198 protein-coding genes and 2 tRNA genes are annotated in these 195,046 nt (G+C 47.1%); 124 read left to right on the forward strand and 76 right to left on the reverse strand.

Annotated elements, in window-relative coordinates; all coding sequences use genetic code 11:
* Nucleotides 1–245: EamA family transporter (locus DW033_RS24880; protein WP_233554158.1), on the reverse strand; the 245-nt coding region annotated here is incomplete at its 3' end.
* A gap of 99 nt (nucleotides 246–344) precedes the next feature.
* On the opposite strand from DW033_RS24880, the gene DW033_RS08090 reads away from it, so the two are divergent.
* Entirely contained in the window at nucleotides 345–1,421 is a 1,077-nt protein-coding gene (locus tag DW033_RS08090; protein WP_122382677.1) for a linear amide C-N hydrolase, read from the forward strand.
* A 127-nt stretch (nucleotides 1,422–1,548) separates the two neighbouring features.
* Here the strand turns inward: DW033_RS08090 and DW033_RS08095 are convergent, their stop codons facing one another.
* From DW033_RS08095 to DW033_RS08115, 5 genes are all read right to left on the reverse strand, one after another.
* The gene (locus DW033_RS08095; RefSeq protein ID WP_008771764.1) at nucleotides 1,549–2,094 is read right to left on the reverse strand and encodes a DJ-1 family glyoxalase III; all 546 of its coding nucleotides are present in this window, start codon (nucleotides 2,092–2,094) and stop codon (nucleotides 1,549–1,551) included.
* A 9-nt stretch (nucleotides 2,095–2,103) separates the two neighbouring features.
* Complete coding sequence (locus tag DW033_RS08100) at nucleotides 2,104–2,958, reverse strand: energy transducer TonB (RefSeq protein WP_008771765.1); 855 nt, start codon at nucleotides 2,956–2,958, stop codon at nucleotides 2,104–2,106.
* Nucleotides 2,959–2,963: 5 nt separating this feature from the next.
* Nucleotides 2,964–3,374, reverse strand: a complete 411-nt coding sequence (locus DW033_RS08105; RefSeq protein ID WP_005855860.1) for a biopolymer transporter ExbD — start codon at nucleotides 3,372–3,374, stop codon at nucleotides 2,964–2,966.
* 91 nt (nucleotides 3,375–3,465) lie between these two features.
* Nucleotides 3,466–4,176 (reverse strand): MotA/TolQ/ExbB proton channel family protein, encoded by a 711-nt coding sequence (locus DW033_RS08110; RefSeq protein ID WP_005855862.1) that lies wholly within the window; start codon nucleotides 4,174–4,176, stop codon nucleotides 3,466–3,468.
* Nucleotides 4,177–4,225: 49 nt separating this feature from the next.
* Nucleotides 4,226–4,942 carry a pyridoxine 5'-phosphate synthase gene (locus DW033_RS08115; protein ID WP_008771766.1) on the reverse strand — a complete coding sequence of 239 codons (717 nt, stop codon included), beginning with the start codon at nucleotides 4,940–4,942 and terminating at the stop codon, nucleotides 4,226–4,228.
* 84 nt (nucleotides 4,943–5,026) lie between these two features.
* On the opposite strand from DW033_RS08115, the gene DW033_RS08120 reads away from it, so the two are divergent.
* The 12 genes from DW033_RS08120 (at nucleotide 5,027) to DW033_RS08175 (ending at nucleotide 19,089) form a co-directional block, all read left to right on the forward strand.
* Nucleotides 5,027–5,686: a CBS domain-containing protein gene (locus DW033_RS08120; protein WP_008771767.1), complete on the forward strand. Its 660-nt coding sequence runs from the start codon at nucleotides 5,027–5,029 to the stop codon at nucleotides 5,684–5,686.
* A gap of 15 nt (nucleotides 5,687–5,701) precedes the next feature.
* Nucleotides 5,702–6,577, forward strand: coding sequence for an NAD kinase (locus DW033_RS08125; RefSeq protein ID WP_005855867.1), 876 nt, complete (start codon nucleotides 5,702–5,704; stop codon nucleotides 6,575–6,577).
* 245 nt (nucleotides 6,578–6,822) lie between these two features.
* On the forward strand, nucleotides 6,823–7,785 hold the full coding sequence (locus tag DW033_RS08130) for a glycosyltransferase family 2 protein (RefSeq protein WP_005868009.1): 963 nt from the start codon (nucleotides 6,823–6,825) through the stop codon (nucleotides 7,783–7,785).
* 19 nt (nucleotides 7,786–7,804) lie between these two features.
* On the forward strand, nucleotides 7,805–8,494 hold the full coding sequence (locus tag DW033_RS08135) for a hypothetical protein (RefSeq protein WP_005868012.1): 690 nt from the start codon (nucleotides 7,805–7,807) through the stop codon (nucleotides 8,492–8,494).
* A 910-nt stretch (nucleotides 8,495–9,404) separates the two neighbouring features.
* A complete protein-coding gene (locus DW033_RS08140; protein ID WP_226769897.1) occupies nucleotides 9,405–10,055 on the forward strand; it encodes a helix-turn-helix domain-containing protein in 651 nt (216 codons plus the stop codon).
* Between the two features lie 141 nt (nucleotides 10,056–10,196).
* Entirely contained in the window at nucleotides 10,197–11,765 is a 1,569-nt protein-coding gene (locus tag DW033_RS08145; RefSeq protein ID WP_122382678.1) for a PAS domain-containing sensor histidine kinase, read from the forward strand.
* A 289-nt stretch (nucleotides 11,766–12,054) separates the two neighbouring features.
* On the forward strand, nucleotides 12,055–12,594 hold the full coding sequence (locus DW033_RS08150) for an FHA domain-containing protein (RefSeq protein WP_008771771.1): 540 nt from the start codon (nucleotides 12,055–12,057) through the stop codon (nucleotides 12,592–12,594).
* Between the two features lie 339 nt (nucleotides 12,595–12,933).
* Entirely contained in the window at nucleotides 12,934–14,133 is a 1,200-nt protein-coding gene (locus DW033_RS08155) for an MFS transporter (RefSeq protein WP_005868019.1), read from the forward strand.
* 61 nt (nucleotides 14,134–14,194) lie between these two features.
* Nucleotides 14,195–15,637, forward strand: coding sequence for a TolC family protein (locus DW033_RS08160; RefSeq protein WP_005868020.1), 1,443 nt, complete (start codon nucleotides 14,195–14,197; stop codon nucleotides 15,635–15,637).
* 34 nt (nucleotides 15,638–15,671) lie between these two features.
* Nucleotides 15,672–16,658: an HlyD family secretion protein gene (locus tag DW033_RS08165; RefSeq protein WP_005868022.1), complete on the forward strand. Its 987-nt coding sequence runs from the start codon at nucleotides 15,672–15,674 to the stop codon at nucleotides 16,656–16,658.
* A 63-nt stretch (nucleotides 16,659–16,721) separates the two neighbouring features.
* A complete protein-coding gene (locus tag DW033_RS08170; protein WP_005868023.1) occupies nucleotides 16,722–17,897 on the forward strand; it encodes an ABC transporter permease in 1,176 nt (391 codons plus the stop codon).
* Complete coding sequence (locus DW033_RS08175) at nucleotides 17,881–19,089, forward strand: ABC transporter permease (RefSeq protein ID WP_005855888.1); 1,209 nt, start codon at nucleotides 17,881–17,883, stop codon at nucleotides 19,087–19,089. The genes DW033_RS08170 and DW033_RS08175 overlap by 17 nt, the downstream gene beginning before the upstream one ends.
* On the opposite strand, the gene DW033_RS08180 is transcribed toward DW033_RS08175, so the two are convergent.
* Nucleotides 19,081–19,806 (reverse strand): MBL fold metallo-hydrolase, encoded by a 726-nt coding sequence (locus tag DW033_RS08180; RefSeq protein WP_122382635.1) that lies wholly within the window; start codon nucleotides 19,804–19,806, stop codon nucleotides 19,081–19,083. The two genes, DW033_RS08175 and DW033_RS08180, sit on opposite strands and share 9 nt — an antisense overlap.
* A gap of 123 nt (nucleotides 19,807–19,929) precedes the next feature.
* On the opposite strand from DW033_RS08180, the gene DW033_RS08185 reads away from it, so the two are divergent.
* Both DW033_RS08185 and DW033_RS24370 read left to right on the forward strand, forming a co-directional pair.
* A complete protein-coding gene (locus DW033_RS08185) occupies nucleotides 19,930–21,657 on the forward strand; it encodes a tetratricopeptide repeat-containing serine protease family protein (protein WP_048928268.1) in 1,728 nt (575 codons plus the stop codon).
* A gap of 18 nt (nucleotides 21,658–21,675) precedes the next feature.
* Nucleotides 21,676–21,879, forward strand: a complete 204-nt coding sequence (locus tag DW033_RS24370) for a hypothetical protein (protein WP_147423671.1) — start codon at nucleotides 21,676–21,678, stop codon at nucleotides 21,877–21,879.
* Between the two features lie 8 nt (nucleotides 21,880–21,887).
* On the opposite strand, the gene DW033_RS08190 is transcribed toward DW033_RS24370, so the two are convergent.
* The 3 genes from DW033_RS08190 to DW033_RS08200 form a co-directional block, all read right to left on the reverse strand.
* On the reverse strand, nucleotides 21,888–22,598 hold the full coding sequence (locus DW033_RS08190; protein ID WP_005868026.1) for a phosphatase: 711 nt from the start codon (nucleotides 22,596–22,598) through the stop codon (nucleotides 21,888–21,890).
* Entirely contained in the window at nucleotides 22,595–24,214 is a 1,620-nt protein-coding gene (gene abc-f / locus DW033_RS08195; protein WP_122382636.1) for a ribosomal protection-like ABC-F family protein, read from the reverse strand. Before abc-f ends, DW033_RS08190 begins: the two co-directional genes overlap by 4 nt.
* 300 nt (nucleotides 24,215–24,514) lie before the next feature.
* Nucleotides 24,515–24,967 (reverse strand): copper resistance protein NlpE, encoded by a 453-nt coding sequence (locus tag DW033_RS08200; RefSeq protein ID WP_008771778.1) that lies wholly within the window; start codon nucleotides 24,965–24,967, stop codon nucleotides 24,515–24,517.
* Between the two features lie 163 nt (nucleotides 24,968–25,130).
* Between DW033_RS08200 and DW033_RS08205 the strand changes: the two genes are divergently transcribed.
* Nucleotides 25,131–25,307: a DUF4250 domain-containing protein gene (locus DW033_RS08205; protein ID WP_070103480.1), complete on the forward strand. Its 177-nt coding sequence runs from the start codon at nucleotides 25,131–25,133 to the stop codon at nucleotides 25,305–25,307.
* 12 nt (nucleotides 25,308–25,319) lie between these two features.
* Here the strand turns inward: DW033_RS08205 and DW033_RS25215 are convergent, their stop codons facing one another.
* From DW033_RS25215 to DW033_RS08255, 11 genes are all read right to left on the reverse strand, one after another.
* Entirely contained in the window at nucleotides 25,320–25,448 is a 129-nt protein-coding gene (locus tag DW033_RS25215; protein ID WP_255348933.1) for a hypothetical protein, read from the reverse strand.
* Nucleotides 25,445–26,305, reverse strand: coding sequence for a nitroreductase family protein (locus DW033_RS08210; protein WP_022191780.1), 861 nt, complete (start codon nucleotides 26,303–26,305; stop codon nucleotides 25,445–25,447). The genes DW033_RS25215 and DW033_RS08210 overlap by 4 nt, the downstream gene beginning before the upstream one ends.
* Nucleotides 26,306–26,399: 94 nt before the next feature.
* Nucleotides 26,400–27,401 (reverse strand): GGGtGRT protein, encoded by a 1,002-nt coding sequence (locus DW033_RS08215; RefSeq protein WP_005855903.1) that lies wholly within the window; start codon nucleotides 27,399–27,401, stop codon nucleotides 26,400–26,402.
* A 9-nt stretch (nucleotides 27,402–27,410) separates the two neighbouring features.
* The gene (locus tag DW033_RS08220; RefSeq protein WP_005855905.1) at nucleotides 27,411–27,602 is read right to left on the reverse strand and encodes a hypothetical protein; all 192 of its coding nucleotides are present in this window, start codon (nucleotides 27,600–27,602) and stop codon (nucleotides 27,411–27,413) included.
* Complete coding sequence (locus tag DW033_RS08225) at nucleotides 27,595–28,287, reverse strand: iron-sulfur cluster assembly scaffold protein (protein ID WP_005855907.1); 693 nt, start codon at nucleotides 28,285–28,287, stop codon at nucleotides 27,595–27,597. Before DW033_RS08225 ends, DW033_RS08220 begins: the two co-directional genes overlap by 8 nt.
* A gap of 124 nt (nucleotides 28,288–28,411) precedes the next feature.
* Complete coding sequence (locus DW033_RS08230) at nucleotides 28,412–30,367, reverse strand: alkyl/aryl-sulfatase (RefSeq protein ID WP_122382637.1); 1,956 nt, start codon at nucleotides 30,365–30,367, stop codon at nucleotides 28,412–28,414.
* Entirely contained in the window at nucleotides 30,357–30,803 is a 447-nt protein-coding gene (locus DW033_RS08235) for an OsmC family protein (protein ID WP_005855911.1), read from the reverse strand. The genes DW033_RS08230 and DW033_RS08235 overlap by 11 nt, the downstream gene beginning before the upstream one ends.
* An 18-nt stretch (nucleotides 30,804–30,821) precedes the next feature.
* Nucleotides 30,822–31,946 carry a TlpA disulfide reductase family protein gene (locus DW033_RS08240; protein WP_122382638.1) on the reverse strand — a complete coding sequence of 375 codons (1,125 nt, stop codon included), beginning with the start codon at nucleotides 31,944–31,946 and terminating at the stop codon, nucleotides 30,822–30,824.
* 148 nt (nucleotides 31,947–32,094) lie between these two features.
* Complete coding sequence (locus DW033_RS08245) at nucleotides 32,095–35,100, reverse strand: hypothetical protein (protein ID WP_005868041.1); 3,006 nt, start codon at nucleotides 35,098–35,100, stop codon at nucleotides 32,095–32,097.
* Between the two features lie 14 nt (nucleotides 35,101–35,114).
* Nucleotides 35,115–38,018: a hypothetical protein gene (locus tag DW033_RS08250; RefSeq protein WP_005868043.1), complete on the reverse strand. Its 2,904-nt coding sequence runs from the start codon at nucleotides 38,016–38,018 to the stop codon at nucleotides 35,115–35,117.
* 119 nt (nucleotides 38,019–38,137) lie between these two features.
* The gene (locus DW033_RS08255) at nucleotides 38,138–39,847 is read right to left on the reverse strand and encodes a helix-turn-helix domain-containing protein (RefSeq protein ID WP_122382639.1); all 1,710 of its coding nucleotides are present in this window, start codon (nucleotides 39,845–39,847) and stop codon (nucleotides 38,138–38,140) included.
* A gap of 551 nt (nucleotides 39,848–40,398) precedes the next feature.
* Here DW033_RS08255 and DW033_RS08260 point away from each other — a divergent pair.
* From DW033_RS08260 to DW033_RS08295, 8 genes are all read left to right on the forward strand, one after another.
* Nucleotides 40,399–42,042, forward strand: a complete 1,644-nt coding sequence (locus DW033_RS08260; protein WP_005855923.1) for a diphosphate--fructose-6-phosphate 1-phosphotransferase — start codon at nucleotides 40,399–40,401, stop codon at nucleotides 42,040–42,042.
* Nucleotides 42,043–42,162: 120 nt separating this feature from the next.
* The gene (locus DW033_RS08265) at nucleotides 42,163–44,469 is read left to right on the forward strand and encodes a beta-galactosidase (protein WP_122382640.1); all 2,307 of its coding nucleotides are present in this window, start codon (nucleotides 42,163–42,165) and stop codon (nucleotides 44,467–44,469) included.
* 381 nt (nucleotides 44,470–44,850) lie between these two features.
* The gene (locus DW033_RS08270) at nucleotides 44,851–48,150 is read left to right on the forward strand and encodes a TonB-dependent receptor (RefSeq protein ID WP_122382679.1); all 3,300 of its coding nucleotides are present in this window, start codon (nucleotides 44,851–44,853) and stop codon (nucleotides 48,148–48,150) included.
* Nucleotides 48,151–48,185: 35 nt separating this feature from the next.
* Nucleotides 48,186–49,949 (forward strand): RagB/SusD family nutrient uptake outer membrane protein, encoded by a 1,764-nt coding sequence (locus tag DW033_RS08275; RefSeq protein ID WP_005868052.1) that lies wholly within the window; start codon nucleotides 48,186–48,188, stop codon nucleotides 49,947–49,949.
* Nucleotides 49,950–50,059: 110 nt separating this feature from the next.
* A complete protein-coding gene (locus DW033_RS08280) occupies nucleotides 50,060–50,449 on the forward strand; it encodes a hypothetical protein (protein ID WP_005868054.1) in 390 nt (129 codons plus the stop codon).
* Between the two features lie 179 nt (nucleotides 50,450–50,628).
* Nucleotides 50,629–51,750, forward strand: a complete 1,122-nt coding sequence (locus DW033_RS08285) for a DUF4249 domain-containing protein (protein ID WP_122297597.1) — start codon at nucleotides 50,629–50,631, stop codon at nucleotides 51,748–51,750.
* Nucleotides 51,751–51,881: 131 nt separating this feature from the next.
* Complete coding sequence (locus tag DW033_RS08290; protein WP_005868058.1) at nucleotides 51,882–52,109, forward strand: DUF3791 domain-containing protein; 228 nt, start codon at nucleotides 51,882–51,884, stop codon at nucleotides 52,107–52,109.
* A gap of 132 nt (nucleotides 52,110–52,241) precedes the next feature.
* On the forward strand, nucleotides 52,242–53,189 hold the full coding sequence (locus tag DW033_RS08295; RefSeq protein WP_229036774.1) for a YhcG family protein: 948 nt from the start codon (nucleotides 52,242–52,244) through the stop codon (nucleotides 53,187–53,189).
* Between the two features lie 377 nt (nucleotides 53,190–53,566).
* Here DW033_RS08295 and DW033_RS08305 read toward each other — a convergent pair whose 3' ends face one another.
* Together DW033_RS08305 and DW033_RS08310 are read right to left on the reverse strand one after the other, a co-directional pair.
* Complete coding sequence (locus DW033_RS08305) at nucleotides 53,567–54,064, reverse strand: glucosaminidase domain-containing protein (protein ID WP_005868062.1); 498 nt, start codon at nucleotides 54,062–54,064, stop codon at nucleotides 53,567–53,569.
* A 41-nt stretch (nucleotides 54,065–54,105) separates the two neighbouring features.
* Nucleotides 54,106–54,564: a DNA-binding protein gene (locus DW033_RS08310; protein ID WP_122382641.1), complete on the reverse strand. Its 459-nt coding sequence runs from the start codon at nucleotides 54,562–54,564 to the stop codon at nucleotides 54,106–54,108.
* A gap of 141 nt (nucleotides 54,565–54,705) precedes the next feature.
* Between DW033_RS08310 and DW033_RS08315 the strand changes: the two genes are divergently transcribed.
* The 3 genes from DW033_RS08315 (at nucleotide 54,706) to DW033_RS08325 (ending at nucleotide 56,048) form a co-directional block, all read left to right on the forward strand.
* The gene (locus DW033_RS08315) at nucleotides 54,706–54,927 is read left to right on the forward strand and encodes a DUF4248 domain-containing protein (protein ID WP_034527414.1); all 222 of its coding nucleotides are present in this window, start codon (nucleotides 54,706–54,708) and stop codon (nucleotides 54,925–54,927) included.
* A gap of 177 nt (nucleotides 54,928–55,104) precedes the next feature.
* Entirely contained in the window at nucleotides 55,105–55,431 is a 327-nt protein-coding gene (locus DW033_RS08320; protein ID WP_005868066.1) for a hypothetical protein, read from the forward strand.
* A complete protein-coding gene (locus tag DW033_RS08325) occupies nucleotides 55,386–56,048 on the forward strand; it encodes a nucleotidyl transferase AbiEii/AbiGii toxin family protein (protein ID WP_005868067.1) in 663 nt (220 codons plus the stop codon). The genes DW033_RS08320 and DW033_RS08325 overlap by 46 nt, the downstream gene beginning before the upstream one ends.
* 219 nt (nucleotides 56,049–56,267) lie before the next feature.
* Here the strand turns inward: DW033_RS08325 and DW033_RS08330 are convergent, their stop codons facing one another.
* Complete coding sequence (locus DW033_RS08330) at nucleotides 56,268–58,439, reverse strand: BT4734/BF3469 family protein (protein ID WP_122297599.1); 2,172 nt, start codon at nucleotides 58,437–58,439, stop codon at nucleotides 56,268–56,270.
* Nucleotides 58,440–58,558: 119 nt separating this feature from the next.
* Complete coding sequence (locus DW033_RS08335) at nucleotides 58,559–58,903, reverse strand: hypothetical protein (protein WP_005855952.1); 345 nt, start codon at nucleotides 58,901–58,903, stop codon at nucleotides 58,559–58,561.
* A 165-nt stretch (nucleotides 58,904–59,068) separates the two neighbouring features.
* Between DW033_RS08335 and DW033_RS08340 the strand changes: the two genes are divergently transcribed.
* The 13 genes from DW033_RS08340 to DW033_RS08400 all read left to right on the forward strand — a co-directional run bounded on the left by DW033_RS08340 (nucleotide 59,069) and on the right by DW033_RS08400 (nucleotide 74,965).
* Nucleotides 59,069–60,799, forward strand: a complete 1,731-nt coding sequence (locus tag DW033_RS08340; protein WP_121960878.1) for an ATP-binding protein — start codon at nucleotides 59,069–59,071, stop codon at nucleotides 60,797–60,799.
* Nucleotides 60,800–60,837: 38 nt separating this feature from the next.
* Complete coding sequence (locus DW033_RS08345; protein WP_122382642.1) at nucleotides 60,838–61,530, forward strand: hypothetical protein; 693 nt, start codon at nucleotides 60,838–60,840, stop codon at nucleotides 61,528–61,530.
* Nucleotides 61,527–64,280, forward strand: a complete 2,754-nt coding sequence (locus DW033_RS08350) for a TonB-dependent receptor (protein WP_122382643.1) — start codon at nucleotides 61,527–61,529, stop codon at nucleotides 64,278–64,280. The genes DW033_RS08345 and DW033_RS08350 overlap by 4 nt, the downstream gene beginning before the upstream one ends.
* A 12-nt stretch (nucleotides 64,281–64,292) precedes the next feature.
* Nucleotides 64,293–65,453 carry a DUF4249 domain-containing protein gene (locus DW033_RS08355; RefSeq protein WP_008780321.1) on the forward strand — a complete coding sequence of 387 codons (1,161 nt, stop codon included), beginning with the start codon at nucleotides 64,293–64,295 and terminating at the stop codon, nucleotides 65,451–65,453.
* Between the two features lie 10 nt (nucleotides 65,454–65,463).
* Nucleotides 65,464–67,146, forward strand: a complete 1,683-nt coding sequence (locus tag DW033_RS08360) for a hypothetical protein (protein ID WP_008780322.1) — start codon at nucleotides 65,464–65,466, stop codon at nucleotides 67,144–67,146.
* A 68-nt stretch (nucleotides 67,147–67,214) separates the two neighbouring features.
* The gene (locus tag DW033_RS08365; protein ID WP_005868073.1) at nucleotides 67,215–67,451 is read left to right on the forward strand and encodes a hypothetical protein; all 237 of its coding nucleotides are present in this window, start codon (nucleotides 67,215–67,217) and stop codon (nucleotides 67,449–67,451) included.
* The gene (locus tag DW033_RS08370; protein WP_008778261.1) at nucleotides 67,433–67,747 is read left to right on the forward strand and encodes a type II toxin-antitoxin system RelE/ParE family toxin; all 315 of its coding nucleotides are present in this window, start codon (nucleotides 67,433–67,435) and stop codon (nucleotides 67,745–67,747) included. The genes DW033_RS08365 and DW033_RS08370 overlap by 19 nt, the downstream gene beginning before the upstream one ends.
* A 76-nt stretch (nucleotides 67,748–67,823) precedes the next feature.
* Nucleotides 67,824–68,846, forward strand: a complete 1,023-nt coding sequence (locus DW033_RS08375; protein WP_005868076.1) for a low specificity L-threonine aldolase — start codon at nucleotides 67,824–67,826, stop codon at nucleotides 68,844–68,846.
* A gap of 14 nt (nucleotides 68,847–68,860) precedes the next feature.
* Nucleotides 68,861–70,747 carry an endonuclease/exonuclease/phosphatase family protein gene (locus DW033_RS08380; protein WP_057326643.1) on the forward strand — a complete coding sequence of 629 codons (1,887 nt, stop codon included), beginning with the start codon at nucleotides 68,861–68,863 and terminating at the stop codon, nucleotides 70,745–70,747.
* Between the two features lie 8 nt (nucleotides 70,748–70,755).
* Entirely contained in the window at nucleotides 70,756–72,081 is a 1,326-nt protein-coding gene (locus DW033_RS08385; RefSeq protein ID WP_122382644.1) for a nucleobase:cation symporter-2 family protein, read from the forward strand.
* Nucleotides 72,082–72,087: 6 nt separating this feature from the next.
* Entirely contained in the window at nucleotides 72,088–72,654 is a 567-nt protein-coding gene (xpt, locus tag DW033_RS08390; RefSeq protein WP_005855972.1) for a xanthine phosphoribosyltransferase, read from the forward strand.
* 10 nt (nucleotides 72,655–72,664) lie between these two features.
* A complete protein-coding gene (locus tag DW033_RS08395; protein WP_005855973.1) occupies nucleotides 72,665–73,078 on the forward strand; it encodes a PaaI family thioesterase in 414 nt (137 codons plus the stop codon).
* Between the two features lie 27 nt (nucleotides 73,079–73,105).
* A complete protein-coding gene (locus tag DW033_RS08400; protein ID WP_122382645.1) occupies nucleotides 73,106–74,965 on the forward strand; it encodes a ChbG/HpnK family deacetylase in 1,860 nt (619 codons plus the stop codon).
* A gap of 197 nt (nucleotides 74,966–75,162) precedes the next feature.
* Here the strand turns inward: DW033_RS08400 and DW033_RS08405 are convergent.
* A tRNA-Met gene (locus DW033_RS08405) sits at nucleotides 75,163–75,234 on the reverse strand.
* Nucleotides 75,235–75,384: 150 nt separating this feature from the next.
* Between DW033_RS08405 and DW033_RS08410 the strand changes: the two genes are divergently transcribed.
* The 11 genes from DW033_RS08410 to DW033_RS08460 all read left to right on the forward strand — a co-directional run bounded on the left by DW033_RS08410 (nucleotide 75,385) and on the right by DW033_RS08460 (nucleotide 89,543).
* Nucleotides 75,385–75,978 carry a TetR/AcrR family transcriptional regulator gene (locus tag DW033_RS08410; RefSeq protein ID WP_005855975.1) on the forward strand — a complete coding sequence of 198 codons (594 nt, stop codon included), beginning with the start codon at nucleotides 75,385–75,387 and terminating at the stop codon, nucleotides 75,976–75,978.
* A 17-nt stretch (nucleotides 75,979–75,995) separates the two neighbouring features.
* Nucleotides 75,996–76,940 carry a 3-oxoacyl-ACP synthase III family protein gene (locus tag DW033_RS08415; protein WP_005868085.1) on the forward strand — a complete coding sequence of 315 codons (945 nt, stop codon included), beginning with the start codon at nucleotides 75,996–75,998 and terminating at the stop codon, nucleotides 76,938–76,940.
* 20 nt (nucleotides 76,941–76,960) lie between these two features.
* Entirely contained in the window at nucleotides 76,961–77,707 is a 747-nt protein-coding gene (gene fabG / locus DW033_RS08420) for a 3-oxoacyl-[acyl-carrier-protein] reductase (RefSeq protein WP_005855977.1), read from the forward strand.
* Between the two features lies 1 nt (nucleotide 77,708).
* Nucleotides 77,709–78,383: an RluA family pseudouridine synthase gene (locus tag DW033_RS08425; protein ID WP_008780327.1), complete on the forward strand. Its 675-nt coding sequence runs from the start codon at nucleotides 77,709–77,711 to the stop codon at nucleotides 78,381–78,383.
* 275 nt (nucleotides 78,384–78,658) lie between these two features.
* A complete protein-coding gene (locus DW033_RS08430) occupies nucleotides 78,659–79,825 on the forward strand; it encodes an efflux RND transporter periplasmic adaptor subunit (RefSeq protein WP_008778262.1) in 1,167 nt (388 codons plus the stop codon).
* Nucleotides 79,822–82,986, forward strand: coding sequence for an efflux RND transporter permease subunit (locus DW033_RS08435; protein WP_005868089.1), 3,165 nt, complete (start codon nucleotides 79,822–79,824; stop codon nucleotides 82,984–82,986). The genes DW033_RS08430 and DW033_RS08435 overlap by 4 nt, the downstream gene beginning before the upstream one ends.
* Nucleotides 82,983–84,362, forward strand: coding sequence for an efflux transporter outer membrane subunit (locus tag DW033_RS08440; protein WP_008778263.1), 1,380 nt, complete (start codon nucleotides 82,983–82,985; stop codon nucleotides 84,360–84,362). Before DW033_RS08435 ends, DW033_RS08440 begins: the two co-directional genes overlap by 4 nt.
* Before the next feature lie 262 nt (nucleotides 84,363–84,624).
* On the forward strand, nucleotides 84,625–85,857 hold the full coding sequence (locus DW033_RS08445; protein ID WP_005868091.1) for a 6-bladed beta-propeller: 1,233 nt from the start codon (nucleotides 84,625–84,627) through the stop codon (nucleotides 85,855–85,857).
* A gap of 50 nt (nucleotides 85,858–85,907) precedes the next feature.
* A complete protein-coding gene (gene metA / locus DW033_RS08450; RefSeq protein ID WP_005855991.1) occupies nucleotides 85,908–86,840 on the forward strand; it encodes a homoserine O-succinyltransferase in 933 nt (310 codons plus the stop codon).
* Nucleotides 86,841–88,685 carry a U32 family peptidase gene (locus tag DW033_RS08455; RefSeq protein ID WP_048928285.1) on the forward strand — a complete coding sequence of 615 codons (1,845 nt, stop codon included), beginning with the start codon at nucleotides 86,841–86,843 and terminating at the stop codon, nucleotides 88,683–88,685.
* Nucleotides 88,686–88,724: 39 nt separating this feature from the next.
* Nucleotides 88,725–89,543, forward strand: coding sequence for a peptidylprolyl isomerase (locus tag DW033_RS08460; RefSeq protein WP_005855996.1), 819 nt, complete (start codon nucleotides 88,725–88,727; stop codon nucleotides 89,541–89,543).
* A gap of 153 nt (nucleotides 89,544–89,696) precedes the next feature.
* Here the strand turns inward: DW033_RS08460 and DW033_RS08465 are convergent, their stop codons facing one another.
* Entirely contained in the window at nucleotides 89,697–90,164 is a 468-nt protein-coding gene (locus DW033_RS08465; RefSeq protein WP_048928286.1) for a WbuC family cupin fold metalloprotein, read from the reverse strand.
* 120 nt (nucleotides 90,165–90,284) lie between these two features.
* Between DW033_RS08465 and DW033_RS08470 the strand changes: the two genes are divergently transcribed.
* The 4 genes from DW033_RS08470 (at nucleotide 90,285) to DW033_RS08485 (ending at nucleotide 96,490) form a co-directional block, all read left to right on the forward strand.
* The gene (locus DW033_RS08470) at nucleotides 90,285–91,742 is read left to right on the forward strand and encodes an MBOAT family protein (protein WP_048927458.1); all 1,458 of its coding nucleotides are present in this window, start codon (nucleotides 90,285–90,287) and stop codon (nucleotides 91,740–91,742) included.
* A 5-nt stretch (nucleotides 91,743–91,747) separates the two neighbouring features.
* Complete coding sequence (locus DW033_RS08475) at nucleotides 91,748–92,656, forward strand: hypothetical protein (protein WP_005868094.1); 909 nt, start codon at nucleotides 91,748–91,750, stop codon at nucleotides 92,654–92,656.
* 44 nt (nucleotides 92,657–92,700) lie between these two features.
* Nucleotides 92,701–95,436, forward strand: a complete 2,736-nt coding sequence (locus DW033_RS08480; RefSeq protein WP_122382646.1) for a substrate-binding domain-containing protein — start codon at nucleotides 92,701–92,703, stop codon at nucleotides 95,434–95,436.
* Between the two features lie 175 nt (nucleotides 95,437–95,611).
* Nucleotides 95,612–96,490, forward strand: coding sequence for a carbohydrate kinase (locus DW033_RS08485; RefSeq protein ID WP_005856006.1), 879 nt, complete (start codon nucleotides 95,612–95,614; stop codon nucleotides 96,488–96,490).
* 292 nt (nucleotides 96,491–96,782) lie between these two features.
* On the opposite strand, the gene DW033_RS08490 is transcribed toward DW033_RS08485, so the two are convergent.
* Nucleotides 96,783–97,271, reverse strand: coding sequence for an SPOR domain-containing protein (locus DW033_RS08490; RefSeq protein WP_005856008.1), 489 nt, complete (start codon nucleotides 97,269–97,271; stop codon nucleotides 96,783–96,785).
* An 85-nt stretch (nucleotides 97,272–97,356) separates the two neighbouring features.
* Here DW033_RS08490 and DW033_RS08495 point away from each other — a divergent pair, with 85 nt between their 5' ends.
* The gene (locus DW033_RS08495; RefSeq protein ID WP_196009752.1) at nucleotides 97,357–99,468 is read left to right on the forward strand and encodes a S9 family peptidase; all 2,112 of its coding nucleotides are present in this window, start codon (nucleotides 97,357–97,359) and stop codon (nucleotides 99,466–99,468) included.
* A gap of 68 nt (nucleotides 99,469–99,536) precedes the next feature.
* Here the strand turns inward: DW033_RS08495 and DW033_RS08500 are convergent, their stop codons facing one another.
* Complete coding sequence (locus DW033_RS08500) at nucleotides 99,537–100,595, reverse strand: class I fructose-bisphosphate aldolase (RefSeq protein WP_008771817.1); 1,059 nt, start codon at nucleotides 100,593–100,595, stop codon at nucleotides 99,537–99,539.
* Nucleotides 100,596–100,750: 155 nt separating this feature from the next.
* On the opposite strand from DW033_RS08500, the gene DW033_RS08505 reads away from it, so the two are divergent.
* The 12 genes from DW033_RS08505 to DW033_RS08560 all read left to right on the forward strand — a co-directional run bounded on the left by DW033_RS08505 (nucleotide 100,751) and on the right by DW033_RS08560 (nucleotide 110,368).
* A complete protein-coding gene (locus DW033_RS08505) occupies nucleotides 100,751–101,302 on the forward strand; it encodes an NADH peroxidase (RefSeq protein WP_005856013.1) in 552 nt (183 codons plus the stop codon).
* A gap of 138 nt (nucleotides 101,303–101,440) precedes the next feature.
* Nucleotides 101,441–101,527, forward strand: a tRNA-Ser gene (locus DW033_RS08510).
* 132 nt (nucleotides 101,528–101,659) lie between these two features.
* Nucleotides 101,660–102,577 carry a phage integrase SAM-like domain-containing protein gene (locus DW033_RS08515; RefSeq protein WP_233554161.1) on the forward strand — a complete coding sequence of 306 codons (918 nt, stop codon included), beginning with the start codon at nucleotides 101,660–101,662 and terminating at the stop codon, nucleotides 102,575–102,577.
* A gap of 449 nt (nucleotides 102,578–103,026) precedes the next feature.
* Nucleotides 103,027–104,139, forward strand: a complete 1,113-nt coding sequence (gene dnaN, locus DW033_RS08520) for a DNA polymerase III subunit beta (RefSeq protein ID WP_122145155.1) — start codon at nucleotides 103,027–103,029, stop codon at nucleotides 104,137–104,139.
* A 3-nt stretch (nucleotides 104,140–104,142) separates the two neighbouring features.
* Nucleotides 104,143–104,544, forward strand: coding sequence for a PcfK-like family protein (locus DW033_RS08525; protein WP_008780338.1), 402 nt, complete (start codon nucleotides 104,143–104,145; stop codon nucleotides 104,542–104,544).
* 1 nt (nucleotide 104,545) lies between these two features.
* The gene (locus DW033_RS08530) at nucleotides 104,546–105,865 is read left to right on the forward strand and encodes a PcfJ domain-containing protein (RefSeq protein ID WP_122382648.1); all 1,320 of its coding nucleotides are present in this window, start codon (nucleotides 104,546–104,548) and stop codon (nucleotides 105,863–105,865) included.
* Between the two features lie 229 nt (nucleotides 105,866–106,094).
* Nucleotides 106,095–106,880 (forward strand): hypothetical protein, encoded by a 786-nt coding sequence (locus DW033_RS08535; protein WP_147423672.1) that lies wholly within the window; start codon nucleotides 106,095–106,097, stop codon nucleotides 106,878–106,880.
* Between the two features lies 1 nt (nucleotide 106,881).
* A complete protein-coding gene (locus DW033_RS08540; RefSeq protein ID WP_226769898.1) occupies nucleotides 106,882–107,322 on the forward strand; it encodes a hypothetical protein in 441 nt (146 codons plus the stop codon).
* Between the two features lie 23 nt (nucleotides 107,323–107,345).
* Nucleotides 107,346–108,464 (forward strand): hypothetical protein, encoded by a 1,119-nt coding sequence (locus tag DW033_RS08545; protein ID WP_122382649.1) that lies wholly within the window; start codon nucleotides 107,346–107,348, stop codon nucleotides 108,462–108,464.
* A gap of 166 nt (nucleotides 108,465–108,630) precedes the next feature.
* Nucleotides 108,631–108,867, forward strand: coding sequence for a hypothetical protein (locus DW033_RS25310; protein WP_122378650.1), 237 nt, complete (start codon nucleotides 108,631–108,633; stop codon nucleotides 108,865–108,867).
* 19 nt (nucleotides 108,868–108,886) lie between these two features.
* A complete protein-coding gene (locus DW033_RS08555; protein ID WP_122378651.1) occupies nucleotides 108,887–109,906 on the forward strand; it encodes a site-specific DNA-methyltransferase in 1,020 nt (339 codons plus the stop codon).
* A 123-nt stretch (nucleotides 109,907–110,029) separates the two neighbouring features.
* Nucleotides 110,030–110,368 (forward strand): hypothetical protein, encoded by a 339-nt coding sequence (locus DW033_RS08560; protein ID WP_224202508.1) that lies wholly within the window; start codon nucleotides 110,030–110,032, stop codon nucleotides 110,366–110,368.
* A gap of 51 nt (nucleotides 110,369–110,419) precedes the next feature.
* Here the strand turns inward: DW033_RS08560 and DW033_RS08565 are convergent, their stop codons facing one another.
* Entirely contained in the window at nucleotides 110,420–110,602 is a 183-nt protein-coding gene (locus DW033_RS08565) for a hypothetical protein (protein WP_121963042.1), read from the reverse strand.
* Nucleotides 110,603–110,736: 134 nt separating this feature from the next.
* Here DW033_RS08565 and DW033_RS08570 point away from each other — a divergent pair, with 134 nt between their 5' ends.
* The 12 genes from DW033_RS08570 to DW033_RS08625 are packed head-to-tail and all read left to right on the forward strand — an operon-like array spanning nucleotide 110,737 to nucleotide 119,680.
* Entirely contained in the window at nucleotides 110,737–111,210 is a 474-nt protein-coding gene (locus DW033_RS08570; protein WP_121962998.1) for a VRR-NUC domain-containing protein, read from the forward strand.
* A gap of 34 nt (nucleotides 111,211–111,244) precedes the next feature.
* Nucleotides 111,245–111,724 (forward strand): hypothetical protein, encoded by a 480-nt coding sequence (locus tag DW033_RS08575; RefSeq protein WP_057328779.1) that lies wholly within the window; start codon nucleotides 111,245–111,247, stop codon nucleotides 111,722–111,724.
* Nucleotides 111,721–112,464, forward strand: a complete 744-nt coding sequence (locus tag DW033_RS08580) for a hypothetical protein (RefSeq protein ID WP_008780346.1) — start codon at nucleotides 111,721–111,723, stop codon at nucleotides 112,462–112,464. Before DW033_RS08575 ends, DW033_RS08580 begins: the two co-directional genes overlap by 4 nt.
* Entirely contained in the window at nucleotides 112,445–113,146 is a 702-nt protein-coding gene (locus DW033_RS08585; protein ID WP_122382650.1) for a 7-cyano-7-deazaguanine synthase, read from the forward strand. Before DW033_RS08580 ends, DW033_RS08585 begins: the two co-directional genes overlap by 20 nt.
* Before the next feature lie 7 nt (nucleotides 113,147–113,153).
* Nucleotides 113,154–113,489 carry a 6-carboxytetrahydropterin synthase QueD gene (gene queD / locus DW033_RS08590; RefSeq protein ID WP_122382651.1) on the forward strand — a complete coding sequence of 112 codons (336 nt, stop codon included), beginning with the start codon at nucleotides 113,154–113,156 and terminating at the stop codon, nucleotides 113,487–113,489.
* A complete protein-coding gene (locus DW033_RS08595) occupies nucleotides 113,473–114,018 on the forward strand; it encodes a 7-carboxy-7-deazaguanine synthase QueE (RefSeq protein ID WP_122382652.1) in 546 nt (181 codons plus the stop codon). The genes queD and DW033_RS08595 overlap by 17 nt, the downstream gene beginning before the upstream one ends.
* Nucleotides 113,973–114,566 (forward strand): GTP cyclohydrolase I, encoded by a 594-nt coding sequence (folE, locus tag DW033_RS08600; RefSeq protein ID WP_122382680.1) that lies wholly within the window; start codon nucleotides 113,973–113,975, stop codon nucleotides 114,564–114,566. Before DW033_RS08595 ends, folE begins: the two co-directional genes overlap by 46 nt.
* 2 nt (nucleotides 114,567–114,568) lie before the next feature.
* Nucleotides 114,569–115,057 carry a helix-turn-helix domain-containing protein gene (locus DW033_RS08605; protein WP_122145152.1) on the forward strand — a complete coding sequence of 163 codons (489 nt, stop codon included), beginning with the start codon at nucleotides 114,569–114,571 and terminating at the stop codon, nucleotides 115,055–115,057.
* Nucleotides 115,041–116,486 (forward strand): phage terminase large subunit, encoded by a 1,446-nt coding sequence (terL, locus tag DW033_RS08610; protein WP_122382653.1) that lies wholly within the window; start codon nucleotides 115,041–115,043, stop codon nucleotides 116,484–116,486. The genes DW033_RS08605 and terL overlap by 17 nt, the downstream gene beginning before the upstream one ends.
* Nucleotides 116,487–116,517: 31 nt before the next feature.
* The gene (locus DW033_RS08615; RefSeq protein WP_147423673.1) at nucleotides 116,518–117,288 is read left to right on the forward strand and encodes a DUF2971 domain-containing protein; all 771 of its coding nucleotides are present in this window, start codon (nucleotides 116,518–116,520) and stop codon (nucleotides 117,286–117,288) included.
* Nucleotides 117,289–117,323: 35 nt separating this feature from the next.
* The gene (locus DW033_RS08620) at nucleotides 117,324–118,793 is read left to right on the forward strand and encodes a phage portal protein (protein ID WP_122382655.1); all 1,470 of its coding nucleotides are present in this window, start codon (nucleotides 117,324–117,326) and stop codon (nucleotides 118,791–118,793) included.
* Nucleotides 118,790–119,680 carry a hypothetical protein gene (locus DW033_RS08625; protein ID WP_233554162.1) on the forward strand — a complete coding sequence of 297 codons (891 nt, stop codon included), beginning with the start codon at nucleotides 118,790–118,792 and terminating at the stop codon, nucleotides 119,678–119,680. Before DW033_RS08620 ends, DW033_RS08625 begins: the two co-directional genes overlap by 4 nt.
* Nucleotides 119,681–119,780: 100 nt before the next feature.
* Here DW033_RS08625 and DW033_RS08630 read toward each other — a convergent pair whose 3' ends face one another.
* Complete coding sequence (locus DW033_RS08630; protein ID WP_122382656.1) at nucleotides 119,781–120,017, reverse strand: hypothetical protein; 237 nt, start codon at nucleotides 120,015–120,017, stop codon at nucleotides 119,781–119,783.
* A gap of 244 nt (nucleotides 120,018–120,261) precedes the next feature.
* Between DW033_RS08630 and DW033_RS08635 the strand changes: the two genes are divergently transcribed.
* The 10 genes from DW033_RS08635 (at nucleotide 120,262) to DW033_RS08680 (ending at nucleotide 125,654) form a co-directional block, all read left to right on the forward strand.
* On the forward strand, nucleotides 120,262–120,948 hold the full coding sequence (locus DW033_RS08635; RefSeq protein ID WP_057316685.1) for a hypothetical protein: 687 nt from the start codon (nucleotides 120,262–120,264) through the stop codon (nucleotides 120,946–120,948).
* Between the two features lie 20 nt (nucleotides 120,949–120,968).
* The gene (locus DW033_RS08640) at nucleotides 120,969–121,577 is read left to right on the forward strand and encodes a hypothetical protein (protein ID WP_122382657.1); all 609 of its coding nucleotides are present in this window, start codon (nucleotides 120,969–120,971) and stop codon (nucleotides 121,575–121,577) included.
* Between the two features lie 18 nt (nucleotides 121,578–121,595).
* On the forward strand, nucleotides 121,596–122,780 hold the full coding sequence (locus tag DW033_RS08645; RefSeq protein ID WP_057316565.1) for a major capsid protein: 1,185 nt from the start codon (nucleotides 121,596–121,598) through the stop codon (nucleotides 122,778–122,780).
* Nucleotides 122,781–122,785: 5 nt separating this feature from the next.
* Nucleotides 122,786–123,124 (forward strand): hypothetical protein, encoded by a 339-nt coding sequence (locus DW033_RS08650; protein WP_008780361.1) that lies wholly within the window; start codon nucleotides 122,786–122,788, stop codon nucleotides 123,122–123,124.
* A complete protein-coding gene (locus tag DW033_RS08655; protein ID WP_122382658.1) occupies nucleotides 123,118–123,417 on the forward strand; it encodes a hypothetical protein in 300 nt (99 codons plus the stop codon). Before DW033_RS08650 ends, DW033_RS08655 begins: the two co-directional genes overlap by 7 nt.
* Before the next feature lie 3 nt (nucleotides 123,418–123,420).
* The gene (locus tag DW033_RS08660; protein WP_034527431.1) at nucleotides 123,421–123,900 is read left to right on the forward strand and encodes an HK97 gp10 family phage protein; all 480 of its coding nucleotides are present in this window, start codon (nucleotides 123,421–123,423) and stop codon (nucleotides 123,898–123,900) included.
* A 2-nt stretch (nucleotides 123,901–123,902) separates the two neighbouring features.
* Nucleotides 123,903–124,289 (forward strand): hypothetical protein, encoded by a 387-nt coding sequence (locus DW033_RS08665; RefSeq protein ID WP_057316560.1) that lies wholly within the window; start codon nucleotides 123,903–123,905, stop codon nucleotides 124,287–124,289.
* A gap of 4 nt (nucleotides 124,290–124,293) precedes the next feature.
* Entirely contained in the window at nucleotides 124,294–124,821 is a 528-nt protein-coding gene (locus DW033_RS08670) for a hypothetical protein (RefSeq protein ID WP_057316558.1), read from the forward strand.
* Nucleotides 124,822–124,887: 66 nt separating this feature from the next.
* Complete coding sequence (locus DW033_RS08675) at nucleotides 124,888–125,406, forward strand: hypothetical protein (RefSeq protein WP_057316556.1); 519 nt, start codon at nucleotides 124,888–124,890, stop codon at nucleotides 125,404–125,406.
* Nucleotides 125,385–125,654 (forward strand): hypothetical protein, encoded by a 270-nt coding sequence (locus tag DW033_RS08680; RefSeq protein WP_008780367.1) that lies wholly within the window; start codon nucleotides 125,385–125,387, stop codon nucleotides 125,652–125,654. Before DW033_RS08675 ends, DW033_RS08680 begins: the two co-directional genes overlap by 22 nt.
* A 144-nt stretch (nucleotides 125,655–125,798) precedes the next feature.
* On the opposite strand, the gene DW033_RS08685 is transcribed toward DW033_RS08680, so the two are convergent.
* The 3 genes from DW033_RS08685 to DW033_RS08695 are packed head-to-tail and all read right to left on the reverse strand — an operon-like array spanning nucleotide 125,799 to nucleotide 126,836.
* Nucleotides 125,799–126,041 carry a DUF2442 domain-containing protein gene (locus tag DW033_RS08685; protein WP_122382659.1) on the reverse strand — a complete coding sequence of 81 codons (243 nt, stop codon included), beginning with the start codon at nucleotides 126,039–126,041 and terminating at the stop codon, nucleotides 125,799–125,801.
* 7 nt (nucleotides 126,042–126,048) lie between these two features.
* The gene (locus tag DW033_RS08690) at nucleotides 126,049–126,345 is read right to left on the reverse strand and encodes a helix-turn-helix transcriptional regulator (protein WP_057316554.1); all 297 of its coding nucleotides are present in this window, start codon (nucleotides 126,343–126,345) and stop codon (nucleotides 126,049–126,051) included.
* Nucleotides 126,346–126,347: 2 nt separating this feature from the next.
* A complete protein-coding gene (locus DW033_RS08695; protein ID WP_122382660.1) occupies nucleotides 126,348–126,836 on the reverse strand; it encodes a hypothetical protein in 489 nt (162 codons plus the stop codon).
* Between the two features lie 143 nt (nucleotides 126,837–126,979).
* On the opposite strand from DW033_RS08695, the gene DW033_RS08700 reads away from it, so the two are divergent.
* From DW033_RS08700 to DW033_RS08780, 18 genes are all read left to right on the forward strand, one after another.
* On the forward strand, nucleotides 126,980–130,915 hold the full coding sequence (locus tag DW033_RS08700) for a phage tail tape measure protein (RefSeq protein WP_122382681.1): 3,936 nt from the start codon (nucleotides 126,980–126,982) through the stop codon (nucleotides 130,913–130,915).
* Between the two features lie 89 nt (nucleotides 130,916–131,004).
* A complete protein-coding gene (locus tag DW033_RS08705) occupies nucleotides 131,005–131,337 on the forward strand; it encodes a hypothetical protein (RefSeq protein ID WP_229040513.1) in 333 nt (110 codons plus the stop codon).
* On the forward strand, nucleotides 131,334–132,263 hold the full coding sequence (locus tag DW033_RS08710; RefSeq protein ID WP_122382661.1) for a hypothetical protein: 930 nt from the start codon (nucleotides 131,334–131,336) through the stop codon (nucleotides 132,261–132,263). Before DW033_RS08705 ends, DW033_RS08710 begins: the two co-directional genes overlap by 4 nt.
* Nucleotides 132,253–132,990, forward strand: a complete 738-nt coding sequence (locus DW033_RS08715) for a hypothetical protein (protein WP_122382662.1) — start codon at nucleotides 132,253–132,255, stop codon at nucleotides 132,988–132,990. The genes DW033_RS08710 and DW033_RS08715 overlap by 11 nt, the downstream gene beginning before the upstream one ends.
* A 25-nt stretch (nucleotides 132,991–133,015) precedes the next feature.
* Entirely contained in the window at nucleotides 133,016–133,777 is a 762-nt protein-coding gene (locus tag DW033_RS08720) for a hypothetical protein (protein WP_022192586.1), read from the forward strand.
* Between the two features lie 27 nt (nucleotides 133,778–133,804).
* Nucleotides 133,805–135,277 (forward strand): hypothetical protein, encoded by a 1,473-nt coding sequence (locus tag DW033_RS08725; protein ID WP_233554164.1) that lies wholly within the window; start codon nucleotides 133,805–133,807, stop codon nucleotides 135,275–135,277.
* Between the two features lie 187 nt (nucleotides 135,278–135,464).
* On the forward strand, nucleotides 135,465–135,701 hold the full coding sequence (locus DW033_RS24375) for a hypothetical protein (protein WP_147423674.1): 237 nt from the start codon (nucleotides 135,465–135,467) through the stop codon (nucleotides 135,699–135,701).
* A gap of 66 nt (nucleotides 135,702–135,767) precedes the next feature.
* Nucleotides 135,768–137,282 (forward strand): hypothetical protein, encoded by a 1,515-nt coding sequence (locus tag DW033_RS08730; RefSeq protein WP_122382663.1) that lies wholly within the window; start codon nucleotides 135,768–135,770, stop codon nucleotides 137,280–137,282.
* A gap of 57 nt (nucleotides 137,283–137,339) precedes the next feature.
* Complete coding sequence (locus DW033_RS08735; RefSeq protein WP_122382664.1) at nucleotides 137,340–137,753, forward strand: hypothetical protein; 414 nt, start codon at nucleotides 137,340–137,342, stop codon at nucleotides 137,751–137,753.
* Between the two features lie 12 nt (nucleotides 137,754–137,765).
* Complete coding sequence (locus DW033_RS08740; RefSeq protein ID WP_122382665.1) at nucleotides 137,766–141,620, forward strand: tail fiber domain-containing protein; 3,855 nt, start codon at nucleotides 137,766–137,768, stop codon at nucleotides 141,618–141,620.
* Nucleotides 141,621–141,688: 68 nt separating this feature from the next.
* Nucleotides 141,689–142,036, forward strand: a complete 348-nt coding sequence (locus tag DW033_RS08745; RefSeq protein WP_122369125.1) for a hypothetical protein — start codon at nucleotides 141,689–141,691, stop codon at nucleotides 142,034–142,036.
* A 16-nt stretch (nucleotides 142,037–142,052) separates the two neighbouring features.
* On the forward strand, nucleotides 142,053–142,460 hold the full coding sequence (locus DW033_RS08750) for a structural protein P5 (protein WP_122382666.1): 408 nt from the start codon (nucleotides 142,053–142,055) through the stop codon (nucleotides 142,458–142,460).
* Nucleotides 142,457–142,921 (forward strand): DUF6808 domain-containing protein, encoded by a 465-nt coding sequence (locus DW033_RS08755; RefSeq protein WP_122382667.1) that lies wholly within the window; start codon nucleotides 142,457–142,459, stop codon nucleotides 142,919–142,921. Before DW033_RS08750 ends, DW033_RS08755 begins: the two co-directional genes overlap by 4 nt.
* Nucleotides 142,922–143,291: 370 nt before the next feature.
* Nucleotides 143,292–143,885: a hypothetical protein gene (locus DW033_RS24640; RefSeq protein WP_199712368.1), complete on the forward strand. Its 594-nt coding sequence runs from the start codon at nucleotides 143,292–143,294 to the stop codon at nucleotides 143,883–143,885.
* A gap of 8 nt (nucleotides 143,886–143,893) precedes the next feature.
* A complete protein-coding gene (locus DW033_RS08765; RefSeq protein ID WP_122382668.1) occupies nucleotides 143,894–144,997 on the forward strand; it encodes a T9SS type A sorting domain-containing protein in 1,104 nt (367 codons plus the stop codon).
* A 111-nt stretch (nucleotides 144,998–145,108) separates the two neighbouring features.
* Entirely contained in the window at nucleotides 145,109–145,294 is a 186-nt protein-coding gene (locus DW033_RS08770; RefSeq protein ID WP_122379129.1) for a DUF2589 domain-containing protein, read from the forward strand.
* Between the two features lie 24 nt (nucleotides 145,295–145,318).
* Nucleotides 145,319–145,966 carry a hypothetical protein gene (locus tag DW033_RS08775; protein ID WP_147423675.1) on the forward strand — a complete coding sequence of 216 codons (648 nt, stop codon included), beginning with the start codon at nucleotides 145,319–145,321 and terminating at the stop codon, nucleotides 145,964–145,966.
* A gap of 310 nt (nucleotides 145,967–146,276) precedes the next feature.
* Nucleotides 146,277–147,659, forward strand: a complete 1,383-nt coding sequence (locus tag DW033_RS08780) for a P-loop NTPase fold protein (RefSeq protein WP_122382670.1) — start codon at nucleotides 146,277–146,279, stop codon at nucleotides 147,657–147,659.
* 136 nt (nucleotides 147,660–147,795) lie between these two features.
* Here DW033_RS08780 and DW033_RS24645 read toward each other — a convergent pair whose 3' ends face one another.
* From DW033_RS24645 to DW033_RS08845, 15 genes are all read right to left on the reverse strand, one after another.
* Nucleotides 147,796–148,359 (reverse strand): hypothetical protein, encoded by a 564-nt coding sequence (locus DW033_RS24645; protein WP_199712369.1) that lies wholly within the window; start codon nucleotides 148,357–148,359, stop codon nucleotides 147,796–147,798.
* A gap of 115 nt (nucleotides 148,360–148,474) precedes the next feature.
* Nucleotides 148,475–148,750 carry a hypothetical protein gene (locus tag DW033_RS08790; RefSeq protein WP_008780386.1) on the reverse strand — a complete coding sequence of 92 codons (276 nt, stop codon included), beginning with the start codon at nucleotides 148,748–148,750 and terminating at the stop codon, nucleotides 148,475–148,477.
* A complete protein-coding gene (locus DW033_RS08795; RefSeq protein ID WP_122379123.1) occupies nucleotides 148,743–148,967 on the reverse strand; it encodes a hypothetical protein in 225 nt (74 codons plus the stop codon). The genes DW033_RS08790 and DW033_RS08795 overlap by 8 nt, the downstream gene beginning before the upstream one ends.
* Nucleotides 148,968–148,969: 2 nt before the next feature.
* The gene (locus tag DW033_RS08800; RefSeq protein ID WP_122246691.1) at nucleotides 148,970–150,661 is read right to left on the reverse strand and encodes a DEAD/DEAH box helicase; all 1,692 of its coding nucleotides are present in this window, start codon (nucleotides 150,659–150,661) and stop codon (nucleotides 148,970–148,972) included.
* Nucleotides 150,662–150,682: 21 nt separating this feature from the next.
* Nucleotides 150,683–151,330, reverse strand: a complete 648-nt coding sequence (locus DW033_RS08805; protein ID WP_008780389.1) for a hypothetical protein — start codon at nucleotides 151,328–151,330, stop codon at nucleotides 150,683–150,685.
* 6 nt (nucleotides 151,331–151,336) lie between these two features.
* Complete coding sequence (locus DW033_RS08810) at nucleotides 151,337–151,756, reverse strand: hypothetical protein (RefSeq protein ID WP_122369180.1); 420 nt, start codon at nucleotides 151,754–151,756, stop codon at nucleotides 151,337–151,339.
* A 5-nt stretch (nucleotides 151,757–151,761) separates the two neighbouring features.
* Entirely contained in the window at nucleotides 151,762–151,929 is a 168-nt protein-coding gene (locus DW033_RS24495) for a hypothetical protein (protein WP_154395621.1), read from the reverse strand.
* Nucleotides 151,930–151,933: 4 nt separating this feature from the next.
* Nucleotides 151,934–152,584, reverse strand: a complete 651-nt coding sequence (locus tag DW033_RS08815; protein ID WP_122369121.1) for a PD-(D/E)XK nuclease-like domain-containing protein — start codon at nucleotides 152,582–152,584, stop codon at nucleotides 151,934–151,936.
* Nucleotides 152,556–152,765, reverse strand: coding sequence for a hypothetical protein (locus DW033_RS08820; protein WP_057328718.1), 210 nt, complete (start codon nucleotides 152,763–152,765; stop codon nucleotides 152,556–152,558). Before DW033_RS08820 ends, DW033_RS08815 begins: the two co-directional genes overlap by 29 nt.
* A gap of 1 nt (nucleotide 152,766) precedes the next feature.
* Complete coding sequence (locus tag DW033_RS08825; RefSeq protein ID WP_057316520.1) at nucleotides 152,767–153,984, reverse strand: hypothetical protein; 1,218 nt, start codon at nucleotides 153,982–153,984, stop codon at nucleotides 152,767–152,769.
* A gap of 33 nt (nucleotides 153,985–154,017) precedes the next feature.
* On the reverse strand, nucleotides 154,018–155,019 hold the full coding sequence (locus DW033_RS08830; RefSeq protein ID WP_034527440.1) for a recombinase RecT: 1,002 nt from the start codon (nucleotides 155,017–155,019) through the stop codon (nucleotides 154,018–154,020).
* Nucleotides 155,020–155,042: 23 nt separating this feature from the next.
* A complete protein-coding gene (locus DW033_RS24500; protein ID WP_008780394.1) occupies nucleotides 155,043–155,213 on the reverse strand; it encodes a hypothetical protein in 171 nt (56 codons plus the stop codon).
* Between the two features lie 117 nt (nucleotides 155,214–155,330).
* The gene (locus tag DW033_RS08835; protein WP_008780395.1) at nucleotides 155,331–155,588 is read right to left on the reverse strand and encodes a hypothetical protein; all 258 of its coding nucleotides are present in this window, start codon (nucleotides 155,586–155,588) and stop codon (nucleotides 155,331–155,333) included.
* Between the two features lie 2 nt (nucleotides 155,589–155,590).
* The gene (locus tag DW033_RS08840) at nucleotides 155,591–156,148 is read right to left on the reverse strand and encodes a helix-turn-helix transcriptional regulator (RefSeq protein ID WP_057316516.1); all 558 of its coding nucleotides are present in this window, start codon (nucleotides 156,146–156,148) and stop codon (nucleotides 155,591–155,593) included.
* Nucleotides 156,136–156,396, reverse strand: coding sequence for a hypothetical protein (locus tag DW033_RS08845; RefSeq protein ID WP_122382671.1), 261 nt, complete (start codon nucleotides 156,394–156,396; stop codon nucleotides 156,136–156,138). The genes DW033_RS08840 and DW033_RS08845 overlap by 13 nt, the downstream gene beginning before the upstream one ends.
* Nucleotides 156,397–156,479: 83 nt before the next feature.
* On the opposite strand from DW033_RS08845, the gene DW033_RS08850 reads away from it, so the two are divergent.
* The 11 genes from DW033_RS08850 (at nucleotide 156,480) to DW033_RS08910 (ending at nucleotide 163,844) form a co-directional block, all read left to right on the forward strand.
* Nucleotides 156,480–157,262, forward strand: a complete 783-nt coding sequence (locus DW033_RS08850; protein WP_233554165.1) for a S24 family peptidase — start codon at nucleotides 156,480–156,482, stop codon at nucleotides 157,260–157,262.
* 37 nt (nucleotides 157,263–157,299) lie between these two features.
* Nucleotides 157,300–157,617 carry a hypothetical protein gene (locus DW033_RS08855; protein ID WP_122382672.1) on the forward strand — a complete coding sequence of 106 codons (318 nt, stop codon included), beginning with the start codon at nucleotides 157,300–157,302 and terminating at the stop codon, nucleotides 157,615–157,617.
* Between the two features lie 21 nt (nucleotides 157,618–157,638).
* The gene (locus tag DW033_RS08860) at nucleotides 157,639–157,998 is read left to right on the forward strand and encodes a hypothetical protein (protein WP_122382673.1); all 360 of its coding nucleotides are present in this window, start codon (nucleotides 157,639–157,641) and stop codon (nucleotides 157,996–157,998) included.
* Between the two features lie 19 nt (nucleotides 157,999–158,017).
* Complete coding sequence (locus tag DW033_RS08865) at nucleotides 158,018–158,626, forward strand: hypothetical protein (protein WP_122382674.1); 609 nt, start codon at nucleotides 158,018–158,020, stop codon at nucleotides 158,624–158,626.
* Nucleotides 158,627–159,156: 530 nt separating this feature from the next.
* The gene (locus tag DW033_RS08870) at nucleotides 159,157–159,432 is read left to right on the forward strand and encodes a hypothetical protein (RefSeq protein WP_122382675.1); all 276 of its coding nucleotides are present in this window, start codon (nucleotides 159,157–159,159) and stop codon (nucleotides 159,430–159,432) included.
* 396 nt (nucleotides 159,433–159,828) lie between these two features.
* Nucleotides 159,829–161,058: a site-specific integrase gene (locus DW033_RS08875; protein ID WP_122382676.1), complete on the forward strand. Its 1,230-nt coding sequence runs from the start codon at nucleotides 159,829–159,831 to the stop codon at nucleotides 161,056–161,058.
* An 84-nt stretch (nucleotides 161,059–161,142) separates the two neighbouring features.
* The gene (locus DW033_RS08880; RefSeq protein ID WP_007478213.1) at nucleotides 161,143–161,673 is read left to right on the forward strand and encodes an ORF6N domain-containing protein; all 531 of its coding nucleotides are present in this window, start codon (nucleotides 161,143–161,145) and stop codon (nucleotides 161,671–161,673) included.
* Between the two features lie 634 nt (nucleotides 161,674–162,307).
* Nucleotides 162,308–162,841, forward strand: coding sequence for an antirestriction protein ArdA (locus DW033_RS08895; RefSeq protein WP_007754113.1), 534 nt, complete (start codon nucleotides 162,308–162,310; stop codon nucleotides 162,839–162,841).
* A 52-nt stretch (nucleotides 162,842–162,893) separates the two neighbouring features.
* Entirely contained in the window at nucleotides 162,894–163,106 is a 213-nt protein-coding gene (locus tag DW033_RS08900) for a hypothetical protein (protein WP_007754115.1), read from the forward strand.
* Between the two features lie 22 nt (nucleotides 163,107–163,128).
* The gene (locus DW033_RS08905) at nucleotides 163,129–163,350 is read left to right on the forward strand and encodes a DUF3873 domain-containing protein (RefSeq protein ID WP_007754116.1); all 222 of its coding nucleotides are present in this window, start codon (nucleotides 163,129–163,131) and stop codon (nucleotides 163,348–163,350) included.
* A gap of 11 nt (nucleotides 163,351–163,361) precedes the next feature.
* Nucleotides 163,362–163,844: a hypothetical protein gene (locus DW033_RS08910; protein ID WP_028728958.1), complete on the forward strand. Its 483-nt coding sequence runs from the start codon at nucleotides 163,362–163,364 to the stop codon at nucleotides 163,842–163,844.
* Nucleotides 163,845–164,047: 203 nt separating this feature from the next.
* Here the strand turns inward: DW033_RS08910 and DW033_RS08915 are convergent, their stop codons facing one another.
* From DW033_RS08915 to DW033_RS08985, 15 genes are all read right to left on the reverse strand, one after another.
* Entirely contained in the window at nucleotides 164,048–164,368 is a 321-nt protein-coding gene (locus tag DW033_RS08915) for a hypothetical protein (RefSeq protein ID WP_007754121.1), read from the reverse strand.
* A gap of 12 nt (nucleotides 164,369–164,380) precedes the next feature.
* On the reverse strand, nucleotides 164,381–164,839 hold the full coding sequence (locus tag DW033_RS08920) for a DUF3872 domain-containing protein (protein ID WP_007754124.1): 459 nt from the start codon (nucleotides 164,837–164,839) through the stop codon (nucleotides 164,381–164,383).
* A 13-nt stretch (nucleotides 164,840–164,852) separates the two neighbouring features.
* The gene (locus DW033_RS08925) at nucleotides 164,853–165,434 is read right to left on the reverse strand and encodes a conjugal transfer protein TraO (protein WP_007754126.1); all 582 of its coding nucleotides are present in this window, start codon (nucleotides 165,432–165,434) and stop codon (nucleotides 164,853–164,855) included.
* 3 nt (nucleotides 165,435–165,437) lie between these two features.
* The gene (gene traN, locus DW033_RS08930) at nucleotides 165,438–166,373 is read right to left on the reverse strand and encodes a conjugative transposon protein TraN (protein ID WP_007754128.1); all 936 of its coding nucleotides are present in this window, start codon (nucleotides 166,371–166,373) and stop codon (nucleotides 165,438–165,440) included.
* Between the two features lie 33 nt (nucleotides 166,374–166,406).
* Complete coding sequence (gene traM / locus DW033_RS08935; protein ID WP_007754131.1) at nucleotides 166,407–167,720, reverse strand: conjugative transposon protein TraM; 1,314 nt, start codon at nucleotides 167,718–167,720, stop codon at nucleotides 166,407–166,409.
* On the reverse strand, nucleotides 167,698–167,994 hold the full coding sequence (locus DW033_RS08940; RefSeq protein ID WP_007754134.1) for a TraL conjugative transposon family protein: 297 nt from the start codon (nucleotides 167,992–167,994) through the stop codon (nucleotides 167,698–167,700). Before DW033_RS08940 ends, traM begins: the two co-directional genes overlap by 23 nt.
* Nucleotides 167,995–167,998: 4 nt before the next feature.
* Nucleotides 167,999–168,622, reverse strand: coding sequence for a conjugative transposon protein TraK (traK, locus tag DW033_RS08945; protein ID WP_004325451.1), 624 nt, complete (start codon nucleotides 168,620–168,622; stop codon nucleotides 167,999–168,001).
* Between the two features lie 20 nt (nucleotides 168,623–168,642).
* The gene (gene traJ / locus DW033_RS08950) at nucleotides 168,643–169,638 is read right to left on the reverse strand and encodes a conjugative transposon protein TraJ (RefSeq protein ID WP_028728967.1); all 996 of its coding nucleotides are present in this window, start codon (nucleotides 169,636–169,638) and stop codon (nucleotides 168,643–168,645) included.
* Between the two features lie 19 nt (nucleotides 169,639–169,657).
* The gene (locus DW033_RS08955) at nucleotides 169,658–170,284 is read right to left on the reverse strand and encodes a DUF4141 domain-containing protein (protein ID WP_007566703.1); all 627 of its coding nucleotides are present in this window, start codon (nucleotides 170,282–170,284) and stop codon (nucleotides 169,658–169,660) included.
* 11 nt (nucleotides 170,285–170,295) lie between these two features.
* Nucleotides 170,296–172,809, reverse strand: coding sequence for a TraG family conjugative transposon ATPase (locus DW033_RS08960; RefSeq protein ID WP_007566701.1), 2,514 nt, complete (start codon nucleotides 172,807–172,809; stop codon nucleotides 170,296–170,298).
* Nucleotides 172,806–173,168 carry a DUF4133 domain-containing protein gene (locus DW033_RS08965; RefSeq protein ID WP_007566699.1) on the reverse strand — a complete coding sequence of 121 codons (363 nt, stop codon included), beginning with the start codon at nucleotides 173,166–173,168 and terminating at the stop codon, nucleotides 172,806–172,808. The genes DW033_RS08960 and DW033_RS08965 overlap by 4 nt, the downstream gene beginning before the upstream one ends.
* 10 nt (nucleotides 173,169–173,178) lie before the next feature.
* Nucleotides 173,179–173,475: a DUF4134 domain-containing protein gene (locus DW033_RS08970; RefSeq protein WP_032581307.1), complete on the reverse strand. Its 297-nt coding sequence runs from the start codon at nucleotides 173,473–173,475 to the stop codon at nucleotides 173,179–173,181.
* Between the two features lie 170 nt (nucleotides 173,476–173,645).
* Entirely contained in the window at nucleotides 173,646–174,275 is a 630-nt protein-coding gene (locus tag DW033_RS08975; protein WP_007478186.1) for a hypothetical protein, read from the reverse strand.
* Between the two features lie 2 nt (nucleotides 174,276–174,277).
* Entirely contained in the window at nucleotides 174,278–174,706 is a 429-nt protein-coding gene (locus tag DW033_RS08980; protein ID WP_007478184.1) for a DUF3408 domain-containing protein, read from the reverse strand.
* Nucleotide 174,707: 1 nt separating this feature from the next.
* A complete protein-coding gene (locus tag DW033_RS08985; protein WP_005924189.1) occupies nucleotides 174,708–175,490 on the reverse strand; it encodes a ParA family protein in 783 nt (260 codons plus the stop codon).
* A 565-nt stretch (nucleotides 175,491–176,055) separates the two neighbouring features.
* Here DW033_RS08985 and mobA point away from each other — a divergent pair.
* From mobA to mobC, 3 genes are read left to right on the forward strand one after another with little or no spacing between them, the layout of a single operon-like run.
* A complete protein-coding gene (gene mobA, locus DW033_RS08995) occupies nucleotides 176,056–176,478 on the forward strand; it encodes a conjugal transfer protein MobA (protein WP_118023850.1) in 423 nt (140 codons plus the stop codon).
* The gene (mobB, locus tag DW033_RS09000) at nucleotides 176,463–177,731 is read left to right on the forward strand and encodes a conjugal transfer protein MobB (RefSeq protein ID WP_118023849.1); all 1,269 of its coding nucleotides are present in this window, start codon (nucleotides 176,463–176,465) and stop codon (nucleotides 177,729–177,731) included. Before mobA ends, mobB begins: the two co-directional genes overlap by 16 nt.
* A gap of 19 nt (nucleotides 177,732–177,750) precedes the next feature.
* On the forward strand, nucleotides 177,751–179,760 hold the full coding sequence (gene mobC, locus DW033_RS09005; RefSeq protein WP_118023848.1) for a conjugal transfer protein MobC: 2,010 nt from the start codon (nucleotides 177,751–177,753) through the stop codon (nucleotides 179,758–179,760).
* A 45-nt stretch (nucleotides 179,761–179,805) separates the two neighbouring features.
* Here mobC and DW033_RS09010 read toward each other — a convergent pair whose 3' ends face one another.
* The 4 genes from DW033_RS09010 to DW033_RS09035 all read right to left on the reverse strand — a co-directional run bounded on the left by DW033_RS09010 (nucleotide 179,806) and on the right by DW033_RS09035 (nucleotide 183,672).
* A complete protein-coding gene (locus DW033_RS09010) occupies nucleotides 179,806–180,822 on the reverse strand; it encodes a nucleotidyl transferase AbiEii/AbiGii toxin family protein (RefSeq protein WP_032588333.1) in 1,017 nt (338 codons plus the stop codon).
* A gap of 9 nt (nucleotides 180,823–180,831) precedes the next feature.
* Nucleotides 180,832–181,533, reverse strand: a complete 702-nt coding sequence (locus DW033_RS09015) for a DUF6088 family protein (RefSeq protein ID WP_011202384.1) — start codon at nucleotides 181,531–181,533, stop codon at nucleotides 180,832–180,834.
* Nucleotides 181,534–182,479: 946 nt separating this feature from the next.
* Entirely contained in the window at nucleotides 182,480–182,890 is a 411-nt protein-coding gene (locus DW033_RS09030; RefSeq protein WP_004309979.1) for a hypothetical protein, read from the reverse strand.
* A gap of 155 nt (nucleotides 182,891–183,045) precedes the next feature.
* Nucleotides 183,046–183,672: a Crp/Fnr family transcriptional regulator gene (locus tag DW033_RS09035; RefSeq protein WP_004309980.1), complete on the reverse strand. Its 627-nt coding sequence runs from the start codon at nucleotides 183,670–183,672 to the stop codon at nucleotides 183,046–183,048.
* A 944-nt stretch (nucleotides 183,673–184,616) separates the two neighbouring features.
* Here DW033_RS09035 and DW033_RS09060 point away from each other — a divergent pair.
* Together DW033_RS09060 and DW033_RS09065 are read left to right on the forward strand one after the other, a co-directional pair.
* Nucleotides 184,617–185,933, forward strand: coding sequence for a DUF4099 domain-containing protein (locus tag DW033_RS09060; protein WP_118023847.1), 1,317 nt, complete (start codon nucleotides 184,617–184,619; stop codon nucleotides 185,931–185,933).
* A 25-nt stretch (nucleotides 185,934–185,958) separates the two neighbouring features.
* Entirely contained in the window at nucleotides 185,959–188,046 is a 2,088-nt protein-coding gene (locus tag DW033_RS09065; RefSeq protein ID WP_118023846.1) for a type IA DNA topoisomerase, read from the forward strand.
* A 97-nt stretch (nucleotides 188,047–188,143) separates the two neighbouring features.
* Here the strand turns inward: DW033_RS09065 and DW033_RS09070 are convergent, their stop codons facing one another.
* From DW033_RS09070 to DW033_RS09115, 8 genes are all read right to left on the reverse strand, one after another.
* On the reverse strand, nucleotides 188,144–188,662 hold the full coding sequence (locus DW033_RS09070) for a dihydrofolate reductase family protein (RefSeq protein WP_118023845.1): 519 nt from the start codon (nucleotides 188,660–188,662) through the stop codon (nucleotides 188,144–188,146).
* A 406-nt stretch (nucleotides 188,663–189,068) separates the two neighbouring features.
* Nucleotides 189,069–191,141, reverse strand: coding sequence for a bifunctional DNA primase/helicase (locus DW033_RS09080; protein ID WP_118023844.1), 2,073 nt, complete (start codon nucleotides 191,139–191,141; stop codon nucleotides 189,069–189,071).
* Nucleotides 191,104–191,463, reverse strand: coding sequence for a helix-turn-helix domain-containing protein (locus DW033_RS09085; RefSeq protein WP_004309986.1), 360 nt, complete (start codon nucleotides 191,461–191,463; stop codon nucleotides 191,104–191,106). The genes DW033_RS09080 and DW033_RS09085 overlap by 38 nt, the downstream gene beginning before the upstream one ends.
* A 104-nt stretch (nucleotides 191,464–191,567) precedes the next feature.
* Nucleotides 191,568–192,470 (reverse strand): RteC domain-containing protein, encoded by a 903-nt coding sequence (locus DW033_RS09090; RefSeq protein ID WP_118023843.1) that lies wholly within the window; start codon nucleotides 192,468–192,470, stop codon nucleotides 191,568–191,570.
* A gap of 31 nt (nucleotides 192,471–192,501) precedes the next feature.
* Nucleotides 192,502–193,344 (reverse strand): AraC family transcriptional regulator, encoded by an 843-nt coding sequence (locus DW033_RS09095; RefSeq protein ID WP_117945572.1) that lies wholly within the window; start codon nucleotides 193,342–193,344, stop codon nucleotides 192,502–192,504.
* A gap of 30 nt (nucleotides 193,345–193,374) precedes the next feature.
* On the reverse strand, nucleotides 193,375–193,926 hold the full coding sequence (locus DW033_RS09100) for a hypothetical protein (RefSeq protein WP_117721671.1): 552 nt from the start codon (nucleotides 193,924–193,926) through the stop codon (nucleotides 193,375–193,377).
* A 10-nt stretch (nucleotides 193,927–193,936) separates the two neighbouring features.
* On the reverse strand, nucleotides 193,937–194,134 hold the full coding sequence (locus DW033_RS09105; protein ID WP_117721672.1) for a hypothetical protein: 198 nt from the start codon (nucleotides 194,132–194,134) through the stop codon (nucleotides 193,937–193,939).
* Nucleotides 194,135–194,398: 264 nt separating this feature from the next.
* Complete coding sequence (locus DW033_RS09115; RefSeq protein WP_117721674.1) at nucleotides 194,399–194,977, reverse strand: hypothetical protein; 579 nt, start codon at nucleotides 194,975–194,977, stop codon at nucleotides 194,399–194,401.
* Nucleotides 194,978–195,046: the final 69 nt, after the last annotated feature.

Consider the following 195,046-nt stretch of genomic DNA (forward strand, 5'->3'; position numbering starts at 1 on the left):
GCCGAGCCTGTATAAAAAGCACCCAATAAAATCAATATCGGTAGGTTTCGCATCTCTGTTCTGAAAGATTCCTTTTTTGCTAGAAGCATACCCGATAAGGCGATGGCCGCGAATAAGAAACGATAGAACAATATCGAATCAAACCGCATACCCTTCTCCATAAGAGGCAATGTAAACAAAGGGATTAAACCGAATGTAACAGAAGTCGCTATTCCATAAGCGAAACCTTTTAGATTATTATTCATATTATACTTTTTGATAAAATGACCGCAAACATACGAAAAAGTCTTGAAATCTTGAAAACAACCTTCTCCTGTCGCTTGTTTTTATCAAAAATGATGTTTATGAGATATTTCTTTATTTTATTTGCGATTGCCGGCTTGCTTATTAATCCTTCCGCTGCAGAGGCTTGCACCGGTATTACCTTAAAAAGCAAGGACAGTACGACTATTGTAGCACGTACGATAGAATGGGGTGGAAGTAATTTGAACAGCCAGTATGTCGTGGTTCCAAGAGGATACACCGAACGATCGTATACTCCGAATGGGGTTGATGGAATGACTTTCACGGCACGTTATGGATATGTGGGCTTGGCAGTGGAGCAAAAGGAATTTATCGCTGAAGGACTCAATGAGGTTGGGTTATCGGCTGGATTGTTTTATTTTCCAAAGTACGGTGAATATGAGAAATATAATGCCGCAGTTCGGGATAAAAGTATCTCTGATCTGCAATTAGTGTCTTGGCTGTTGGGGGAATGTTCAAATGTAGAGGAGGTGAAAGAGGCTGTTAAGAAAGTGCATGTTATCAATATATATCCCCGTGCGTCTACCGTTCATTGGCGGTTTGCCGAGCCGTCGGGGTGTCAACTGGTTCTTGAGATTATTAAGGGTGAGCTACACTTCTATGAGAATACGTTAGGAGTTCTGACTAATTCTCCCAGTTTCGAGTGGCATCTGACGAACCTGAATAATTATGTTAATCTTTTCCCGGGTACGGCCCCCAATCAACAATTAGGAAATATCGAGTTGTCTTCATTGGGTGCGGGAAGCGGTTTCCTTGGGATTCCGGGCGACGTAACTCCACCGTCACGTTTCGTTCGTGCGGCTTTTTACCAAGCTTCGGCCCCACAACAAGAAACCGCATTGGAAACGGTCTTCCAGTGTTTCCAGATATTGAATAATTTTGATATTCCCGTAGGGATCGAATTCCCATTAGGGCAAGTACCTTGCGATATACCGAGCGCTACTCAATGGACTTCGGTTACGGATATGCGAAACCATGTGATTTATTACCGTACGATGTACAATAGCGTTATTCGGAATATAGATTTACGTTCCATTGATTTCTCCACGGTTCGTTATCGTGCGGTATCCATGGATGGGACGAAGCGACAAGCGGTTGAAACGATCAAAATAGAATAGGGCAGGGAGCTCTTTGGGGGATATCTCGTAAGTCAATAGGATAGGTGATAAAACTCAATGGAATAGGAAACATAACTCAATGGATTACGTTCCCTATTCTATTGGGTTTCGACTGATGATCTAAATCTTATAATAGTAATCCGGCCGCAACTTCCTCCGCAACCGCGTCACCTTTTAGTACAGATACTAAAGCTAGGCCAAAATTGAATACCAAGCCCGGTCCTCTACCGGTTACCACATTTCCATCTACCTCGACAGCCTCGCCTGTTACCGTGGCACCAATCAATTTCGGTTCGAACCCGGGGTAGCAAGTCGCTTTACGGCCTTTTAATAAGCCAAGGCCGCCCAATACCATCGGGGCGGCGCAGATAGCGGCTACGATACCTCCTTGGCGATATTGTTGCAATAAGGCCTCCTTTACCGCCTCAGACTCGTTTAGATTGGATGCTCCGGGCATACCTCCCGGTAAGATCAAGGCGTCTATACCTGAAAAATCAGTTTCGGAAAGTAGGGCATCTGCCATATATTCCATATGATGGGCACCCACCACTTTACGGTCGTCTGTGATGGAGACTGTTTTCGTGTCTATACCTCCGCGACGCAAAATGTCTACGGTTCCCGTGGCTTCCATTTCCTCGAAGCCATTCGCTAAGAATACGATCGCTTTCTTCATAAGATTCAATTATTTAAATTTGTACACGTAAGTAATAGTACCACTCTGGTTATTAGCGCCACTGATACTGTTGAACTTCGCCTTTCGAGCTGCGTCCAAAGCGCTTTTACGCATGGAGGCGTTGTCGATATTAGTTCCCCGGCCTACCTCGGCAAATATAACATTGCCTTTCGGATCTACGGTTATATTGATAACAATACGACCTTCTTCTTGGATCGTGTAAGCGGGACGAGGGAGACCTCCGGCACCAATGGAACGGCCGTTCAAATTAAATGATCCGTAACCGCCTACGCCTTCATTCGCCCCGTGATCAGAGTTACCGAACGGACTTCCTTGGTTACCGGTTCCGCTTTCAGCGTCGCCTTGGCTGTTACCCTCGGCGTTTCCCATACCAAAAGCTCCGGCCACCTTGTTGCTAATGGCCTGTTCCTTCTTGCGGCGTTCCTCGGCCAGACGCTTCTTCTCGGCTTCTTCCCGGCGGATACGTTCTTTCTCCTCCTCTTCTTTCCGTTTCTTCTCAGCCTCTTGTTTCTTGCGTTTCTCTTCCTCTTTCTTCTTTTTAGCGTCCTCAAGGGCTACGCTTTCCTCGATATCTTGAGTGATGAGTTCCTGCTTGGGTGTTTCCACTTGCGGCTCCGGTACGGGAGGAGGGGGAGTGGTCGTTTCCTGAGGCGGTTCTTGCCCGGTATACTTGGGCTCGAACATTCCGGCGGCGGCATCTACATTCCCGAAATTAACGAGTACACCCCCGTCTTCATCCGGTACCTCGGTTTTCAATACGGTAAACCAAAGTATCAGTAGAATGACACCGTGAAAAGCAACGGTACCGATTAAACTGTATATGTCATCCTTATTCAGTCTCATATCTGTTATTTCTGCGGACGGGTGGCAAGCACCATCTTGAATTTATTCTCGTTCGCTATATTCAGTATCTTTACAATCTCTTTGTAAGGCACGGTCTCGTCGGCATATAAGGCGACGAACATCTCCGGTTCCTTCGCGTAACTATCTTGCAAGAAAGGAGTGATCTCATCAAATGAGACCTGTACCTCTTTTTGCTTTCCAAATGCCACGTAGTAATTCAAGTTCGCGTCTATCGTTACCCTCGTAAGAGGTTTCGCCGCTGTTTGCTTTTGCGCTTGCGGCAAGGTAACCTTGATGGCGTTCGGGATTACTACGGTAGAGGTAACCATGAAGAAGATCAGCAAGAGGAATATGACGTCGGTCATAGAGGCCATGCTGAACGCTTCGTTTACCTTTGTTCTTCTTTTTAGAGCCATAATTTTTTATAATTGAAAATTGAAAATGGAGAATTGAAAATTAAATAGAGGAGAGTTGGCTCATCTTCAATTTTCAATTCTCCATTATCAATTAATTAGCCGGTTCATTTAATAAATCCATGAATTCCATCGTACGAGCCTCCATCTTGTTCACGACGTTATCTACTTGAGATACCAGATAGTTGTACGCGAACAATGTAATGATACCAACTACCAGACCGCCAACGGTTGTTACCAAGGCCTCATAGATACCGCCGGATAATAGGGAGACATCAACATTGGTGCCTGCGTTTGCCATATCGAAGAAAGCACGTACCATACCGGTTACTGTCCCAAGGAAACCAAGCATGGGAGCGCCGGCGGCGGTCGTCGCGATCAAGGGGAAACCTTTTTCCAGTTTAGCGATCTCCAAATTTCCGACATTCTCGATCGCTACGAGCACATCGTTCATCGGACGGCCCAAACGGGTAATGCCTTTCTCGATCATACGGGCGGAAGGTGTGTTGGTGCTCCGGCATAAATTGAGAGCCGAGTCCACTTTTCCTTCATGGATATAGTCCTTAATACGATTCATGAACGTCTCGTCTTCTTTTCCCGCACGGCGAATGATGATCAGACGTTGAACAAAAATATAAATAGCCATCAGAGAGAGCAGTAACAATACCACCATAATCCAACCTCCCTTAAAGGCAAGGTCTATCACATTGATTTCCGCTTCCGTAGGAAGGGTTACAGCCGTTAAATCCGGCATTTGATCTGCCGCCTGAGAGCCCACGGCCTGTAGTGAAAGTAAAATACTCATCGTTTTGAATTATAGGTTATAATTTTCAATATTCAATTCTTCTCCATTCTCAATTATTCAAGCATGCCTTGTATAAAGCGATCGTCTCTTGCAAACCATGATAGAGCGCATCACAAATCAAGGCATGGCCGATAGAAACCTCCTCCAGCCAAGGGATATTCTTGTTGAAGAAAGCCAGATTTTCTAAGCTCAAGTCGTGTCCGGCATTTACGCCTAATCCTAAGTTTTTAGCTAATTGAGCGGCCTCTACAAAAGGAGCGATCGCTTTGTCACGATCTTCCGGATAAAAGGTCGCATAAGGTTCCGTATATAGCTCAATACGGTCCGTACCTGTTTTCGCCGCTAGTTCGATATTCGCCAAGTCTGTTCCGACGAAGATGGATGTACGGATTCCTTGTGAGGTAAAGGTGTCTACCAATTCGCTTAAGTAATCGAAATTGTCCTTTACGTTCCAACCTGAGTTCGACGTGATGGCATCCGGAGCGTCCGGAACCAGTGTGACTTGGGTCGGTTTTACCTTCAATACCAAGTCGATGAATTTATCACAAGGATAACCTTCTATGTTAAATTCTGTCCGGATAAGAGGTTTTAGTCCATAAACATCGCTATAGCGTATGTGTCGTTCATCCGGACGGGGATGAACCGTAATTCCTTGTGCCCCGAATAATTCACAGTCTTGCGCTACTTTCAGCACGTTTGGCATATTGCCACCTCTCGCGTTACGAATAGTAGCAACCTTGTTAATGTTTACACTTAAATTTGTCATTGTATATCGTATATCTTTTTTCTTTCATTACATTTGCACAAAAGTATCGGCAAATTTAGCAGGATTTAGGGAATTAACAGAATAATGTTGGTGAAAGATTTCATAACAAAGGAAATTCCGGTGTTAAAAAGTTTTGACACAGCGGAATATGCGTTGGCGTTAATGGAGGATTTTAAACTCAAGCATCTTCCGTTATTGAGTGATAACGCATACCAGTGTTTAGTGTCGGAAAAAGACTTATTGGCGCTGCCGGATCCTTCGGCTACGATCGGTGAGCCGGTTTTATTCGCTCCGGCGATTTCGGAAAATGGACATTTACATGAAGCGTTGGCAATGATAACCCGATATGGATTGAGCCTGTTGCCTGTGGTTTCCGTGGACGGAACTTATTTGGGGGCGATTACCCGGGATCGTTTGGTAGATGCTTTATCCGAGCTATGTAATGCGGAGGCGGCTGGAAGCGTGATCGTATTGGAAATGATGCCACAGGATTATTCATTAACGGATATCGCCCGTTTGGTAGAGGCGAATAATGCCCATGTCCTTAATTTGTTATCCCATCAAGATAAAGATACGGGCCGTCTGCTTATAACCCTTAAGATTGATTTGGAAGATGCCTCTCCCGTGATCCGTAGTTTCGAGCGTTTCAATTATACGGTGCTTTATCATTTTATGGAGAAGGGGATGGTGGATGATATGTTGCAGCAGCGGATGAATGAGTTATTACATTATATGAATATGTAAAGTAAGGAGCGTAGAATGAAAGTTGGAATATTTGGAAGTGAATATCAGATCGAGAGACAGAATCTGATTAAACGCTTGTTTGAGAAGCTTCGTGAACAAGAGGCTGATATTTATGTGGACAGCCCTTTTTATACATTCCTTACCGATGCTTTTGGTTTTGAGCCAGTGGTGAGCGGGCTATTAGTGGGTGATGAGTTTGATCTGGATATAGCGCTTAGCGTGGGAGGAGATGGTACGTTCCTTCGTACGGCGGCCCGGGTAAATAAACAGGATATTCCTATTTTAGGTATTAATACCGGACGGCTAGGCTTCCTTGCGGATGTCAGCAGTAATGAGGTTGAGGATACGCTGGATGAGATTTTTAAGAATTACTATAAGGTAGAGGAACGAACCCTCTTGCGTTTATATACGGAAGACCGTGCGTTTCGCGGATATAATTACGCCTTGAATGAGATCGCCGTGCTGAAGCGTGATAGTTCCTCGATGATTACGATTCATACATTCTTGAATGGGGAATATCTGACTTCTTATCAGGCGGATGGTTTGGTAGTGGCTACACCTACCGGTTCCACGGCCTATTCGATGAGCGTAAATGGGCCGATTATCGTCCCGCAAAGTAATAGCATTGTCTTGAGTCCGGTCGCTCCGCATTCCTTGAACGTGCGTCCGTTGGTGATTCCGGATTCAGATATAATAACGCTTCGGGTAGAGAGCCGGAATAAATATTTTCTGATCTCTTTGGATGGACGTTCGGAAATATTCCCGGCAGGTATCGAATTAAAGATGAGCAAGGCCGATTATACGACGAAAGTCATCAAGCGCTATAACCATACTTTTTATCAGACGCTTCGGGAAAAATTAATGTGGGGGGCAGATGTGCGAATGAAATAATATTGTGTGCGTCCAGTCTTTGTCCAAATAGTAGCGGATAGTATTGTATTTTGTAAGCTGTTGATAAATAGACTTTTCCGTATGGATAAACTGAGCGTATCTTATGGATTTTGTCCAGTTTTTCTATTATGGGGTAAAAAATAGGGGGTATTCGATGTCCAGCTATGTCCTCTATTTGTCCAGTGCCCTTTTTTGACACACGCTTTTTAACTCTTTACTTTTGTCGGCAGATTAAATCTAGCTTAATGGAAGTATTTTCAATTATTATTCCTGTCTACAATCGTCCGGAGGAGATAGACGATTTATTAAACAGCCTTACCCGGCAGACATATGTACATTTTGAGGTTATCGTAGTGGACGACGGTTCTTCTATACCTTGTGAGCCCATAGTCAATGCCTATAATAACCGCTTGAGGATTCGCTATTTCTATATAGAGAATTCAGGTCCAGGCTTGGCTCGCAATCAAGGGGTACGTTATGCGGAAGGAGAGATCGTGATTGTCTTGGATTCGGATTGTATCGTTCCGGCCAGCTATCTGGAACAAGTACACGAGTCCTTAATGCGTTATAAGGTGGATGCCTTTGGTGGTGCTGACAGGGCGCATTCTTCTTTTTCCGCTATACAGAAAGCGGTCAATTACTCGATGACTTCTTTTTTTACGACAGGAGGGATCCGAGGAAGCCGGAGGCATTTAGATGCATTCTATCCCCGGAGTTTTAATATGGGAATGCGGAAAGAGGTGTATGAAGCCTTGGGTGGTTTCTCTGATATGCGTTATGGAGAGGATATAGATTTTAGTATCCGGATTTTTGCGGCAGGCTATAAATGCCGTTATTTTCCGGGCGCTTGGGTCTATCATAAGCGAAGAACAAATTTCGTCCAGTTTTTCCGGCAAGTATGGCATTCGGGGTACGCTAGGATTATCTTGTACCAGAAGTACCCGGAATCATTGAAATGGGTACATTGCCTGCCGGCCTTATTTGTGGTAGGTCTGCTGGGGGTATGTATTTCCGCTTTTTTCGTTCCAAAGGTATGGGGGCTATTGTTATTTTATATTTCGCTGATCTTTTTTGACGCTTTAGTGAGAAATAAGAACGGAATCGTTGCGTTGTTATCTATCATAGCGGCTTTTGTCCAATTGATCGGATATGGGACAGGCTTTTTGGAAGCGATTTGGAGAGAGGGAATTCTAAGAAAGAAGTATTAAGATAATAAATACTATTTATATGAAGTTTGCGCTGCACACATCTACTGCCATAAGCTCGGTTCTAAAGGAGCCGGAGCATTTCTATGTAGATATTTATTATCTGATCATTTTAATCATCGTCGCTTTTACCCTGCTTCTGTTATCTTTTTTGCGTTATCACCTTTATAAGACAAAAAAGGAGAAAGAACTGAGAGAAATAGCGAGTCTTGTGGATAAAAATGAAATCTTGATACAACGTTATAGTCGTGAGATGTCGCACATCAAGGAGCAATTGGAAGCGAAGGAGAAATGTTTGAAGGAATACCAGCATGCGGCTCAGTGGAAAGCGCATCGTGACGTGGAATCCTTGATCAAGGAAAAGGAGCGTTTGGCGAAGTGTTTGCTGGAACAGTTGGATACGTTCAAGAAGCTGAAGATACTTTCTAAATCGGAAACGATATTGCCGGATTCAGATTGGAGAAACTTGATCGAGATCGTAAATACTCTTTATGATGATTTTATAAGTCGTTTACGTGTCGCTTATCCGGATTTGACGGAGGATGCCATTCGTTTTTGTTGCTTGATCAAATTGCGGCTAACTTCGGCGGAGCTGATGTCAGTCTTGAATGTGACGAAGGATGCTATCTATAAACGCAAATTTCGTTTGAAAAAAGAATTGATGCCAGATGATGATACTCGTTCCCTCGACGATTTCTTGGGAAGCTATTAGATCTGAACGAATAGTTTTCTTGTTAATAACTATGTTTTAGGGCATGATTTCGTTAAATCGAGTTAAGTGAATGAATTTTGCAAATAATTCAGTATGCTACATAACATAAAACCACCTATATTTGCACTGCGTTTTTCATGGTATTAGATTTAAGGTTAACAATTGAGATTGGCTGTCCGTGACGGATAGCCTTTTTTGTATAGAGGCATGAATACACGAATTTTTGAGAACACTGCTTAAGCGCCCCTTTCCGAGGGTAACATCCATACTTTCAAAGTAAGCTAATTTCATCGGCAAAGTAAGTTGACTTGCTTTGGTATTTCAGTTAACTTACTTTGTCAATGAAGCTAACTGTATTTTTGTGATCTTTTTCGGTTATTCTTTGTCTGTTTCGATTTTGTATACAATTGATGTGTTTTTGTACGCTTTTAGTTTAGTTATGCATTTAATAGTCAATTTTTTATTATATAATTTTGTCTTGTATTTTTTTATGATTTCCTTGGTTAGCTGTTAGCACCAATTGATATATAAGGTTTGATGGCTAATAGAAGAGGGGGTAAGGAAAGAAAAATATCAAACGAATATACTTGGGACCTTAACGGACAGAACAAAATATAATATTATTCTGTTGATTGTTGTTGGAGGTAAGATTTCGTATTCCCTTAATTTATAAGAGTATATGCAAGAGAATAGGTATAATACATGTGATCGTTTTTTAGGCGGATTAGAAAAAGACTTTATTATTACGGAACAGATTGAAGATAGTCCATTGACTTCAGAACCTTCTTTTTTGGATTACGGGATAATAGCAGTATGTAATAGAGGTAGTGCGATCATTCATTTGCTTGATAATAAGCATGTATGGAATAAGAATGAATTGATTTTCTTATTTCCGAGACAGTTATGCTCAATGCGGAACGTGAGTGAGGACTTCTCGGCGAAGTTTATCATCATACCACATGTACTACATGGGGATGTATTAAGTTCCTTACGTCATTTTGATCCGGGATTTCATTTTTTCGTGAAGGATCATTTTTACTATAATATAGAGGATAATAATGGTATTGAGCGTTTTCAATCATTTTGCAAATTGATAGAGAATGAGCTTGAGCGGTATCGGGGTAATGGGCTTCTGAGGGAGCGGATTATATGTTACTTGGGGATTTTTTACATGGATGTTTACGACTATTATGTGAAAGTGCGTAAGAAAATCCCTTTCAGGACTAGTTTGAGAAAAGAGCAATTGATCTATGATTTCTGTAGTCTCGTGGCAGAGAATTTCAAGAATCACAAGAATGTCGGATTTTATGCGGATAAATTGAATATAACGACAACTTATTTAAGTGCGATCATGAATGAAAGGTGTGGCATTTCAGCCAAGGAGTTTTTATCTATCTATATAGTGTTAGAGGTAAAGTCGTTGCTACGTGACTCTCGATTAAATATACAGGAGATCGCTATATTGACTAATTTTCCGTCTCAATCGACATTGAATCGCTTTTTTCGTCAACGGACGGGAATGACTCTTTCTCAATATCGAAAACATATATTTTCAACATAATTATGTTTGATTTTCATATTATTTCTATAACTTTAAACTTCTGCTGCAATCGTTATTATCGTTCATTTGTTGTATAAATAATAGAGGAGATTGCTTGATTGATTTAAAGTTGGGAATTAGTGGTTATAATTTAATATGACGATGGGACAATGTAATAAAATGCTAGAGGAAATGAGCTTTAATGCCCTATTCCAGAAATTACCTGTTGGAATTGAAGTTTATGACGAGAGGGGGCAGCTAGTGGATCTCAATAGGACGGACGAGAATTTGTTCGCTATAAGCCGGAAGGATATTATGGGAATAAATCTTTTCGAGAATCCTAATTTTCCAGAGGACAAGATCGCTCGTCTGAAACAGGGAGAAATGGTTGTGTTCGATTGTAATTATGAATTTGATAATATACAAACGAATGAGTACTATAACATAGACCCAAAAAAGGAAGGTACAAATTTACGTCTGTCTATTAAATGTGTGCCGTTGAAAGGAGAGGCTGAAGATATCTGTGGATATGTACTAATGTTTACGGATGAGACGGAAGAATATCAAAAGTCGGAGAAAGTAGAGGAACTGTTCACGAAGTTGAAAACGGTTATGCGTTGCAGTGATTCCTTGCTGTGGGAATATGATGTTAAAACCGATAAGATGCATATCGATCTGGATTTACGTGTTTTAGGTAATAAATCCAGATTGAGAGCAAGTAACTTGACAACGAAAAAAGATTTTTGTGAGATCGTACATCCGGAAGATCGGGAAAGGGTACTTGTACAAGGCTTTGAAAAGATTGTTACGGGTGAGATCGGTGAATATAGTATTCAATACCGACAGCTTTTTGAGGGGCAATATGTTTGGGTGAGAGCGTATGCGTACCCTTATAAATATGATGAGGCGGGAAGACCAGCGAAAATCCTTTATTACTTGATGGACATAACGGATGAGATCGCCATGCAAGATAAATTGCGCTGGGTGGAACGAGAGCGTCAACGGAAAGAATATGAGTTAGCTAAGGCTAAAGAGGCGAATCGGCTTAAGTCTATGTTCTTGGCGAATATGAGTCATGAGATCCGTACGCCTTTAAATGCTATTGTTGGTTTTGCGAATATACTGGCAGAGACCAAGGAGATAGAGGAGGAGGAACGAGAGTTTTATGTGGATATCATTGACAAGAATAGTGAATTGCTTCTGCAATTGATTGAGGATATCCTTGATTTCTCAAAGATTGAGGCGGGAACCTTTGACATTACGAAGAGAAATTTTGATTTTAAGGAGATCTGTGAGGAAACTTATGCGGTACATGCCTTGAAGATTCCGAAAAACGTTCGATTTGTTTTCGACCAGGGCTCACAACCCGTGACCGTTTTCTCAGATCCGAAACGAGTCGTACAGGTTATTTCTAATTTCTTGACAAATGCGATTAAGTTTACTTCGGAAGGTGAGATCAAATTAGCCTATAAGGTATCGAATGATGAAATACGAGTTTCGGTCTCGGATACGGGAATGGGAATCTCGGAGGAAGATTGTAGAACTATATTCGATCGCTTTGTTAAGTTGAACGCTTGCAAACAAGGTACCGGATTAGGATTGGCGATTTGCAAAAATATTATCGAGAAACTAGGGGGACGAATCGGGGTAGAATCTACATTGGGAGTAGGTTCCACTTTTTGGTTTACCTTGCCTTTGAAGGAGATTAAAGAGAATGAACCTAAGTTCTAAGGGGATATATATTATTTTACGGATATGTTTTAAAGCATGGTTTTTGTTAAATCTGGTTAAGGATATGAGATTTGCAAATAAAATATTATGCTACATAACATAAAACCTCTATATTTGCACTGTGTTTTTCATGGTATTAGATTTAAGGTTAACAATTGAGATTGGCTGTCCGTGATGGATAGCCTTTTTTGTTTCAAAAAATCATAACCATGAGATTTTAGGAGTGTAGCTGAAGGTTTTTTCGTAAATTTGCGCTCCGTTTGTAATACTAGATCCTGTATTTAAGTGTATGAAAAGAGTATTCTGTCCAAAATGTGATAATCAGTTGTCTTTTGATGAGACCAAATATCCGGAAGGGAAGGTATTAGCCTTCGTCTGTCCGCAGTGTGGAGCGCAATTTAAGATTAAATTGGGCCGAAAGGTGGTGAAGACGGCTACCGGTGAGGAAAAAGAGGTGAAGGAACCGGATTTCTCTTGCGGTTATATTACCATTATCGAGAATGGTTTTGCTTTTAAGCAAGATCTACCATTAGTGATGGGAGATAATGTGATTGGTCGCCGTAATAAGGATACGGAAGGTGTAGATGTCCCTATTATCACGAGCGATCCAAGTATGGGGCGTAAGCATTGTGTGATTAATGTAAAGAAAGACACTAATGGCAAGTTCGTTTATATGGTGCGTGACTTTCCTAGCTTGACCGGGACTTTTGTGAAAAATGTATTGGTCGGTAAAAAAGAACAAGTACGTATCGGGGAGGGTACGATCGTAACGATTGGCGCTACTACTTTTATCTTACATTCGGCGAACGAGGGAGAAGAAGAGGAATAAATATAAAAAACTTCAGAGGCTGTTCCCGTTAATGATCTCGATCTTTAACTTCGGGTCGGAATGATGGCAGATAAGGGATTTTGGCGTTTGTTTTGGGAGTGAGTTATAAGATATATGCTCATTCCGGGATACAGCTCTGAAGTATCACTGAGAAAACAAGGCTCATAGGTATTAAGATTAAGCCGATTAACATAAAGAAATGAAAAGAACCGAAAGAATAGTTGTATTAACTATGGTTAAAATAGGCTCTTAGGGTTTGTTTTTCTAGAAATTAGCTAACTTTTTGTGTGGTTTTTGAAATGTTAATGAGCACGAGGTTAAATAGAAATATGGACAGTCATGGAGCAGGTTCCTAAACAACAGCCGGTAAATAAAACAGCATTCCGGGTATTGGTGGCGTTAAGTGTTACGCATTGTTTGAATGATTCGTTGCAATCCGTTATCTCGGCGGTTTATCCACTTTTCAAGGATGATTTAGCGTTGAGCTTCGCCCAAATCGGGTTGATTACGCTTGTTTATCAATTATCCGCTTCTGTTTTCCAGCCTATAACCGGTTTGGTTTTTGATAAGCGTCCCGTGGCTTGGTCGTTACCTATTGGTATGAGTTTTACGTTGGTCGGCTTGTTGAATCTCGCTTTTTCCTCTACGCTCCATTGGGTCTTGATCTCCGTATTCTTGATAGGTATCGGGTCTTCGGTTTTGCATCCGGAAGCGTCCCGGATCACCTCGCTAGCGTCGGGAGGGCGTAGGGGATTGGCGCAATCGCTTTTTCAAGTGGGTGGTAATTTGGGCGGATCGTTAGGTCCGCTACTGGTTGCTCTATTGGTGGCGCCTTATGGACGGACTCATATCGCTTTGTTTTCTATACTAGCATTCGTCGCTATTTTGGTGATGATTCCTATCTGCCGTTGGTATAAGGCGTATTTGAGTCGGGTGAAATGGCAGAAGAAGTCGGGTGAGACGCATGTGGAGATGCCTCTTTCTTTGGGAAAAACAGTCTTTTCGATCTCGATATTGCTGACCTTGATTTTCTCTAAATATATCTATATGGCTAGTTTGAATAGCTACTATACCTTTTACTTGATCCATAAATTTGGGGTGAGTGTACAGACTTCGCAGATCTGTTTGTTCGTCTTCCTGATCGCTACGGCCATGGGAACTTTGGCGGGTGGTCCTATCGGTGATAAGATAGGACGGAAATATGTGATTTGGGGATCGATTCTAGGGGCAGCCCCATTTAGCTTGTTGATGCCGCATGTGGGATTCGTTTGGACGATCGTGCTTAGTTTTTGCGTGGGGTTGGTCTTATCATCGGCGTTCCCGGCTATTTTGTTGTATGCGCAAGAGTTGCTTCCTTATAAATTAGGTCTTATCTCGGGACTTTTCTTTGGATTTGCTTTCGGTGTGGCGGGTATAGCCTCGGCCGTATTAGGAAATATGGCGGATCATTATGGAATAGAGGCTGTCTACAACGTATGTGGCTTCATGCCTCTTTTAGGACTGGTTACTTGGTTCCTTCCCAACTTGAAAAAGAAGTAAAAACAATCCTCCCTTTTTCGCTGTTATTACTCCAACTGAACGTCAATTACTAAATGAGTTTATGGTGAGTAATATAGTATCTTACAGTATTCTTTTGCTGTATCTTCTTCCATGCGCTTCATGGAGCCAAGGGAACGATGTGGATTTAAGCTTGGAACAATCTCTCGACCTGCTTCATAAGGAAAATAAAAGCTTGAAAATAGCCGGGAAAGAAGTGGAATGGGCTCGGAATGAGCATCAAAAGCTAAACGCTTTTTGGTATCCGTCGGTGAACGCCGCGGGTGCTTTCGTACATATGTCGAATCCGATAGAGGTACGGCAGTCGCTGAGTAAATATACGGAACCGGCGAAGGAGTTTGTCCATAATTATATCCCGGATAATGAGTTGATCATGTCGGTATTGGATAAGATCGGGCAAGGTACTTTCTCGCTTCCGCTAATCTCCCAAAACATCACTTCTATAGACGCTACGGTGACGTGGCCTGTTTTCACGGGAGGAAAACGTATCTACGCGAACAAGATCGGAAAGACGATGGTCTCTATAGCGGAGGTGAATAGGAGCCAAGTGGATGCTAACCAACAATCCTTATTGATCGAGGCTTATTTCGGGCTTCGTCTGGGACAAAGCGTGGTGGACGTAAAAACAGAAGTGTACAATTCTTTGAAAACCCATTATGACCAAGCCCTTAAATTAGAGCAAAACGGGATGATCAATCGGGCCGAGCGTCTGTTCGCTCAGGTGAGTATGGACGAGGCGAAACGAGAACTGGAATCGGCCCGTAAGGATTTAGCGGTCGCCCAACAGGCGTTTAAAAGCTTGATTAATATGGAGGAGGGGAGCGACGTACGTACCACGACTCCTTTATTTATTAATGAGGCGCTTCCTCCGGCCCAATACTTCAAGGATCTGGTTCCGATGAATAATTATATAGTCAATCAATTGAAATTGCAGCAGGTTGTAGCCGATAATCAACTAAAGATCGGCCGGTCCGCTTATGTCCCGAATATCGCTTTATTCGGCAAACAGACTTTGTACGCTGATGGACTGGATAAATATTTGTTGCCTCGTACGATGGTGGGAGTTGGTTTTACGTGGAATATCTTTGACGGCTTGAATCGGGAGAAAACCATCCGGCAGGCAAAGATCGCTAGTCAGTCGCTTCATTTGGGTAAGGAGAAGGCGATTACGGATCTGGAGGTCGGTATCGATAAATTCTACAGCCAGCTACAAAATGCCTTGGACAATGTAAAAGCTTTGGATACGACGATCGAGATGAGCCGGGAACTGGTCCGGGTGCGGAAGAAATCCTTCCAAGAGGGAATGGCTACTTCTACGGAGGTAGTCGATGCTGAGGTTATGCTGGCGAAGGTGAAGACCGCTTTTCTTTTGGCTTATTATCAGTATGATGTAGCCTTGATTAATCTGCTGTCTGTCTGCGGTACGCCGGAGCAGTTCCACCAATACAAGATGGAGGGAAAGACCGAGGAGCTTTTGGGGAATTGAAAATTGAGAATTGAAAATTGAAAATTTAGGAGTTATGGATAAAACTAAGAGATATTTGAGTGTGGCCTTCGTCGCAGTCTTGGCGATTGTTATAGTTGTCTCGTTGATCGGGATGATCTTGTTGAAAAAGAAGCCGGTGATCTTGCAAGGGCAGATCGAGGCAACGGAAATACGTATCTCCGGTAAGTTACCGGGGCGTATCGATACCTTTCTGGTAAAAGAGGGACAGAATGTACGCCAAGGCGATACCTTGGTAGTCATCAATAGTCCGGAGGCATTGGCTAAATATCAACAGGTGAACGCCATGGAGAACATAGCGAAGTATCAGCACCAGAAAGTGGATGAGGGTACACGAAAGCAAATCATCGCTTCCTTGCAACAATTGTGGAATAAATCCAAATCGGATTTACAATTGGCGAAGATTACCTATGATCGGGTCAATGCCTTGTATAAAGATAGCGTGGTAACCTCACAGCGTAAAGATGAGGTGGAGGCCATGTATAAAGCGGCTGAGGCCGCCGAACGTGCCGCTTATAGCCAATATCAAATGGCGGTAGACGGGGCGCAGATACAAGATAAGGAGAGCGCCCGCTCGTTGGTGACGGCGGCACAAGGAACCGTGGAGGAGGTGGCGGCTCTCTTACAGGACGCTCGGTTGACGGCTCCGGAATCGGGACAAATCTCCGCTATCTTCCCGAAACGGGGAGAGTTGGTTGGGGCCGGGATGCCAATCATGAACTTAGTCGTATTAGATGACGTGCATGTGGTATTGAACGTACGTGAGGATCGTTTGCCTTTATTTAAGATGGGAGGAACGTTTGTCGCCGATGTACCGGCGATCGATAAGAAGGATATTGAGTTCAAGATCAATTATATCAGTCCGTTGGGCAGTTTCGCTACTTGGAAATCTACCAAGCAGACTGGTAGCTATGACTTGCGGACCTTCGAGATACATGCCTTACCGGTGGAGAAGGTGGAGGGATTGCGTCCCGGTATGTCCGTACTCTATCAACTCCCTTAATACTATCCATTTGTAGAGACGGGGCACGCCCCCGTCTCTACAACTAAATAATTTATTGTCGCTATGCTAAAGAAGAGTCCTTTCTATATGGTTTTACGTCGGGAACTGGATCGCATGGTTTCCCGGAGGTTATACTTCGGGGTGTGTATCGTGCTGCCTCTGTTCTGTATATTCTTCATGTCTACGATTTTCGGAAGCGGGCAGATGGAGAATATACCGATAGCGGTAGTGGACCAAGACAACACCTCCATGTCCCGGGAGATCATCCGGCAGGTAGAGGCGGTACCGACTTTCCGGGTAACCCGGCATTATACGGACCAAGAGACCGCTCGCCATGCTACCCAAGCAAAAGAAATCTACGGTTATCTAGTGATCCCCAATCAGTTTGAGGCGGATGCCACGGCGGGGCGTGACGCTACTTTATCGTATTATTACCACTATGCCTTGTTGAGCGTGGGCGGTGAGGTACGTGGGGCCTTCGAGACCCTGCTGCGTACGCTTTCCCTCGCCCCGGTGGTTGTGCAAGCTACGGCGATGGGGCTGGGGGAGAATCAGATAACCACCTTCCTATTACCGGTACGATCCAGTAGCCACCCGCTGTTCAACCCGGATCTGGATTATTCCGTTTATCTGAGCAATCCTTTTTTCTTTGTCTTTTTCCAAGTGATCATTTTGCTGGTTACGGTGTACGCTATCGGTAGCGAGATCAAGTTCCGGACAGGCGATGAGTGGCTGGAGGCGGCACGGATGAACATGTTCGTGGCGGTGGTGGGCAAACTGCTCCCTTATACGATTATCTTTTGTATCATGAGCGTCTTCGCTAACTATATCATGTTCGGGGTCATGCATATTCCTTTCGCTTGCGGTTTCTGGCCATTGAACTTGACGGCGATCTTATTCGTGGTCGCTACGCAAGCGTTGGCGGTATTCCTGTTCTCGTTGTTTCCCGCTATAGCGATCGTGATTAGTGTGGTGTCGATGGTCGGTTCGCTGGGGGCTACTTTATGCGGCGTTACTTTCCCGGTCGATTCCATGTACGCTCCCGTACATTACGCCTCGTACCTGTTTCCAGTACGGCATTTCGTGGAGATCAACCAGAACTTATTGTATGGCGATTACGGATTCCCTTATACATGGGTAAACGTAAGTTCGTTGTTTGCGTTTATGTTATTGGCATTGGTGCTGTTGCCACATTTGAAAACCGCTATTTTAAGTCATAAATATGAGAACATCCGATAATATGAAAGGAACCTTGGCGGATATCGCTTCCTTGGTCAAGGACGAGTTTAAGACGATCTCCACGAGCTACGCTATCTTGCTCGTCTTGGTAGGAGGTATATTTCTCTATGGCCTGCTGTATAATTATATGTATGCCCCGGATCTGGTGCGTAACGCCCCGGTGGTAGTCGTCGATGACTCAAAGACCGACTTGAGCCGGGAGTACATCCGTTTGCTGAACGCCACTCCGCAAGTCTCGGTAATCGCCGATGGTTTGGATTACGCCGAGGCGCAGGAGTGGATGAAGGAGGGGGATGCCGTAGGTATCTTGTATCTTCCCTCTGATTTCGAGACCCGGGTGGCACGAGGGAATGAGTCCCTGTTTATCATGTACCAGACGACAAGCGCTTTCCTATATTATATGGCGATGCAGGAGGCTTCCAGCGGTGCCATGTTGGCGTTGAACGATCGGTATCGTCCGGAGATGTTGGTGTTCTTGCCCCAGCAAGACGCTTCCAAGATCGTTTCGGCGCAACCCATATCAGTGGTCGGGACGGCGTTGTATAATTTTACGGAAGGATATGGAACCTATTTGATCCCGGCGGTATTGATCGTCATTATGTTCCAGACCTTGTTGATGGTGATCGGTATGATAAGCGGGGAAGAGCGGGATTCGGGTACCATCGTTCGTTTCGCCTCCGAGGGATTATCCTTTGGCCGGATCGCTAGGGTGATAATCAGCAAGACCTTTGTGTATTGCGTATTGTATACGATTTTCGCTTTGTTCTTGTTGGGCTTGATACCGCTATTGTTTGGCCTGCCGGATATCGGTAATTATCTGAACACCTTGATCCTGCTGATACCCTTCCTGCTGGCTACCAGCTTCTTTGGGCTGGCCGCCTCTTATTTCTTTACGGACTCGGAGGCTCCGTTATTGATGATCGCCTTCTTCTCGGTAGGCTTGATCTTCCTTTCCGGAGTCTCTTATCCCTTGGAATTGATGCCTTGGTATTGGCAAATGGCCCATTATATCATTCCGGCGGCTCCCGCTACGCTGGCCTATGTACAGCTCAACTCGATGGGAGCGTCGATTGAGCAAGTCGGTGTGGAGTACGTGACGTTGTGGGTGCAATGTGTCGTTTATTTCCTCTTGGCTTGCTGGGTGTACCGGCGGAATATCTTAAAGGCGAGCCGTGCCTTGTCGTCATTGTAGCTCCCGTATCCTCACGTCGATGCCGCTACCTTTCAAGGCGTCTTTCAACTCGCCGATCTTCGTATTCCCGTAATGGTAAGGGTATAAGATTTTAGGCGAGAACATCCGGGCCGCTTTCGCCGCTTGCGGGACGGTCATGGTATAAGGCTGGTTGACGGGAAGGAAAGCGATATCGATGTCTTTCAGGTCTTTCATCTCCGGGATGTCTTCCGTATCGCCGGCTATATAGACTCTTAGTTCGTCGAACGTGAGGATATAGCCATTATCCCGGTGGCGGGGGTGATATTTATCCCGGCCGGGTGTGGTGTTATAGGCGGGGACGGCCTCTATCTTCATATAGCTGATGGAGGTATCCGTATCGCCGTTTTTCAGGACCTTCCCTTTTCCCAGCTTCTTTTGGCTGTTCTCGTTGGCGATGATTTCCGTATCGCTTTTCTCGACGGCTTGTATCGCTTTCGGGTCCAGATGATCGCCATGCTCGTGGGTGATCAAGATGATATCGGCTTTCGGGAAAGTCGTATAATCGGCGTATTCGGAGACAGGATCTACCTGTATCGAATGATTGTCGTACGTAAGCATCAGGCTGCCGTGCTTGATGAACGTGATGGTCAGTTCTTTTCCGCTCTTGGTCTTGAAAGAATCCGAGGCGAAGTTACTAGCGGAGGCTAAGCTCGCCATGAATAAACTACACATAAGCATACATGATTTTAGTCTCATAATCTCGCGGTTTTTTTAGTGTTTCCGCGAATATACTCATAATAGATTAATTCCCTAATTTGTTCGCCTATCCGGTATAAATATTTACATTTGCGACGTATATTCTGATAACATGAAAACGAAATGAGAAGAATTGTTCTGTTGATTACGATTTGTTGCCAAGTATTTTGGGTGGCGGCGCAAAAGAAAGCGCCCAAATGGATGGATAAGCAACGAAAGGCGGTGGTTACCGTCACTACTTATGGAAAAGATAACCAGAAGAAAGCGTCCGGTACGGGATTTTTCATTACCGAGACCGGTGAGGCGTTGTCCGGCTATTCCTTGTTTAAGGACGCAGCGAGGGCGACCGTGACCGACGCCGACGGAAAAGAATATCCGGTAAGCCGCATCTTGGGGGCTGATGAATTATATGATGTGATCAAGTTCAAGGTAGAGGTTCCGAAGAAAGCTGTGTTCTTGCCGATCGCCCGTGAGCCGATCTCGCAAGGAGTTATCGCTTATCTGATGCCTTACTCGACCGGTAAGATCACGAAGTTCGGGGAAGGACCGGTCTCGGAGGTCAGTAAGTTGAAGGAGCCGTTCAGCTATTATAAATTGTCGATGGCGCTGGAGAGCGGGCAGGTAAACGCTCCTGTATTGACGGCGGACGGCGAGGTGTTCGGCTTGGCGCAGGAAGATGCGTCGGGGAAGAAAGAAGATTCCTATGCGGTCTCGGCGGGATACGCGAATAGCCTGACGATCCAGTCGGCGGACGCCTTTAATTCCACCTATAGCCGGATTGGTATCCGGAAGGCGTGGCCGTCGGACGTGAGCCAAGCGCAGGTTTCCTTATATCTGATGGCAAGCTCGCAAGACCCAAAGACGTATCTGGCTACCTTGAATGATTTCATCGCCACTTTCCCGGATTCTCCCGACGGGTATTTGAACCGTGCCAATCATTACGCTTACCACCGTGCGGATCTGGCTCCTACGGAGGCCGAGCAGGGGGCTTGTCTGGATAAGGCGTTGGAAGATATAAACACGGCTTCCCGCTTCAGCGAGCGGAAAGGGGATGTCTGGTTCAACCGAGCCAAGCTGATCTACGGCGTGGCCGCTGCGGATACGACCTTGAATAAGGAGCAGTGGACCGTCGATGCCGCTACCGAGGCGATACAAAAAGCGATCGGGGAGGAGGACTTGCCGGTCTATCGCCAATTGGAAGGGGACATCCATTTTTATAAAGGAGATTTCGAGCAGGCGTTCGATGATTATATGAAGGTGAACGATAGCGATATGGCATCCTCTACCTCTTGGTATTGGGCGGCGAAGGCGAAGGCGAATATCCGGGGCGCTAACTTCGGGGATATCATCGCCTTGCTGGATAGCGCCATCGCCAAATGCGGCAACCCGCCAACGAACGAGGCCGCTCCCTATATCTTGGAACGGGTGGATCTCCGCTTGAAACTGATGCAATACAAGGAGGCCGTGGACGATTATGATTTATACTACGATCTCTTGAAAGGACAGGTCGGCGACCGCTTCTTCTATTACCGCGAGCAAGCGAAGTTCCGCATGAACGATTTCCCCGGCGCCTTGGCCGATATCCAATCCGCGATCCGCTTGAATCCGGGCGACCCGACTTATCCGGCGGAGGAAGCGTCCGTATATATCCGTATGGAAAACTATGATCAGGCGTTGAGGAGCTTAGAGAATGCCTTGCGGATCGCTCCGGATTTCGCCTCTTGCTACCGTCTGCGAGGCATCTGCTACGTCCGTCAGGGTAAGAAGGCGGAAGCGTGCGAGGCTTTCAACAAGGCGAAGGAGTTGGGTGATCCTGTCGTGGACAAATTAATAAAGGAACATTGTAAGTGACGAGATATCCGGGCAGGTATGCACGTCCGTATCTACCCAGCTGTACGTCCGTATCTGTCCGGTTGCAAGTCCGTATCTGTCCGGTTGCAGGTCCGTATCTGTCCGGTTGCACGTCCGTATCTACCCGGTTGCAGGTCCGTATCTGTCCGGTTGCAGGTCCGTATCTGCGCGGTTGCAGGTCCGTATCTGCGCGGTTGCAGGAATGTATCTGCCCGGATGTAAGGCACCGCTTATCTCCCTATGAACTTCTTGAACGCCTCTACCTTGTCGTTCAATATCAATTCCTCCGGAAATCGTGTCTCTTGCAATAACTCGTAGATATGATCGTACCGGGCTATATCGAAAGATATATGCGCGTCGCTACCTAAAATCACAGGAACCTCGTATTTCTTGCATAGGCGCAAGATCGTGAGGTTATTATCCCGGGCGGTGAGTTTCTTGCGGACCGGGTTGAGAGAGCTGTTGTTGATCTCCAGCAACGTGTGATGCTCTTTGGACGCTAATACGATAGGCTCGAAATCCACCTCGGCCGTGCCGTCTCCCGGGTGGCTGATGATGTGGACATGCGGGTTGCGGATCGCCCCGATCATCGCCTCCGTATTCTGCTCGACCGTTCCCGGTTTGTAGCAAAGCGAGTGGATGCCCGCTATCCGGATATCCAGCATCGGGAAGTACTCCTCGCCCAGATCGATCGTACCCTTATAATCGATGATGTTCAATTCCGCTCCGAGCAATAACTCGACACCGTATATCCGGCGGGGAACCACGTGCAGGTTGCGGAAGTAAATCGGGGAGCACGTCCCCGGTATGCCGGGGGCATGCTCTGTTATACCTAGTAACTTCAATCCTTTCTCGGAGGCGGCCGCTGCCATTTCTTGCAGGGTGCTAAAGGCATGCCCACTGGCTACCGTATGGGTATGCACGTCAAGTAACGTCTTCATAAATTCGTCTTTAACCTACCCGCGAAGGTAGTTATTATTTGGTGGATACCCAATTCCCGGATAAAATAAGCGTCGTGCGAGATCAGCAAGATCGTGCCCCTGTACGCACGGACCATGGAGGTGATAATCTCGATGCTTTGGATGTCGAGATTATTGGTCGGCTCATCTAGGATAAACAGGTCCGGAGTCTGGTTACTGATCATCAAGCAACAGAATGCCAACCTCATTTTCTCGCCTCCGCTCAGCTTCCCGCAGCTCTTCTCCCACGTGTCGTGCGGGAAGAGGAAACGGTTTAGCAATGTCTTGATCTCGTGCTCTTGGAAATGACGCTCGTTGAAGGCTTGCGCTTGCTCGTACACCGTCCGGTCGTTCCGGACGATCGAGTATTCTTGGTCGATATAGATAGAGGAGAAATCCGCACGGATCAAGGAACCGCTACGAGGCGGTAACTGGCCGGTAATCAACTTCAGCAAAGTCGTCTTGCCTGAACCGTTATCGCCTTGTATCAGCCACCGTTCCCCACTCTTGATCTGGAAGCTCATCGGGGAGGGCCATAGATCGCCGGCCTCGGCGTAACCGAAATTGATCTCCTTGGCGGTAACCAATATCTTGCCTTCGTGTAAGCCGGATGCGCTGAAATCCAGTTTCATGCCTTGAAGGTCGGGTAGGGAGGAGCGCATTTGCTTTAGCTCGTTGGCAAGGTTCTCCATCTTGTCCTCGTGAACCTCTTTTAGTTTGGAGGCGCTTTTCTCGGCGTTCTCCTTCAATCCGCCCATCATGATCCGGGGGATTCCTTTCCGGATGCTTTGTTTCTTTCCCCGGGATTCATGCTTTTGTTTTCGCTCGGCTACCTCACGGGTGGTTTTCCTGACCCTGCGAAGCTCTTTCTCCTTCGCTTCCAGTTTCTCTTGCATGGAAGCCTGTTCCTGTTCTTTTTGTTCCTTGTAGAAATCATAATTACCCCCGTAAAGGGTGATCCCCCCGACGGATAATTCCGCTATGGAAGCTAATAGGTTCAATAAGGTACGATCGTGGCTGACGACCAGCAAGGTGATACGGCAAGACGTGATGAAATCGTATAACTTCTCCCGGCTACGCCTATCCAGATGGTTGGTCGGCTCATCCAATAGCAGGATCGAGGGTTGGTGGATCTCGATTCCGGAGAGGAAAACCTTGGTTTTCTCGCCTCCGCTTAATGTGCGCATCGGTTGGGAGAGGAGGATATGCTCCAAACCCCAAGCGTGCAGGGCGGCGAGGCTCCGTTCCTCGATCGTCCAGTCATCCGCCAGCGTATTGAAATTAGAGAGGGAGGCGTCGCCCTCAGTGATCGCCCGCAAGGCTTCTAGTTTCCCGTCGATACGTAAGGCCTGAGCCACCGTCAGGTTATCATATTGCCCGAAATGCTGGGGTACGTAATAGGGTGGGGTCGGATAGATAATCTCCCCTTCCTGCGCTTGCAAGGTTCCAGCCAAGATACGGAGGAAGGTAGATTTTCCCGATCCGTTGTTTCCGACTAAGGCTACCTTTTGCCCCTTGTTGATCGTTAAGTCGATCCCCTTGAATAAGACTTGATTGTCCGGATGTATATACGTGATTTTTTGCGCTACGATACTCATAGTGTGAACTGATTTAAAATGTGAGATACTAAAATGGATAAAAAATACCGATGATGATCGGTCTTGCGATAGCCTCGAGTATGTCGTCACGAAATCAGCTCTATACGGATAGAGGGCTTTCCGGATGGAAAGAACGACATCTTGAGATAAATTAAGCGGCTATTCTCATTGGAGTAATTATATAGTTATATAGGGACGCAAAGGTAGGAATAGTTTTGGGTTTAGGCAAATGAGTATATACTTTCATGTACAAAAGGGTATGCTTTTGCCCTTGAAAGTATATACTTATGGGGATAAAGCCTAGAATTTCTTTGTTTGCTTCAGGATATAGAACTTGGCTAAGTCGCCCGTGATGGGTTGCTTCTGCTGGTCCAGCATTTTCAGTTGGCCTTCCTCTACCTTATAATACGTGATGTCTCCCCCTTCTTGTTTCGTTGTCAAGACGTTACCGTCCAGCGTGTAAGTTCCTTTATCATTAAAAATACCGTCTTTCTCGTCAATATATTCGGAGCGGAGGGTAAAGGTTTTATCCTTGTTCAATGTCAAGGTCGTTTTAATACCCGGCGAGCTGGCGGCCGGTAATGTCCCTTCGTAAACACCCCAGTAATCCAAGGAAGTCTCTGCGTTGTGCATATCCGGTACTTGGGCGGTTTCCTGCTTGTTCTTGTCTGTTTGCGTGGCGTCTGCCTTTGGGTTGCCGCTACAGCTGAATAGGGCTGCGGCTACCGCTACTACTAATACATATTTTTTCATGTCATTCAATTGAATTATAAGTTCTCGTTATTTAAAACCAGTTTGTAGGTTGTTTTGTTGCGTACCGATATTCAAATAATAAGGATCGTGTCTGGGTTCCATCTGGCGAAAAAGCATTATCTTTGTGTTGTAAAACATAGATAACATTTTTATTCGTAAGATTATGTCATTACCAAACGATCCGATGATGCTATTCAGCTTCGTCAATATGAAACTTCGTGACAATTATTCTTCCCTCGACGATTTATGCGAGGATTTGCAAGTGAACAAGAAATCCCTTCTTACAAAGCTTAAAGACGCTGGTTTTGAATACAGCCCGGAGCATAATAAGTTCTGGTGATCGGGAGTGATCCTAGCCCGGTAAACCTATGAGATCCGAACCATAAGTCAATGACTTACGTATCGTAATCCATTGACTTACGATGCGTAATCCAATGGATCGCATACCCCGGTCGACAAGGTTGTCTCCATCAAGTCTCATTCGATATAGTTCTTGACGATCTCTTTCCGGTCCGTATACTTCGGATACTTAAAAGCCGGTATGCCGAGCGCCATGATCGCTTGTATCTTGCCGTCGATCCCTAGAGTCTTGGCGAGCGTATCTTTTCCTTCCTGCCGGATAGCGGTGAGCACAAAGCCCATATAGATCTGGCTTACCCCAAGCGATTGCGCCATCAAGGAGGCGTTTTGATAAGCGAGGTTAGCGTCCTCACTTCCGAATCGGTTGGACTTCGGTGTATGGATCAGTAGCAGGGCGGTGGCTTTCCGGAGAATCGGATCTTTACCCGCCTTGTGTTCCTCTTTCAACCGATTGAATACCGGTACGTATTTATAGACATCCTTCATAAACGGCTTGACCACACATTTCACGACGGGATTCAATAATAGCTTCGCCAAGGAGTCGAACACGCCTATCGTATAATCGCTCACCTGCCGTAGCTTTTGCGGATCGGTGACGACGGTGAACGAGAGGCTTTGGGAGTTTGTCGCCGTCGGCGCAGAATGAGCGGCCTCCACGATCTTGTCCAGCATCTCCTTGGGGACGGGCCTCGAGGTCAATGTCCGGTTGGAACGGCGTGACTTGATCAGCAACATCACCTGCTCCGGCGTAGGCATTTGGCTGTAATCGATCGTATGCGTTTTCTCCGGCGGGAATTCGCTGTGCGACACGGAGCCCGTCGGACATACGTCCACGCAATGCCCGCAAACGATGCAGCTTTCCACACGTACCAGCCCGATCGTCTCTCCGGCCCTTTCTTGCGTGAATATATCCGAAGGGCATACCCGTACGCATTTCCCGCATTTGATGCAACTCTCTTGGTCTATGTTTAGTGTCATCCTTTTCCTCCTTTTGATAAGTAAAATAAAAACTCCTGCAACCATCAAGATTACAGGAGTCTATATATAAACAATTATTTTATTGTTTAGTTGATTACTTCTTCATAGCTTCCTCGATAGCAACCGCTACGGCAACCGTAGCACCTACCATCGGGTTGTTACCCATACCTAGGAATCCCATCATTTCTACGTGAGCAGGTACGGAAGAAGAACCAGCGAACTGAGCGTCACCGTGCATACGGCCCATTGTGTCCGTCATACCATAAGAAGCAGGACCAGCGGCCATGTTGTCCGGGTGCAAAGTACGGCCCGTACCACCACCAGAAGCAACAGAGAAATACGGGTGACCGTTCTCCATACATTCTTTCTTATAAGTACCGGCTACCGGGTGTTGGAAACGAGTCGGGTTCGTAGAGTTACCCGTGATAGATACGTCAACACCTTCCTTACGCATGATAGCCACACCCTCGCGAACGTCGTCAGCGCCGTAGCACTTAACTTTCGCACGAAGACCGTTAGAGTAAGCTTTCTCCTCGATAACGTTCACCTCACCTGTCATGTAGTCGAACTGAGTCTGTACATACGTGAAACCGTTGATACGAGAGATAATCTTAGCGGCATCCTTACCTAAACCGTTCAAGATAACACGCAAAGGCTCTTTACGAACCTTGTTTGCCATCTCGGCGATCTTGATAGCACCCTCAGCTGCGGCGAAAGACTCGTGTCCAGCCAAGAAAGCGAAACACTTAGTCTCCTCGCGAAGCAAACGAGCGGCCAAGTTACCGTGGCCGATACCCACCTTACGGTCGTCAGCAACAGAACCAGCGATACAGAATGCCTGCAAACCGATACCGATAGCCTCGGCAGCCTCGGCAGCGTTCGTACAACCTTTCTTGATAGCGATAGCGGCACCTACTACGTAAGCCCAGCAAGCGTTCTCGAAACAAATCGGTTGAGTTTCCTTACACATTGTATAAGGGTCGATACCCTTAGCATCGCAGATAGCCTTTGCGTCTTCGATACCGTTGATACCATATTCGTTTAATACCGCGTTGATATGATCAATACGACGGTCATAACTTTCAAATAAAGCCATATTATTTTTTTACTTTTTAAAATTCTTATTTACTAGGAATAAAGATATCAGAAAGTTGAAAACCAATACACCGCCACAACAAGCCACGTAAAACGCCAACCACGGTTTCTCCGGCTTCATCACGAAATACGTGATAAGCGTAGCCACAGCCGTGATAACGCTCAGCCCGATGAGGACACGTGTAAATGTTTTCTTATTCATTACGAGGATCGATATATTTTACAGCTTCTTTGAAACGACCGTAAGAGCCTTTCGCCTTTTCCAGTGCCTCGTTAGCGTCCATACCCTTCTTAACCATATCCATGAATTTACCCAAGTGGATGAATTCATAACCGATTACTTCGTCATCAGCGTCTAATGCCATGCGTGTGCAATATCCCTCGGCCATCTCCAAGTAGCGGGGACCTTTAGCCAATGTACCGAACATCGTACCCACTTGGCTACGCAAACCTTTACCAAGGTCTTCCAAGCCAGCGCCTACAGGCAGACCTCCCTCAGAGAAAGCGGACTGTGTACGACCGTAAACGATCTGCAAGAACAACTCGCGCATAGCGGTGTTGATAGCGTCACAAACAAGGTCTGTGTTCAATGCTTCCAAAAGGGTTTTACCCGGAAGGATCTCAGAAGCCATAGCCGCTGAGTGAGTCATACCGGAACAACCGATTGTCTCTACAAGAGCCTCTTGGATGATTCCTTCTTTAACGTTTAATGTCAGCTTACATCCACCTTGTTTCGGCGCGCACCAACCGATACCGTGAGTCAAACCAGAGATATCAGTGATCTGAGTTGCTCTAACCCACTTTCCTTCTTCAGGAATCGGAGCGCACTGGTGGTTAGCTCCCTTCTTTACAACACACATGTGTTGAACTTCATGTGAATAAATCATAATCGCTAATTTATTATATTAAAGTGTAATAAAACCTTATGCTAATTTTATAGTAATATCGCTTTCTCTAAAGATCGCACAAAGATAAATTTTTTAATCCAGCCATGCAAGAGGCGGGAAAGGTTTAAGGCTCGATGATATTAAAATAAGCGTCCGGAGCCTCAAAAGTGGAGAATAGCTCTTTTAGGCTTTCAAGTTTCCCGGTTACCGATAACTTATGGTTTTGCAGATTTGCCGCTATACTCTCCGGCTGCATGAGGCTTGCGTAGATGACTTGTTTGTCTCCTTCCAAAGTTACGGTAGGGGCCGGATGGAGCCGGCCGATGCGGTTCGATAAAGCGCCGTTCTTTAAGATCAAGGTGGCCTGTTCGTTTGTGTCGGTTAAGATAATATTTATTATTAAGTCTTTATCGGCCGCTTTTTCTCCATTTATTTGGATAGCGAGCAAATCGAATAGCATTTCGGGACTTAGGTTCTGGGACATACGTGCCCGGTTTGAGTTGGCCTTACCTTTACCAGCGATGCCTTCGGTCAGTTCCATAGCTCCGGTCAGGTAGAAATTACGCCACGGACCGCTTTCCGCTTGGTAGCCCAATTGAGCGTACGTGTCCGCAAGTAATTGGCGGGCGGGTTTATGCTTTGGATTAGCGAAAACGAGATGGTTCAGCAAAGTAGCCGTCCAACGGTATTCTCCTTGATTGTATGCCTCTCGTGCCTTTTTCATTATCTCGTCCTCTCCTCCGATAGCCTCTACGTATTTTTTACCTTCTTCTACCGGCGGGAGTGGGTTCAGATGGGCGGGGATGCCGTCGAACCAGCCGAAATACATTTGATATTGGGCTTTTACATTATGGCTAACGGTTCCATAATATCCCCGGTTGGCGAACTCGTTGGCGATAGAGCTTGGTAATTTAATCATCTCTGCTATTTCTCGAGGTGTATATCCTTGATTGGCGAGGTGAAGTGTCTGGTCGTGTAAGTAGCGATATAGATCCCGCTGCTTTTCCCAGTAAGCGACGATGTTCTTATTGCCCCAAGTCGGCCAATGGTGGGTAGAGAAGGATACCTCTACCTGATCGCCGCACTCCGTGATCGCCCGGTCGATATATTTGCTCCATAATTGGCCGTTCCGGACCTTCGCCCCTCGTAAGGTCAGCAGGTTGTGCAGGGTACGGTTGATTTCCTCGGCTACGCAGAAAGCTTTCATCCCAGGGAAGTACATCATGATTTCCGAGGGAGCCTCGGCGCCGGGTACGGACATGAATACGATCTCGACACCATCAATTCGTAAAGTCTCGCCCTCCTCGGATATCTCACGGGTAGGAGGGACCAAGCCCGTAGTTCCTGCCGCGGTAGTTTGTCCTAAACCAGTACCTATATTTCCTTTCTCATTTTTAGGTAGACTGCGGCCATACATATAGGTCGCTCTTCGCCCCATGGCTACACCCGCCATCAGGTTCTCGCTGACGGCATCTTCAAAGAAACCCTTGGGGCCAATGATCTCGATCGTTTCGGGCTTATTGGGGGCGTTCTCCAATATAGCGTCTATTCCCGCGAAATGGTCCACATGAGGATGCGTATAGATAACCGCCTTGACCGGAAGATCTTCTACATGTTTCTTCAGAAGATTATAACCTGCTAGGGCCGTCTCTTTCGAGAGCAATACATCTATGACGATCCAACCGTTATCACTACGGATAAACGTCATATTTGCGAGGTCGAATCCTCGTATCTGGTATATTTTACCGGGTAATACCTCAAATAAGCCGTGTATGCGGTTGAGTTGCCCTTGTCGCCAAAGACTAGGGTTGGCGGATGCCGGAGTCTCTTGACGCAGGAAATCCCAGACAGTTAATCCATACACCTCTTTTCCTGTCTCGTCGGTAATGGAAGGTTCGTCTATCGTGGCGATAAAGCCACGGGTAGCGTCTTCAAAATCTTGTTTGTTATCAAACGGGAGTGATTTCACCACTTGTTCGTTAGCCTCTTTCGTAAACATTGAAGGTTCCGTGTTTTGCGCATATACGAACAAGTGACTGGTAGAGATAAATAAAAGTAAGAACTGTTTTCTAATCTTCATGTTTTTGTGGTTTAAGCGGTTCGCCGTTCAGTAAGATATCGTAGGTAATCGGGCCTATCTTTTTCATCATAAGTCCTACGCCACAGTATTTTTCCTGTGAAAGGCGAATCGCTTTCTCTATTTTGGCGGCGTCCCCGATGTTCCCGTCGATATGGTATGTAGCGTGGAATGCGGTATATACCATCGGGATCGTATCCGAAGTCTCTGCGGTTACGTCGATAGAGATTTTGTCGAAACGTACTCTCATTTTAAGGAAAAGGGAGATTACGTCCATTGCGCTGCATCCGGCCAAGGCGACCAGCATTAAAGCCTTAGGACGGGGGCCTTCATTATTACCCCCGTTCTCGGCTGTTGTGTCGATCGTAACCTTATGGCCGTCCAGCAAGGTCTCGAAAGTCGAGTCCTTCGTCCAGTTTAACGTGATTTGGGCGGACATATCGTGTTATTGTTATTATTATTTCAATATTTCTTGAAGTTTAGCGTCGATCTCCTCGCCATGTAGGTTCTTGGCGATGATCGTTCCGTCCTTATCCACCAATACGGTGTGAGGGATGCTGTTTACCCCGTATAGTTGAGCACCGGAGTTTTTCCAGCCTTGCAAGTCGGAGAGTTGGGGCCATGTGATATTCAGGTCCTTTACGCCTTTCGCCCATGCGTCAGCCTTGCTATCCAAGGAGATACCGACGATCTCGAAACCTTTGTTCTTGTATTTCTTGTAAGCGGCTACCAAATTTGGCATATCCCGGCGGCAAGGAGGACACCAGCTTGCCCAAAAGTCGATCAACACGATGTTCTTGCCATTGCCTACGAACTCGGATAGCTTGTGCGTCTTACCGTTCGGGTCGGCCATCTCGAAGTCCACGAACTTCTTGCCTACGGCTACGGTTTTCAGTACATCTAGGTGAGCCATGAGCTTATCGATGTTTGGAACGGCCTTGAAAGCGGAGTCCGCCTTGGCGATAATCTCGTTCTGGGCCGCCTCGTCCAAGCTATAACGGAAATCGTATAATAACTTGGCGGCGGATTGCTTGGTCGTATTATTCAATATGTAAGTCTTGACGGCATCGGTTACCTTTTGGTCGATCTCGTCATATTTCTTCTCGGCGGCGCTTACGACTTCCTTGTCCTCTGATTTCATGTCGGCGGAAAGTTTCTCCAGATCCGCACGCAAAGTCTTCATTTGTGCTTGCAGGGCTTTCAATCCGTCATTCTCCGGTGTTCCAGAAACGGCGGAAGCTGCCTCATCAAGAATAGCCTGTAATTTACCGTTCTCCAATACGAATACGCTTGTGAAAGGGGCGTTCTCGCCGGAAGCGGCACGTTTGGGTTCCACGACATCCTCGGCGAAGGCAAGCTTGCGTAAGGCGGGGGCGTTCTGTGTTCCCTTGAACGTGAACGTACCGTTTTGCACCAATGCGCTATCCATTGGGGCGGCATCTTGTACGCCATATTCATACAGGTAAACGTATTTTCCGTTTAGATCGGTGTTCGCTACTGTACCGGAGATCTCATAACCCGGTTTTTCACTACAAGCAACCAAGAGTAAAGCCGCTGCGGCAAGAGTAAGATACTTTTTCATTTTGTATTTGTGTTATGTAAGTAATGTATTAAAATATGGAATATTGACTTCGCAAATATACGAAGTCTTTTGTGAAAACCGGACGCAAACCGATGAATAGTTTGCGCCCGGTATGGATATATAGAGAGTGTATTAAAGAGGGCGTATTTTATGGGGCATATTTTGCGAACTGGAAATAACATTTTCCTGAATGCAAGTAGGGTAGCATTTTATTCTCCGAGCTATATGTGCCACCCAGAACCCAGACCGGTTGCCGGTTTGGATCATGATCTCCCGTGAAGTCGAATCCTTGGTAAATATTTTTATCTTCTCTGATTGGTAGAGGGATAGACGTTGCCCCAAAGTCTTTGCCTGTACCGGGCGAGATATAGATATGTGTCAGGTTATTCTTGTTGCCGTATCCGACACCTGCGTTTCCAAAGCGGACATAGCCCCCGTTTACGGCCCGGTAACATCTCCCGTGGCTTCCGAGGTTTCCTACGATCCCTCCCCGATAGTCGGTACCAAGCGTGCTGGTCGCTTTTTGCTGTCCGTTGATTTCTCCCATATTGTAGCAATCCAGTACGTAACTGTCGTCGTTATCGTTAGCCTTTTCTATGCTACCCACGATACCTCCAATGCCATGGCTGTCTTCTTTATCTTTCGGATAGTCTATATTTGCCCGGTTACAGCAGTAACGGACATGTGCTCCCCCTTGCTTCACATACCCCAAGATACCTCCTGCTCCATAATACTTGGCATTCCTGTTTATGGTGATATTTCCGTGGTTAACGGATTTATAAATTGTAATGGCATCCTCGGCGGCACCGGCTATACCGCCCACTCCGCATTCTTTATCTCCTGCGATACCTTGGATTGAGCCGAAATTAGCCGCGTCATAAACCTCTATGTCTTTTCCTGAAGTTTTCCCTATGATACCGCCTACGTTATTTGTGGCTGATATCTTACCTAAATTCACGACTTTATTGATCTTTACGCTAGTTCCTGCTACCATACTCCCGAAAATGCCTCCGATATAATTGGATCCTGAGGAGATATTACTGTAATTTACTAGATTGGAAAACTCACAGTGGGATGAGCACGATGCTTGTCCGATAATTCCTCCTACCATAATGGCGCTATTATTCCCATTATTAAATGTTTCTGTTTTCACGCCACAATCTGATATTTGAGTATCGCTCGCATATCCGATGATTCCTCCGACAGTACTTCTGCCGTAAATGGAAAGTTGCGTGAAGAGTCTTCTGAGGGTAGATTTATCGGCATATCCGACAATTCCTCCAATAGAAGCGGCATTTTCTCGATAGGGTTTTTCCGAATTTATGTTACCCGGGAAAATAGGTCGTGGAATCTTGCTCACGATTACGTTCGTGGTACTGAATTCGGGGGTATAGGTTCCTGTCAACGTCCCATTATATAATTTTCCGATGATTCCTCCTACGTTATTTCCTCCTTTTATTTTGATGTTGGGATTAATCACCAATATTTCCGGATCCAAAAGAATTTCTTTCCCCGGTTCTTGGTAAGATAAGGCTCCGGCTAAAGTGCCACAAATCCCTGAAGAAGCTTCAAGGGATTCATTATCCATATACAATCGTGAGGCCGGGGTAAATTGTATTTGGGTATCATCTAAAGAACCGAAAATACCTCCTATAACAGACTGCCCGGTTATCGAGGCATGAAACAAGGATTCCCCTTTAAGCTCTATCGTAAATGCGTTAGCGTGTGTTTTGTGGGAATATCCGATCATTCCACCCACATAACTACCCCCTTGGATTTGAGACCGATTTGCCGGATTGGACAACTGGAAGTTCTCGATGGCGATGAGGATATTGGTAGGGGTTTCCGACCGGATCTGACCGATCAATCCGCCGACATAGGAGCTACCTTTGATCGGCATGTCGATGGTTATGTCTTTGAAATTGGATGCCGCCTGTAAGAATGCCTCACCGATCAATCCGCCTACGTTCTGGTTTCCGGATATCGGGAAATCGTTTAAGGTGGTATGTTGCAGCTTAATTTTTCTGGCATCGATTTGACCATATAATTTCCCGATCAGACCGGCCACATGATTATTCCCTCTCAAGTTTTTGAAAATCCCGTCGCTACTGATATCCTCCACTTGAATGGAAGCGTTCTCGGCCCAGCCGATCAACGCTCCGATATAAGAGCTGCCGGATTCCGAGAATGAGACGCCCAATCGCACATTCCGGATACTGATTTGTGCCAACGACTGGGCGTTGCCCTCGATATAGCCTATTAAACCGCCAACCTTATCCTTCGTGGACTTGATATTCCCGTTTAAGGTTATATTCTCGATTCGTATATTTCCGTTAGCTACTCCCGCAAGCAATCCGCAACAATTCCCCGGATACTCTATATCCGCTCCTTCTATATCAAGATTCCGGATCACTGCCCCGTCGTGTAAAATGGAGAAAAGCCCGATTGCGTCGCTTTGCTCTCCGCCGTTCGTCCCGAGATAGGTTAGGTTTAGTATCTTATGGGAATCGCCGTCGTAGTTTCCCGCGAACGGGGCGCTTTTATAAGCGTTGCCTTGATACAGGCAATTGGGGATAGGAGCTTTGATGTCGGCTATTTGCTTGAAGAATTGCCCGTATCCGTAATTACGGTCGTACGTGGCTAATTGAGACACGAGATAGGCGAAATCGTTGGTGGAAGTAATCAGATAAGGATTTTCTTCCGTACCTTCGCCATTCAGCATCTCGTAAATATATTTAGTATCACGTACCATACTGACCATCTTGTCACGGAATGTCAGATGATAGCTTAGTGGATAGACGCTGCCTTCTTCATCGAATTTTAACCAAAGTATATAGTCTCCATCTTCTAATACCAGATTATTGGGGATAAACATTTCACAGGAAAGAATCCCCGCGTTTTTCCGGATCTTACCTTCCATGAGCTGTATGGAGTTATCGCTCAGCGATCTCAACTGGAAAAAGATCTGTTCTCTCGTATCTTGTATGGGAGTTTTGCCTTCCGGCAAGGAGAACGTGCTTATTAGATGAGATTCTGTCTCTTGCAAGGTCGATCCGCAGTCGTTTCGTATGATGTCATCGTCTGCGCATCCGCCGAGCAAGATGATAAGCATGCATGCGCATATATTCCATATTGTTTTAGTGTATGTTTTCATGTTTGTTCGTTTATTTATAAATTAGGTTTATCAAATTGCATCTCGGATTTCTTAGGGATCGGAAAGCTGCCTGTTTCGTTGGATGGTATTTCCCATTTTACATCAAAGTCCCATCCAGTAAAGGTCTTTTCCGACTTTAAGTCTTGTAAGCTGAATATGTTCATAATCACAGGATTCGGTTGCTCTACAGTGCCCAGCATGCAGTAATTCCCAAAATAAGAGACGGATGCGGGAGGTGCGAAAAGATACCAATTCTCCCCGACATTCAAGTTCCTGCCTACCCTTACGTTTGGATTGACAACTCCAATTAGGGCATTGGCTCTTTTATTTGAGCGTCCCATATTTATACAATCGGAGATAAGGCAGCTTTGCTGAAGTTGGCCTACCAAGCCTCCGCTGCTATATTGGCCAATCTCTCCGGCGTTCAAGCATTGTGTGATAACGACGGAGTTTTCCACGAAATCATCAAGAGTGGCCGAAACCGAATTGCCGAAACTGACTAACGCTAGCGCACCTCCCATCAAGGCTACAGCGGGAACACCTTCGGGGAAAGTGATAACTGTAACAAAAAGCAAGGCTGAATTGACCGCGCAACAAACACCACTGACAACCGTATGTAGAACTTCTTCGTTTTTTTTGCTTTTAAGGATCTGTTTGGAGAGCAACCCTCTCTTATAATTCATCGCGTCACTATAAATCTGGTGGTTTGCCCCACTTTCAAACCATTCTGTTAATGCCTTTCGATTAGACATGAACCTATTTGTCATATCTTTGCTCCTCAGTTTGATGCTTGCGAACGATAGGTTATCTATTTTATTGGCCAGTTTCGTGTCCATGTCTGATTCCAACATGGCGATATCATGGGTAATGACACCTTTCAGCCTCTCTGTTTCTATAATCTCCGGATGACCGTGTGAAATAAGCCCGAATACGCTAAAACCTTCTGATAAAATATCGATATCATTTAAGACGAGGCTAAGTACTGTAAGGGCGCAGTTAACAAGGATTTCTCCGCTTTCTCCCACGATTTTAGCGAAAGGGACAAATCCGACAAGAGTAGACGCCAGCTCGAATGTGGCAAACCCCAAGGATACGCCATCCATGATCGTCCATTTCTTTGCGTCGCCTACCTCGCCGATCATACCACCGAGGTATGAGGAGCCTGATATCGGCGCGAAATTGGAACAATAGTTCATGGCAAGCGTATTCCCTGCCCTTCCTATCATACCACCGGCATATTCATGGTAGGAGGCTACTTCCCCTAGATTCGTGTTAATACCCAACGAGCCGGCAAGGATGGAACCGGCTATTCCTCCGCTATAAGAGGAGGCGATTACTTTATTGAAATTCGCCGTGTTGGTGATGGAGGCCAAGGGAGCGAATCCTAAAATTCCACCAGCGAAGGATGAATTAGCCTCGATCATACCTTCATTATACGATTTATAAGCGCCAAGTTGCGCCTCACCGCATAATCCTCCTATATAACTGTCGCCGTTTATATTCCCCGAGTTCGAGCAAAAACCGATAAACGTGTTATTATAATAAGTTCTCGGCTGGGTAGTTACCAGTGTGCTTCCGATAATTCCCCCTACGCCCCTGCTTCCTTGCACCGTCCCGCTGTTTCGGCTGGAAATGATGGTGCTCAATCCGCTTCCTCCGGCGATCCCGCCCGTTCCTACATTATATATAGAATTGGCAGGAAGGTTTCCGGGAGGAGCGGTTGTGGATGCGGCACCTTTGATAGTGCCATTATTGCTACATGAATATACATAGAGCGTATCGGCGTACCCAACGATTCCTCCGGCACAATTGTAAGATGCGGTTACCTTGGTATTCCGGTTGTGGGAGTTCGTGATTTGTGTCATTGAGTACACTGTTCCTCCGCCAAGGATTCCTCCTACGGCAATCGCCCCGTTTATAGTGCAATCCTCTACCGAGCAGGAATCTATCCAGAGATTTACGTTCGGGTCTACCATGCCGGCGATCCCGCCTATGGCCATGCCGTCCGTGACTACGCCATCGCTACGGCTTTCGATGGTGGATTTTTTTACTACGCACCCTTTTATAAATGTCTTATTGATGCTTCCCCCCTTGGTGGTAACGGCTCCTACGATAGCCGATAGCGCTCCATAGCCGGTTATGGTGGCTTTCTCGATGGTGAGATTCGAGATGATGGCTTGATTTACGAAGCCGAACAAACTAGCGCCCACGGCGTTTTTATCTAACATTTTCAAATCCCGGATCGTATAGCCGTTGCCGTCATAATAGCCCGTGAAAGGATAACTGGCTGATAATCCGATCTGGTACCAGTTGCCCTCCCAGCCGCATTGGTCATTATAGTTGGCCATGCTAATGTCATTTTGTTGTTCGAAGCAGGTGGAGGAATTAACAAGGTTACCATTGTTGTGGAAGTTGAGGATCGCTTCTTGTATCTTCGCCAAATCATCGGCAGAGGTTATCCGGTACGGATCTTCCGGCGTACCGTTCCCATACAGGCCGATTCGCTCGTCACGGTTGGTTTCGGTGGAGATCCCATTCTCACTGACGGTAATGTAGCACCCCATGCCGAACTCCCCATTCCGCCCGTCAATGTCCGGGCAATCCGATTGGATGGTATATTCCATATATAGTAGCTGGTATTTACCCTCCTTCAGCCCTTTTTCCATAGTGAATAGGGAAGTCCCGGATAATCGCCGGTGCTTGGCTTTCCGTTGGATAATGTTCCCGTCGGGAGTCTTGATGTGGAAAGTCAGGTCTCCATACGTGAAATCTTCGGTTTCTTTCGTGAAACTGATCAGATCGTGTACTCCTTCATAGGTGTCCTCTGTGGAGGCCGGGATATCCGGAATGTTTTTGTCATCCGAACATCCCATCAGAATCAAAAGAAAGAAAAGGAGAAAAAAATAATTTGTCTTCATATATAGCTTGTTTTTAGGATTAACAGATATCGTTTCAATATGCGAATAGTAATCCTAAAAGCTGTCCGTGTGGCGCAAAACATTTGTCCGTGTGGCGCAAGTTTTTGAAATATAGTATTTTAATTTTCTTTTTCTTTCTCCGCAAGTTTTCGATATTCGTTAGGAGACAGGCCATAGCTCTGTCGGAAAAGGCGGTAAAATACCGAGCGGGAAGCGAACCCGGAGTCATAGCATATTTGATCGATCGAGAGGGCGGAGGGAGAGGAGAGCAGTTCGGCGGCATGCTTTAGACGAAAGTCATAAATATATTCGCGGACGGTCATATTCCCGCTGTAAGTACGTACGGCTTCCATCAAGTAGGTACGGTTGGTCCCCAAACGTTGTGCCAGATCATCCCGGTTCAAGGTGGGATCGGTGTATAGCTTTTCTTTTTCCAATAACTCGTTCAAGTTTATGAATAAACGTAATTCCCGGGAAAGATCGTTCTCGGGTATTTGCTTAATGGTTTCCACCGCCTTATTCTCCTGCCGGATCTGTTCCTGTATACGTCTGTAAAGCACTTGATTCTTTGCTTTTAGACATTGGGAATAAATGATATATCCCGCTAGCAAAAGGACAAGGAGCAAGCAACCGGTAAAGGCGGCGAACATCCAGTTCCTTGCGTATTGCCTCTCTTGGTTGAGCCGGTCTACCTCGTAAATAGTCCGTAGTTGATCCATCCGAGAGGCGATATCCAACCGGTTTACCGAGTCTTTCACCTGTATATACGTATGATAGAGCGATATACAGGACCGGGGATCTCCGGAATGAGCCAGAAGTTCCGCTTTCTTCAACAAATCGTCCATATAGAAAGATAGGTCACCCTCATGAGCAGCTAACAGGATATCCATATCCTTGATAGCCCCTTGGTAATCTCCTGTCATTTCCCGTAATTCTCGGCGAGCTTCGTAAAAATGCTCATAGGCGTTGGCCGGGATTTGGGGATGAATAAACCGGACTGCCTCATCCAACAATCGTCTCGCCTCTTTTATTTGCCCTTTCTTTAGGAAAGAGAAGGCTTGGAGAGAGCGGGAGGTGACAGGATAATGTCCGGTAGGATCCACTTTCCCATGCTCGTCCCTCCAGTTGACGAGGGCGGCATAGCTGTTGGCGTAACGGGATATGCGTTCCGTGTCGTTTACCTTCAGGGCGGTCATGAAGAGCCATTCGTAAAGAACGGCCGAGATGTAGAGTACTTGGTTCTCGCCATTCTCGTAAGTGGGGCATATAGCGATCCCTTTTTCCAGCGAGGTGAGGGCTTGGTCGTACAAGCCGAGTTTATAATACATGCTGCCTTGTACCTGCAAGGCCATCGTCATGCCTACCGGTTGTTTAACCTGTTGCGCCGTCTCGAACATGGCTGTGGCTTCCTCACGGGCCTCGTCGAACCGTCTTTGCTTGAACAATCCGGATATATAAGTATTATAGGTGGAGAAGTAGAAACTGTATTGCTTGGCATCCAATATAAAAGGAAGGCTTTCCTGCGCCTCGATGATAGCCGAATCCACGGAGTAGAAATTAAAGAGGCATTGTATACGATTCAATCTTGATTGACAGATAGCCGGAGTATCGCACTGGTCGATAGCGTCGTTGAGCGTAGCGTCCCAGTCGGCGATATCGTTGGTGGACATGGCTATACGCATCAGTAGATCATGCTTTTCCTTACCCACGCTCGCTGCGGCCCGTTGTCGCAATGAATCTGTCGGGGGATGTCCTTGCGCTTGTATCTCGTTATGAGACGAGATCAGGCAGATAAGCGATAATAGGAGTGCAAGAGGGCTTTTTCGCATCGAATTTTGTGATTAACTAACGTTAATAGAAGGTGTAAATATACGAAGTCTTTTGTGATAATTAGGTGCAAGTTGATGAATAGTTTACTCTATTGTGCCATTGAAGTAGCCTACAGAGTAAACGGATTAAAAAAATACAATAAAGCATTTGTTTGAAATGGTTTATAACTGGCTTATAATTAGATGGATATAAATTATGATGGAGATTTGAGTAAAACACGTACATGTTTTCGAAAAAACACGACCGTGTTTCTTGAAAATTACGTACGTGTTTTTGGAAAAACACGACCGTGTAAAAAATAGTCAAGTAAAATATACAGTAAGCTACCTGTTTTCTCGTGTTCACTTCATGGTGACACACCCTCTTCTTGTTGAAGGTTGATCGGTTATAATGATGAGGGCAAGTTTACCAGTGATTTCCCGGAAGTTTTTTTCGATGCTATTTTGAATGAACATATCCCCCTTCTCTTTTATTAATACGGATTTTTTTCCTTATATTCGCGTCACTTTTGAACACGTATCAAATAATTTCTAAATAAATCAATTAAGAAATGACAAAGAGTGCATTACAAATCGCAAGAGCAGCTTACCAACCGAAGGTACCCGCTGCGTTGAAAGGTGCAGTGAAAGCCGTTGACGGCGAGTATACTCAATCAGTAGCCGATCAGGAAGAAATCAAGAAATTGTTCCCGAACACTTACGGAATGCCGATCGTTACATTCGAGAAGAGTAACGAGGAGAAGGCTATGCCTGTCATGAACGTTGGTGTGATCCTTTCCGGTGGTCAGGCTCCCGGTGGTCACAACGTGATCGCTGGTTTGTTCGACGGTATCAAGGCTCACAACGCAGATTCTCGTCTGTATGGTTTCATCTTGGGCCCGGGCGGTTTGATCGATCATAAATATATGGAATTGACGGCTGATATTATCGACGAGTACCGTAACACGGGTGGCTTCGATATGATCGGTTCCGGTCGTACGAAATTAGAGACGAAAGAGCAATTCGATAAAGGTCTTCAGATCTTGAAAGAGCTTGATATCAAGGCTTTGGTTATTATCGGTGGTGACGATTCTAACACGAACGCTTGCGTATTGGCCGAGTATTACAAGGCTATCGGCGCCGGCGTACAGGTAATCGGTTGCCCGAAGACGATCGACGGTGACTTGAAGAACGCCCAGATCGAGACCTCTTTCGGTTTCGACACGGCTTGTAAGGTCTACTCCGAGGTAATCGGTAACATCCAACGTGACTGTAACTCCGCCCAGAAATACTGGCACTTCATCAAATTGATGGGTCGCTCCGCTTCTCATATCGCTTTGGAGTGCGCTTTGCAGACTCAACCGAACGTTTGTATCATCTCCGAGGAGGTTGAGGAGAAGAATATGTCTTTGGACGATATCGTTACTTACGTGGCTGGTATCGTGGCTAAGCGTGCCGCCGAGGGTAACAACTTCGGTACGGTATTGATCCCTGAGGGCTTGATCGAGTTCGTTCCGGCTATGAAGCGCTTGATTGCCGAGTTGAACGACTTCTTGGCTAAGCACGATGCTGAGTTCAAGATGATCAAGAAGAGCGAGCAACGTGCTTATATCATCAGCAAGTTGACGAAGGAGAACTCTGATCTGTACGCTTCTCTTCCGGAGGGCGTAGCTCGTCAGCTGTCTTTGGACCGTGACCCGCACGGAAACGTACAGGTTTCTTTGATCGAGACCGAGAAGTTATTGTCCGAGATGGTTGGCAAGAAATTGGCTGAGTGGAAAGCCGAGGGCAAGTACGTAGGCAAGTTCGCCGCACAACACCACTTCTTCGGTTACGAGGGTCGTTGCGCCGCTCCTTCTAACTACGACGCAGACTACTGCTACTCTTTGGGTTACACGGCATCTTGCTTGATCGCCGCCGGTAAGACGGGTTATATGTCTTCCGTACGTAACACGACCGCTCCCGCTGATCAATGGATCGCCGGTGGTATCCCTGTTACTATGATGATGAACATGGAGAAACGTCATGGCGAGATGAAGCCGGTTATCCAGAAGGCTTTGGTTAAGCTTGACGGCGCTCCTTTCAAGGCATTCGCCGCAAACCGTGACGAGTGGGCTTTGACTACTAGCTACGTATACCCGGGCCCGATCCAGTACTTCGGTCCGACGGAGGTTTGCGACCAGCCGACTAAGACTTTGCAGTTGGAGCAAGCTTAATACAGACTTATACATTATATAATATATAAGCTAGGGAGGATGTCATTTATTTGGCATCCTCTTTTTATTTACATACATTTGCCACGAGATCTTAAACCTAAAAATAAATCTTTATAACACATGGATTCCATGAACAAGAAAATCACCTATCTATTGCTCCTTTTGATGCTGATACCTGTCGGCTCGTTCGCCAAGGAGAAACGTACGTTCGAGATCAAGGACGGTCATTTTTATGTAAACGGGAAGGTAACCCCGATCCTCTCGGGTGAGATGCATTACCCTCGTATCCCCCACCAATATTGGCGGCATCGCCTTCGGATGATGCGAGCGATGGGCTTGAATACGGTCGCTACCTATGTCTTCTGGAACCTGCACGAGACGGAGCCGGGTAAATGGGATTTCGAGGGAGACAAGAATCTGGCCGAGTATATCCGGATAGCGGGAGAGGAGGGATTGATGGTGATCCTCCGTCCCGGCCCCTACGTATGCGCCGAGTGGGAGTTCGGCGGTTATCCGTGGTGGTTGCAGAATATACCGGGCATGGAGATCCGCCGGGATAACCCGGAGTTCTTGAAACGCACGAAGCTTTATATCGATAAGCTTTACGAGCAGGTCGGCGACTTGCAGGTATCGAAAGGCGGCCCTATCATCATGGTGCAGGCCGAGAACGAGTTCGGCTCTTACGTGGCGCAACGTAAGGATATCCCCTTGGAGGAGCATCGCCGCTACAACGCCAAGATCAAGCGGCAATTGGCGGACGCCGGTTTCAACGTGCCTCTGTTCACCTCGGACGGAAGCTGGTTGTTCGAGGGCGGTTCCACCCCGGGAGCGTTGCCTACGGCGAACGGGGAGAGTAACGTGGAGAACTTGAAAAAGGTGGTGAACGAGTATCACGGGGGAGTAGGCCCGTATATGGTAGCCGAGTTTTATCCCGGCTGGCTGATGCACTGGGCGGAACCATTCCCCGATATAAGCGATTCCGGCATAGCGAGGCAGACGGAGACGTACCTCCAAAACGATGTCTCTTTCAATTTCTATATGGTTCATGGCGGTACGAATTTCGGCTTCACCAGTGGCGCCAATTACGACAAGAAGCATGATATCCAGCCGGACTTGACCAGCTACGACTACGACGCCCCGATCAGCGAGGCGGGTTGGGTGACCCCGAAGTTCGACTCGATCCGCAACGTGATCCGGAAATACGTCACTTATGACGTCCCCGAGGCCCCAGCCCCTATACCGCTGATCGAGATCCCGTCGATCTCCTTGACGAAGGTAGCCGATGTGTTGGCCTTGGCGAAAGAAGGGGAACCGGTAGCGTCTCCGACACCTCTCACGTTCGAGCAATTGAACCAAGGATACGGCTACGTCTTGTACTCTACCCATTTCAACCAACCCCTGAAAGGCCGTTTGGAGATACCGGGCTTGCGTGATTACGCTACGATCTACGTGGATGGCGAGCGTGTCGGCGAGTTAAACCGTTGCTTCAACCAATATGCGATGGAAATCGATATCCCGTTCAACGCTACCTTGGACATCTTGGTGGAGAACATGGGGCGTATCAATTATGGCGAGGAGATCGTACGCAATACGAAGGGGATCATCAGCTCGGTCAAGATTAACGGCAGCGAGATATCGGACTGGAAGATGTACAAGCTCCCGATGGACCGGATGCCGGCTTTGGTCTCCGGCGAACCTTATGTCTATAAGAATGGCTCGCCCGAGGTAGCGGCGTTGGGGAATAAGCCGGTTCTCTACGAGGGAACCTTCCACCTGTCCGATACCGGCGATACGTTTATCGATATGGAGGATTGGGGAAAGGGCATTATTTTCATCAATGGCATCAATATCGGTCGCTATTGGTACGCCGGCCCTCAGCAAACGCTTTACATACCGGGCGTATGGCTGAACAAAGGAGAGAATAAAATCGTTATTTATGAGCAGCTGAATAATGACCGGAAGTCGAGCGTACGGACGGTCAAGACTCCTGTCTTGACAAAACTAAAGAAAATTGCAGCCATGGAGAAAAAGAATCGTTTGATGGAAAAAACAGTAAGCCCGTTTAGCGTGGATGAGACGATGCGGCGGATCGAGGAGATTATCAAGTCTCAAGGAGGTTCCGTGTTCGCCATGTTCGATCATGGGCGAAACGCTAGCGAGGTAGGGATGAAGCTGCCTCCGAATAAGGTGATCGTCTTCGGCTCACCGAAAGTCGGGACTTTATTGATGCAGCAAGATCCGTCTATCTCTTTGGAGCTGCCGCTACGTATCTCCGTTTGGGAAGATGCGGACGGCAAGGTTTGGGTCGGTTCCCCGAATCTGGAGACGATCGCCTCCGAATACGGGATGGAAAACAGCGGCGTCATCGAGAAGATGCAAGAGGCCGTAACGAATATCGTGAGTAAATCGATAGCTGGTAGCCGGTAAGGCTCATGGATCTAATGCGATAAGAGCTTAGGAGGATGTCGGTAAAACGGCGTCCTCTTTTCTTTTATATGGCCCAAGAGACTCATTTACCGTGCTGTAGATTGATAATAAGGTTTAAAAGTCTTCGGAAAAATTAGGAATAGATTGTATTTTTTTCTGCGGTTTTTAACATATTGTTGATTCTTGTGAAGGTGTCTTTTTGTTAACAAGAATAAGCCTTATTGGGTCTATAATAGCTATTTGTACGAACACATATCCGCAAGTTCAAGGGAATGTGAAAAAAATATGCATACTATTGTTGTTTATTAAGAATAATAATTTATATTTGTACCCGTATCCGAAGAGTGGATATAATTATTAATGTTAACCTATTTTTGTGTTATGATGAACAAACAGTTGGCTTTTGTTAAAAGCGGGCTGGGTTTGGCACTTTGTTTCCTTATGGTCGGTGCGGGTGTAACCCCTCCAATCCATGCGTCTAACGCGAATGTGTCCATCTCCCAACAAGCTAAGAAAGTTACCGGTACGGTAACTGACGCAAAGGGTGAACCCCTTTTGGGTGTAAATGTTGTAGTAAAAGGTACTACAAACGGTACGATTACCGACCTTGACGGTAAGTATTCCTTGGAAGTTGAGCCCAACTCCATTTTAGTCGTTTCCTACATTGGTTATGTATCTCAGCAAATTCCTGCTTCGGGAGAAGTGGTAAATGTGACATTGAAAGAAGATACGCAAAACCTTGATGAGGTCGTAGTAGTAGGTTACGGTACGCAGCAGAAGAAAGATATCACAGGCTCCGTGGCGGTAGTCGATACGAAAGACCTTTTGGCATCTTCCGGATCTTCCGCTACCCAGCAGTTGCAAGGTAAGGCTGCCGGTGTATATATCGGTCAGTCAGGTTCCCCCGGTTCCCAGTCTATGGTTCGTATTCGTGGTATCAATACGGTTAATGATAATGGTCCGTTGTACGTAATTGATGGCGTATCAACACGTAACCAAGATTTAAGCTCCTTGAACCCGAACGATATCGAGAGTATGCAGGTATTGAAGGATGCCTCCTCCGCCGCTATCTATGGTGCGCAGGCGGCCAATGGTGTTATCTTGATTACGACGAAGAAAGGTACCCGGTCTGGTCAACCTAAATTGACTTATGATGGATATGTCGGTGTTCAGAAAACAGGCAAGCGCTATGACGTTTTGAATTCTATGGATCGTGTGAACTTGGAATGGGACGCAAAGGCTAGTAACTATGCATTGTTAGGTTCCAATGAACTTCCTTCACACGTGCAATTCGGAACAGGTGAACGTCCTTCTATTCCTAATTATTTGACGCAAGCTGGTGCGGGTGGTCGTACGGATATTAATCCCGGCGATTATAATTACCCGGGTACGACTTATGCGCCGTTCTCTGACACAAATTGGTGGGATGAGGTAGACCGTGCGGCTATGATTCAAAACCATCAAGTTGGCTTATCTGGTGGTACTGAAAAGGGACAATATAATTTAAGTGCGAATTACTTCAAGCAAGATGGTACGGTTATTGATTCTTACTACCAGAGATATCAAGTACGTGCTAACACCTCTTTCAATGTTCGTGATTGGTTACGGGTAGGAGAGAATTTAACTTATGCGTTTACGAAAGATAATGGCTTGAACTCTAGCGGCGCTGAGAGTAATCCATATTCTTGGACTTATCGTGCTTCTCCTTATGTACCGGTATATGATATCGCAGGTAATTTTGCCGGTTCAAAATTCGCTGGAACGGGTAACTTCCAGAACCCGGTTGCCAATCAAAAGAGAAATAAGGATAATTACTATACACATAACCGCGTATTTGGTAACCTATGGGCAGAGGCCGATATTATCAAGGGATTAACTTTTAGAACGAATTTCGGTTTGGACTATACGAATGGTTATTATTATCGTATGGAAAAGAAGAACCCTGAGTTTTCTGAGTCAATGGGCCAAAACAATTTTGAAGAGCAATCTGATTTTAATTATCGTTGGGTTTGGACTAATACTTTGACTTACGACAAGACATTCAATGAGGTTCATAAATTGACTGTCTTGCTTGGTACCGAGGCTATTCGTGATGGTTTGGGACGTACGCTGAAAGGTCGTCGTTACAATTATTTGTACGAGGATAATACGAATACTTGGGAGTTGAATATGGGTGAGAATAACGCACAACGTATCGCAGAATCAAAATATAAAGGTGAATTTGCCTTGTTTGGTCTGTTTGGGCGTGTAGATTACGCTTATAATAATAAGTATCTGTTGACAGGTATTATCCGTCGTGATGGTGTCTCTCGTTTCTCGGAGAATAATCGTTACGGTGTATTCCCTTCTATCTCTGCTGGTTGGCGTATCTCTGAAGAGGCTTTTATGGAGAAAACAAAAGACTGGTTAGATGACTTGAAGCTTCGTTTTGGCTTTGGTGTTACCGGTAACTCAGAAGTGCCTCGTATTACGAACTTCGCCTACGAATATAGAACATTGCCAAAGAAAACAAACTATGACTTTACGGGTTCTAATACCTCTACCTCTTTAGGTTATCGTTTGGATAAATTTGGTAACGAGGATACGAAATGGGAGACCACCCAAATGTTTAATGTCGGTTTGGATGGAACATTCTTGAACGGCAAATTCGGTGCCGGATTGGAGTGGTACTATAAGAAAACGACAGATATGTTGATTGCGGCTCAATATTCCGCTTTGGCTGGTGAATCTTCAAAACCGTACATCAACTTTGGTGATATGAAGAATACGGGTGTTGACTTCAACTTCAACTATCGAGGCAGTAAGGGCGATTGGTCATGGGATTTCTCTTTGAACCTATCTCATTATAAGAATGAGGTTGTTAAGATCTCTGAGGCTGATGATGCTTCAATGTGGGGAGCTGGTACACGTATCTCGGGTAATGTAACTCGTACGACAAAGGGACATGCTATCTCTGAGTTCTATGGATATAAGGTGAATGGATTCTATGAGAACGTAGATGAAGTACTTGCGTTACCTCCTTTGGGACAAGAAGTGAAAAGTGCGGAGGACGCTAAGGCTTGGGTCGGTAAGTTTAAATTCGCTGATACAGATGGAAATGGTAAGTTGGATGGAAATGACCGCACCTTTATCGGTTCTCCTCATCCTGACTTGATCGCCGGTTTGAACGCTACTGTAACGTGGAAAAACTGGGATTTGACGGCATTTTTCTACTCAACGATCGGAAATGATTTGTTCAACAATACGAAATACTTTACTGATTTCTGGTTATTCGAGGGTAATAAATCTTCTCGCATGAGAGATTTGTCTTGGAAACCGGGTGCTGACAATAGCAAAGCAGTCTTACCTGTTTTGGATTATCTTGATACCTATTCCGGAACAAACTCTAGCTCATACTATGTAGAAAATGCTTCTTTCGTGAAATTGAAGAATTTGGTTCTCGGTTATACATTTCCGAAGGAGTTGATGAAGAAGGCTACAATCTCTAATTTACGTATTTATGTGCAAGCGGAGAACTTATTCACCATTACAGGGTATGATGGTTTGGATCCCGAGTATACAAATGCGGAAATGAAAGATGTGGATGACAACGGTGTCGGTGCTGACTTGAAGAGAGGTATTGATATGGGCGGTTGGCCTTCAACAAGACGTTTCTTGTTTGGTGTAAACTTTGCGTTCTAAGGTGTGTATGTTTTAATTTAATTTAAAGAATCATTATGAAAAGTAAATATATTTTGGCGATAGGCTGTCTTGCTGCGCTTTCATTTAGTTCTTGCGGCGATGACTTCTTGGGGAAAGAACCTCAGGGAGCATTGACACCGGACGCTCTAGCCAATCCAACGGGTGTGGAATTGTTAACTGTTAGTGCCTATGCAGGCTTGGCTGTTCCGGTGGATGGTTATGATCCTTATCAAGCATCTCCATTTAACTGGGTATGGGGTGGTATTTATGGTGGTGACGCCAATAAAGGTTCCGACCCGGGTGACCAATCCGTGGTGAATGAGATAGAGATGTATAATACTCTGTCTACTAATGGCTATATAGCGCAGAAGTGGGCGTGGGTTTATGTAATGGCTAAACGAGTGAACTTAGCTCTTCAAGCTTGGCAAGGCGCTGAAGGTATGCCGGGTATGAGCGATACCGATCGTAAAAGCCGCTATGGTGAGTTGAAGTTCTTGCGTGCATTGGCTTATTTTGAGGGAATTCGTGTGTTTGGTCCATTTATTCCTTGGGTTGATGAGACCTATACGGAGAATGATCCTAAAGTACATAATGATATTAATATTTATGATAATGTACTGAAGGATATTGACGATGCGATCGCTAATCTTCCGGAAACTCAGACTGAAGTTGGTCGTGCGAATGTTTGGGCTGCGAAAGCATTAAAAGGTAAAATCTTAATGCATAAAGGAGACATCGCTGCCGCGAAAACTGTTTTAGCTGATGTCGTGAATAATGGTACAACCAGTAGTGGGGCAGCTTATGGATTGGAGGACGATTTGGATAACAACTTCAATGCGCTGACTGAGAATGGTAAAGAGGCTATTTTCTCTGTTCAATATTCTGCTGCTGACGAAAACACTGGTGGTGCTCCTTTCTGTCTGAATTATCCGCATAACTCAGGTCCCGGTGGATGCTGTGGTTTCTATCAACCTTCTTTCGAATTAGTGAACTCTTTCCAAGTGGATGCGCAAGGTTTACCTTATTTGAATGGTGAATATAGAAATAAAGCGACTGTTTCAAGGAAAGGTACGGGAACAAATGAGCCATTTGTCGTAACAGATAATAGTATTGCGGTAGACCCTCGTTTGGATTTTGCTGTAGGTCGTTATGGAATCCCTTACAAAGATTGGGGTATGCCTAAGGATGACTGGGTTCGTAATCCTGTAAATGGTGGTATCTTTATGCCGAAGAAACACGTGTTTAGTAAGGCGGAAGAGGCCGCTGGCATGAAGAACTTATTTAATGGTTGGGCACCGGGTTCTGCTATGAATATGCAATATCTTAGTGTGCGTGACATTAAATTGTTGTACGCTGAAGCTTTAGCTGACGCTGGTCAATTATCTGAGGCGATGACACAAGTAAACGATGTTCGTAGACGTGCAGCTTTGGATGTGAATATTATTAAGTTAGAAAACGGTCAAGCGGCCGCAAACTATAAGGTCGCTGAATATCCTACATCTCATGCGGCTTTCACAAGCAAAGATGTTTGTATCAAAGCGATCCGTATGGAGCGTAAGCTTGAGTTGGCGATGGAAGGTGAGCGTTGGTTCGACTTGGTTCGTTGGGGTGGTGATGTAATGTCCTCAGAGTTGAGCGCTTATATCAATTACGAAAAGCAATATATTCCGAAATTTGCGGCAGCCTCTGTGCTTCCTGCGGCAAAGACTATGCTTCCTGTTCCTGATGACCAAGTATTGACCATGGGTAACGACGAGAACGGCAAACCTTATTTGGTTCAGCCGGATGCTTGGAAATAAAATATTTATTTCGAATTGAGAATAGGATACTTGATTTGCAAGTATCCTATTTCTTGCTTGAAGTAAGTTTGTAGTTGTATATGTATTTATTAATTTAAATTTTTAGAGCCATGAAGAAAGTTCTGTTTATTATGCTTGCATTATTATCAATGCAGTTTATGTATGCTCAGCAAACTAATATTGACGTGGACAAAGAAAATATAGAAGAGTCTATATTACAAGCTAATGCGGCAAATGGGATAGTTGCTACTATATCAGGCCCTATTAACGTAACACTAAATGGGGGTTATGCCCAAGAAGAGTATCATCTGGAATATAGCCCTTTAATACCGGGTGCTAGATTGGAATGGAGTATACGAGCACCGCAAGCTTATATAACACCTTGGACAAATCATTGTTCGGTTAGTTTTTATGCAGTTGGTAGCGCTCGTTTAGTATGCGATATTTATGATGGTAATACGTGGGTTGGCGCTGGGACAACTTATATAAATATAAGGTAATGGTATATTAAAATATCTGAAATTAAGAGGGGCGATTAAGATTTCTGATAAAAACTTAATTGTCCCTTTATAATTTAAAAGGATGATTTTAGAACTTAAAGTTTTGTTGTTATAAGCCTTATTGATATGATTTTTTATCAATAGATTAATGAATTTTCCCAACCAAAGAAAGTGTATATATGAAAAGATTATATATGTACATAACAGGGTTACTAACACTCATGGGTTGTATCTACGATTATGAGCCTGATATTGTGAACCAAATAGGTGGTTTGCTGGTAGTGGATGGTTTTATAACTAATGATACGACTCGGATACGATTGAGCCATAGCGTAAGGATGTTGGATGAGTTTGAGGAAGGGGAGTCGATAACGGATGCGAATGTTTTTGTTGAATCAGATAAAGGAGCTGTTTTTGAAACGTTGAACGTGAGTAAAGATGGAGTTTATACAATACCGATGGGAGAGTTAAATCCTGCGTATAAATATAGATTATCAATAAATTGGAATAATAAAGAATATAAATCGGAATATTTGAATCCTCTAGATACTCCGGTGATCGATAGTATATCTGTTGAAAGTTCAGCATCAGAAACTCCTGTATATATCTGCGTAACTACACATGATAACAAGGTAGAGCCAACTTATTATAAATGGACTTATCAGGAGATATGGGAATTCCATGTAGATCTATTTGCAAACGCTGGTTTTTTAGATGATAAATTCACTTTATTTCAGAAGCATACATCTAAAAATACTTATTATTGCTGGGGACGTGATAGTTCTAAGGCGATGTTATTGGAATCGACAAATAAACTGACTGTAAATCTTATCTATAAGAGAAAATTGATAGAGATCCCCCGTGATCATGATAAATTGACAATGCTTTATTATATAGACGTTAAGCAAAACCGTATACGTAAAGAAGCGTATGACTATTTTGTGAATTTACAAAGGAACATAGAACAGGCTGGGAGTATTTTCTCTCCAATTCCTTCGGAAAGAAGAGGTAATATATCTTGCGTATCAGATCCTAAAGAATGGGTGATAGGCTATGTGGATGTAACTAATACAACGATTATGAAACGCTTTATGCCGGAACTAAGAGATTTCTATGAAACTTCTTATGACTGTGCGAAAAATATCTTAACAGGAATAGCACCAGATGGTTATACCTATTACATTTATAGTGGATCACCAACCACTCCAAATATTTATGCTCCTTTTCGCTGTGTAGACTGTACCCATGATGGGCGAGGTACCAAGAATAAACCCTCTTGGTGGCCTACGGATCATTATTGATTATTGAGGTGGATATATGCTTGGGATTAGGTATAAAAGATATATATTCGATCAAAATTTACCGATGGCTTTTTAGAAGCGGGTTTATGGAAAATACCTATATTTGTAAAAACGTATAATTGAGAATCGGTATGAATAGTGATATATTGAGGGATAAGGCGGAATATCTGATGTCGCTTATCAGTCATTTTGCCGAGCGGAATGGGCTAAGTATACCACAGGTCTATCGTTATGTCAAACGATATGGTGGCATATGTTTGGTTGACGAGCATTATGACATTATGCATACGTTGAGATTCATCGATGCGTTGGAATCAATGACTATGTACATGAAACGCCAAGGAGGGGCTGTGGGATGATTAATTTATTTTTATTATGGCAGATGATATTTTGAATTTAGCCACATCGGAAGAACTATTGTATAATGATGTATGTGGCATTATAGATGGAGTACGTGTAAAGTAGCTACCTATTTGAATACTGAGATATGTATGACGAATTGGTATGTAGGCAAACGTATTAAGGAAGATATACTATACAATCAGCGTGCCGAATATGGTAAACAAGTCATCAAAAAATTGGCTACCCGGCTAACTGTAAAATATGGAAGCGGATGGGGATATGGTAAACTCAAACATTGTGTACGCAGTGCGTATCTTTTTTCAGAAGACGAGATTGGATACGCGGTGCGTAGCCAATTGACTTGGACTCATCTTCGTTCGCTTATGGGAGTAAAAGATGAGCTAGCTCGCTCGTTCTATGTGGAAATGTGCAGAATGGAGCATTGGGATACTCGCACACTTGATGAAAAAATAGATTGTCAACTTTATGAGCGTACAGCCATTAGCCGTAAACCCGAAGATATGATACGCAAAGAGCTGAACGAGATAAAGGAAAACAACCAGCTATTGCCCGACCTTATATTTCGCAGCAGTTACTTTCTTGATATGCTTGGGCTTCCTGATATATTCTCGGAGAAAGATCTCGAAATGGCAATTCTTTCCCAAATACAGCTTTTCATTAAGGAAATGGGGACAGATTTTGCTTTCCTTGACCGTCAAAAGCGGATTACCGTAGATGCGGTTGATTACTATATTGATTTGCTGTTCTTCCATCGTGGCTTAAAGCGTCTGATAGCGATCGATCTCAAATTGGGGAAGTTCAAGCCCGAATACGAAGGGCAAATGTTACTATATCTTCGCTATTTGAACAAGAACGAGCGAAAAGAAGGTGAAGAATCTCCAATCGGGTTAATTCTTTGTTCGGAAGGCAATACAGAGCATATCGAATATCTAATGCTTGACGAAGATAGTCCGATAAAGGTAGCGCAATATTACACAAAACTACCCGATAAGAAAGTGCTTTCCGAAAAATTGAGGCGAGCGATATCAATCGCAAGGGAGCATTATTCCGAATTACGACAAACGAAAGATATATGACACTATTTTACCGGGTACGTAACTCGTGCCCGGTAAAAGAACTTAATCTTTGATATTCCCATTTCCCCTAATAGCCCCAGTACTTCAAGAGGCACCCTGCGCACCCCGCTATAAGGAGGGTGTAGCCGGAGATACCCAGCCAGTCCGCCCCGGGGGGCGGTGGGGAGGAGGGGTGCCGTCGTGGCGGAAGAGCGTCAGCGAGGCGCCGATCGCCGCTAGCGTCACCTCCGTCTCCCGCATGAGGAGGGAGAGGAGGGCTAGCAGGAGAAGGAGCAGCGCCGGTAGCGTCTGTCGTTTCGGGAACAGGGGGATGCTGCGGGAAGATGACCCGGAGGAGCGCCGTGAGGCAACGGAGGATGAGTTCAAGGTATTTCATTTTAGTTGACAGTTGATGATAGGGACGGCATCTGCCCGCCCTTTTGATTAACGATTGATAGTTGCGAGCTGATTTTTCGGCAAAGCTGGACGATCAGCTTACGATAGGCTTCCCGGTTGTCGCCGTTCACCTCGCTGATGTAGGGGCTGTAGGCGATCTCCTTGGCGAAGGCCGTAGGATTGGCGCTCATGTCGGCCGCCCGGGGATAGGCCGAGCGAAGCAGGCGGCAGTAATCCATGAACGAGCACTTATCGTCCGGGTAGATCCGGAAACGTAGCGAGCGGGGCGACAGCTCCGTCCACCGGCCGGTCCACCATACGTTGGGCAGCCCGTAGGCCGTGATGCCGAAAAAGTTATGATACTCCCGGCAGAGCGTACTCTCGCCCCAACCCGTCTCGATGGCTGCCTGCGCCAAGATCACCACCGGATCGATCCGGAACGCCCGCCCGGCCTCCCCGGCCAGCGGAGCGTATTCACGTATAAAAACAGAAATCTCCATACCACTTAATTTTCAATTTTCAATTCTCAATTTTCAATTCCCTAAATCTCGTCCGGGCTCTCGGAATCGCTCCCGCCACCTCCCGGGGTCACCTCCCCGTTCGAGTACTCGGTGTACTCGCAGAGCTTGGCCGTCAGCTTGAGCGAGGCGCTGGAGAGGTTGCCCGTGGCACGGGCACGGAGGCGTACGCCGGTGATATTGCCTTGCGTGGAGAAATCCTCCGGCGTGACGGCCCCCTTCGAGCGGATGCCCACGCTGAAGATGCCGAGGTCGTCTATCTTCACGTTCTTGCCGTCCATCAGCAGCTCCTTGATACAATTCACCATGTCCTTCAGCATGCCGTGGATGGCGCCGGTGGAGAAGGGGGTGTTGTGGGTGGACATGTGCTCGGCCAAGGCGGCGATATCTACCGTCTCCTCGCATACGGCACGGGCGTACCACTTGTTGAAGGTTGTCACGTTCTTCTCGTTCTTGTTTTGATACTTCTTGTAGCGGATCATAATGTGTTGTTTTTTAATGTTGATACAAAGATACGGCAGGGCATGGGGGCTTTGTCGCTTTGGGTGACTTAGGGTGATTTCGGGTGAATTATTTCTCCGGAAAATGATGGATATATGCCGGAGATTCACTATCTTTAGGATATGGAAACAACATTCAAGATACGAGCGTACGGGCGGATGGAGCTGGCCGAGGTCTACCTGCCCGACCTGCATCCCCGCTCGGCCCACCGCAAGCTGCAACATTGGATAACGATCTATCCCGGCCTGCCCGGTCGCCTCCGCTCGCTGGGTTATCACGAGGGCGAGCGGGTCTATTCGCCCGCCATGGTGCGGGCCATCATCGAGTCGCTCGGCGAGCCGTGAGAGCCGGATGGTATCCGGGTGGAATAGGGGCGCTAAGTCAATGGAAAGCGAGACGGATTCCATTGACTTAGCGACCGTATCTCATTGGTTTCCGAGCCGTGTCTCAATAAAAAGCGCATGGAAATTGTATACCCCAGTAAAATACAGTAGATTTGTATATTATAAAAAGGATGGAAAATGACTATATTTGATGAATATAAGACATATACAGGAGACTCTTCAATCTCTCCCTCCTTGCTTTGGGAGTATGACCTGTCACATTTTGACTGGTGGAAATCCCGGAAGATTGTGGTACAGCGTGTCATTGAAAGAGGATGGTTGAAGGATTTTTATGCCGCATTCAATTTATATGGAGGTATAGAGGGATTCCGGGAAATAATAAAAGAACTCCCAAGCTTATCTCCACGAGACATGAATTTTGTTTGTATTGTCTTTAATCTTGAAAAGGAGGAACTAAAATGTTACACACGGAAGTTGTCTCGGGAAAAACACTTGAACTCCTGAAAAAGCTGGAAGCGGAAAATGCGATGACCCGTTTTAATCTGGCGGGAGGAACTTCTTTAGCCCTGTATTTAGGACATAGGAGAAGTGTGGATTTAGATCTTTTCACTCCGAAACCGTTTGATGCGGCGGAATTGGAGAGATTTCTTATGGATAAATATGGATTCCGTACCGGCTTTATGGAGAGGAACACCTTGAAAGGTTCCATAGACGGAATAAAGATTGACTGCATTACCCACTCTTATGAGTATCTTGAAAAGCCATATATCGAGTACGGTATAAGATTGTACAGCATGCAGGATATTATTGCCATGAAGCTCTCTGCCATCGCCGACGATGGGTCACGGCTAAAGGATTTCATCGACATCGCTTTCCTCTCCACCCGTTTCCCTTTCAATTCCATGTTGGGAATGTATGAGCGTAAATTTCCGGGGGCAAATGTCATCAGGCCCTTCAAGGCCATTACTTATTTTGAGGATATAGATTTCGATGAGGATATCGTTATGCTGAATGGCAAATACGATTGGAGAGCAATTGAGAGGAGATTGGTTGATATGACTAGAAATCAAGATAAGGTCTTTGATTCGTTCCCATTTCCTCTGAAGGGAAAAAGGTCTTGATTTGTAATAGAAAGGATATCCATAACTCTTTTTGAGGAGCTTTATGAGCTTCGCTGAAACATAGCGGGGTGCGCAAGGGTGCGCATCTTTACGTGTTTTCCTAAAACTTTTCTGGTAAATGTAAATTTGTGTCACACTGCTGTGTGTGATACAAATTTATTTATTTCTAAAATGTTTTTCCAACCACTCTTTTTTGCGCACCCCTGCGCACCCCCTGCTTTAAAATGGAAGTTTAGGATTCGCTGTATTGTTTTGGTTATCAGTATGATTCTTTTCATCTTCCTTCTTCGTTCCCTTTTCTTCCGGGGTGCTCAAAAAATTGTCTTTTACCTGTTCCGGAGTGATCTCTACGACCTCAAATAGGCGTTTTCCACGTATTGTCGTGAGCTTAAAACCATGTTTTTTCAGCACCTTGCTCAACGTAACTATATTAGAACGTGTCGGCGTGATACGTGTAAATACACTTAGTTTCGTCATAATATCGCTCGCCGTAAGATACTGTGGCGTGTCGAAACGCTCCGGTTTGCGGAAATAGGTGAAGAACAATTCCTCCTCGGGGCTTCGCTGGCGGAAGGTCTCGTTGTTCTCGTTGATCTTCCGGATGTCTTCGCCGGAGAACCAGTATTTCTCGCCCCGGCGGAAGAGGGCGAGAGCTTGGGCGTAGATGTCGGCGTGTCGCACGGGCGACTGGTAATCGATCCGTGTGGCCTCGAAGCAGAGGAAGCGGCGAGACTCGTTATCGTCCGGCAGCGATTGCAAGTCGTTCACCGTGGCGGCGAAGGAGGCGTGGCGTATCTGCGTCTCGGCATAGTGTCCGTACGGGCGGCGCAGGTAGATGACCCCTGTGGAGGTGAGCGCCTTGAGGCGGTTCAGATCGGCGTAGCTCTGGCCGGACATCTCGTCGATGACGATCAAGAGGCAGTCCACCATCATCTGTGGGAAACCCTTGCTATAGGGATTGACATTGCCCGTGAAAAGATAGTCCCGCAATTCGGGCGGCACGAGGTTCCGCAGCCACGAGGTCTTGCCCAGCCCCTGCCCGCCGGCCAGCAGCAGGATGGTATGGTTTTCCACGCCTAGCTCCATGGATCCGGCCACTTGCGCGATAAGCCAGCGCTTGAGGCAACCCCGCCAGAAGGCGGGCCGGGTGGTGTCCACGGTATCGGCCAGCTGCCCGATCCAGTCCGTCACCCCGTCCCACGGGGCCAGCCCCTCGAAATACGAGCGGAAAGGGTGGAACGTCTCGCTGAAGTCCGACATCAGTATGGCCCGGATGTCGTTATGCGAGCAGTAGTGGCCGTCCTTCAGGAGACTCCGCCAGAGCGAGTTCACCCAGTAGTCGGTCACCGGCTTGAAGACCGGCTTTTGACCGTTCCGCTTTTTCTTCGTGGCTACCTCCACGTACCCCCTCACGCCGTTCTTGCGGGTGAGGAAACGCTCGGATATATAGGCCTCCACGGCGACCACGTCCAGCGGGCCCCCGCCCTTTTTCCGGGAGGTGGCGGCGCTCGTCTCGGCGGCGTGCTCCTCCACGTGGCTGTAGGCGCTCTCGATGGCGGCGAGGCGCTCCTCCGCCGGCAAGTCGGCGAAGGCGGTAGCGGCGTAAGCCTCCATCTCGGCCCGCTTCACGCCCAGCCGGTTCGCCCGTGCGGCCATGACGAAGATGAAGTTATTGCGGTTGCCCTCGGCGTAGGCGCCTTTCCGCTCGGCGGTCCGGCGTGCCTTCTCCAGTGGCGAGGCCACCTTCCTTTCCTTCGCCCCGGGAGCCGTCTCGCTAACCTCCTCCTTCCAAGTAAGGGGTAGCGGGGCGAGGCCCTCCGGTAGCTCGCCGGTACCCTCCAGCCAAGAGCGGTAGGCAGGCGAGAGGTATAGGGCGGGATCGTCCGATACGAAGCAAAGCCGCCCGATGTCGCTGCCCGAGGTATCCAGCTCCACGCCGAGCCGGGCGGCGTACCAACGGCTCATGGCTTCATAGACCCTCCGGTGATTACCCGGCGTGGCGGTCTCGTCCGTGGCGGCGTAGGCGATGAGTTTCGCCCCGTCGCCGCTGGGACTGCGGAAATACGCCACGGTGTAGGGCGCTTCCGTGGCGAGCGGGGTGATACGCTCCAGCTCCCGTTCCCCTACGTGGTCGATGTCGAGTACCACCAATTGGTTATAGCGGGTGATGTGAGGGTCGAGGCGTTTCCCGGAGTAGGTGGCCTGTGGGGTGAAAGCGGGCAGTTTTTTCTTTAGTTTGGCGGCCAGTTCCTTATCGCCCGACGCTAGCGCCTCCCGCGTCTCGTCGATGAACTGCTTGTACGTTCCTCTTTGGATGTTTTCCAGTACGCCCGCTAGCGAGGCGTCTCCCTTGTATCGTCCGAAAAGGGCGAATAATGACGTGTTTATCATACTATATTTTTAAGTGATAAAAAAAGAGCCAGTGTCTCTGGCTTGATGGCGCTAAGGTAGGGAGGCGCTTTGGGACGCCTCCCAAGTTTTAACTTTTGTTGTGAAAAACGGGAAGCTTGTTATTCATGCGCTTTCCCGTATTCCTCCTGCGCCGTCGAGAGGATGCTCCGGAAGCTCCTTGGCTCCGGGCAGCCGTTGGGGTGTATCTCGAACACCTCGTCCAGCGCCCGTATCATGGCTTCCCGGTTCGTCTGCCCGTTCACCCGGAACCGTTGGTCATCGAGGATGGGCAGCGTCAGCCGCACGAAGTCTTTCACGGAGCCCGTGTAGATGATCTTCTCCCGTTTAACCAGATCCTCCTCCGGCTGGTAGTCTTTAAACAACTTATGCGCCCCTTTCGCGTCTTTTTTCAAGTCCACCCATGCCTTTTGGGCATTTTCCAAACTATCCAGCAGCTTTCTCACGCTTGTTTCCGCTTCTCGGAAACTGATTTTTTTTCATATATGATTAATTGTTAAAGTTAAAAACGTCGCAAAGGTACATTATCCGCGTGATAATTCCTCGGAAGTTGTTGCTTTGCCGGATATATATGCTTATATTTGTAATTACTCATAAAAACAAAGATCGCTATGATAATAAAGAAGATTCCTTACGGACTGACGGATTTTGAGAGGATTAGGAAAGAGCCGTATTATTATGTGGATAAGACTCATTATATCGAGTGGTTGGAGGAATCTGCCAATTTCTTCTTCTTGATCCGCCCGAGGCGTTTTGGAAAGTCTTTGTTTATCAACATGCTTAGATGGTATTACGATATCTATAGGCGGGATCGTTTCAAGGAAATCTTCGAGGGGCTGTATATCGGTTCGCATCCTACGGCGGAGCAAGGGAAATACCTTGTGCTCGATTTTAATTTCGCCGGCGTGAATCCGGACCCGGATCGATTGCTGGCCTCGTTCAATGATAATTGCTCGATGCGTTTCGATCTTTTCGCCGGGCTTTACGGACATATGTTCAATCCCGGTTTCGCCAGTGAATTGAAAAGACTCAAGAATGCGGACGAGAAATTGAACTACCTGATCGGGCAGGCTACGTTGCTGGATCTTCCGATCTACCTGTTCATCGATGAGTATGATAATTTCACGAACGCCATACTCGCCAATGTGGGGAATGAGCATTACCGTAAATTGACACATGGCACGGGGTTCTTCCGCTATTTCTTTAATAAGCTGAAAGAAGGTGCCACGGGAAACGGACCGATCAAGCGTATGTTCATCACGGGAGTCTCTCCGGTCACCATGGATGACGTGACAAGTGGATTCAATATCGGTGCCAATATGAGCACCGATCCCCGGTTTAACGGGATTATCGGGTTTAGCGAGCGGGAGGTACGTGATATGTTGTCTTATTATAAAGACGTGGATATGCTGGCCGGAGAGGTAGATGAGGTGATCGGCGTGATGAAGCCATGGTACGATAATTACTGTTTCTCGAGAGATTCGCTCCACGAGCCGATGTATAACTCGGATATGGTGCTGTATTTCCTGAATCATTATCTTCCGTTGAAAAAAGTTCCGGAGAACATGATCGATAACAACATCCGTACGGATTATAATAAGCTCCGTCATTTGATTCGCTTGGACAAGAAAATGGGCATGAACGCCTCTATCATCCAAGACATCGTGACGAATGGCGAGACCGTAGGTACCATCAAGACGGCTTTCCCCGCCGAGGATCTGGCAAAACCGGATAATTTTAAGAGCCTGCTCTATTATTTCGGGCTGCTTACCATACGGGGTACTAAATGGGGGAGTACCCTATTGGCGATCCCTAACTTGACGGTTCGTGAGCAGTTGTACTCCTATTTGGTGGAGGCTTACCGGAGCGCCGATTTATTTTCCCTCGAGATGGATCGGCTGGGGATGCTCGTGGCTAGCATGGCCTACGAGGGAAACTGGAAACCTGTCTTTGAGTACTTCGCCTCTGAATTGAAGCGACAAAGCTCTATCCGTGAGTTTATCGAGGGTGAGGCGCACGTAAAGGGCTTTTTGTTGGCTTACTTGGGCTTGACCCGTACTTATATAATTCATCCGGAGTATGAGGCGAATAAGGGATATGCGGACTTCTACATGATGCCCGATTTGTTGCATCAACCGGAGATCGTCTATAGTTATATCGTAGAGGTGAAATATGCCCGTCGTGACGCCTCCACCCCGGAGATAGAATCGCTGAGGACTGAGGCTGCCGGGCAATTGAAACGTTATGCCGAAGATCCTAAAGTGAGAGAGACGAAGGGAAATACGAAACTTCGCCTGATAACACTGATATTTAAAGGCTGGGATTTGGTGGCTTGTGATTGAATGCCTATATTTGGCATGAAACTTTAAATCTGTATCTTATGAGAAAGCTTCTGGGGTTTTTATGCGTATGCGCGTTGGCTATCGCTACGGCTAGGGCACAAGATGCGGTGGATGACTATGTCTCTTCCGCCGCCGGCCAAGCCGTGATCTACCATGGGAAGGAGCAATTAAAATATCCCACCTCGATAAGAAATCACCCCTATTTGAAGAGCGAGAAATACGTACCCGGGGATCTTAGCTTCGAAGGCATTCTCTACAAGGACGTGAAAATGCGCTTAGACCTGTACAAGAATGAGTTATTACTGCTCTCTCCGGACAATCGCTATAATATCGTCTTGCCGAGCGATCGGGTAGACTACGCTGAGTTTCATGGGTACGATATCTTCTACAGGTATCCGGACGAGCGGTCGGGCAACCTGCCGGAAGGCTATTACCTACGGTTGTATGAAGGGAAGTGTACCGTACTGGGGAAATGGTCTTGTATATTATCTAAGACGATAAAAGATATGCAGGTCGATGAATCCTTCGATCAGTCCGTAAAATACTACATCCGGAAGGAGGGCGTTTATTATACCGTGAGGAGCAAAGGCTCCGTGTTGAAGGTCCTCAAGTCCAAGAAAAAAGAGCTGGCCCGGTATATCAAGCGGCGAAAGCTGGATTTCAAGCACGCTCCCGAGGAAGCCATCGTAGCCGTGGTGAGACAGTATGAACAGTTAAACGAGATCCCATGAGAAAGAGCCTATATATCGGTATGGTAATGTGCCTGCTGTCCGGCTGGACGGCGAGGGCGCAGCGGACGGTCGATCTGGATTTCCGGCAAGTAACCTTGAATGTCGTGTTCAACGCTATCGAGCGGCAGACCGGACAGCCCGTCTACCGGCAACCCTTGGAGACGGACTCCATGGTCGTTAGCGTACACAGTGAGAAGGAAGAGCCCTTGGTGGCGTTGCGGCGTGCGTTGGAGGGGACTCCCTTCCAAGTATCCTCGTATGGCGGCGCCTTCTTTGTATTGAGAGATAACACCTTGATGACCTCCCTGCCCGAGAACTTCTTCCTGCGGGAGAAGCGGAGAGAGGGCGATGGCGACGAGGAAGGCTCCGGTATCTCCCTGATGGCGGGCCGGAAGCAGCAGAAGGCTACCTCGGAGAACAAGGTCTACGAGATCGGCGACGCCTCGGGCAAGGCGGCGGACCGGGTCACGGTGACCGGTAATATCAGCGATTTCAAGACCGGCGAGCCGATGGTGGGCGTGGCCGTGTTCGTGAAGGACCCGATGATCGGGGCTACTACCGACGCTTACGGCTATTATACGCTGCGCCTCCCTCCCGGACGACACGAGCTGTACATACAAGGCATGGGCATGAAGGACACCCGGCGGCAGATCATGCTCCATTCCGACGGCAAGCTGGATATCGAGCTGGAGGAACAGGTCTACACCTTGAAGGAGGTCACGATCTCCTCCGAGAAGATCGCCAACGTGCGGAATACGACGATGGGAGTGGAACGCTTGAAGGTGAAGGATATAAAGAATATCCCGATGGCGTTCGGGGAGGTGGATATCATGAAGGTAGTCATGTCGCTTCCCGGCGTGAAGGCGGTGGGCGAGGCCTCTAGCGGCTTTAACGTGAGGGGCGGGGCGACGGACCAGAACTTGATCCTCTTCAACGACGGCACGGTCTATAACCCGACCCACCTGTTCGGCTTCTTCTCCGTCTTCAACCCCGACGTGGTGAAGGACATGGAGCTGTACAAGAGCAGTATCCCCGCCAAGTATGGCGGACGTATCTCCTCGGTACTCGACATCAACAGCCGGGAGGGTAACAAGAAGGAGTTCAAGGGATCGGCGAGCATCGGCTTGCTGACCAGCCGCCTTACCTTGGAGGGGCCTCTCTTCTCCGAGAAGACCTCCTTTATCGTGGGCGGACGTACCACTTACTCGGACTGGATCTTGAAGAAACTCCCCGAGAAGAGCGGCTATAAGGATGGCAACGCCGGTTTTTACGACCTGAACGCCACGATTAACCATAAGTTCGACGAGCGGAACAACCTCTATCTGAATGGCTACTATAGCCACGACCGTTTCCGCTTTAACGTGGATGAGCGGTATGCCTACGAGAACGCCAACGCCTCGGTGAAATGGAGGCATATCTTCTCGGATCGTTTCACGGGGGTCCTCACCGCTGGCTACGACCATTATGGCTACAATACCCGTAATACGGATAACCCGGTGAACGCTTATTCCCTCGCTTTCCGTATCGACCAGATGTACGGGAAGATGGACTTCACGCATTACCTGAGCGATAAGCATACGCTGGATTTCGGCGCCAGCTCGCTGTTTTACGACTTGGAGCCGGGGAAATACCTTCCCTATGGCGGGGAGTCGTTGGTGAAGGAGGACCGGATGGAGAAGGAGAAAGCGGTGGAGTCCGCTATCTATGTGGGCGATCGTTGGGATATCACCTCCCAACTCTCCTTGAACGTGGGGGTCCGTTATTCCATGTTTAACGTATTGGGGCCCCGTACCTATAATCTCTATGCCGACGACCAACTGCCTTCCTTGGCTACCGTGACGGGTACGGTGGATAAGACCGGGGCGTTCAAGACTTACCACGGGCCGGAGTTCCGGGTATCCGCCCGTTATGCCTTTACCGAGGACTTCTCCGTGAAGGCCGGCTTTAATACGATGCGGCAGAATATCCATAAGCTATCCAACACGACCATCATGTCGCCCACAGATACGTGGAAGCTGAGCGACGCCAACATCAAGCCGCAGACGGGTATGCAAGTGGCCGCCGGGCTATACCGGAATTTCTTGAACAATACGATCGAGGTCTCCTTGGAGGGATATTACAAGACGATGAAGGATTACCTAGATTACCGGAACGGCGCCGAGCTGCTGATGAACCACCACATCGAGACGGACGTGCTGAGGACCGAGGGGCGTGCCTATGGCGTGGAGCTGATGGTGAAGAAAACGCAAGGGAAGTTGAACGGCTGGGTAAGCTATACCTACTCTCGCACGCAACTGCGGCAGAACGACCCGATGATCGTCACTCCCGTGAACAAGGGGGATTGGTACGCCGCCGATTTCGATAAGCCGCACGACTTGAAGTTCGTGGGTAACTATAAGTTCACGCATCGTTTCAGCTTCTCGCTGAATTGCGACTATAGCACGGGACGGCCGATCACCTTGCCGGTCTCCAAATATCATTACGGGGGCGGGGAGTTTGTCTACTATTCGGACCGTAATCAATACCGCATCCCGGACTTTTTCCGGATGGACGCCTCGTTCAACATCGAGCCGAGCCACCACCTGACGTTGCTCACGCATAGCACGATCTCTTTCGGAGTCTATAACCTGACGGGGCGAAAGAACGCCTACTCGGTGTATTATATATCGGAGAACGGGAAATTAAAGGGATATAAGATGGCGATATTCGGGGTGCCTATCCCGTTTGTCTCTTATAATATTAAATTTTAGGGGGGAGTTGAGATGAGGAAAGAAGCGAAGATAAAAGATTCTATAAAAGGCTTTCATTGGTGGCTGGGGGCTTTGCTGTTGTTATTGTCCGCCTGTGTCACGGATTACGAGCCGAAGGGTTTGGAGCAGGTACGGGATTTGTTGGTCGTGGATGGTATCATCACGAATGGCGAGACTACGATAAAGCTCCGGAGAAGCGTGGGCCTGACCGACGATTTCACGGAGGATGAGTTCGTGAATAACGCCAAGGTGGTGGTGGAGCGTGAGGATGGAGCTGTTTTCACTTGCGCTAATTCTTCCGGGAAGGGAGAGTATAAGGTGGATATGGGAGAGCTGGACCCGGGTAGCCGGTACCGGCTACATATCTCGCTGGATGGGCTGGAGTATGAGTCGGACTATCTGGGACCGGAGATAACGCCTCCGATCGACTCTCTCTCCTTGCTGAAGAAGGGGCCGGGAGAGGAGGTCCGTCTCTGTGTGTCTACGCATAATGCCCCGGATCGATCCTCTTATTTCCGCTGGATGTATAAGGAGAATTGGGAGGTGAAGGCGGAGATCTTCATGGCTGCCGAGAAAATGGGTAATACGGTCGTAATATATGATTTACTTACATCGAATAATTGGTATTATTGCTGGGGGAAGGACAGCTCGAAGGTGATCTCCCTAGGCAGTTCCGATAGGCTGACGCAGAACGTGATCGCTAACAAAAGTATCGCCTCGTATCATCCCAGCGATCGCCGTTTCTCGATGTTGTATCATGCGGAGGTGGAACAATATGCGTTGCACCGGGAGGCTTACGACTACTATTTTAATTTGCAGAAGAACATAGAGGAGTCTGGTAGCTTGTTTGCCCCTATTCCTTCCGAGATGAAAGGGAATATCCGCTGCGTGACGGACCCGGAGGTTCCGGTGATCGGTTTCGTGGAAGTAGCGACAGTGACTCGCCTCAAGCGTTTCTTTCCGGAGATAGAGAAGGTATATGAGGCCGAGGTTACGGGCTGCGCAAGCACGATCGTACAGGGATCGGAATATGATAATAATCCGGATTACGGATATGTTTCCTATAATCCGATGAATGCGGCGAGTAATACGTATGCGCTGAAACGTTGTATGGATTGCGGCCGTTTTGGTTCGAAACAGAAGCCCTCTTGGTGGCCTACCAGTCATTTATAATTTAGTTGCTATGAAGAAGTCTATGATAAAACAATGTATCTTGTCGCTCCTCTGCCTCTTATGGGCGGGGCAAACGGTTCTCGCAGGGGAATTGCGAGAGCGGGTTTACCTGCAAACGGATAAGCAATTTTATCTGTCGGGCGAGCTTGTATGGATGAAATTCATTGCCACGGATTTGGACCAACGGTTGTCCGACGTGAGCAAGGTCGGGTATGTGGAGCTTCTGGATAGCGCCTCGGCGGTCGTGCAAGCCCGACTCGTGCTGGAGAAGGGGGTAGGGAATGGTTGCCTGCAATTGCCTTCTACCTTGCCGACCGGAAACTACCGGCTGGTTGCCTATACCCGTTATATGCGGAACGAGGGGGAGGAGGTCTTCTTTGAGAAGCCGCTGACGGTGGTGAACACCTTCGTGACGAATGAGGCCCTGCTGACGGATACTTTATTGCCCACTTACTCTTTTACGAGGCGAGAGGGCCCGGTTTCCGTATCACCGGACCGTATGACCTATGATACCCGTTCAGGGGGGGAGATCCGGATAAACGGCCTGCCCCCGGATCTACAGACTCTATCGGTCTCTATCGCCGGGATCGACTTGTATAAACCTTCCGCCCGGAGCGGTATCGTTGATTGGAAACAAAGCATGCCTACTACGGGGTCATCGCCTGCCGATCATAAATTCTTGGCGGAATACGAGGGGCCGATCCTGACGGGGAAAGTGATCGATCTGTCCACGGGCGAACCTTCGTCTAAAGAGGCGGTGAGGCCTTTATTGGGCTTTTCCGGGGGGGAGATCCGCCTTTTCGGGGGGCAACTGGGCGCTGCCGGGGAGGTGACTTTCTTTACGAAACATATATCTGGGACGCACGAGATCGTGACGGTGGCTTTATCCCCTTCCTCCTCTCGCTACCGGGTGGACATCGAATCTCCTTACGCTACGCATCCGGAGAAGGAGCTTCCTGCCTTGAGATTGAATCCCGCTTGGCAAGATGAGTTGGTGAAGCGGAGCGTGGGGCTACAGGTGTTGCATGCTTACCGGTCTGATTCCTTGGTTCGGGAAAAAGCGGAGAAGCCTTGGTTCCAGTGGCAACCGGATTGGAGTTATCTTTTGGATGAGTACACCCGTTTCACGACGATGGAGGAAGTCGTGATCGAGTTTATCCCCGGCCTCCGCTTCCGTAAGATGGATGGGGTTCGCCGGTTGGCGGTCCTGACCGAGGAGCGGATCGGGTATACGATCGGTAACTCATTGGTTTTATTGGATGGTATCCCCATCACCGATCACGAGATCATTTTTAAGTACGATCCCCTAAAAATCCGGAAGATCGATGTGTATAAAGGTAAGTACGTATTCGGTGGGCAGATATTCGACGGTATCGCCTCCTTCTCCTCTTATGAGCATAATTACCCGGGTCTGGTAGTCGATAACTCCACCCAGTTCTTTGATTATGAGGGCACGCAAGCCCAGCGCATCTTCTATATGCCCGCTTACCGGACAGAGGCCGAGAAGCGATCTCCTGTTCCGGATTTCCGCCATACCTTACTTTGGCGACCCGATATCCGGACAGCCGGCGAGTCCTCTATATCCATCCCCTTTACCACCTCCGACCTGACCGGTGATTTCACCATCACCATCGAAGGCCTGACCCAAACCGGCGAGGCCCTCTATGCGACGGAACAATTTCAGGTAAAATAACGTGCGGTATGGATTATTCTATTTATCTTTGTAACCTTACTATGGGAAATTAAATCGGATTGAAGATTATGGGAACATTGGAATTGAAATTATCATTGATACAACGGCTCAGTCTCATAAATGATGATGATTTGTTACATCGTATCAAGAGCTTGATTGATAGGATGGAGGAAAGGCAAGCCCTTCGCTTCTCGCCGGAAGTAAAGGTTGCCATAAAGCATGCGCGAGAAGATATCTCGGAGGGGCGTTTTATTGAAGATGAAGGACTGGATAGATATATGGAGCGATGGGTAAACGAAAGTTGATTTGGTCTCAATCAGCTTTGAATGATATGACCGAAATTTTTGACTATTATAATAAACGTAATAAGAGTAAAACGTACAGCACTAAATTATTAGGAGAGTTTAGGGCGATAATGCGTTTAATCCTTTCTTCTCCTCGTATGGGGATCAAGACAGAGGATGAGAATATCCGTTATGTGCTATCTGGTAACTATGCCTTATTTTATGAAATCAAGTCTTGTACAATAGAGGTCTTGATTGTTTGGGATTGCAGACAAAGTCCCGGGCGGTTGGAGATGTGCATCCGTCAACGTCGTTGATATGAAATAAAAACAATTCAAGATATCCTCATTCTCATCTTAAATCCGTACTTTTGGCGAAAAATCAGATTTAAAGATGAGAAGTTTCGCTAGTGACAACAATTCCGGCGTGCATCCCCGGGTAATGGATGCGATCATCAAGGCAAATGATAATCATGCGGTTGGATATGGTGATGATCCTTGGACAGAGGCCGCTACGAGTAAGATACAAGAAGTGTTCGGCAAGGATGCTTCTCCTTTTTTCGTGTTTAACGGGACGGGGGCGAACTCCGTGGCCCTGCAAGCCGTAACCCGTCCGTTTAATAGCATCCTGTGCGCCGAGACCGCCCATATCAACGTAGACGAATGTGGAGCCCCCGCACGGATGACCGGTTGCGCCATCGTCACGATCCCTACGACGGACGGTAAGCTGACACCGGAATTGATCCGTCCCCATCTGAAGAACTTCGGGGTTTGCCACCATTCGCAACCCAAGGCCGTTTATATCTCCCAAGTATCGGAATTAGGTACGATCTATACGATAGAGGAAGTGAAAGCGATCGCCGATCTCTTACATTCGTACGATATGTATCTGCATATGGACGGAGCCCGCTTGGCGAACGCCTGCGCTTACCTGAATTGCACGATGCGCCAAGTGACCGTAGACGCAGGCGTGGATATCTTGAGCTTCGGAGGCACGAAAAACGGTATGATGATGGGAGAGGCCGTGGTCTCGTTCCGCCCGGAGATCACGGAGAACCTGCGATTTTACCGAAAGCAATCCGCTCAGCTAGCCTCGAAGCTACGTTATCTCTCCGCCCAGTTCATCCCTTATCTGGAAAATAACCTCTGGTTGGAGAACGCCATGAAAGCGAATATCAGTGCCGCCAAGCTAGCGGACGTGCTACGACAATACCCGGAGATTCATTTTACGCAGAAGATCGAGTCCAACCAGCTCTTCTTCACGATCCCTGCCGAGGCGTTGAGGAAGTTGCAAGATAAATATTTCTTCTATATGTGGAACGAGGAGATCAACGAGGCCCGTCTCGTTACCTCTTGGGATACTTCCGGCGAGGATATCGCTGAGTTCGAGCAGTCATTGAAAGAGATATTCGGTTAAGGTATAGATATAAAATGAATATAAACATTAGATCGAATCCTATGAGGAAATGGTTTATTTGGGCGATCGTTATGATCGGATGTTTGCCCATAAATAAGGCATTGGCACAGCAAAGCGGCGATGCCGAGCGGAATACGTTGCGTATCATGAGCTATAATATCCGCAACGGAAGGGGCATGGATGAGGTGACGGACCTCGGGCGTATAGCGGAGGCTATACGTAAGGTAGCCCCCGATGTAGTCGCCGTACAGGAGGTAGATAGCGTGACCGGAAGAAGCGGCGGGATCGACGTGCTCCGGACACTGGGAGAACGCACCCTGATGTTCCCTACCTACGCCCCGGCCATCGACTTTGATGGCGGTAAATACGGAGTAGGTATGCTGAGCAAGGAGAAGCCGGTGAGCTACCGCTATATCGCCCTTCCCGGACGGGAGGAGGAACGGGTCTTGCTATGGGTCGAGTTTGAGAGATATATCTTCTGCTGCACGCACCTTTCCTTGACGCCGGAAGACCGGATGCTCTCCTTGCCGATCCTTCGGCGGGAAGCCGCTTCCGCGCATAAACCCCTGTTTATCGCCGGGGATTGGAACGCTACGGCGCATTCCCCCTTTATCACGGAAATCAGCAAGGATTTCCAGTTGTTGAGCAATCCTAAACAGGCTACATTCCCGGCTTTCACGCCGGATAGCTGTTTGGACTATATAGCGGGTTATGTAAAGAATGGACAGCCCTTTACCCGTTTGTCCGCATGGGTTCCCGAAGAGGCGGTGGCATCGGATCATCGCCCGGTCGTAACGGAGGTTCGTCTGAAGGCTAAGCCGGAAGAGATCTTTTATGCGGCGCCCTATCTCCAAAATCCTACGGAGGGCGGCATAACGGTGATGTGGCAGACCCATGTCCCTACGTATAGTTGGGTAGAATACGGTACGGACACGCTGAACCTGAAAAAGGCCCGTACCATCGTGGACGGTCAAGTGATATGCAACGGCTTGCATAATAAGATCCGGCTGACGGACCTACGACCGGGGCAAACCTATTACTACCGGGTATGCTCGCAGGAAATCATGCTTTACCAAGCCTATAAGAAAGAGTTTGGCGAGACGGCGGTATCCCCGTTCTACACCTTCACGCTCCCTTCCGCATCCCAAAAGGATTTCACGGCCTTGATCTTTAACGACCTGCATAAGCATATCCCGACCCTAGACGCCTTATACGGGCAAGTGCGTGATATCCCTTATGATTTCGTGGTATTTAACGGGGATTGTATAGACGATCCCGCCAATGAGAAAGAAGCTTTGTATCATTTGGCTTATTTATGCGGGAAGGTGGGCGCCAGTCATGTACCCGCTTTCTTCCTTAGAGGCAACCACGAGATACGCAACGCTTACTCGATCGGCCTGCGTGCCTTGTTTGACTATGTGGGCGATAAGACGTATGGGGCGTTCAACTGGGGAGATACCCGTTTCGTCATGCTGGATTGCGGCGAGGATAAACCGGATAGCACATGGGTGTATTATGGCCTGAACGATTTCACCGGTCTCCGGAAAGATCAAGTGAATTTCCTCTCGAAAGAATTGAGCGGCAAGGAGTTTAAGCAAGCCTCGAAGCGGGTTTTATTGAACCATATCCCTATCTACGGAAACGGGGATGCCTATGAGCCTTGTCCGGAGCTTTGGGGAAGCCTGTTGGCGAAAGCCCCTTTCAACGTGAATATATCCGCCCATACGCATCAATACGCCTTCCACCCGAAAGACTCGTTGGGAAACAACTTCCCGGTGATCGTAGGCGGGGGGTATAAGCTCGATTCGGCTACGGTGATGGTATTGCGGAAGAAAGGAGACGAGATGAGTGTACGAGTGTTGAACGCAAAAGGGGAGACCTTATTAGACTTGAAACTATAAGAGACAGGATGAATACGGATTTGATTTACGGGATCGATGACCGTCCGCCTTTGAAAGAGACGCTTTTTGCCGCCATCCAGCATCTGCTGGCTATTTTCGTGGCGATCATAACACCTCCCTTGATTATCGCCGGGGCGCTGAAACTGGATATGGAGACGACCGGCTTCTTGGTTTCCATGGCCCTGTTCGTCTCCGGGGTATCCACATTCGTTCAATGTCGTAAATTAGGACCGGTCGGGGCGGGGCTGCTATGTATCCAAGGCACCAGCTTCTCGTTTATCGGCCCGATTATCACGGCTGGTTTGTCGGGAGGGCTTCCCCTTATTTTCGGCGTTTGTATCGCCGCCTCTCCGGTAGAGATGATCGTGAGCCGTACTTTTAAGTATCTGCGCTCGGTGATTACTCCCTTGGTATCGGGTATCGTGGTGTTGCTCATCGGCTTGAGCCTGATCAAGGTAGGAGTGGTCGCTTGCGGCGGTGGGTATACGGCTATGGATAACGGTACGTTCGGTAGTTTGCGTAATATCGGGGTAGCTGTGTGCGTTTTGTTGAGTGTCTTGTTCTTCAATCGTTGTAAGAACAAGTACTTGCGGATGAGTTCCATCGTGTTAGGGTTGTGTATCGGTTACGCGATCGCTTTCGCCATGGGAATGGTGGATATGGAGGCTGTCTCCTCGCAGAGTTTGAGAGGGTTTAATATCCCGGTTCCCTTCAAATATGGATTGGATTTTAATATATCTTCATTCGTGGCGATCGCCTTGATCTATCTGATCACGGCGATCGAGGCTACGGGGGATATTACGGCCAACTCGATGATATCGGGAAAATCGATCGAGGGAGAAGGCTACCTGAAGCGAGTCTCCGGCGGGGTGCTGGCGGATGGGGTGAACTCGTTTATCTCCGGTGTTTTTAACTCTTTCCCGAACTCTATCTTCGCCCAGAATAACGGGATCATCCAGCTGACGGGAGTCGCCAGCCGGTACGTGGGGTATTATATCGCGGGTATGCTGATCCTGTTGGGATTATTCCCGGTTGTCGGCGTTATCTTCTCCTTGATGCCCGATCCGGTGCTGGGAGGAGCTACCCTGCTGATGTTCGGTACGGTGGCGGCGGCAGGTATCCGTATTATCGCCGCCCAAGATATCAACCGGAAGGCCACGTTGGTGTTGGCGGTTAGTTTGTCCTTGGGGTTGGGGGTGGAGCTGATGCCGGATATTCTAGGGGCCGCTCCTCAAGTGATCCGTGGCATTTTCTCCTCCGGCATAACGACGGGTGGCTTGACGGCCATTCTGGCGAATTTATTTATACGTGTAAAAGAAGATCAAACAGAATAACAAATTATGGAATTATTGAAGCAACGCATCTTGCAAGACGGCCGCTGTTATCCCGGCGGTATCCTTAAAGTGGATAGTTTTATCAATCATCAAATGGACCCGATGTTGATGTATAAGATCGCCGAGGAATTTATCCGTCGTTTTCAAGATCGTAAGATAAACAAGATCGTGACCATCGAGGCGAGCGGTATCGCCCCGGCCATTATGGTAGGTTATATCATGCAGCTGCCGGTGGTCTTCGTAAAGAAGAAGAAACCGAAGACGATGGAGAACATGCTCTCTACCGTGGTCCATTCCTTCACGAAGGATCGTGACTATACGGTATGTATCAGCAATAACTTCTTGACTCCGGAGGATCATATCCTGTTTATCGATGATTTCTTGGCTTACGGAAACGCCGCCATGGGAATGGTCGAGTTGGCGGAGCAATCGGGAGCCGTGATCGAGGGTATGGGTTTTATTATCGAGAAGGCGTTTCAAGATGGCGGGAACCTGCTACGTGAAAAGGGCATACGTGTGGAGAGCCTCGCCATTATCGATAATCTGGATGATTGTAAGATAACGGTTCGTTAAAGGAAAAGATATGGATGAGAGAATAAAAGAAAAGTTGATTAACCGTGCGAAGACGAATCCTTATGTGAATTTTCTGGGGATCGACTTCACGGTTATCGAGGAAGGTCGTGTAGAGGCGCATATGCCCTTGCATGACGAGCAGAGACAATATAGCGGCGTGACGCATGGGGGTGTCTTGGCTGCTTTGGCGGATACGATCGCCGGTTTCGCCGCCTATACGATGACCCCGCTGGAGAAAGACGTGCTGACGGCAGAGTTGAAAATGTCTTTCTTACGGGCCGCTTGGGGTAATGAGCTGATCGCCAAGGGTACCGTGATCAAGGCGGGACGGAATATACATTTTTGTGAGTGCGAGATTTATTGCGACGATAAGTTGGTGAGCAAATCTTCCGGCACCTTTTGTGTGGTCCATCCCCAAGTATAGAAAAGATGTTACTTATTTATCAATATCATGAAGACTTCAAATGTAAAAAGAATCCTTTGCGGCTGCCTGTTGTTCGCCGCTACGTGGCCGGCATTCAGCCAGCCTGCCACGAATCCCCGCCTGATCATCCGTGCGGATGACATGGGGTCGTTCCGTTCCGCCAATATAGCGTGTATGGAAGGGTATAAGAATGGGGTGGAGACCTGTATAGAGGTTATGGTTGTCACCTCGTGGTTCCCCGAGGCCGCCCGGCTGTTGAGGGAGAACCCGGGGATAGATGTCGGGCTTCACCTGACGCTGACCAGCGAATGGGATAACGTGAAATGGCGTCCGCTGACGCATTGTCCCAGCTTGACCGATAGCAATGGCTATTTCTTGCCGATGATGTCTCCGAATTCCGCCTACCCGGGTCTGGCCATTCTGGAGAATACATGGAGCTTGGCCGAGATCGAGCAGGAGGCTCGGGCCCAGATAGAGATGGCCTTGAAGAACATTCCCCAGATCAGCCATATCTCCGGTCATATGGGATCGACCGGTTTCGATCCGGAGGTGGTGAAGTTGATGCGCCGCTTGTCCGAGGAATATCATCTGCCGGTCGTGGATCGGGTAGAGGCGATGCAGGAATACGATTTCACCTATTCCGGGTATGATGGAGCCTCCAAGACCCCGGCCGAGAAGGAGGCCAGTTTCATCCGGATGTTGGATAAGCTGGAACCCGGTAAACGCTATATGTTCTTGGATCACCCGGCCTTGGATAACGAGGAGATGAAAACCGTCGGGCATATCGGCTACGAGAACGTGGCGATGGACCGTCAAGGCGTGACCGATCTTTTTACCAGTCCGAAGGTGAAGCAAGCCTTGAAGGATAAGAACATAGACCTGATCAGTTATAACGACCTGACCAAGGAACTCCCTCGTGCGGAAGCCTCGAAAGCCTTGGATAAGGCGTTCGGCAATTATCTGCGGGCGGTGAAAAAGGCGGATCAAGACTTACATAGTATCATGATCCTCCAGCATGGAAAGGTCGTAAAGGAGCAATGGCTGGGTGAGGGCGACCGCCATACGCCGCACGTCTTGAACTCCGTTAGCAAGACCTTTACGGCTACGGCTATCGGTTTCGCCGTCGCGGAGGGTAAATTGAAGGTCACGGACAAGGTGATCTCCTTCTTCCCCGACCAATTACCGGCCGAGGTAAGCCCTTACTTGAAAGAGCTGGAGATACGTCACCTATTGACCATGTCCTCCGGCCATGATGTCGATCCCACCGCTTTAGTACGGCAGAAGGGGAACGAGAAGGCCGATTGGGCAAAGCTCTTCCTCTCGGCGCCGTTGGTACATAAACCGGGAACCTATTTCGTATACAACAGCCTCGGCACGTATATGCTTTCCGCTATCATCCAGAAGGTGACGGGGGAGAAGGTGATCAATTATCTCTATCCCCGTCTGTTCCGTCCGCTGGGTATCGTCGGCGCTACTTGGGAAGAGAGTCCCCAAGGCGTCAATTGCGGTGGTTGGGGTTTGTATCTCAAGACCGAGGATCTAGCGAAAATGGGTCAGTTTTTCCTGCAAAAGGGAAAATGGAACGATAAGCAATTGCTCCCCGAAAGCTGGATAGAGGAAGCCACCACCTCCAAGATAGCCTCTTTGCCCGCCGGTATGAGACCGGAGAACTTGAAGATGAAGCCGAAAGATAGCGACTGGTTACAAGGCTACGGTTACCAGATGTGGCGTTGCCGCCATAACGCCGTTCGTGCCGATGGAGCCAATGGACAATACATTATTATATTGCCCGAGCAAGATGCGGTAATCGCCATGACGGCGAATATCGGCGATATGCAGGCCGAGATCGACTTGATATGGAAATATATCTTGCCTGCCTTGAGATAGGAACTGTAGGCCCTACGTCCGGGAAACCAATAAGAGGCCCCGGACGTAAGCCTATGTGACTTGTTGGGCGTAAGCGAATGGTTTACGGTACGTAAGTCAATGGATTACGGGAAAAACTCAATGATTCCCACCCCGTAAACCATTGGGTTACGAAAAAGGAAAAGCCTTCTGGTCACAGACCGGAAGGCTTTTCTTAGTTGCGGAGGCAAGACTCGAACTTACGACCTTTGGGTTATGAGCCCAACGAGCTACCACTGCTCCACTCCGCGATATAGTTGCTATCATTTCTTGATTGCGAGTGCAAAGGTAGGGATATTTTCTTACAAAACAAATTTATTGCAAGTTTTTTTTAATATACTTGGTAGATACGATCTTTTTTAAGTACTTTGCGCACAGTTTTAATCAAAATGTGCAATACAATGCCGATGACAGTTTCTAAAACACGTGACATGTTGGTGGATGTGGCCAGACAATTGTTTGCCCGCATGGGGGTTGATAACACGACGATGAACGATATTGCACAGGCATCTCGTAAGGGGAGACGTACGCTTTATACGTACTTTAAAAGCAAGAACGAGATCTATTTGGCGGTAGTGGAGTCGGAGCTGGACCAGCTTCATAAGATGCTGGTGGACGTGGCCAGCAAGGATCTGCCGGCGGACGAGAAGTTGCTGACGTTTATCTATAGCCGCTTGGACGCTGTAAAGGCGTTGGTATTTCGGAACGGTACGTTGCGAGCTACCTTCTTCCGTGATATATGGCGGGTGGAGAAGGTACGCAAGAGCTTCGACCTTCGGGAAGTGGAGATCATAAAGGGAATATTGGACGATGGCGTGAAGGAGGGTATATTCAGCATGCCGGACACGGACATTACCGCCCTCGTGCTCCATCATGCCTTGAAAGGGCTGGAGGTGCCCTATATCCGGGGGATCATGGGTGATAATATCAGCCAGCGGATTAAACGTAGAGACAATGTGATGAATTTAATATTCAACGGAATAAAGATTAAGTAAATCAAAGACACTAAGGAATGTTTATTAATGCGACAGGGTTTTATGTGCCTGAAGAACGGGTAGATAACCAACATTTTCTTGAATTGAGCGGGTTGACAAGTGAGTGGATTGAGCAACGGACGGGAATTCATACCCGCTCGAAAGCGAAAGAGGGGGAGAATATCAATACCATGAGCCTTGAGGCCGTGAAGGACGCTCTTCCCAAATTGCCTTACGATATCACGGAGGTAGACTTGATCGTCTCCGCTTCGTATTCTCCTTATGATACGGTTGCGACGGCCGCGCATACGGTTCAACATGAGTATACTATCGCTGACGCGAAAGCTTTATATCTATCCTCGGCTTGTTCTTCTTTCTTGAACGCCTTGGAGGTTGTGGAGGGATATTTCGCCATGGGGAAGGCTTCCAAGGCTTTGGTGCTTTCCGCTGATAAGAACTCCGCTTATTATAATGAGACAGACCCGAAGGCGGGCCATTTATGGGGTGATGCCGCTGCCGCTTTCTTTATCTCCAAGGAGCGGATCGGTGAGGGCGACGCTGAGATCGTAGAGGTCTACACGCAAGGTCTCGGCCATTTGTCGAAAGCGATGGAGGCGGTTCACTTGCGTCCTCGTGACGGCGGTATCTTGATGCCGGAGGGGCGTGACGTATTTATCCAAGCTTGTACCTATATGCCTAAGAATGTCCTTCATTTGTTGGAGAAGAACGGTTATACGCTGGATAACCTTACTTATTTCATCGGCCATCAGGCGAATATGCGTATCATGGCGAATATCGCCAAGCAATTGAACTTGCCGGACGAGAAATTTTTGCACAATATCGAGGAGCTGGGAAATACGGGTTCCGTAAGCTCGGCCTTGGTATATGCCCAGAACGATAAGAATTTCAAGAAAGACGACTTGATCGCTATCACGGTATTCGGCGGTGGCTATTCGACGGGAGCTTGCTTGATTAAACATTGATATTAAAAAATTTGAGTAATATGAAACTATTAGAAGGTAAAGTGGCTGTCGTAACGGGTGCCGCTCGTGGTATTGGTAAGGCTATCGCCTTGAAGTTCGCCCAAGAGGGCGCTAACATCGCTTTCACGGATCTGGTGATCGATGAGAATGGCTTGGCTACACAGGCTGAGATCGAGGCTTTGGGCGTGAAGGCGAAAGGATACGCTTCTAACGCCGCTAACTTTGAAGAGACTCATAACGTGGTGGCCGAGATCGTGAAGGATTTCGGACGTATCGATATCTTGGTGAACAACGCCGGTATCACGAAAGACGGCTTGATGATGCGTATGAGCGAGGGACAATGGGACGCTGTGTTGAACGTGAACTTGAAGTCCGCTTTCAACTTTATCCACGCTTGTACCCCGGTCATGATGAAGCAACGTGCGGGTAGCATTATCAATATGTCTTCTGTCGTAGGTGTCCATGGTAACGCCGGACAAGCTAACTACTCCGCTTCCAAGGCCGGTATGATCGGCTTGGCTAAGTCTGTCGCTCAGGAGTTGGGTTCTCGTGGCATCCGTGCGAACGCTATCGCCCCGGGATTCATCATCACGGATATGACCGCTCAGCTGTCTGACGAGGTACGTGCCGAGTGGTGCAAGAAGATTCCTTTGCGCCGTGGTGGAACGGTCGAGGATGTGGCTAATATCGCTACCTTCTTGGCTTCGGATATGTCTTCTTATGTATCCGGACAGGTTATTCAGGTTGACGGCGGTATGAACATGTAATATGGAGGTTATTTACGAGGATAATCATATTATAGCGGTAGATAAGACCTGCCGTGAGATCGTGCAAGGCGACAAGACGGGCGATAAGCCTCTCTCGGAGATGCTGAAGGCATGGCTGAAGAAGAAGTATTGCAAGCCCGGTAACGTCTTTGTCGGTGTCACGCACCGTCTGGATCGTCCGGTGAGCGGGGTCGTGATTTTCGCCAAGACGAGCAAGGCCCTCTCTCGCTTGAACGAGATGTTTCGTGTCGGTGAGGTGCGCAAGACGTATTGGGCGATCGTCAAGAACCGTCCCCCGCAGGATGAGGGTGAGTTGGTGGATTGGCTGGTGCGGAACGAGAAGCAAAATAAGAGTTACGCTTACGATACCGAGCGGCCGAATGCCAAGAAAGCCATCCTGCGTTATAAATTGATCGCCCATTCGGATCATTATTATCTGTTGGAGATCGATTTGAAGACGGGGCGGCACCATCAGATCCGCTGTCAGTTGGCGAAGATGGGATGTCCGATCAAGGGAGATCTGAAATATGGTTTCGATCGTTCCAATAAGGATGGAGGCATTAGCTTGCACGCACGTAGTGCGGAGTTTATCCATCCGGTTTCAAAAGAGAACGTGCGAATTGTCGCTCCCGTACCGGACGATAATTTGTGGAAAGCGTTGTCGGTTGATCAATAAGATAATAGATGAAGATCTGGTATCTGTGAAATCCTTTCGGATGGAAAAAGCATTTCATTCGAAGGGATTTTTATTTTTAAGTGTAGACTTTCCCGGCTGGTTGTGGATTTATTCCCCAGTTGGATATGCCCTAATTTTAGTATAAATGTTAACATAAACGCTATACGGTTTGTTATTAAGTGAAGTAACGTTAATTATCGATGTCCTCGAGAAAAATGGAATGATTCTTTCTTTCTTAAATGACAAATGTGACATAAGTAATTTATATAGGTAGAATGAGCAAGAAAAGATTGGCAAAAGTACAGGTTATCTTGATAGCCCTTGTAGTAGCGATGACGGGTTGCCACCATAAGGAAGAGCAGCAATTGCCCATCGTGATCGTAGACAAACCCTCAAAAGAAGACGTGCAGATTTATGGTGAGTACGTGGGACGTATCCGTGCCGCCAGCTTTGTCGAGGTACATGCCCGTGTGGAGGGATTCCTAGAGAAAATGTTGTTTGAGGAAGGTAAACGGGTGAAGCAGAATGAGCCCCTGTTTATGATTAATCCCGATAAATATCGTGCTAGGGTAGAGAAGGCGAAAGCCCAACTGAAGAAAAGCCAAGCCCAAGCGGCCAAGGCCCGGCGTGATGTGGAACGCCTGAAACCGTTGTACGAGCAACACGCCGCCAGCCAGCTGGATTTGGATAACGCCACGGCCGCTCTGGAAGACGCCGAGGCGAATATCGCCATGAGCAAGGCGGATCTGGATCAAGCGGAGATGGAGTTGAGCTATACGGTAGTGACCTCGCCGCTGTCCGGGTATATCAGTGAGCGTTTCGTGGATGTGGGCGCTTTGGTGGGCCCGGGTGTCAATTCGAAATTGGCGGCTGTCGTGAAGAGCGACACGGTATTGGTCGATTTTAAGATGACCGCCTTGGATTACCTGCGTGCCGAGCGTCGTAACGTGAAGTTTGGCGAGCGGGATACGACCCGTTCGTGGCAGCCTACCGTGACGGTTACCTTAGCGGACGACTCTGAATACCCGGTAAAAGGTATCGTGGACTTCGCCGATCCGCTGGTGGACCCGAAGACCGGTACGTTTGGCGTTCGTGCGGAACTATCCAACCCGAACCAGAAATTATTGCCCGGACAGTTCACGAAAGTGAAGCTCCTGCTGGATGTCCGAGAGCGTTCGATCGTCGTTCCCCGGAAAGCGCTCTCGATTGAGAAAGGAGGTGCGTTCATCTATATCATCCGTAGGGACGATATCGCCGAGAAGCGTTTCGTGCAGACCGGCCCGGAGATCGGCAACAAGGTCGTGATCGAACGAGGCTTGGGCGAGAACGAGCGAGTAGTGGTAGAGGGTTATCATAAATTGGTACCGGGCGTGAAGGTACATGCGGTAGAGGCCGGCGACGAGAAGGCTATCCAAGCGCTTAGAGAGGAGGAAGAACAATGAAACCGGGATTCTTTATAGACCGTCCTGTCTTTTCGACCGTCTTATCGATCCTGATCGTGATTGTCGGAATCATCGGACTGGCATTGTTGCCTGTGGACCAGTATCCGCAGATTACGCCCCCCGTGGTGAAGATCAGCGCCACGTATCCGGGAGCGAGCGCCCTGACAGTGTCTCAAGCGGTCGCTACCCCAATCGAGCAGGAGCTGAACGGTACGCCCGGCATGATTTATATGCAAAGTAGTAGCTCGAACTCGGGTAGCTTGAATATTACGGTGACCTTCGATGTATCCGCCGATGCGGACTTGGCGGCTGTCGAGATCCAGAACCGTGTGAAACTGGCCGAGAGTCGTTTGCCCGCCGAGGTGATCCAGAATGGTATCACGATCGAGAAGCAGGCACCCAGCCAGCTGATGACCTTGAGCTTGATGTCCGACGATCCGAAGTTCGACGAGATTTATCTGAGTAACTTCGCCACGATCAACGTGTTGGACGTATTGCGCCGTATCCCGGGCGTAGGCCGTGTATCGAATATCGGTAGCCGTTATTACGGTATGCAGATCTGGGTATATCCGGATCGGTTGGCTAATATGGGATTGACGGTAAAGGACTTGCAGGATGCCTTGAAAGACCAGAACCGGGAATCGGCGGCGGGCGAGCTGGGTAAGCAACCTGTGCTGGACGTGGATGTCACCTTGCCTATCACGGCCCCGGGACGTTTGTCCACCGTGAAGGAGTTTGAGGATATCGTGGTGCGGGCGAACCCGGATGGCTCGATCGTCCGGATGAGCGACGTGGCCCGGGTATCGCTGGAGGCTTCCTCGTATTCTACGGAGAGTGGGATCAACGGGAAGAACGCCGCTATCTTGGGTATCTATATGTTGCCGGGAGCGAACGCTCTGGAGGTCGCCACGAAGGTGAAAGAGGCGATGAAGGATATCAGCAAGAACTTCCCGGAGGGCTTGGAGTATAATTTCCCGTTCGATATGACGGAGTATATCTCCCAATCCGTGCATGAGGTGTATAAGACCTTGTTCGAGGCCCTCTTCTTGGTCGTTCTCGTGGTGTTCCTCTCGTTGCAGAATTGGCGTGCGGCCTTGATCCCGACGATCGCTGTCCCGATCTCCTTGATCGGAACGTTCGGTTTTATGTTGATCTTCGGCTTCTCGTTGAATATGCTTACCTTGCTGGGATTGATCTTGGCGATCGGTATCGTGGTGGACGACGCTATCGTGGTGGTGGAGAACGTGGAGCGTATCATGGCCGAGGAGCGTGTGACCGCCCGTGAGGCTACGCATAAGGCGATGCGGGAATTATCCGGCGCCTTGATCGCTACCTCCATGGTATTGGCCGCCGTGTTCGTGCCGGTGAGTTTCTTGGGAGGTATCACGGGGCAGTTGTACCGTCAGTTCTCCGTCACGATCGTGGTTTCCGTGTTGCTGTCCACGGTAGTGGCCTTGACGTTGAGCCCGGCGATGTGCGCCATCATCTTGCGTCCGTCTCATAAGAAGAAAGCGTTTATTTTCCGTAAGATCAATCTGTGGTTGGCGAAAGGAAATAAGAAATATACGAAGTTGTTGCGTATCTCCATCGCTAATCCCCGCCGTATCTTGGCAGGGTTTGGGATGGTACTGGTGGCTATCTTCGTCTTGAACCGGGTGTTGCCTACCAGCTTTATCCCGGAGGAGGATCAAGGGTTCTTCACTGTAGAGCTGGAGATGCCCGAGGGTACTACCTTGGAGCGTACACGTGCCGTGACAGACCGTGCGATCGAGTTCCTCGACCATCATCCGGCCGTGGCCTACGTGCAGAACGTAACCGGTAGCAGTCCCCGTGTCGGTACGAACCAAGGGCGTGCCACGCTGACGGTGATCCTGAAACCGTGGGAAGAGCGTAAATCCTCCGGCATGAAGGTAGAGGACGTGATGGCCGATGCCCGCCGGGAATTCTATTATTACCCCGAGGCTAAGTCGTACGTGAACCGTCCGCCGGTAATCCCGGGCTTGGGTGAGAGCGGTGGTTTGGAGATGCAGTTGGAGGCTAGGGGAGACGCTAGCTGGGATAATCTGGTAAGCGCCACGGATACCTTCCTGTATTACGCCTCGCAGGCGCCGGAGCTTCAAGGCGTATCTTCCGCCATGCAGAGCGAGATCCCGCAGTTGTATTTCGACGTGGATCGTGACCGGGCGAAGTTCCTCGGCATCCCTTTGTCCGATATCTTCTCGACCATGAAAGCTTATCTAGGCTCCGTGTACGTGAACGACTTCAATATGTTCAACCGTATTTACCGTGTATATATCCAAGCGGAGGCGCCTTACCGGGCTACCCGGGATAATCTGGACTTGTTCTTCGTGCGCAGCAAGGACGGGGCGATGGTTCCCTTGACCGCCTTGGGCACGACCCAATATACGACCGGCCCGGGAACGATCAAGCGTTTCAATATGTTCACCACGGCCTCGATCAACGCTGTAGCCGCCCCGGGATATAGTACGGGCGAGGCGATGGCGGCGATGGAACGGATCGCTAGGGAGCATCTGCCCGAGAATATCGGTCTGGAGTGGAGTGGTCTTTCCTATCAGGAGAAACAGGCCGGCGGGCAGACGGGATTTGTCTTGGCGTTGGTATTCTTGTTTGTCTTCTTGTTCTTGGCGGCTCAGTATGAGAGCTGGATCGTGCCGATCGCCGTATTGCTTTCCTTGCCGGTCGCCACGTTGGGTGCTTACTTGGGTATCTGGGTGACGGGGTTGGAGAACGATATCTATTTCCAGATCGGTCTGGTAACCCTGATCGGTTTGGCGGCGAAGAACGCTATCTTGATCGTCGAGTTCGCCAAGGTACAGGTGGATAACGGGGTAGATGTGGTGAAAGCCGCTATCCATGCCGCCCAGATGCGTTTCCGCCCGATCTTGATGACCTCGTTGGCTTTCGTGTTGGGTATGCTTCCGATGGTGTTGGCTAGCGGGCCGGGCTCAGCTTCCCGCCATAGTATCGGTACGGGCGTGTTCTTCGGTATGCTGGTGGCGATTACGGTAGGTATCGTGTTGGTTCCCTTCTTCTTTGTCTTGATCTATAAGATAAAGGGAAAGATGCGGATGGAACGTATCGCTCAAAAGAAAGAAGTGGTAACCTCTATTTTAAAGAGACACAAAAACGGAAAATTATGATGACAAAGAATTTCTATATAGCCGCTTTCGTCGTTTCTATGCTGGCGTTCTCTTCCTGCAAGATCGGAAAGCGTTACGCACGTCCGGAGTTGAACCTGCCGGACCGGATCGAGGCTTATACGGATACGACCGATACGGCGTCCGTGGAGAATATCCCTTGGGAGAGCCTTTACGCCGATGAGACCTTGAAAGATTTGATCAAAAAGGCTCTGGATAATAATAAGGATATGAAGATCGCCGCCGCCAAGGTGAAGGAGATGATCGCCGCCAAACGGATCTCTTTTGCGAATATGCTGCCGGAGGTGGGTGCGAATATCTATGCGCAAAAGGAACGCTTGAACTATGGAGGGGATGATCCGAAGCCCGATCCGGAGTTTGGGGCGAAACTGACTTTATCTTGGGAATTGGATTTATGGGGCAACCTCCGCTGGGCGAACGAGGCTACCATCGCTTCCTATATGCAGACCGTGGAGGGGCAGCGTGCCTTGCGATTGACCATCATCGCCGAGGTAGCCGCCAATTATTATCAACTTTGCGCCTTGGACCAAGAGTTGTCGATCGTGCAACAAACCTTGGACGCACGTCGTGAGGGTGTCCGCTTGGCGAAGCTTCGCTATGAGGGCGGACTTACTTCCGAGACGGCTTACAACCAAGCCCAAGTGGAGTTGGCCCGTACCGAGACCTTGATCCCCTCGCTGGAGCGTCAGATCAAGATCAAGGAAAGCGACCTCAGCATGTTGTTGGGCGAGTATACGGATGATATCCCCCGTGGCCTTTCCTTGAGCGACCAACACCTGCCGGATGCCTTACCGATCGGCTTACCGTCTTCTTTGCTGGAGCGCCGGCCGGATATGCGTCAAGCGGAGTTTAAGCTTCGGGCGGCGAACGCTCAGGTGGGTGTGGCGCAAACGGACTTATTCCCGAAGATCCGTTTGACAAGTAATTACGGTTTCGAGAGCGATGAGTTAAGCAGTATCTTGAAGAGTCCGGCAGGTTTTATTGCCGGAAGCCTGTTGCAGCCGATCTTCGCCATGGGGAAGAACAAGGCGAAAGTGAAAGCGGCGAAGGCTCGTTACGAGCAAGAGGTCTATAGTTACGAGAAGAGCGTATTAGGCGCTTTCAAGGAGGTGAACAACGCTATCGTGACCGTCCGCAAGGTGAAGGAGATCCGTGCTTCCCGCATGAATCTGGAAGCCTCCGCCAGTAAATATCTGGAACTCGCCCAACTGCAATACATCAACGGTGTCATCAGCTACATGGACGTATTGGATGCCCAGCGTGGTTTGCTGGACGCCCAGATCGGTTTGAACAATGCCGTGCTGGATGAGTTGCTGTCGGTGGTATACCTGTATAAGGCTTTAGGGGGAGGTTTCTAATCCTTATACCTAAAGCAGATATATGGATATCAATTTATAAACCAATGGAACCCATCCTATAACTCAATGGAATACGAACAAGATCCCATTGAGTTATAGGATGGGTTCCATTGGTTTTCTTATTTATAATAACCATTAAATAGTGAGATATTTACGAATTTTTCGAACAAATCTTTGCGTAGCCATTAAAAATTCCCTATATTGCATAGGGTGAATGTTATTTGCCTTTATCCTTAAATTTAAACTAAAAGAAAAGACTATTATGAGACAGAGCTTGATAGCGGCGGGAATGTTTTTATTAACGGGAGGTATGGTTGGTTGCGGTACCTCTTCTACCCAAGAGAAAGAGGATCTTATCGTGGTGGACGTATCGAAAGATTATCCCAAAAAGGAACTGATCTTGCAAGATCTTTTTGATGTGGAATATATTCCGTTGGAGACGACGGACGAGTTCGTGACGCTAGGCTGGTTGCAGGCGATTGGGAAGGATGTGATGATCATACGAAATATGTGGGCCGTCGATGGTGATATCTTTATTTATGACCGGAAAGGTAAGGCTATTCGGCATATCAATCGGAAAGGGCAGGGGAACGAGGAGTATGCCGCAACGAGCGGTGTCTATCTGGATGACGAGAAAGGGGAGATATTCGTGGGGAATAGGGCCGATGGCAGTGTGCTGGTCTATGATTTGTACGGCAATTTCAAGCGACGTTTTAAGTTCAATGGGGACGGGTTTGCGGATTTTAGCGCTTTTTATTCCCTGTATGATTTCGACAATGAGCATTTCATCGTCCAGGATTCCAATAGTGGACGCACATTCAATTTCACGACCAAGGAGGAGGACTTGGAGCCTAGAAATCTGTTCCAGCTCATATCCAAGCAAGACGGGAGCGTCTCGAAAGAGATAGAGATTCCTTTTGAGAAAAAGGTGTCGCAAGTATTGTTCGACGAAAAGGGCATAGGTATGGTTAATAACCCTTGTATCGTCCCTTACGGGGATCGTTGGCTACTTACGGAGCCATCTTGCGATACGGTCTACACCTATTCGCCCGCTGATGGATTAAAGCCCTTTATCGTAAGGACTCCCTCTATTCAATCCATGAGCCCGGAGATCTTTCTTTTCCCGGGTGTGGTTACGGATCGCTATTGTTTTATGCAGACCGTAAAGAAAGAATTGAACTTGGCGATGATGGATACCTACTATCGGTTGATGAGAACCGATTTGGTGTACGATAGGGAGACAAAGGAAGTATCTGAGTATGTCCTGTATAACGATGATTTCACGAAAGAAGTACCGATCGCCAATCTCGTGGACGAGATTTTCGACCTCACGGTCTTCAATAACGACGAGATCGCCTTCACGTGGCGGATAAATACCCCCGAACTTGTCGAGGCCTATCAAGAAGGACACCTCAAAGGCAAGTTAAAGGAGATCGCCGCGGGTATGCACGAGGAGGATAACCCCGTGATCATGGTGGCGAAGTATAAGCGATAATGAGAAAATTCTCATTATCTTTGCGCTCATATAATAATCAGAGATAGAAAATGCCATTAAATTTACAAAAGAACTTACCGGCTATCGAGCTGCTGAAGAAGGAACACATCTTCGTGATGGATTCCTTGCGCGCGTCGGAGCAGGATATCCGCCCCCTTCGGGTAGTCGTATTGAATTTGATGCCCCTTAAGATAACGACCGAGACGGACTTGGTTCGCCTCCTCAGTAATACACCCCTGCAAGTGGAACTTGATTTCATGAAGATCAAGGGACATACGCCGAAGAATACGCCCATCGAGCATATGCAGGAATTTTATAAGGATTTCGATGAGATGGCGGATGATTTCTACGACGGGATGATCGTGACGGGCGCTCCCGTGGAGCAGATGCCTTTCGAGGAAGTTAGTTATTGGGAGGAGATCACGCAGATATTCGATTGGGCCCGTACGCATGTTACCTCCACGCTCTATATCTGCTGGGCGGCGCAAGCGGGGCTATACCATTTCTATGGGGTGCCTAAATATGATTTGCCGGCCAAGATGTTCGGTGTCTTCCGTCATTCGCTCCGTGAACCGTTTGTCCCGATCTTCCGGGGGTTCGATGACGAGTTCTTCGTGCCTCATAGCCGTCATACCGAGATTCGCCGGGAGGATATCATGAAGGTGCCCGAGCTCACCTTATTGTCCGAGAGCGAGGAATCCGGCGTCTATATGGCGATGGCTCGTGGCGGGCGGGAATTCTTCATCACCGGCCATTCCGAGTATTCGCCCTATACGCTGAATGATGAGTATATGCGTGATTTGGGGAAGGGATTGCCCATCAACAAGCCTCGTAATTATTACCGGAATAACGATCCGGCGCAAGGCCCGGTGGTACGTTGGCGGGGGCACGCGAACCTGCTATTCACCAATTGGCTGAACTATTACGTATACCAAGAGACCCCGTTCCGCCGGGAAGATATTAAAAAACTAGGAAGCTTGTAAATGAGAAAAGAACCCCGTTCGATAGAACTGTTATCTCCCGCTAAGGATCTGATTTGCGGTAGGGAGGCGATTAACCATGGCGCCGATGCCGTGTATATCGGTGCCCCGAAGTTCGGAGCCCGTGCCGCCGCCGGTAATACGCTGGACGATATACGGCAGCTTTGCGATTACGCCCATCTCTATTCGGCTCGTATTTACGTGGCCTTGAACACTATCTTGAAAGAAGAGGAGCTGGCAGAGGCCGAGCAAATGATCTGGCAGCTTTACGAGGCCGGGGCGGATGCCTTGATCGTTCAAGACATGGGTATCACCCAGTTGAACCTTCCGCCTATCCCCTTGCACGCCAGTACGCAAACGGATAACCGTACGCCGGAGAAGGTGAGATTCCTGCAAGAGGTAGGTTTCACGCAAGTCGTATTGGCGAGGGAGCTATCGCTGAACCAGATACGGGAGATCGCCGAGCGAACGACCGTGCCTCTGGAGGTCTTCGTACACGGGGCGCTGTGCGTAAGCTATAGCGGCCAGTGTTACCTGAGTGCCGCCTTGAGCGGACGAAGCGCCAACCGGGGGGAATGCGCCCAGTATTGCCGCCTGCCTTATAGCTTGATCGACGCGGACGGGAAGGAGATCGTATCGGGTAAGCATCTCTTATCCTTGAAGGACATGAACCGGGGCGAATACTTGGAGGAGTTGTTGGATGCCGGTGTCTCTTCCTTGAAGATCGAGGGTCGTTTGAAGGATGTATCTTACGTGAAAAACGTAACGGCTTGGTACCGGAAGAAACTGGACGCTATCTTGGCCCGTCGGCCGGAATACCGTCGTGCCTCGGCCGGGCATAGCACTTACACGTTCGAACCTGTGGCGGAGAAAAGCTTCAACCGGGGTTTCACGCCTTTCTTATGGAAGGAGCGCACGAAGGATATCACCAGCTTTGATACGCCTAAGTCCTTGGGGGAGCCGGTGGGTACGGTGAAGGAACTGAAAGGAAACTCTTTCACGATCGCCGGACTGAAACAATTGAATAACGGAGACGGGCTTACCTTCTTCAACGAGAAAGGGGAGTTGGAGGGCTTCCGGGTAAACCGTGTGGAGGCGAACCGGATCTTTACGTTGGATCGCCCGGCGATCCGTCCGAAGATGCCTTTGTACCGGAATTTCGATCAAGAGTTTGATAAACTGCTATCCAAGCCATCCGCCGAGCGGAAGCTCTCTGTCCGGATGGAATTTCAAGATAACGCCTTTGGCTTCACGTTAAGTATGACAGACGAGACAGGAGCCCGTATCATGCTTACCCAGCCGTTCGAGAAAGAACCGGCCCGGCGGGATCAAGCGGAGAATATCCGTACCCAGCTCTCTAAGTTGGGAAATACGCCTTTTGAGGCGGTGGAGGTCACCGTGGCGATGTCCGATAACTGGTTTGTCCCTTCTTCTTTATTGGCCGAGATGCGTAGGCAAGGGGTGGAGAGGCTTATCTCTACCCGGCGGATTCGTTACCGCAGGGAAGAGGCTCGTCCGGTAAAGCCGTGTGTAGGCGAGACTTTGGAAATCCCTTTCCCAGAGAAGCGTCTGACTTATTTAGGGAATGTCTCCAATAGCAAGGCTGGTGCCTTTTATAAGGCGCATGGCGTGACTGCCGTGGAAGACGCTTTCGAGTTGTCTCCCCAGAAGGATGTCCCTTTGATGTTCACGAAACATTGCCTGCGGTACAGTATGGGATGGTGCCCTACCTACCAGAAGCAGAAGTCTCCCTATAAGGAGCCTTACTTGCTGCGCTATAAGGAAACGCTCTTGCGTTTGCGCTTCGACTGCAAGAATTGCCAGATGTTGATCTATGCGGAGGAATAACCGGCTTTGTAACTACTTAATCCGATAAATAAAACAGGTATGAAACGACAAATTTTCTCGCTGTTCCTGCTCTTGCTCACGTTGGTAGCTTGTGGGGATAAGCCTTTGGACCCGAATAAACCCGTATATGTGAAAATCAAGACGACGATGGGAGACGTCACCGTCCTGCTATACGACGATACGCCTCTTCACCGGGATAACTTCATAAAGCTCTGCCAGTCGAACGAGTATGAGGGTATGCTTTTCCACCGTGTTATCAAGGAGTTTGTCGTGCAAGGTGGTGATCCGGAGAGTAAGGCGCATGAGCCGGGTGCCTTGTATGGGGATGGCGATGGTGGTTATACCGTTCCCGCTGAGATATTACCCAATCATTTTAATAAGAAAGGCGCTTTGATCGACGCAAAAGAGATCGATGCCGTGAATCCGGAACGTGCCTCCGCCGGTACGCAGTTCTGTTTTGTGCAAGGGAAAGTCTTGGACGACAAGGAGCTTGCGGAGAAAGAGGCTCGTATCAATGAGATCCGCCGCAACTGGTTGTACTATAAATTCCGGGATGAGCTGAAAAAGCAAGATCCTTCCTTGGCCGCCGATTCCTTGGAGAATGAGTTACATGCCCGTGCGTCCATCTTGGTGGAAGATACGTTGGCGGTATTAGGCCCGGTAGTGATCCCGGCCGAACGGCGTGAGATTTATAAGACGATCGGTGGCGTTCCGCATCTGGATGGCTCGGTAACGATCTTTGGCGAGGTAGTGGAAGGCTTCGATATCGTAGAGAAGATCTCCGTGGTAAAGACGGATAAGAACGATCGTCCTTTACACGACGTGATGATTAAATCGACGAAGGTTTTCCAGAAATAATAACAATGCCTATTATAAGGAGGTAACGATGCCCATTGTAAACTCCTTATAATGGGCATCGTAAACACTTTAGAATGGGCATTGTTAAAACTATCGTATAGCTCTTGTTATACGAGGCTGATCGCTAGCTTGTTATACTAAAAGTATCATCGATCATATTTGGCTCTCGAGCCATTCCAGATACTTCTTTACTCCCTTCGTATCTTCCGCCTCGGGGCTCCAAGGCGCTAGGTTCTCCGGTGCTAGCGGCGCAAACGGCCCTTGCTTTATCTCATAAATAACCGATCCGGATTCCAGTACCAGAAGCCCGTGCCATGTTCCGGCCTTGATCTCCGCTCCATAAGCGCCTTCCTTTGGATTCAGTATCGTTTTCTCCGTGATATTCCCTTCCTCGTCAAACAAGAATACCGCTACCTTCCCACGTAGCAACAAGAAGATCTCGTCTTTCGCCGGATTTAAATGCCGGTGCGGACGCAAATACGTACCGGGCTCCATGGCATTCAGTAACCGATTGATCGGATCATCCAATCTCTCATGGAAATTATAGTTCATTCGCAGGCGGGGAGACTGCAAGGCTTTGGCCTGGGTCTCGTCGAGTAATTGTTCGTTGATTATCTTCATCTCTGTATCTTATTGTATTTCTGAGCCACGAATATACGAAATATTTATTGGTCAATGCTTGATATTGCGTATCTTTGCGCCTTGATCATACATATTCTTGAGTCTGAAAATTAAATATTTATGTTATTTAATTCCATAGAGTTCCTTATATTCCTGCCATTGGTTTTCTTTGGTTACTGGTTTGCTTTCAAGTCTTTGCGGTGGCAAAATCTATTTGTGGTAGCTGTTAGTTACCTGTTCTACGGATGGTGGGACTGGCGCTTTTTGCTGCTGATCCTGTTTACGTCGTTATGCAGTTACTTGAGTGGAGTCTATTTGGAGAAATGCGCTGGCAACCGGTCGGTCCAAAAGTGGATAAGTGCCGGTAATATTTTACTGAACCTTTCGATCTTGGGTGTATTTAAGTACTTTGATTTTTTTACCGAGAATTTGGTAAATGTCCTTCACCTATTGGGCTGGGATGCCGATTACGTGACGTTGAATATCTTGCTCCCTGTCGGGATCAGCTTTTATACGTTTCAGGCTTTGAGCTATACGATTGATGTTTACCAAGGTAAAATCAAGGCGACTCATGATATCGTGGCATTCTTCGCTTATATCAGTTTCTTCCCCCAATTAGTGGCGGGCCCGATAGAACGGGCTACCCATTTGTTGCCTCAGTTTCTCCGGCCTCGTAATTTCGATTGTGATCTGGCGTTGGATGGTATACGCCAGATGCTTTGGGGATTTTTCAAGAAAGTGGTGGTTGCCGATAATTGCGCTTTGTTCGTGAACGGTGTGTTTGAGAATTACCAGACGTTGGATGGGAGTACCTTGTTTCTGGGGGCTTTCTTCTTTACGATACAGATTTACGGGGATTTTTCCGGATACTCGGATATAGCGATCGGCTGTGCCCGGTTATTTGGCATAGACCTTATGCAGAACTTTAAGTATCCTTATTTCTCTCGGGATATAGCGGAGTTTTGGCGGCGTTGGCATATATCGTTGACGACTTGGTTCCGGGATTATATCTATATACCGCTAGGGGGGAGCCGGGTCGGAAAATGGAAGAGCTTCCGGAATACCCTTGTTATTTTCTTGGTAAGTGGATTCTGGCATGGCGCTAACTGGACGTTTGTGGCATGGGGAGCGTATCATGCGTTGTTGTTTCTGCCATTGCTATTGTTGGGTCAAAATAGGAGGTATAGAGATTCCGTGGCGGAAAACAGTTTCCTTCCCTCTGTGAAGGAATTGACACAGATGGGAGTTACGTTTCTACTGGTCTTATTGGGATGGATTCTGTTCCGGTCGGAAGATATATCTCAAGCGGCTGTGTACCTCGAGCGGATGTTCAATGCCTCATTATTCTCGGCTCCTCAACTTGTGGGCTTGGGATTCGGGCAACTCCTGCTGAAGAAATGTTTCTTTTTCACGGCTCTTATGTTCGTCGTGGAATGGATCGGCCGAAAACAGGCGCATGGGTTGATGATAGAGGACCTGAGCCTTCCGGTTCGGTATGTTATCTATACGGTATTGCTGATCATCATCTATGGTTTCGACGCCAGTAATCCACAAGGTTTCATTTATTTTCAATTCTGATAAGTATGAGAAGGTTCTTTATAGCTATATTCCGGTATTTAGGGGTGGTAGGATGTTTAGGGTTGCTTAGTTGTCTGTTGATCCGCTCCTATTTTCATATAAGCGTACCCAGCCTCAAGAGTGATCCGGAAGTAGAGGTATTGATTTTGGGAGATTCCCATCCTTTACATTCGATATCCGCCGATATGCTGGGGAAATCGAGGAATGACGCTAAATCCAGTGAGAATTATTTCAATACCTATATCGATTTATGCTTGAAAGCGCCTTACCTTCCCCATTTGAAAACCGTGATATTGGGGTTTGGTTATCACACGTTTACCGTGGCCGATGATTCCTATCAGGATGAGTTTCCTGCCTATATGTCTATTTATCCCCATCTGAAGGAGCGGGAGGATTTGCGACCCTTGGTACAGGAGGCTGTTTCGCCGGTAACCCGTAAGGAGGTCATGTATTCATATGAGTTTGGCGTTCCGTTCAAGAATTGCGTAGCTGAGATTAAAAGGAATGTGATCGAGCGTATTTTCACAGGGGCGACCGGGGGAACACTAGACGTTATTATCGATCGTCATTACTATGATGATAAGGGTGCTTATTTATTGCCATCCTCATTTCAACAAGAGATGTTGGGGCGAATCGTAGAGGAATGTAAGAAGCGGGATCTGTCTCTTATTTTGTACAATGCCCCTGTTTCCACGGAATATATGGAACGGGTTCCTTCGAGTTATCGAGAATTGACGGATTCTTTGGCTCGGGAATATGTGGATGATAAAACGGTCTTTTATTTAAATTATACGGCTGTATCGCTACCTGATTCTTGCTATAGGGACGCTGATCATTTGAATGAAATCGGTATCCATAGATTTACCCCGTTGTTAAAAGATACCTTGACTTGTTTGGGGGTAATTTCGGAATAGTTTTCGTATATTTGTAGAATAAACGATCGAATTAAATATACCACATGAAAGGAAACCCGCTTTATATCCTGCTTTGGCTATTCCTTATTCTTTGCTTTGCCTGTTCGCCCGGTAAAAAAGAAAAGAAATATGTCATCGGTGTATCTCAATGCTCGATGACGGATATTTGGCGTCAATCCATGATACGTGATATGGAAGTAGAGGCTTTAAATCATCCGGAGATCGAGTTGGTCGTAATGGATGCTAGTCAGGATAATGATACTCAGATCAGCCAGATAAAAGGTTTTATCAAGAAAAAGGTGGATTTGCTGATTATATCGTCGAATGAGACCGAGCCTGTTACGCCTGTCGCTGTTGAGGCGTACAGGGCTGGTATTCCCACTATCATATTGGACCGGAAAATTAATAGCGATGAATATACGACGTATATTGGAGCGGATAATTACGAGATCGGTCGCTCGATCGGAATGTACATCAGCTCCTTGATCAAGGGGGAGACAACGATTTTAGAGATATGGGGACGGAGAGGCTCTTCCTCCGCTACAGAAAGACATCAAGGTTTTGTCGATGCGATGTCTATTGATCCGAATGTGAAAATCCGGGAGTTGGATGGGTATTGGTACAGGAAGAATGCCTATGAGGAAGTCTTGAAGCTGGATTCCATAGAGGATGTCGATATCGTTTTCGCTCATAATGATATGATGGCCTTAGGGGCCCGTGAGGCGATTGAGGAGCGAGATTCGTCGCTGGTGGGGCACGTGGAATTTATAGGCGTAGATGGACTCTTGGGAGGAGGCTTAGGCGTGGAGGCGGTTGCGCAGGGTAAGTTGGATGCCTCTTTTTATTATCCGACAGGTGGTGGGGTGGCTATTAAGGTAGCATGGCAGATCTTAAGCGGACAAGCTTATACGAAAAAGTATGCATTAAGCACCGCTATGATCGATAAGACCAACGCCGGTACCCTTTATTTACAATCAGACCGGTTGGTAGAATATCAACGCCAGATCGAGAAACAGCGTGCGAATTTGTCGCAATTGCTCTCGAAATATAACTTTCTTTATAGTTCCTTGATTATTATCTTGATATTGGCGCTTTTATTGGGTGGTTCCGCTATTTACACGGTTTATATTAATCGTAAAGTGCGCCAGAAGAATCATTTGTTGAATGAGAAAAATCGTTTGGTACAACAACAGAAAGAGGAACTCTCGGTAGCGAATCAGCGCATCGAGCAAGTCACGACACAGAAATTGCAGTTCTTTACGAATGTATCTCACGAGATAAAGACTCCTTTAACCTTGATTCTAGGGCCTCTGAACAAGATGGCGCAAGATGCCCCGGTAGGCGTTTTCGCGGATGATATCCGCATCGTTAAGAAGAATGCGGAACGCTTGAAACGTGTGATCGACCAATTGCTGGATTTCCGGAAGATAGAGAATAATAAGATGGGATTGCGGGTTACTAAGATGGATTTGGTCTTTTTAATCCAAGAGGTGAAATCTTATTTTAATAATCTGGCCCAGAGTAAGCGAATTGATTATACCTTCCTGCATGAAATGGATTCTCTTTTTGTTTGGGTGGATACGGACAAGATGGAGAAGATATTAACGAACTTGCTCTCGAACGCCTTTAAGTTTACCCCGGAGCAGGGGAAGATTACGATTCGTTTGCGGGAGGAGGAGACGGAGGTTGTCTTATCGGTGGAAGATAATGGAGAGGGTATTCCCCCGGAAAACCTAGCCTCCGTATTCGAGCGCTTTTTTACAAGCGGGCAAAGCTATGCTCCGGGAACGGGTATCGGACTGCATTTGACACGGGAATTTGTCCTTATGCATAAAGGCTCGATCCACGTGGAAAGCGAGCAAGGCGAACGGACAGTGTTTACCGTTCAGATCCCGAAAGGTAAATCTCATTTTGATGAATCTTGTGTCTTTCTGTCGAATGCGACGGAATCGTCCTCTGGTGTAGCGCATTTGGATATATCCCAAGTTCAAGAAACGTTGAATAAGAAATATGATTATACGATCTTGATCGTTGAGGATGATTGGGATATTCGCGCTTATTTACAGCATGAGTTGTCCGGGAATTTTAATGTACTTGTAGCGGAGAATGGTGCCAAGGCCTTGGATATTCTATTGAAGGAAAATGTATCACTGGTCGTCAGTGACGTGATGATGCCGGAGATGAATGGCTTCGAGCTTTGCCGCCGGGTTAAGTCGGATATGGCCCTCAGTCATATCCCGGTAATCTTGCTTACGGCTCTTTCGGATGACAGTCAACGCTTGTATGGATTTGAGGGGGGAGCGGATGAGTATATCCAGAAACCGTTCAATATCGAGATCGTGAAATTACGTATCATTAAATTGTTGGAAGAACGTAATCGTTTGCGGGAGGTTTTCTTGAAAGAGTCTCAATCGCCTGCGGGACTTTCCATCGAGACTAAAGGGAAGGTGGAGAGTCTGGATGATTTGTTTATGCGTAAGTTTATCGCTTTAATAGAGGAGAATTATAGCGATCCCGATTTCAGTATAGAGAAAGGCAGTGAGAAACTGGGTCTGTCTCGTGTGCATTTATATCGAAAGGTGAAGGAGTTGTCCGGGATTACCCCTACGGACTTTTTGCGTAACTATCGTTTGAAAAAGGCATCCGCCCTATTGAAGCAGCGATCCGGAACGATTAGCGAGGTTGCTTATGCCACGGGATTCGGCTCGCCGGCCTATTTCTCCAAATGCTTTAAGGCGGTTTATAATATAACGCCAACCGAGTTTATAGAGTCTTTGTAAGGATGCTGCTAGTACAGATGTTACATGCGGGTAACGTCTGTTATTGTCCCTTGGAAATAAATCTTTTATGTAACTTGTGTGATTTATCTTGTAGCTATAGTTATCGTTGTATTTATAACGATGATATACTTTTGCGGTGTCGATAAGTACGAAAGTTGTTTTTAATAGAAAGACCATGGAACAGGTGACTGAATCAAGACGTAAACCAATTGTCGTTGGGATTGGAGAATTATTATGGGATATGCTTCCTTCCGGGAAAAAGGCTGGGGGTGCCCCGATTAATTTTGTCTATCATGCGTCTTGCCTAGGTGCTGAGGGATATGCTATCAGCGCTGTCGGAGATGATGAGTTGGGTAAAGAGATCGTTGATGAGTTGGATAAGAATCATATCCAGCATTTGATCGAGAAAGTGCCTTACCCGACGGGAACCGTTCAGGTAGAGTTACGAGAAGGTATCCCTACTTATACGATTCATGAGCGAGTGGCTTGGGATCATATATCGCCTACATCCGACGCGATTGATTTGGCGGAGAAAGCGGACGCTATTTGTTTCGGTACATTAGCCCAGCGTTCCCGTCAGTCCCGGGAGACGATACAAGCGATCTCGTCGTTTGCGCCGAAAGACGCTTATCGTTTGCTGGATATCAATCTTCGCCAGCGATACTATGATAAGGAGTTGATCGAGGAGTCTTTGTACTTAGCGAATGTGTTGAAGGTGAATGATGAGGAGTTTAACGTTCTTCGGGACTTATTCGGCTTGAATGGAACTGAGAGGGAAGTGGCTTTATGGTTTATTGAGAAATACGGCCTTCGGATGTTTGTCTTGACTGCGGGGAGCTCCCATAGTACGATTTATACGAGAGAGGAGATCTCTACGTTGCCCACGCCGGAGGTCACGGTGGCGGATACGGTCGGGGCGGGGGATGCTTTTTCGGGGGCTCTAATCATCTCGCTCTTAAAGGGGAAGTCCTTAAGCGAGGCCCATCATTTCGCTGTAAAGACAGCGGCTTTCGTTTGTACGAAAGAAGGTGCGTGGCCTGTTTATGAAGAGTAATTCGTTTATATCATATGTGTTTAGATGTTTTGAGTTTATACAATTTCGAATAGGTATTACGTTTTTAAGGTAAAAAGGTTGTTAGGATATAAGAAGAGAAAGGCAAAAAGAAAAAGATGGTTTTTGTTTTAGGTTAAGTTAGATTAGATTGGTGAAAAGTGGCTCGGCTGTTGAAGTCGGGCTATTTTTATGTCCTTATGTTTCCTTCAAATAGAATGGTCTCGATAACCTGCAAGATTCTTCTTACAGGCTAACGAGACCTTCCGCTTTTATCTTTTCTGATAGCTTACAATTAATAAGCTCTCTCCAATAACCAAGCGTCTTGGAAGTTAGGAGCGTATTTCGCCTTGATGGCATCACGGCTATCGGCGGCGTCCGCTTTATTGTCGAAACTAGCGACGATCACACGCAACATACCTTGCTCGTTCTCGCCCAACACTGCGTTATAGCCATCATTCTGCATACGTTCTTTTAATGCGTAAGCGTTTGTCTTATTCTTGAAACTACCGACAACAACGCTATAACGTTTCAGACGGCTAGCGTCCTCGCCTTGAGCGGCGTTGATTTTTTCCGTACGAGTGGTAGCCGTAGAGGTTCTGGGTTTTGAGACAGGAGCGACCTCAACAACTTCTTCCTCTTGTTCTACAACCTCAACAGGAGCCGTCGACTCTTTTTCTTTGGCCTGTTCGTAAGCAGCCTTGTACGCGCTCTGTTTAGGTTTACATGAGCCGAGTGCTAATACCATACATACAGCGGCTCCAAATAACCAAATCTTATTCATACTGTTCAGTTCTTATAATTAGTAACGCGAAGATATAAATTATATTTAGTACTTTCGCACTCAAATTGTAATATATTATAACGGCATGAATAAATCTATCGGAACAATGATTATGGCAACATCTCTACTGTTAGGTGCTTGCAATCCGGCTACGGATGTGAACGTGAAGGAGACCGGTGATAAGAACCTTATCGGGAAGTCGGACATCCGGATCAAAGACGGTCGCATGACCCCGGAAGCTTTGTGGGCCATGGGACGTATCGGCGGTATGAACGTATCTCCGGACGGGAAAAAAGTGGTGTATACGGTGGCGTATTATAGCGTACCGGAAAACAAGAGCAACCGTGAGGTCTTCGTGATGAACGCTGACGGATCGGATAATAAGCAAATCACGAAAACCGGATTCGCTGAGAACGAGGCCGTATGGATCAAAGGAGGAACCAAGATCGCTTTCTTATGTAACGAGAGTGGTAGCAGCCAGCTTTGGGAAATGAATCCGGATGGGACGGACCGTAAGCGACTTTCCGATTATGATAAGGATATCGAGGGTTTCGCTTTCTCTCCCGATGAGAAAAAGGTCTTGTTTATCTCGCAAGTGAAAACCGTGAATAGTACCGCTGATAAATATCCGGATTTGGATAAGGCGACAGGTGTTATCATTACGGATTTAATGTACAAGCATTGGGATGAGTGGGTGACTACCGCTCCGCATCCTTTTGTCGCCGATTTCGATGGCAAATCGATCAGCAATCCTGTGGATGTAATGGAGGGCGAGTTGTTTGAGAGCCCGATGAAGCCGTTTGGCGGTATCGAGCAATTGGCTTGGAACACTACCTCGGACAAGATTGCCTATACCAGCCGCAAAAAGACGGGTAAAGAATATGCGATCTCTACGAATTCGGATATTTATGTATATGATCTGAATACGAAGCAAACGACCAATATAACGGAAGAGAACAAGGGATATGATACGAATCCCACCTATTCTCCGGACGGAAAGAGTATCGCTTGGCTAAGTATGGAACGTGATGGTTACGAGGCGGATCAAAATCGCTTGATGGTAATGAATCTGGAGACGGGTGAGAAAACATTCGTAAGCAAGGATTTTGACTCCAACGTGGATTCTTATTGCTGGAGCGCTGATTGCAAGCGTATCTATTTCACGGGCGTTTGGCATGGCGAGTCGCAGGTTTATCAGATAGACTTGGCGAATGGCAATAAGATTACCCTGCTGACCGAAGGTATGTACGATTACGCCTCTGTCGCTCTTCTGGGCGATAAGCTGATCGCTCAACGTCATTCCATGAGCATGGGAGACGAGATCTATTCGATCGATTTGACAGGGGATCATACGGTAACTCAACTTACGTTTGAAAACAAACATATTTACGACCAGCTTACGATGGGTAAGGTAGAGGAACGTTGGATGAAGACGACGGATGGCAAGCAGATGCTAACGTGGGTTATCTATCCGCCTCAGTTCGATCCGAATAAGAAGTATCCTACCTTGTTGTTCTGTGAGGGTGGCCCGCAAAGCCCTGTGAGCCAGTTCTGGTCTTACCGTTGGAATTTCCAGATCATGGCGGCTAATGACTATATTATCGTGGCACCGAACCGTCGGGGTCTTCCCGGATTTGGCTTGGAATGGAATGAGGCTGTCAGCGGCGATTATGGCGGACAATGCATGAAAGACTATTTCACCGCTATTGACGAGGTAGCCAAGGAACCGTATGTAAATAAGGATCGCTTGGGTTGTGTAGGCGCCAGCTTCGGTGGATTCTCCGTATATTGGTTGGCAGGTCATCATGATAAACGTTTCAAGGCGTTTATCGCCCACGATGGTATCTTTAATATGGAAATGCAGTATCTGGAAACGGAAGAGATGTGGTTCGCCAATTGGGATATGGGTGGAGCGTACTGGGAAAAGCAAAACGCTACGGCTCAGCGTACATTCGCGAACTCCCCGCATAAGTTCGTGGACAAATGGGATACGCCTATCCTTTGTATCCATGGAGAGAAGGATTACCGGATCTTGGCTAATCAAGGAATGGCAGCGTTTAACGCCGCGGTTCTTCGGGGTGTACCGGCCGAGTTGCTGATTTATCCGGATGAGAACCATTGGGTATTGAAGCCCCAGAATGGCGTTCTATGGCAACGCACATTCTTTGAGTGGTTGGATATGTGGTTGAAGAAATAAAATTTGAAGGCCGTCCCCAAAGTATATAGCTTTGATGGACGGCCTTCTTTTCTCAACGCAATAACAAACTAAGCGATAGTAATATCCTTATCCAAATAAATATCTTGAATTGAATGAAGTAACTCCACGCCGTCTTTCATCGGACGTTGGAACGCCTTTCTTCCGCTAATCAGCCCCATGCCACCCGCACGTTTGTTTATGACAGCGGTGACGACAGCGTCTTTAAGATCTGAGGCGCCATGAGATTCCCCACCGGAGTTGATAAGCCCGACACGTCCCATATAATTATTAGCAACTTGGTAACGGCAGAGGTCGATCGGATGTTCTGTCGTTAACTCTGTGTACATCTTTTGATCGATCTTCCCGAAATTGATAGCGGTGAAACCTCCGTTGTTCTCCGGTAGCTTCTGCTTGATGATATCGGCCTTGATCGTGACGCCAAGGTGATTAGCCTGTCCGGTCAAATCGGCTGCCGCGGAATAGTCGATGCCATCCTTTTTAAAAGAGCTGTTTCGTAAATAGCACCATAATACGGTCGCCATACCTAGTTCATGGGCATACTCGAATGCGTCGGCAATCTCGACTAGCTGACGTCGGCTTTGCTCTGATCCGAAATAGATCGTGGCCCCTACAGCTACGGCGCCCATATTCCATGCTTCCTTCACCGTGCCGAATAAGATTTGATTGTAAGAATTCGGATAAGTAAGAAGCTCATTATGATTTAGTTTTACCAAGAATGGAATCTTATGGGCATATTTTCGTGCGACTGACCCTAGTATGCCGAACGTAGAAGCGACTGCGTTGCAACCACCCTCGATCGCTAATTTTACGATATTCTCCGGATCGAAATAAATGGGGTTTGGAGCGAAGGAAGACCCTGCGGTATGCTCGATATCTTGATCTACCGGGAGGATAGAAACATATCCGGTGTTAGCTAATCTTCCGTGCCCCAACAAGGTTTGCAGACTATTGAGAGTCTGTATGTTTCTATCTGAATTGACCCACACATCGTCCACGCAAGTGGGTGATGGAAGATGAAGCAGCGATTTATCAATAGTCTTACATACGTGATTTAAATAATAATCACTTTTGTCTCCTAATAAACTAATAATCTTAGATGTATCCATATAAATAAATATTTACTTAGTAAACAATCACTGTCAAAAATAAGTTCCATAGTTTTTATCGATTAACACATAGAATTAATCTATCGATGAATTATGGTAGTATCGGATAGTTTAGTTAATTTTGTGCCATACAACCAATAAAAATTTTGCGATATATGAAAAAGAAATGGATTTGCACAGTATGTGGTTATGTACACGAAGGTGATGAGGCTCCTGAGTTCTGCCCTCAATGTAAACAACCGAAAAGCAAATTTAAGGAATTAGTAGAGACAGAAGGTGCGTTGCAGTTCGTTGACGAACATGTACTAGGTGTTGCTAAAGGTGTAGACCCAGTGATTTTGGAAGGTCTGAACGCTCACTTTATGGGAGAATGTACCGAAGTTGGTATGTATTTGGCCATGAGCCGTCAAGCAGACCGTGAGGGTTATCCTGAGGTAGCTGAGGCATTCAAGCGTTACGCTTGGGAAGAGGCTGAGCACGCTGCTAAGTTTGCGGAGCTTCTTGGTGACGTTGTTTGGGATACGAAGACTAACTTGAAAAAGCGTATGGAAGCTGAGGCTGGCGCATGCGAGGACAAGAAACGTATCGCTACATTGGCTAAACAACAGAATTTGGATGCGATCCATGATACCGTACATGAGATGTGCAAAGACGAGGCACGTCATGGCAAAGGATTTGAAGGTTTATATAATCGTTATTTCAAGTAATTTAGAGGTATTAGTTATATGTTTTAAAGAGGGGCGTTCTGTGAAGAATGCCCTTTTTTGTATTTGATAAAGTAATTTTAGCCTTTCAAGAGAATAACGATACTATATTTTATGTACTTTTGTACACGTCAACCACAAGGAAAGATGCCGGAGTGGTCGAACGGGCCGCACTCGAAATGCGGTGAACGGGTAACTGTTCCCTGGGTTCGAATCCCAGTCTTTCCGCTTGATTATTAGCTCTTTGTCGTAATATACTGTAGGGGATTTGTTCATTTTAGCCTCCTTACATACCTATTCATACAAGCTTTTTTTGCATGAATAGCATAAATGATTTACAAATAGTTTACAGTAAAAATTATGGCATATTTCAAAATTTGCGTACGAGCTAAGAGAAAAGACAATACGTATCCTGTTTATATTCGTGTAACCCATCACGGACAGGTAGGATATATAAAAACAGATAAAGTCTGTAAGGCTAAGTCTGTTCGGAAGGGTGAGGTAATAGATAATTACATCATCAAGGATATTTCTATTCTTATTGACGGGTATATGTCCCGGCTTAATCGTGAAGATATACAATGTTGGGATATCAGAAAGATACTGGACTTCTTGAGGAGGGATTCTAGCGCACCTTCTTTTTCTGAATTTTGTGAGGGGTTTACCTCTAAGATGGATAACGAGGGAAGAGAATCCACGTCGATAAATTATAAGCTTGCGTTAAGGCGCTTGGAGGAATATATGGGGAAAGACGACATTCTCTTCTCTGATCTTACATCGTCTATATTCAAGGAGTGGATAGATTCGATGAAAGATAGCTTGTACAAGAAACATGGCTATCCGAAGCGGATCAAGACAATGTTTATGGCTGGATGCGAGCGGTATAATAATTATGATACCGGCGAGATGCTTATACGGAATAACCCGTTTAGGGGAGTGAGGGTACCTAGACCTACAGTTCCAGAGAAAAGGGCATTGGACATTAGAACCGTTCGAGATTTTTTTGCGGTATCCGCGGAGTATGGATCAAGAGCTGATCGTGCTAGGGATGTGTGCGAGATCGTTTTTTGTCTTGCCGGAATTAACACCGCTGACCTGTATTATATGGAAAAAGAGAACCTTAGAGACGGAAAGATGTGTTACTGCAGACGTAAGACTACTAATAGGAGGGATGACAAGGCGTATATAGAGATAGCCGTACCAGATAGGCTATCTCATTTGCTTGAGAAATATGCTGGAGAAAAAAGGCTGTTTAACTTCTGTGAGACTTATGGATAAAGTAAGAATTTCAATAAATGTATAAACGAGGGAATAAGTGATATAACAAGAAAAAACGACCTTCCTCATATTTCTGTCTATTCGTTTCGGCATAGTTGGGCTACATTCGCTCAAAACGATTTCGATGCAAGTTTGGATTTAGTAGGCTTTTGCCTTAACCATGCTTCTTCCCATAGGGTGACATCTGGGTATGTTAAGACCGATTTTAGCGTTATCGACCGCTTGAATGCCAAGATACTTGATTATGTATTTGAAGAAAAAAACGAAAAAAAGATGGAAATAATTTGCGGATTAAAAAAATGACTCTATCTTTGCCGTTGAAATAGCGAGTTGGATTTTAGACGAAAGTTTGAGATCCAACTTTTTGTGTTTATATGTGTTTGGTCTCTTATTTCTGTAAACTTCCATAAAACAAAGACTTACCGGGTGCCTTCAAAAAAACAGGCACTATGACGATTTCTATTTCTAAAACAGCGCTGCTATCAAGATTGCAGCTTTTGGCGAAGATCATACCCGCCAAATCATCCACGCCGATCCTTTGTCATTTCTTGTTTAAGACGAGGGAAGGCCGGTTATTCATCACCGGATCGAATAGCGAGGGCCGGATAACCACCAGCCTTGAGTGCATCTTCGACGAGGAGATATCTATTTGTGTCCCGACTTCCTTATTAGAAGGACTGAGGAACCTGCCCGAGCAACCAATTGATATAATCATCAACAAGGATACCCGTGAGATAAGGATCAAGTACCATGGTGGAAAGTTCGAGGTGGTGGGTTATGACCCATCTACCTATCCGGGAAAAAGATCGATCGAGGTCTTGGACTCTGTGTCATTAAGCGCGGAGGATTTATTCAATGGGATATCCAAGGTCATAAATTTGGCCGGGAATGATGATATCCGTCCGGTCCTAAGCTCTGTCTTTATTGAGACGGAACCGGAGACCGTATGCTTTGTCGGTGCGGACGGGCATGGCATGGGATTCTTGAGAAAGGGCAATGATAGACAGGTTGGCAAGATCTCAGTTATAATCAGCCGTCCTATAGCCTCGGTATTGAAGGCGATACTTCCGGCTTCCTCCGATAACATGGAAATGAGGGTCGGTGCGGATTGGTCCGATGTCATACTCAATGACTATGAGATATCGTTCCGGAATGTGGAGGGGAGATATCCTAATTGGAAAGCTGTGGTACCCAAGGCGAATAAGCTGGAACTGCTTGTTGACACCGGACAACTGATCGGGGCTATTAAAAGGACATCGGTGTTCTCCAATAAGGCCTCATGCCTTATCGTCTTGAGGATCATTCGTGATAAGTTGACCGTATTCGCCCAAGACATAGATTTCTCGACTTCCGCGGAGGAAACGTTGGAGGTCGATTTTAACGGGAATGAGTTCTCGATCGGGATTAATGGATCGTTGCTTCTTGAGATACTCTCATGTATCGATGACGGGCGTACGAGGCTTTCCTTTAGCGAGCCTAGCCGCGCTATCTTGATAACTCCGGAGAACCAATCTGGGAACGAGGAACTTACCTATTTATTAATGCCCATGACAATCCCGTAAGTTATGAAAGAGTTCAAAGATACAATCCAGAAATATTTACAGGAGAGGGCGGCGGAAGATCTTCTGTTTGCCCCGAGACTTGCCAATCCTAAAAAGAGTATAGACGAGTGTTGTCGTTATATCTTGGGAGAGGCCCGTAAGCGTGGAACCTCTGTCGTGATGAGTGATACGGAGGTTTTTGGCATGGCCGTACATTATTATGATGAAGAGAATATCGAGGTCGGAAAAGTTCCTGTCGGTAGCTCCGTTTCTTCTTCCCATAAAGTAGAACTTACGGAGGAAGAAAAGAACGCTGCCCGTCAGGCGGCCATCAAAAGGTTGACCGAAGAGCAATACCGATCGCTTAAAAAGAGGCCGGCCAAGAAGAAGGTTGATGAGAGTGTCCAACAAATGAGCCTGTTTTGATATGAAGCCGAGAACGAGATTGGAAAAGTTGGTGGCGGGATTGAGCGAAAAGCTTCCCGCCATCACAAAGGCGCAGGAGGAATGGGCCAAGGAACACGTGTTCGACCATGTAGCTTACAAATGTAAGAATGAGTTGTGGTGCTCTGAATGTGGCGAGATATGGGTTAATACGGGTAATAGTAAATTGGGTGACAAGACCGAATGCCCTTATTGCTACCATCAATTAGATGTAAAGGTCAGCAGAAAGCAGAAGAACCATGAGGAGGCGTATATGTCCATCCTGCAAGTGAGAGGCGGGTTTCAGGTAATCCGGCATATACTATGTTGGAAAAACGCCCGTAAGGGAACTTCCCCGGTGTATTATGATTTTACTGAAGTTGTTCAAGAATGGATTCGTGAAGACGGAAAGCGTACGATCATAGCCCGTCCAATAAATATGGGACGTAACGGATTTGCGTATAGTTCCCCTCTTAGTATCAAGGGTGAATATGGAAGTAACCCATATAATTATTACGGTGATTTATATGCGATATTTGGAGAGCTTTATCCAAGGAAAGAATTACTTCCGGAATTGAAAAAACGGGGACTGAATCGACTGTTCCCGGATGTAACCCCGTCTAAGTTGATACGTGACCTTTTGAAAGGAGGTAATGACGCGGAACTATGCCTCAAGACCGGGCAAATATCCATGCTGAAGCACATGTATAGAAACGGCTTTTCCCAGCTTCGTTATAAGCCATCATTCAATATCTGCAACCGTAACCATTATATTATCAAGGATGCGTCCCTTTGGGAAGACTATATGTCTTTATTGGCTTATTTCGGTAAAGACTTGCGTAATGCCCATTATGTATGTCCTAAGAACTTGAAGGTCGCGCACGATAGGCTCTTGGCAAAGAAAGATGCCCGTGAAGCTAAGTTGAGACAGGATAGGGATCGTATGGAAGCTATCCGTAGGCGTGAAAAGCTCATGAAGGATATAGCCGGCTTCTACGAGCGGATGGAAAAGTTTTTCGGGATGAAAATCACGGATGGCAACATAGTCATTTGCCCGTTGGAGAGTATTACCCAGTTTTATCAAGAAGGAAAGGCTATGCATCACTGCGTATATAAACTCGGATATTACAATCGGCCGGATCGCTTGATACTGTCAGCAAAGGACACCGGTGGCAAACGTATCGAGACGATAGAGGTGAATTTGAAGACGCTGAATATCGTCCAATCCCGATCCGTCTGCAATGGGGTAAGCAAGTATCACGACCAGATAGTAAAACTGGTAAAAAAGAATATGAACCTGATCCGTCAGAAAATGATTGCATAAATATAATATGACCTATATAGATTACATAAACCTTTTTTGGAAGACATCGCAGAACGTCAAATTTTCCTCGAACGAGGCGTACTTATACTTCTTCTTGTTAAGTGAGTGCAATATTCGGGGTTGGGAAAATCCGTTTGAATGTCCCAACAGGAGAATCATCCTATCGATCGGTATATCTGAACCTACCTTAATCGATTGCAGGAATAGATTACAGAGCAAAGGTTTATTGATGTTTGAGTCAGGAAAAAGGAATGAAAAATCTCCCGTTTATTACTTAAATGATTTAAGTAAACAGTTTAGTAAAACCTTTAGCAAAAGGTTTAGCAAAGACTTAAGTAAAAATCTTAGCAAAGACCCAAGCATATTATATAAGACTAAAGAATATAAGACTATAGACTTAGATAATATACCCCCCACACCCCCTAAGGGGGTTGACAAAGCAAAAGAAAAAGAGCTTTTGGAAAAGGAAAAGGCTTTGTGTGCTTTGGAAGAAGAGTTGAAGAAACGAGAGGCGGAACTGGATGCACAATCGGACAAACCACCATCCAAACCAAAAAAGCGTCCTAATCCGTTGAACTCGGAAGCAAGGAAACTTTTTGAGGAACACTATCAGGCTATTTTTTCGTCCAGCTATTATTGGAGCGCAAAAGATGCGGGAAATATGTCTTCTTTGCTCAAGAAATTGAAATTTCAACGGGAGAAGAAGAGTTTACCGACTGACGATCAAGGCGTATTAAACGCTTTGAAGTACTTGTTGGATTCAATCACTGACGGATGGATACTGGAAAACTTTAGTGTGACGAATATTAATTCAAAATTTAATGAAATTGTATCACAAGCAATAGCAAAGAAAAATGGACAAACAACAAGCAATACAGCTTTTGGCCAGCATAGACCCGACAACCGGCGTGCTTCCTCCGGAACTGATGCCGAGAACAAAAGACGCGAGCGTGAGCATCTTGGGAACCTTGCCGATGCCATATTACAACAGTCTGCATCCGAAAACAGTAAATGATGTGTTCGATAGTCCTTCGTGTTCTATCGCCGTGATAAATAAAAAGTTCGGAGAGCAGCATTTGCGTGCATTCATGGTTAAAGTGTTGAATGATCTGTTAGACTTTTTCAATGTCGGCAAAACGATGGGAGCCGTTCAGGTTGCGTCTACGGCAGACTTGATTATTGAGGAGTTTTATTTTCTGAAGCCAGATGATTTCAAGCTATGTTTTACTCGGGCGAAGAAAGGGTATTACGGTAAGGTCTTTGACCGGATCGACGGGCAGGTCATCTTTGAGTGGTTAAATCAATATACCAATGACCGAATGACAACGGCCAGCGATACGAGTATCCAAGAGGCAGAGCGGTTTAAGGATTCACGAGGTGAGCGAACTTCTTCCTTATTAGAGGCAGCCGAACATGATTTCAAAAAGTATGATTTTGAACGTAAATACAAGGTGTAAATATTAAAAAACAAGGAACTATAATGCAAGAAAATAAAATACTGGCAGGCAATGTCGAACAGATTCTGCTGTCAAAAAAGAACTGTCACCGTGCATTAAAAGTGGTGAATATAGCGAAACCAGAACAGGGTGAATGGCTTTTTAACTGGAGAGGTAAAAAGTTGAGTGATAATTTAATGCGTTGCGACTATGTGCATACTGCAGTCTGTATTTCCGATAATGAGGCGGTTGTTATTAATGACAAAGACTTAGGTCTTTGGTCGGTTGTAGAGTGGAAATATGAGGTAAACCTTGAGGAGTTTTGGAAATGCGCTTGCGATGCTTTTTATGCTACAAGTTTCAGTCCGGAGGAACGTGGATCGTATCACATACGCATGTACGAAGAAGAGCTCAATGATGATATAAAAACAATGCCGGAAAAAGAAAGAGAGCGATATATAGCTAAGTACAAAGAATGGGTTCAAATATTGTTCAATAAGCATTCTCGTATAATGAGCGCCATGATAACAGGGCCAGCCCGTTTTCCGTCAAGACGAAATGAGAAGATGAATAATTACTATGACAATGCTGTCAATGAATTTAGAGCGTGGAGAGAAAAAGCGCTCAAGTCGATAGCTCGAAGGATAGAGGAGGCAAAACCGGAAGATCAGAAAGCGGAGGAAGAGTGGATGCGTGTAAAGAGAATGATCGATGAGCATTTTTTACCAACCAATTTATATAATAAGCTGGAAACGATTGCAAGAAACGGAAAGGTCGATTTGATGAACAAAGCGATTGAATATGTCAGATCCTTAAACGAAAGTCGAGTTAAACCAATTTTTACCAATCGCCATAAATTCTGGAAACTCGCTGAACTTGCAAATCAATCTATATCAAAACAGGCAGAAAAAGAGAACCAAAAAGATGTGGAAATACTTTTTGATGGTGGCCGGGTAATCAAAAACTATTCCGAGAACAGGGTGCAGATAGTTTTTGACACAAAGCCGCAACCGGACGTTATTTCAAATCTCAAACATAACGGTTTTCGTTGGTCACCCCGTTTTTCGGCATGGCAACGCCAATTGACGAATAATGCTTATTATGCTGTTTCTCGTGTAATTCCTATTACTATTGAACAATTGATGAAAGGAGAAAACAAATGAACATTGGTTTATTAGCTGTTGACAGAGAGAAAGCCAAACGAGAGGCGTATAAGAAGCTATGTTATAACTTCGAGTATAAGTTTGGCTCCAATATTCCCCATTGTGCGTTAAGGTCTGGGGTATGTGATGAGGATTGCGAATACATGAAAGTTTTTTCTATAAAGGTATGAATATAGATACTGAGTTTAACGTAGGAGATAGCGTATGCTATCTAAGCGGGGATTGCATTGTTCATTCAACTATAAGCAAAATAATCATCGAAATATCCTATGCTGATGATATTTTCCTTATGGTTTATAAGCTGTCAGATGGACTTAGTGTACCCAGAAACAATTATCCTAAATGGGATAAAAGACTTTTTAAAGACAAAGAGAGTTTGATAAAATATTTATCTGAATCATAACTAAGAAGAACTGAGCATAATGGATGTAAATGTAATATATAACTCGGAATGTCGATTAGGACTAAAATGTCTACCGGAAAATAGCGTAAACTGTTGTATTACATCACCTCCATATTACGGTTTGCGTGATTATGGAAATGATGAACAGATAGGGCTTGAAGCTACACCGGAAGAATATATTGGGAAGTTGGTTGAAGTGTTCCGGGAAGTTCGGCGGGTGTTAACGAATGATGGTACTCTGTGGGTGAATATTGGTGATAGCTATGCCGGTTCCATGAAAGGTGCTGCACAGTTTCCGGACAATGCAATGAATTATAAGCAAGGTACGAACCGGGGGACACTTGGTAAGGCAACGTTGGTAAAACAATGCACAAACTGCAAACCTAAAGATTTGATAGGTATTCCTTGGATGCTGGCCTTTGCTCTTAGGGCTGATGGTTGGTATTTGCGTCAAGATATTATTTGGAGCAAACCTAATCCGATGCCGGAGAGTGTTAGGGACCGTTGTACTAAATCTCACGAATATATCTTCCTATTGAGTAAATCCCGGTTGTACTACTTTGATGCAGATGCGATAAAAGTTCCGGCAAGAGAGTCTACAATGCGTAGAATAAGGCAAGATGTCGATAACCAGGTAGGATCCTCTCGTACTCTGAAAGCTAACGGAAATATGAAAGCCGTTATTGGTGGCCGCAAAAGAAATTTTTCTGATATGACGGAAGATGACCCCATGTATCGAGCCAGTACGAATCGTGAGTATGAATATACGGACAAAGCAAATAAACGTTCTGTCTGGGTAGTGAGTACATCGGCCTTCCATGATGCTCATTTTGCAGTGTTTCCCCCAGCTCTCATTGTTGACTGTATAAAAGCAGGATGCCCGGAAGATGGCGTTGTTCTTGACCCTTTTATGGGTTCCGGTACAACGGCAATCGTTTCCCGGAAATTGAACCGCAATTATATAGGATTTGAGATAAACAAAGACTATGTGCGGTTGGCTGAAAATAGAATGAAAAAAGAGTTAGGAATATTTCAATAATAAAAATAGCTGAGATATGGAAATGCGTAAAGTTGTGTTGGTGTCATGATGAAAATACGGTATCACAGGAGATATACATCTCGTATAGAGAGATTTTGATAATTGATTAAAAATTAAAAAGAAATGAATATACTTGATTTACCATTAAAGGCTATATGGTATGATATGATAGAATCCGGTGAGAAAAAAGAGGAGTATCGAGAACATAATAGCTATTGGGCTAAAAGATTTTATGTTTGCTATGATAAAAACACGGATTGCAGAATCTATATTCCCGAAAAGTGTAAATATTGTTGTAAGCCTTCCTTTAAGCTTTATGATGCTGTTCGTTTTCGTTACGGATATACAAAACGAACTATGTTATTCAAATTGAATAGCATTTCTATTGGCAAAGGTCGTTCGGAATGGGGTGCGCCAGATTATAAAGTTTTTATTTTGAAATTAGGCAATCGGATTAACTAATAACTAAAAAGAAAGGAGCTATCTAAAAACAACAGATAGCTCCACAAAAGATTATTTGTTATGTCCTGGGGCGTGTCGCTTAGCGGATTTTTCACCTGTGATCTTTTTAGCTTGTCCTGGTGGAATAGTCTTAACCTTGTTTGGTTTGGATTTCACATGAACATGTGTTGCACAAGATGAGAAACTAAGTCCCATAGCAATAATGAAAATTGCAAGTAAATATTTTGCTTTCATAAGAAATGATTTAATATTAATAGAATACAAATATATAATAATTGAAGGGGTAAATAGCTCAAATCTCGTAAAAAAGTCCTTGGTGATCTTGAGGACTTTCTTCATGCCCTTTATATCTTATATGAAACTAAGATATGAAAACGCAAAAATGTATAGCCTGTGGCCGAGAAACGGTTTCTGTGATCAAAACAGAAGAAGGCCATATCTGTTATAACTGCTATTCTGATAAAAAGATCCCTCCTAAATCAAAACAGCATCATGACAACGAAGAAGCTCGGATTCAGTCGGAGTTTTTCAATAAGGTTCCTTTATTCTTCCCGAACCTACCGGATCGGCTCCTTTTTGCAGTCCCGAACGGTGGTAGCCGGCATAAAATAGAAGCGGCTAATATGAAGCGCCAAGGCGTTAAACGAGGTGTAGCTGATGTGATCCTTCAGATACCGAAAAAGGGGTATGCTTCCCTTTGTTTGGAGTTCAAGACATCGACGGGAAAACAATCTCCCGATCAAAAAGAATACCAACGCCAAGTTGAAATGGCAGGTAGTAAGTATGTGATTGTTCGGAGCGTGGAACAGGCTATCCGGGAATTGCAACTGTATTTGTGTTAATTGATTACCCCTGTTATATTTTAGAATAAAAGTTATGACAGAATTGAAGTATGACCCTCGGAATTATCGCATCCACACAGATAAGAATAAACGGCTTATTAAAAAGAGCCTGGAGGACTGCGGAACGGGTCGTTCTATTCTATTGGATAAGAACGATGTTATTATTGCCGGAAATGGCGTTTATGAGCAGGCTTTGGAACTTGGGTTAAAGGTTCGGGTTGTAGAGTCTGACGGGAATGAACTGATAGCGATCAGGAGAACGGATTTGTCTACAGAAGATGAAAAAAGAAAGCTTTTGGCTTTGGCTGATAACCATACATCGGACACTTCTATGTTCGATTTTGCAGCCGTAGTTGAAGATTTCAGTATTGACGAACTTGGTGATTGGGAGTTGGAGCTTCCATTTGATGATATGCCGACGGATGTGGATCGTTTTTTTGAGGGAGCAGATAAAGTAGAGAATAAGAGAAAGACGATGGTTTGCCCTCATTGCGGAAAGGAAATAGAGCTATGATCTTATATCTTGCCGGTTATAAACCTTGTGCCAAACGATGGAACCTTGACACGAAAGATATCTATCTCTTAAGTTCTTTTTGGGAGCATAAATCGGGACATTATGGAGGTTATGTCTGTCAAGAGAAACATATTCTTGATAGCGGTGCGTTTTCAGCCTTTTCCGGAAAGAATAACAGTTTTGATTGGGATGGCTATGTCAAGAAATATGCTGACTTTGTTCTGAAAAATAACATTCAACGCTTCTTTGAGCTGGATATAGATGTTGTTGTAGGGCTGGAGAAGGTCGAGTATTACCGTAAATATTTGGAAGATCGTACAGGGCGGCGGCCTATTCCTGTTTGGCATGCAAGCCGGGGGAAGGATTATTTTATTCGGATGTGTGAAGATTATCCCTATGTTGCGATCGGTACGACCTCTGCGATGGAAGAGGGTAGGCGGATAAGAGGTAATCCCATGATATTAAAATGGTTTATCGATCAAGCTCACTCTGTCGGTACCCGTATTCATGGGCTTGGATTTACAGATACGATATTTCTTCCTTTTTTGAAGTTTGATAGCGTTGATAGTACGACTTGGTTGTCCGGTTCCAGATTTGGGCAGATTTATTTCTTCAATGGCAAGCAAATGATATATCGTAATCCTCCCCAAGGGATGAGGGCTAAGAATCATGATTTATCGAATAGACACAATTTTAATGAGTGGATAAAATTTCAAAGGTATGCGGAACGATACTTATAACAAGAAAGTCCTTCTGTATTCAGGAGGTATGGATAGTTGGTTGATAGACAAACTCTGGAAACCGGATATAAGGCTTTATGTCGATATGAATACCCGTTATTCAAAAGAGGAAATGAAGCGTCTTCCGGATGATACCATCATTGAGAGATTGGATTTATCAAAGTGGGAACGTGAAGATAAGATTATCCCTCTAAGGAATATGTATTTGATCGGTATTGCGACGAACTATGGCGATGAAATCTGTTTGGGAGCGACAGCCGGTGACCGTGTTCTTGATAAATCGCCTGTATTTGCCGAGTTGTATGAGGACTTACTCGGCTATCTCTACCAAAAACAACATTGGACCGAGAAACGAACGATCAAGATAAACTTGGACTATAAAGCATATACCAAGACTGAGTTGTTGAAGCAATATATAGCTCAAGGAGGTAATATTAGTGAAGCGTTTAGTTCATCGTTCAGTTGTTATGCTCCTGTTGATGGGCACGAATGTTGGAACTGTAAACCGTGCTTCCGTAAATTTATTGCTTTTGCGTTGAATGGATATCCGTTTTCCATGGATGTAATCGGCTGGAATATATCTTATATAAAACATGAAATACTTCCTTTGATCGAATCTGGCGAGTATGGCCGGAAACGGGAGGAGGAAGAGATAAGACAGGTATTAACTCTTTATCGATAAAAATCGTATGTATACAGTAAGGAAGCGTCTAGAGATATCGGCGTCTCATCGTCTGAGTCTCTCTTATGCGAGTAAGTGTGAGAACTTGCATGGGCATAACTGGATCGTAATCGTTTGGTGCAGGTCTAAACAGTTGAATCCAGATGGTATGGTTGTCGACTTTGCCCATGTCAAGCGAATGATCCAGGAGAAACTAGATCATAAGAACTTGAATGAGGTATTATCGTTTAATCCGACAGCGGAAAATATAGCGAAGTGGATCTGTGACCAGATACCTCAATGTTTTAAGGTGATGGTTCAGGAATCAGAGAATAATATAGCGTGGTATGAAAAAGGTAAATGAGATTTTCTTCAGTATCCAGGGAGAAGGGTACTTTACTGGTACGCCAGCTGTTTTTGTTCGCTTCTCTGGATGTAACTTGAGGTGTCCGTTCTGTGATACGGAACACAAAGAAGGCAAGATGTTAAGTGATGATGAGATTATTGCGGAAATAAGGCGTTATCCGGCTTTGCATGTCGTATTGACAGGCGGAGAGCCTTGTATGCAGGTTACATATGATTTGGTTGATAAGATCAAGGCCACTGGCCGATTTGTTCAGATTGAGACAAATGGAACTTTGGTTCCACCTGTAAATATAGACTGGATTACGTGTTCCCCAAAAGAGGGCGGTAAAACAGTCGTGATCAACCCTAATGAACTGAAGGTAGTCTATACCGGACAGGATATGTCGCAATATGATAAATATTCAGCGGGAGTATATTATTTGCAGCCTTGTTCCGGCCGGAATACGAAGGAAGTTATTAACTATATTAAAGAGCATCCGAAATGGAAGTTAAGTTTACAAACACACAAGATATTGAATGTGCGATAAGGACGATCCTTTCTTTTATAGGCGAGGATCCTTGTCGGGAGGGCTTGAAGGGAACGCCGGATCGTATCATAAGAATGTGGAGAGAGATTTTTCGTGGATATGATCTGTCACAAGTGCCTAAAATAACGGTCTTCCCAAATGGCGTGGATGGCCTTTCTTGTGATAGTGTTATCGCGGATTCAGGTGGATTTTATTCAATGTGTGAACATCATATGATGCCTTTCTTTGGGAAGTATTGGTTTGCTTATATACCCAATCCGAAAGGTAAGATACTGGGCATATCGAAAGTTGGTCGTGTCGTTGATTATTGTGCAGCACGGTTACAGGTACAAGAGCGATTGGCAAAGGATATTATTGTGATGATCCAAGAAGCGTTAGGTTCGGAATATCCACCTTTAGCGATGGGTATCGTATTGGAAGGGGAACACTTGTGTAAGTCGATGCGTGGTGTAAAGAAAAAAGGTAAAATGCGTTCTTCTTTCTATTTTGATAATGGAAGTTTACCTGAATTGAGGGCAGAATTGTCCCGATTCGTTAGTTTTGGTTAATTATGACAGAGAAGAATGAAGTAAAAAAGAAAAGTAGGGGGCGTAAATCTGAATATAGAGAAGAGTATGCGGAACAGGCTCTAAAACTTTGTCTGTTAGGTGCAACGGATAAAGAGATCGCTGAGTTCTTCTCTGTCTCAGAACAAACGTTGAACAGCTGGAAAAAGAAGTTTCCTCAATTTCTTGAGTCCTTAAAAAAGGGAAAGGCTGTGGCGGATGCGAATGTCGCTTCGAGACTTTACAGCCGTGCGATTGGCTACGATGCCAAGGCTACGAAGTTCGCTACCAATGAGGGCCGGATTACGGATAAAGTAGAGTATATCGAGCATTATCCTCCGGATACGACAGCCGCTATTTTTTGGTTGAAGAACCGGCAGCCGGCTAAGTGGCGTGATAAGAAAGAGGTCGAGAACCTTGTTAAGCTGGGGGATGAATTGGAATCGATGTCGGATGAAGAACTAGCAGCAATTATCCGTGGCGAAAAAGAGTAAGAGAGAAATATTGATTAGGCAGGCAAAGGCGGCGACCATATTGCGCAAACGGGAGGCTCGGAATGATTTCTGGGCCTATTGTTTATATCATGACCCTAAGTTCTTTGCTAAGCGTCTGTTCTTAAAGAAGGTGGCAGATGCTTTCACCCGGGTGTACGAATCGTATCTGTCGGGTGTGATCCGCCGGCTGGCCGTCTCCATGCCGCCACGTGCCGGGAAGTCTTATATATCATCCTTGTTCATTTCGTGGATGCTTGGCCACTTCCCGGAAGAGTCGGTCATGCGCAACTGCTGTTCCGATACGCTGTATAACAAGCTGTCTTACGACACGCGCGACATCGTCCGTTCTTCCCGGTTTAAGGAAATCTTCCCAGATATACAATTGCGTGGTGATAAACAGAACGTGCATGGCTGGAGCTTGGAAGCTGCCCGGCAGGTGAGTTACTTCGGGGCTGGTGTAGGCGGTACGGTGATCGGCTTCGGTGCTTCTATGTTGGCTATGACGGACGACTTGTATAAGAGTTTAGAAGATGCACTATCTGACACCAATAACGAAAAGGTCTGGTCATGGAAGCAGGGAACACATGATTCCCGTATCGAAGGGAATTGTTGCTCAATCGATATCGGTACCCGCTGGTCTGCCACTGACGTGCTCGGCCGTATGGAGGAGATGGGAAAGTATGACGAGATCATTCGTATCGCCGCCTTGGATGAGAACGACCGTTCTTTTTGTGAGGAGGTACATACTACAGAGTATTACCATGAACTACGAGAGGAAACGGACGATTCCATCTGGTGTGCCGAATATATGCAGGAACCGATCGAGGCAATCGGGTTGTTGTTCCCTAAATCGGAGCTTAACCGATTTAAATTGGCTGATATTGAGGGCAAGCAACCGGACGGTGTTATCGGAGCTACCGATGTGGCTGACGAGGGAGACGATGATTTCTGTGCTCCGATTGCCAAGGTATTCGGTACGAAGTATTTCATTACCGATGTGCTGTTTACGAAAGATAATGTCGAGATCACCGAACCGAAGTTGGTTTCCTTGATCCTTGATACTCGTTGCGACAATATGCGTATCGAGAGTAACAACGGTGGTCGCATATTCGCTCTCAATGTTCGTAAGGCGGTAAAGGCAAAGAACGAGAAATGTATCATTCAGGCGAAACCGACAACTGCCAATAAGGAAACCCGCATCTTGCTGAAATCAGGTTGGATCAAGAAACATTGTTATTTCTTGGCAGAAGGCGAGTATAAGAAAGGTTCGGATTACGACCGGTTTATGAAAGCATTGACCAGCTATAAGAAAGAGGGAGGCAACAAGCATGACGATGCACCTGACGGTATGACGATACTTGCGGAGAATGTAGAGTTTATCGGGTTGTGTCAAAATAATAGGACTAGACAGGTTGCAAGAGCTAGATAAATACTATTTTTGTGAAAATAATAAAAGAGACATGAGTGGAGATATATTATATAAATACAGAGTTTTGTATGGAAAAAATGGTTCGTTGAATGAATTTACTAAAAGACTATTATTTGATGGTCAAATTTATCTATCAGCTTTTGAAAGCTTGAATGATCCATTTGAAGGACAAATTGTTCCGCAATATAAGGGTATCACTAAAGAAAAAGTACTGAATTTGTATCCATGCTTAAAAGATATGCCAGATTTTAATGATATTGATTGGCAAAGTGAGTCTGTAACATCTTATATTCGGGAATTTTTTACTCCCAAGATAAAAGAGGATTTAAAAAAATACGGTGTCTTTTGTGCATCTTCTGATTGTAATAATGATTTATTGTGGGCTCATTATGCTGATTCTCATAAAGGGGTATGTATTGGATTTGATGCTAAAAAGTTAGAGGAAATATCGGGGTATAAAATACTACCTGTTTGTCCTCAGGATAAAAGACCAGAAGTTGAATTTTCTAACAATGGGTCTCATTATGATGAGTATATAGTGAAAATGTTGACTACGAAATCAAGCGCTTGGGAGTATGAACATGAATATAGGATGATTGCATTTAATCCCCCTAAACGAGATATATATTGTTTTGATGCTATAAAAGAAATTTATTTAGGTTGTCGAATTGAAAAAAACAAAGACTTTAATAAAGAAGATTTTGTGAGAAATTTAAAAGAAGTTCATCCTTATTGTGAGATAAAAGAGATGAGAATGAATATTGATACTCTAAAAATAGAAAGTTGCCCACTTATTAAGTAAATAATTATTTGGCATATATTTTATTAAAAAAGTATATGCCAAGTATAAACGACATCCTTGCAAATGAAGATTTTGGGCAGGTAGTTAGTACGCTATGTGTCGATACGATAGAATACCGGGAACCAAGGGAATATTACAGAGAATATCACGGTGAGCGCCGTCGGCGTAAAACCTCTGTCGGCTGGCGTGAACCGAAACGGCTGGCAGTCTATTCGGAGACATTGAAGGATAAGAATGGGGAACCGTTACGGTTGGAAGACAAGATTGTCGATGTGGCACGTATCGTTACCAACTTCCCGAAAAAGGAGGTGCGTACCTCTGTCGCCTTCTTGTTTGGCGGGCAAATGACGATTACGGGAACAGATCAGAACGATGGTTTCCAAGAGTTCAAACGTGTATGGGAACGCCGATTGAAAATGCAATCCGTCTTGAAGTCGTTCGCCCGTAAGGTGCTTTCTGAAAGTAAGGCTGCTCTTGTATTCTATCCGTATACTTCCAAAGGATTAGACGGCAAATTGATTACGGAATTGAAGGTTAAGACGCTTTCTGTTCCTCGTAATGAAAATACTTTCTCTGAATTTTATCCCCACTTCGATGATAACGACGATATGGATGCCTTTATCCATCGTTACCAAGTGAACTCTAATGGTATGATCCGGAACAGCTGTACAATTTGGACAGCAGATAAGATTATTACGGCTATCGATGAAATGGGTGGCTGGGTAATAAAAGAGGTTCCCAATCTATTCGGAAAGATTCCGGTCGTGTATGCAGATGTTTTCCAACCGGAATGGGACGAGGTTGCCGGTATCATGGATGCGCGGGAAATGCGTTTATCCCGTATGGCCGACACTAACGACTACTTTGCGGAACCAATCTTGAAAACGTATGGCGATTCCGATTTACCTTCTAAGGAAACAACCGGGAAAGACCTTAATTTCCCCATTAAGGTCGATGAAGTATCCGGCAAGGAGTATCATGGAGATGCGGACTATCTGACATGGACTGGCTCCCAGCCATCTGTAGATAAAGAATTGGAAGAAACGAAAAACGAACAATTTGCTGGTACATCTACGCCGGATCTTTCTTTTGATAACTTGAAAGGCATTGGCAACCTGTCCGGTGTCGCTCGTAAATTCATGCTGATGGATGCAACTATCAAGGCGAGTGAGAACATGGAAATATTCGGTCCGGTGGTTCAGCGTTGCGTGTCGGTCGTGTTGGCTGGGATATGCAATATTACCAACATCAAGTACCGTCCTCAATTGGTGAACAACCTGATCGATGTGGAATTTGGTTCCATTTTGCCGGAAGATCTGTCCGAGACATTGCAAACTCTGTCCCTTGCCAATGGAGGTAAACCGATCAACGCCCAACGCACGGTTACGGCTCATTCTCCGCTAACAGAAGACTTGGACGAAGAAATGAAGCTGATGGAGGAAGAGGAAGATACAGCAGCGCAACGCAATAATATGATCGGCTTAACAATGGGATATGGAGAATGAAAGAACTATCATTTCATGAGCGACAATTCCTGCAATGTCTGTTCCGGCAACAAGGCAGCATAAAGTATTCGTTTGACGAGTTTGTCCGTAGGATAGGACCTCTTTTGGCTAAATGGTCGGATCATGGAGGTGACCGTGTATGGATAGGCAACGCTACCATAGAGAAGCAAATCGAACGTCTGTTGGATGACCTGCATACGCAGCTCGTAAGCAATATATCCAATACGGCTACCGAAGTCTGGAATTTAGGCAATAGGAAAGCGGATGAACTGGTAACGGGCTATATCAAGGATATGGCTATATCCACTACGCTAAGGGAAAAGTTGTTTTCCCGGAATGGCGATGCGCTGAATACCCTATTGAAGCGTAAAGATGAATTTGGCAAAACTATATCCTCCCGTGTTTGGGATATAACGGACGGAGCTATGGATAATCTGGAGTATTATCTTTCTTCGGGTTTGTCCTCCGGTCGTCCGGCAGCGTTGATCAGCCAAGATATACGGCAATTACTAAACGAACCCAACCGTCGTTTCCGCCGTGTAAGGGATGCGAATGGCAAATTGGTCCCATCCCAACCGATGAAAGATTATCATCCGGGGCAGGGTGTTTATCGCTCGTCTTATAAAAATGCTCTTCGCTTGGCTGCGACGAAAACAAATAAAGCGTTTCGTACTGCCGACTACGAGCGTTGGCAGAATATGGATTTTGTGACTGGTATAGAGGTGGAGCGTTCGCCGACGAATCACGGGCCGTGTCCTGTGTGTGATGCCAAGGCTGGCAAATATCCGAAAGATTTCAAGTTTACCGGATGGCATCCGCACTGTATATGTGTGGCTACACCGATTATGATGGATCATGAGGAGTTCGCTGAATGGTTGCTTCATTAAAGAAAATGAGGGCAACGGGGATTCTGTAGTAAAGTGGCAGTTTACAGAATACACCCGATGCCCTCTAAATTGTTTACTCAATTGCCACGTAATATCTCTATTATACTTTCGCTTTTTGTGCCTGTAGTTTCGAATTTAACTTCTCAGCCTCCTTTTGCATGTTCTCGGAAGCGTGCTTGATGTAGTATAGCATTCCTTCGGTTCTTCCTATCTCTCGACCGGAATTGAAAGCGGCTTGCAGTTCTGGAGTGGAGTACTTACCCATTTCGGAGGGTTTGGCCGTTCTTTTGCCGTTACTATTGTTGGCGGCATTGGAATCCTTGGAATTGATAGACATATATAATAAAAAAAGGTATTCGTGCCTTTCCTGCTGTCTATCACATTCCAAGGGATGTTGTGGTCCCATTACAGTTCCACACAGGGGTACACGAATACCAAATATCGTTATACAATAAATGTGTGTGCATAAAAAATGCCCACATCCCTTAGTTAAATATGATAGACACCGCAAAGATGAGCACTAATTCTGAATTGTGCAAGGAAAAATTTCCCCTCCCTTATATTTTAAACAGAAAACTCTTATGACAATTTTAGATTTAATCAAGGCGGCATGTAAGACGAAAGGCGTGCCGGAGAAGTATGCGGAACGTATTCAGAAAACGTTCAAGATTGAGAAAGCCGAGGGGATGGAGGCTTTCGTGGACCTGTTCAAGGATAATATTCTTCCGGCAATCCAAGAAGCGGAGAATGAAGCTAAGACTACGGCTGAAACGGCCGCTGTCGCCGCTTATGAAGCCAAGCATGGGTTGAAGGATGGTAAACCGGTAGAAGATCCGGATAAGAACAAGAAAACGGAAGAAGAACTGTTAAAGGATCTTAGCCCGGAACTGAAAGCTTATCTGGAAAGTATGAGGAAGAGCGTCGATGATATGGCTAAGAAGGTGGGCGATTCCATTACCAACTCGGCAAACGAGGCTAAGAAAGAAACAGTCCGTAAGCAGTTGAAGGATGCCGGTCTTCCGGATAGCTGGCTGGGACGTGTGGACTTGGCTTCGGAAACCTCTATCGAGGATCAAATCAATGAGCTTTCCGAAGAGTTTACCGGAATCCAGCAAAAGGCGATCGATGATGCCGTGGCCCGTGGTGATTACGCTCCCGGTTCCGTGAATCTTCCGGAGCGTTCCGAGGCGGATTGGGCGAAGCTGATGGATCAGGATGCCGACAAGAGCGCAAATAATCCCGGTGTGGTGAACCTGGGTATTGAATAATCCAAGAAAAGTGTAACGTTATGTACAGAAAAAGAGAAAGAGAATTCCAGTATCCTCCCGGAATTGAAAAGATTATTGAGGATGTGATCGGCGGTGGGACGATTGACCGCCGGGATTTGCGGAACGCTTTGTTCAATGGCAAGTCGTTGGACGAGCTTCCTCCGATCGTGATCGTGGTGAAAGATCCGGAAACGGGGCTGTATCATGTGTTGAAAACAGCGTTGGTTTCAGAAGCGGCCGCTGCCGATGCGACAGCGTATAAGGTAGCCAAGAACCATCTGTTTGGTGTGGGTGACTTCGTGACGATTGGTGGAGCTTTGACAGGCGCGTCCGATAAGATCACGGCTATTGATAAGAGTAATGCGGAGTTTGATACGATCACGTTGGAAGCGACTATCGGTGCTGCCGCAAAAGGTCAGGTATTGGTTCAGGCTAAAGACAAACAGGCTGCGAAAGCCGCCAAGTTGCCTTATGATGGCGAATTGGTTGTCACGATGAATAAAGTCGACTTGACTGTAGCCAACCAGCAGTCCGGGTTACTGGTAAGAGGTACGGTAAACGAATCCTGTATGCCGTTCCCGGTAGATAAGGACTTGAAGGCATTAATGTCGTTTATCCGTTTTGTGTAATCCATTAAAATCAGATATATGGAAAGAAGTTTAATTAAGCAAGTGAATAAAAAGAACATGGCGGCCCGTTTGAATACCCGTCATGTAAAACCGGTTGTCTTCCCGAACTTCTTCGGGGTGAAAAGAAAGACCTCGTTGAAGTGGGAGACTCTGACCGGTGAGAAAGGCGCTCCGGTAATGGCAGACGTGATCTCTTTCGACGCTTCCGCACCGCAGAAGACCCGTGAGGTGATCAGCAAGCTGTCCGGCGATATCCCGAAGACAGCCGTCAAGCGTGGCATGAACGAGAGCGATTACAACGAGTATAAGCAATTGGAACGTGACGCGCAAGGTGACGCGGACCAGTTGGCATTGTTGAATCTGGGTTTCAAGGATCAGGATTTCGTGTATAACTCCGTTCGTGCCCGTTTCGAATGGTGGTGTATGCAGCTCATGAGCCGTGCGGGTTTCCATTTGTCGGCAAAGAACAATGGCGGTGTCGTTACGGCTGAGTTTGTCGGTTGCGGTATGCCGAAGAAGAACCAGCGTAAATCTACTACGGACTGGAGTAACGCTACAACGGCCAATGGATTGCAGGATATTGAGGATACGGTTGTGGCCGCTTCTGCCGAAGGGGTGACGATCCGTTACGTTGTAATGCATGTGGCTGATTTCTCTTTGCTAAAGAAACAGAAATCCACGTTCGACACGTTAAAGGCATGGGTTAATTCGTCCTCCAAGATATTGGTGACAAAGAATCTCATCAACGAGTATCTGGCCGAGCAGGAGATCCCGGTGAAGATCATTACTGTGAACCCGGCTGTCCGTATCGAGGATAGTGCCCATCGTCGTAAGACGATCAATCCTTGGGAGCGTAAGCGTGTATGCTTCTTGGAGGATTTGAAGGTGGGTGACATTCAGCATGGGCCGATCGCCGCCGAGTCTTCCGCTACCTTGCAGAAAATCGCTCTCATGGTTAAGCAGGATTGGATCTTGGTAACCAAATGGTCTGAGCTGGAACCGTTCAAGGAATGGACGAAAGCGGAAGCGAACGCTATTCCTGTCGTGAATGATCCGGATGCCATGTTCATCATGAAAGTGGATGGGAAGGATTGGAACGCTTCCGAGGATACCGAGGGTACGGATGATATCCCGGCGACATTCTTGGGTGAAACCGTCGAACCGGAGGATCAAACGATTCAGGATACTGAAAACGGAGAATAACAATCATGGCTAAGACGATTCGAGATACGATACTCGCTTATCCCGGTCTGGCTGACTGTGAAGATTTTTTGGATAACGTCGTTTTGCCGGGACGCGGTTTTGAAGGTACAGAAGATAGTAAGACGATCGATATCCAAAAACAAAAGCTGGTGGCCGCCGACCTTTATTCCATGGTCGGCGGTCTGCCGGACTTCACGGAAAACAAGCTCTCTATCACGTATCCCCGTGCATGGTATGACGCTACGGCGAAACGACTATACCGGGAGGGAGGAGAACCGGAGAAAGCGGAATTGATAGGCAATAAGATCGAGGTACCCAAAGGAAGGGCGAGAAACAGATGGTAAAGCGATATTCACATACTGCGATAGTGACGATTCAATCCTGTCAATTGGTCAAAGGGGAATGGGTTGCCGGTAAACCGACGGAAATAGAGGTCACTGGGCAATACTACCCGTCCAATAGTGGACAGCAGTTGAAGCGGAACGTCGATGGAAGAGAGTTCATCGTGCATGGTGAGTTTTCGACCAAAGCCCGTCCTGTGGAAAACGCGAAGCATATCCGGATTGACAGTATCGCTCTCGATGTGGATATCATTAGCTGGGAACCGTTTCAGACTCACTCTGTAATCTATGTGTAGTTTATGGCAAGGAAAGGTGGTTTGACTCCAATGTGGAGTGATAGGGAAGTAGGGCGTTGGTTCGATTACTATGTGGATCGGGCGGAAGAGCGGATATACAAGTTATTGCAACGTGCCGGGGAAGAGTTCGTGAAGATCGCTCGAAAAAAAGGGAACTATCAGAATCATACCGGTAACCTCCGTAGCTCAATCGGTTATGTGATCGTTAAGGATGGCGATATATTGACCGAGAACTATGAGCAATCCACGGAAGGAACGGATAAACAGACCGGTATCAGGGAAGCGAAACGTTTGGTTTCCGAGCTGATCCCTCTTTATAAAAGGGGCTGGGTATTGATTGGTGTAGCCGCTATGCCTTATGCCAAGTATGTGGAAGCAATCGAAAATCTGGATGTTATCTCTGTCGCCACGGAACATGCCGAGGATTGGATCAAGAAACAGAGTCGAACGTTATTTGATAAACTCGCTGAGAAAGGATATTGAACATGGCAGATCAGTTTGATATAGTGGATATCGTATATAATGCGGTTGAGCCGGCGAGTACGGGCTTTATCCTGTATAAGGATCAATCCGGCGATGGCGAGAAAAGAAATCATATCACGATCCGCTCTCTGGCCTTGAATGGGAAAGATTATGTCAACAAGGGATCGATAAATATCAATATCTTCGTCAAGAGACCCTCGAAAGGCGTATCGGATCGACAGTTGATGATAGAGACCGTACGAGGCGTGAGGTTCGTGTTGCGGGATATCAAGCCGCCGTTGGGGATGTATTGGAAATCTCGGATCGTCTGGTCTGAGCCTATGGGCGAGGCCAAGGATGGCTTCGATTGTACGAATATTAGATTAGAGGTTATAACAGAATTAGATTAGTGATATGGAAAGAAGTTTAGCGCTGGATGTGGCGTATTTAGGAGTTGCGGAACCCGGGGATGGCGTAGCCGGTACCGAGTTCACCCAATGCGTTGACGTGGATACGGTGACGTTCAATTTCTCGGACGCCAAGGAGCTTAGTTTTACGTCCATGGGACATGAGGATCCTTGGGCGGTGGTGAGTCGGAAAGGAGATCCTTCCAGTATAGAGTTCACTATCCCTTCTCCTACGAGCGACGAGATGAAAATGTTTTGCGGGGGAACCGTTTCCGGTGATAAATGGGAGGCTCCCTTGTCTACGCCCTCGATATTGAAGACGATCAGGCTACAGAGCCTGCCGTACCAAGGTAAGTTCACGGAATATGTCTTTGTCAAGTGCTCTGTGTTCGGGAAGATCAGCCAAGCCCCGGATAAGGAGAATTGCGATCTCTTATTGGTAAAGGCCACGATCATGACACCGGTATCTGCGGCTGGCAAACAAGCGTCCCCGTATAGCAGGGCGGTGAAGGCCGTATCGGAAGACACGGAATGATGTTTTTTGTTTAGGTTGTCTAGAGCCTCGGTTTTTGCCGGGGCTCTTATATTTTAGAGGAAAATCATGAGCGTAAAGCGAGCACTACAGATTGAGAGCGACGTGGTGACAAGTCGGTCAGTCGTGATTCCTTTCGAGTTCAAGCCGGAGACGATCCCGGCGGGTAAGAACGTTGGTGATAGTATCGTTATCACCCCGATCACGGTAAGGACCGGGTTTAGGATACGGCCGTTACTCTTGCGGATTGACAAGGCGGACAAGGATGCTATCGTGGCTCATAAGGATGTTACGTTTGATAGTGTACTGTCGGAGTTGATGGCGAAATATGACGAGTTGATCTTTGAGATCGTATGTTTGGGTATCCATAACAAGAAAGGGGACATGCCCGCTTGGTTCCGGGAGGTACTGAAAGACAATTGTACATGGGAAGACCTGTATATCCTTTTGAACGCTATCCTCTTTCGTCTGGGTTGTAACCCTTTTTCTCGTACTATCATAGCTTTGGAAGCTGTGAGCCCGTTAAGCGAAGAGGAGATAATAGCCCTTCAAGAAAACAACGAGACTTGGGTAGGTCGGAGCCGGTGACGCAAAGTAGCTTCATGTTCCTTGTGCTATGTAACGAGGCGTTCGGGTATACGCATGAGCGGACATTGGACAGCGATCTGGCGCTTGTCATGTCCATGCTACGGGAACATGGTTACTTGGTGAACGACCGGAACAAATCACTGCTCGTGGACGATGATGAATCCGGGGATAATCATGGCGAGTGGGTCGAGGTAATCGATTTCGATACGGGAAAAAAGAAAAGGGTTCGAAGAATGAGCCCGGTATGATATATATTACTTTGCGTAGAGAACGTTTGTCATAGTGATTTTGGTTGTAAAAAAACCGACGAACCGTGAGGCTGGTCGGTTTTTGTTCTCTGTAAATGTGTCAAGATCTTCAGAGTGTCTGCTCGATAACCAGAGCGGTGTCTTCTAGCGAAAAGTAATTGGGTAACGCTCCGGATGGATTATGCTGTCAATCTCAAGATCCACATCAATTGCGTCCCAACACAACGAATCCTCGTCCGGTATGGTCACGTCCAATACATCCGATACTTTTGCATTTCTGAACCAAGGGTATCTGTCATACGATAGATAATATTCCTTCCCTCCTACGAAAAGGAGGATACCGTGTGCATTAATCATTGTTACTCCCGCAGGGGGTGTTCCATTCATTTTTTTATTATATCGAGGCCGGACAAGCTGCATGAGAATATTCGTTGATATCTATAAGATGGATATTCAAAACATCTTCAATATCAAAAAGAGTGCTGGTTGTAAAGTTGTGGTCACCTCTTAACCATTTGGATATCTCAGAGGGACGTTTACTCATTTTTTCGGCAAATTCCTTTTGGGATAGACCTTTCCTTTTGATACCTTCTGCTATTTTTACGGCAAGCATCATACGTCTTTCCATGTTCTTGGCTCTTTTCGTGTCTATATTGCCAAGTACTGTATCCAAAATAGATGTATTGTTCATATTTATTCCTCCTTCAATTTTAAATTACCTAAGAAAAAACCGTTATCATCGAGATGTATATCCTTGTTTTTGATGGCTTCTGATATGATTCTGGATATTCGAACCACTGTTTCAGCTTCTTTTTTTAAGGAAGAACTTTCTTGATAAGCTCTAATGTTTTTGGGTTTGTATCCTCCACCTCCAACAACGATAGCAACGTTAGCAAATCGAATACAATAGATTCTTAATTTTTTATCAGGACTATCAAATAGGGCGCAGACACCATCACCGGGTTTCCCTTCGTTTAGCTTGAAAAAATGTTCGGCTGCCCCAGTTTTTGTAGCCATAATTTTCAATTTAGATACGATATCTTCTATTTCGGTTGGGTATTCAGAATAGTTGTTCTGAAGAAATTGTTCAAAAACGCTCTGATCCTCTTGATTGAGAATGACAGAATATATTTGAGTCTTCTTTCCTGACAGTTGCTTTATTTTGACAATCTCAAGTTCCACGATGAATTTTTTTCTTTTTACAAAAGAACGAAGAAAAAGCGACAAGGCAAAAGAAAATGTCGAAAAAGATAACTTATAAGTGAATTTTTAACGGTTGACAGTCTCACATGAAAGGCTATCCTATATTTTACCATAAACGCATTATGGGAATCAGAAATAGAGAGGGCAGTCTGTACATGGCTACCGGGATCGACAACTCCGGCTTGTACGAAGGAAAACGCGAGGCTATGGGAATTATCAAGACTCTGGCAAGCGATATCACCTCTTTTGATATATTTGGCGGTATCGGTATCAGTGCGGCGACGGCGTTTGCGCAAGCGGCCAAGAGCTCGTATGAGTTTGAGAAGGAATTTCGCAAGAACATGCTGGAAGTGGCGACCATTTCCACTCAAGTAACGGATGATATGACCGGTTTCATGAATCAGGTCATGTCCATAACCCAAGAGATACCGATCAAGGCTCCGGAGGCCGCCAAGGCGTTATATAGCATTGTTTCCGCCGGACATGACGGGGCGGATGGCATGAAGATCCTAGAAGTTTCGGCTAAAGCTGCCGTGGGAGGGCTTACGGAAACCGAGACGGCAGCTGATGCTATTACAACGATCCTGAATGCTTATAAGATGTCTGCGGAGGAAGCCGGTACGGTCTCGGACCAGCTTTTTACAACCGTCCGGTTGGGTAAGACTACATTTGGCGAATTGGGAGCCTCCATAGCCCAAGTTGCTCCTATTGCGGCTGCGTATGGGATTAGTATCGACCAAGTGTTGGGTGCTGTCGCTTCATTGACCAAGCAAGGAACGCCGACGGCGCAGGCTATGACACAGATCCGTGCCGCTATCCAAGGAACCGCCGGAGAACTTGGAGACGCCGCTTTCCAAGGTCGTACTTTCCAAGAGGCATTACAATTGATTTATGAGAAGGCTGGTGGTTCCGCTTCCAAGATGAAGGAAATGCTTGGCACGGATGAAGGCCTGGCCGCTACACTGGCTTTGACTGGAAAGAATGCAAAGGCGGCAGCAAATGATTTGGGAGAGTTGCAGGGCTCCTTGGGTGCGACAGAGGCTGCGTTTGAGAAGATGGCTGACGCCGCCGATAATCAGCTCACGTTGTTGGCGAATAATGTACAGGCTTATTTGCGCCCAATGGGAGAGAGGATATTGAAAGAGGTGTCAGATATCGCCAAGGCGTTTAATGAGGCTTTTGAGAACAATGATATCGAGGGGACGATATCGAGGGTTGAGGCATTGGTGAAAAATGCGGCGGGAGCGTTTCTTTCTTATAAAACAGCTATTTTGTTGGTTCAAGTGGCGCAACGATCTTATATCAAGACATCAGCTTTGAGCAGACTGGCGACGATTCAGCATACGACCGCAACTGCGCTGCTTACAGGTGCTTTGAAAAAACAGGCTGTCGCAATGTTGGCCGCCGGAAAAGCTGCCCTTGCAAATCCGTATGTCTTGGCCGTGGCGGGTGTTACGGCCCTTGGGTATGCGATCTTCAAGCTCGCGACACAGGCGACGGCATCAGAGAAGGCGTTGGATTCCCATAACAAGAGGGTCGCAGAGATGAAGGACTGGATAGAAGGCATGAGATCTCAAACGGATGAACTATTGAATGCTTTGCGCGACGATAACAAGTCCATGTTACAGAAAGTGGAGGCATACGAGAAATTACAAGCCCTCTATCCGGATGAACTGAAAAATCTATCCTTGCAAAAGTTCATGTTGATGGATATGACGGAGGCTAATAAGATGCTTTCTAAATCGATAGATGAGCGAACCATGGCCCAACAGCGCGCTACCGTAAACTCCATAGAGGATGAAATTGCAAAAAATAACCATCGAATCTCCCAGCTAGACAAGAAAAGTTGGATTGATACCAGCTTTTCGGAGGCATTTGAGTTACGTCGTTTACGAAAACGGAACGAGCAGTTGAAGATTGAGCATGATAAAGCGGTTGAGATAGTCGTACAAGGATTGAAGGCTCGTACGAAGGCGGAGGCGTTAGCTAGTAGCCAACAAGAGGAGGAAAAGGCGAAAATAGCTACACCTATTGATAAAAAGGAACTAGAAAAGCGAAAAAAGCTTCAAGACGAACTCCTATCCCTCCGCCGGCAGAACCAGCAATCCGAGATCGATCTGATGAAAGAAGGCTCCGCAAAGAAGATCGCCCAGATAAACCTAGACTATGACAATGAGATCGCCGCCATACTTACCAAGGAAAAAGAGTGGAAAGACGCTCAAGGCGGCAAACTGACTAAGGAACAGACCGTGGAGATTCGTACAGCCTTGGTGAACTCATACGTCAAACGGGAGCGATCGACCTCTAATGTGAATAAGGAACAACTGGAGGAAGAGAAACGTGCCATGAACGAGTATCTGAAAGAATACGGTTCTTATCTTGATAAGAGAGATGCTATCACGGCTCTTTATAACGAGAAGATAGCCAAGGCTACGACGGAAGGCGAGCGTAAGTCCCTTTCCGAGGCCATGAAAAGGGAACTGTCTGATCTCGACATAGAGGCGAGCAAGACGACTTCCGCTATCAGTCGGTTGTTCGGTGACATGAAAGACAAGACCCTCTCCGAGTTGGAGGCCATCAACCGGAAGGGGCGTGAAGCCTTGGAGTTCTTGAAAAGCGGTGTCTGGGATGAGAGCAAGGGCAAGGATTTCGGTATCACGAAAGAGACGTTTGAACTGTGGAGTAAATCACCCGATAAACTAAAAGATATCTCGGACGCGCTCAAGGAGAACAAGGAAGCTGCGGACAAGTTGCGCCCGGCATACGAGAAGGTCGCCAAAGATCTGAAAGGCGTATTTGAGGCTGGTAACGATACGAAAAAGCTGCGACAGGCAATTGACGATATAGAGGAAGGGCTTGGCGAAATCATGCGGTCCGGGCAATTCCTCTCTGATACTTTCTCGAAACTCGGGGATTCGTTCGGTGGTGCGTTCGGTGAGATAGCCGAAGGCTTGAATGTGGCCATGGACGCGGTCAATTCCGCCATGGACGGGGCGAAAGCCGGTGCGATGTTCGGGCCGATCGGTGCGTCTGCCGGTGCCGCTATCGGGGTGGTCACATCCCTTGCCTCCTCTATCGCCAAGATCCATGACAAGAAGAACGAGAGTCGTATCCAGCGTTTGCAGGATCAGATCGACACGTTGGACAAGTCGTACGATAAGCTGGGCAGGTCCATCGAGAAAGCCTATTCCAAGGATGCCTCCAAGCTTATCGACCAGCAGAATAAGCTATTGGAACAGCAAAAAGTGCTTATCCAAAACCAGATCAAGGAGGAGGAGGACAAGAAGAAAACCGACAATGACCGCATCAAGGAGTGGCGGGACCAGATAGACGAGATCAATAACACCATAGCGGATAATAAGGAGGCCGGCAAGGACGCCATTTTCGGTAGTGACATAAAATCGGCGATCGACGATTTCGCCAACGCTTACGCCGACGCGTGGGCCGCCGGGGAGGACAAGGCGCGATCGGCCAAGGATCTCGTGAGGAAGATGATAAGGAACATGGTCACGGAGTCGATCAAGGCCACCGCATCCGATCCCATGAAAGAGATCCGGGAGAAGCTGCTCGAGTTCTGGTCCGACGATTATATCAGCGACTGGGAACAGGATTATCTGGATCGGAAGGCGCAGGAGCTGGCCGACGACCTCGACCGTAAGTTTGGTTGGGCCGACAAATATTTCAATACCGGTAACGCGGTAGAGGAGGACGACGGGCGTACGGCCTCGTCCAAAGGTGTTGGTTCCATCTCCCAGGACTCCGCGGATGTTATAGACGGTAAGATGTCGACCCAACTTATATTTTTAGATAGGACGTTGGTGCAAGTGACGGGTATAGCCGACCAGATGCGCTTCATCTACGACCTCCAGACAAGGGGCTGGAAGAACGTGGAGGCGATCAAGGACCTGTCCGGGAAGGTGTCGGAGAACACGGCCAAGGTAGCGGAGATCTCCGGACGTATAGAGGCCCTATCCGAGAAGATAGAGGCCAATACCAAGTCGGCGGCCTCCGGTATAAAGACTATTAACGACAAGGGGATATTAATGAGATCAAGATAATGATGGAGACGGTTAACGACATAATCAAATCGGCCCTCTCGCTCGGGGCATGCAGTGGTTCTAACGGGGTGACGGACTGGAGAAGCCTCGTGTGGCTGTTCTTCAGCCCGCAGGGGCGTGAGTTTTGCGCGGAGAATGATTTCCCGTCGTTAGACATGTTCCGTGGCATGGCCGGTCACGTGATGCCCTACGGGGTGTACGTTGACTCCGGCCACGTGTACGTAACCAATCCCGGCAATATCGCCGTGATAGGTGATACGGATGCGGTGATAACGATAGACGATAACGAGCGTGTTCACAAGGTGATCCTCATGCACGGCGGCAAGGCTAGGGTCGTGGCGAGCGACTACGCCGTGATCCTGCTGGTGAATATCGGGGGAGAGGTTGAGATAAACAAGGATAATACCGTGGTGATCTTATGAGGGGTGAGTTATACATAGACAACCGAGACGCCTACACCGATTTCGGCGTATGGATCACGGAGGGAGGTTACGACGGCCTTCTCCCGTTCCCCGAGCTGGTGGAACCGGATAGGAACGACTGGCCGGACGAGGACGGCATAGAGCCGGACTTGGAAAAGCCCACCTTGAAACCACGGGAGCTCAACATCACGTTCGTCCGCAGCGTGGACGGAAGATCCGCCGGCGCTCTCGTCGAGCACCTATCGAAGTCCGGGTATCACCTCTTCCGTATCCCCTCGCTGGGCAGGGAGTGGAGCTTGCGACTCATCCAGAGCCCGGCATATGAGGATTGGGACACGTTGGAGGCCTTCACGTTACGGTTCGCCGAGGATCAGCCCGTAAGACCCTCGTTCATGGCGATCCCGGAGGGTAGAGCGTATGTTCCTCCATCCGAGTACGAGCTGGACGGCGTACCCTTGGATCGATACGGCGTGATGGTGACGGAGGGCCGGGACGAGATCATGAGATCTCCGACCGTGAAGACTAACCTGTCCCGTACGGTACTGGACGTTGACGGTAGGATCTACGATGCCGGCAAGGTGGTGTATAATAGCAAGGAGGTCACTCTTAAATGCTGTCTCATCGCCGGCTCAATGACGACATTCTGGAGTTGTTACGACGCCCTGTTGGATGCCTTGATCCAGCCGGGCGAGCGTTCGCTGTACGTGGATTACAACGTGGAGGAATACCCCTGCTACTACAAGAGGACGTCCGGCTGGAAGCTTGAGAGCCTCCGGGGTCGTATGGTGGTGACATTCAACCTCACGCTGGAGTTCACGGTGTTCCGGATGGATGGTATCGATTACCTGCTGGCTACCGAGGCCGGGGAACTGGTGGTCACGGAGGATGGGGAGTATTACATAGACTTGAACATATATGCCGATTAAGAAAAAGAAAATATCAGAACTCACGCTGGCTGACAGCCTTACCGGTCTGTACACGATCGGTTGCAAGATCATAGACGGCATACAAACCAGCGTGAAGGTGAGCCTCGGAACCATCCAGACGGCTTACGAGAACATGCTCACGGAGATCTCCAACGCCCGTGCCGCCACTAAGGCGGCCAATACGGCGGCCTCCAATGCCAACACCGCCAAGCTGAACGCCGAGGCGGCCACGTCAAAGGCCAATACGGCTACGGCGAACGCCATCACCGCGACAGGGAATGCCAATACCGCAACCGGTAAGGCTAATACCGCAGCTGATTTAGCCAATAAAGCCGCGGCTAACGCTAATGCCGCTCACGATGGGTTAGAGAAGATCAAGGAAGATACCGAAATCGCAACTAAAAACGCAAATGACGCGGCGAAATTGGCGAATGAGAAAGCTTCTTACGCCAACACGCAGGGTAACTTCGCCAAGACACAGGGTGACCGCGCGCAAGAGCTGGCCGACCACCCGTGGAAGGTTGGCGATAACGGCAACTGGTGGAAATGGGATCTGGATGGGGACAGGTATGTCGATACGGGCATCCTCGCTAAGGGAGGTGTCTTGTACCCGACCTTCACGATCAACCCCGCCGACATGACGCTGGTGATGTCCTACGAGGACGAGGTGTCACCAAACCTTGTCAAGCTCAACCAAGAGACCGGTGAGCTGTATTTGAACGTATGACCAAAAAAAGGAAGGAGGAATTATAATGAGTCAGATAGTATTGGGGAAGGTGGCGTTCGTCGATAAGGGCGTTTATGCCACGGCGAGTACGTACAACACCTTCGATTTCGTCGTCACGGATGATAGCTGCTACCTCTGTGTCAAGGACGGAAACAAGAACCACCCCTTGACCGATACGGCTTGGTGGAAATGTATCGCCCGTGGTACGCAGGCAACGGAAGCGGCCAAGACCGCCCTTGCGGAGGCGAATAAGGCTATCGAGGCCACGAGGAACGCTATCTCTGCTGCGGGTTTGGCTAACGCTAAAGCGTTGGAGGCTGGGAAACAGGCTGATTTGGCCGGTCGAGCATCTGATGAGGCTTTGGCTGCCGCTGTCGAGGCTGAGGCGATGATTTCCGAGGGCAATGCGCAGATCGCTTCCATGAAAGCGGCCGAGCAATCGTTGATGAGTCAAGCGCTTCTTGCCCCTACCCGTATGGAGCTGAAATATGTCAAGAGGATAACGTTAGGGAATGCCGTCGCCCAGAAGATAGCCGTGAGTCTTTTTCCAGCTTATGTATTACCTAATGTGATATTTCAACAGGCGTTTTATTCCGGTGATGCGTTGTACGTGGACCCACGTGGAAACTTGACTGTCCGTAAGACCGGCACGGCCACGATCCACGTTATCCCGTCGCATAACACCTCGTTGTCCCAAACGATAGTCATTGAGGTTACTGCCCCGGTCATTCGTAAGGCCGGTAGCGTGATGAGATTTTTATCCGGTAGCCGGATACGAAAGGTATAATTGTCTAACATTTTAATATACAGAATCATGTCATTAACAACAGCAGAGGAGGAGAAGGTACGCGCTATCATCACGGCCTTCGATAACGGCAAGACGATCGACCAGCTGCCCTTGGCCGACACGAGCCAGCCCTCCAAGTATTTGATCGAGGGAGTGTCCAAGGAAACGGGCGAGTCGGTTAAGATCCCTTTCGCCGACGCGGTATCGATCGTGAACAAGCACGTCGCTATCCGTCGCTGGAAACGTGGTCAGGGCACGCCAGTCGGCGAGGCTTACGGTAATATCGATTTCCTGCGGGATCTTCCCTCCGTGATCGGTCTGGGCTGCTACCTCGTGTCCGTTGACCGTAGCCGGCGTAAGCTTGACCCGACGAACCACCGTCGTTTCGCCGACGGCAGTCCCGCCGCCTTGGACGGCACGATGGGCGATTACCTGTGGTGCTGGAACGCCCACTACTACTCTTGGTGGGTTGACTCCACCTATTATTACGAGGCTGTCAGCCCGACCCCGATCGAGGGTCATTTGAACTATTACATCCCGGCCGGGGGTACGTCGGCCTTGGGAGCCGGCGTCATGGACCGTACGAGCGGCACGTTGGTCTCCGTCGTCAGTGACGATCCCCGTTATCGTGGCGGGAACAACGACGCGACGAGGGACGGGAAGCACAACACGCAGCTAGGCATGGTTGCCACGAACATGAACGCCGCGGCTTTCGGCACGGCCGCCCGCAAGAAGGGTGAGGGCTGGGAATCCGGCTGGTTCGTCGCGAACAGCGTCGTCGGTTATCTCTACCGCCTTATCATGGGTACCCGTGATTGCCAGTCCGCGTTGAACCCGGTAAAGGACTCCAATGGCCTATATCAGGGCGGTACCGGTAAGGGAGTTACGGAATGGTCTTGGGATCCTTGGTCGAGCCATAACGGTGGTTATCCGATTATTCCGACGAGCGTAGGGATCGAGTTGGGGGACTCGGTCGGCGTGAGCGACTACGCCGTGAAGGGCTCGGACGGTGGTACCGTCCACCAAGCGCACGTCCCTTGCTTCCTAGGCTTGAAGAACTTCTACGGGCATATCGGTCTGATCGAGCGTGGCGCTTTGATAAACAAGCTGTCCGACAGTAGCGGAGATTATTATGTCGCCCCGTCCCTTTACTCGGCTTTCAACATCAACTCGATCGAGGGTCTGATAAAGGCCGCGAAGGTTCCTAAGAACGATCCCAGTGGCTGGAAATATATCACTGAGCTCAGTATGCAGAATCTATGCTCCGCCCCGACTGTCGCCTCCGGCAGCTCCAGCACCTATTATTGCGACGGTTGGTATAACGACAACGCCAGTTCCGGCCTTCGCTGTCCGTTCCGTCGTGGTCCTGCGAGCGGCGGTGCTATTGCCGGCTTAGCGTACCTCTATGGTAGCATTGCGGTCTCGTACGCTTACGTGGACTGGTCGTCGCCCCTCTGCTATTTTGCAGAGGACGTAAGCCCCGTGCCCGTGCAGTACTAGCGTTCATTGTGTTCGGGTGTCCATCGTGTCCATCAGGGTGCGAAGCGCCCGAGCACCCAAGGCACGTAAGTGCCGCATCTTAGTTCTTTGACATGTTGTTTCCGTTCCTGTTTTATTTTTCCCGCCGTAAGGCGGTCGCACTTGAAAAATTAAATATTACCTTTGTTCCGCCTATTGATTGGGCGGGTTGTCTTCTCTGACGTCCAGTTCCGGCCTTCGCTGTCCGTTCCGTCGTGGTCCTGCGAGCAACGGTGCTAATGCCGGCTTAGCGTACCTCAATGGTAACAATGCGGTCTCGAACGCTAACGTGAACTGGTCGTCGCCCCTAGGATACGCCGCTGATTTATTCAGTAAGAAGAAGTGGAGGAGAGACCCTGTCACTGGACAAAAAATCAAGGCTAAGGGTATAGTCCCGGTAGGTTGATAAACCGACGGCTCATGACCTGATGGCGATTGCAGACACTGGACACTAAAAGACACTTGGGACACCATGAGGAGAAAAGGTGACTTTTCCGGGGATATAGCCCGGAAAGAAAACTATTACAAGGCTTTTGATCATGCCAGCAAGAACAAGCATGGCAAAAAGGCCATAATAAAGTTCGAGGCGGACTTGGAAAAGAACCTTTCCTATCTCCTATACTCTTTTGAAAACGGGACGTTCGTAACCTCCCCGTATCGTTTCATGACCGTCCATGAGCCGAAAAAACGTCTTATCGGGATGCTCCCTTTCCCGGATCATGTCCAGCACTGGGCGATGCTCAATGAGGTGGAGGATTATTTTACGAGATCCTTCTCCGCGTATACCTACGGAGGGGTGAGAGGACGCGGTCCCCACGCCTACATGAGGATGATCCGGAAGGTCTTAAGAAAATATCCGGAACGTACCACCGACTATCTCCTGTGCGATATCCACCACTTCTATCCGACCGTCAATCACCCGGTACTGAAAAGCCAGCTCAGGACACGTATCAAGGATAATCATTTATTGCGAAGGCTTGATGAGATCATCGATAGCGTCGAGGGGGATACCGGTATGTTCCCCGGCACGAAGCTGGCGCAGTTCTTCTCGCTTGTCTATCTTTATCTTTTCGATCACGATTTGAAGCGGTGCTTCCATGTCGGGGAATGCCCGGCTTTGGTTGAGTACTACACGAAAAGATATATCGAGGAAAGTATCGCGACGGCCAAAACAGAACATGATTATGAGGAGTTATCCAAAGGGATCCAATATCTCTCGGACAGGTTCAAGGGATATCTGAACCGTCTGGATTTCTGCTACCGTCTCGCCGATGATGTCCTGATACTGCATGAGGACACCGTATTCTTGCACCTTGTCATCGAGTGGATCGGTCTTTATTACGCTAACGAGCTTAGGATCGGTCTTAACCCGAGATGGAAGATCGGGCACGTGACGGACGGTGTCGATACGGGGGGATACGTGCATTTCCCGGATCACGTCCGTGTCCGGAAACGTAACAAGGTGGCTCTCTGCCGCCAGATAGCGAGATTGAGAAAGAAGGGTTTGCCGGACGAGGAGATAAGGAGGAGGGCCTCTTCCCGTATAGGCTTCATTCAACACGCTGATACGAGTAATCTATTAAATAAATTAGGAATGGAAACACCAAGGAAAAGACTGGGACAGGTGATAAGGAATAAAAAAAGTCCGTGGGAGGATCTCCCGGCCGACCGGAAAATGAGATTCGAGGATATACTTTATGATACCCGGATACCGGAGGACCGGAGAGGCCCCGAGGAGGACAGGCTGATTGAGTTGATCGATTATAAGATTGAGGATAGCAAGATCGAGAGAAACGAGGACGGCACGCCAAAGAAGTGCCTCGCCATACGTTTCCGATGGAAAGGCGAGGAGCGTTACGCTTTCACCGGTTCCGCCGTCTTGATTGATCAGGCGCTCACGGACTTCTCTCACGAGGACTTGCCGGTGGATACCGTGATAAAGGTGCTCACCAACAAGTTCGGTAAGAAATTTTTCAGGTTCACTTGACCCGTGGGGATCGCTCTTGGCCGATCCTTCCGGGTCGGCTAAAAAACATTTAAATATATGGAGACAAGAGCGATTTACACGGAGAGAAAGACATTCGTAAAATACGATGACAACCATTACCTGCTATACCTGAACGAGGAGGTCTTGGAGAACCACGTTCCGGAGGGCCACGGGGGCGAACCGGAACCGGAGCCTTGCACGGCTTACGCCTATACCGGCACGTGCGAGGATGGCGGCACGCTGGTCGAGGCGACTTCCGCGAGTTATGACAGTCTCGTGTCCGGATTGGTCCGGAGAGAGTATTCCGCCGATCGGGTAGAGGCGATAACGCTGAATAAATTGAGCTCGGATAATGAGAGAAAGGCCGAGTTTGAGGCCGAGTTCGCCTGTCTGGAGCGTTACCGTAACGACTGCAAGGCGAGGGTACGTGCCTTGCTGGGTATGCCCGAAAGCGTCTCGAACACCCTTTAAATACCGTTCGAGATGCGTATCTATGATAAGACAGGCGAGGTATTGCTTGACATCCCGGTGGACGATGACAGCTATCGTTACCGGGCGATAGCGCAAGCGAAGAAGGTGGAGCTGCGTTACTCCCTAGTGGATCACGTGGAGCTGCCCACCGGGGCGTATATCGAGTACCAGGGGGAAAGGTACACGCTGTGGTACCCTTCGGATTTCAAGAAGGAGGGCACGAGGGTCCTCGACTATACCGTCACCTTCGGCGGCAACGAGGAGATCCTGAAAAAATATAAGTACAAGCTGTTGTCCGACAAGCCGTACAAGCTCAAGTTCGTCATGACGGCCACGCCGGGGATGTTCATGGAGCTGCTGGTGGACAACTTGAATCTTTATGATTCCGGCTGGACGGTCGGTACGGTGATCGAGGCCCCGGAGAAACTGTTGTCGTTCAACCATGAGAAATGCTGGGCTGTATTGGGGCGTTTGGCCGAGGAGTTCGACACGGAGTTCGAGATCGTCGGAAAGACAGTTCACTTGCGCAAGGTGGAGTACTTCAAGGATGCCCCGGTCGCTCTCAGCTATGGCAAGGGAAACGGTTTCCTTCCGGGTGTAGGTCGTGCGAACCAAGGCGACAACCTCCCCGTGGAGATATTGTACGTGCAAGGCGGTGAGCGGAATATCGATTACTCGGCCTATGGCAGCCAGACCTTGCTGCTCCCCAAGTCGCAGGAGCTTTCCTATCAAGGCAGACGCTACAAGACCGACAAGGACGGGATGTATGTCACTCGTGCGGACAGGCCCCTTTCCTCTTATAATGAGGACAGCTACGATGCCAGCGATATATATCCATCCAGGGTTGGCACGGTGAGCGAGACCGACACGGAGCCGGGCGAGGACACGGACGGGAACGATGTCACGTTCTACAACTTCTATGACTCATCGGTTCCCGCCAACCTCAATTTCGAGGATTGCCTAATCGCCGGTCAGACCATGACGGTTATTTTCCAGACAGGCCGTCTGGCGGGCCGTGAGTTCGACGTAAAGTACATACATGACGGTCGTAAGTTCGAGATCGTACCGGCTGAGCAGGACGGCATGGATCTTCCCAACTCGTCCCTGTATCCGGAGGTGGGAGACAAGTACGCCGTCTTTAACATATCCCTTCCCACAGCCTACGTATGCGACAACGCCGCCAAGACCGGGGCGAGCTGGGACATGTTCCGGGAGGCGGTACGCTACCTGTACGAGCGTGAGGAGCGGCAATTCACATTCAGCGGAGAGCTGGACGGCATATGGGCCAAGAAGAATTGGTTGGCGATCGGCGCCAAGCTGGCACCCGGCGGTTATGTCGATTTCAGCGATCCCCAGTTCCAGCCGGACGGTATCCTGATCCGGGTCACCGGGGTGAGGGATCACATTAATAGGCCCCACAGTCCGGAGCTTGAGCTATCCAACACGCCGGTAGGCGGTTTCCTGTCCGATGAGCTGGGCAAGCTGGAGAGCGAGGAGGTGACGAACGAGACACGGCACAAGCAGGCCGTATCGTTCACCCTTCGCCGTTGGCGTGACGCGGTGGAGATGCAGGGGATGCTGGAGAGAGCGTTCAAGGATTACGGCAAGGGGCAGGCGATGTCGTGGCTTCGCACCATGTCGGTATTGGTGGGACATGAGTCGTTGCAGTTCCGTTTCGTCAACCGTATTCCCACGGAGGACGGACAGGCGGTCACCGAGGTGGATCACGCCTTCACGTATGACCAGCGGAAACGTACGCTTGCCACCCCCTCCGGGATCTTGCAGCACATGACGTTGGGGATAGACTCGCTCGCCCCCTCCCACAAGGTGACGGAGTACAGGTATTGGAACGTGGCGGCTTATACGTCTCCCTATCTAGGTGATGACACGGAGGCCATGTACCTGTACGCCCGCTGCGCCAAGTCGGGATCGTCCGGCTCTTTCCTTCTCAGCAAGGAGCCGAGGGACTTGGATGACGGCTCGTATTACAATCTCCTTTGCGGGGCCTTGAGTACAGAGGTGGACGGCCAGCGCAGTTTCTCCACGCTTTACGGCTTCAGCGAGATCGGCCCGGGCTGGATGCGGCTGAACAAGATCATCAACACGGACGGCACGCAATACTGGGACATGCTCTCCAAGGCGTTCCGGATCGGCGATGACAACGCTTTCCTCTCATATGACCAGCGAGACGGTCTCGTGTTGAAAGGCAGTATCTACCAATCGCCCTCCGGCGAGATCGACTATCCGGAGGTGGATCGGGGCGCTTACTCCGATAAGTCCGTCTATTACCCCGGCGACAAGGTATCTTACGATGGTAACGTGTATAAGTGTATATCCCAGACCACGCCCGGTACCGATCCCACGAACACGAGGTTCTGGAAGCCATTGGTATCGAAAGGCTCGAACAGCTTCAAGAGCACGGTGTTCATCCGCACGAACGCGACGCCCGATACCCCTGTTGGCGGCTCGTACGCCTCCCCGTTGCCGACCACGGAGGGATGGAGCGACGGGATACCGTCCGGCGAGGCGATACTGTGGGCCTCCACCCGGATCTTCTCGTCGGACGGGAAGGAACCCCAGCAAACGGCATGGATGTCCCCGAGGCAGATGACGGATACGGCCGATTTCGACGTGGAGTTCTCATCCGTAGCGAGCCCGTCAGCCCCGAACGGTCATCCTAATACGAACAAGCAATGGAGCGACACCCAGTCCACGGACACGGTCTGGATGGCCACCAGCACCAAGAGAAACGGAGTATGGAGCGCGTGGAGCGTATCCAAGATCAAGGGAGAGGAAGGCAAACCGGGAAAGGACGGGATAGACGGCACGGATGGCGAGGACGGGAAAGACGGCGATCCCGGTCCCCGTGGCGATCGTGGCCCCCGCTGCACCTACCGTGGCGATTACGACTCAAGCGCTACCTATAACGCCAGCTCCAAGATTACCGATATCGTATCGATCAAGAATAGCGATGGCACCCGCACGTATTATGTGGCGAAGGTGGATGATAACGAGCCTACCTTCAAGGGGAAACATCCGACCAATACCGCCTATTGGGACACCTTCGGGGCGAACTTCTCCAGCGTGGCGACCGATTTGCTGATGGCACGGAAGATAGCTGCCTCGGAGATTGACGTGGAGGAGATCTTCGCGAACTTGGCAAGGATCGGAAACTTCACCATCACGAACGGGTCACTGGCCGTGGATACGTCCGTCTCGGATCGTACACAAATCACCTTTCCGCAAATGTTGACTATCGGGAAGACCACGCAGTTCGCCGGGAAGTTCGGAAACCGTAGCTCGTGGGGCGGTGTGTTCTTCGAGGGATTCGGTCCCTATTTTTACGACATGGGGGTAGAGAAAGTGTTGTACAGGGAGGGCACGGGGGTCGTGTTTAACGCCCCGGGCGGGAGATACCCGTTCTTGGGGGTACGGATCGATAACGGCAACGGTATCTATGGCTGGAACAGTCCCGGGAATATAGCCAACCTGTATATCAACAAGGACGCCGCGAGCACGGCCCATGTGTATATCACCAATTACCAAGGCTTGACCTCGTCCGATATCCGCCTGAAGAGCGTCTTCTTCGATATCCCGGACGTGCTGGATAAGCTGGAGGGTATCTCCGCGTTCTACTACACGATGAAGGAGGACGAGGACAAGCTCCTTCGCATCGGCGTGTCGGCGCAAGCCGTCCGAGAGGTTCTTCCGGAGGCGGTACAACTCATAACACCGGATAACGGGGATTCCTATTACGGAGTCGATTATATCCAGATGCTGACCGCCTTCGGGATCAACGGGATCAAGGAGCTTTACGCCAAGGTCAAGGCACTTGAGAAGAGGGTGGAAGAGTTGGAGAATAGATAGAAAATATTATAGGCCTTATCGGGGGCGGGCAAATAAAAGCCCCCGTATATATTAAAAGAAAACGAGTTATGGGAGTTGATTTGAATACGATATTGGCGATAATCGGCGCGATGGGCGGGGTTGAGGGGATAAAATGGGGCATCCGTGCGTGGGCGAACCGTAAGACGAACGCACGTATAGCGGATGCTCAAGCTGACGTGGAGGAGTTCAAGGCCCTGCGTGAGTATAACGAGTTCTTGCAAAAGCAGTTGTCTGAGAAGGAGGAACGGTTCGTTGAGCAGACCGGACGGCTCCGGCAGGTGCAGGACGAGCTTTTCACCTTGAAGGAGAGTTATTCGGACGTGAAGCTAGAACTGGCTTTAAAGAGGTGCGAGAAAAAGAAATGCGGCGATCGTGAGCCGCAGAACGGTTATTAATGAGGGAGGATAAGGAATGAGAAATAACAATTTACCTCGGGGATTACGTAACAACAACCCCGGGAACATCAGAAGGAATAGCGATGTCTTCCAAGGCGAGAAGACAAGCTCAGACAAAGAGTTCAAGCAATTTAAATCGATGGCATACGGGTATAGGGCGATCTTCAAGATCCTGTCTAACTATTACCGGAACTATAAGCTGGATACGATCCGCAAGATAATAGGAAGATGGGCGCCGGAAAACGAGAATAATACGAACGCTTACATTAAGGCCGTATCTGATTATGCCGGTATCCCTGCCGATGATCCGATCAACATCAACGATCGTGAGCAAATGATCCGGATTGTGGCCGGGATGAGCAAGGTGGAGAATGGGAGAGAGGCTGATATGTCGGATGTTATTGCGGGGTGGAATCTGTTATGAGAGCATGGCAGATTATATTAATATTAGTGTGCTTGGTAGCCAGTTTCACCGCTGGCTACCATATCCGTGGAAATGATGAAGGGACAAAAGTACGAACCGACACGGTGATTGTCGTAGATACTGTAAGGGACTCAATTCCTGTTCCGGTGAAAGAAATTGAGATAGAGGAAATCGAGATTCCATGTCCCGTGTTAGTAACGGTGGAAGGTGATACGATAAGGGATACCACATATATTCCTATCCCAATCAGCCAGAAGGAATACTTAACGGAGAACTATCATGCTTGGATAAGTGGGTATAACGCTGCCTTGGATAGCATAGAGGTGTTTCCTAAGACTGTTTACATAACGAAAAAGGTCCCGGTTCGTAGGTGGGGATTGGGTGTTATTGGTGGATATGGTATTGGGCGATCCGGCCTGTCTCCTTATATCGGGGTGGGGGTATATTATAAGATCTGGTGATTTGTATATACATAACCACACCTTGCATATTTAGAGAAATAGTGTTTTAGTTTTTTTAGTCACCTTGCCTGTGAAGGTGAGGTGTTTTATTTCTAACAATATTTTGTGGCGTTTAAATTTTGTTTGTACGAAATTTCAAAGTCTCCATTTTTTAGAGTCTTGTGTTTTTAGTATATTATGTTTTTTATTTCGCAATTGAAAAATAGTTTTATAATATGTGGATAAGATATTATAAAATGTGAAGTTTTTGTGCACAAGAGGAAATCTTCTGTTATCTCAAGAATGTTTATTTTTAAAAAATAATTCATATTGAATGATATTTTGTTTATTAGAGGGCTTAAAAAATATTATTAACATTTAATTTGATGGTATGAAAAAGTATTTAGGTGTAATTTCAATTGTTCTTTTTGCGTTATGTTTCTGTGATTCAGTTTTTGGTCAAGCAGGAAATTTTAGTTCTGTAAAGATCGGTAGCCTTTCATCCGGACCAGGGTCGGCCACACGTCTAACGATAGTTCCTTATAAACACACCAATAATTGGGAGATGAGGGTTCGTGATACAGCTTCTGATGCCTTTCTAGATATCTTTTATGGCGTAACACAACAGATGACTTTTAAATGGAATACAGGGATTGGTATAGGTACTAATAATCCACAGTATAAATTGGATGTAAATGGTACGATCCGAGCTAAAGAAATCAAGGTGGAGACGGGTTGGGCAGATTTTGTATTCGCTGATGATTATCAACTCCCTTCACTAGGGGATGTTGAGACCTGTATTAAAACACAGGGACATTTACCTGGTATCCCAACTGAGGCTGAGGTAAAGAAAAATGGGACAAATCTAGGGGAGATGAATGTGAAACTTCTACAAAAGATTGAAGAATTAACTCTTTACATGATTCAACAAAGTAAAGAAATTAACAGGTTGAGTAAAGAGATTGATTGTTTAAAAAATAAATAGGACAAGCAATGAAACATTACATTATATATAGGATACTTATACTTTTGTTAATTGAAGGTAATATTTTTTTTGCATTTTCTCAAAAGGATTTGGATTTTAGTGCAGATGACGGATATGATGATTGTATAAGTATTCAGTTAAAAACAAAATGTGGACAAACTATTTTTCCTCTCGGGACACGTGTCTGCATACAGGCTTTGGCGTATGTTAATATGACTCCAAGTGAAACTAAAGATAACTGTCATAATATATATGTATCTTCTCTTGGTAGATATTTGCCAAAATATGATGGTATATCAAAAGAAGAAATCCAGTTGAATACCACGAAATTTACTGAATACTATGAATCAACATCACTATATGATCATATTGTATCCGGAGCTTTTTATCCTTCAGCTGGAACTGAATATTCCTTCTTATTGAACACTTCAGGAAAAACTTATGTGTTTTATAGGGTTAAAGGAGGAGTGTTTGAACCTAGATATCCAGTTAATAATCAATCTAAATTAGTGGGAGTTGGTTCTAGTGTGAATTATGAAGAAAGTGGTCATTTAGAGCTTAAGGTTGTAGAATGCGATAATGATTTGAATATAACAAATAAAGATAATTATTATTTGGCATTTGAAGAAAATCGCTGGAATAGTCGTGGAGCAGGCAACATAACTTTATCCTCAATAGTATTTGAACCAGGAGATAAAAACGCAGTAGAGGCTTATAAGACTATTACATTAAGTCCTGGTATACATATAAAAAATGGGGCAATATTTCATGCGAAAGCATTACCTTATCCGACTGTAAAAGATTGTGATTGTACAGCTAAAGGATTGAGGGGTTCGACAAATTATGCAGATGCTAATTTTATTGGTATTGATGCTGATTTAGTGGAAATTACCTATTCTGATGCAACAAAAAATGTAATAGTAAATAGTAAATTCGATAATGATATTTTGAATGTATCAGTGTATGATATGTCTGGCAGAATGTTACAAAATAGTCCTTGTAGTAGTAATTCAATGTGCGAAATGAATGTTTCGATACTAACTAGTGGGGTTTATATTGTTCAAGTATATACGAGTAAAGGATTTGTTTCAAAGAAAATTACAATTAAATAGAATGTGGTTTTAGAATAAATGATAAGGATGTTTATGAATTCTTTTATAGACATCCTTTTCTCTCTTCCAAAATAATTCCCTACATTTGGGAAATCCTTAAAAGTAATCACTATGGCAAAAGATCCTACACCCTCACAGGTTGCGACCAATGTGTTGCAGGGAATTCCTTTCGGTTCTATTATCGGAGGCCCATTGAGAGCCTGTGCAGAGACCCAAGAGGAACAAGCGAAAGCCGCTACTGAGTTCATGAAAGAGGCTGGGCTTGATCTGGATAAAGATGCGAAAGAGAAAGAATAGTTTGAATCCTTAAATCAAATGATCATGAAAGCGGAGAGACAACACAAAGAGTGTGCTTCACGGGTATTGCAACCGTCGAAAGGAGGCGGTGGGCATATTGTTGATAATAGACCAGCAGAAATTACTCAACGAAAATTGATCAATGACGTTTCTTCTGATATTAATGACAAAAATATCGTACAATGTTTTAAAACAATACAATTAGTGATTGACCCAGAGCTAGTCGCTAAATTAAAGGAGAAGTCAATTATGTTTACTGAAGAATATCTAGAGTTCACCATTTCAGCTCCCGCAGGAATAACAACAGAAGCAGGTGTAGTATTTTTAGAAAAGGGGAACACAAAATCAGGCTATGAACATTTAAAGAAACACTTACATGATTTTCAAGATTATGGAATTGTAGAATCTAATTTTGCCGATTTACTTGAAGCGACTTTGTCTAAATCTCCTGATTCAACAGAGCCTGGTAATAAAGGAGGGGTAGTTGCTAAGTATTTTATGAGTCTTGGTAAGGGAAATTTTATGCTAAATATTGTTGTAGCGTCAAATGGATACATAATTACAGCTTTCCCTGGTGAATCAAATGCAAATGATTATTACCAAAAGCTTAGGCAAGATCCGGAAATATTTATTCGTTATGGTGGCTTAGCTGGCTATGAAGCAGGGCATTAATGAAAAATAACGATTGAAGGCTTGAACATTCTTTTCTTCAAAAATCACTCTCAATCACACAAGCTTCCATCCTCCCAACAGGAAAAGGCCATAGCAACCCTGCGATATCGGGGGCTGTAAAATAAACTGTGTCATGCGTTAATTCTCACTGAAACTCGTCGGTCGAGTGCTATATAGTTTAAGGTTAAAACGTCCATCATCTTTTAGAGGATATACTCGATGGACGTTTTTAGGTAATTGTCTATGTTTTATTTGATACTAAATATTTTTTGCATACTTTTGAGAGTACAAAATTCAAACTCAACAAAATATGGAAATCAGTATAGATAATGAATCTAAAAGATTTTTTAGATTCTTGCAAGAAGAAAATAATGACAATATTATTTTTTCAGGAATATATGGTATTGGAAAATCTTTCTTTATTAATGAATTTTTTAATAAAAAGCATACAGATAAATATATAACCTTATTTCTTACACCTGTGAATTACTCAGTTGCAAGTAATGAAGATATATTTGAATATATAAAGATAGATGTTTTATTTCAACTATTGGATAAAGTTTCTTGTGACTTAAAAAATGTTCAGATATCTAACTCCGTTGCAGCTTATTATTATATAAAAAATAATTTAAATACACTTATAGGAAATATATTATCCTCAATAGAAAAAGTATGTTTTAAAACTGATATTATTCCACAGCTTATAAAATTGAAAAAGAGTATTCAAGAATTTCAAAAGAAAGAATCTACACAAGAAGATAAAGATGTGGAGTCTTTTATACAAGATATAATACAACGACAAGGTTCTATCTATGAGAGAAATATTGTTACGCAAATAATTCAATCTTTAATTACTAATGCAAAAAAAGAGGAAAAGAAAGAGATCGTTTTAGTAATAGATGATTTAGATCGAATAGATCCAGAACATATTTTTAGAATACTTAATATTCTTTCTGTACATGATGATTTCTGTTGCACTAAGGAACATAAATTTAAAATAGATAAGACTATTCTTGTATGCGATGTTGAAAATATTAGGAGAATATTCCATGCTAAATATGGATCAGATGTAGATTTTTCTGGATATATTGATAAGTTTTATAGTAAGGAAGTTTTTCATTTTCATAATGAGGACGAAATACAAAAGTGTATCGCAGATCAAATTTTGAAGATAAAAAGTAAAACTAGTGATTTTCAGAGTGATAGGTATACATATAAAGGTTTAGAGTTTATATTGCAATATCTAATTAAATATGGATATGTAAATGTTCGTACTCTTGAAAGATTTATATTTGATTATAGTATGGAGGATAAAACCGTAAGATTTAATGATATGGTCTTGACTGTAGTTAATTCACCAGCATTGATTATATTTGAATTTCTAAAACGAGTTCTAGGTTCTTCGGAAGATTTGCTATCTACACTATTAAGTATTTCCTCTAATAAAATTTATGTAAATTGTAATCATGTAGATATTCTAGAACTATTTATAATATTGGCAGATCTACCTAATAATCTTTTAAGAGATGATAAACAGAAAAATAGTTATAAGGGTGTAAGCTATATGATAGGTGCGTATAAGAAAAATTTAATAGCGAATATAGATTACGGAACACTGAGTGATTGTAAAGTAGATTGTTTTGGTTTGTTATATGATGCATATCTAAATTATAAAAAACATTTTGTGTTGTAGTGTAATTGAAATTGTTTTATTATGAAATATTCTATGATTCTCTTATTCGCTACAAAAGAGGTAGAGGAGGAAATCTTAAACTGAGTATAAATGAAATATCGGGGATTGATATGGCCTAGCTATCAATCCCCGGCATTTAAAACAGCAACCTCCCTTCCTTCTTATCCATCACCGCATTGAAAACACTTTTATAGGTCTCATACAACTCCTTCCGGCTTTCCTGCCCCGGCCAATCGGCAAAAGATTCTCCTGCAAAAAATTTCCAAGCGAAGATCCGTTTGGCTTTTTCGGACAACCCTAACAGGTCGACCATATCCCGGATATCCTGCATCCGTTCCCGGATATACTCGGTACGGTCAATACTATCATCGGGCTCATCAATAATGTTCAGTCTTCGCCAATCCACATTCTCATCTACCGGGATAGGCTTGTATTTATGCCGGTAGGGAGACGTATCCGAGGTAACGTTCAGCTTTATCATTTGCAGGATATACCAGTCAAGTTCGGTATATTTACCTTGCTTGGCTTCCATAAGCCGGGAGAGGTGTTCCAGAGGCTTTTGAAGTAGCATACACATTACCTCGTTCAATACGTCAATAGCTTCACTACTCATTCCGGCAAGTGAGCAGTGATACTTAGCGTAATCCAGCCACCTGTCGTAACGTTTCTTAATATATTTATTCAATGCCTCACTTGCCATAGTTGTCTTTATTTGATATATTTGTTGCATGCTGTAATGGGGTGGCGCTGTGAGGCGCTGCCTTTTTATTTATTCTCTTTGTTAGTCTTTATCTCTCGCTATAAAAATGTTATCTTTAGCCTTCTTTTTTATTCTTAGCCCAATCGATAATGTATTCAATACCTGCGTTGAATCCTTTGCTGTAACCATCTTTATATTCATGATTTGATATTCCATGATAGTAAGCAGAGCCGAAGCACAAGGCGAAACCAATGGCTATCAATACCATTCCTGTTCCAAAGTATGGATAAGCTAGGGATATATGGAATGGCTTGAACTGAATCGATATTCCAGACGTGAGAATGAATATTAGCGAGATCATTCCGATTATTAACAATGATATTTTAAGCATCTGAACCTCCTTTGTTTACATTGTGCGACATATTCTTTAATCTTGTTTGACTTTTATAATCCTTACATCCATAAGCGGCGAGATTAATGGCGTGCGTACCTATTCCTTGTCCGGAGAAGCATGGATAACGGATACATCTTACGCATTTCTTTCGTGGATATTTATTAGCGTCCTCCCGTTCTTTCAAGCGGTTGATCCCTATGTATTCCTCTGCCATGATTATTCCTCCTCCTCGGTCTCGTCGAATATCCGGGCCATCATATCGACGATGTTTGTTTGTATATTGTCCTCCGCTCCAAGCACGGCGTTGCTTATATGCTTTTTCTCCTCGATGATCCTGTAGAGTTTCTGGTCGATGGTCTTGCGGCCAAGCAGGTAATAGCAATTCACGGAGTCCTTTTGGCCGATACGATGCGCCCGGCTCTCGGCTTGGTCGCAATCTGCGTATGTCCACGGTAGCTCGATAAAAGCGACATTGCTTGACGCTGTCAACGTGATACCCGCCGCAGCAGCCTTGATGGAGCAGATGATGACGTCCGTTTTGGGATTCCGTTGGAAAGCGTCTATGGCCGCTTGCTTTTGTTGCATATCTTGCCGTCCGGTGACACACACCGCCGAGGGAAACGCCTGTAGGAGCCGGTCTACGATCTCATGCAGGTTGCAGAAGAGGATGATCTTCTTTCCGTTCTCCCGAAAATCCTTCACGAAATCGATCACCTCTCTCAACTTACCCCGGGCCGTTATGTCCTTCAATATGCCGATTCGTACCATGACCTCGCCTTTCAGCGATTTTTGTACCTTCTCATCGTCGGCCTCCTTATATCGTCTCAGATAATCCACCAAGTCACGCTCGGCGTCTTGGTATTCCTTGCGGTTGGTGATCTCGCAGGTCACAATCTGCCGTACCTTGTCGGGTAATTGAGTCAGTACCTTGGATTTTTCCCTCCGGAAGAAACAATGCTTCCAGAGCATGAAATTGAGCTCTTTCAAGTTCGAGGCCCCGTGCGGCCCAGAGCAATAGCGGCTCGTGAAATATTTCCAGCCTCCGAGATCATTCATCCGGTCCATGATAGCGAGTTGGCATATAAGGTCGTTGGGCTTGTTTACGACAGGGGTACCGGTCAACAGGATGATCCACTCTTTCCCGGCGGTGATACCTTTGCAAAACTTGCTTTGTTGGGTAGCCGTTGATTTTACCTTATGGGATTCGTCAATGATCACGCTCTTGAACAACTTGATCGTATTATGGAACTCTACGTCTTTCAGCGTCCATTTCTCCGATTTGTTGATTCGGCGTACGAAATACTTCCGTAGGCTCTCGTAGTTCACGATGAACACATGATTCATGCCCGTTTGCCAGAAGAATGGCCATGAGGTCCGTACCGAATCGGTCAATACCATGGCTTTCTTGTCCGTGAACTTGTGCCATTCACGTTGCCAGTTGATCTTGACCGTATTGGGGCAGATTACGAGACAGGGGAAAGCATCAGCTTTGTTGATGGTAGCGATGCTCTCTAATGTCTTGCCGAGGCCCATGTCGTCCCCATTGATAAACCGTTTTAGTTGTAAGCCTCGTGCGATCCCTTGCAGTTGATAGGGGTAAGGTTGTATCTTTAGGCCATGATCCTCGTCCAACTCGGGCATGTCCGGTATTTGATAGGCTATGTCCTCGTCGGTCTTAGACTCGTTCCCTCCCCAGTTGACGGGTTCGAAGTGCCTCACGTAATAGGTGAGCTGGTCTAGTTCCGCCTTGCACTTATTGTTGGCCGGGATCATCCACGCTCCGGTAGACTTGTCCCACCAGCGGACGCTGACGGCTGTCTTTAGCTTGTCAACGACCTGCTGGCGGTACCTGTCAAACCTTACCGCGTAGCATTGTCCCTTTTCCGTGTTTTGTAAAGTGATTTGCATAACGGTTGTTTTTATTATTGGTTAGGCGAACTCGTCGAAGGCTTTCACCTCCTCGGCGATCTCCTTGATCTGCTCTTTTTTCTTCCGTCCCCGTTTCTTAGGCTTCTCTTCCTTCTCGCCCGTGATATCCGATTCCTCCGGGGTATCGAAATCGAAGGATTCTTGCTTGATGCCATATTTACCTTCGAACAGATAAGCGTCCACCTCGTAGCTACATCTACCGATGGCCTCTTTCAACTCGGCTCCGTAAAGGTACCCGTCGCCAGACTCGTCCTCGTATTTGGTGAATGGGACGGAGAGGTTAAGGATCTGCCCGCTCTTCAGGAGTTTTTGCGCTTGGATTGATACGCCGGCTGATTCATCATTACCGCCTTTGCTGTATCCGGTGACGATGATATTCTTTAGCTTCTCGTTCAAGTCATCGTCGGAGGGATTGGCGACATTGACCAATGTAGCCTCGTGCATCTCACAGATTTTCACTACGTGTGGCTTAAGTCGGTTCAACGCGTACAGTAGATCGGGGTGGATAAACTGCTCCGATTCCTTTAGGATGTTGTTCTTGTAGTTCGCTTCCACGAACTTTTCCGTATACTCCGCCGTGAGCTGGTTGTTCTTGATCTTCACTTTCTGGATCTCGTACACGGGTTGCTCTTTTACTAATTCTTCCATGCTCTTTTAAAATTTAGGATTGTTATAACTCTGAGGCGCTAAGGCCATTTCAGTTTTCGCCTTGCTAATTATCGTGCGACACCATTCCAATTGGTGGGTCGCAGTCCGGTTCAATCTATCACACCAGTCGACTAGGTATTGCTCATCCTTGCACAGGCTGTCGATGATAGCGTTTACGGCCTTTGAGGTCGCTCCGGCCCGTGAAGCGGTTTCCCGTAATGTGTCGAATACTTCCGATTTCTTTTTCACGTTCAGGTGATATTTTGCGTCCGCTAACAGCTTCCCGGTTCGGGCGATATAGACGGCAAGGTCGTTTCCACGTAGGACAGCTTCTTGTACGTCTTCGCTCATTGTGATATTCAGGAAGGCATCTATGGCGGCCAGTTCCTTGGATATCTTGTCTGTCGGTGTGATATTGAGATTCATGATTTTTATTTTAAGATATAATCGTTGCCACAGTTGCCGCAATGATATACGTTGAATGTATTTCCCGTATGCGTCTGTAATTTCTTTACGAGTACGGAAGCTCCGCATATAGGGCATTTCTTTGCCAGCCTGCACTTTAGCCAGTCGATTAGGATTAAAACTAGACTCTTCATACTATTAGCTTATTAGCATCCACCACCGGAAGGCTAGTTCCTCGTATTTCTCTTTCCCTTTCCGGTAGCTCGGATCGTTCCGTCTGATGAAAGCCTTGAACACTTTTTGGTTCTTCTTGGAGATACCATAGATGAAATCTTGACGGCTTCCGGCGATATCCATATACCAGGCACGGGAACGATCCCAATCAAAAAAATCAATCGCCTCGTCAAACTGTTTCTGGGAACTGGCGAAGGTAGTTTTCAAGTCTCCGCCGAATCCGAATGTGGGAAGCCACCAGTCCCATTTGCAACGAGTGTCGAGCGTATATTCAAAGTTGCCGTATTGGAAACGTTGCCCCTTGTTTACCATGAACCGTTGCGTCTCCGCTTTAGCAAGCACTTGCGCCAATAAGGGATCGTGTCGGGCTTCCATACGGAGTGACTTGATCATGGCTTGTGCCAGTTCCCAATCTTCCCCGGAATACAATACGTCATCTACCGTATGTTTGTCATATCTTACCCGTTCGGGTTCTGTCAGCATCGCATCCACCAGACTCCCGAACTTGAACGCCTTCTCCTTATCCCCGTATTGCGTACGGGGATAGAGGAGGTTCTTTAGTTCTGTCAGGTCTGAGTTGCTGACCTCAGACCGTAGGTAATACGTATCTTGCATCTTCTTCCTTGAGTTTTAAGTATTCAATGACTGCGAAGTCAAATTCAAAATCGTAAGTGTTATCCATCAGCCACCGGAACCATTTGCGGCCCTCTTCCGTATCGAGGATCTTTTTTAGGTTACTCGGTGTACGCCTGTATTTCCCGAAGTTTATCCATGAGGACAGATATAGCTTTCTCATATCACTTGGCCGTTATATCATCGACATATTTCACGAATGCGGATTGGATTCGCTCACCGTCCTTATTGGCTGTTTTCTCGCAATAGGAGATCATCTTCTTATGGATCTTCTCAAGATCCTCCATGCTCATATTGATACCCTCACGCATGAACCACATCTGGTATACCTGCATGAATCCTTGTGGATTGGTGACTTGGATCTTTTTCTTTATCTTCGCCTTGGTAGGGGTAGGAGACATACTGGCGGCACTGAAATCGAAGGCCGCCTGTACTTCCGCGGTGGCTTTCTCTGCCTCCGCCTTGGCTCTCGCTTCCTCTTCCTTGCGCTTGCGTTCCAGTTCGGCCTTTTGACGTTCTTCCGCCTCTTTCCGTTTGCGCTCCTCCTCCAGCCGTGCCGCCTCGATTGCGTTGGTCTTGCGAATTTCCTCTTGCTCCTCCAGTTGTTTCCGGAGGGATGGGAGGCGGTCGACCAAGGATTGTTTCAGTCCCTCGATCTCGAAAGCGTATCGATCGGAATATTCTTTTTTCTTTAGGATGGCTATCTCGTTCTTGATCGCTTTGCGGGTCTCACCGTCCATATAGAATGTCTGTTTGTTATCCACGACGTTTTTCACGAAATCCGTCCATGAGAAACCGGTGCTTGTTTGCGTGATCTGCCGGCATACGTCCCCATACGTGGCTAGGGAGGCACGATTGAAAATCCCGTTCAAGGCGTTGATATGCTTCTCGACGTAGGCGGCGTACGTGGTATCAAGCAAGACCGTTATGTCGGCCCGGTATTGGGCTTTCTCGTTCTCCGCCAACTGTTTTTGCCGGGCCTCTTCCTCACGGCGTTTTTGCTCTTCCAGCTTCTTGGCGGCGTATTTGTTACGCTCCATCTGTAGCAGATAAGGGATGGTTCCCTTGGATTTGGCGTCTATGGAACCCTCTAGTGTCGTGAAACGTTTGGATATGGCCGTTAGCATTTGGGTTAACGGCTTCCGGCGGTTGTTCATGTTCTCTACGGTCTTCTTTGACTTCGCAAGGTATTCTTGTACCGCAGTGTCGATCTCGTCCGTGCCGATACCTCCATTTCCCTCAATCGTGTCCAAGAGGGTTTTCCCTGCGTTCGTGCAAGCTGAGACCGACGCCTCATTGCGGGCGAGAATATCCGGGGCTGTCTGTAAGATGCTAATGACCTCGTTAGCCTTGAAAGGTAAATTGTTATTCTGTGTATCCATGTCGATAAAATTTTGAATGTTGATATTGAACTCTTAAAATCCGGCTTCTTCATCTTCTTGTGATATTTGGGCTGTTATACCAGATACGGGTATCGGTTCCGCTTGCGGTTGCTCTCCGAATCCTTGTAAAGGATTTTCCGATTGGGGCTGGAGGGCTTGCGGTTGCTGTCCGGCTTGATTGGGCTGGATAACGGTTGTTTCTTCCAGTCCGTAGTCGATCTCTTGCGGTTCCTCCTGTGTCTCGAATGAGGAGAACTGTCCCGTGCGTACCTTGGGATATCCGTCGAAAGCGTGCTTGATAAGCTTGCTTTCCAAGAATCCCGGATCAATACCTCCTTCGCTAGAGGTATAAAGGGCATTGGCCTTCCCTTCTTTCTGCCGGGTTTGCGGGTTCCATTTCTGGTTGTTCTTAAAGCTGTACACTTCCAATCGCTTGATATCGCCTTCCATCATCCAGTGCCAGTCCACGGTACCGTCGGAGCGTACGATACGTAAGAAACCACCTATCACCTTGTTGGACTTTCGGGGGCATGCCGCTTGGTAGGTCACGGTCTTTACGCCGTCGATCAACCCGGGGGAGAAGGTATCGCCCTCATAGCAAACCACGGGATTATCCACGTAACGGACTTGTCCGGCACGTTGCCGCATGACTAACTCGCCATATCCGGTGATGGAGAGATAAGCACGTAGTTCGTAGATATCGCTACCGTTGTTATCCTTATAGCCGGTCTTTGTGCTACGGGGAAGAATATAACAGTGCGGTCGTCCTGTCGGGTCAAGTGACAGGCCGTTGACCGCTATGTCCAAAAAGCATCCATAGAGGGATAACGGTGTGCATTTTTGCAGTTCCGGCTTGTCTTGTAAGATCTTCCGGAAGTTGAATTTCTCTTTCTCGTAGATTTGCGCTCCTTGGGCGGTACCCCAGATTGCGTTATACATTTGGATGAACTTTTGTTCTACCCTGTTATCTTCCGCTATCATGAGCGGGTCTAGCTGATTCAACTCAGCTACTTTGATCTGAATTAGATTCGACATGATGTTATGTTTTTAAATATTAGTTACCAATGTTTAGCTATCATGTAAGCCATTGCCGCACATCCGGACGTCGTGATGATATGCAGGAAATGTCCTAGGCAAATAGCCACGATTCCAAGTATGGCGAGCGTTCCGAAAAGGATGTAAAATCCCCACCTCACCGCTTGGGCGAGTTTCCAGTAATCTGTTTTCATACGTCAATGATTTATTAGCAATGCGGTTTACCGTCCGTGAAATAGCGAGTTGGATGGGTATCGTAAACTTCCTTTTGCAACGCCTTGCCAAGGTGCCTTGCTATGTTAATGATTCATTTAATAGTCGTATGGATTCAGGGCGCACTTATACAGGTTTTCCAGCCTGTACTCGATTTTGCCCGGTCGCTTGTAACGTTGTAGCCTACCTTCCGAGACCCATTTTTCCACGTTCTGCCTCCCGAAACGGAGGTGCGCTTCCTTTTGCCCGATAAATTCCCGGATACCCGCTTGCATCCTTGTGATTTGCCAAGCAAGGTATTCGATCTCGATCTTTCGTAAAGAAGGTATGCTTTGATAGGTGTTTTCGGTTGGCATGATTATTCGCCCTTAAATAGATTCTTTTCGTTCGCATATCGCATGAACTCCGCCATGGAGTGTATCGAGAGTTTCCGGAAAACGTTCTTCCGGTGGTTCTTTACGGTGTGGGACGAGATGAAAAGCGTTTCCGCGATCTCTTCGTCTTTCTTGCCATAGTAGCAAAGCTCCATCACCCGAAGCTGGCTGTCTGATAATGTACTGTTGAACTTCGGTTCACAGATTTTCTTAAACCCGTCACACTCTCCTCGTAGAGGGCAGCCGACAAACTCGAATTTGAAATTCCAGTTCTCATCCACGTCTATCATGTTATCGTACAGCCCGAAGTTGCATTTGATAAACCTGCGTACAGCCAAGAAATCCCGGTAGCATTTATTCCCGTCGTAGCGGGCGTAATACTTGCGGAGTGCCGCATAAGCCTCCGGATAGAACTCTTCCAAAATCTCAAGGAAACTTTGAATGAAATCCGTATCGGACTCTTTCAGTTGGCGTTCCGGCTGTCCCTGCTCTTTGATAGTTACTTCGCCGGAGGGGGTGGTATAGAATTCTATTGCGCGCATATCTTATCCTCCTTTGGGAATAACTCACTGGCAGGAATGCCAAGTTCTCTTTCTATCACTTCTTGGGCTAATGCGTCCGGTTGGTAGACTCCCGCTACCCAACATCTGACGGCCGATTCAGATCGTTTGGTAATGGTAGCTATCTTTTGGATGAAAGCCTTCTTGGGCGGCGTGTTGTCCATGGAGAAGTAGATCTCTCTGAACGAACGAGCGCCAGTCTCATGACCTTGTAGGTTTAATTTTTCCATTTTTGCCTCCTTACATTATTATATATGTTCTAATTTCTTTACCTTTGACAGTGTATTAATGATTACAGGTGCAAATATAAAACATGTTTGATTTATTTCAAATAAAAAATCAAACATTTTTGTATTCAGATCAAACTTTTTTTATCATGTTAGAGTTGCCTCCTATAAATCAAAGGATTAAAGATCTTGTAAATGAAGAAGCAAATGGCAATAAAACTGCTTTTGCTAAGATGCTGGGTTATTCTAGTTCTCAGAAAATCAATAGATTGTTTATTATTGATGAACGGAATAATAAATATCCTACCCCTTCTTCTACTATATTGTCTGATATATCAAACAGGTTTGATATTGATCCGAGCTGGTTGATGACAGGAGAAGGGAATAAAAAGAAAGTTGTAGAAGCTATACCTATAGATGTAAACTGTATTTTAAATGTGCCTCTTGTGAATCAATATGCTTATGCCGGTTATCTGTGTGGCTATGCGGATGCCGAATATATAGAAACTTTACCTACAATTCCTTTTATTGTTGATCATGAAGCTCATGGCCATTATATAGCTTTTGAAGTTAGAGGGGATAGTATGAACGATGGAACGGAAGAAAGTTATTTAGAAGGTGATCGTCTATTGTGTCGTGAGATTAAGCGTGAACTGTGGATTGATTCAAAATTGCATATTCGAAAATGGGATTTTGTCATTGTTCATAAAGAAGGCGTGCTTATAAAAAGGATAGTGGAACATAATGTAGAGAATGGAACTATAACTGTGCATTCTTTAAACCCGATATATCCAGATAAGGTAATTTCTTTAGCCGAAGTATACCAAATATTTAATGTTATTGAGTTCTTGAGGCCGAAAAGAAGGTAAGTTTAGTATAAGAATCAGTTTAAAACTAAGTATTGATATGGAAGAGTATATGTATATAGCAGCGATTGTCGGATGTGTTTTTGGCATTTTACAGATAATCCTTTTTATCAAGCTGTGGATAATGACAAACGATATTCGTAAGATTAAAAACAAATATCTTGGAGAAGATAATGGAAGTGCTAAATCTGAGGTTATGGATCAAGTAAAGGTAACAGACGATACTTCAATACGTTATGTAAGTATATTGTTTACAATAGCTTCATTACTGGGAGTTTATTATGTACCTATGTTGATTGGTATAGCGATAGTCGTGATTAATGTTATTCTATTGGTCTATGCCTTTACAAGGAAATAATTGAACTATAAATTGTAGACTATGAATGATCTTAAGAATATCGATGATGTCATATTTTGGCGAACAAAGAGTAATATTATACTTACTCAATATGCTATGAAAGATAGAAAAGTGGGACGTTTCGTAAGAGCTCGTTATTATAATAATATTAAATCTTTCACAAGTGATCCGACTGATAGGGATATTATAGAAGAACATCTAATTAGGGAAAAATGGTTGAAAAGATCTGATGATAATAAGCGATCTATATCGATTACAGAAGAAGGTCTCTGTATGCTTAGGACCGGATTTATTGAAACTGAGGTTAGAGCTATGTTAAATAACTATATTATGGTTACGTTTTCTATTGCGGCTTTTGTGATTTCTGTTAGCTTTTATTAGTAAAAATTGAATCATAGATATGAGGAATTGTTGGGTTTCAATATTAGCATTGGTGATATCTGTTATAGCGCTAATGTTGTCATATCGAGTTGCCCCTATTGATTTTAAGGATTATTGGGGGGTGGTATTAGGTACGCTTTCTTTATTGGTTACATTGCTTATTGGATGGCAAATATATGGGAGTTTAGAAATGGAAAAACAAATGAAAGATATACGAAAGCTTAATCTTTTATTAGTGAATAAGATGAATGAAATTGATTCTCAATCACTGAATTTGCGTGCCGCAGTGAATTTTGCTCAAGCAGCATCAATAATGAGTCAACAACCTATTACTGCTTATAAAAGTCTTTTGGTTTCTCTTTATTATGGGTTGAAAGCTGGAGATTCTGATAGAGTATGTTCTGCTTTAGGAACGATGGAGAATATTTGTAAAGCTTTAGATACAATCGATAAAGAGCGGATTCCCAAAGATATTAACGATTCATTAGATGTTTTTAATGAAAAAGGGGAAAATGTTGTATGTGAAGTGAAAAAGCACAGTGAATATTTGCTAATAAAAGATAGATATGAAAAAGTAGAGGCAGAGATGAAAAATGTTGTTGAAAGATTGAAAACGTGTACAAAATAAATTAGCTCTACATAACGATTCCTATTATAGGGAAGGTGAAATTGTTATTGACAAGTACTTTGAGTGGGGATTTCTAATAGAAAGAAGAGAACCAATAGATGAAAAGCCTTGGATAGTCTGTTATGAAATTACTCCAAAAGGATTAAAAGCTCTAAAATGGAGAAAAATAGAGTGTTTTTAACCCAGAGTGGTTATCGGAGAATAGGAAGTGGCTGATACCACTGTTATTGCAACATTAGCTTTGCTTGTATCTATTATGGCTTTGATTAGAACATTTTGATTTGTTTTTTCTCTATAAGGACATATATCCCATAAATGGATGAGATAGGCACATAGTACTATAATATTTGCAATTAGAATAATTTGCAGAAAACTCATATCATTTTTATCTAAAAATATAAACACATGGAAGATAAAGACAAAATAATAGTTTCACTCCGGAAACAGCTCAAAGATGCTATTAGCCGGTGTAATGCCTTGGAGCAGGAAAATGCTCTACTGTCATATCAACTAGAGAAGAGGGAGAAGGAATGTCCGGAATCACGTTAAGGATAGACAAAGGCAAGTCTCCCGTTTTTACCGAGATCATGAGTTTGCTTCAAGCTTTCCCCGGATTAAAGGAATGCAAGAGGCTTTATTCGGTAAGGCTAACGGAAGAGGATGTTTTCAGGTTCCGGAGTGAGCTGGAGCGGATCATGCAACTCTTGCCTCATTTGAGCGAAAAGGAGTGGTTCGAGATTCCGAGGTATGGGACGGACGAATGGGCTAACTGGATGATAGACCTGCATCAAAAAAGACGACTATAAATGTCGTTTTTACTATGTATTTACAGTATCTGTTGTAACAAATTGATAATCAAATTGTATTATCCGCACTCGAAATGCGGTGAGCGGGTAACCGCTCCCTGGGTTCGAATCCCAGTCTCTCCGCTGAACGTGCTGGACAGAAATGGTCAGCAAACGGACAAAAAGCTACAAATCAATGATTTGTGGCTTTTTTTATTGCCCGAAAGTCCTGCTTCCAAGACTTCAAAAGTACGGTAAAAGACAAAGTTTCGTTACTAAATCGTTACCTATTCCCCGCCGGACAAAAACGGTAACGATTTGTCCATAAATGACCTGATAATGACTTGATTAGTCCATAGTCTGCATAACTCGAAAACGAGAGGTAAAAATTAATTTTGCAACTAAAAAAAGTGAGTTATGAAATCGACATTCAAGGTTCTTTTTTATTTGAAGAAAGGTTCTGAAAAGAAAAACGGCGAGGTTATGATTATGGCACGCATCACCATAGACGGCAAACTTTGCCAGTTCAGTACGAAACAGAGCATCCAGCCCGACAACTGGAGCATTACTGCGGGCAAAGCCAAAGGCAGGGATGCCGGGAGGATAAACGCCCTTTTGGACGACATACGTTCTTCCCTGAATACCATTTACCACGAAATGCAGCGGCGTGACAATTACGTGACCGCCGAGAAAGTGAAAAACGAGTTCTTGGGACACAGCGAGAGCCACGAAACAATCCTTTCATTGTTCCAAAAGCACAATGACGATGTGAAGCAGCTTGTAGGCATATCCAAGACGATAGCGACCTACCGCAAGTATGAAGTGACCCGCCGCCACCTCGCTGAATTTATCCAAAGCAAGTACAACGTATCGGACATATCCATAAAGGAGATAAGCCCGATGTTCATTACCGATTTTGAGTTGTATTTGCGTACCGCCTGCAAGTGCGGCTACAACACCACCGCCAAGTTCATGCAGTTCTTCAAGCGTATCATCATCATCGCCCGTAACAACGGCATACTGGTGGGCGACCCTTTCGCCAGCTACAAAATCCGGCTGGAAAAAGTGGACAGGGGTTATCTGACAGAGGACGAGATTAAAATTATCCTTAAAAAGAAAATGGTTTCCGAACGGCTGGAACACGTCAGGGACTTGTTCGTCTTTTCCTGTTTCTGCGGTCTGGCATACAGCGATGTCGCCAATTTGCGGCAGGAGAATATCCAAAAGTCTTTTGACGGCAACCTTTGGATAATCACCAAGCGGGTAAAGACCAACACGGACGTGAATGTCCCCCTGCTGGATATTCCCAAGATGATTTTGAAGAAGTACAAGGGCAAGTTGCCGGACGGCAAGATACTTCCCGTAATCAGCAATCAGAAGCTAAACGCCTACTTGAAAGAGATTGCCGATATATGCGGTATTAAAAAGAACCTGACATTCCACGTGGCCCGGCACACGTTCGCCACGACCACCACGCTGTCAAAGGGCGTACCCATTGAAACGGTGTCCAAGATGCTGGGACACACAAACATAGAAACTACGCAAATCTACGCCCGCATCACCAACAGCAAGATAGGCAGCGATATGCAGGGGCTTGACAAGAAGTTTGTCGGCATTGAGAAGATTTACAAGGAAGTTGCCATGTAATCTTGATTATATGGAACTGGTCACAATTTGTGACCAGTCCTTACTATTATTCCAACATTGCTAAATCTCCTAAAATATACGATTATGGATTTGCAGATTATCCAAAACAAGATTTTTGAGGTCAGAAGTTGCCGGGTGATGCTCGATTATCATTTGGCAGAACTCTACCAAGTGGAAACACGAGCCTTGAAGCAGGCGGTCAAGCGCAATATCGAGCGTTTTCCGGGTGATTTTATGTTTGTACTCACCCAAGAGGAAGCTAACTTGCTGTTATCCACAGGGGTATCACAAAATGTGATACCCCCTGCTTACAACTTCGGCGTTGCTATGCCTATGGCTTTCACCGAGCAGGGCGTAGCCATGCTTTCTTCGGTTCTCCGCTCCAAAGTAGCCATAGAAGTAAACATTTCAATCATGCGGGCTTTTGTCCTCATGCGCCAAATGGCAATCGGTTACGAGGAACTGTCAAGGCGCATCGAGGAACTGGAGGTAAGCACCGATGCGCAGTTCAACGAACTGTACCAAGTCCTTACCCAGCTTTTGAGCCAGTCGAAACAACAGAAAGAACGCCGTCCGGTAGGTTTCGTTACCTATAACCGTGGCAAGAACGAATAGGTAACGATTTCGGTAACGAAATTCCACTTAATAACCTATATCCCAGCATTGTACATTCTTCCACCTTGCGGGCAGTCTACCGACTACCCGCATTTTTTATATCCTTTTCCAACTGGCACATTTCCCGAAACGCCAGCCGTGCGTGGCATGGCTGACTGTATTTCGTGAAAAGAGCCGTTGGAAACCCGCACAAGCGTATTGCAAGCAAGCTCACAACACCCTTGCCTTTCCCGCCCGCATGGAGTGTTCCCTAAAAGATGAAAGAGAACAGGCACTTTTCCCCAGTTTCCCTATTTGTAAATCTTCCTCTTACGCAGTCCCCCAGCCGGGACAGTCGTTTTAATCATTTCAATAGGCAAAGGTAGTTACGTGTTCTTCACGATTTTGCAAGGTCGAGCCGTTCCGGTTTGGCGAAAAAATCTTCCCTGCCTTGCGAGGTATTTTTTGCCCAAAACCTTGCAAACTCTAAACACTACCCTTTTACGCCTATGTGAAACGAAAACGACCGACCCGACCGGAAGACGCATAAAAAAAAAGTCGGATTTACGGGAAACAGGAAAAAAATTCAGTGAAACTTCAACTCCCTCACCTCTCAAATCCGCATAAAATTAAAAACTTAAAAAATTACAGCAATATGGAAGCAAAGGTATTATCGGAAGCAAAAGTTTATGTAGGCACTTATGCCAAGTACAACAACGGTTCATTGTCCGGCGCATGGCTCGACCTTTCGGACTATTCGGACAAGGAAGAATTTTATGAAGCCTGCCGGGAACTTCACAAGGACGAGGAAGATGCGGAATACATGTTTCAGGACTGGGAGAACGTGCCGGAGGGCTTAATCGGCGAAAGCTGGATTTCTGAAAACTTCTTCGCCCTGCGTGATGCGGTGGAGGATTTGAGCGACACCGAGCAGGAAGCCTTTTTCGTGTGGTGCAACTATAAAAGCCATGATTTGGGCGAGGAAGATGCGGACGACCTTGTACGTGATTTCCGGGACGAGTATCTGGGTCAATATGACGATGAAGAAGATTTCGCCTATGAAATTATCGAGGAATGCTACGACCTGCCGGAGTTCGCAAAGACCTATTTCGATTATGAAAAGTTCGCCCGTGACCTTTTTATGTGCGATTACTGGTTTGATGACGGTTTTGTGTTCCGTGCGGCATAACAACCAATCCGGGCGGGGTGTCAAAGCCCTGCCCGTTAAAAACGACCAAGCGATGAAACGGAAAAGCATTTATAAAATCCTTTGGCGGGTGTTGCTGCTCTGCCTTGCATGGCGGTTTACCAGCGTAGCCGGAGCAGGCACGGCGATAACGGCGTATATCGTGTTTTGTGCCGCCCGTTTCCTGCTCCGGGTCTGCCTTTCAGCCCTTTATGCGCTGGGCGTGGCTCTGCTTTTCCTGCTGTTGCTTTCTTTACTGATATTATAACCATTAAAAAAAATAGAACATCATGCAGTCACTTAACAAAAACGGGGTAAGCATTACCCAAACACCGGGAGAAGAAAAGTTCGTGAAATGCTGTTTAGGGGCTTTCAGGGGACAAATTTATTATCAATATGACTACCGCCACACGGACGGCGAACTTTTCAGCACGGTAGCCAAAACGCTGGACGAGTGCCGCCGCAGGCGTGACGAATGGATAGCGAAGAAGAACGGAGTAATAAACAAGTAAATTTTAGGGACATGAAAACAACAGAAGTAAACAAGGAGCTTATCGGCAGGCGTTGCGAGTGCATTTTTACGGGCTTAATGGTAACGGGCGTTATCGAGGACACAGAAGAAAACGAACACACCATAGAGGTAAAAGTCCGTTTCGACCACCCGCACCAGTGGGGCGATGATTTGTATAATGATGTGTGGGCGTGGGGGCGCAAAATAGACGAGTTCGGCACGCTGCACCATTTGCAACTGTTGGAGGATAAACCGGACTTTCAGATAATGACGGTAGTTTTCGGCGAACCAATCAGCCGGATAGACCGCAGTGTTTTTGAAGATGTTGCAACGTGGGGTGTCTGTTCCCTGCAAGGCTGGGTAAACAGCTATGAAAGTGTCCGGTTTGTAGCTATAGACGACCATACGGCAATCATCACGGGCGAATATAACATGGAGCAGGTAAAGGTGTGGTTAGAGAAATACACGTCCATAAAGAGCCTTAAAACCAGTTGATAGAAAACGGCGGCTGCTTGCCGCCGTTACTTTCTTCCGTGAGCCTGCCAGCGGGTGAAGAAAGTAACAAAGAAGCCTTTCGTTTTCCCTATCATGGAAACATCCCGCCGATGCTTCCCGGCGGGATGTCTGCCCGATATTTACGCTTTGCGTATCATTCCATACCCGGTTTCCCAAGAGGATGATAAAAACGAATGTCGCAACTATAAATCCTCATAGTGAATAAATTTTACACCAAGTATGCACACGGTTTCTTCTTCCTCGATGTCATATTTCCATGTCCGTTTATTGACAAGCATTTCCGTGTCGCAATCGAACCATTCCATTACAGGCGCATCATCTTCTTCGTCCGCCCATTTGAAAACCTGATTGGACGGCGTTTTCCATAATTCAGCACTGTCACGTTCGGAAATACAGTCCTTGTCCATAATGATGATGTCACCTACTGCCGGAACTGTATCTGTTTCCAACGTGGTTTCTATGTACCACGAGATGCCTTCTATATCCAATTCTATTTTTACCATGTCGTTTTATTATTAGGGGGTTATTGTTTCCGTTTCTTCTTCGCTGTTGTCATTATTAAATGATAGTGTAAGTTGCTGCATCTGCCCGAAGCTGTCGATGATATAAATGTCAATCGTCTGCTGGTCGGTCGATGCCGAGGTGTAGTAGAGCCAGAACGTTTCTTTCTCCAGCGGGTAGAGGTCATTGGGCAGGAACACCGTGCCGTTATCCATTTCCAGCTTCCCTTTGCCGTCCGGCTGGAAATACCTTATCTGATAGGTAGTCGGCTGGTAATAGCCGCCACGCACCAGTCGGCAGCGTATTTCGGCGGTTTCCCCGACTTTCAGCCTTTTGGGTACTGGCAGTGTTTCGATGCTGAACGGGTACGCCTGCTGAATATCCAAGTTGTCATTACAGGCGGTGACAAGCACGAGGGCGGCCACGATGTAGCAGCCCATGATGATTTTATACATTACATTCTTCATATACATTATTATATAGCGGTCAGTTGATAATGAATTTCAGTCCCAAAGATACCTGCGTGTGGAACTTGCCTATGTCCGAGCCGAACAACGCCCGTTCCCTTGCACTGACAAGCAAGGCTATCCGGTCGGTCAGGTAGGCTTCCAGTTCCAGCGTCAGCGCACCGCCGTAGATGAAGCAATCCTTATCCAGCAAGGTAGAGCCGTCCGGCAGCAGCTTTTCGCTTCGGTTGCTTGTTTCGTACCCGGCGAGAGCCGACAATCCCAATGAAAGGAAAAAAGTCTTTCGCCTGTCCGATAGGAATTTCAGGTAATAGCCGCCCTCTGCGGTGAACTGTTCTACGGGTATCTGCATATCCTTGTAGTCATACTTCTTGTGCAGGTATTCGCCGCCAATCACCCAGCGGTTGGCGTTCTTGGTGTAAACGCTGTACGCCGCCCCGATGTGGTAGGCAAAATCCGTGTCGGAGTTCCAATGCACCCCGTCCGCCATGCCCGCCGTGACTTGCAAGCCTTTCATGCCCGGCAGGTATCTTTGCGCATGTGCCTGAAACGAGGTCAGGCACAGCGCAAAGAGCATCATTATAAAGATGTGTCTTTTCATTCCCTATTTGATTTTTAGTTCGTCAATCACTTCTGCGTTCACGATGTCGGCGTTCTCCACCCGTATGGTCTGATGCCGCCCGCCGTTCTTCTCGTAGAGTTCCACGACCAGCAGCTTGTCGTCAGGAATGGTGAACTTCGGCAGGGCGTACACCGTGCGCACGGTACTTTTTCCTGCAATCTCTATCACCTCGTTGTAGCTACGTACCGCATCCAGCACCGTTTCCTGAATAGCCGTGCGCTTGGGTACTTTCTTATCGGTTATCTTAAACTTGATGAAGTCGGTATCGAAAGGCACGTTGGAACTGTTCTTTGTCTGCGTGTGTACATAGAGCATCCCGTTATAGGTGTAAATCCCCTTGATTAAGAACTGTATGCCGAAACGCTTGCTACCCAAGTGGCGCACTTTCCGGTCATTGTTCTTGTAGATGCTCTGCATTATCAGTTTCACCAATAGCGGGCTTTCATTCCCCAGTTCCCGGAAATAGATGTTCATCCGGGTATGTGAGAAGTCGGACGTATCTTCATTCTCCAAGAAGTCTTTCATTTCGATGTTGAGCATTTCCGGTTCACGGGCGTACTTGGCGTTGAACGAAAAGAAACTGCCGTCCTCGCAGATAACGGAGAAGTTCGTTTCTCCCGGAAAGCCCTCTGTCGTGGCTTTCACCCTGATTACGTTCTCCGCACCGTCCGCCTTGCCCGCTATGATATGGTTGCTTCCCAAATCGACATAGCGGACGGCGGCGGGGAAGATGATATGCACCGTCTTGGCAAAGGTCACTTCCACGCCGTAGGGCGTAACCATTTGGCGGTACGGGAGTTTCCGGGTAATCCCCCGGTACAAGTCGTTGCCAGCCGCATACTTCACGGTGTCAGTGGTTTGTGCGTTTGCCGCACACACGCCCAGCAAGAGGGCGAACATTACAAAAATCTGTTTCATTGCTAATTGAAATTTTAACGGTTGATAAAATGGTTATTGTTGTTTGGCGTAAAGCATCACCCTGTACCCGGCTTTCAGCTTCACTTTCACGGTTCGGAACTTCTTGGCGAGGTAGCCGGACGTTCCTTGCAGCAATCCCCTTGTCACGTCCATAGCCACCTGCTGCCCGGCACTTTGGGCAAAGGAAATGCTTGTACCCAGCCCGCTTCCGATATTCGCCATAGCTTCGTTGAACGCTTCCTGCTCCATAGAGGACGGGACGGACAGCCCCTTTTGCCCGTCCGTGTCGAACACGGCGAGTTCCACCGGGATGATGTTGCCAGCGTACTCAATCGAGGACACCAGTATGTCAAGCCGCTCGCCCTGCACCTTTGCCGTCCCCGCCACGAGGGTATTCTTCGGCACGACTATGTTCCCCGCCTGCATGGGTTCGAGCAGCCGTAGTTTCACCGCCTGCCCGTCCGTCAGGGTTTGGTCTTGGTGGATGCAGGCGGCTACCGTGTTCTTTCCCATAGCGTACCCCGTGCCTACTGCCGTGTTGAAGCCGTAGTTTCGTGGCTGGCTGTAAGCCCGGATGAAGTCGGCATCGCTCATGGGCTGCCGCAATCCCGAAACGGTCGTTTCCCTGACAGCCTGCACCGCCACCGCATCCGGCTTGCGGTCAATGTCGCCCGTTACCGGGACTTGTGCGACTTGTCCCTGCCCGCCGTTCATGTACTTTGCCGCCAGCTCGTAGGACTTTTCCAAGAGTGCCATTTGGTCGTCAGCGGTGGGTGTGGCGTTCTGTTGTTGCAGCCTATCGGTCAGTTCCGCTACCTGCCGCTTCAAGTCCTCTTTTTCCTCGTCCACCGCCGGAGTTTCATAGAACGTGCTTAACTGGCGGTTGATGTCCCGGTAAGCGTATGCCGAAGAAGCACCGCCGCCCCTTTGGGGCTTCGCATCCTCTTCCGGCATCAGGTCGATTTCCGCTTGCGGTTCTTCCGCTTCATCGTTCCCGGTGAAACCGAAGTCCTGCAAGGACTGTATCTTCTCCTGCTGCCTGCGGCTTATCATCGCCTGTTCGTAAGCCTTTTGCTTGTCGGCTATAATCCCGTCCTCTGCGGGCAGGGGTATGTCGGCGTTGAAGCCGCCCACGCTTTCCACGTTCACGTCCTCTTTGCCGGAGGGTGCGAATATCAGGTACATGCACCCGGCAAAGGCAAGGAACATCAGCGGGAAGACTATCATTTTCCTGCGCTGCTGCACCTGCTGCGGGGTAAGTTCCCGTTTGGGTTTATCTTCCTTTTTCGGCTTCCCGTCCGCCTGCGGTACGGTCGTGCCGTTCTCATTCTTCTGTACTTCTTCCATATTGCGGTCTGTTTAAGGGGTTGATACTTTTGGTTGTGTCGTTGCCGTGCAACGGCAGTTGCCTGATGTGTTCTATTTGCAGCCGCCTGCCGTCCCGCTTCCCGATGTTGTAGATTGATGAAACGGTAATGTAGATAGACAAGCCGCCAAGGAAGAAGAACATCACGAGGATAACCGCCAGCCTTTTGCCCGGCGTAATCCGTCCGCACATTCGGCGCAGGCGGTCGTCCGCCCAGTCCCGCACCTTTCCGATGTAGTTTCGTTTTCTTTCCATAAGGCTATCTCTTAATGGTCTGCAAATCCTTGTTCTCGGTAATGGTGAACGCTTCGATGATGAAGCCGTGCGGGTTGTTGTCGCTCCGTGTGGCGTTGAGCAGGCGGCACGAGGTCACAAGGCTTCGCACCGTCAGGCTGCTTTCCCGGACAATCAACTGGCGGGCATACGTGTTCACCTTGTAGGGGTACTGGTCGAAGTCGCACTTCACGCTGTCAATCTCCACCGTCTGCGTGACGTTTCCGGAAATCACCCGGTTGTAGTAGCCCTTTTCCGCCAAGTCCTTGTAATAGTTGAAAGCGGTCTTGTCGGCGAGGAACAGCGAGCGTTTGATGTTGCTTTCGATAGCCCCCTTGTCGGGTGAGAGCGTGAAGAAAAGTTCGTGGAAACGCCGCACGTGCGACTTGGCTTCCACGGGTCTGTTCTGCGCCATGTCCTGCGAGAGTGCCAGCATCAGGCTTTTGCCGTTGTCGAGGACGTATATCTTCTGCCGCTGCTTTTCGGCGAAGCTGTACGAGTTCCACACGGCAAAGCCCGTCACCAGTGCGCACAGGCAGATGAATACCAGCGCAAAGAGCCTGATTTGCCGGAAACTCGTTTCGATGTTCGTTAATGACTTAAATTCCATATACTAAATATTGATGTTGGTTATTTGAGTAGTTTCCCGGTTACTTTCCCGCTTGCCGCACCGACCGCCGCCCCGGCGATTGACCCAGCCCGTGCCACGTTGCGGTTATAGGCAGACGTACCGCCAGCCGACACTATCCAGCTTGCCACCGTTGGAATGGTGAAGTAGCCCACGATGCCGATAATCATAAAGATTACATACACGGTGCTGCTCCCGTCAGGAATGAAATTCGGGTCTGAAAGCTGCTCGATGTCTTTTTGTAGCATCAGGGTTTGTATGCGTGCCAGCACGCTGCTGAACAAGTCCGACACGGGTAGCCACAGGTAAATGGATATATAGCGTGAAATCCACTGGGTCAGCGTGCTTTGGAAACCGTCATAGACGGAAATCGCAAACGCCAGCGGACCCAGTATGCTTAACACGATTAGGAAGAACGTGCGCAGCGTGTCTATAATCAGCCCCGCCGCCTGAAAGAGCATTTCCAGCAGTTCCCTGAACCAGTCCCGGACGGACTTCTTTATATTGTACGCCGCCCTGTCCATATACATACCCGTCATAGTTACCATATCGGAGGGCGACCAGCCCAGTTCTTCCAGTTGCCTGTCAAATTCCTCGTCCGAAGCGAGGTAAGCCGTTTCGGGGCTACGCATCAGGGCTTCATATTCCAGTCGGTCTTTCTGTGCCCGGTATTCGTTCATGTCGAAAGTCTGCGTTTCCATAAGTTGGTTGCACCCTTTCACCACTGGCGACAATACCGTGTTGATAGTCCCCAGCACGAACGTGGGAAAGAACATGATGCACAGCCCCAGCGCAAAGGGACGCAGGAGCGGGTACACGTCTATGGGTTCGGCACGTGCGAGCGACTGCCACACTTTGGCGGCTACATAGAACAGCGCACCCAGCCCGGCTATTCCTTTGGCTACCCCCGTCATGTTGCTGCACAAGGGCATCATTTCATCGTACAGCACCCGCAACACTTGGTGCAGGTTGTCAAAATCCACCGCTGCTAATAACATAGGCATACCGATTTATATGTTACCAGTAGCGTTCATCCGCCGAGCCGTAAAGAGCCAGCACCCGGTCTGTGTCGTTCTTCTTCTTTGCCCGCAGGTAGGACACGGATATGTTCTTTCGGGTGTAGTAGTTCACGAGGTTGCGGTAGTTGAGCAGGCTTTTGTAGGCGTTGTTGATTACCGCCAGCCTTTCGGCATCCGTCAGCGACATACCCGTCACGTTCACTACATTCTTCAAGTCCTGCAACACGTCCGCACTTTCGGAGAGCAGCTTGGCATACCCGGCTGAAATGGCGGTGAGTTCATCCGGCGTGTAGTTCGGGTCAGCCAGCATGTTCTGGTAGTTTCGCACGTAGATTTCGGATATTTCCGCCACCAGTTCAATGGACTTCTTCACCTTGATGCCGCCCTTGACAACATCGTGTACCGCTTTGAGCGCATCGTAATAGACTTTTCCCTGCTGGAAAATCTTCTGCGCTTCCATGAAGCCGTCCAGCGTGTTTTTGGCTGTGGTGGAAGTCTGCACTATCTGCTTGGTGGTGTTGATGATGCCCTGTGCCAAATTGCCGGGGTCTGACACCACCCACTGTGCGGATGCGTTGCCGATGAAGCAAAGGCATACCGCCATAAGGAGAATTGTTCTTTTCATGTTCCTGATTTTTAAGTTGTTGATGATTGGGGATTACGTTTGCTTTCTGCAAGCCTCTTGATAGCCAGTTCAAGGTTGCCGCCCAGCTTGTCGGCAAGTGCGAACAGTTCCATTTTCTCGCTTTCCTCTGTCGTGAAGGTGTAATATTCTTCCAATGAAACTTCTGTGGCGTACACCGCCGACTGCGTGCCGCCCAGCGAGAAGAAAACTTCCTTGTACTTCCGTCCGGGGTGGTTCGCCATGTTGATAGACAATATCTGCGAACGCTCCTTGTCGGTCAGTCCCAAGAGGTTCTGTATGCTGTCAAACTTGTTGAGATATTTTCTTTGGTCTAACAGGATTTTGCAGTCCGAGTTATTGATGATACTCTCTTTCACGATAGGGGAAGAAATAATATCCTCAATCTCTTGCGTGACTACAATCGCTTCCCCGAAATATTTTCGGACGGTTTTGTAGAGGTAGCGGATATAGTCCGCCATGTTCGCCGATGCAATCGCTTTCCACGCTTCCTCGATTAGTATTAACTTCCTTATTCCCTTTAACTTGCGCATCTTGTTTATAAAGGCTTCCATGATGATGATAGTCGTTACCGGGAATAAAATCTTGTGGTCTTTGATGTTGTCCAACTCAAAGACAATGAAGCGTTTGTGCAACAAATCCAGTTCCTTGTCGGAGTTCAGCAGGTAGTCGTACTCACCGCCACGATAGTACGGTTCAAGCACGTTCAGGAAATTGTTTATGTCAAAATCCTTTTCCCTGACGTTCTTCTGTTCAAGCTGTCGGCGGTAATCATCCCGGACAAACTCGTAGAACGTGTTGAAGCAGGGCGTTACCGAACGGTCTTTGCCTGTCAGTTCGATATAGGCACTCACGGCGTTTGACAACGCCACTTCTTCCGACCGCTTCGGGGCTTCATCATCCCGCTTCCACAGGGTGAGTATAAGGGTCTTGATGCTCTCTTTCTTCTCTATGTCGAATACCCCGTCCTCGACATAGAACGGGTTGAACGCTATCGGGTTCTCGTTGGTGTAGGTGAAATAAATCCCGTCCTCGCCGTGCGTGCGGTTGTGGATAAGCTGGGACAGCCCCAAGTAACTGTTACCCGTATCTACCAGCAGCACGTGCGCCCCCTGCTCGTAATACTGACGCACCATGTGGTTGGTAAAGAAAGACTTACCCGACCCGCTCGGCCCAAGTATGAACTTGTTGCGGTTGGTCGTGATGCCTTTCTTCATGGGCAAATCCGATATGTCGATATGCAGCGGGCGACCGCTCACCCTGTCCACCATTTTGATGCCGAACGGCGAAAGCGAACTCTTGTAGTTCGTTTCTTCCACGAACAGGCAGAGAGCCTGCCCCAAGAACGTGTAGAAACTTTCCTCTGCGGGGAAGTCCGCTTCGTTTCCGGGTATGCCCGCCCAAAAGAGCGTGGGCGTATCGACCGTGTTGTGGCGTGGCTTGCACTCCATTAGCGCAAGCTGGCTTCCCACATCGTTGCGTATGCGTTTGAGTTCTTCCCGGTCGTCACTCCATGCCATGACGTTGCAGTGGCAGCGCACCGATACAAGCCCCTTGCTGTGCGCTTCGTTCAGGTACTCGTCTATCCATTCCTTGTTCACTTGGTTGGCACGGGAATAACGGGAGAGCGATTGCATGTTCCGGGCGGTCTGCTCGAAGTTCTTCAGGTTTTCGGCGTGGTCGTCTATGAAGATGAACTGGTTATAGACGTGGTTGCACGACAACAGCACGCCCACCGGGGCGGCGAATGACAGTCGGCAGTCGCTCCGGTCAGTGGACAGCTTCTCAAACCGTGTGTCCGTCCCGACCTTTCCGGGCAAATCTTCCACGTCCGAAAGCGTGTGCAGGCACAGTATGTCGTCCCCGACACGCATTTCTTCCGGGTACAGCCCGATGTCTTTCAGGCAGGTGGTATCTGTCTGCGATAGCGAGAAGTATTTCTCGATGATGCCCGCCTTTCCGTCCTGCCCGGTGATTTCCGATGCCGCCAGCCGGGTAAGGGTGACAAACCCGCTGTCGTTCATAATCCTTTCAAACTGCCCGACCGCTTCGATGAACTTTGCCGCCGCTTCCTTGTCGGCTATCTCCTGCGGTACAATCCTGCCCCGGCATAGGGTGGAGAAGTCGCTCTGTCGGCGGCTTCTCTCCCTTGTCGTCTTTGTCAGGAACAGGTAGCAGTAATGGTTCAGGAACGGGCGTTCATTGAAGTGCCGTTCAAAGGAGCGGCTTAAAAAACTAAGCTCGTCCCTTTCCGTGTCGGGCTGGTAGTTCTCCTTGATGAAGAAGTCCTGCTTGTGTACTATGGAGTAGTCGGGCAGCACCTTGATTGCCTTGTACCATGCCGAATGTATGGCTTCGTACTCGGCACTGGTGACGGTGAACAGTTCGGGCAGTTCCACCCTGAAAGCCACCGTTATGTCCGCATCCTTTGAAATGATGCAGCCGTTCTCCACCGCCAAAAGGGGGAATTTCCTTTCCAGCGTGGTAGCCTTTAACATATTTCTCATGGTCTTTCTTCCTTTCTTTTTTTGTAGGTGAATAATCGGGGTATCGCCTTTCGGCTGATAATGAAGCGTGGATGCCGTTTGCGTGCGGCGGCTTTCATCAGCCCGTGCGTGCCGTACTTGGCGTTGAGCCGGAACGTCTGCCACACGAGCAGCAGCGAAGCCGACACGATGAAACCGATACATAGCCACTGGTTCACGCCCGCCATGAACAGGACGATGAACACCACGAAGACGGCGAGCAAGCCGCCGCAAAAGATAAAGAGGTACTGGCTTTTCAGCCCCTTGAACTCCACGGGCTTCCCGATACCCCTGTTTACCTGATATTTTTCGGGCTTAGCCCTCAACAACTCGTCAGACATAGCCGCAGGTTTAGAGGAAGAACGAGCGCAGGATAGTGGCGGCTACAATCAGGAAGATGCACGCCCCGAACCAACTGGCGGCGGTCTTTGAGGTGTCGGGGTCGCCGCTTGAAAACTTGTTATATACTTTTCCCCCGCCAATCAAGCCGCAGACCGCCCCGATTGCGTACACCAGTTTTGTTCCGGGGTCGAAATACCCGGTGATTAGGTTCGTGGCTTCGGTGATGCCCGCCTGCCCGTTTCCTTGTGCGTAGGCACTTACCACGGCGGCAAGTATAGCCGCCGACAAGAAGATTTTCTTTCTCATTGTGATTTGTTTTTAATGCCGGGCGGCGGGTGGATAGTCCGCCTTTCCCGGCTGGTGAATAATTTGAAATTTTAGTGGTCGGGGATAGTCCCGTTTGTCTGTTTGGTTTTCAGGTTGCCAATCAACCGTAATCACGCTGTTTCATGCTGTCAGGCTTATACATTATTATATTATAGGAAATCGTTCATGTCGAACGCTTCGTGTTCCTTGCTTTTATTGCCAGCTTCGGCAGGGACAGCAGCCGCAGCCAGTTCCGCTTCGTTGCGTCCCAGCAGTTCCGCCACCTTTGCCAGCCCGCCGTTGATGTTCTCCACCACCGCATCGTAGAGGTTCGTCCCCTCAATCCTTGCCAGTGTCCCGGCGGCTTGCCGCTGTTCCGTTTCGGTGGGGTTGTCGGCGTTCGCCGTGCGTACCGCTTCGCCCAGTTCGTCAAAGCTCACGCCCGTAGCCCGCCCGGTATCATCGTCACCGTCCATGTACCCGGCTATTTCCTCGTCCTCGTAGTCGGGTTCGTCATTCTCGTAACCGGGCGTTTCTTCCGGCAGTCCGTCAGCCTGCGGCGCAAAAATAGTATCATTTTCAGCCGCTTGCGGGAGGTGTCCCGATTTGTCCTGCGCTGTCTGAAATTGTCCGCTCTTGTATCGGCTTTCACCTATCAGCGTGTAGCCTGAAACCCCGTTTCGTGGAAGCGGCGCATCATCCGTTTTGCCCGGTGATGTCCGGCTGTCCGTGTAGCGATACCACAGCCACAGGGCGATGTAGTACACCAAAAGCCCGGTAAGTATGCAATAGATTACCATAGTCAGACAGGCTTTTGGAAGTGGCTTTCGTACAGGGTGTTTATCTCGTCTTGGTACTGCTCGAAGTGGCGCAGCAGAATGTTTTCCACGTAGCTGCTTACCGTCACCTTTCGCCCGCCTATCACCGTCACGATACGCATCAGCTTCTCATGCGTGGTTCGGCTCACGTACAAGGGCTGTCGGTCTGCCAGTTCCACTTTCTGAAAGTAGGTTTCCCGGTAGTCGCCCGAACCGCCCTTGCGCTTGCGGGGTGTCGGTTTCTCTACTTGCACTGTTTCAGCCTGCCGTCCCTCGTGGGCGGTTTCCGTTTCGCTGCCGGGCTGCGGTTCATCATCCGGCTGGCTCTCCCGCTTGGCGGGTACACCCTGCGAGATAAGTTCCCGCATAAAATCCTCGTCTATCTTCGGCATCCCGCCGCTTTGCTTTGCCATATCATTTTAATTTGATGTAGTACACTATTTCGGTTATCAGTTCTTCCAAGTTGCTTCCCCTTACCAACGGGCGGCTGGCGGGAAAGAGCGTGGAGCGGAACACCGCCTTTTTATCCGCCACCAGTTCCTTTTTGTAGCGTTTGGTATCGGGGATAAAGGTTTTCATCAGCGGCAGTTCCAGTTCCTTAATGGTCTTGTCGTAGGCGGTGTAAAGGTCTGTTTTCTCCCTACCGTCCACCATGTTCCAAAAGAGGTACAGCCCGGCAAGTCGGCAGGCTTCATTCCTCACCAATAGCTTTTGGATAGCCATTGCGAACGACAGGCTGCTTTCCAGCACCACCTTGTCGGCTGAAATGGGGGTGAAAATGTAGTCCATGCCCGCAAGGGAGTTTATCACGCCCTCGCTGTTCACCGTGCCGGGCAGGTCGAAAAACACTATATCCGGCACGTGTCCGGCGGCTATATGTTCGTCAGCCGTTGCAATCGCCTTTTCAGGTGAACTGCACAATACCGGGTAGGCTTTCTTCCCCAGCCGGGTGAACTGCTCATACGCCATTCGCTTGTAATCTTCATCCGCCCCGACCTGCTCGGCATCCCGCTTTCGCATCCCGGCAATGGAGTGTTGCGGGTAGTCGCAATCGACCACCGCCACATCGTAGCCTTTGAGGTAGTATAGGTAACTCGCCGCCAGCACGGTAAAGGTGGTTTTGCCGACCCCGCCCTTTTGGGTGGAAAAGGCGACATAAAGGGGTGTTTTCTCGTTTTCCATATTGCTTCCGTTCATTATTGGTTGATAGATTTGTTTATTGCTTTCAATCATTCATTCTTTCCATGTTGCAATCTTGAAATATTGAAAGACTGTTTTATTTCAATCTTGTTTTCCTGCTTTCATTCTTTCTTGAAATATTGAAATCCTGCAATCATGTTTTATTGAAATCCTGCTTTCAATCATTCTTTCCTGATTGGAATATTTCTTTCAATCTTGCTTTCAATATTGAAATCCGATGCAAAAAAAGGGAGAAAAAACGTCCCCTGAAAACCTTGTCCCGATTTGTCCTGCGCTGTCCCGTTTTGTCCACCAACCACCTATTTTACAGCATTATAAATCACCGTTACTTTGCAGCGGAGTAACGAACCGCAGGGGGCGCAGGTGTAAAACAGGGCTGGTGAATGGCTGGGCTTACCGTTCCACGCTAACCCCAATCCGTCCGTGACGGATTTCGATTTTCGTCAGAAAATAGCAAGGTGTGTTTTGTAGCATACAAAACCGTTTTCCGTGCCTGAAAACGCCTTGCCCCTTGCGGGGGTAAAAATCACTCCGAAGTCGTAATTTTTTAATCCAAAGAAGCATGGAAACAAGAAGAACCAACAAGGGCGGTCGCCCCGCCCTCGCAGACCCGGCGAAGCATCGCCATGTCCTTTACCTGAACGACCGGGAGAACGCCCGCTTCCTCTCGCAGTGGGAGCAGTCGGGCGTTACGAGCAAGTCCCGTTTCATCGCCGCCCGGCTGTTCGGCGAGCCGTTCCGGGTGGTGAAAGTGGACAAATCGGCAGTAGAATATTGCGCCCGGCTGACCGAATTTTACGCCCAGTTCCGGGCGGTTGCGGTCAATTACAACCAAGTCGTAAAGGCGTTACACGGCAACTTTTCGGAGAAAAAGGCATTGGCTTTTCTCTATAAACTGGAGAAAGCGACCACCGAACTGGCGGTACTGAACCGCCAAGTTATTGCATTAACCAATGAATGCAAGGAACTATGGTTGCCAAAATAAGCACGGGCGGCAATATGTTCGGCGCACTGGTGTACAACCAAAACAAGGTGGACAGCGAGGAAGCAAAGGTGCTTTTTTCCAACAAAATGCTGTTGAGCGAGGACGGGAACTTCTCTATCGGCGAGTGTATGCGCAGCTTTGAAATGCAGATGCCCGTCCAGCTATCCACCAAGAAGCCGATACTTCATATTTCCATAAACCCGCACCCGGAAGACGTGCTGACCGACCAGCAGCTTTCCGACATAGCCAAAGAGTATATGCAGAAGTTGGGCTATGGCAACCAGCCTTATTTGGTGTACAAGCATACCGACATCGGCCGCCACCATATCCACATCGTGGGGTTGCGGGTGGACGAGAACGGCAGACCGCTGAATGACAAGTTCGAGCATCGTCGCAGCAAGCAAATCACCCGTGAACTGGAAAAGAAATACAACCTGCACCCGGCAGAGCGAAAGGAACGTGCCGAACGTCCGGAACTTAAAAAGGTGGATTATGCCACCGGGGACGTGAAGCACCAAATCGGCAACACCGTGAAAGCGGCTTGCTACGGCTACCGCTTCCAATCGTTCGGGGAATACAAGGCTTTGCTTGCCGTTTACAACGTCTGCGCCGAGGATGTCAAGGGTGAAGTGAACGGCAAGCCCTATCAGGGCATAGTCTATTCCGCCATGAACGACAAGGGAGAAAAGGCGGGCAACCCGGTAAAGGCTTCCCGCATCGGCAAGTCGGTAGGTTATGAAGCGGTGCAGCGCAGAATGGAGAAATCGGGCGAGCTGATTAAGAACGGCAAGCTGAAAGAGCGCACCCGGAAGATTGTAGCCACTGCCATGCAGACCGCCCACAGCCGCAAGGAACTGGAACAGCAGCTAAAGAAGCAGGGCATTGACGTGGTATTCCGTCAGAATGACAGCGGGCGCATCTATGGCGTTACGTTCATCGACCATGACAACCGGGTGGTGCTGAACGGTTCACGCTTGGGCAAGGAGTATTCGGCGAACGTGTTCAACGAACGTTTTTCGGGCGAAACCGGAAAGATGCACCAGTCCGAATTGTCAGCACCACAGCAAGACCAGCCCACGCATCAGGAACAGCCGGGCTTCACGCCGAAATCCGATATCGTTCCGGGTGTGGCTTCGGTGCTGGGTGCTTTCGGTGGATTGCTTGGCGGCGGTGCATCAGGCGGTGACGAGCCGCAGGACACCGCCCGCCAAAAGAGAAAGAAGAAAAAGAAGCGCACAAGGCGCATCGACTAACTTAAAAAACATTACAATCATGCAACAGGAAGATGATTTGAGAGGGCTTGCACGGGTCATGGACTTTATGCGGGCTATCAGTATTCTATTCGTGGGAATAAACGTGTACTGGTTCTGTTACTCCACCCTGAAAGAATGGGGAGTGACATTTGAGGTGATAGACAAGATACTGTGGAACTTCCAGCGTACCACCGGGCTGTTCTCGTCCGTTCTTTGGACAAAACTTTTTTCGGTGGTGTTCCTCGCCCTGTCGTGCATCGGTACTAAGGGAGTGAAAGAGGAAAAGATAACGTGGACGAAGATACATTGCAGTCTTGTGGCGGGTGTCGTGTTGTTTTTCCTGAACTGGTGGCTGCTGGAACTTCCGCTGCCACATACGGCGGACACTGTGTTTTATATCGCCACGCTGTCGGCGGGCTATATCTGTATGCTCATGGCGGGTACATGGATGTCCCGGCTGTTGAAGAACAACCTGATGGATGATGTCTTTAACACGGAAAACGAAAGTTTCCAGCAGGAAACAAGGCTTATCGAAAATGAATACTCTGTAAACTTGCCTACCCGGTTCTACTATAAGAAGAAGTGGAACAACGGCTATATTAACGTTGTAAACGTTTTTCGTGCGAGTATCGTGTTAGGAACGCCGGGCAGTGGTAAGTCATACGCAGTAGTAAATAATTATATAAAACAGCAAATCGAGAAAGGTTTTGCGCTCTACTGCTATGATTATAAGTTTCCCGATTTATCGGAAATCGCTTATAATCATTTGCTTAACCACTTGGACGGGTATAAGGTAAAGCCCAAATTCTACATTATCAATTTTGACGACCCACGCAAGAGCCACCGATGCAACCCGATAAACGCCAGTTTCATGTCGGACATTGCGGATGCCTATGAAGCAAGCTACACGATAATGCTTAACCTCAATCGAAGTTGGATAAGCAAGCAGGGCGACTTCTTCGTGGAAAGCCCGATTATTCTTTTGGCGGCTATAATTTGGTATCTCCGTATCTATCAAGGCGGTAAGTATTGCACGTTCCCCCATGCCATTGAACTGCTAAATAAGAAATACGCTGATGTTTTCACGATTTTACGCAGTTATCCCGAACTGGAAAACTATCTTTCCCCGTTCGTGGATGCTTGGGAAAGTTCGGCAGTTGAACAGTTGCAGGGGCAGATTGCCAGTGCGAAAATCCCGCTTTCAAGGATGATAAGCCCGGCACTTTACTGGGTAATGACGGGTGATGATTTTTCACTCGACATCAACAACCCGAAAGAGCCTAAAATACTGGTTGTCGGCAACAATCCCAACCGCCAAAATATCTACTCGGCAGCACTGGGCTTATATAATTCCCGTATCGTGAAGCTGATAAACAAGAAAGGTCAGCTTAAAAGTTCGGTGATAATAGACGAGTTGCCAACGATTTATTTTCGTGGGCTTGACAACCTGATTGCTACTGCCCGAAGCAACAAGGTGGCGGTTCTGCTGGGCTTTCAGGATTACAGCCAGCTTACCCGTGACTACGGGGACAAGGAAAGCCGGGTGATACAAAATACTGTGGGCAACGTGTTTAGCGGTCAGGTAGTCGGTGAAACGGCAAAAATCCTTTCCGAGCGTTTCGGAAAGGTGTTGCAGAAACGGCAGAGCATGACAATCAACCAGCGGGAGAAGTCCACCTCTATAAGTACCCAAATGGACAGCCTGATACCCGCCAGTAAAATATCCAACCTCACGCAAGGCATGTTCGTGGGTGCTGTGGCGGACAACTTCGATGAACGGATAGAGCAGAAGATTTTCCACTGCGAAATCGTGGTGGACAATGAAAAGGTGAAGCGGGAAACCGCCCGTTACGTGAAGCTGCCGCAGATAATCGACTTCACCGACAAGGACGGCAACGACCGGATGCAGGAGGAGATACAAGCCAACTATGACCGCATCCGGCAGGAAGTCCGGCAGATTGTCGAGGACGAGATAACCCGGATTAAGAACGACCCGGAGCTATGCCATTTGATAAAAGAGGAAGAATAGCTGTATATAATATAATGTATGGAGTGAAGAACAGCCGATGTAGCTTTACGGTTGTTCTTCATTCTGTTTTTTTGTGCGGTAGGCTTCAAAACGCACTAATATTTCGTGCAGGTTCTTCAATGTTTCCACAGCCTTGCCTATCGGCGGCATATTGCTTTTGTCAAAGGTCAGTTTCTTCAAATCGGTAGTGTACGCCGTAGCCACTTCGGGTAACGCCATGACCGCTTCGGCATCCTTGAATATCGGAGCATCAGCCAGCGACAAGTGCGAACGGGAGTTTTTGTTTAGCCCGTCCTCTATCGTCACCCGGTACATGGCATCCAAGAAATCTTCCGAATGTAGGTAATCGTTATATCCCTGATTGTGGTAGAGTGCCGACAAGTCGTAAACGTCACGGATATGCTTTGCCAGCAGTGCGGCTGCATCCTCATTGTAAGACAGCTTTACCAGCCTTGAAACCTTGTCGCAGATAGTCTTTCGGGGATTGATGCACTGCGTTTCAAAACTTCCCAGCCCGTAGGTGCTTATCAGTTCCTCTTGCCCGATGCTTTCAAGAAAGGCGGTCACAATCGGTTTGATAACCCGCTTGTCCGCCGGGTAGAACATCAGTTTTTTGTCCGGCAGGTCACAGGATTTTATCTCTACTTCCAAATGCTCTTTTAGTCCCACACCCTGAAATACATTGTCATACGAGAAATACAGTTTGCGGTAATTACCGCCCGTTTCCGACAAATCTTCCTTGTATATGTCACTGTTAAGTTCGGCTATATATTTGGAAAGTTTCTTGTTCAATGTCTTTTCAGCCTGCTTGGACGCACCTTTGTCACCCGTGAACACGAACAAGTCCAAATCTTCCGAGAAGCGTTCTATCAGCCCGTAGGCTTTGGAAAGTGAAGTCCCGCCTTTGAAGTAGGTCTTATCCGCATATTCGGACATGGAAATATCCCGCAGTATCTTCGATACCCAGTAATCCTTTTCCACGTGCGACTGCTCGTAGCCGAAATGTTCAGCCGCCAGTGCGATGATTTCCTTGAACGCTTCCTTGTCCGAATGTAAATTCATATTTCTGTCCTATGCCGTTTTATAATCCAAGTTGAACCGTGTCGTGGGAAGAATGGTCTTTGCCATTTCTGTTTGCAATACGGTTTGTCTGATGTCGCCCAGTATGTCCGCCACCACCTTTCTGACACGTGGCGGGTAACTTTTCGCCAAAGATACGATTTTTTCCAGTTCCGGCAGGCTGTACCCGTTGAAATATTGGCTCTTGACCCGGTTGTAGATGTCCTGCCCGGTTGTTCCGGGTATGCGCTTCATGTCCTTTATCGCATCGAGCAGCCGCAAGTACGGGACAAGGCTTTCATCCGGGTAGTCCATGCAGTAGGCTTTCACGCACTCTATATCCAAGTTCTTGAAACGGAAACGGCGAACCGGGTTAGGAGTGGCTATCGTTATGGTTGTGGCAACCTGTTCGGTCAGCCCCATTTTGTTATAGATGTAAGCCCCCGTGATATAGCCGTTCAGTTTTTCAGTCAGGTAGCGGAACTGTTCATCCTGATAGACTGGCAGCTTTCCCAGCCCCAGCACTGATTTCTTGGGACGGTAGTACGCCCCCTTTTCAACCCGTACCAGTACCCCTTTGCGGCTCTGTTCGGAGAGCAGCACCGCAACATTGGCGGTCTTTTCCGTTTCAAACGATAAATCCCGGAACGTGAATATACGCCCGGTATCTATCCGTTCAATCTGCCCAAGTATCTCTTTTCTGAATGAAGCCATATTTATGTCCTTTGTTTCTATATGCAAAGATAGTATATTATGTAATCACCTGCAAAAACATAACAAAGATTTTGCCGAAGATGTTTTCTTTTTGTCGTGTCACCTGATAATAGGAGAATAACGGAAACTCAATCAAAGGCTTGCCATACGCTTCATAAACGCTTCACAAATGGCTCACAAGTATAATGCGATTTTTGTAAAACTGTTGATTATAAGCCGAAAACAATATATACAAATGGCTCACAAATGGCTCGTTTAAAGCAAGCGATTAACTTCGGTCTGTACCCGTTTTAAATCTCCAACCAACAGTTGGAGATTTACCGCACCCGGATAATTTCAAGCTCCGCAGGACAGATTCGGGCATCCCTTGCCCCCGTTTTTAGTCGCTATCTGTAGACTGGACTATTATTATACCATTCAATAATCAAATCATTATCGTTATTATGGACATTTAAAGTGAAAAAGATATTCCTATAATGATTAAAGCAATAGATGCAAATATGTATCTATATCTTTTTGTAGAAAACATTGCTCCTATACAAGAGATAGATACAGCAAATTGCATACATTTTAAACTTAACTCTGTAGTCTTAAATATACACATAGACAAAAAAGATAATGCCAAAACAAATAGTATAGCATTCAATATATATTTCAGTTTCATATTCCTTTGATTTACATTGACCTTATTAGCAGTAGCATATAAATTGCTCATCCTAACCCAATAACCAATCCTATACAAAAGAACAAGGTGAATCTCTTTTCCTTGTGTTTCAGCCCATAGACCAGCCCGATAATAGCACATAAAGGAATATTAGATGAATCTGCATTTTTTCCTTTATTTACAAGGTATTTATGACTTTCTTTGCTCAATTTGCAAATCTCACGGTTCTCATTGTTCTGTTGTAGCATACATTTATGCAACTTAATGTTCCCATGATTCAGTTTAATCTATTTTCTCTAATTCAATTGTAGCTACTTTCTCTTTATCTGGACTAATTTCATTCTGTATAATGGTTATATGTTTTTGGGTATAGCTTTTGATAATCCAAGGGGCTCCACCCAAATATAAAGCATTGCTATTAAATGTGATATATTTCCCTTCTATTGTATAAGTAATATCAATTTCATCGTAACCTTCCCAATTTACTTTCCCTTTCCGAGTATCTACAAATTGCATACCGACCCCCATATTTTGTACTGTCCAAGCCTCACAATGCCCTGTTCCACGCCATGAAGTCTGATAAAGTGCTTCGGGGGTTAATTCATTTGTCTGTTCATTATCATCGTCGCAGCTTATAAAGCTGAATGTACAGAGGAATAGCATAAGTATTCCAAGAATTTCTTTTGTTTTCATATTCTTTTTTTTAATCTCTTGTTTAACTCATTCAATCTTTATTTTGTCTCTTCGTTGAACCAACCAAAGATAAGACAAAGATAAAAAGAAGAATTCTTTGGCAGATTAAGATACTCTTGGAATATTGTTATGAATGTAAATTTCTAAACCTATGTTTATTTTTTGTTGTCAAAACTTTGCTTGCGTCTGATTCGGCTCATGTGTATGGGTGTAATTTTAAGGTAGGATGCTATTTCTTTTAGTGATACCATTTGAAGGATTGCAGGGCATTTTTTTAAAAGTTGGAGGTAACGCTCTTCCGGTGTGAATCTGAATAAATCCAAATAACGTGAATATGATTGGAAAAACATCTGTTCGGCTGCAATACGGGCTATCCGTTGGTTTTCATTATTTTCCTTGAATTTTTGCTGTAAGAATGTAGAAGAACAGATGTAAATCTCGCACGGGATTATCGCCTGTATATTCAATTCTGATTTCATGCCATATAAGCAAGTGGGATAATCGGCTATAAATTCATTTGGAAAGGAAAAACCGACATTATACGGCTTGTTTTCTGTCCGGTTGGTGCAACTGTATTTGACTACGCCTGATAAGATAAACCCGAAGAAAGAACAGGCATCACCTTCATGGAGAATAAACTCATTCTTTTTATAATGTCGTAACTCTCCATGTTTCAGACACAACTCCTTGAAGAAGTCTATGTCTATGTTACTCATATATGAATTGAATTCGGCTATCATTTGTATATAAGAGAAATGTATAAAAAATATCTGAATTTCCATGTTTGGAGTTTAGTCTGTTTTTTGTCTATATATCCAAACCGTACTAAACTTTTTTCTGTTGACTGCAAGATATAAGTACTGGCGAAAAGAGTAAGAATAAAAGGTATTTCTTTTTGACAGTATTACTTTTAATAATTTGAGGAGGAAATAATACTCTAAGTAAAGGCTTATTCTACCGTCCGAGAGCTTATTTTGCTCCAGCTTGGGGTTTTCTTTCGTTTTATTTTCTAACATTGCCATTGTTTAGAGGTTTTATCTCGATTTAGGTGCCGTAACCGGGTAATTACACTAAATAGTTGATTTTCTTTTGTTTTCTGCGGATGCAAAGGTACAAAAGAAAATGATATTTCAAAGTGTACTGAATAACAGAAAATGGCAAAAATAGAGAAAAACAGAAAATATTCAAATGACTGATAATAAGAAAGATGAATTATTTTTATTCTATAATCTCCATGTCTTGTATCGGCATTGGCATTGGGTGGTAAAGAAGCAATAGATAACATCCATATTCTAAAAACTATTCCCTACATAGAAATGTCACTCCAATCTATCGGGGATTTGAAACGAGTGCAATAACAGATTACTAACGAAGCGCGATGACGCTTAAACAGTGTTCCCCGCTAATCCATTAAAGGGTTCACATATGGTTCATACTCGAATGATTTTCTTTTGCAAAATATGCAAATTACTTGAGTTTTAGCTATTTCAAAAAACGACCAAAGGGTTCACAAAGGGTTCATCGAAAGAGAGTGAAATCATTCACTCTCTTTTTTTATGCCCTTTTCAATTCTGCAACCAATGGTTGCGGAATTTCATCCCACCCGGACAAATCGGGACACCGCAGGACAAATTCGGACAGCCCTTGCCGCCCGTCCAAATATAGCATATTTAGTCGCTACCTTTGGGCGGGACTATTCCCGTAACCACTAAAATTCCAATTATTTATGGCAAACAGAATGACCCCGCCCGCAGAGGGGCAGGAAAAAGACGTGCTGCTGGTCTTGGATAAACAGCAGGGCAAGGTGAGTGCCGTTAAGGGTATCGACAAGGAGGGCAATTTGCAGACCGTGCCGCCGACACACGGCGGCGAGTTCATGCAGGTGGACAAGAACAGCGATGTGTTCAGCAACTTCATTTCCAACTTCTACCGCAAGTATCAGGACACTTCCGGGCTGGAACTGTTCAGCGTCAAGGCTTCCGAAGCGGAGCGGGACGCAAAGGCAATCGAGGACAACCACCGCAACCCTACACCGGAGGGCAACAAGCGGGCTGAAATGCTTCGAGTTCCGAAGCCCGACTTCCACGAGTTCAAGCAGGGCTACCGCTTCGACCCGTCAAAAATCGACTGGGAGAACCTGAAAAAAGTCGGCATCACCGCCGACACCCTGAAAAACACGAAGGACTTCGACCGGGTGATGCGTGGCTACAAGTCCCGAAATACCTACACCGTTTCGGGGACGGTGGGCGGCTTCTACCTCAAACCTACCGATGTCAAGCTCTCTTTCTATCAGGCAAAGGACGGCACGGTAATACCCAAGCTGCACGGCGTGCAGCAGGACGAAAAGCTGTTGCAACGCCCGTTCCATGAACACGGGTTCACCAAGCAGGAACAGGGCAACTTGCAAGGCACTGGCAACTTGGGCGGCATCGCTGAAATCAAAGACCCGAAAAGCGGCGAGCAAATCCCCGTGTTTGTCAGCCGGGACAGGTACACGCACGAACTGGAATACATGCGGGCTGACAAATGGAAATGCCCCGATACAATCTGTAACGTGCAAGTCAGCCCGGAACAGAAAGCCGCCTTTGAAGCCGGGCAAGCGGTGAAAATGGAAAACCTGCAATTCAGGGACGGCACGAAGCGCAGTGCCTATTTGCAGGTCAGTGCGGTGGAGCGTGGCTTGGAGTTCCTGCCCCGTGCCGCCGTCCAGTTCTTGCAGCAGGGACAGCAGCCCGCAGAACAGCAGGTAGCCGGGATAAAGGACGGAAAGGGCGTTGAGTTCAACGGTCATGTGCAGCCCGGCGTACAGGGCAAATCCCCCGACAAGGTGCAGCCGAAAGACGTTACCCCCGCCGCCGAGAGCCGGACGCAGGTAGCGGTCAATTCGGGGGGCAAGACCAACGAAGCCACCAAGCAGGGCAAAGAGCCGCTGAAACAGGGTCAGGACAAGCCCACCGCCAAGCAGAAAGAGAAGCAGGACAAGGCGCAGGACAAGAGCCTGAAAGCGGACAAGCCCAAGAAGTCCAGAGGAATGAAAATGTAGTACCCACCTTAAAAAGTAAAGAATTATGATTGCATTGATAGCAGAGAAGCCCAGCGTGGCAAAGGACATCGCCCGCATCATCGGTGCGACCGGGCGTAATGACGGTTATCTTTCCGGCAACGGGTATATGGTGACATGGGCGTTCGGCCACTTAATCCAGCTTGCCATGCCGGAAGCCTACGGCGTGGCGAACTTCCGCCGGGAGAGCCTGCCCATACTGCCGCCCGATTTCCAGCTAATCCCCCGTCAGGTGAAAGCGGAGAAAGGCTACAAGGCAGACCCCGGCGTGCTGAAACAGTTGAAAGTGATAAAGGAAGTGTTCGACCAGTGCGACCGGATTATTGTCGCCACCGATGCCGGACGTGAGGGTGAGTTAATCTTCCGCTATATCTTCCATTACCTGAATTGTCGGAAACCATTTGTGCGCCTGTGGATAAGTAGCCTTACCGACAAGGCAATCCGTGAGGGGCTGGATAACTTGCAGCCGGGAGAGCGTTACGATAACCTCTATTTCTCTGCCAAGTCCCGCAGCGAAGCGGACTGGCTGATAGGGATAAACGCCACCCAAGCGTTGAGCGTTGCCGCCGGGCAGGGGGTGTTCTCGCTGGGCAGGGTACAGACACCCACGCTCGTGATGATATGCAGCCGCTATTTGGAGAACAAGAATTTCGTACCCGCCAAGTTTTGGCAACTCAAAGCGGCGACCGCCAGCGGGGGAATAAATTTTACCGCCCAATCGACCGCCAAGTGGGAACAGCAGCCCGAAGCCATAGCCGCCCTGCAACGGGTAAAGGATGCCGGGCAACTTGTGGTTAAATCCGTTGAGAGGAAAGAAGCCTGCCAAGAACCGCCGCTTTTGTACGACCTTACCACGCTGCAAAAGGAAGCGAACACGAAGCTGAACTTCTCGGCTGACAAGACGCTTTCCATAGCGCAAAGCCTGTATGAAAAGAAAGTGATGTCCTACCCGAGAACCGGAAGCCGCTATATATCGGAGGACGTTTTCGATGAAATGCCGGAGCGTGTCGCCCTGCTGGGGCAATACCCCCGCTTTGCCGGGTATGCCGCCGGGCTGGACGGCACACCCCTGAACCGCCGTAGCGTGAATGACGGCAAAGTGACCGACCACCACGCCTTAATCGTTACCGAGAACCTGCCCGGCGAACTCTCCAAAGACGAGCGGGCGGTTTACGAGCTGGTAGCCGGGCGTATGCTGGAAGCCTTTTCGGGCAAGTGCGTGAAAGACGTTACCACCGCCATATTGTCGGCTGGAGATACCGACTTCACGGTAAAAGGGGCTGTGATGAAAGTAGCAGGCTGGCGTGCCGTGTTCGGCGAGCAGGAAACGGGCGGGGACGAAGAAGCCGCCAGCCTGCCGCCACTTCAAGAGGGCGAAAGCCTGCCGATTTTCAACGTGGAACTGTTGGAGAAGCAGACCAAGCCGAAACCGCTGCACACGGAAAGCAGCCTGCTTGCGGCAATGGAAAACGCCGGAAAGGAACTGGAAGATGCCGAACTGAAAGCCAGCCTGAAAGATGCCGGGATAGGCACACCCGCCACCCGTGCGGCGATTATCGAAACGCTGTTCGCCCGCCAGTACATCGTGCGTGAGAAGAAGAACCTTGTGCCTACTGACAAGGGGCTTGCCGTTTACAAGATTGTCAAGGACAAGAAGATTGCCGATGTCGAAATGACGGGTATGTGGGAAACCGCCCTTTCCAAGATAGAAGCGGGCAGCATGGATGCCGATACGTTCCGAAAGGGTATCGAGGTGTACGCCGCCCAAATCACGGCGGAACTGCTTTCGGTACAATTATCTGTTGCGGGCGGTGAAACCTGCCCCTGCCCGAAATGCGGTAGCGGACGCATCCTGTTCTACCCGAAAGTGGCGAAGTGTTCCAACGTGGATTGCACGCTTACCATATTCCGCAACAAGTGCGACAAGCAGCTTTCCGACAAGCAGATTGTCGAGTTGGTGACGAAACGCAAGACCGGGCTAATCAAGGGCTTCAAGGGCAAGAACGGCAAGGCTTTCGATGCTTCGCTGTTGCTGGACGAGCAGTTCAATGTCGGTTTTTCATTCCCCGAAAAGAAAGCGAAACCGAAGAAATAGCCTATCTTTGCCACTGAAATTTCATTGTGATAGGTTTTACAACTTATAATAATTGAAATTTTAGTGGTTGCGCCCGGCGGGAACCGGGCGCATTTTTTTATACGCTCCCGCCAAACAGGTAGGTCGAACAGACCACCCCGTTATCCAGCACCCTGCTTTCCGAGAGTTTCCAATGTGAGCCGAATGTTTCCCCGATAAAGCCGATGCCTTTGCCCGCCATGACCGGGACGGTGTATATTGTCAGGCTGTCCAGCAACCCGGCTTTAATCAATGAAGTAAGCAGCTTACCACCGCCCACCACCAGTATGTCGGTTTCCTGTTTAAGTTCATAGACCCTTTGCAGCGGTTCTTCGGTCAGGAACTCCACGCCGCAGTCCGGCGTCACGTTGGTGTCGTAGTGTGACACCACAAAAGACCGCTTGCTTTTGTGCGGCCACCCGCCCCAGTGTTCAAAGATGTAGTTGTAGGTGTTCGCCCCCATAAGCAGGCAGCTTGCGGCGGCGTGTTCCCTTGCCGCCAGTTCCTTGACCTCACGGGGCATCCAGTCCAGTTCATAGTCCGGTGTGGCGGTATGCCCGTCCAGCGATACGGCGATGTGCGCTTTGATTTGTTCCATATTGTCAGGTATTAAAGTGATATAAATCCCTACTGTCTTTGCACGTTAGCCGCCACCTCAAAAAGAAAGCGTGGCATGACGCTGTTTCAAAGTAGAGGTACTGGCATACCCAAATGTGGAAACAGTGCAGCCACGCTATGACAAACGCATAGCATATCCTGCGCTGAATATCCCCACATTTTGAAAAGTGCCAGTTTTCTACTTTGGGACGTTCGGCGAACGTATATGTTATATATAAAGGCAATATTCCGGCAACCGCCGTCCAACTGCCGTTACTTTTTTCGTGTAACTTCTGCAAAGTTAAGCAAATACCCTGAATTTTCACGTGCAAACAGAAAAAATCCTGCCGTGTTTCACAACAGGGCAGGACACAAGCACATGAATTACACAAGTTTTATCCATACGTTTATGGACAACCTGTGTTCCATCGAAGATTATATGAACCGATGACAAAACAGCTTTGGTTCGCCGTGTCTTTGGTGATGATGTCCCTTTCCCGCATGAAGCGGATATAGCTCTTTGCGGTGCGTTCCTTGATGTCCAAGACCTGCTGCAACTGCTCGCAAAGGTCTATGTAGGTGATGCGTGTCTGCCGCCCGAAGATGTCACGTGCGACATTCACCAGTTCCCTTTCCTTGCGTTTCTCCTTTTCCTCACGGGGCTTCTCGCCCTTGTACACGTGCATCCCGGCTTCCTTGTCCCATGCAAAGAGCATCAGCGGCACGTCCAGCGGGCTTCCGTCCCTTACTTTCAGGGCTTTCACTACCGACTGGGCGGGTTCATCGTCTTTCTCTATCGAAAGGATTGTAGCCGCCTTGCGCTGCAACTCGCTGCCCAAATGTCCCCGCAGCTTCAAACCGTTGGGGACGAAATGCAGCACGCACAGAATACACGTGTTGTAGATACCCGCCAGCCGATAAAGTTCATCTATCACCGCCACGCTTTCCGCTTCATCGTTGGCACTCTTAACAAGGTCGGCGATGCCGTCAATGACGACCAACTGGATGCCGCCGTACTGGTAGTAGAACTTATCCATGCTTTGTACAATGGCGTTCAGGCGTTCTTTGCGTGACATACCGGTAAGACAAAACGCTTTCAGTTCATCGGGTTTGTCCGGCTGTTTGGCACGTGCCAGCAGGTTGCTTACATTCTTGAACAGTTGCACTTCCGACTGTTCGGTATCATAGAGCAAGACCGCCTTGTGCCTGCCGTTGGCGGTTATCTGTACGCCCAGTGTATCTACTTCCGCACCAGCCGGGCAGATGCAGCCCGCCACGATTGCGGCTACATAATTGCTCTTGCCCGTTCCCTCGCCCCCGGTGATGCCGAACAGGTTGCCTTGTGTTCCTAACGGAACGTCACCCGCCGAAATAATCTCTTGCGCTTTGGCGGGCGGGTTGTTGAAATCTATCTCGCATGATTTAAGCATAATCAATGTGTCGCTATACAGGTTGTCTAAAAATTCGATAAACAGTTTCAGGAAATCTTCACGGGTGTTCCCGGCTTTGAAGTAGTCGGATATGTCCTTTTCCTCTTTCGTTCCCGGAAGCGGGAGCAGCAGGCGTTTCACGCCAAATTCTTCCAATAGTTTTTCCTGCTTGCGTGAGCTTTCCCTGCCCGTCTTGTCCATGTCAAAGAGCAGGACGATGTGCTTGAAGCGGAACGTCAGCCGATAAACCAGCGTTGGCGGTATCGTCACCGTTTCACTGTTGAAGCAGATAGCGTGAAAACCATGCGCCGCCAGCGAAAGCACGTCTTTCTCGCCGCCCGTGATGAATAGCGTGTCGCCTTTGGCGGGCAGTTGCTCCAGCCCGAAACAGTAGTTTTCGCCGAAGCTGCCGCCATAGAGGAAGCGGGGCGTGGAGAACGGGCGGTACAGCTTGATGTACTGTTTGCCCTTGTAGCCGTACATGGGTTCTGCCACCGATGAAGTGTAGGTGTACGGTTTGCCCTCTGCCGTTTCGCTGTTGTATTCCCGGAGCGAGCAGACCTTGTAATGTTCCAGCAGTTCGGGCGTGATGCCGTACTGTTGCCAGTACACCAGTTCGGCAAGCGGAAATTTCTGTTCCCGGAACTGGTAGGGCTTGACGGGCTTTTCGGGCTTTTCTTCGGGTTTGTCCGGCTCTGCCCGGCGGACGGTTGCCGGGGGAACGGAAACCGGAGTGCCGGAAGCCAGCCCCAAGCCCAAATCCCGGTCGATGATTTCCAGTATCTCCACGAAGTCAGCCGCCCGGTTGCAGTCCAGCCCCTTTAACTGCCCCACGAGGAAGAAGCAGTCGCCGCTGTAACTGTCGTTGCCGAAGTCTTTCATCTTGTAGATACCGCCCCGGCGGTCGAAGTAGATGTTGCAGGAAGCCTTGCTGTCCTCGTACAGCGGGTTAAGGAAGTTGCGACCTATGCGCCAGTTTCCGGGCAGGTAGTGTTTGAATACCGCCAGCCCGTTACTTGTTCTTTCTAAGATTTCCTCTTTCCTTAGCATACAGTTGGTGGTTGGTTATCAGGTTGTCGATGTTCTCTTTGTTGCTCCTAATCAAACGTTCTTCCAGCATCCGGCGTATCTCGCTGACCTTGTAGAAATAACGTCCCCTGATGTTGGAATAGGCGATAGTCCCCGATACCCGCAGGCGTTGCAGGGTCTTTTCGCTTATTTTCAGGAACGTGCAGACCTCGTAGCTGTCCACCCACATATCTTCTTCACTTTGTTTTGCCTTTTCTACATGATTGAATATGTAATCGGCAATGGCAGTAATTTTGTTGTCCAGTTCCTTGTAGGCTTTGGACTCGAATGTTATTATTTCCATAATGGTAACTAATTGATTTGCCGCAAAGTTCGGGTGTCCTGAAAAATAAAACGCCACAGGCGAACCCACCTGTGGCGAAATAAATTTTGTTAAAGAACGGTTGCCTAATCCTGTTCCCTCATGCGCAGCAGCAACCTGTCTTTCAGGGTGGAGAGGAAGCCTGTGCGGTCTTTGGTCTTGGCTTTGAGTTCCATGTAGGTATGGTAGAAGTCGCCGAGGTCGATGTCGAAAACGTATTCAAAATAGGCTACAATCTCCTTAATATCAACCGTTCCCTTGTTCAGACAGCCGCAGGCGTCCAGTGCATAGACAAGCTCCACCAACGCCCTTTTCGTCCCCGTCCAGCGTAGCACCTTTCCTGTGAAGCCGTTCTTCACCCGCTTGCGCTGTTCCCGGCGTTCCAGTTCGTGCAGTCGGTTGGTGAGGTATATTTCCAGCAGTTCGTTGGCTAAAATCTTGGCTACCTTGAAGTCGTGACTGGTGCTGAACTGTGGGTCTGTTTCGTAATAGAAACTGTCCACAATGATTTGTATGTCAGGCTTCCCACGCATGAAATACTGCCTGTCCAAGTAGGTGGCTTTCGTGCGGTGGTACTGGTAGAACGCCAAGTTCCGCTGGAACGACTTTGAAATCCGGTCGGTTTCCGACAGCAGGTAGTCCCGCTGCACGTCCTCGCTGCCGCTGGGGAAGCGCACCTCTATCTTGTAAACGGTGTTGTAATAGATGATTTTGCTCGCTAAAAGCGGTTTCAGTTCCTTGAAGAAGTGTATTTCTTCTTCCGTGCTGGCGAACGGGTAGGAGATTATAAAGGTTTTGAGTTCGCCCAGTATCTCTTGCAGGTAGTCCACGCACAGGCGGCAGAGCGTCAGCGTGTCCGCTGCGGTGTCCTCGTATTCCTGTATCTGCCATTCCACTTTTTGAAGCAGTCCGGCGAAGTATGTTTCCAACGGTATCTTATGTTCCATAATCTTGTGCTTATCTTTTATGAAGCACAAAGTTACGGGCATAAAAAATCTGTTTTATTCTTGATTTTTCACATTACGTTCTTGTAACTGTGCATTTTCTTGTTTCCTGCGCTTTTCTGCGTATTTCTCCGGGGGTATCTAAAAGATACGCCTTGCAGAAGTCGTTCAGGTTCGATGTCGATGCGAACCCGGTGGTGAACGCCACTTCGGTAAGCGTGAGGTTTGTGTTCATCAGGTAGTGTTCCACGTCTTTTACCCGTTCCTTTATCACCCATTCCTTAGCCGTGTACCCGGTCATTTTCTTTACCTTTCGCCGGAACGAGCCGTATTCCATGCCGCATTTGTCCGCCAGTTGCTCGGCATCATAGACCATGTAGCCTTTCAGACGTACCATTTCGGTGAACGTCTGCCTGCCCAGTTCCGGCAGCATCCGTTCGGCGTGGCGCAGCTCCTTTTCCGTCACCAGCAGGCGGTTGTCCCTTACCGGGTTTCTCCGCAGCAGGTGGAAAGCGTGGCATACCGTGTTGTATACGTTGCATAGGTACTGCCGTCCCGGTCGCATCCAGTGGAGCGCATCGCAGTAGGCGGTCAGTTCGGGTATGTCGTCCCGCTTGCGGTGCTGTTCCGCCAGTTCGTCCAGTATGGCGTAATGTGTGGTGGACATACCCAGCAGAATGATGATTGCCTTGTAGTCCTTGTACGCCGCCAGTGTCGGCGTTTCCGGCAGGCTTTTGAGCGTGTCGCACACGTGGGCGCACAGCCGCCCGTCCTTGCTGAACGGTTCAAGTTCCAAGTAGTTGTCCATTTTCCGGCTGTTGTGCAGCAGCCATGTTACCTTTTCGTCCAGTTCCTTGCAGGACGCTTCCAACTCCGCTTCGGGAGTGGGAAGCAATAGTGGTGTAATCCGTTGTTCCATATCTGAATAAATTGATTTGTTTCCTGTACGTTACCCGGTAGCCCATAGCCAGACCTTTTGGATTAGCCGCCAAACCACGTGATAAAGGAACATGGCGGCAAGCATAAGAAAACCTGCCCGCAGGAAATATTCTTCAATGCGTTGCCAAACGCTCGTTTTTCGTTCGGGCATCAGTATGTCCGCCACTTCCTCAAAGGTCTTGCAGGCGAAAATCACTTGCCGGAACTCGTCTGCGCTGTTCCAGCATTCTTCCTTGAACCACCGTGTCTTGGGGTATCGTTCCGCTACCAGTTCTTGCAGTTTCCGTAACGGGAACGGTTCGGGGTTGTCCCCGTACTCGTATTCAATGGAAATCACACGTCCCTGCATCCTGATACAATATCCCAACATCCCTTGCCACTTCACTTTGTGCGCCCCCTTTTCAACATATTTCGTCCCGGTTGCATCCACAACAATGTAGTTCTTCCGCTTCTTCAACAACTTGGTATTGGTCGTTGTGTACAGTTCTTCCTTGCGAAACACGTATATCATGTTGCCTTTGGGGGCAAAGCTGAATATCGGGTATTTTAGTTGGGCTTTCATTGTTAATAGTCTATTGTTTTATAAAAGCAAAATAAAGCAGGGTAACACCTGCCACAACCCCGAAAAAGATACAACCTGTAATAATGAAAGCCCAATCGAGGTAATGGAAATCAAGTTCTTCAAAAGGAATGGCGGCTTTCTTTATATATCTGTTCCATACCCATATTAGAACTTTTCCAAATCTCTTTGCTGTGATAAGGCTACTCATATTGTTCTTTGGTTTTCAAGCCGGATAAGCAGAAAATAACCGCATACTATTATTAATACTCCAATTCCCAAGCCGATAACCCAAAACAACCAACCCGGATATTGGAATATCATATCCTTGTATTTGAATTTCTTCTTTTTAATCAGTCTGTACCAAAGCCAAACTGTAATTTTCCCAAGATTATAAAAGATAGTAGGCGAACTCATTGTTTATTTAATGGTTAGCAGGGAACGACTTGCCGTTATCCTGCGTTGTTAGCTGTATCTATTTTAGAAAATCCAAATCAAAATAATATTGATTGTCATTCTTCGGATTTATGTAAATCGTTGTCATTTCATAGTGTTGCAATAGTATTTCCAATGAAACTTTTTCCTTCAAGATTACATCACTGCGAAATGTTTTTGTCTTTCCATTGTATTTGGTTGTGTACGTTACGGTGTATATTGTAGTGGACACGATTTGTTCACTATGATAAATGTCAGGGAATAAATAGCCACTGACACCATTCCAAAATTGGATTTCCCATGTATGGAATATCCGAAAGATAGGCTCTTGCATCCTTGATTTCTTGGTATTCCATTTCTGTGTAGTGACTTTACATTGGTTTAAATCAACAAATAATTGTATTCCATACCTTTTTATTTGTTTTGTAGCCTGTTTTACTCTATATTTATAAATAGTATCACCAATAAGTCCGGAATTTAACCAAACAACCAATAAGATAGCTCCTGATATTCCAATAGCATACCATTTTGCAGCAAAGCAAATGCCCACACCGAATACATAAATCCAAATAAAAATAAATCCAAGTATTCTCAATATTTTATTCTCATAGATTTTCATGTCATATAATTACATCTAATGGTTTGGAAAGGAACACCATTCAGGGGTTATCTTTCCTTGTTACCAATG

This window comes from Parabacteroides sp. AF39-10AC (assembly GCF_003635405.1).
GTDB classification, from domain to species: Bacteria; Bacteroidota; Bacteroidia; order Bacteroidales; family Tannerellaceae; genus Parabacteroides; species Parabacteroides distasonis.

Bases quoted from the DNA above. Each gene is read 5' to 3' on its own strand.
- DW033_RS08090 (WP_122382677.1), top strand. From the start codon at position 345: ATGAGATATTTCTTTATTTTATTTGCGATTGCCGGCTTGCTTATTAAT.
- DW033_RS08095 (WP_008771764.1), bottom strand. From the start codon at position 2,094: ATGAAGAAAGCGATCGTATTCTTAGCGAATGGCTTCGAGGAAATGGAA.
- DW033_RS08100 (WP_008771765.1), bottom strand. From the start codon at position 2,958: ATGAGACTGAATAAGGATGACATATACAGTTTAATCGGTACCGTTGCT.
- DW033_RS08105 (WP_005855860.1), bottom strand. From the start codon at position 3,374: ATGGCTCTAAAAAGAAGAACAAAGGTAAACGAAGCGTTCAGCATGGCC.
- DW033_RS08110 (WP_005855862.1), bottom strand. From the start codon at position 4,176: ATGAGTATTTTACTTTCACTACAGGCCGTGGGCTCTCAGGCGGCAGAT.
- DW033_RS08115 (WP_008771766.1), bottom strand. From the start codon at position 4,942: ATGACAAATTTAAGTGTAAACATTAACAAGGTTGCTACTATTCGTAAC.
- DW033_RS08120 (WP_008771767.1), top strand. From the start codon at position 5,027: ATGTTGGTGAAAGATTTCATAACAAAGGAAATTCCGGTGTTAAAAAGT.
- DW033_RS08125 (WP_005855867.1), top strand. From the start codon at position 5,702: ATGAAAGTTGGAATATTTGGAAGTGAATATCAGATCGAGAGACAGAAT.
- DW033_RS08130 (WP_005868009.1), top strand. From the start codon at position 6,823: ATGGAAGTATTTTCAATTATTATTCCTGTCTACAATCGTCCGGAGGAG.
- DW033_RS08135 (WP_005868012.1), top strand. From the start codon at position 7,805: ATGAAGTTTGCGCTGCACACATCTACTGCCATAAGCTCGGTTCTAAAG.
- DW033_RS08140 (WP_226769897.1), top strand. From the start codon at position 9,405: ATGCGGAACGTGAGTGAGGACTTCTCGGCGAAGTTTATCATCATACCA.
- DW033_RS08145 (WP_122382678.1), top strand. From the start codon at position 10,197: ATGGGACAATGTAATAAAATGCTAGAGGAAATGAGCTTTAATGCCCTA.
- DW033_RS08150 (WP_008771771.1), top strand. From the start codon at position 12,055: ATGAAAAGAGTATTCTGTCCAAAATGTGATAATCAGTTGTCTTTTGAT.
- DW033_RS08155 (WP_005868019.1), top strand. From the start codon at position 12,934: ATGGAGCAGGTTCCTAAACAACAGCCGGTAAATAAAACAGCATTCCGG.
- DW033_RS08160 (WP_005868020.1), top strand. From the start codon at position 14,195: ATGGTGAGTAATATAGTATCTTACAGTATTCTTTTGCTGTATCTTCTT.
- DW033_RS08165 (WP_005868022.1), top strand. From the start codon at position 15,672: ATGGATAAAACTAAGAGATATTTGAGTGTGGCCTTCGTCGCAGTCTTG.
- DW033_RS08170 (WP_005868023.1), top strand. From the start codon at position 16,722: ATGCTAAAGAAGAGTCCTTTCTATATGGTTTTACGTCGGGAACTGGAT.
- DW033_RS08175 (WP_005855888.1), top strand. From the start codon at position 17,881: ATGAGAACATCCGATAATATGAAAGGAACCTTGGCGGATATCGCTTCC.
- DW033_RS08180 (WP_122382635.1), bottom strand. From the start codon at position 19,806: ATGAGACTAAAATCATGTATGCTTATGTGTAGTTTATTCATGGCGAGC.
- DW033_RS08185 (WP_048928268.1), top strand. From the start codon at position 19,930: ATGAGAAGAATTGTTCTGTTGATTACGATTTGTTGCCAAGTATTTTGG.
- DW033_RS24370 (WP_147423671.1), top strand. From the start codon at position 21,676: ATGCACGTCCGTATCTACCCAGCTGTACGTCCGTATCTGTCCGGTTGC.
- DW033_RS08190 (WP_005868026.1), bottom strand. From the start codon at position 22,598: ATGAAGACGTTACTTGACGTGCATACCCATACGGTAGCCAGTGGGCAT.
- abc-f (WP_122382636.1), bottom strand. From the start codon at position 24,214: ATGAGTATCGTAGCGCAAAAAATCACGTATATACATCCGGACAATCAA.
- DW033_RS08200 (WP_008771778.1), bottom strand. From the start codon at position 24,967: ATGAAAAAATATGTATTAGTAGTAGCGGTAGCCGCAGCCCTATTCAGC.
- DW033_RS08205 (WP_070103480.1), top strand. From the start codon at position 25,131: ATGTCATTACCAAACGATCCGATGATGCTATTCAGCTTCGTCAATATG.
- DW033_RS25215 (WP_255348933.1), bottom strand. From the start codon at position 25,448: ATGAGACTTGATGGAGACAACCTTGTCGACCGGGGTATGCGATCCATT.
- DW033_RS08210 (WP_022191780.1), bottom strand. From the start codon at position 26,305: ATGACACTAAACATAGACCAAGAGAGTTGCATCAAATGCGGGAAATGC.
- DW033_RS08215 (WP_005855903.1), bottom strand. From the start codon at position 27,401: ATGGCTTTATTTGAAAGTTATGACCGTCGTATTGATCATATCAACGCG.
- DW033_RS08220 (WP_005855905.1), bottom strand. From the start codon at position 27,602: ATGAATAAGAAAACATTTACACGTGTCCTCATCGGGCTGAGCGTTATC.
- DW033_RS08225 (WP_005855907.1), bottom strand. From the start codon at position 28,287: ATGATTTATTCACATGAAGTTCAACACATGTGTGTTGTAAAGAAGGGA.
- DW033_RS08230 (WP_122382637.1), bottom strand. From the start codon at position 30,367: ATGAAGATTAGAAAACAGTTCTTACTTTTATTTATCTCTACCAGTCAC.
- DW033_RS08235 (WP_005855911.1), bottom strand. From the start codon at position 30,803: ATGTCCGCCCAAATCACGTTAAACTGGACGAAGGACTCGACTTTCGAG.
- DW033_RS08240 (WP_122382638.1), bottom strand. From the start codon at position 31,946: ATGAAAAAGTATCTTACTCTTGCCGCAGCGGCTTTACTCTTGGTTGCT.
- DW033_RS08245 (WP_005868041.1), bottom strand. From the start codon at position 35,100: ATGAAAACATACACTAAAACAATATGGAATATATGCGCATGCATGCTT.
- DW033_RS08250 (WP_005868043.1), bottom strand. From the start codon at position 38,018: ATGAAGACAAATTATTTTTTTCTCCTTTTCTTTCTTTTGATTCTGATG.
- DW033_RS08255 (WP_122382639.1), bottom strand. From the start codon at position 39,847: ATGCGAAAAAGCCCTCTTGCACTCCTATTATCGCTTATCTGCCTGATC.
- DW033_RS08260 (WP_005855923.1), top strand. From the start codon at position 40,399: ATGACAAAGAGTGCATTACAAATCGCAAGAGCAGCTTACCAACCGAAG.
- DW033_RS08265 (WP_122382640.1), top strand. From the start codon at position 42,163: ATGGATTCCATGAACAAGAAAATCACCTATCTATTGCTCCTTTTGATG.
- DW033_RS08270 (WP_122382679.1), top strand. From the start codon at position 44,851: ATGATGAACAAACAGTTGGCTTTTGTTAAAAGCGGGCTGGGTTTGGCA.
- DW033_RS08275 (WP_005868052.1), top strand. From the start codon at position 48,186: ATGAAAAGTAAATATATTTTGGCGATAGGCTGTCTTGCTGCGCTTTCA.
- DW033_RS08280 (WP_005868054.1), top strand. From the start codon at position 50,060: ATGAAGAAAGTTCTGTTTATTATGCTTGCATTATTATCAATGCAGTTT.
- DW033_RS08285 (WP_122297597.1), top strand. From the start codon at position 50,629: ATGAAAAGATTATATATGTACATAACAGGGTTACTAACACTCATGGGT.
- DW033_RS08290 (WP_005868058.1), top strand. From the start codon at position 51,882: ATGAATAGTGATATATTGAGGGATAAGGCGGAATATCTGATGTCGCTT.
- DW033_RS08295 (WP_229036774.1), top strand. From the start codon at position 52,242: ATGACGAATTGGTATGTAGGCAAACGTATTAAGGAAGATATACTATAC.
- DW033_RS08305 (WP_005868062.1), bottom strand. From the start codon at position 54,064: ATGGAGATTTCTGTTTTTATACGTGAATACGCTCCGCTGGCCGGGGAG.
- DW033_RS08310 (WP_122382641.1), bottom strand. From the start codon at position 54,564: ATGATCCGCTACAAGAAGTATCAAAACAAGAACGAGAAGAACGTGACA.
- DW033_RS08315 (WP_034527414.1), top strand. From the start codon at position 54,706: ATGGAAACAACATTCAAGATACGAGCGTACGGGCGGATGGAGCTGGCC.
- DW033_RS08320 (WP_005868066.1), top strand. From the start codon at position 55,105: ATGACTATATTTGATGAATATAAGACATATACAGGAGACTCTTCAATC.
- DW033_RS08325 (WP_005868067.1), top strand. From the start codon at position 55,386: ATGTTACACACGGAAGTTGTCTCGGGAAAAACACTTGAACTCCTGAAA.
- DW033_RS08330 (WP_122297599.1), bottom strand. From the start codon at position 58,439: ATGATAAACACGTCATTATTCGCCCTTTTCGGACGATACAAGGGAGAC.
- DW033_RS08340 (WP_121960878.1), top strand. From the start codon at position 59,069: ATGATAATAAAGAAGATTCCTTACGGACTGACGGATTTTGAGAGGATT.
- DW033_RS08345 (WP_122382642.1), top strand. From the start codon at position 60,838: ATGAGAAAGCTTCTGGGGTTTTTATGCGTATGCGCGTTGGCTATCGCT.
- DW033_RS08350 (WP_122382643.1), top strand. From the start codon at position 61,527: ATGAGAAAGAGCCTATATATCGGTATGGTAATGTGCCTGCTGTCCGGC.
- DW033_RS08355 (WP_008780321.1), top strand. From the start codon at position 64,293: ATGAGGAAAGAAGCGAAGATAAAAGATTCTATAAAAGGCTTTCATTGG.
- DW033_RS08360 (WP_008780322.1), top strand. From the start codon at position 65,464: ATGAAGAAGTCTATGATAAAACAATGTATCTTGTCGCTCCTCTGCCTC.
- DW033_RS08365 (WP_005868073.1), top strand. From the start codon at position 67,215: ATGGGAACATTGGAATTGAAATTATCATTGATACAACGGCTCAGTCTC.
- DW033_RS08370 (WP_008778261.1), top strand. From the start codon at position 67,433: ATGGGTAAACGAAAGTTGATTTGGTCTCAATCAGCTTTGAATGATATG.
- DW033_RS08375 (WP_005868076.1), top strand. From the start codon at position 67,824: ATGAGAAGTTTCGCTAGTGACAACAATTCCGGCGTGCATCCCCGGGTA.
- DW033_RS08380 (WP_057326643.1), top strand. From the start codon at position 68,861: ATGAATATAAACATTAGATCGAATCCTATGAGGAAATGGTTTATTTGG.
- DW033_RS08385 (WP_122382644.1), top strand. From the start codon at position 70,756: ATGAATACGGATTTGATTTACGGGATCGATGACCGTCCGCCTTTGAAA.
- xpt (WP_005855972.1), top strand. From the start codon at position 72,088: ATGGAATTATTGAAGCAACGCATCTTGCAAGACGGCCGCTGTTATCCC.
- DW033_RS08395 (WP_005855973.1), top strand. From the start codon at position 72,665: ATGGATGAGAGAATAAAAGAAAAGTTGATTAACCGTGCGAAGACGAAT.
- DW033_RS08400 (WP_122382645.1), top strand. From the start codon at position 73,106: ATGAAGACTTCAAATGTAAAAAGAATCCTTTGCGGCTGCCTGTTGTTC.
- DW033_RS08410 (WP_005855975.1), top strand. From the start codon at position 75,385: ATGCCGATGACAGTTTCTAAAACACGTGACATGTTGGTGGATGTGGCC.
- DW033_RS08415 (WP_005868085.1), top strand. From the start codon at position 75,996: ATGTTTATTAATGCGACAGGGTTTTATGTGCCTGAAGAACGGGTAGAT.
- fabG (WP_005855977.1), top strand. From the start codon at position 76,961: ATGAAACTATTAGAAGGTAAAGTGGCTGTCGTAACGGGTGCCGCTCGT.
- DW033_RS08425 (WP_008780327.1), top strand. From the start codon at position 77,709: ATGGAGGTTATTTACGAGGATAATCATATTATAGCGGTAGATAAGACC.
- DW033_RS08430 (WP_008778262.1), top strand. From the start codon at position 78,659: ATGAGCAAGAAAAGATTGGCAAAAGTACAGGTTATCTTGATAGCCCTT.
- DW033_RS08435 (WP_005868089.1), top strand. From the start codon at position 79,822: ATGAAACCGGGATTCTTTATAGACCGTCCTGTCTTTTCGACCGTCTTA.
- DW033_RS08440 (WP_008778263.1), top strand. From the start codon at position 82,983: ATGATGACAAAGAATTTCTATATAGCCGCTTTCGTCGTTTCTATGCTG.
- DW033_RS08445 (WP_005868091.1), top strand. From the start codon at position 84,625: ATGAGACAGAGCTTGATAGCGGCGGGAATGTTTTTATTAACGGGAGGT.
- metA (WP_005855991.1), top strand. From the start codon at position 85,908: ATGCCATTAAATTTACAAAAGAACTTACCGGCTATCGAGCTGCTGAAG.
- DW033_RS08455 (WP_048928285.1), top strand. From the start codon at position 86,841: ATGAGAAAAGAACCCCGTTCGATAGAACTGTTATCTCCCGCTAAGGAT.
- DW033_RS08460 (WP_005855996.1), top strand. From the start codon at position 88,725: ATGAAACGACAAATTTTCTCGCTGTTCCTGCTCTTGCTCACGTTGGTA.
- DW033_RS08465 (WP_048928286.1), bottom strand. From the start codon at position 90,164: ATGAAGATAATCAACGAACAATTACTCGACGAGACCCAGGCCAAAGCC.
- DW033_RS08470 (WP_048927458.1), top strand. From the start codon at position 90,285: ATGTTATTTAATTCCATAGAGTTCCTTATATTCCTGCCATTGGTTTTC.
- DW033_RS08475 (WP_005868094.1), top strand. From the start codon at position 91,748: ATGAGAAGGTTCTTTATAGCTATATTCCGGTATTTAGGGGTGGTAGGA.
- DW033_RS08480 (WP_122382646.1), top strand. From the start codon at position 92,701: ATGAAAGGAAACCCGCTTTATATCCTGCTTTGGCTATTCCTTATTCTT.
- DW033_RS08485 (WP_005856006.1), top strand. From the start codon at position 95,612: ATGGAACAGGTGACTGAATCAAGACGTAAACCAATTGTCGTTGGGATT.
- DW033_RS08490 (WP_005856008.1), bottom strand. From the start codon at position 97,271: ATGAATAAGATTTGGTTATTTGGAGCCGCTGTATGTATGGTATTAGCA.
- DW033_RS08495 (WP_196009752.1), top strand. From the start codon at position 97,357: ATGAATAAATCTATCGGAACAATGATTATGGCAACATCTCTACTGTTA.
- DW033_RS08500 (WP_008771817.1), bottom strand. From the start codon at position 100,595: ATGGATACATCTAAGATTATTAGTTTATTAGGAGACAAAAGTGATTAT.
- DW033_RS08505 (WP_005856013.1), top strand. From the start codon at position 100,751: ATGAAAAAGAAATGGATTTGCACAGTATGTGGTTATGTACACGAAGGT.
- DW033_RS08515 (WP_233554161.1), top strand. From the start codon at position 101,660: ATGGCATATTTCAAAATTTGCGTACGAGCTAAGAGAAAAGACAATACG.
- dnaN (WP_122145155.1), top strand. From the start codon at position 103,027: ATGACGATTTCTATTTCTAAAACAGCGCTGCTATCAAGATTGCAGCTT.
- DW033_RS08525 (WP_008780338.1), top strand. From the start codon at position 104,143: ATGAAAGAGTTCAAAGATACAATCCAGAAATATTTACAGGAGAGGGCG.
- DW033_RS08530 (WP_122382648.1), top strand. From the start codon at position 104,546: ATGAAGCCGAGAACGAGATTGGAAAAGTTGGTGGCGGGATTGAGCGAA.
- DW033_RS08535 (WP_147423672.1), top strand. From the start codon at position 106,095: ATGTTTGAGTCAGGAAAAAGGAATGAAAAATCTCCCGTTTATTACTTA.
- DW033_RS08545 (WP_122382649.1), top strand. From the start codon at position 107,346: ATGCAAGAAAATAAAATACTGGCAGGCAATGTCGAACAGATTCTGCTG.
- DW033_RS25310 (WP_122378650.1), top strand. From the start codon at position 108,631: ATGAATATAGATACTGAGTTTAACGTAGGAGATAGCGTATGCTATCTA.
- DW033_RS08555 (WP_122378651.1), top strand. From the start codon at position 108,887: ATGGATGTAAATGTAATATATAACTCGGAATGTCGATTAGGACTAAAA.
- DW033_RS08560 (WP_224202508.1), top strand. From the start codon at position 110,030: ATGAATATACTTGATTTACCATTAAAGGCTATATGGTATGATATGATA.
- DW033_RS08565 (WP_121963042.1), bottom strand. From the start codon at position 110,602: ATGAAAGCAAAATATTTACTTGCAATTTTCATTATTGCTATGGGACTT.
- DW033_RS08570 (WP_121962998.1), top strand. From the start codon at position 110,737: ATGAAAACGCAAAAATGTATAGCCTGTGGCCGAGAAACGGTTTCTGTG.
- DW033_RS08575 (WP_057328779.1), top strand. From the start codon at position 111,245: ATGACAGAATTGAAGTATGACCCTCGGAATTATCGCATCCACACAGAT.
- DW033_RS08580 (WP_008780346.1), top strand. From the start codon at position 111,721: ATGATCTTATATCTTGCCGGTTATAAACCTTGTGCCAAACGATGGAAC.
- DW033_RS08585 (WP_122382650.1), top strand. From the start codon at position 112,445: ATGCGGAACGATACTTATAACAAGAAAGTCCTTCTGTATTCAGGAGGT.
- queD (WP_122382651.1), top strand. From the start codon at position 113,154: ATGTATACAGTAAGGAAGCGTCTAGAGATATCGGCGTCTCATCGTCTG.
- DW033_RS08595 (WP_122382652.1), top strand. From the start codon at position 113,473: ATGAAAAAGGTAAATGAGATTTTCTTCAGTATCCAGGGAGAAGGGTAC.
- folE (WP_122382680.1), top strand. From the start codon at position 113,973: ATGGAAGTTAAGTTTACAAACACACAAGATATTGAATGTGCGATAAGG.
- DW033_RS08605 (WP_122145152.1), top strand. From the start codon at position 114,569: ATGACAGAGAAGAATGAAGTAAAAAAGAAAAGTAGGGGGCGTAAATCT.
- DW033_RS08615 (WP_147423673.1), top strand. From the start codon at position 116,518: ATGAGTGGAGATATATTATATAAATACAGAGTTTTGTATGGAAAAAAT.
- DW033_RS08620 (WP_122382655.1), top strand. From the start codon at position 117,324: ATGCCAAGTATAAACGACATCCTTGCAAATGAAGATTTTGGGCAGGTA.
- DW033_RS08625 (WP_233554162.1), top strand. From the start codon at position 118,790: ATGAAAGAACTATCATTTCATGAGCGACAATTCCTGCAATGTCTGTTC.
- DW033_RS08630 (WP_122382656.1), bottom strand. From the start codon at position 120,017: ATGTCTATCAATTCCAAGGATTCCAATGCCGCCAACAATAGTAACGGC.
- DW033_RS08635 (WP_057316685.1), top strand. From the start codon at position 120,262: ATGACAATTTTAGATTTAATCAAGGCGGCATGTAAGACGAAAGGCGTG.
- DW033_RS08640 (WP_122382657.1), top strand. From the start codon at position 120,969: ATGTACAGAAAAAGAGAAAGAGAATTCCAGTATCCTCCCGGAATTGAA.
- DW033_RS08645 (WP_057316565.1), top strand. From the start codon at position 121,596: ATGGAAAGAAGTTTAATTAAGCAAGTGAATAAAAAGAACATGGCGGCC.
- DW033_RS08650 (WP_008780361.1), top strand. From the start codon at position 122,786: ATGGCTAAGACGATTCGAGATACGATACTCGCTTATCCCGGTCTGGCT.
- DW033_RS08655 (WP_122382658.1), top strand. From the start codon at position 123,118: ATGGTAAAGCGATATTCACATACTGCGATAGTGACGATTCAATCCTGT.
- DW033_RS08660 (WP_034527431.1), top strand. From the start codon at position 123,421: ATGGCAAGGAAAGGTGGTTTGACTCCAATGTGGAGTGATAGGGAAGTA.
- DW033_RS08665 (WP_057316560.1), top strand. From the start codon at position 123,903: ATGGCAGATCAGTTTGATATAGTGGATATCGTATATAATGCGGTTGAG.
- DW033_RS08670 (WP_057316558.1), top strand. From the start codon at position 124,294: ATGGAAAGAAGTTTAGCGCTGGATGTGGCGTATTTAGGAGTTGCGGAA.
- DW033_RS08675 (WP_057316556.1), top strand. From the start codon at position 124,888: ATGAGCGTAAAGCGAGCACTACAGATTGAGAGCGACGTGGTGACAAGT.
- DW033_RS08685 (WP_122382659.1), bottom strand. From the start codon at position 126,041: ATGAATGGAACACCCCCTGCGGGAGTAACAATGATTAATGCACACGGT.
- DW033_RS08690 (WP_057316554.1), bottom strand. From the start codon at position 126,345: ATGAACAATACATCTATTTTGGATACAGTACTTGGCAATATAGACACG.
- DW033_RS08700 (WP_122382681.1), top strand. From the start codon at position 126,980: ATGGGAATCAGAAATAGAGAGGGCAGTCTGTACATGGCTACCGGGATC.
- DW033_RS08710 (WP_122382661.1), top strand. From the start codon at position 131,334: ATGAGGGGTGAGTTATACATAGACAACCGAGACGCCTACACCGATTTC.
- DW033_RS08715 (WP_122382662.1), top strand. From the start codon at position 132,253: ATGCCGATTAAGAAAAAGAAAATATCAGAACTCACGCTGGCTGACAGC.
- DW033_RS08720 (WP_022192586.1), top strand. From the start codon at position 133,016: ATGAGTCAGATAGTATTGGGGAAGGTGGCGTTCGTCGATAAGGGCGTT.
- DW033_RS08725 (WP_233554164.1), top strand. From the start codon at position 133,805: ATGTCATTAACAACAGCAGAGGAGGAGAAGGTACGCGCTATCATCACG.
- DW033_RS08730 (WP_122382663.1), top strand. From the start codon at position 135,768: ATGAGGAGAAAAGGTGACTTTTCCGGGGATATAGCCCGGAAAGAAAAC.
- DW033_RS08735 (WP_122382664.1), top strand. From the start codon at position 137,340: ATGGAGACAAGAGCGATTTACACGGAGAGAAAGACATTCGTAAAATAC.
- DW033_RS08740 (WP_122382665.1), top strand. From the start codon at position 137,766: ATGCGTATCTATGATAAGACAGGCGAGGTATTGCTTGACATCCCGGTG.
- DW033_RS08745 (WP_122369125.1), top strand. From the start codon at position 141,689: ATGGGAGTTGATTTGAATACGATATTGGCGATAATCGGCGCGATGGGC.
- DW033_RS08750 (WP_122382666.1), top strand. From the start codon at position 142,053: ATGAGAAATAACAATTTACCTCGGGGATTACGTAACAACAACCCCGGG.
- DW033_RS08755 (WP_122382667.1), top strand. From the start codon at position 142,457: ATGAGAGCATGGCAGATTATATTAATATTAGTGTGCTTGGTAGCCAGT.
- DW033_RS24640 (WP_199712368.1), top strand. From the start codon at position 143,292: ATGAAAAAGTATTTAGGTGTAATTTCAATTGTTCTTTTTGCGTTATGT.
- DW033_RS08765 (WP_122382668.1), top strand. From the start codon at position 143,894: ATGAAACATTACATTATATATAGGATACTTATACTTTTGTTAATTGAA.
- DW033_RS08770 (WP_122379129.1), top strand. From the start codon at position 145,109: ATGGCAAAAGATCCTACACCCTCACAGGTTGCGACCAATGTGTTGCAG.
- DW033_RS08775 (WP_147423675.1), top strand. From the start codon at position 145,319: ATGAAAGCGGAGAGACAACACAAAGAGTGTGCTTCACGGGTATTGCAA.
- DW033_RS08780 (WP_122382670.1), top strand. From the start codon at position 146,277: ATGGAAATCAGTATAGATAATGAATCTAAAAGATTTTTTAGATTCTTG.
- DW033_RS24645 (WP_199712369.1), bottom strand. From the start codon at position 148,359: ATGGCAAGTGAGGCATTGAATAAATATATTAAGAAACGTTACGACAGG.
- DW033_RS08790 (WP_008780386.1), bottom strand. From the start codon at position 148,750: ATGCTTAAAATATCATTGTTAATAATCGGAATGATCTCGCTAATATTC.
- DW033_RS08795 (WP_122379123.1), bottom strand. From the start codon at position 148,967: ATGGCAGAGGAATACATAGGGATCAACCGCTTGAAAGAACGGGAGGAC.
- DW033_RS08800 (WP_122246691.1), bottom strand. From the start codon at position 150,661: ATGCAAATCACTTTACAAAACACGGAAAAGGGACAATGCTACGCGGTA.
- DW033_RS08805 (WP_008780389.1), bottom strand. From the start codon at position 151,330: ATGGAAGAATTAGTAAAAGAGCAACCCGTGTACGAGATCCAGAAAGTG.
- DW033_RS08810 (WP_122369180.1), bottom strand. From the start codon at position 151,756: ATGAATCTCAATATCACACCGACAGACAAGATATCCAAGGAACTGGCC.
- DW033_RS24495 (WP_154395621.1), bottom strand. From the start codon at position 151,929: ATGAAGAGTCTAGTTTTAATCCTAATCGACTGGCTAAAGTGCAGGCTG.
- DW033_RS08815 (WP_122369121.1), bottom strand. From the start codon at position 152,584: ATGCAAGATACGTATTACCTACGGTCTGAGGTCAGCAACTCAGACCTG.
- DW033_RS08820 (WP_057328718.1), bottom strand. From the start codon at position 152,765: ATGAGAAAGCTATATCTGTCCTCATGGATAAACTTCGGGAAATACAGG.
- DW033_RS08825 (WP_057316520.1), bottom strand. From the start codon at position 153,984: ATGGATACACAGAATAACAATTTACCTTTCAAGGCTAACGAGGTCATT.
- DW033_RS08830 (WP_034527440.1), bottom strand. From the start codon at position 155,019: ATGTCGAATCTAATTCAGATCAAAGTAGCTGAGTTGAATCAGCTAGAC.
- DW033_RS24500 (WP_008780394.1), bottom strand. From the start codon at position 155,213: ATGAAAACAGATTACTGGAAACTCGCCCAAGCGGTGAGGTGGGGATTT.
- DW033_RS08835 (WP_008780395.1), bottom strand. From the start codon at position 155,588: ATGCCAACCGAAAACACCTATCAAAGCATACCTTCTTTACGAAAGATC.
- DW033_RS08840 (WP_057316516.1), bottom strand. From the start codon at position 156,148: ATGCGCGCAATAGAATTCTATACCACCCCCTCCGGCGAAGTAACTATC.
- DW033_RS08845 (WP_122382671.1), bottom strand. From the start codon at position 156,396: ATGGAAAAATTAAACCTACAAGGTCATGAGACTGGCGCTCGTTCGTTC.
- DW033_RS08850 (WP_233554165.1), top strand. From the start codon at position 156,480: ATGTTTGATTTATTTCAAATAAAAAATCAAACATTTTTGTATTCAGAT.
- DW033_RS08855 (WP_122382672.1), top strand. From the start codon at position 157,300: ATGGAAGAGTATATGTATATAGCAGCGATTGTCGGATGTGTTTTTGGC.
- DW033_RS08860 (WP_122382673.1), top strand. From the start codon at position 157,639: ATGAATGATCTTAAGAATATCGATGATGTCATATTTTGGCGAACAAAG.
- DW033_RS08865 (WP_122382674.1), top strand. From the start codon at position 158,018: ATGAGGAATTGTTGGGTTTCAATATTAGCATTGGTGATATCTGTTATA.
- DW033_RS08870 (WP_122382675.1), top strand. From the start codon at position 159,157: ATGTCCGGAATCACGTTAAGGATAGACAAAGGCAAGTCTCCCGTTTTT.
- DW033_RS08875 (WP_122382676.1), top strand. From the start codon at position 159,829: ATGAAATCGACATTCAAGGTTCTTTTTTATTTGAAGAAAGGTTCTGAA.
- DW033_RS08880 (WP_007478213.1), top strand. From the start codon at position 161,143: ATGGATTTGCAGATTATCCAAAACAAGATTTTTGAGGTCAGAAGTTGC.
- DW033_RS08895 (WP_007754113.1), top strand. From the start codon at position 162,308: ATGGAAGCAAAGGTATTATCGGAAGCAAAAGTTTATGTAGGCACTTAT.
- DW033_RS08900 (WP_007754115.1), top strand. From the start codon at position 162,894: ATGAAACGGAAAAGCATTTATAAAATCCTTTGGCGGGTGTTGCTGCTC.
- DW033_RS08905 (WP_007754116.1), top strand. From the start codon at position 163,129: ATGCAGTCACTTAACAAAAACGGGGTAAGCATTACCCAAACACCGGGA.
- DW033_RS08910 (WP_028728958.1), top strand. From the start codon at position 163,362: ATGAAAACAACAGAAGTAAACAAGGAGCTTATCGGCAGGCGTTGCGAG.
- DW033_RS08915 (WP_007754121.1), bottom strand. From the start codon at position 164,368: ATGGTAAAAATAGAATTGGATATAGAAGGCATCTCGTGGTACATAGAA.
- DW033_RS08920 (WP_007754124.1), bottom strand. From the start codon at position 164,839: ATGTATATGAAGAATGTAATGTATAAAATCATCATGGGCTGCTACATC.
- DW033_RS08925 (WP_007754126.1), bottom strand. From the start codon at position 165,434: ATGAAAAGACACATCTTTATAATGATGCTCTTTGCGCTGTGCCTGACC.
- traN (WP_007754128.1), bottom strand. From the start codon at position 166,373: ATGAAACAGATTTTTGTAATGTTCGCCCTCTTGCTGGGCGTGTGTGCG.
- traM (WP_007754131.1), bottom strand. From the start codon at position 167,720: ATGGAAGAAGTACAGAAGAATGAGAACGGCACGACCGTACCGCAGGCG.
- DW033_RS08940 (WP_007754134.1), bottom strand. From the start codon at position 167,994: ATGGAAAGAAAACGAAACTACATCGGAAAGGTGCGGGACTGGGCGGAC.
- traK (WP_004325451.1), bottom strand. From the start codon at position 168,622: ATGGAATTTAAGTCATTAACGAACATCGAAACGAGTTTCCGGCAAATC.
- traJ (WP_028728967.1), bottom strand. From the start codon at position 169,638: ATGTTATTAGCAGCGGTGGATTTTGACAACCTGCACCAAGTGTTGCGG.
- DW033_RS08955 (WP_007566703.1), bottom strand. From the start codon at position 170,284: ATGAAAAGAACAATTCTCCTTATGGCGGTATGCCTTTGCTTCATCGGC.
- DW033_RS08960 (WP_007566701.1), bottom strand. From the start codon at position 172,809: ATGAGAAATATGTTAAAGGCTACCACGCTGGAAAGGAAATTCCCCCTT.
- DW033_RS08965 (WP_007566699.1), bottom strand. From the start codon at position 173,168: ATGTCTGACGAGTTGTTGAGGGCTAAGCCCGAAAAATATCAGGTAAAC.
- DW033_RS08970 (WP_032581307.1), bottom strand. From the start codon at position 173,475: ATGAGAAAGAAAATCTTCTTGTCGGCGGCTATACTTGCCGCCGTGGTA.
- DW033_RS08975 (WP_007478186.1), bottom strand. From the start codon at position 174,275: ATGGTAATCTATTGCATACTTACCGGGCTTTTGGTGTACTACATCGCC.
- DW033_RS08980 (WP_007478184.1), bottom strand. From the start codon at position 174,706: ATGGCAAAGCAAAGCGGCGGGATGCCGAAGATAGACGAGGATTTTATG.
- DW033_RS08985 (WP_005924189.1), bottom strand. From the start codon at position 175,490: ATGAACGGAAGCAATATGGAAAACGAGAAAACACCCCTTTATGTCGCC.
- mobA (WP_118023850.1), top strand. From the start codon at position 176,056: ATGGAAACAAGAAGAACCAACAAGGGCGGTCGCCCCGCCCTCGCAGAC.
- mobB (WP_118023849.1), top strand. From the start codon at position 176,463: ATGGTTGCCAAAATAAGCACGGGCGGCAATATGTTCGGCGCACTGGTG.
- mobC (WP_118023848.1), top strand. From the start codon at position 177,751: ATGCAACAGGAAGATGATTTGAGAGGGCTTGCACGGGTCATGGACTTT.
- DW033_RS09010 (WP_032588333.1), bottom strand. From the start codon at position 180,822: ATGAATTTACATTCGGACAAGGAAGCGTTCAAGGAAATCATCGCACTG.
- DW033_RS09015 (WP_011202384.1), bottom strand. From the start codon at position 181,533: ATGGCTTCATTCAGAAAAGAGATACTTGGGCAGATTGAACGGATAGAT.
- DW033_RS09030 (WP_004309979.1), bottom strand. From the start codon at position 182,890: ATGAAAACAAAAGAAATTCTTGGAATACTTATGCTATTCCTCTGTACA.
- DW033_RS09035 (WP_004309980.1), bottom strand. From the start codon at position 183,672: ATGGAAATTCAGATATTTTTTATACATTTCTCTTATATACAAATGATA.
- DW033_RS09060 (WP_118023847.1), top strand. From the start codon at position 184,617: ATGGCAAACAGAATGACCCCGCCCGCAGAGGGGCAGGAAAAAGACGTG.
- DW033_RS09065 (WP_118023846.1), top strand. From the start codon at position 185,959: ATGATTGCATTGATAGCAGAGAAGCCCAGCGTGGCAAAGGACATCGCC.
- DW033_RS09070 (WP_118023845.1), bottom strand. From the start codon at position 188,662: ATGGAACAAATCAAAGCGCACATCGCCGTATCGCTGGACGGGCATACC.
- DW033_RS09080 (WP_118023844.1), bottom strand. From the start codon at position 191,141: ATGCTAAGGAAAGAGGAAATCTTAGAAAGAACAAGTAACGGGCTGGCG.
- DW033_RS09085 (WP_004309986.1), bottom strand. From the start codon at position 191,463: ATGGAAATAATAACATTCGAGTCCAAAGCCTACAAGGAACTGGACAAC.
- DW033_RS09090 (WP_118023843.1), bottom strand. From the start codon at position 192,470: ATGCCCGTAACTTTGTGCTTCATAAAAGATAAGCACAAGATTATGGAA.
- DW033_RS09095 (WP_117945572.1), bottom strand. From the start codon at position 193,344: ATGGAACAACGGATTACACCACTATTGCTTCCCACTCCCGAAGCGGAG.
- DW033_RS09100 (WP_117721671.1), bottom strand. From the start codon at position 193,926: ATGAAAGCCCAACTAAAATACCCGATATTCAGCTTTGCCCCCAAAGGC.
- DW033_RS09105 (WP_117721672.1), bottom strand. From the start codon at position 194,134: ATGAGTAGCCTTATCACAGCAAAGAGATTTGGAAAAGTTCTAATATGG.
- DW033_RS09115 (WP_117721674.1), bottom strand. From the start codon at position 194,977: ATGAAAATCTATGAGAATAAAATATTGAGAATACTTGGATTTATTTTT.